This is a genomic window from Acinetobacter sp. SFB (genome assembly GCF_001647545.1).
In the GTDB taxonomy this organism is placed as follows: Bacteria; Pseudomonadota; Gammaproteobacteria; order Pseudomonadales; family Moraxellaceae; genus Acinetobacter.
Window position 1 is genome coordinate 1 of the sequence record NZ_LSZH01000013.1, and the last position, 218524, is coordinate 218524.

Below are 218524 nucleotides of genomic sequence, written 5' to 3' on the forward strand. Positions count from 1 at the left end.
CCGTCTGTACCGTTAGTGCCATCTGCGCCTTTAAGGTATTCAATTAAATTATTAATGGTTGCATCTGCTGGTAATTCACCCGCTTCAATCAACAGTTCCAGGGCTGATTTGCCGTCTGTACCGTTAGTGCCATCTGCGCCTTTAAGGTATTCAATTAAATTATTAATGGTTGCATCTGCTGGTAATTCACCCGCTTCAATCAACAATTCCAGGGCTGATTTTCCGTCTTTGCCATCTGCTCCCGTAGCACCATCTGCACCTTTGAGATAATCAATCAGATCCGTAACCGTCGCACCTGCTGGCAATTCACCCGCTTCAATCAACAGTTCTAAGGTTGATTTGCCGTCTGCTCCGGTCGCGCCATCTGCGCCTTTGAGATAATCGACCAGATCCGTAACCGTCGCACCTGCCGGCAATTCACCCGCTTCAATCAACAGTTCCAGAACTGATTTGCCGTCTGCTCCGGTCGCGCCATCTGCGCCTTTGAGATAATCGACCAGATCCGTAACCGTCGCACCTGCTGGCAATTCACCCGCTTCGATCAACAGTTCTAAGGCTGATTTGCCGTCTGCTCCCGTAGCACCATCTGCACCTTTGAGATAAGTGACCAGATCCGTAACCGTCGCACCTGCCGGTAATTCACCCGCTTCGATCAACAGTTCTAAGGCTGATTTTCCGTCTGCTCCCGTAGCACCATCTGCACCTTTGAGATAATCGACCAGATCCGTAACCGTCGCATCTGCCGGCAATTCACCCGCTTCAATCAACAGTTCCAGGGCTGATTTGCCGTCTGTACCGTTAGCGCCATCTGCACCTTTAAGGTATTCAATTAAATTATTAATGGTTGCTTCTGGAGGTAATTGTCCCGAATCGATTAGTAATTCTAAAAGAGACTTACCATCCGTACCGTCAGTACCATTGGCTCCGGTACTGCCTGTTGCTCCCGTAGCACCATCTGCACCTTTGAGATAATCGACCAGATCCGTAACCGTCGCACCTGCTGGCAATTCACCCGCTTCAATCAACAGTTCCAGGGCTGATTTTCCGTCTTTGCCGTCTGCTCCGGTCGCGCCATCTGTACCTTTGAGATAAGTAACCAGATCCGTTACCGTCGCATCTGCCGGTAATTCACCCGCTTCAATCAACAGTTCCAGGGCTGATTTTCCGTCTGTACCGTCTGCTCCGGTCGCACCATCTGCACCTTTAAGGTATTCAATTAAATTATTAATGGTTGCGTCTGGAGGTAATTGTCCCGAATCGATTAGTAATTCTAAAAGAGACTTACCATCATTACCTGTTGCTCCAGTGGCACCCGTTGCACCATCCATACCGTTATTACCATTCGAACCTTTAGCTACTGCAGCAATAATACCTGCTCCACCAAGTAAAGCCGCCGCTACAGGCCAAATTGATATACCTTCAGATGCTTCTGAATTTGCATATAGTAAAGGTTCGATTTTATCTATCGGGTTATAACTAAGATTCTCAAAATCAAATAAAAACATTTCTGATTGCTCATTTCTAAAAACCAATGAACTTTCTTCATTATTAAAATTATCAATTATTATTTTTTCACCATTTTTTAAAGTAACAATCACTTTATTATTTAAATAATCAATTTTTTCTATGTTATCAACATTCACATCCACTAAAACAACAGAACTCTCAGTTAGTTCAATATTTTGTGAATATTTTTTTAATAAATTATTATTACCATTCGATTTTGAAATAACTTGAATCTGCATAAAAATCCTAAAACCAACCATAATTGTCTGGATTAATTAAACGTTTATTTTTTTTATTTTTCAAGCTAATAAATATAAATATGTACTTATTTTATTATTTATGCGAAACATCTAATATTTTTAATATTAATAAATTATCTCCACTTAATTCTAAATAATTGTTTTTTAATAACCAGTTAAATAATTATAAATCAATTAAATCATAAACTTATACCATTTTTAAAGTAACTATCCATATAATATAAAAAGTTATATTTAATATTTTTAAATTAAACACCTATATAATATAAAAAGTTATGTTTAATTTTTTCTAATTAAATTTTCATATAATGTAAAAAGTTATATTTAATATTTTTAAATTAAATACCCATATAATATAAAAATTTATTTTTATTTTTTTCAAATTAATCTTTAATATAATATAAAAATCCAGAATAACAAATTTAGATTTACTCATTACTTTATCAAGCAACTCCGCACAATAAAGTTGCTCATATTAACAACACATTAAACACTAAATAATAATTTCAGCTAAAACATCTGGAAGTAAATTAATTACAGTAAATACTTTTATTATCAACTTATTAACCAGATTAAATTCTATAAAACCATATCTGGAAAAATAGATTTCTTAATGGAAGAAAATACGCCTGCTAAAATATATGGGTTGAGCTAATACTAAAAATTTCTGAAGGACATATTGGAAATACACTAAACTACTGATCAAAATATCGCCCAGAATTATCATTTATGAACGTGCCGATGAATTAGATATTAATTTAACTGAGGTAAATGCTCATAAGCGTAAAGGGTTTTAAAAAGCATTTATTGACAATATTGCTCAAGATATTTTAACTTTAAGCCCCATTTCTGTACTTGTTATAAAACATGCCAAATCATAATTTATTTAAAACTATTTTTTTTGATTTTATCTATACATTCAAATAGTCATCAAAGAATGTGTTGTAGTCTCATTACCGAAATTGTCATTGACCTACGACCATAAACCAATACGCATAGAAGTCATTCAGGCATAAACTTTGCTCACTTCTTTTTTATAGACATTGAAAGAGTAAAAATATGTCACAACAAGATTTTGAAAATGGTTTAAAAGTTCGTACCCAAGTAATGGGCGAATCTTTTGTAAAACGTGCACAAGACAATACTGTGCCATTTACCCAACCCTTGCAGGACTGGATTAATGAACATGCTTGGGGTTCAACCTGGCAGCGTGAAGGTGTATTGCCACGTAAGTACCGTTCACTGATTACCATTGCATTTTTAACTGCACAAAAAAGCCCGACTGAGCTTAAAGGTCATGTGCGTGGTGCACTCAATAACGGGGCGACGGTAGAAGAAATCCAAGAAGTGCTACTCCACAGTTTGCCTTACTGCGGCGCACCTGCAACGCAAGAAGCTTTTCGGGCCGCACTTGAAGTGATTAATGAATATCAAAAAGCAGAATAATATCATTTGATATTTATCGAAATAGCTTATGCCTAATGCTTAGGCTATTTTCTACTAATGGTTTAAATTCTTTCACGCTTTGGCATAGTTTGTATTTGTCGCTACTTTAACTGCACAATATCTGCCGCTAAATATTCCCGCTCCTGCAGATCATGGGTCACATAAATCATCGGTAAATCCAGCTCATCTTTCATCCGTTTTAAGAACGGTAAAATTTGCTCTTTAAGATGTGAATAAAGCCTAGTTAAAGGTTTATCCAGCAACAGTAAATTGGGTGAAGACAATAAAGTACGTCCAATCGATACACACTGAGCTTCCCCACCTAAATGCTGATATGCTTTACGCTGAATCAAGGGTTTTAATTCCAGCACTTCTTCAAACTGAAATTTTGCTTCCGAGTTGGTCACCCATTTTCTGCATAACCCAGATTCTGCTGCACATTCATGTGTGGAAACAGCAAAGCATTCTGGAAAATTAAAGCATTATTGCGTTGATCCATCGGTACATGAATTTTTTGCTGAGTATTTAGCAAAATACGCTGATTAAACTGGATAGAATCCTGCTGAGGTTGTAACAGCCCCACAATATTTTTTAAAAAATGTACTTTTGCCACTCCCCGAAGCACCGACAATGCCTAAAAGCGACTGCTGCATCTCCAGTTCTACAGTTAACGATTTATATTTAAAATTTCTGTCTGATACTCAAAAATTTGACTTCATTTCTTCAATTGCAGATCTTTGAGTAAACTGGCAATACGCAAGGTATGCTGCCGATTGCCTCTTTTTTCCATGACTTTATTTTCGATCCGCCATAAATATTCAAAAATCTCTGACTCATCTGCCTTGTCACAAATCATCATAAAGAGTTTAGGTAAATAATCTTCATATTCGTCACGCATCGAAGGAATGCTACGAATTGCTAAAGGATCCCATTCTTTAAGCAAAATTTTATGGATTGCATGTAATAATAGTGTTGCATCATTTGTATGTTCGACTTTCATTAAATCTCCCCCATCCTTAGGAATTTATATAAAAATCATATAAATTGACTATAATTTACTCTTGATAATATCAGCAAGTATTTTTAAAAATATCTTTGAGCTTAAATTCTTATAAAATTTTAAATTCTTTTAATTCATGAAAAAGTCAGGTTCAAACGATTAAGCTGAAAAATGCTGAATATTTAATAGATAACATAAATAATTTATTTACCAAATAGAAAATTATATTTTTATCAAAATAGTACCTTTAGCTCTATGCATTAAGCCGAAAATCACCACCTTAAACCGGATTTACATTTTTGCCATCAGAGTCCGTCTAAATCATCCTGCTTTAGCTCATACATCTATATAAAAAATATGCTTTAAATTCTGATTGAACAATCAAACCAAAAAATTAAAAAATTCAATCGCTTAAAATGGTAGGTATTTGGTAGGTAGGATTTTTATCCTGTTCCTTTGATACTGGATTCACGGTGAGGGTCACCGATAACAACATATAAATAGTAAAAGGAATCGCACCATGGCTTTTAAAAATATTGCAGATCATACCAACGGTTTTTATATTCCCTGTGTTTCTCTTTTTGGTCCCGGCTGTGCCAAGGAAATTGGTACTAAAGCACAAAATTTAGGTGCTAAAAAAGCCCTGATTGTAACGGACGCAGGTCTTTTTAAATTTGGTGTCGCAGATACCATTTCAGCTTATTTAAAAGAGGCTGGCATCAACAGCCACATTTTCCCGGGTGCAGAACCCAATCCAACCGATATTAACGTACATAACGGCGTACAAGCCTATAACGACAATGCTTGTGATTCCATCATCTCTTTAGGCGGTGGCTCATCACATGACTGTGCCAAGGGGATTGGTCTGGTAACAGCCGGCGGTGGTCATATTCGTGACTACGAAGGGATTGATAAAAGCACAGTAGCCATGACACCACTGATTGCCATCAATACCACGGCAGGTACCGCTTCTGAAATGACACGTTTCTGTATTATTACCAATACAGACACGCACGTAAAAATGGCGATTGTAGATTGGCGTTGCACTCCATTGATAGCAATTGATGATCCTAAACTGATGGTCGCTAAACCTGCCAGTTTAACCGCAGCCACAGGGATGGATGCGCTGACTCATGCCGTTGAAGCTTATGTATCAACTGCTGCAACGCCAATTACTGATGCCTGCGCGGAAAAAGCCATTAGCATGATTAGTGAATGGCTGAGCCCTGCTGTTGCCAATGGTGAAAACCTTGAAGCACGTGATGCGATGAGCTATGCACAATATCTGGCTGGAATGGCATTCAACAATGCATCTTTAGGTTATGTACATGCCATGGCACACCAATTAGGTGGTTTCTACAATTTACCCCACGGCGTATGTAATGCGATTTTACTTCCGCATGTATGTGAATTTAACCTGATTGCTTGTCCTGATCGTTATGCAAAAATTGCACAGTTAATGGGTATAAATACTAGTGGACTGACCGTAACAGAAGCAGCTTATGCAGCCATTGATGCAATTCGTGAATTATCAGCATCGATTGGTATTCCTTCAAGTTTGTCGGAACTGGGTGTTAAAGAGCAAGATCTTAATGTGATGTCTGAAAATGCACAAAAAGATGCCTGTATGTTAACCAACCCACGCAAAGCAACCCATGATCAAGTAGTGAATATTTTTAAAGCAGCATTAAAGGCAAAGGCTCAAGTGGTCGATATTTTTAAAGCAGCGGTGTAAATTTTCTTTCTCTCTTTAACTTAGTGCTTTAACAACCTATATTCCCTCTTCACTAAAAAGTAATAAGAATATAGGTTGTTTTTTCATCTTATTTCTATTTGACAAATTAAGGCTCATCATGAAGGATAAAAGAAAATTGATCATTCTAAAATGAGCACAACAATGACAAAACAGATAATTGAACCGCTTTATCAAGTTGATATCTTAGGTTCAGGCTATGAACAGGCCACCTTAGATTTTCCCGATGATTATGAAGGTCAAGTCACCGCTACCTTGGTACGTAAAAAAGCGGAGCAAAGCACATCCAAAGCCGTTTTATATATTCATGGTTTTATCGACTATTTTTTCCAAACCGAAATGGCAGAACAGTTTAATCAGCATGGCTTTGACTTTTATGCACTCGACTTACGTAAATACGGTCGTTCCCACCTTCCCCATCAAAAATATTATAACGTGCGTGAGATTGCTGAATACGATGCGGAAATCACCCAGGCCTTAGACATTATTGGCGCAGAAGGTCATGATGCTATTTTACTGTGCGGACATTCGACTGGCGGTCTCACCACGACTTTATATGCAGCGCATCATCCGGATCATCCTTTAATTAAAGCATTGTGGGTCAATAGCCCTTTTTACGATTTCAACATGAATCCAATCAAGAAAAAACTGGGATTACCCAATTTAAGTCGTGTCGGTAAAATTTGTCCAGATTTGGAATTTCCGAGTGAACTGAACAAATGGTATGTGACCAGTTTGCACAAAAGCTTAAAAGGAGAATGGGACTTTAACCTGGAATGGAAAAAAGCAACTTATCCTCGGGTTCGTTTAAGTTTTGTCCGGGCAATTTTTGAAGCGCAAAAAGAAATTCATCGAGGCGTGACTTTAAAAGTTCCTGCCTTAGTGATGCATTCAGATCAAACTAAAAATCCAAAAAAATGGCATAAACAGGCACAAAGCAGCGATGTGATTTTGGATGTTAAACATATTGATAAATATGCTAAAAAAATAAACGGTGATGTCACTATCAGCGAAATAAAAAATGGTTTACATGATTTAGTACTTTCGGAAAAATCGGTACGCCAACACGTTTATCAGCAACTCTTTGCATGGCTTAAGCAAAAAGGTTTATAGCCGTGATTAGACAATATCAGCGTTAGTTATCTTTATATTTGAGTAAGGTTTGATGCACGGGATGGGTTTTGGGCATAAGTTCAATTAAACGCTCCACGGCGTCAATCGCTTCAGGAAAATGCGCCACGTGCTTAAGTAAAACATCAGTTCCGTTGGCTTTAAAAATGGCATCACTTAAACGTGATTCCAGACAATCTCGCCAGGCAGATAAAAAAGGACTTTCAGTTTTTGCCAGAAAAACACCCGTACATAGTTTTAAGGCAGAATCGATATATCCAGCATCTAAAGATTGCTCGGTGAGTAAAAAATCAGCTTCAACATGCGTCAGTAAACGGTAAGGTCTAGAACCGAGCATTCCACCTAAAATATCGCGCAATTGTGACATTTCCGCTTTTAAAGTGCCTATGCTGACTTTGCGCTCCCCATATAAGGCCTGATGCAAAGTATCTAAACTTAAACCTTGCGGACATAGTGCCAAGATGGTCAAAATTTCAATTTGCCTGGGCGTGAGCACCAAGACTTTGCCATTAAACATCACTTGCGGCACTGAAAAAGCCCGAATAAACAATCGCTGCTTTTGATATTCAAGTAATGCGGATTGAATAATTGAGGCGCAGCGTTCAGCCGCCAGCACACCCAAACTGTTATGTTTTTGCCAGGTGGTGGAAAGATCAATCACTCCGAGCACCTGTTTTGAATAGGGATCAATAATCGGTGCTGCATAACAGACCCAATCATGAATAGAGGACATATAATGCTCATTGGAAAATACACAACTCGATTGTTGCGTCTTCAACGACAAAGCTAAAGCATTGGTGCCAACCAGTTCCTCGCGCCACTGTCCACCTTCAATAAAATGTACCCTCTCTGCTGCACTTTGCATTTGTGGACTCGATGCCGTCCAAATAATAGTGCTACCGATATCTCCAACCGCCAGCACCATGGAAGACTGTTCTGCAATATGTTTTAAATCTTGTGCACAATATTGCAGTGCATGTTCTAGGGCGGTGGGATAAGTTTCTTTTTGTAAATGGACCAATGGCGCAGCTGCACGATCTTTCGGAATTTCAGCAGAAGTTGAGCGTTGCCAGGAACTCGCAATACTTTGCCCCAGCTGTTCTGCATGCAAGGGAGAAAGACTACTACTTTGTCTAAAATGCTCAATTTTCTGTCTTTTCTGGATCAAACTTTGCTTATTCATCATTCCTTATTCTCAAAACAATTCATGATTTACATCCACTGTAATAGTTATTCTTGTAAGCCTGACTGAAAAGATTGTAAACCTTCTTGTCTCCAACCTTTCTCCAACCTTATTCCCTGTATGCTAATTAAATAATGTACAAAAGTACCTTATACCAAAGCTGTAGATGCGGTTAAAAACACTAAAATAAGCAAAGGAAAATTCATATGCGTTATGCCGATCCTAATCAAGATGGTTCAAAAGTTCAGTTTAAAGCCCAATATGAAAACTTTATTGGCGGTCAATGGGTAGCCCCAGTAAAAGGTGAATACTTTGACAATATTTCTCCTGTCGACGGTAAAGTATTTACCAAGGTTCCACGTTCAAGTGTAGAAGACATTGAGCTGGCACTGGATGCCGCGCATAAGGCCAAAGCGCAATGGAACAAATCCTCTCCTACTACCCGCTCCAATATGCTATTAAAAATTGCAGACCGTTTAGAAGCCAACCTAGAGCTTCTGGCAGTCGCCGAAACTTGGGATAACGGTAAACCCATCCGCGAGACCCTGGCAGCAGATATTCCTTTGGCGATTGACCATTTCCGCTATTTTGCCGGCTGTATCCGTGCGCAAGAAGGCGGTATTTCAGAAATTGATGAAGACACCATTGCCTACCATTTTCATGAGCCTTTGGGTGTGGTTGGGCAAATTATCCCTTGGAACTTCCCTATCTTAATGGCGACCTGGAAACTGGCACCGGCATTGGCTGCGGGTAACTGTATTGTGCTTAAACCGGCAGAACAAACCCCAGTCAGTATTCTGGTTCTGGTCGAACTGATCCAAGATCTGCTGCCTGAAGGCGTATTAAACATCGTCAATGGTTACGGTATTGAAGTGGGTCGTCCGCTTGCAACCAATCCACGTATTGCCAAAATTGCATTTACCGGTTCAACGGCAGTGGGTCAGCAAATTATGCAATATGCAACCGAGAACATTATTCCAGTCACCCTTGAACTGGGGGGTAAATCACCGAATATTTTCTTTGAAGACGTAATGGCACAAGATGATGACTATTTAGATAAAGCGCTGGAAGGCTTTGTCATGTTTGCCTTAAATCAGGGTGAAATTTGTACCTGCCCTTCACGTGCACTGGTACAAGAAAGCATTGCCGACAAGTTTCTGGAAAAAGCCATTGAGCGTGTTAAACGGATCAAGACCGGTCATCCACTCGATACCGACACCATGATTGGTGCACAGGCCTCGCAAGAACAACAGGATAAAATCCTGGGCTGTATCGCAACAGGTCGTGCAGAAGGCGCTGAAATATTGACAGGGGGTGGCGAACGTCATGAAGTGGGACAAGGTTTCTATATAGAGCCGACCATTTTTAAAGGCACCAATGACATGAAAACCTTCCAGGAAGAAATTTTTGGACCTGTGCTTGCTGTAGCGACTTTTAAAGACTTTGACGATGCCATCAAAATTGCCAATGACACCATTTACGGTTTAGGTGCAGGTGTCTGGTCTCGTTCTGCGCATACTTCTTACCGTGCCGGTCGTGCGATTCAGGCCGGTCGAGTATGGACCAACTGTTACCACATCTACCCTGCGCATGCAGCATTCGGGGGCTATAAAAAATCGGGCATCGGACGTGAAAACCACAAGATGATGCTTGATCATTACCAACAAACCAAAAACTTATTGGTGAGCTATTCAACTAAACCGATGGGCTTCTTCTAAGTCACTAGCAATAAAAAAAGCTGTTTTCCAACAGCTTTTTTTATTGCGCTATTTTTACGCTTTCTATTGGCTTATCTATACTTACAAGTGAATGCTTTTAGAGAATTCAACTGCAGGTTGAGCCAACGCATCTTCAACGAAATGTAAATGGTCTACTCCCCAATACATTTCATCGTCTACAAACCAAGTGGGCGCGCCAAAAACCCCACGACCAATTGCTTCTTCTGTAATCACTTTTAATTCAGATTTAACTTTTTCATCATCTAGCCACAGCGCAACTTGTTGCTGCTCCAAACCCAACTCATTGACCAATTGCATGACTTCATTTTGATCATTTAAATTGCGCGGCTGCCCAAACATAGCATCAAAGAAAGCGGTTAAAACGCCAAGAAATTGCTCTGGCTGAAATAATTTCACTGCAACAATAATCCGCATCAATTGCAAAGTATTAATTGGGAAATAAGGATTCATCTGTATTGGAATATTCCATAGCTTTGACCAGCGCTGTAAATCCAGCATGGAATAACGCGCTTTAGCAGGAATCATCAGCGGACTACTGTTGCCTGTGGCTTTAAATACACCGCCCAATAACATCGGTTTCCAGCTAATTTCAGCCTGATATTGAGCTGCTAGGGTTTGAATGCGATGAAAACCGATAAAACTGTATGGACTGCCTAAATCAAAATAAAACTCGATTACCTTCATTATTACGCTTCCCTCTCTAATTTATTATTTGAACTGCAATTTTTTACCACCGTTCCATCCACGGTCTTAAATCCATTTCATGCGTCCAAGCATCACGTGGCTGATGAGCCAAATGCCAGTAATTTTCTGCCAGATGTGCAGGGTTTAAAATACCATCTTCTGCCTTGCGTGCATAAATATCTGGAAAAGTGGTTTGGATAAATTCGGTGTCGATGGCACCATCTACCACGACATGGGCCACATGAATGTTTCGTGGTCCCAGTTCGCGTGCCATACTTTGTGCCAAAGCACGTAAAGCATGTTTGGCTCCTGCAAAGGCGGCAAAATGTGATGATCCACGTAGTCCTGCAGTGGCTCCAGTGAAAATAATCGTACCGCGCTCTCGCTGTACCATACGTTTTGCCACTTCACGGCCGTTAAGAAATGCAGAAAAACAGGCCATTTCCCAAATTTTAAAATATTTACGTGCGGTTTCTTCCAGAATACTACAGGGCACATTGGCACCGATATTAAACACCATCACTTCAATGGGTCCAATCTGAGTTTCAATCTCTTCAATCAATTCAATCACCTGCTCCTCTTTACGGGCATCCGAGGCAAAACCATATGCTTGCCCCCCGAGGCTTTCAATCTCTTGAATTAAAGGTTGCAGTTTTTCAGCGGTGCGCCGTGTCATACAAGTAATATATCCACCACGGGCAAATCGTTTAGCAATTTCCCCACCTGTGGCATCACCTGCACCAATCACCAAAGCAACTTTGCCTTTAGTTTGGGGTAGATGTCCCTCTGTTTGTTCTAATACCTGTGGCATAGTTATCCCCACTATAAAATAACGATCGTTATGATAACGATTACTATGTTATAATTTTGATCAAGAGTCAACCATATCATGGTCTATAAATTATGCGATATAAAGCGGGTTATAAAGAACAAAAAAGACAAGAACTATTGAATATCAGTGGTCAATTGGCCAAAAAAAATGGCTTTGCCAATACTGGCGTAGATAGCTTTATGAACGCAGCACAGATGACCAGTGGTGCATTTTATTCACACTTTTCCTCTAAACATGATTTATTCAAAGCCCTGATTGAAGCTGAACTACAAAAAAGTTTACTGGACTGGCAAAAAAATCCGCATGAGGATTTGGCAGCATGGATTGATTTTGAACTCGAGCGTTATCTGGCAATTTCACATGTGCAACGGGCTGATCAAGGCTGTATTTTGCCGGCTTTAAGCAGTGAAGTTGCGCGTTCCGATGATGAAATTAAACAATTGTATCAAAGCGAACTGATACGTGGACATGCCTTATTCGTCAAACATTTGGGCCGTGAAGATTTAGCTTGGGCAGTAATGTGTCAACTGGTCGGTGCCATCTTGATGGCACGAACTGTAGCGGATGATAGGGTTAAAATTATGATTTTAAACTCCAGTAAATGGATGATTCGTCAAAGCCTCGGGTTAAACAACCCAAATGTTTCAGCTTAAAGTTTTATATTAAAATTCTACACAATAACGTTATAAGCTGCTTTAGTTCTGTGGCTTTTCAGGCTACATTCAAAACTTAATTTATTAACTAAATATATCAACATGCAGAATCTTCCAGACACCATCTATGCCATTCAACACCTCGCCTTTGAAGACTTAGGACATTGGGAAGATATTTTTTATCAACTTGGCTTTCGGGTACGTTATTTCGAAGCAGGTGTGGATGACCTAAGCAAAGCATTTCAGCACAAAGGCTTGACCATTATTTTAGGTGGACCCATCGGCGTTTATGAAAGCAATGACTATCCTTTCCTACAACAAGAAATTGACTTACTAAAAGTACGCTTGAAAGAGAATTTACCGACCTTGGGTATTTGTTTAGGTGCACAACTGATTGCGCATGCTTTAGGTGCAAAAGTCTATGCAGGTGATGAAAAGGAAATAGGCTGGAGCAAACTCAGTCTTTCAAATACTGTAAATAACGTGCTGACACCATTAAATGATACAGCTGTTTTACACTGGCATGGCGATACATTCGATTTGCCGGAACAGGCTGAATTACTGGCCAGCTCTGACATTTACCCAAATCAGGCTTTTTCAGTGGGCAAAAATATTCTGGCGTTACAATTCCATCTTGAAGTTACTGCAGAGAGCCTGGAAAAATGGCTCATTGGACATACTTGCGAATTACGACAAGCAAATATCAATATTCCACAGTTGCGGGCAGATAATAAAAAATATGCCCTGTCATTAGAAACGGTTACTACACAAATTTTACGAAACTATATGAAGCAAGTGATAAATAAATAAACTTTAATTTATGATCTAATTCATTTATAAGGGTGTCATTCATTTATATAATTTTTTGACAATGACACCTTTAATCAGTATTGCGGTAATTCATTTTTTTGCCTTGATCAGTCCAGGTCCCGATTTTTTCTTTGTCACTCAAAGTGCCATTCGCCAGTCCAGATCGCATGCCCTATTTGCGGCTTTAGGTATTTCCCTGAGCATTTTAGTCTGGTCAATTTGTGCAATCAGTGGTTTGCATTACCTTTTCCAAAAGATAGCATGGCTGCAACAGGTGCTGATGATTTTAGGCGGCCTATACCTGCTTTATTTAGGCATACAATTGCTGAAATCCGCTTTCAATAAAAATCCGACGCCTGTCTCGAAAAATCAGAATGAAATCCTGCCAAAAAAATCACACCGTACCCTATTAGTTCAAGGTTTTCTGACCAATATGGCTAACCCCAAAGCGCTAATCTATTTCAGCAGCGTCTTTTCCATCGCCATTAGCACAAATGTCAGTATTTTTGAGCAAAGTTCATTGCTAGCGCTGGTATTTATCGAAAGTCTGATGTGGTTTTCTGTTGTTGCTCTGGTTTTTTCTGCAGCAAAAATTAATCATTATTATCAAAAATTCAGCAAGAAAATTGACGGCATTACCGGCGGGATTTTTATCAGTTTTGGCTGCCTGCTGATCTTAAACCGTGATTAACGCATTTAAAATAATTTAAACAAAAAAAGCACCATCAATGGTGCTTTTTTATTAGCGCATTTTAGACTTATTTTTTTGCAGGAACAGAGGCTTCAGTGGTGATATTCACAGTAATCTTATCGCCCACATTTGGAACATAACCGCTTATACCAAAGGCTGAACGGTTAAATGAAGTGGTTGCATTGAAACCCACAGTTTGCAGTTTAGTCATTGGATGAACTGCCTGTTTATTTAACATAGCATCTAAAACCACAGGTTTAGTGACACCTTTCACCGTTAAATCACCGGTAATTTTGTACTTGTTTTTGCCTAAAGCCTGAACTTTGGTACTTTTAAAAGTAATGTTCGGATATTTGGCAGCATCAAAGAATTCTGCTGATTGAATATGCTCATCCAATGCTTTTACATTGGTGTTGATACTTGATACTGGAATATTGACATTTACCGATGAATTGGCAGGTTTTTCATTATCGACATTAATGGTACCTTGAATGTCAGAAAAGTTCGCAGAAGGTGTAGAGAAACCAAAGTGGCTCCAAGAGAAAACAGTTGCTGAATGTTGCGGATCAATTTGGTAAGCAACGGGTTTTGCCAAAGATAAAGTTGCAACCGATGCAACCGCCAAACCTAAAGTTATTGCTTTGAAATTCATGTGTTTTATCTCTCTTTGGAATAATTGTTAGTGTATAGCTTTATTATCTTAATTCACTGGTATAGATAAAACGATATGTTGCAAGAATAGAACACTCACTTGGGTTTACTACACGACACTCGCCTCAATATAAAGATGTTGATGTTAATCAATTGATAATTTTCATAAATTCTTTTTAATCAGCTTTCATTATTCTATCTCAGTCTCTAATTTGCATTGTTTTTTGAATAATATTGGAATTATTTAATACAAAAAATGTACAGTTTAGAGACATGATATTGCAAGAAGATCAGGTGACTTTACAGATAATTGACTGGCTGGGTCTATTTAACTTTAAATGAAATGAACCATCCGAAAGCAATTAAAGATAATTAACCCATCGCTAAAATAATTAAAGCCCCATATAGGGGCTTTTAAAGATCATTAATCTTTTACAACTTTTCAACCAACACACGATCGACTTGTTTTAAGCCAGTGTGCTTTTCACGATTTTGGCGACGAACTTTAATCACTTTTTCTTCGTCCAGTTCTTTCAGCATCAACACGACCGCCATCATGCTTTCCAGCGGAAGATCCTGACCGATCCACTTTTGCTCGCCCGGTTCCATTAAAGTGATTTCATCACTAATTTGGTTATAAAGGCTCATATTTTCCTCACTTATGCTGAATAGATGCCATCTCAAAAGGAATACTCAATGAATGGCATCACTATATACTTTTTTCTAAAAACTGCTAGAACAATATCGTTAAAAATTTATTAAAATAAAAACGCCCCGTGGGGGGCGTTTTCGCTCATTTAATCTTTTAAAATTAAGCAGTAATTTCTTTTACCGCAGCAACCACAGCATCAGTTGTAATACCGAAGTATGTGTACAAGTCTTTCGCAGGTGCAGATTCACCATAAGTCGTCATACCGATCACACGACCATCCAGACCTACAAATTTCCACCAGTAATCTACATGCGCAGCTTCAACCGCTACACGTGCACGAATGTTCGATGGAAGAACCGCTTCACGATAAGCCGCATCTTGTTTAACAAATTCTTCAGCACATGGCATAGAAACAACACGCACACCTTCAAGTTGTGCGTATGCTTCCATCGCAAGAGATACTTCAGAACCGGTTGCAATGATGATTGCTTTTAATTCGCCCTTTTCTTCAGCCAATACATAAGCGCCTTTGGCAACATCAGCAATTTGAGCATCGGTACGCGTTTGGAAGGGCAAGTTTTGACGAGAGAAAATTAGTGCAGTTGGACCTTCAGAACGCAAAAGTGCAGATTTCCACGAAATCGCGGCTTCAACGGTGTCACATGGACGCCAAGTATTTAGGTTTGGTGTACCACGAAGTGATGCAATTTGTTCTACCGGTTGATGTGTAGGACCGTCTTCACCCAGACCAATCGAGTCATGCGTATAAACATGAATCACACGTTGTTTCATGATGGCAGACATACGTACTGCATTACGTGCATATTCCATGAACATCAGGAAGGTTGCTACGTAAGGAATAAAACCGCCATGAAGTGCAACACCATTGGCAATGGCGGTCATACCGAACTCGCGTACGCCATAGTGTACGTAGTTACCCGCTGGATTATCCTGAATACCTTGTGCACCTTTCCAAAGGGTCAGGTTAGAACCTGCAAGGTCTGCAGAACCACCCAAAATTTCAGGAAGTTGTGGTGCAAATGCTTGAATCGCTGCTTGGCTTGCTTTACGCGTTGCAACTGTTTCGCCTTTTGCATTCACTTCAGCAATATACGCATCTGCGTTGGCAACAAAGTCAGCCGGTAAATCACCAGAGATACGGCGTTTAAGTTCAGCAGCTTCTGTTGGATATTTTGCAGCATAGGCAGCAAATACCTCATTCCAGGCAGCTTCAGATTTAGCACCTTGTTCTTTTGCATCCCAAGCAGCATATACGTCTGCAGGAATAACAAATGCTTCGTCAGTCCAGCCTAGAGCTTCACGCGTTAAAGTAATTTCGTCATTACCTAAAGGCGCACCGTGGCAATCTTCTTTGCCCTGTTTGTTTGGTGAACCTAAACCAATCACTGTTTTACACATAATTAATGTTGGTTTAGCAGTTTCAGCTTTTGCATCTACAGTTGCCTGACGAATCGCATCAGCATCATGACCATCAACTTTAATCACTTGCCAGCCATAAGCATGGAAACGTTGTTCAGTGTCGTCAGAGAACCAGCCTTCCACTTCACCGTCAATTGAAATACCGTTGTCGTCATAGTAAGCAATAAGTTTACCGAGACCTAAAGTACCCGCCAATGAACATGCTTCGTGTGAAACACCTTCCATCAGGCAACCATCACCTAAGAAACAGTAAGTGAAATGGTCAACCACTTTAATGTCGTCTTTGTTGAACTGAGCCGCTAAAGTTTTTTCTGCCACAGCAAAACCAACTGCATTGGCAATACCCTGACCGAGTGGACCCGTTGTCGTTTCGATTCCTGGTGCATAACCCAATTCAGGGTGACCTGGCGTTTTAGAATGTAATTGACGGAATTGTTGAAGATCCGCAATTGAAAGCTCATAACCGGTTAAATGTAATAATGCATATTGAAGCATTGAGCCATGGCCGTTCGACAATACAAAACGGTCGCGGTTGGCCCATTGTGGATTTGTTGGGTTATGATTTAAAAATTCGCGCCATAGTACATCAGCGATATCTGCCATCCCCATTGGAGCACCTGGATGTCCTGAATTTGCTTTTTGCACAGCATCCATTGCCAATACACGAATTGCGTTTGCAATACGACGTTCGTTAAGCGGGGTTGTCATAGGTCAGAGTCCAACTAAATCGTTTAAAGAAGATGATGAATAGGAAAATTCAAAGCTGGCTATATTGTCTTAAAAAAACGCCAAGGGGTAAAGCCTAATAGTCAACATTTCAACATTTATTCGTGACTAGGCATGTTTAAATGCAGGTAGAGTTCAATTTCACATCGCTTTTAAGTATTTAACTTGATACTAAATACCGTGATTTATTTAATTTAAGACTCATCAATAATATTTTAACGATAACTCAGCTTCATTTATTCAATTAGAACATTATTCAGACATTTTGGTTATTAAAAGAATCATTTTTTTAATTTAGCTAGGAATGGATGAATTTCCCTCATCTGATGACGGCTATAAAGTTTTATTTAACGAATAGTTGATCAATTAACATCCGATAGACACAAAAGTTGAATAAAATTCATCTTTAAAAAAAATTAATGAAAAATATAATTATTTAAAGTCTATATTTTGTGACTGTTTTTATTGTTCATAATTACTCATATAAGATCGATAGAGCGATCTAAAAATAATCTTTCCACATAAATCATCTCAACTAATATTCTGATAATGATCATTATTTTTATATAGCAATTTTAACAGGCAATCTGAGCAATAATATTTCATTCACTGATCAATACGCTTTGACGAGGTGATTAAATATTGACTCTATAAAATTTTTTATAACAGAAATGCCAATTTAAAAACCCAATTTCTTCTGCTTATCAGTTTTTTAGATGCATATATCAATTAAAAAGTCGTGAAATTGAAATAATTTCAGTCATTTTGGTCGCATAGAACTAGTCCAAAAGTCTAACTCGATGTAACATATCGGGTCTTTAAAATTAACTGTGATAGGGCTTATGCGCGAGTACGCTGTATTTACCTCGGAATCTGTAAGCGAAGGTCATCCGGATAAAATGGCTGACCAAATCAGTGACGCTATTTTGGATGCAATCTTAACAGAAGACCCATATGCACGGGTTGCTTGTGAAACGCTTGTCAAAACGGGTGCGGTAGTACTTGCCGGTGAAATCACAACAACTGCAAATGTTGACTTCGAAGCAATTGTACGTCAAACCGTAAATGGAATTGGTTATCACCATTCTGACTTGGGCTTTGATGGTTCAACCTGTGCTGTCATCAACATGATTGGTAAACAGTCTCCTGAAATTGCTCAAGGTGTTGACCGTCAAAAACCTGAAGATCAAGGTGCTGGCGACCAAGGCTTGATGTTTGGTTATGCAAGCCGTGAAACTGACGTTTTAATGCCTGCTCCTATTTCTTATGCACACCGCTTAATGGAAAAGCAGGCTGAACTACGTCGTAACGGCAGTTTACCTTGGTTACGTCCAGATGCGAAAAGTCAGGTAACTTTTGCATATGAAAATGGCATGCCTGTTCGTTTAGACGCAGTGGTATTGTCTACCCAACACGATCCTGAAATTTCACAGGCAAATCTTAAAGAAGCTGTGATTGAAGAAATCGTGAAAAAAGTGATTCCTGCTGAAATGTTCCATGCAGACACCAAATTCCACATCAACCCTACCGGAATGTTTGTGATTGGTGGTCCTGTGGGTGACTGCGGTTTAACCGGCCGTAAAATCATTGTAGACACTTACGGTGGTATGGCACGTCATGGCGGTGGTGCTTTTTCTGGTAAAGATCCATCTAAAGTTGACCGTTCTGCGGCTTATGCAGGTCGTTATGTAGCAAAAAACATAGTTGCTGCCGGTCTGGCTGATAAATGTGAAATTCAAGTCTCTTATGCAATTGGTGTTGCTGAGCCAACTTCAATTTCAATCAATACCTTCAATACAGCCAAAGTATCTGAAGAATTGATCATTGCATTAGTACGTGAACATTTTGACTTACGTCCATACGGTATTACCCGCATGCTTGATCTGATCCAACCGATGTATAAGCAAACTGCTGCTTATGGTCACTTTGGTCGTGAAGGTTCAGACACTGCATTTACCTGGGAAAAAACAGACAAAGTGGAAGCGCTTAAAGCCTCTGCTGGACTGTAAGTTTTTTCATTTAAAAGCCCACATTGTTGTGGGCTTTTTCATTTCTGCTTTAAAATAATATACAAAAGCCTAAAATGTTATGATCAATCATCTTTTTTCTTGCATAGGATAAAAACCATGGCCGTTATTCTTCAAGTTGACTTCCCTTCTCAAGGTCCATTTGGGGAGGAAATGCATCAAGCCTATCAACAACTTGCCGAAAGTATTAATCACGAAGATGGCATGTTATGGAAAATATGGACAGAAAATAATGCCACCCAAGAAGCAGGTGGCATCTATTTATTTGATAGCCAAGCCAATGCAGAAAAATACTTACACATGCACACTGCACGTCTGCAAAGTTTTGGTATCGATAATATTCGTGGAAAAATTTTTGAAGTGAATCAAGCTCTGTCTAGCATCAATCAAGCAGACTTTTTAAATACATAAAAATCTAAAACTTGATCAACAATAAAAATCCTGACGATCAAAAATCAGGATTTTCCAATAATTCAAACTAAAATTATTAGGGTCTGGCACTAATCACTTCAAGTACCGAGGGTTGCACAGGAATTTCTTGAGGATCCTGCAAATAAATATGAACGACTCTAAAAATAATCACTGCGGCCAGACAGGTTAAAACACAAAAAATCCAGAAACCGTATGGACTTTTAATATTATGTGAACCGCAATTGGTACATTCTTTATGATGAGCTGACTCAACGACCTGATCACAACACGCACAATGATATTGATATAGCATAGCTATGGCTCCTACATTACACACCTTTTTGTTTTTATATTTCCACCCGATTATTTGATGGAAGGTAATATGGCTAAAATCTTATGTGACTCTGTATTAAGATACAAGTCTACTTATTAATAACTTAAATAGATTTAGAACTATTATCTGTTTAATTATTTTTTATAAGCCATTCATTTATATTAAAAATAAAATCATTAAATCCAATTCAAAAGACATTATTTGTAACATAATGGAATAAAACAAGTTTTGAATCTTAACGTTGCAAAAGACAGCTACTTCTCACTTTTTTAGGTAAAATAGCAGACAATGATGGGGAGTGTATGATGGTTCAACTGATTAAAAAAGGCGGCTTACGCGAACGTGCTAATCGTAGCCGCAGCTATAAAGGTTCAGAAAATAGTGAAGCAACCTTAAAACCCAATCGCTATTCTCAAAGCGACAAAAATGAGGAAGTCAGCACTCCCCCATCTCCACAACTCATTGATGATTCTGTCAAAAAAGACTAAAACATCGAGAATGCATCCACGCCTAGCCAGATTGCAAAAACCAAGAATAATCCCCCGGAAATAATATCGATATAACTTCCTGAATGCTGATAAGCAGCTTTAATTGTTGGCATCGACATAATCAGCATAAACAAGGCAAAGACCAAGAAGGTTTGCAGTGGAATAATCACTGCCAGTTGGGTTTTTAAATGTGCCGATGCGGAGGAACTTAAGGCCAAAGAAAATACACTGCTAAAATAAATCAGGGTCTTCGGATTGGATAAATTGGTAAACAATCCCAATAAAAAGTACTTTTTAGAATCAGGTACAGTGAGTTTTTGACCATCATCCAAACTCTTTTCTTGCTTAAGATTTTTTAAACCGCCGTTTAGCATTGCCCAGCCCATGCGCGCCAAAAACAGTCCACCAATTACCATTAATACTTGCTGTATCCATGGAAATTGCTGTATCAGTACAGTAAAGCCCAACAGGGTCAATGCCACCCAAAGCACAATACCAACGGAAATACCCAAAATAATTTTTAAAGTATTCACCCGTGAAGTCGACGCTGAACTTTTAGCAATCAATAAAACATCCGGTCCAGGGCTAAGCTGTACAACAAAATGCAGTGCACAAATGGTCAAAAGCAATGACATAGAAATAGAAGAAGATTTAAAAAAAAATGCATTATATCGTTTGTTCAATTTCTTGCATGCCTTAGCTTGTACTTTAAATAAAATATCCAGCTTATAAAAAAGCCGAATCGTGATGATTCGGCTTTAAAAATACAGATCAGTAAATTATTTATTCACATCTTTCATTTCAATTTTTTTCGCATCGGGCGTTACTTCACGAGCTTCGCCATCAATAACATTCGAGTCACGACCCGGTGCACCACCTTGCTGTTGTTGCATATCCTGCATTTGACGCATGATATCGGCAAATGGGTTTTGACCTTGGGCACCGCCGCCATTTACATCACCCATCATGCCCCCCATCATTTTTTCCATCATGGCTTGCTGACGTTTTGCCATGGTTTTCATCATGGCATTTTTAAATACATTTTGAACCGCAGGAATCAAAATCAGTACGGCCAAGACATCGGTGATCAAACCTGGAATAAGCAACAACAATCCGGCCAGAATTTTTGGCAGATTCCCGGTTAATGCCGGATCACCGCTCATTTGTCCCATGCGCATTTGCTGCATCTGAGGCATTAAACCTGCCGAATATTTACGAATCAGATTTATCCCGATAAAAAAGGCAGCAACAAACCAGAAAAACACGTACCACATACTACCGACGAGGTCACCCACGCCAATCCAGACAAAGACTTCAAGGATTAAGCCAGCTAAAACAATAAGAAATAATTTCATAAAAATTAATCAAATCTCAATAAAATAAATAGGGTGCAATATACAAGTGCTTAATCACGACCAAGCTTTTTTGATACGCTTATGTAACAATATGGGCATTATTCTATTTTTAAAGTCTTTATATGTCATTAATTATTGGTATCGATCCGGGTTCTCGTATGACAGGCTACGGTATTATCGAAAAAGATGGGCAAAAATTGACTTTTGTAGATGCAGGCACCATTCGTACTGAAACTCCTGAAATGCCGGAACGCTTAAAACGAATTTTTGCCGGTGTGGAGCGTATTGTTAAATTTCATGGACCTACTGAAGCGGCAGTCGAACAGGTTTTTATGGCACAAAATCCCGATTCTGCGTTAAAGCTTGGACAAGCACGTGGTGCTGCCATTGCCGCGTTGGTCAATCTAGATTTACAAGTCGCTGAATATACCGCACGACAAATTAAACAATCAGTTGTCGGTTATGGTGCAGCAGATAAAGAACAGGTTCAGATGATGGTGATGCGTATTTTAAATTTAAGCATTAAGCCACAACAGGATGCTGCCGATGCTTTAGCCGCCGCAATTTGCCATGCCAATGCTTCAGGCAGCATGAGTAAAATGGCGGTACTCAATGCCCTAGGCGGTATGGCGCGTGGTCGTAGCCGCACCAGCAGAAGACGTTAAAGATAGGGTGCGAAATCCTTACGCATGTCAGCAATTGAGGGTTGCTTGGGATAAGTAAAAGTAACTCTCCGTCCAAAACTTCTCATATTCTTTTTCTGATTGGGATCAATCCGGATCAAAACCAGTTCCTCAGGTTCATTGCGTGGATTCATTTCGCAAATCAAAATGGTTTGATTCCTTTCAATCACTTTATATTGAATGAATTCTTTTTGAACGATATCTTTAAATGATCTTTTACTTGAACTCTCACCGCGTTGTGTATAAATCACCATCACAATACAAATGATGATCACAACTGCGACTACCAGATATTTATCCATCATTGCTCTCTTAAATCGTTTTTATCCAAATCCACATTCAGCGCAATATTTTAAATGCGATAAAATCCGGTGCTTGCTCATATTCAACTTGAATGATCTTTGAAACTTCGGCAAGGGATGGCCCTATATAACTACGGTCAATGATTGAATGGATCTGATGTTCCGTACCGACAACCCCAGCTTCAACTTCACCACTCTCTAGATTTTTCACATAGCCTTTGAGTTCTAATGTTAAAGCCTGCTGTTCAAACCAGCGCCGGTAGCCCACACCTTGCACCTTACCCTGAATGATGAGTTTAATCGCCTTATTCATCATCGCTCCCATTCACCACATGATAGATCGCTTGATTCATATGATGCGCTTGCACACCGCGCATCCCTTTTTTCGCCAGCCAGTCGCCTGCCAAGGCATGTAAAGTGACGATTTCATGCAGATGGATGTGGCCGGCAAATTGCGCTTTCAAACTGGCCACCATACCAGCCAGTACATCTCCCATGCCGCCCGTTCCCATACCGGCATTGCCTTTGGTGCAAATCCAGAGCTGATCTTCTAAAATCAAACTACCTGCACCTTTGAGTACCCATTGTCCTTCGTACTTTTCTTGCAGTTGATGAATCGCTGCAATCCGATCATTTTCAATTTCTTTGACAGAACAATTTAAAAGTTTTGCCGCTTCACCCGGATGTGGGGTCGCATAACTATCTGGTTTTAACAATTCAGGATGTCCAGCCAAGAACCATAAAGCATCGGCATCCAATACTACCTGTAAATATTCAGCGGTATTGATTTTAGAAAACCATTTAAAAAATTGTTGTTCTGACCAACTATCTCGTCCTAAACCCATACCAAAACTAATCGCATCGACGTGATCTAATAATTGCTGAATTTCGATGTTAGTCAAGGCATTGATATCACGTAGCATAATATTCGGTGAGCGTGCCAAAATCGCGGTGTGATGTTTTTCATGGCAGACAATCGTGACTTTCCCTGCACCGGCACTAAAAGCCGATTCAGCCGCCATCATCACTGCACCGCCCATATCGGCATGTCCACCAACCACAAGCACGTGACCATAACTGCCCTTATGACCAAATGCCTGACGCTCGGGCAATGAAATTGTATCAGGTGAGAGATGGGCGACTGGATTAAGTTCTGCATCTGTCGGAATCAGGGAAATAACCTCAATCTGCCCTGCAAACTCTTTACCTTGTCCGGTAAATAACCCTACTTTTAACCCTAAAACTGAATAGGTGTAATCGGCTTTAATTGCACAAGGTAAGGGTTGACCGCTATTGGCCTGTAAGCCACTGGGAACATCAATGGCAATTTTTAAACCTGACTGGGCATTCATACTTGTAATAATCTGCTGCCAATCAGCACTGAGTTCCCGATTTAACCCAATGCCAAATAATGCATCGATATAACAATCATATTGTTTTTGAAAATTAAAACCTGAATAAATTTTTATTTCGGCAGCGACAGCTTCTTGATAAGCCGTATGCAAATCTGTTGAAGAACCCAGTTCAACGGCATAAATCTCGACATTAAAACCAACCTGTTTTAAATATTGAGCCGTTAAATATCCATCACCTGCATTATTGCCTTGTCCACAACATACAGCGATATTTTGTATTTTCTGATGCTGAAAAATGGGAATCAGGCGCTGCGCAATCATCCAGGCAACTTGCTGCATCAAGGCATAAGAACGGTTTTGCTTGGCAAACCAGCGTTGCTCCCATGCTTGAATACTTTGGCTCAAATAAACGGGGCTATGATAAACTTGCTGACGCATTGTTCTTCCCTTCTTGTTAAATTATGGCAACATCCACACCGTCACAGAAAATACCTTTAGATCAATATGATCCTGAAGCGCTAAAAGCGTGGATTAAAGCCCAAGCTTTGCAATTAGGCTTCAGTGATTGTGTCATTGCCAAACCTGATGCTCAAGAAGAATTGCCACGTTTTCAAGAATATTTGAAGCGCGGTTATCATGGCGATATGAAGTTTCTGGAAGAAAATTTAGCAAAACGTGCCGATCCGACTCTGCTGGTTCCCGGTACCAAAAGCATTATTTGCGTACGCATGAATTATCTGGTGGAAACCCCTAAAGCGCGTTATGTTCCAGATGAACCCAATGCAGCCATCATTGCACGCTATGCCCGTGGTCGCGATTACCATAAAACCATGCGTGGCCGCTTAAAAACTTTAGCCAGCATCATTCGTGAAAAGGTTGGAGATTTTGAATCGCGTCCTTTTGCTGACTCTGCACCGGTATTTGAAAAATCTTTAGCTGAAAATGCCGGCATGGGCTGGACAGGAAAACACACCTTATTGATTCATAAAAAGTCAGGTTCCTTCTTTGTTTTGGGCGAACTGTTTACTTCGCTGGATTTGCCCTTCGATTCCCCTGCAACCCAGCATTGTGGATCTTGCACCGCCTGTATCGACATCTGTCCAACCCAAGCTATTGTCGAACCCTATATGTTGGATGCGCGTAAATGTATTGCTTATTTAACCATTGAATATAAAGGCATCATTGCTGAAGAATTACGTCGTGGTATTGGTAACCGTGTTTTTGGCTGTGATGACTGCCAATTGATTTGTCCATGGAATAGTTTTGCCAAGAAAGCCACGATTGAAGATTTTAATCCGCGACATGGTTTGGATCAGATCAACTTACTGGATTTATGGCACTGGGATGAACCGACCTTTTTAGCCAAGACTGAAGGCAGTCCAATACGGCGTACCGGTTATCAAAGCTTTATGCGAAACATTGCGATTGGCTTGGGAAATGCACCCTTTGGTCATGAAATTTTGGAAACTTTAAAGCAAACGCGTGATTTGCATGATGAGATTGTGCAAGTCCATATTGACTGGGCAATTCAGGAACAGCTGGCTAAATCCATGTAGATGTTTCATTTATTTCCGAAATTTTTTCAGGTTTATCATTTTCCAGATATAAGCAAAGTTTTATCTCTATAAAAAAAATACTCTCCACTTCAGAACAAAATAAAAAATCCTATTAAAAACTTTGCAACTATATTCAAAGAAATAAGTCTTAGTTTGTAACTAAATCTATAATCTTATAATTAGTAATATTGACTCAAAATCATCGATAGATACCATGAAATTTGGCTTTTTATGCCTTTAGATTTGGTTTAAATTAGGTATGATAAATAATAAATAATGATGATTATGGATTTTCACCAATGAATGTACGTAATGACTGGACACGTGAAGAAATTCAGGCTTTGTATAACCAGCCTTTTTTAGATTTAGTTTTTGAGGCACAATGCATTCATCGTGAAAACTTTGATCCGAATACCATTCAAGTCAGCACATTACTTTCAATTAAAACCGGTAAATGCCCTGAAGATTGTAAATATTGCTCACAGTCAGCGCGTTATGACTCCAAACTTGAAGCTGAAAAACGTATTGCTGTCGATAAAGTGATTCAAGAAGCCAAAGAAGCGCTTGCTTCAGGTTCTTCACGTTTCTGCATGGGTGCTGCATGGCGTAATCCGCATGAACGCGACATGCCTTATGTATTGGAAATGGTCAGCGAAGTTAAAGCGCTGGGCTTGGAAACCTGCATGACTTTAGGCATGCTCAATCAATCTCAAGCCGAACGCCTGAGTGAGGCGGGTTTAGACTATTATAATCATAACCTCGACACCTCTCGCGAATATTATCCCAATGTGATTACCACACGTTCTTATGATGATCGTTTAAATACTTTGGATCATGTCCGTCAGGCAGGTATGAAAGTCTGTAGTGGTGGAATTGTCGGCTTAGGTGAAAACAGTAATGATCGGATTGGTCTTTTGTACGAACTTGCAACCTTAGCGATTCACCCTGAATCGGTACCCATCAACATGCTGGTTCCAATTGAAGGTACGCCGCTTGCAGATGTAGAAAAATTAGATGTGACGGAATGGATTCGTACTATCGCGGTTGCACGAATTATTATGCCTAAGAGCTATATTCGTCTTTCTGCCGGTCGTGAATCTTTATCCGATTCAGATCAGGCCTTGGCTTTCATGGCAGGTGCTAATTCTCTTTTCTCTGGTGAAAAACTTTTGACGACCCCGAATGCAGGTGAAGGTAGAGACAAACAGTTATTTGATAAATTGGGCTTGGTTGCAGAAAAAGCCAAACCTAGTATTAAAGAATTATCAGTAGATGCAATGGCAAGTTAAATGATGCATTCGGATAATTGATAAAAAAGCCCTCATTGGGCTTTTTTTCTTCGGAAATTTATTTTTCAGATTATTCTGCAAAGTTATGTGCTGTAATTAAAATACCATAACTCGCATTCAGATAATCCCCCACCCGAATGATATCTATACCATTGGCATGATGAACTGCCAATTCTTGAGTAACCGCATCATAGGTGAATGAATCAAAACTATCTTGAGGATGACACAACCACGTTAATGTATCTTCCAGATGCTCATTCACAATATAAGTTTTTGCTTTAAAATCTTTGTTCATTGGCCGTAGCCCTAAGTAAAAATTTTTACTTATCAATTATTACCAATTTTGTGCTGAAAACAAAGAAGTGAGCTTTATGCTCACTTCTTTGTTATAAATAAAATTCAATTAAAGCGGCTTATCTCCACACTTTCTGCATTCCTTATGATGTTCCCCAATTTCTTCCATGTGCTCATATTCATAGACATGTAAACAAAATAATTTCATAAGTAATTGAAGCATTTTCTAAACTCCCTTTTGCTTGTTTTTAAAATTAAGTTTTTTAAATATATTTCATCCTGAAACAATAGTGTGATTAAAAAACAATCACCACTACTTATTACCATATTTTTGAGATAATTCAAACAACTTAGCAATAATTTTTGCCTAAATTACAAAAAAGAATATTCCTCTTTCACCTGTATAAGAAACAGGAAAAATCATCGAAATTAGAGAAACTATGATTCAGCTTTAACAAACCCCATCCTTCGATTATTAAAAAATACATCTTAAAAAATAAATATAAACAAAGTTTAAAAAAACAATAAAGAAAGAATCACACAAATTTATGATGCTAAACTAAGCAAATTATTTAATATATAAATGCCAAAAATAAACCAATTTCAAATCTAATTTAAAGAAGCCACCTTAAAGAGATCAGCCATTTTTGATATTTAATTAAATAAAAGCCATAAAAAAACCCCATAAACAAAAAAGATTTATGAGGTTCGATATTTGGTGGGCCCAGACGGACGATAACAAAAATATAAACTATTGAATTTAATATAAATAATCTCAACATGAAATATAAAGGTACAAATCAGGATACATGAATTGGATGATTCATTATTAATCAATTTTAACCTTTTGTAACATATAATTCTCAGTATTTTAGCTATATCTTTATTAAGCATGATAGCTCTATGAATAGCCACCAAAATTCTAGACATACCTAACCATCTTTTGGACTGCCACCACTCTCCTAGACAAATTTCGTCTATTCTTTTTGCATAGGAGAGAACCTTATGACTGGACAACGATATACTCCAGAATTTAAAGATTAAGCTGTTAAATTGATTACTGAACGTGGATATTCTGTCACTGATGTCGCAGAACGTTTAGGTGTATCACAGCACAGCATTTATAAATGGCTAAAGGCAGTACAGCCTTTACATAACAACTCTGATGAACATGAATTGCTCGAAGCAAAGAAAGAAATCTTACGCCTTAAAAGTCAGCTTAAACAGACTGAAGAGGAACGGGACATCTTAAAGTGAAAGCACTGCTTTCACGCCGCTTTGCAAGCCTGCCCGAGTAAAGTATCAGTTTATCCTGCAATACAGCCATCAATTTAAGATTAAAACGATGTGTCGGGTTCTTAAGATTGCTCGTGCTGGCTATTATGCGTGGCTGCAGGAGCCAGAATGAGGCAGGACTATTGAAGATACGCGGTTATTACAACTTATCCGCTCTTCTTATGATGCCAGTTATGGTATCTACGGTTATCGTCGCATCACGCTGGATCTTAAAGAGCTAGGTGAAAACAGTGGGCCTAATCGTGTGCTGAAGATCATGAACAACAATGACATTGCCGCTGTTCGAGGATATAAGAAGTATAAAAGCTATGGTCGTGGTCGTCCTCAGATTGTGCCACCTAACCATTTAAATCGAGAGTTTGTGTAAACATACCTGATACCTCGTGGGTGACTGATATTACCTACATCCGCACCTGGCAAGGCTGGTTATATTTGGCTGTGGTTCTCGATTTATATTCAAGGAAAGTCATCGGTTGGTCAATGAAACCTACGCTTGCCAAGGATATTGTTTTAGATGCAATTCTTATAGCGGTATGGCGACGCAGACCCAATGAACCTGTGATCATACACTCAGACCAAGGCTCACAATACAGCAGCGGAGATTGGCAAAGATTCTGTCAAAAGCATAACTTAGTTACCAGTATGAGTCGTCGCGGAAACTGTTGGGATAATGCCGTTGCTGAATCCTTTTTAGCAGCTTGAAGAAGGAAAGAATTAAAAAGAGAATCTATAAAACTCGAGAAATGGCCCGTGCAGATGTGTTTGATTATATCGAGATGTTTTACAATCGAATCAGGCATCATTCGCATCTCGATGGGATGAGTCCAGAAGCCTTTGAGGCAGCTTCAAAATGAGGCTGTCTCGTGTATAGGATACTGGGAGCAGAATCTGAACGATCTGTGCTCGCTTGCAATGCATCGTAATAAGCTTTTTGGTTTTGATAAATCAAGCTTTCTACAGGGATATTGAGAAGAATTGGATTCCACTGGCTTAAGATTAAAGTTTGCCATAAACGTCCCATACGCCCATTGCCATCAGCAAATGGGTGTATAAACTCATAATGAAATACTGAACTCTGAATTAATGAGTGCTCATTACCTTCAGTCAATCACCGCAATAACTCTCCCATTAAACGGTAGACCTGATTTGTTCTGTGCTAATCAAACCTCTACCTCTCTCCTCTTTCTAAAACTACAAACACTTTTTAAAAATTATCGAATGTACTTTTTCATTGCTGCATCTTTAGAAAGAGCAAAATTAATAATTACTTCTGACTGAAACTCTTTTTTTATATATTTCAGACTTACGGGATTACAACTTAATGCATATTTCAAAATTTTTTCTGAATATTGTTTTAAAAACTGGATCACATAAGCCCGTTGCTCTATTGCTTTCAGCCATAAGTCTTCATAGTACACTTCTATATGCTGAATTGCATAAGGTCGAAGCTTAACAGCCTGCTCACATAAATCTTTGCTCGGTTTTTGAATAAATTGAATCGACATTGGATTGTTTTCAATGGCCATTAAAAGCATAGCAGCCGTTGGATTCAACACATCTTTAATCGCTAAACCATTTTTACGTACAGCCAACAAGCAAAGGGCTTCTGTTTGCTGTTTTACATACTTAATCGCTTGCGGATTCAGTGAAACTGCCATCAGACAAATGAGATCGGTCTGTTTACGCACATATTTTAAGGCAAAACCATTTTGTTGAATCGCGGCAATACAAATTTCTTCATTTTGAAATAAGACATGCCTTAAGGCCAAACCTTCATTTTTAACTGCAGCTAAAATTACCGCATAAGTTGGATCTGAAATAAACTGCAATAAATCCCCATTATGTTTTACCGCCAACAGACATAACGCTTCTGTTTGCTGCTTTACATATTTAATCGCTTTAGGGTTTTGAATTATTGCCTCGTAACATAAATCATCATCTTGCTTTTCAATATATTGTAAATACAGCCCATGCTCTTTTACTGCATTTAAATTGGCCAAATCATTTGGATAGTAGGAATGTATTTTCTGAATCATTTCAATATTTTCTTTTTAAAAGCACTGATGTTTGCAACGACATCAGTGCTTCATCTTTAAGCCTGCTGTGCTTTCAGCATATTTAGCGCCACATCTACAATCATGTCTTCCTGACCACCCACCATGCGGCGTTTGCCCAGCTCAACTAAAATATCGAATGCCGATAAACCATATTTTTCAGCTGCTGTTTCAGTATGACGCAAGAAACTCGAATAGACCCCTGCATACCCCAAAGCCAAGGTTTCACGATCCACACGCACCGGACGTTCCTGTAACGGACGCACGATATCCTCCGCTGCATCAATCAGCTTTTTCACATCACAGCCATGGTTGAGTCCCATCCGCTCAACCGCTGCAATAAACACTTCAAGCGGTGCATTACCTGCCCCAGCGCCCATACCTGTCAAGCTAGCATCAATCCGGTTACAGCCATGCTCTAAAGCAACAATACTGTTGGCTACACCTAAACTGAGATTGTGATGGGCATGCATCCCGGTTTCAGTTTCAGGATTCAATACATCTTTCATGGCTTTAAAACGCTCTGCAATGTCATACATGTTCATCGCACCGCCTGAATCCACCACATAAATACACTGCGCGCCGTAGCTTTCCATCAACTTGCCCTGCTCGGCCAAACCTTGCGGTGTATTCATATGGCTCATCATTAAAAAGCCAACCGTATCCATGCCAAGTTCACGGGCATATTCAATATGCTGTCTGGATACATCGGCTTCGGTACAGTGCGTCGCGACACGAACCACACGTGCACCGGCATCATAAGCCGCTTTTAAGTCATGAATAGTACCAATGCCGGGCAACAACAAAGTTGCGACTTTAGCCTGTTTGACTTCACTGGCAACCGCTTCAATCCACTCTAAATCTGTGTGTGCGCCGAAGCCATAGTTAAAGCTGGAGCCTTGCAAACCATCGCCATGCGCTACTTCAATACTATCCACACCGGCTTCATCCAAAGCGCGGGCAATCTGCCGTACCTGATCAAGTGAATATTGATGGCGAATCGCATGCATCCCATCACGCAAGGTCACATCTGACACATAGATTTTTCTTTGCTGATCAAACATTTCAATTCTCCTTACGCAATTTCTTGTTTTTGGCTATGGCTTAAATGAGTTTCGGCAAAGCGTTCTGCCGCAGCCAAAGCGGCACTGGTCATAATGTCGAGATTCCCGGCATAGGCCGGCAGGTAATGTGCAGCGCCTTCCACTTCAAGGAAAATAGACACTTTTAAGCCTGGAAGTTTGCCCAGACCCGGAATATTCACTGGACAATCGGCATTGAATTCTTCGAACTGGACTTCCTGTTTTAGACGATAACCGGGTACATAAGCATGCACCGCTTCAGCCATGTCGTGGACAGATTGGCGAATAGCGTCTTTATCGGCACCGAATTCTGCAAAGCAATACACGGTGTCACGCATGATCAGTGGCGGCTCGGCCGGATTCATGATGATGATGGCTTTGCCTTTTTCTGCTCCGCCGACTTCTTCAATCGCTTTGGAAGTGGTTTCGGTAAATTCATCAATATTGGCACGGGTGCCCGGTCCGGCAGACTTGCTGGCAATCGAGGCAATGATTTCTGCATAATGCACTTTAGCCACTCGAGACACTGCACGCACCATTGGAATGGTTGCCTGACCACCGCAAGTGACCATATTGATATTCGGGGCATCCAGATGCTGATCCAGATTCACCACCGGAACCACATAAGGACCGATTGCTGCTGGCGTCAGGTCAATCACCTGAATACCGTATTGCTGTAATACCTGATTGTGATGGGCATGTGCCCCGGCAGAGGTAGCATCAAAAACAATTTTAATCTCTTTAAAAGATGGCAGTTTTAACAAACCTTCAATACTTTCTGCCGTGATTTCAAAACCGAAACGTGCAGCGCGGGCCAAGCCATCTGAATTAGGGTCTGCCCCAACCATGGCTGCCATTTCCAGATATTTTGCATTGCGCATGATTTTAATCATCAGGTCAGTGCCAATGTTGCCTGAACCAATGATGGCGCATTTAATTTTTGACATACTCTCTATCCTTATTTTTTATTCGCCCAAGCCATCAAGCACTGAAAGCTGCTGTAACTGAACCCAAACCTTCGATTTCCACCTGATAAGCTGCACCAGCCTGTACCGCAACCATAGGACCCAGTGCACCAGTCAGTACAATGTCGCCGGCTTTTAACGGACGGTCCCGACATACCATTTCATCTGCGAGCCACACCGCAGCATGGAGCGGATTGTCCAAACAGGCCTTACCAACGCCTTGTGACACCACCTCGCCGGAGCAGGTCATTTGCATCAGGCAATTCACTAAATCTATATCTGTAAGCTGTACTTTGTTTTGACCCAATACAAAAGCGGCACTCGATGCATTGTCAGCGACAGTATCCAACAACGATATTTTCCAGTTTTCAATACGGCTATCTACAATCTCAATGGCTGCTACGGCATAATCCGTTGCGGCAATAATGTCCTCAATCGTGTGCTTTTTCTGCACCAGATCACTTTTGAGTACCAGTGCAATTTCTGCTTCAACTTTGGGCTGAATCAGTTTGCAGAATGCAATACTTTGACCATCTTCATAAGCCATATCGGCAAACAGCATGCCAAAATCGGGTGAATCTACCCCTAGCTGCTGTTGGACGGAAAAAGATGTCAGACCAATTTTTTTACCGACAATACGTCGACCATTATTCAGTGCTCGCTGTGTATTGATGTCTTGTATCGCATAAGCCTGATCGACTGTTGCAGCTTCAGCTAAAAGCTCACGAATGGGTGCAATCGGCTGGCGGTTTTGTTCTGCCTGATATAAAGCCTCTGCAATTGAATGTTCTGTTGCCACCATTTGTTCGCTCCTGTATCAGTTTCAGCTTTTTGTGGCAAAGCTTCGCCCGAGCATGACTGCCCCATTTGTTTAAAATATTTTTGAAGAAATCTTAGCCCAGATCGAAAAACGATTGGATCAGGGCTGATGCCGCAATGACTTAATCGGTGATGCTGACGTTTTTGCCACTTTTTAGTTCAGACATACGCTGATCAAGTTCACCATCAACATAGTACAGTTCGGTAAAGCAGCCAATTTGCTCGCGAGTATCAAAATATGCCCAACGGCAGTTGCCAAACGGTCCTTCAAAAAAACCGGCCATGGCTTTTTGAATACCTAAATCTAGGTAATGCTGTTCTGCCTGCGCATATTCAGCCGCATCTTTTTGGCGAAAACCAATATGATGTGGCCCTTTGCCTTTTTCATCCAACCAGTCTTTATAGACACTGCTGCCACCGTCATGGCGCGCTAGTTCAATTAACGTTTCACCGGCAAAGCCATACGCACAGCTAAATTGAAAATCACCCGGCTGGCCGTAATACTCTTTTTCTTTTTGCGTCTGAGATAAACCTTCAGCGACATTCCAAACTTCAATACCATTGGTTTTACTGAAAAAATCCATCGCTTGTTGCAAGTCTTCCACCACAAAACAAATTTGGTCGAAACGCTTACTCAGCATATTCTGTACAGCCACCATAACCCAGTTCCTTATGCCGATTCTAAGATACGGAAACTAATGGCTTGCGCTGGGCAAGAGCCTACCAGTTCTTTCACTTCATCTTCACGGTCAATGTCCACAAAATGCATTTTTAAATTGGCCACTTGGCTGCCTTGTGGAATTTCAAAAATATCTTCCGACATCAGGCACATGCCATAACCTTGACATTGATGCGCGTCTAAAATAATTTCGATTGTTTGATTGCTCATGAGATTCATCCTTTAATTTCAAGTCCGAAGGACGGTTTCTGATTTACAGAAACACGCCCAAGTTTGGCGTACGTAATACGGCTTCAGTTAAAATCGCTTTACGTTTTAATAAACGCGCCCCCTGCTCAGTAATTTTTAAAGTGTCCAAGCGACGGTATGGAATAATATCGCCCTGTTCATCATGGCCACGTTGACGGTACATAATGGTAGCACTATGTACATTCACTATATCTGCCTGTTCAGTTGGCTCAATCATCACGCTACCAATCACGCGTAATGTGCGTGATGGCGGCACTTCTGCCCATGCTTGACCCGATGCCAGACGATCAATACGCACCTTAATATGGGCTTTTTTATCGAGTATACGATACGCAGCACCTGGAAATTCGTCCTGAAAATGCTGTGAGCTAATACGTAGTGGAACTTCATAAGTGATGTCATCATCTAGCAGTGCAAACCACTCATCAAAACGACGTTCATCCAGTAATAATGCTTCTTGTGCTAAAAAATTATGCACGGTTTCGCGTGTTAAATATTCCATTTATGCCACTCCCTTTTGCTGTGCATTTTCATCAGCCAAGCATGTCACTTTTGCTTGTTTGCCTTCACGCATTTCTTTTAACCAGCGGCGCCAGAACCCGATTTGACAGTATTCACCGTAAATGGATGGATGGAATTCACCCGGACCTTGCCATGCCGGATCTTTACCGGTTTGTTTTTGGCTATAGTGCAAATTCACTTTGGCTTTACGCAACCACGGGCTTTGTCCGCCTTTGGCAATTCCTTCCCAAACCGCAGTATCATCCGCTTCAAAAATACCGCCTGAACCAAAGGCATATTGACCTGCTGCATAGGCTTTTTCAGCATATTCATCAGGGACAAAGCTAAATTCAAACTCGTAGTTCCACAGCTCCATCACCCCCGGTGCAATCGGCTGCCACATACGGATATTGGTAAATGGAATCGGCATTTCACCTGGTGCAGAAGGATGCGGCAAACGCATATAACTGAAGTTCGGGAAAATCGTACCGATGGTCGGCGGAATTTCCTTAATCATTTGGATTTGTGTTTCATCTAAATTCGACAAATCAAACTGCGCCTGTAGCTCTGGTGGATAACCCCAGTTCGGCAATGGAATGCCCACCATATTGGATAAGTTATGGCCAATAAAACTGTTACCATTACCAAAGTCATAGCCCGAAGCATGGGTACTGACTTGGTTAACACTTGGAATAAAACCTGAACTTGCTGCAGACATGTGCGCAGTACTGACGTGATAGGCATCGCCACAGAAGTTTTCTGCACCACTTTTCCAGTCGGCTTTGACTTGGAAACGCTCGGGTTCTTTGAGTAATTTAACGCCATCCGGATGAAGACCAAAAATTGCATCCAAAGCCCACACCGTGTCACCAAGATATTCACGTAGATCAGGCACATCTTCATTTAAAGAGGCAAAGATAAAACCATATAAGCTTTCAACTTTGGCTGCGCGAAGTAATCCCCACTCCTTCGCATCGAGCTTACCGCCATAGGCATCTTTCATATGCGGTGCGCCCATCCAGTCACCGTTGTTTTTATACACCCAACCATGGTACGGGCATTTAAAACTGGTCGCATTACCCCGGTCGTTATGACAGACCTCAGTACCACGGTGACGGCAGTGATTCAGTAAGACATTGATTTTATTTTCACTGTCACGCGTCACAATGACTTTATCCAAACCCAAACGGCGTAGTACATAGTCGCCTAAATTCGGAATTTCAGTTTCATGGGCAATGAAAATCCAGTTACGCGTATAAATACGTTCCATTTCTGCGCGGAACACCGCATCGTCATTGAACACGTCAATCGGTAAAACACCGTTATTTAAACTTTCCTCTACGCGATCACATAAATGATCTACATAGTCTTCATCACTTCCCGCAGTCACTTGAATATACTTAAACATGCGACATCTCCCTGATTGTTGTTCTCTATGCCTGGCTGGCGCTCATCCTGAGCGTTGCTGGGCAGCTCGGTTTAAAATTGTTCGGTTTAAAAGCTCAAGCTAAAATCATTAACCTGCTTTTTTGGCTGGGCCGTTAAATGGTGCCCAATTTTGTTTGCGGAATTCGAGTAAGTAGGCTTGTGCATTATCTTCATGCAATGGCAGCTCACGAGGAATCCAACTTGCATCCAGCTGATCCATATCGGCATCGTATTCAAAACGGCAACCCAGTGGACCATCGAAATACCAGAACCAGTTTGAACCTAAGCCATGACGACCCGGGCCCCAGAAGCTTTCATGTCCAGCTTTTTCAAAGCGCTGCCCTGCTAGCATCAGTTCACTTGGGCCTGAAAGATGGAATGAAATATGTTCGACACCCTTAATATGTTCAGGTGCTTGAATCAGGAACAAGGTGTGATGGTCTGTGGTACCACCTGCGCGCAGGAATGGTCCACCACCTAAACGGTCGCTGACACGGAAACCTAAACGATTGACATAAAAGTTTTCAGCTTTGGCTGCATCTGGCACAAACACAGCGGTATGACCTAGAGTACGAGGTTGAATTTGAATGGAATGATCGACACCTAACTGGTTATAACCCCGTTGATGCGGTGCACCGGGTGCATTAATCTTTTCTACTGGTAAATTTAATTCACGACGTTTAGTGATTTGAAAACCAATGGTAATTCCAACATCATCCACGGTTTCAAGTGCGCCATTGGCTAAGATTTTGACTTCGCGGTCTTGACTTAATTCAGCCTGAATATCATCGAGTGTCGCCTGATCTGCAACGCCATACACCATTTTACGCAGCTGGCTAATGGAAGCGAGTTTTGCAGGGAGCTCTGGATGTTCAGCTTCAGCCACTAAAATGCCCGTCGCATCCAGCGTTTCAAAATAACGCCCAAATGGCTGATTATTGACTTCAGTTAAACCAAAGTCCTGCATAAATTGAACCGCTGCATTTAAATCATTTGCGCCATAGACCAAATGATCAATACCGATAATATTCATTCTGTTACTCCTGTATTCCAATCCTCGGAATACCCCTGTGATTTTTCGTTTTTTAATACTTTTTGAAGTGCTTCATGCACCGGCGATAGGGCTGAAATGTATTCTCTACAAATACACTTCAGCGCTATATTAGATCTAAGACTAATTGACGATTGACTTAGTCTGTGTACAATCCATCCCAACACATGTATTTCATTTCCAAGAATTCATCGATGCCATAATGTGAACCTTCACGGCCTAAACCACTCTGTTTCACACCACCAAATGGCGCAACTTCATTGGAAATGAGTCCTGTATTGATGCCGATCATGCCCGCTTCTAAAGCTTCCGATGTACGCCATACCCGTGCAGAATTTTGACTATAAAGGTATGCTGCCAAACCAAATTCCGAATCATTGGCTTGTGCAATTACTTCTTGCTCAGAACTAAAGCGAATTAAAGGTGCCACTGGGCCAAAGGTTTCATCATGTGCAATCAGCATGTCTTTGGTCACATTTTTCAAAACAGTTGGTTCAAAGAAGAATCCGCCCAATTCACTGCGACGACCACCGCACACCACAGATGCACCGTGCTCTAATGCATTGCTAATATGCGATTCGACCTTCTTCACGGCATTAGCATCAATCAGCGGGCCTTGGACCACACCTTCTTCTAAGCCATTACCGACTTTTAAAGCTTTAACCTTGGCTGCCAATTTCTCTGTAAATTCATCGTAAATGGCATCGTGCACATAAATACGATTGGCAGAAATACACGCTTGACCCGTGTTACGGAATTTAGAGGCAATCACGCCGTCTACTGCCAGGTTCAAGTCTGCATCATCAAATACAATTGATGGTGCATTGCCACCCAGTTCCATTGAACATTTTTTAATGGTGGCAGCAGATTGTTCCAATAACGTGCGACCGACTTCCGTCGAACCGGTAAAGGTAATTTTGCGTACTAATGGATGCGATGTCAGAATCCCGCCAATGATGCGCGTATCGTTACCCGTTAACACACTGAACACCCCCTCTGGCACACCGGCACGGTGGGCAAGTTCTGCCAGTGCCAACGCAGTCATTGGGGTTTGGCTTGCAGGCTTCACCACCATGGTACAACCCGCAGCCAATGCCGGCCCTGCCTTACGGGTAATCATTGCTGCAGGGAAATTCCAAGGAGTAATCGCTGCACAGACACCAATTGGCTGCTTTAATACCACAATACGCTGCGTATCTTTTGGTGCAGGCAACACATCACCACGAATACGTTTTGCTTCTTCGGCAAACCACTGCAAGAATGAATTGGCATAATCAATTTCACCACGTGCCTCACTTAAAGGCTTGCCTTCTTCTAGAGTGATAATCGTGGCTAAGTCTTCTTTATTTTCTAAAACCAGCTGATACCAACGATGGATAATTTCCGAACGTTGTTTTGCAGTGGTTTTACGCCATTTTTCAAATGCCTTTTGTGCACTTTCAATCGCAAAATTGGTTTCTTCTTCCTTACAGCGTGGCAGTTTCACCAACTCTGCACCCGTTGCCGGATTGTTTAAGCTGTATGTGCCATGCGCAGTGTCTTGCAACCACTGACCATTAATAAATGCGCCGGTTTTCCAAAGGCTTGGATCTTTCAGCAAATCTGCTGGGTTTAATGCTGCGAAGCTATTCATGATTTATTCCTTACTCTGGAAAACGGCCAACCAGAAATTCACTGTCTGGAGCATTGGTGCATGGCAAACCTGATGCCATCAAACCTTGGCGCAGCACTTTCATTTGACGGTCTGGAATACGGGCAATCGGTGCACGTAATGGGCCGCCATTAAAGCCTGCCAACCAGTCCATGTATTTCCAATGTGCACGGTTAATGTAGTTTGAACCCGCCATATAAGCGCCTGTTGCTGCACCTACCGCACCACGCGCAGGCTGTGCTTGCCAGTACAGTTTCATGGCTTCGTCAAAATTGCCTTCTTTAGCTAGATTAAAGGTTTTCACAAAATGATCACCCATCCACTGCGTATAGCTGGTTCCTGAGAATTGCATATCCATGTAACGGAGCAATGGAATTACGTCACTTTCAATAGGACAGGTCACGACAATTTGATCATTAAAACGTTCAAAGCTATCGACTAAACCAGCAATGTGCGGAAAGCCCTGTTCTGCTTTTAAAGACACCACGTTCGGGCAATCATCAATTAAGCGCTGAATCAGTTCTGGTGACATCCCTTGTGGATGGACGCGTTCAAAGCCCCAAAGTGGAATAGCAAACAACATCACCCCTAGATCTGTCGCATCACAGAAAGCTTTGGTGTAGTCATAAATGTCTTGTTCTGAAGTCGGCCAGAAATTTGATGGATATGACAACAGTACGATATCTGCACCGGCTTTTTCCGCCAGTTTTACTGCTCGAATATTTTCTTCCAGTGTGCCAAAGCCTGCATGGAAGAATAAGCCCAGTTTGTCGCCAGCCTGATCTTTTGCCCATGCGGTAAATTGTGCATTCTCTTCTGGCGTAATCGCAACTTCTGTACACAGCAAGGTATAGGTGTAACCCAGATCAATGACTTTTTGGATATCGTGGCGAATCCCTTTTTCATTTAAACGGCTTAAATCCTGGCTATAACTTGGAATGGTTACAGACGAACATCCTTTTAAATGTTGTTTTGCCCATGCACGTGCTTCACTGCGTTTATATTGAGCCATCAAAATTCTCCTTTCCCTGTATGGGGGTTTTCTTAAATTGCTATGTCTTTAAATATGTGTTTAAAAATGTTGTATCAACGGTCGATGGTGACAATGCTGTCATTCATCTCTTGATATTTATTCGCAGCTTTCGCATTACGTAACAGCATTTCTGCGGTAACAATGTCTTGCAGGGCTGAACCGACGGATTTGTAAATCACAATATCTTCCGGCGTGTTGCGTATTTTGACTTGACCTGAAATCACATCAGACAGCGATACGGTTTTTGCCGCCACATCACAGCCTTGCTCGATTGCCACAAGTGAATCGCCTGTTTCATGAATCACTTCTTCCGGCATATCCGCCACAATTAAATGTGCTGCCTGCATGGTTGCTACATCCAGTTCGCGCTGTTCTGGCAATGTTGAACTCACTGAAACAATAGTCATGCCCGGCTCTAGCCATGCAGCATCAAATACTGGCCCACCGTCACGGCTACGTGATGCACACACTACAACATTGGCATTTTTTACAGCTTCTTCTGGACTTGCGACGGCTTGAATGTCTAAGCCATACAGTTCTGCAAATTCTTGAGCGAGTTTTTCACGATTCGCTTCTGTTGGGCTAAAGACACGTACTTTTGCAATACGACCTGTGGCATTCAGTGCATGTAAATGGCTACGTGCAAGTGCACTTGAACCTAGAATTGCGATATCAAATTTTTCTGTACCTGCCAACGCATTCACGGCAACAGCTGAACTTGCTGCGGTACGGATGTCCGTAATACGGTTGCCATCAATCAGAGCGGCAAGACGCATGGTGTCTTGATCGAACAATGAAATGAGGTAGCTGGCTTTTTTATTTTTTGGACTAGCGGCGATGAGTTTACAGCCCATATATTCTTTCGATGGTGATACTGCACAAAGGCTGCGTAGCCAGAATCCATCCCCGCGCGCCATTGTGCGTGGTGGCACCATGGCATTAGAAATAGGTTGGCTATAGGCATCAGTTAGCGCTTCGATCGCGCTTGACCATGTTGCGAGTTCTGCCACATGATCATCATTAATAAATAAGGTTGGAGGGTGTGCGTTGTTCACTGCTGAACTCCGTTTCAGTCATTTTTTTCTAATGTACTGATGTCTGATATGCGGAGCTAGCATGTAAGGTGTAAAGCAGATATCTATAAAATGGATAAATATAAAAAGAATGTTGGCCTCTTAATTTATAAATATTACCTAAGTAATTGCATGCAAAATGGTTTAAATATTAAAGATGGAACATGAAAAATCATAAAAAGCGCCCAACTCCGTAGACTTAGGCTGTCAAAAATATTATAAAATTATGATTTAAAAGGAATAAAAAAGGTTATTTCGTATAAGCTGTATTATGTTAATTTTAGAAATTCTTACTCTTTAGCTAACATAAGCTTCAGTTGATATCACTTGAGCATATGCAAATTCAAAAGCGGCCATTAATGTTGCATGGACATGGCTAGCAGGTACTTTGACGTCATTAAATTCTAAGTCGAGTGTTGCACAAGCATCATGAATAACTTTTACCTTATAACCAAAATCAGAAGCAGCACGTACAGCAGCATCAACACACATATGGCTCATAGCACCAATGATGACTAATTCAGTTACGTCATTTGTATCTAAGACTTGTTTGAGATTCGTATTTAAGAATGAGTTGACGTAATTTTTAACAATTACGGTTTCATCTGCTTTTGGCTTAACGGTATCTTGAAACTCAATACCATTTGAATCAGGTTCAAATGCAGGAAATTCATTATTAGCAAAAATATGTTGGACATGAATTATTTGAGTGCCTTGTTCACGGGCTTTAGCAATTACTTTCACTGCATTAGCAGCGGCTTGTTCAATATTTACCAATGGTAATTTACCTGTAGGTAGATATTCATTTTGTAAGTCGATAACTAATAAAGCTGATTTTGACATATCTGTTCCTTTACTTAACTCATATTTATTTTGTTCTACTTAGGATTTTAAAGAAGTGGAAGCATTCCACTTCTTTAAGTTACTTTAGAAAGAAAGTGTTTCACCATCGATAGGAATTAAAACATTATCTTGGATTCCTTTGTCTTTTACATATTCTGCAAGCTGAGCACGTGTTACCGACATGTGGTTAATGGCATCCATATGAACAGCAATAATTTTGGCATTTGGTGCTTTCTGAGTTGCGCGATAAGTGTCTTCTTTACCCAGAATAATGGATTCTTTAAAGCCATTAACCAAGGCGTTACCTGTATTCAATACAATCACATCAGGTTTAAATTTTTGAATCGTTTGATCAACTTCAGAATGCCAAATGGTATCACCAGCTACATAAACCGTTTCATGGCCAGCAGCTTCAAATACCACACCCATTGCTTCGCCTAATCCAGCTTTAAGCTTAGGAATACGGTACATGGCATCAGTACCGTGTTGACCACCAGTTTTATTGAGCTTAATCCCTTCAAAAGTCGCTTGCGTTAATACACGAACATCTTTGAAGCCTTGTGACTGAATGACTTTTTGGTCTTCTGTATTTTGTACAAACAAAGGTATGTTTTTCGGAATAGTCGCTTGTGCTGCATCATCCCAATGATCTAAATGGGTATGGGTCACGATTACCGCATCTACACCTTCTAAAATCGTTTCAGGCTTGATAGGCAAATCGACTAATGGATTGCGTAAATAGCTACGATGAGTATCAGGAAATCCTTCATAGAAGCCCTTTTTCGCAAACATTGGGTCAATTAAAAAAGTTGTATCAGCATAGGTTACTTTAACCGTTGCATTGCGAATTTCTTGTATATGCGTAACTTTAGAGGTATCTCGCTGAACCACATTATCATTCGCATATAAATGGACTGAAGCTATTGCCAGAGACAGTGTAATAACAGAGCTACTTAAAATTTTATTCATGTTCTAGATCCAACCATTTAGTCATACTTAGATCATGATAGAAATCATCAAACAAAAAAATTGTCCTTAAGGACAATCATCGAAACTATTGGGACAACATGCTATATTCATTATTTTAGAGAGGTAAGTTTAATGGCTATTCCAGTGATTGGATTGTTCGTTTATCCCAATATAAATCCATTTCACTTCTCTATCCCCCACATTATCTTCAATATCAAAATTGAAGATAAGCCATTATTTGACCTTAAAATCTTTTCTATAGATGGCCAACCCGTAAAAACAGAACAGTCTATGATAATTATCCCTGATGGTGGGATCGAACTCATTAAAGAGTCGGATCTTATTATTATTCCTGGATGGGATGATTTTAATCACAAGCCTGAACAGGTACTTATCGATGCTCTAAATTGTGTATATCAGACTGGAATTAGAATTGTAGGGTTATGCTATGGAACTTATGCATTGGCATATGCTGGTTTGCTCGACCATAAAAAAGCCGCTACGCACTGGATGGCTGAACAAGATTTTAGTGAGCGGTTTCCACAGGTTCAGCTTGATAATGATGCCCTGTATGTAGAAGACCAAAGGATCGTAACCTCTGCTGGAACAGGCGCAGCGTTAGACTGCTGCTTGTACTTGGTACGTGAAATTTATAATGCACAAATTGCGAATAAAGTATCTAGAGTAATGGTAATTCCGCCTCACCGTGAAGGTGGGCAAGCTCAGTTTATTGAACAGCCAGTAGCAGAATCGAGCCAAGATGCACAAATTAACCTATTACTTGATTTTTTAAGAAAGAATTTAGCTGTACAACATAATATTGAAAGCCTGATTGAACGAACACATATGACACGTAGGACATTCACACGGCATTTTAAGAAAGCGACAGGTATGACATTAGTGGATTGGCTAAATACTGAAAGAATCAGATTAAGTTGTGAATTATTAGAAACGAAAAACTTGTCTATCGAAAAGATCGCTGAGCTTTCAGGTTTTAATAATACAGTGTCATTTAGAAAGAAATTTCGTGAAAAATATAACACCAGCCCTCAGGCATGGAGAAAAGCTTTTGGAATCATTAATGAGAATAATCCGCCCCATTTAACATAATGGCGCTTATATGAAACGAGGACTCTAGATCCCCATTTTTTTAAGCTTCGTATAAAAGATTAATCGTAAATTTGCCAAGATGGGCTTTAATCCCAAGGATCTACACCGGACTGTCACTGAAACAGCCTAGGAATTAGATGATATTTTACCTGGCGTGAACCCCGCAGAGTTACGAACAGCCTGACCATTACCATTACTTATGATAAATGTGTATACCTTCTGGAAAACACAGAAGAAAATCACAGGTTGATCGGCAAGTATCTTGAGTTTCTAGAATATCCGGATGGTACTGTAGCTATCATGCATGAAGGTCGGAAGATCAATTACAGCATCTTCGATAAATTAAGTCAGCTGAATCAGCGAGAGATCGTTGAGAACAAACGGTTAGGGGGCGTGTTCTGAATCATATCCAGCAACAGCATGAAGACTGAGAACAGCAAAACAAATGCAATCATTCTCAATCTATGCCACGTAGACGTACACAGAAAATAGCGCTTCAACAACGATATTGAATCCTGTGCTTGAGTTGGAAATGTCCCTATAGGACATTTCTATGTGGTTATTCAGTAGGATATTTCTACTTAGGAATAACACAAATTGCGTACACACTCACCGATTCACAATCATCCCTTTTAAAATCAGAGGTGCCTGCTTCTCAAACCACTGCTGAATTACACGTGAAGCTCGAGTATTCGGGCGTCGAATGGTATGCGCTAGCACCACGCTGCGCGAAAGCTCAGGCTCTACAATCAAACTTGCGGCTAAACGCTGCTGATTTTCCAAACCAAACAAACCTGAAGAAATGGCATAACCTCCACCCGCTGCCACAATCTCATGCTGTAAACGATTCGAGTCCGCTTCCACCACACAGTCAAATTTATAATCCATCTGCCGTGCCAACTGATCTAAACGAGCACGTAGCGGATGCGGACGGCTTGGAACAATGAGTGGTAAATCCTGTAAATCTCTCAGCTTAATGGTCGGCTGCTCCACCAAAGGGTCATTGGCTTCACCTACCAGCATTAGGCCAAACTCCGCAATCACCGCTTCTTCCGATTTAATCACCTCGCCTTCACGAAGCAGCAGCGCCATGTCGATGCGGCCTTCCTCAATCATTTCTTCTAAGTGAACATTTGCACCTTCACTTAAATGCAAATCAATACGAGGATAATTCTTTTTAACATAACTATAGAGTGCACCTGAAAGCTGGCGCACTAAAGCAGGTAATAAACCGACACGAACTTCCCCAATGGGTTGACCGCCATAAGTCCGGATATCATCTTCAATGGTACCGCACTCAATCGCCAGATTAATAATGCGAGGCAATAACTCATAACCCAGTTCGGTCAGAACCACACCGCGGCCTGTGCGTTTAAACAAGCGAGTTCCACACTGCTCTTCCAGTTGGGCAATATGCCTGCTGATCATGGACTGCGGTACATTAAAGGCATGCGCGGCTTTGGACAAGCTGCCCAGCTCTGCAACCTTAATAAAAACCAGCCATTTAGAATCCAGAATCGATTGCATGCATATTTCCCTATTGATCTTTCATATGTAGAACCAATCAAATCCCCAGATTGGTTTGGCTATTTATACCGAACTTAGGGCCAAAAGGCTCTTTAAATTGGTATGAATATCCGCAACTTGATGCTTACTTGGCGTAATACCTGCTTCAAGCAACTTACGCGCCATCATATGATCTACAGGTTGATTAACCGAATCAATGGCAACAAGTTTATCTTTAGCATAATGGAATACCGAAAAACGTCCGCTTTTCATGTCCCCACGAATCACATAATCACTGGTATCAAATGATAAACCGGTCATTTGCAGGCGGATATCACCTTGGTCTGTCCAGAACCAAGGTACATTTTTATAGTCTTCAGGCTGTCCTATGACAAATTTCGCTACAGTAATGGCCTGATCATTGGCATTTTGCACGGACTCTAAACGAATACGTCTATCCCCTGCAAAATGGTTTTCATGATTGGCACAGTCTCCAATCGCAAAAATATTGGCAATATTGGTTTGCATGGTACGGTTGACGCTGATGCCATTATCACATTGAATACCGGCCTGTTCTGCAAGCTCGGTATTAGGAATTGCACCCACACCGACCAATACCAATTCGGCGGGAATCACTCCATTGGCACAGCGTACGCCTGTGACTTTGCCATTTTCCCCGACAAATTCATTAATAAATGCACCTGTTTCAATCTGAATACCATTTTTACGGTGAATCTCGGCAATATAATCTGACACTAATGGCGACACGGAACGACCCAGAACACGTGGCATATGCTCAAGCACGGTAACATTTTTACCCAAACTTCGTGCGGTCGATGCCAACTCCAGACCAATAAAACCGCCGCCAATAATCACCACATTTTTAGTGCTATTCAGCGCTGTACGCAGCTGACGTGCATCCTGTAAAGTCCGCAGGCTCATCACGCCTTGCAGTTCCGTACCGGGTAAAGGCAACTGACGCGGACGCGTACCCATGGCCAAGACCAAATAATCATATTCAATCAGATCGCCATGATAGAGCTTGATCACGTTTTCATCGGGATCAATTTCACTGACCGCAGTATTTAAACGCAAATCAATCTGGTATTTTTCATAAAAGTTTTCTGGCTGTAGACACAGTTTGGACAAGTCCAGCTCATCTGCATCTTTAATAAAGCTTTTCGACAATGGTGGACGGTGATACGGCAACTCAGACTCATTGCTGATCAGGATAATGTCACCATTAAACTGTTCGTGGCGCAGTGCTTTGGCGCAGGCACAGCCGGCATGTCCACCGCCAATGATGACGACTTTTTTATTTTTATGCATAGTGATTTCACTCCATGAAAATCATTTAAGATTTAAAAAAATTCTTCAGCTGAGTCGCGACTTGATCAGGCGCTTCAAAGTTGCAGATATGTCCACTGCCTTGAATGATGTTGAGCTGTGCATTCGGTAATTGCGCTGCCATGGCTTGCATATCTTCCACCGGCCCACCGCCATGATCATGTTCAGCGGCAAGCAATAATACCGGTGCTGTGATTTGTCCCAATTGTTTGGAAAAATCCATTTCAATAAACGCATTTACATACGCGCAATAGCCTTCGACGGTGGTGCGTTTAATCATGGCGCGTAATTGCTGATCCACTTCGGGATGCAACTGGCGGAAGTCGTCAGACAGCCAGCGGTCAACCGTAATATCACCCAATTTATCCAAGCCATTGGCCCGTGCTTTGGCACAGCGATCACGCCAAAAATCATGGCGGTCATTGGGTTGGCGTGGTCGGCAGCAGCAGGCCACAATTTTTTCAATCCGCTGGGGATACGTCACTCCCAAAGATAAAGACACCGAGCCACCAAAACCCAAGCCAACCACACTACTTTTTTCAATCCCGAGATGATCCCACAGTGCAATCACCCCATCTACAATGGCTTGATAGGAACAGGGTTCTGGCGGTAAGGGACTGAGATTATGCCCCCAAGGGTCAAAAGTCAGCACCTGATAATCTGCTGCCAGTATTTCAGCATGTACCGCCCAAAAGCTTGCATCATTGCCTATACCGGGGATAAAAGTCACCCAAGGTGCATCTGGCTTGCCTTGAACCTGATGATGAAATAACGGGAATGACCTCATGTCAGTTGAACTCCACTCATATCTTGTTTTCAGCTAATTAAACAAAAATGAGCAATCCATCCAAGCATTGAAATCCTAAATCAGATATCCATAAAATGCATAACTGATTTATGGCTTAGATGCTATTTTCACATGCCCATGCTTCGTAGAGTAAGGACCAAGGAATGTAAAACTTTGGTCATGACCAATGGAGTATGAGATGACTGTAGCAAAAGATTTTAAAATAAAAGGCTTAGACCGTATACGTTTTGGTGTTGAACAGTTAGAAGATGCCCTTCGCTTTGCAGATGATTGGGGCTTAACGCAAATCGAAAGTGATCACAATGACAGCTACCTTTTTGTGACCATCGACAATTCACAAGTGGAAATCTTTCAAGCAGACCCATCAAATCCTGCCTGCACACCCATTGGTAGTCCAAGCGGGATGTGTGAAATGGTTTGGGGTGTTGAAGACCAAGCCAGCCTTGATGCGATTGCTACGGAGCTAGGTCGCGACCGTGAAGTGATAATTGATGCCGATGGCACCGTACATAGTCAAGATGACTTAGGCATCCGCATTGCTTTTCGTATTGCACAGCGCAGTTATGTGCCATTTTCCGATACCCAGTTTAACTCGCCTAGCCAACCGAAACGTGTGAATAGCCGTGCACCGCGTTATAACAAAGCGCAGCCTTATGAAATCAGTCACCTCGCAATTGGCGTTGATCATGCCGGTGATGCCGTAAAATTCTATTTAGAACGCCTTGGCTTTTTAGTCTCCGATCGTTATGCCGACCGCGGTGTGTTTATCCGCTGTTCAGCCGAAGGTAACCATCACCATCTGTTCTTTATGAATGGCAAAGCACAGGGTACGCGCTTCAACCATCTCGCATTTAAAGTCCGTGATATTCATGAAGTCATTTTTGGTGGACAGCACATCGACAGCCAAGGCTGGACCACATTTGCCGGCCCAGGACGACACCGTGTCTCTTCTGCATGCTTCTGGTATTTCCTCAGCCCATTTGGCGGTGCTTGGGAATATGCAGCCGATGAAGACATTGTCACTGAAGATTGGGAATCGACAGACTTTGCCGCCGAAGCGCACATCTTTACCGAATGGACCTTTGGCTTGGAAAAATCGGATGGCACCCTGCGCGGCCCGATCTCACAAAGTAAAGCGCAAGCCCTCGAAGACTAAGGCTGCATTTTTGAGAAAGGACAAAATTATGAATGCCATTGTTCATACCGAAGCAGAACATTACTGGGTACAACTGATTCATTCAGATGTACGCATTATTCAAGGCAAATACAAAAGCCGTATTCTAGAGGCCGGAAATCCTGCTGCACCTGCCCTGTTTTTACTGCATGGCACGGGCGGACATCTGGAAAATTATGCCCGCAACATTCCTGCACTGGCAGAACATTTTCATGTCATTGCGTTAGATTTTATCTGGCATGGCCGTTCGCAGACCACAGGCTTTGATCACGAAGTCATTCCTGTACTGATTGATCAAATTTTGGATGTTATGCAGCAGCTGAATATTCCACGTGCCCATTTTGAAGGTCAGTCGATGGGCGGTTGGGTCGCGATGCAACTCGCAATTCAATACCCTGAAAAAGTCGATCGTTTGGTGCTCACTACGACTATGGGTTATCGCCCCAATGAAGGTGCAATTCCTGAGTATGTCGAACCGCATTGGGCAGCCAATTTGCCCAGTTCAATTGAAGTACTGAATAACCCCAGCTTTGACAATGTACGTACCCGAATGGCACGTATTTTAGCCCAGCCTGAACGCCTGACAGATGAAGCCATTCAGGTGCGTCAAGCGTTGTACCGTCAGCCCGCTTTAGCTGAAGTGCAGAAACTTTTTATTACCGAATATTTATCCGGTCAAAGCATTCAAAAACACACCGTGACCGACGCTTTAGCCAAACAGATTCAAGCCCCCACCCTGGTGTATTGGGGCGATGCCAACCGTACCCCCGCTGCTTTAGGTCAGCACATCGCAGACCAGGTTCAGCACGGTCAATTTTACTGTGCCGAAGATACCGGGCATTGGGCGCAATTTGAAAGTGCCGAGATTCATAACGTCGTCGTGACTGAATTCTTATTGGCACAAAAGGCTTAAAAACACATTGAATGGTTCAAATTTAAGGAAGAAAAAATGTCGAATGTTGATTTAACCGGTCGCTGGGAACTGGTGACTTTTGCCCAAAACTATGATGACGGGCGCCAAATATTGCCCATGGGTGATGCACCGCAAGGGATTATTCAATACACCGCAGACGGCTTTATGAGCTGCATGATCTGCCGACCAGATCGTGCCAACTTTAGCACCGGTGGTCAATGGAATGCCTCTGATGCAGAAAAAGCAGGCGCGTATAACAGCATGATGTCTTATGCCGGACGCTACAGCATCGAGAATGACACGGTGACCCATTTTGTAGATTTAAGTCTTTTTCCGAACTGGATTGGCGGACAGCAAAAACGCAGCTTTCAATTTGATGAGCAGGGTCAACTTAGCCTAACAGCTCGCCTAGAAGAAAATACCTCTGAAGCCCGTACAGCCCTGTTGCTGTGGAAACGCGGTTAACTTGTTATAGCTTTCTTTAAATTTTCAAGGAATGAATATGAATACGATGACAAATCCTGAAATTGGTAAAAGCGTTCAGTGTGGTGCCATTCAAACCAATTATCACGATATCGGGCAAGGTGAACCTATTTTGCTTCTCCATGGTTCAGGACCCGGTGTCAGTGCATGGGCAAATTGGCGCCTGACTATTCAAGCGCTGCAAAATGATTACCGTCTATTGGCACCAGATTTTGCCGGCTTTGGTTACAGCACCTTTCCTGAAGAGATCACCTTCAACCGCGATACGTGGCTGAAACAGATGGTGGATTTTCTCGATGCACTGGGACTAGAAAAAGTCAATGTGATTGGCAATTCCTTTGGCGGATCAATGGCTTTAGCTTTGGCCATTTATCATCCTGAACGCGTGAATAAACTGATTTTGATGGGCAGTGTCGGTGTTCCGTTTGAACTCACCGCTGGGCTTGATGCCGTATGGGGCTACACCCCGTCGTTTGAAAACATGCAAGCGATTATGAAAATCTTCGCTTACAACCAAAATTTGGTCGGCGATGATCTGGTGCAAATGCGTTATATCGCCAGCACCAAGGAAGATACCCGCAGTGCTTATGAACGTATGTTCCCTGCTCCACGCCAGCAATGGGTCGAAGCGATGTCTCATTCTGAACAGGCCATTCGTCAGATTAAACAGCCAACCCTAATGGTACATGGCCGTGATGACAAAGTGATCCCACTCTCGACTTCACTCACCATGTTGAACTGGATTGAAAGCAGCCAATTACATATTTTCAGCCAGTGTGGTCACTGGACCCAAATTGAACATGCAAAAAGTTTTACTCAGTTAGTCGCTAACTTTTTAAAAGCATAATGAATCAAGGAAGACTCAGATGACTCAAAAATCTGCCGCTGCCGGCAAAAAAGCCCTGATTATAGGTGCAGGAACAGCAGGTATGGCATCTGCCATTACCCTGTCTCGGATTGGGATCGACATTGATCTTATTGATATCAATCCAAACTGGGGCGCACTTGGTGCGGGCTTAACCATTACTGGACCAACTTTACGTGCACTGAAACAGCTTGGCGTATATGACGAAGTCACTGAACAGGCATATGTTGGCGATGGTATCCAGGTCTGTGACCCACAAGGTAATCCGCTACGTATTTTACCTACACCGATGCTTGAAGGCTCAGACACAGCTGGCAGTGGTGGCATCATGCGTCCAACCATGCATTCGATCATGCATAAATATGTCAAAGATGCTGGTATTCAAATGCGTTTGGGGCTGACTGCTGATGCGTTTGATCAAGATGATACGGGCGTAACCGTGACATTCAGTGATGGTTCAACGGGCCGTTATGATTTTGTCCTTGGTTCAGATGGCGTACTGTCAAAAACCCGCCAACTGCTATTTCCTGATGCACCGAAAGCCGAATATACCGGTCAAAGCTGCTGGCGTTTATTTTTAAAACGTCCAGCATCGGTTGAACGTCGCACCTATTTCTTGGGTGGGCCTGTCAAAGTCGGTTTTACCCCCGTGTCTAAAGAGCATATGTACATGTTCTTACTCGAACGCTGCCCGCAACGCTGGCAAGAGCCAGAAGACAACTACAAAAACTTAAAACAATTGCTTGAAGGCTATGACGGTATTCTGGCGGACATTCGTGAATCTTTAACTGAAGCAGATAATCCAAACATCAATTTCCGTCCACTCGAGTGCTTTGACCTGCCGGGACCTTGGTATTTGGGCAAAGTTTTGCTAATTGGTGATTCTGCCCATCCAACCACACCGCAATTGGCCTCTGGTGCCGGTATGGGCATAGAAGATGCGCTAGTTTTAGCGGAAATTTTTGATAAACAAGCCAATGTCGATGCCGCTTTTGCTGAGTTTATGCAGCGCCGTGAACAACGCTGCCGTTTGGTCACACAAAGCTCGATGGAAATTGGACGTTTAGAACAGCAGCGTGCTCCAGTAGAGCAGCAAACTGCAATCGTCAGCCACGCGCTCGAAATTTTAAAAGAAGCGATTTAGTCCAAAGCCCCGAATAATTTGTTCGGGGCTTATTTTTTAAAACAACAATGATAGACAGCCGTCTAAGCAACAAGCTCAGTGAAGAGCTCACAATTATTTGCATGCTAAAGGAGCAGCATTATGGTTCGTATCGAAAGCAAGCGTGGGATGTTTGCACTCATGATGGCACATTGTGCCGGTATGCTAGATTTAGTCGCACTGCCAATTTGGGTGGGTACCTTAATTGCATATTATCAATTTGACCCTCAGCAAGCAGGTGGTTTAGCCACGCTGTTTCTGATTGGTGCTGCAGGTGCAAGTATTTTCTTTGCACCACGTTTTAACCGTGTACATGTCAAACTAGCTGCCGTTATAGGTTTTGCCTTAGCAGCACTCAGCTTTGTCATTGCTGGAATGAATACCAGTTTTCCAGTCTTGGCTGGCTTACATTTTATCGGGGGTCTTGCTGCGGGTACGGCACTCAGTGTGACGCATGGCACTATGGGGCATGCGATTAATCCACATCGTGTTTTCGGTTTTGCCGGCTTAGCCATTGGTATTTTTGGGGTAATCTTTTTAGGGGGTACACCAGGCGCGATTCAACAGTTTGGTGGTCAGAGCATGTTTTATGTCATGGCTGGTGTCATGCTTTTGGCAACATTGGCTTGTCTATTGTTCTTTCCCAAGCCGACCAAACCCGTCCCGTTTGATAATTTTGATCAAATTAAACATCTACCACCCCTGGGTAAACCAGTGTGGTTCTGTATGGTGGGTGTAGCACTGCTGGCAATGACCCAAGCCATGACTTTGAGTTTCTATGAACGAATTGGGTTAGAACGTGGCTTTAGCCGAGACATGGTCACTATGGCTTTGGTGATTTACGGTATCGTCACCATTTTTCCTGCACCGTTGGCTGCACTTTTACAAAATAAAGTGAGTGTCACTGCAATCATTGCTTTTGGTCCTATTTTCCAAGCCATCTTTGCGCTACTCACTACACAAACCCATCATTATTCCGTGTTTGCATTTGCGGGCCCGATGATGGCATTCACCATTTTATTTGTGCATACCTTTGCCTTTGGCTTATTAGCACGTTTAGACCCAACAGGTCGTGCTGTGGCGGGTACCCCTGCAATGCTCATGGTCGGTGCAGCAGTTGCGCCCTTTATTAGTGGCACCATCGTGAAGTTTATTGGCTTCGAAGCAATTGGTTATGCCTGCTGTATTATTGTTGCGGTACAAGTTTATTTGTTTAGTCAAACCCGTAAAGCGGTCTTGGCAGGTGAAACCAATATTCCAGTGGCAAAACTCGCAACCAGTGATCGCCGTCCTGCCATTTAATATATGGATATTCATTTAATTTTAGTGTTTATTTCATTTTGGTCAGGTTTTCCATGAGCCTGACTTTTTTATTTTCAACTTAAAAAAGCTAAAATACTGCGATTTTCTATAAAAGCAGAAGCTAAATCTCACTATCTAAATATTTGATAACTGATATCTTTTCCAATAAAAAGTTTTAAGCCTTTTGGCACTTGCCCCACCTATCTGTATATTTTATATTCAATGCGCTTCATTAAACTAAGCTACTATTTTTTAATATATTTTTAAATTTGGCTCTTGGTTAATGAATCCATACTTTATTTTAAGCTTAAGGAACAACCATGGAACTGAAAGGGATATTCAGCGCAGGATGTATTGTACTCTGTTCTGCTGCACTATATGCCAAACCCGCTTTAGATTTAACGGGAAACTGGAGAGTTATTGATGACAAAAGCGGCTTCACTTTGGTGAAAGTTAAAATCAGCAAAAATAGCAATTCTTTATACAATGGACATATTATCGAAGCATTTAATGCGCCCAATGTGCCGACACAGAATTTGAGCTCACTGAAAGGCTTTCACTTATTATTTGATTTAAAACCAGACCCAAATGATCCTTATAAATTTATCTCTGGGCAAGTGTTTGATCCTGCGGCTCAGCAGCGCTATAACATTAATGGCAAAGTCAGCCGCAATGGCAATACCCTGATTCTGCGCAGCCCTTCCGATGCAGAAAAAGCCAGCCGAAAACTGTCTTGGATCAGAATTCGTAATAGCAATTAATTTATAGCGCATAAAAAAAGCCTGTTTGATCCAGGCTTTTTTTATGCTTAATTATTATATATTTTTATAAATATGCCCTGGTCACCTGCTCAAAGCCCTTCGCCAACAACATACTTCGTTCGAGCATCGAACCACCTTCAATTTCCATACGGCCAATTTCACCCGATGTTTCAACCACAAACTGCGCACGTGCCAAGCGTTTTTGCATGAACTGCTCGAATACAGTTTCTAAATCATTCCCATATTCATCTAACAGTTTTGCCAAGACAATGGCATCTTCAACAGCCAATCCCGCACCTGAACCTAAATGCGGTGTTGTGGCATGTACAGCATCGCCAATGAGAATCGTTGAACCACGATGCCAGTTACTGTTTACCATCACACGCTCTAAAGGACGGTAAATAATTGGGGTATTTTCATCAATTGAGTCAATATAAGGTTTCAGCACAGCTTCGAACTCGTGCAGCAATTCTTTCGCCATTTTCGGCAATACTTCAGGTTCACGCCATACTTGGTCTTTGGGTACACACTCCATCATGTACATATACATTTGTGTTGGGCTACAAGGGTTAAAGCCTACTTTTATTTTTTCAGACTGGAACATACGTCCACGGACAATATCCTCTGGACGGTCAAACTGCAAACGCCAGCAGGCTTGCCCGGTATATTCAGGCGCTGCCAGTTCTGGCATAAGCAATTGACGCAGTTTAGAAAAGACCCCATCTGCGCCAATCACCAAATCATAATGCGCAGTCCGGCCACTTTCAAATTGCACAAAACTGCCCTGTTCTAAAGTACTTTGCAGACTCGCAACACTGTCTCCAAGAAAAACAGGAATATCGAGGGAACGAACCTTAGAAGATAAAATATCATGCAGTACAGGACGCAGAATTGCGCCCTCAGATGGGAAATCATCGGCAATTACACGCTTGGAGAGCACGGTGCGGATAAAATTGCCGTTTTGATCATAAATATCAACGCCATCATGTACAAAACCTTGCGCTGCAATTTCATCTTGCACCCCTAAATCACAGAGCGCACGCAAGGTCAGCACAGAAAGTGTTAAACCTGTGCCTAAAGCTTTCCAGTCTTCTGTTTTTTCAACCAGTTCGATGTCATGGTTGGACTGCTTAAGTTTAATGGCTGCCGCCATACCGCCAATACCGCCGCCTAAAACTAATATTTTCATATTCAATTCCTTGAGTGTGTTCCTGTTTAGCGCTGCCTGCGCTGTTTTTCATAAATAAATAGCTGAATGATTATTTCGTTCAGCCAGTCAAACCTAATGACCTTAAAAGCATTATTCTTTTGCAAAACCTGCAGAAGTATCTTTGTCTTCCGCTACATTTTCAGCAATATTTTTAATCAGCATACAAACGGTCATAACCACTGCCGGTATGGCCAATAGCATAAAAATTTGCGTCCAAGTCATGTTGTTATTCGCCATATAGCCCATGCACATGGTGCCGGCAACTGCGCCAAAACGGCCAATGCCGCACATCCATGACACACCCGTAGTTCTGGCTTCAGTCGGATAGAACTTCGCTGCCAAAACAGGCAAAGAAGACTGGGCCGTGTTTTGAAGCGTTCCAGCACTGATCATCAGTACAATAAACCCAGTTAAAGACCAATGTACTGCTGGGCCAATCATCGCGATACATATCGCTGTAAAAAAAGTGCAGGCGGCAATCACATAATTGCCGTTAAAGCGGTCCATCAACCAGCCATTCAGCATGGCCCCTACACCGCCCAATGCGAACAGGCCCGCTACAATCGGGCCTAAATGAGCAGGCATGCCCGCTTCTTTAAACAGCAGCGGCATCCAGTTGACAATACCGTAGAAAATCATCAAACCTGAAAAAAAACAGGTCCATAAACTCAGCGTGCCCACGGCATATTTAGCTGAAAATACGGTTTTCATCGCCTTGAATATGGAAGTAATGCAACTGCTGTGTTCCAGCTGAAAATGCTGTTGATTTGCCGATGGATTTATTTTGCCTAAGATCTGTTGAATGTGCTGTTCTTTTCCTTTTTTTAGCAATAGATAGCGCACTGATTCTGGCAAAAGTATCAGCATAAATATCATCAAAATAAAAGGCATTATCCCGCTGATCAGCAACATGCTTTCCCAGCCAAAGTGCGGAATAATATAAGCAGCCACAAAACCACCGACTGCTGCACCAATGGGAAAACCGCAATACATGGTGTTGACGATAAAGGCCCGTTTATGTACCGGACAATATTCTGAAAGCAGGGTTACGGCGTTGGGCAAAGCCGCGCCTAAACCTAATCCGGTAATAAAGCGCAGTATTTCCAGCTGGATCAGATTTTCTGCAAAACTGGATAGAATGCAGCCCACAGAAAAAATAAACACGGACACCAGTAATAATGTTTTGCGTCCAAACTTATCTGCTAATGGACCTAGAATGATTGCACCGATGGCAGCGCCAATGAGTGCAGCGCTGAGAAGCGGGATAATATCGGCCTTGCTGATGTGCCATTCACGGATTAAATCCGGGGCAATATAGCCCATGACTGCGGTATCCATACCGTCAAAAAAAGCCACCAAAAACATCATGGCAAAAATTAGGCTTTGAAAACCTGACCATTTTTGCTGATCCAAAAAAGTTTGTATGTGCATCTTTCTATCCTTATTGTATGCAGTGCAAACATCCATTTCTCGGTTCAGCATAGCCTAACCCTGTATCTATAATGATGGGTCAAGCTGGATATTAGATATATTTAAAATAGATAACATAGGTGAAAAAAAGCCGCCTTTAAAAGGCGGCAAACCAAGGAAACTGTGGTTTATGCAGCAGGTTGCATATTAAAAAATCGCTTCGCCGCGCGAATGGAAACATTGGTACAAAATACAAAAATCAGCATGGCTATGCTCAAATTCAGGAGCGCTGACCCAGGCAGGAAATTCAGCAATATTCCGCTGAGCAAGCCAAAGAAAAATTGCAGCCCGCCCATCAAGGCGCTAGCCGAACCGGCCTGTCTACCTTGCTGTGACATTGCCAGAGCTGTCGAGTTCGGTGCAGTCAGACCAATGCCTGCAACAGCTAAAAACAAACCGGCTAATACCAATGGCAGACCTGCTTGCGGCAGTAATGCAGCAATGAACAGTAACAATACGCCAAAAATTTGCACCATACCGCCCATACCCAATCGTTGCAGCACAGAATATTTATGTTCCAGCTTATGATTCATGGCAGACAAAAACATAGTCCCGACTGCATTCAAACCAAAAGCATAAGCAAATTGCTGTTCATTCAAATGATAGCTGTCCATTAACACTGTCGATGCTGCATTGATATAACAGAACAATACACCAAAACTGAAACAGCCAGCGAGCATGGGAAAACGGTAGCTTGGATCCTGATAAATTCTTATATACAGCTGGAATACGTGCTTGAAGGAGAGCTTTAAACGCCGATCTGCCGCTAAGGTTTCTTTGAAACCGAAAATCACCCAGACCAGACTAATTACACCTAATAGTGATAGAGCAATAAAAATAGCATCCCAATGGAAAAACAGCAGCAGCCAAGCACCTAAGGTCGGCGCGATCACAGGCGCAACTCCCATCACAATCATCATACTGGCAAAGGCCTTGGCAGCAGAGTTGGTATCCAGCACATCACGAATGGCAGCTCGGGCTAATACCAAGCCCACACAACTTCCTAAAGCTTGTAATACACGAACAATCAGTAATGTCTGCAAATCATCTGCATATATGCACAATATACTGGCAACAATATGCAGGCTAAGACCAAAAATCAGCGGTATTTTCCGGCCTATGCGGTCACTAATCGGGCCATAAATGAGTTGTCCAATGGCAAGCCCAAAAAAGTAAGCTGGCAATGAACTTGATACCAAGAGTGTTGAAACTGAAAATTCTTTTGCCATATCCGGTAATGCTGGCAAATACATGTCTGTGGATAGCGGCGCAATTGCTGTTAATAGCGCCAAAAGTAAAATCCAACTCAGGCTATATTTTTGTGCAGTCACAGCTTGTGTCATGCGGTATATCCTTTTTTTGGCAGCACCGATCCATGGACCTGTTTGCAAGATCCTGGAATATTGTTGTTTTGCGTTCTAGTGAGTAAGAACAGCTCGATTCAACAAGCCTTGATCTGCCACAATAGTCTGCCCGGTCATGACCTTATTCTGCTTTGAAGCTAAAAAAGCATACAACGCACCATAGTCTTCTGCATCAGGCAATTCCTGCAGCAAACTAATAGACTGGAATAAATTTAAAAAAGCATCTTTCGGAATATCAGATTGTTTTTGATGTTCTAGATTCAAAGCTTTCGGACCTTTGAGCTGGCTATTGCCAATAGCGGCGGGTGCCACACCATTCACCCGTATTTCAGGCGAAAACTCAAATGCAAGCTGCTGAATCAAGCTGCGGATTGCACCCTTGGTGGCTGTATACACTGCACCGCCGCCATCTGCAGCATAGGCAGCTGTAGACGTCGTAAAGACCATTGCACCATGATTTTCCTTTAATACATCTGCAAAAACATGCGCAGTCAGCAAATAGCCTTTTACATTGACGTTAAATAATTCATCAAATAATTGATCTAAATGTTGAAGCTCCATGCTTGCTATAGGCAAGTTGCCATCAAAAATACCTTGTGCCCCTATCACAGCGTCAAGCCTATGATATTTATTTAAGATTTCTTTCTTACACTGGACAAGATCAGTCGCTTTAGTCACATCACAACATAAAATCAAATCGTCCTGATCGAATTTTTGAGCTATCTCATTAAGTTTTTCTACTGCAACATCTGTCACAATAACTTTAGCCCCTTGTTTTTTACAATATTGTGCAATACCCAAACCGAGACCAGAGCCTGCTCCCGTCACCAAAACGACATGATCCTGTAACAACATGCTTTTTCCTTTAATAAAAGAGCTGCTTCAAATCAGCTCTTTAAATCCAATTTTAAAATTCAGCAGGGATATTTGCTGGTTTTGGTTTATTTTTCATAAAAACGGGTACAGAAATATTTAAGGCAAAGCGCCCATCATTACTGACGGCATTTTGAGTTTCGATATCTTTAGACCAACTCAACCCAACAAATAAACCGCGACCGAAGTCTTTCAATACTTGAACACCCAGTCCCATTTGTCGTGCTTTACCACTGGTTGTACCATAATAAGCCGTACCGTTATTTTCATCACTGGTGACTTGCTCACGTATATAGCCAATTGGACCCACCTGTAAGCCTGGGTAAATAAAATCAACTTTTTTCAGCACTGTAGCATCAAAAAACAATTCATCCCCAGAGTCATATTTAGTCTCATCATTTTCAAAATTATAAAAATAATGTGATTCTAATGAAATGTTCCAATTCTGATTCATTAAACTATAACCAACACGAGGGTTAAGTGACCAATATTCGCCACTGGTATTGGTGCCCCCTAAACTCCACGAACCTGTTGTGGTAATTGCTCCCAAACCTGCACTGACAAATTGTCCGGGACTTAATGTCCATGAAATATCTGCAAAATGTACATCAATATTGGCAATATTATTATTCGAATGTGTTCCCACCTCTCCAAGCATTGGACTGCTAATCTCTTCTTCTGCCATGATAAATGGAATTGCCAACCAAGCACGATAGTCGCCACCTAATACTTGGAATCCAGGCGTATAAATAAAAATTGATGTCGATGCAGGTGCATTCAATTTCAATCCCATGTTATCGCCATTATCATCCTTGAGTTGCCCATTTAAGTGTTTAGTTGAGCTGGTATAATATAAACCCGGCGGTAAGGAAACACTTAAAGGAATACCCATGGTATTACCTGCTGGCGCTTGTGGTGCTGCCCCTGGCTCTAAAGCCATAACCGTTTGTGAAATACATAAAGATAACAGACTGAAAGCACAGACGTGCTTAGCTTGTTGTTTTAACATTGCCTACTCCATTAGGGCTATTTATTCCAATACCTAAACTATTGAAATGAACGCAATGAAGTCACCAAAAAACAATGAAAGCAGTTATCAAATTTATAGATACCATACTACTTCCAAGAAATTTAAAATTACATGCCTAAGCCCTTCAATTTAAGCGGGTTAAAATTATAGATCAGCTAATAAAGCTATTTACCCTTTATGATAAGTAAAATTATCATTGGTCGTAGTATTTATAAATTAGCTAAGCTTTGTAGTTAGTATGGAAACGAATATTTAATTTTCTTCGCCTTTGTAAATATGGGAGAAGTTATAATCTACTCAATTATGCGTACGTATACGTACATATGCGTTTTTATAGGCAATAAAAAAAACCTTAATTCCATTGGAATTAAGGTTTTAGATTTCACATAACAATAATATGAATAAAAAAATTGGTGGGCCCAGACAGACTTGAACTGTCGACCAACGGATTATGAGTTCTTACTTCACTATATTTATTAGCGTTTATTAGAGTTCCTCTATTGCTTTAATTTAATGATATACATAGAATTATAAAAAAAACCAATCTATTTTGAGTTGATAAGAAAACCTTAAAATTGATTCTATCTGCTACCTATTTGCTACCTTTTTTTATGACAACTACAACATTTAAATTTACAACAACTCGACTTGCACAATGCACCTGCCCTTCTGAAAAGGATTATGTAATTTATTGGGATGAATTAGTGAAAGGATTAGGCTTGAAAACTTATACCTCCTCTAAAAAATCATTCCTATTTCAGTCTCGTTTAGGTGGTAAAGTCATCAAAATAAGTATTGGTTCATTTGCAACCTGTACGATTGATCAAGCACGTCAAAAAGCTAAAGAGCTCGATATCATGTATTCCAATGGAATTGATCCGAGACTTGAGAAAAAAAGACTCATTGCGAAAAATGAACAGGAAATCAAACAAAGTAAACGCAATAAACTCCTCTTTAAAGACGTTTGGGAAGATTATCTAGCAGCTAATAAATTTCGTTGGCGAGAAAGGACTTATAAGGATCATATTCGCTTAGCCTCTGGGAAAAATGAAATCAAGCTTGGCAAAAAAAGTTCTTTATCAAAACCACAACCCATATATGCCCTTTTAGATCTTCCTTTAAGTGAATTGAGCAGTATTATCCTTAAAGAGTGGTTAGATAAAGAAAATGAAACCAGACCTACATCAGCTGCACTTTCATATCGTCTGGTACGAGCTTGCCTGAATTGGGCTGAAGAACAAAGCTTATATACGGGGTTATTACCAGATAGATCTATTCATTCAAAAGCAGTCAAGCAATCTGTCGCATCTACTAAAGCAAAAAAAGACTGTTTACAGAAAGAACAACTACCAGCTTTCTTCAAATCAGTGCTTTCTTTACCAAACCAATATATGTCTGCATATATCCTTACTACATTAATAACAGGGGCTAGACGTAATGAGATTGCTACTTTGAAATGGAAAGACATAGACTTAAAATGGAATACAATGAAGATCGTCGATAAAATTGATGATGAAGGTCGTATTATCCCTCTTACACCATTTATCAAAAATCTTCTTCTGAATTTACCTAAGCTTAATGAATATGTTTTTTATTCTGAAAAGTCATCCACTGGTTATATAGTAGAACCTACGAAAAGTCTTAAAACCTCAGCAGCTAATGCAGGAATTGATGACTTATCAATTCATGGATTACGGCGTTCATTCAAAACTCTTTCAGAATGGATATCTTTACCTAGTGGTATCGTTGCCCAGATTGCAGGACATAAACCTAGCGGTACCGAAGAGAAGCATTACACTGTGCGACCAATCGATTTACTTAGAAAATGGCATACAAAATATGAAAGCTGGATGCTATCAGAAGCTGGTATTACACAACAATAATTGTAAAAATATTCTTTAAAAAGCGTTCTAAGGCCCTTTTTATTCACTTTACTTTTGCTTCGGACTTTTAGGCCTATCAGGAAGAGTACGTTCTATAAGCACTGCCTCTAATGCTGGATTTAGATAATTTTTTTTTGGAAAATGGTAAGATATGATCAATATAAAAGAGATATCAACTTAATTAGATAGCCTCAGTATTACTTGTTTTTTAATTTATTTCATATTTTAAAAAAATCATACTTAAAATATGATGGACTTGTATTCAAATACTGAATAGCCACCGATTTTGTAGACACCTTTTAGTCCACTTAATTTAAAAAAAACTAACTAGTACTTCTTAAATTGCTTATTTCTTTGTTCATGCTTCGATGCTTATATCTTCTTTAACATCAAAAAACATTTGATGGCCACGTATTCTTCCCTAATTATTGATCAGGAGCGGTGCCCATGTTGGAAGAAGAGCAAAGAATATTTGAACAAGACGGTGTTGTTGTTTTACGAGGCTTTTTTAAAGATTGGATTGATTTGCTTGAATCCGGTGTAAATGCAAATGAGCAAAATCCAGGTCAATGGTTTCGTGACTATACCCCTGGGCAAACTCAAGGCCGATTCTGGGCAGATTATTGTAATTGGCAACGTATTGACGCTTTCAATCAATTTGTCCAACAAAGTCCCGCAGCTGAGATAGTCAAAGCCTTAATGCAGTCTCAAAGTGTGCGCATGTTCCATGAACATGTACTGGTTAAAGGTGCAGGTTCATCCAAGGTCACGCCTTGGCATCATGATGCACCTTATTATCCGGTGGATGCTAAACAGACCTTAAGTTTATGGATTCCATTGGATCCAATTGCACGTGAATCTTCGATTGAATTTATCGCGGGTTCGCATAAGTGGGGCAAACACTTTAGACCCTTAAGCTTCAATGGTGAATATTATGATCATGGCGATACGCAAGAAGAGATCCTTCCCGATATTGATCATCACCGCGAAGATTACAATATTGTCGGTTGGGAACTACAACCAGGTGATGCGATTGCGTTTAACTACCTCACAATTCACGGAGCACCTGGTAATGCATCAACCCAACACTCAAGACGAGCCGTTTCTTTTCGCTTGTTAGGTGATGAAGCAGTCTATGTGAATCGTGGTGGCAAGACTTCTCCACAGTACCCGCAATATATTGGCAAACTTTCTATGGGTGATGCATTGCCTGAAGATGAGTTCCCTTTTGTAGCCTAAACTTTCACTCCACAATTGTTGTATTTCCCCTTTTGCACCGGTGTTCGTCCATTCGAACATTGGTTTTTTATTCTAAAATAATAAAAAAAGCCCAAAAATTTGGGCCTTTATCCCTGATCTGATGAAAGACTTAATCTTCAAAATGAATCACGGTACGAATCGATTTTCCCTCATGCATCAAGTCAAAGGCTTCATTAATCTTGTCTAAACCCATAGTATGGGTCACAAAAGGTTCCAGTTGAATTTCTCCTTTCATGGCATCTTCGACCATACCCGGTAGTTGAGTACGACCTTTAACCCCCCCAAATGCAGTTCCCATCCATTTACGACCTGTCACCAACTGAAATGGACGGGTTGAGATTTCCTGACCTGCCCCTGCTACACCAATAATAATCGACTGGCCCCAACCACGATGTGCAGACTCAAGCGCTGAACGCATCACATTGACGTTACCAATACATTCAAACGAGTGATCAACTCCCCAACCTGTCATTTCAACAATCACTTCCTGTACAGGCTTGTCATAATCTTTCGGATTAATAAAATCAGTTGCGCCAAATTCAGCTGCCAGCTTAAATTTTTCAGGATTGGTATCTACTACAATAATTTTTCCAGCTTTGGCTTGACGTGCACCTTGCACCACCGCCAAACCAATACCGCCTAGACCAAAGATTGCGACTGAATCCCCTTCTTGTACCTTAGCAGTATTATGTACCGCACCGATCCCTGTGGTAACACCACAACCCAGTAAACAAACATGTTCAGGATTCGCTTCAGGATTGACTTTAGCCAACGAAACTTCTGCGACTACCGTATATTCTGAAAATGTTGAACATCCCATATAGTGATAAATCGGCTGACCGTTATAAGAGAAACGTGTTGTACCATCAGGCATCACGCCTTTGCCTTGAGTCGCTCGTACCGCAACACACAGGTTGGTTTTACCTGATTTACAAAATAAACAGTCACCACATTCGGCTGTATATAAAGGAATAACATGATCACCAGGTGCCACGCTGGTCACTCCCTCTCCAACCTGTACCACGATTCCTGCCCCTTCATGCCCCAACACCGCTGGAAAAACACCTTCTGGGTCTGCGCCTGACAAAGTAAAGGCATCGGTATGGCATACCCCTGTATGGGTAATTTTTACTAATACTTCACCAGCCTTGGGTGGTTCAACATCAAGTTCTACAATTTGTAAAGGTTGTCCTGGCGCAAAAGCGACTGCTGCACGTGATTTCATGTTTAATCCTACTTATCCTTAATTTATTGTGTTGCTTTTCAAACTTAAGCCTTTCAATTAAAGCTTAAAACTTTAAACGAACAATAAAATTTTCATTAAAAAATCTCTTCACTTTTATATGAATTTCAGGCGGCTGAAGCAATTCGGTTTTTTTGATTCATACGTTCTGCTTATATGATTTTCACTATTCACCAGACCTACTTATATTGAATCCATCGAAACAGAATTCATTTTTTTTTAAGTTTTAGGCTTTCAAGAAAAGAAACCATAAACAGCAAACTGTCACAGTGGGCTTTGGAAATAGGATAAATAAGATGAAATTAGATAATTTAAATATCGATACTGTGGTCGTTGGTGCGGGGCAAGCTGGCGTTGCAATGAGTGAACATTTGTCCCTTTTAGGTATTTCACATGTGGTTCTGGAAAAGAACCGTATCGCTGAAGCTTGGCGTACACGCCGCTGGGATTCCCTGGTTGCCAATGGCCCTTGCTGGCATGACCGTTTTCCAAATATGGAATTTGATGCAGATCCAGATGCGTTTGTTCATCATAATCAAGTGGCAGATTACTTTGAAAAATATGCTAAAAAATTCAATATGCCGATCCATACTGGCGTGACTGTTCATAAAGTTTGCAAATCAGCGCATCAGTTAGGCTTTACCCTAGAAACTTCAGAAGGCACCATTTACGCACAACATATCGTTTCTGCTACAGGGGCATTCCAGAAAGCGGTTATTCCATCCATTGCACTCAAAAATCCTTCTTTCTATCAAATTCACTCAGATGACTATAAAAATCCGCAGCAACTGCCGGAAGGTGCAGTACTGGTCATTGGTGCAGGTTCATCTGGTGTACAGATTGCGGATGAACTGAACCGGGCCGGCAAGAAAGTTTATTTATCAGTTGGCCGTCATGAGCGCCCGCCTCGTACTTACCGTAACCGCGATAATGTCTGGTGGTTAGGTGTACTGGGTGGCTGGGACTTCATGCGTAGCGATACTGGTCCTTTAAAAGGTTTCGCAGTGAGTGGGGCACATGGGGGTGTCAATGTAGATTTCCGCGTATTGGCGAATCAGGGCATTACTCTGGTCGGTAGCACTGAGTCATTTGAAGATCAAACAATCAGATTCAAAGCCAACCTGAAATACAATCTGGATGAAGGTGATGCAGCACTCATGGCTTTCTATGATGAAGCAGATGCCTATATCGAAAATAACGGTTTAGATTTGCCCCCAGAGCCACAAGCACGCAAATTTCTAGCAAACCCCGAATGTGTTACCAATCCGATTCTGGATTTAGATATGCAAGTAGCCAACATCACTTCAGTGATTTGGGCATCCGGTTTTGGCTATGACTTTAGCTGGTTACAGGTAGATGCTTTCGATGAGTTGAATAAACCCATCCATAAACAAGGGATATCACCACAACGCGGTGTGTATTTCTTAGGTTTACCCTACCTGACCGGTCGTGGATCCAGTTTCATCTGGGGAGTATGGCACGATGCCAAACATATTGCTGAACATATCGATATCCAACGTAAATATCAGGAGTATCAAACTGATAAAAATTTGTTGAAACACTCAGCCTGAACCACTAATTATGGGCACATATAGGTTCAAGACTCATATGTGCTTTTTCATCTAAAGACATGAACCCATATGTGAGGATAATAATGAACACCATTTTAAAATCTAAAATTACCGATAAATGTGCATGGATAGGTGCAGAAATTGCACAGAAACAAGACTGGATCTATCTTCTTTCTGACCATATGATCCGTGTTATTGATGAGGCCTTATTAAAACTGGCAGATAAACGACTCAACGCCCCGGATTTTGATCTAAGCGATATTAAAATTGAAGATCCTGAGTTTCTAGCACAAATCCAGTATATTTCTGATGAGCTGGAAAACGGCTATGGTTTTATCGTAATCCGTGGCTTGGATGCACAGAAATATTCTGAAGCACAATTGGCTAATATCTATTATCTGATTGGTCTACATATGGGTACACTAGTCACCCAAAATGCACGAGGGGATTTAATTGGTTTTGTGGAAAATATCGGTGATAAAAACAATAAAATGACCCGAGTCTATGAAACCAATGCCTATTTACCTTACCACTCTGATATGAGTGATGTAGTAGGTTTATTGTCTATCCGTAAAGCTAAGGAGGGCGGTTTAAGCAGCATTATCAGTTCTTCTACGGTCTATAACCGTATTCTGGAAGAGTATCCAGAATACTTGGGCTATTATTATCACACGGCCTGGTATGACCATCTAGGTGAAGTCGATCCATCCTTAACTCCAATCTTCAGTTACCATGAAGGTAAACTGGCCTGCCGCTATTTACGCCACTATATTGAATTAGGGCATGCGCGCAGAAATATTCCCCTTTCTCAGGTACAGATTGAAGCATTCGACCTGTTTGACCGCCTGAGCCATGACCCAGAACTTCGACTAGATATGATGCTTGAACCAGGTGATATCCAGTTCTGTAATAATTACTGTGTCATGCACTCACGCACTTCCTTTGAAGATTTTGATGCGCTGACACAGCGTCGTAAGCTGTTGCGCTTATGGCTACAAATGCCGAATGCCAGAAGCCTGGCACCAGATTTTCCGGGACGGAATGGTATTCCTAAAGGTTTGGGTATGGCTGCTTAAACCGGAATCAAAAAGAGGCTTTCGCCTCTTTTTTATGCCTTCAAACTACGCGTTCACTTTTAGAAGCTGGCTTTTACTTCTTTTGTAACTAGTTGCGTATTCTTATCTTAATTGACATTAAATCTGACCAATAAATGAACAGTAATTCCTAGCTCATTTGGACACTTCAGTGTAACTCCAAATTTTAGACAAAAAAAAGCTCATCCGAGGGACGGATGAGCATCGAAAAGCATTACAAGAATAACAATAAGGAGGAGTAAATCAGAAGCTACAGCATCTAGTTAAGAATAACACAGATCACTTGTTGATCAATAAAGGTCTTTTTTTTACATATTAAGATAAAAAATCTATTATTTTTTGACCAATTTATATTGTTGATTCACTGTAAAATATACTATTAAATATTTAAATTTATAGCTTTAAAGAAAGAACAAAACCAAAAAATCCCGACATTTTTTCAGGCTTGACTTGTTTAAAAAATACCTAACGTTAAATGGGGTTTATGATCCCCCCTCTTTCAAAATCATTAGCTATAAATTTATAAGCATCACTTTCTTCTTTAGAGGAAAATGAAAGTTCAGGCTTATCTCTCTGTGTAATAAACATACCATTCTGCTTTTTATTTTAAGATACTAATTCATTCAGAGTTTTTGATTTTGCAACTAGCTAGCCATCCTAAAATACTGCCTCTTCATTGTTAAAATAAAAAAGACCGCATTTAATTGCGGTCTTTTAAAAGCTTGGTTCTTAAATCTTAGAACAGATAAGAAACTTGTAGGTTTAACATATTTTCACTCTTGGCTGAGTTACCTTGAGCATAAGATTCTGTTGGTCCACCAATCAGGAAGTCATTTTTACCCATGATATAATCTGCAACAAACATCAGGTTATTGTAGTACGCAGTCACACCAAGTATATGACGGGTTGAATCTTTAAAACCATCCTCTGATTTAGCATATTGGCTATACATAAAGTGCGGTTCAATTTCACTAAATTTCCCTACATTTTTAAATGAGTAAGCAAAATCTACCATATAGAACATGCCTTCATTGGCAACCATAAAGTTATCATCAAATGACCCCATTAAAGATGCTTCAGGTGTCACTGGGTCGGCATTATCTACGTCATTTTTACCCAATGTTGCTATAACACCCAGGTTGTTGTAGCGTAAATTGCCAAATAAAGCCCATGCCTGGCGGTCACCAGTGGTACCAAAAGTTTTATTGTCGATATCTGATGACCAGTAAGAAGCCCCGATACTACTTGAAACCCCTTCAGACAAACCAGAAATGTCCTGCTGAACACGGGCAATAAACATATCCGTTTCATCGAGATGAGTCAGCGAGAAATCTTCTGGTTTAACAAAGTTCGTGGTGTAGCGACTTGCATCTTCAGAATAAGGACCTGAATAGCGACCACCATCTCCTGGGAAATAACCCAGTTCAAGTTTGGTACCGGTATCGAATTTACCTTGGTATTTAATCCCGAGGTTATGTACATCTTCCAGACCGATCTGGGTCATTACACCACCGTAGTAATTACTTTCCCAAAAACGACCTGGCCCAAAAGGTACGGCTTGCAGACCCGCCTGAATCAGATGCTGGTCATTAATGTTATAGCCTGCATAAGCATCCACAAGCGTGGAAAAATCACACAGCTTATCAAATTGATAGCAACGATATTCTACATGCCCGAATAGCTTGGGTGATTTGTAATCTAGGTTAATCCGGGCAGCATCAAAAGTGAATTTATGATCATTATCAGTCCAGCTTTTATCTTGAAATTTGGCACGAACAAAACCAGATACCCTTAATTCCCCCGCAATCGTTTTTGCATCGCCTATACTCAGATTCCCTGCAAACACAGGTGCACTTAAACTTGCAACTATAGCCAACGCACAACAATGTTTTAACACTTTCATTTTCATCTATAAGTTCTCAATAATTTAGTTTTAATCGATATTTAATTTGAGGAATTAGTTCGGCATATATTTTTGAATTTCTTCATCCGTTGGCGCTTGTAACTTGTATTTAGCCAATAACTGGTCGTATTCCCCTGATTTTTTAATAGCCTCTAAACCACTTTTTATTTTGTTTAGCATCTCGGTATCACCTTTAGGAACGGCAATACCACCCAAAATTGGGAAGAATGGCTCAGTTGAACTAATCACCAATCGCCCATTCAGTTTTTCAACAGTACTTAGTGCAACACTTGCATCGTCATACTGAGCATCAACAGCTTGGGCTAAAAGTGCCTGTACAGACTCTGGTGAAGTCACAAATTCGCGAATCGTGATTGGTGCTTTCCCTTTAGCGACGCAGCTTTCTTCTGACATTTGGCGAAGCTGTTCAGGGAACATGGAGCCTTTTTGCGAAGCAACAGTTTTGCCACACAGATCATCACGGGTTTTAGGTTGGAATGGTGAATCCGCTAAAGCGATGAGTGCTTCGGTGGTCATAAAATATGGCACCATATCGACTTTTTCTAGACGCTCTTTGGTGATGTATAAAGCTGACATCAACAGGTCAAATTTTTTCGCTTCCAAGCCAGTGACCAAGTTAGAGAATCGACTATCCACAAAATTTGCTTTATCACCAGATTGTTCAAAAATTTTATTGGCAATATCAATGTCAAAACCGGCAGGTTTATCATTTTCAAGATACTCAAATGGTGGGAAAGTGATATCACTACCGATTTGATATACCTTTTCAGAAGCTTCCGCCTTTGTTGCTTTTTGTGGTACTGATTTATCGCTACATGCAGATAGTCCGCACGCTAAACCCAGAGCAACAATAAGGGGTTTTACTTTCAAGGCTAAACTCATTTTCATCTCCAGACACACATTTTGAATAACTTTAAAAATGTTATACGTGAGTTTTTTTAAGAAAGTAATTTTGAATTTCTGTGCTAATAATCCAGAAAAAACGATGCAATACATACGCTAAAAAATATTAGACTTTTCCTATATTTAAATGAGATAAACCATATGAAAAGTGAATCACAAATACGCATAGATTTAGCCGTTTCGCTTCGTTTAAGTGCAAAATTAGGCATGCATGAAGCTGTTGCAAATCACTTTAGTGCAGCTGTAACGGATGATGGAAAATCATTCCTACTGAATCCCAAATGGGTGCACTTTTCCAAGGTCAAAGCCAGTGACCTGATTTTGGTTCATGCAAATGATCCGGACAGTTTCGAAAAAGGAAAAATTGATTCAACCGCGTGGGCGATCCATGGACAAATACACCAGATGAGACCTGATATCAAAGTCATCATGCACTTACATCCGATCTATGCCACAGCCCTTTCATGCTTAAAAAATCCGACCTTGTTGCCGATTGAGCAAAATAGTGCGCGTTATTTTAATCGCGTATCTTATGACTCAAATTACAGTGGTATGGCAGACCAATTGGCAGAAGGTCAACGTCTGGCAGGCTTACTGAAAGATAATTCACGTTTACTGATGGGAAATCATGGCATCCTGATTGGTTCACATGATATCGGGGTTGCTTTTGATGATATGTATACCTTTGAACGTGCAAGCCAAATCCTGATTAATGCTTATTCTACCGGTCAGACCCTGAATATATTGAATGATCAGGTAGCAGAAAAAACTGCACAGGATTGGGAAAAAATTGAAGATTTCAGCATTGCTCATTTTGAACAAATGAAATCGATTCTAATTCAGGAAGATCCAAGTGTTATAGATTAAATAAAGATTTTAGGACATAAAAAAGAGCTTCTTTTGAAGCTCTTTTTTATTGCTTTAGGCTTATGCTATTTCTAAGCCGGCCTGTTGCACAAAGAATGAAGCACCTTTTGGCTTTTGCGGTAGTTTTAACTGGTTAGCACTCATACGGACTTGACCACTTTCTATGCCATAGACCACTTGACCTTGATGTACGCTTGGTAAAGGATTGTCTGATAGTGGTACTGCATCTTCAGCAGCGTAAACCGTAATAAATAAATAACGTGGCAGTTCAGTATTGTTCGCACCAGAAGCATGCAGTAAGCGGGTATGCATAAAGCACACTGAACCTGCAGGACCGATACAAGATACATAATTTTGGCATTGTTCTACTTCAATAGCATCTTCAACCTTACCTGTGAATCGTCCATCTTGCCAGTGGTTAAATAATTTCCCTTTATGGCTCCCCGGAATGACTTGTAATGGACCATTCTCCGCTGTGACTTCACCTACCATTAACAATGCAGTGATCATGTCGTCATTGGTATGCGGTGTAAATGGAAAATCCTGGTGCCATTTTACTGTTGTTGCCGTATGCGGTAGCTTGGCATTCACTTTACTGTGATGAAAGCGCGTGCCGTTGCCACCAATTAATTGCCCTGCCATTTCCGCCATGCTTGAATGAATCGCTGTTTCATAATATGCATCTGAAATCTCGGTAGGAGAACTTACACGTCTTAAAGCTGGATGGTCTGCATGGTGATCTACAGGATCCACGTCAAAACGTGAACGACCGTCAATTGTTTCCCCATAAGCCTCAGTATACTGACGACTTTCTTCTACCCAAGATTCCAGTTGCGCACGTAAACCCGATAATTCATCTGGACTCATGACATTTTCAACTACTAAAAAACCGTCACGATGGAATTGTTCAATTTGTTCTTTTCTTAACATGTTATTTTACCTTCACTATTTACGTCAGTTATTTATTCATTACAGCTGCAATGTCTGCTTCTGTCGGTGCTTGCAAACCATAAGAATTCAGGATTTTTTCAAAATCACCAGAGGCTTTTAGCTTGTTTAAACCCTCTTCAATCATTTTGTAAGTCGCTGTATCGCCTTTACGGATACCAATTCCACCTACAGTCGGGAAGAATTGTTCTGTTGAGGTGATTTTGACTTTATCTGGTAAGTTATTTACGGCTGCTGTCATTACCGCCGCATCGTCATATTGAATATCAACTGCACGCGCCAACAAGGCTTGAGTCGTTTGTGGTGAGGTTTCAAACTCACGGATTGTGATCGCTTTTTTGCCTTGTGCTACACAACGATCTGTAGAGATTTCCTGCACTTGAGCCGCAAATGCAGTACCTTTCATAGCCCCCACTACACGGCCACATAAGTCTTTAGGACCTTTTGGTGCTAAATCTGCATCCTTACGAACCAATAATGAAATATCCGTTTTGTAGTAAGGAATCATGTCAATTTGTTTAAGACGTTCTTTAGTGATGTACATTGATGAGAACAAAATATCGAATTTTTCGCCCTTTAAGCCTGGGATAAGATTTGCCCAACGAGTATCCACCCATTCAGGTTTATAAGTGCCATCTACTTCTGCAATTTTTTCCATGATGGCAACGCTGACACCACTTGGCACACCATCTTGTAAATATTCGTATGGAGGGAAAGTCAAATCAGAGCCTACGCTCACCGTTTTCATTGATTGTGCATCTGAATGTGCTACAGCTGTTTCTTCTTTCTTTGCACATCCAGTCAACAATAAACCACCAACTAATGCACTTACTAAAATAGATTTATATTTCATTTATTACCCCAAACTTCAGTTTTAATTTATTCTCTATTTAAAATATAAAAGAATATTACTCATAATCCGATTAGGATTTTTTTATGTAATGCTTTATAAAAACAAAATTCCACAAAAGTATATGAATTAAAATAAAAAGCAGTCTAACAATGACTGCTTTTTATTATCGATATTTTTAAAAATCATGCGGCCTTAGAAATAAATTTATCTAATCTCTCATTTCCAGCTTGTTTTAATACATCAGGGCTATCATTTAAAATAATATGTCCCCCTTCCATAAATACCACACGATCTGAAACTTTAAACGCAAAATGCATTTCATGGGTCACAATGATCATGGTCAGACCTTCACTTGCCAATTCTTCAATCACTTTCAGTACTTCATTCACAAGCTCTGGATCGAGTGCTGATGTTGGTTCATCAAACAAGATAATTGAAGGTTGCATTGCCAATGCACGCGCAATTGCAACACGTTGTTGTTGACCACCGGATAACTGATGTGGGTACTTGTTCGCATGTTGTTTCATCCCCACTTTTTCAAGCATCGCTAACGCTGTGATCTTGCTATCTAGTACTGTTCCCATGTTGTGATACATTGGTGCCAACATGATATTTTCTAAAATGGTTTTATGTGGGAACAGGTTAAAACTTTGGAATACCATGCCTACATTAATAATCTGTTTTTTGTAAGCAGGAGACTCATCAGTTAATTCCTGATCTTTTAAGAAAGGTTGACCAAGCAGATTGACTGTACCTTTGTTCAATGCTTCCAGACCATTCAGGGTACGGATAAAGGTCGTCTTACCTGAACCCGATGGCCCGATAATCGAAATGACTTCCCCCCATTTCACATTTAAATTAATACCTTTTAAGACTTCCTGATTGCCATATGATTTATGAATATCAAAGGCTTCTAAAGCATATTCACCTGGACGTTCTACAACGATCTCTTTGCGTGCACGTACTGATGCAGCAGGCAATTGATATAGCGGATCATTTTCATCCAGCAGCCCAGGCTTGCGATTAGTAATATCAATTTTTCGTTCGAACCAGTTAATTAACCAACCAAATACCGTCACAATCAACACGTAATAGAAGGCAACTGCAAGCATAGTTTCCATGACCAGGAAGTTCTGCGTATATAAGCGTTGCCCGACGAGCAGAATCTCTGTTAAAGAAATGACCGATACTAACGAGGTCAATTTCACGATTGATACATATTCATTGCCTAATGCAGGTAGCGCCACTCGGAATGCCTGAGGAATTACAATCAGACGTTGAATACCTGAATATTTAATACCCAGTGCTTTACCAGCTTCGACTTGTCCTTTATGAATTGAAGTTAAACCACCGCGATGAATTTCCGCAATATAGGCTGCTTCACTTAGGGTCATTGCAATTAATCCAGCAAGAAATGGTGAAGCTAAAACAACACTTGAGCTTGGGAAAATTTGCGGCAAATTATAGGTAAAAACCAATAAAACCAATAATGGAAGGCTTCGGAAGAACCAGATATAAATATCACTTGACCATGCTAATGGTTTGAACCGAGACTGCTTACCTAGGGCCAAGACAAAGCCTAAGACAATACCAACCACCCAAACTAGAACACTGAGTTCAATCACGGTCCAAGTTGCCAGCCAAAAATTGCTATTTGACAATAAATCTAATGTATATGACCAATTAAAATCCATTCACAACCCCTATTAGCATGATTATTTTCTATTACATTTGTTATATCGGAATTTATATAAATAAGTAATTTTGAAAAATTGATGCATTAGCAATGTTTTTTTTAAGCAATAAAAAGAGACCTATAAAAATAAAATAGGTCTCTTTTATTAAAATAAATAAAAACGAAAGAATAATACAAACATGAAAACTCAATAATATTTATACACTAAAAAATGCGAATTATAATATTTAAAATAAATAAATAACTAGCGCAGACTCATTAATAATTTCTCTAGGAAAATATCACACTGATTTAACTGTTCCAAAGCCACATATTCATTTGGCTTATGCGCGACTGTAATATCTCCAGGACCACACACTACTACAGGGCAATTGAGTGCTCCCTGGAACAAGCCACCTTCCGTTCCAAATGAAATATTTTCAATTGACGTGTCTTCAGGCAACAATTTCTGAATAAACTGCACTGCTTCAATCGTAGATGAGGTCTTGAGTCCCGGATATTGATTCACTTCTTCAACATCAATATGAACCTGAAAATCTTTTTGAATATTTTCAAGAATCAGTTCCTGAATGTTGTGACTATGGTCTTGTGCTAAATGACGAATTTCATAATCTACAATGCATTGATTCGGCACAATGTTTAAAGCCGTGCCACCAGCAATTTTACCGACATGAACAGTCGTGTAAGGAATATCGTAGCCTGTATCCTGGGCACCATGATCACGTAAATGAGTTTGGACATTTTGTAGGGACTCAACCAATTTACTCGCCACATGAATCGCATTGACATATTTAGGAGCAAGCGCAGAATGCCCCTCTTCACCACAGCATTTTGCCCGAAAAACAGTTTTGCCTTTGTGTGCCAAAGCCAGTTGCATCATGGTTGGTTCACCAATGACGCACATCAAGGGGGAAACGATCGTCGAGGCCAGCTGATCCAGAATGCCACGCACACCAATACAACCGATTTCTTCGTCATATGACATGCATAAGTGTAGCGGCCGCTTTAATTCATATTGGCTCGCTTTCAGCATCGTTACAATTGCACAGGCTAAAAAGCCTTTCATGTCAGCTGTACCCCGCCCGTAGATATTGCCGTTTTTTTCAGTGGCTTCAAATGCTGGACTATTCCACTGTTGACCTTCTACTGGTACCACATCCGAATGCCCCGACAGCAAAATACCGGGCTGATCAATCGGACCGATACTGGCAAATAAATTGGCTTTGTTCTTCTCAGCATTAAAGTTCAGCTCAACACGAATTCCATTTTTTTCCAGAATTTCCTTAACATACAAAATCAAATCGAGATTACTTTTATAGGAAGTGGTATCAAATGCGATCAGTTTGAATAAAAGCGCAACACTGCCTAAATCATTCATAAATTAAGCCTCTTCCGCAACACGTTGCATTTTTACATGTGGGTCAAAGAAATGTGCATCGCCCATTCCTGGAATATACTGGTTAGATAAAAAGGCACGGCAACGGCTGATAAATGCCTGACAAACTGTATTCAGGTTGGCATTTTTAGCAGTCGCCAGCCCGATTTGCATGGGACGGTGTTCCCCTGCAATTCTTAAGCGAACCAGACGTTTTCCATCCAGGGAATGATTGTTCTTAGGACGAACATTTAAAATGGTATAGCCTAGATTATTGGCCACCATTGAGCGTACAACATCGACATGTCGCGAAGAATGCACGACTTTCGGACTCAGCTTATGATTGCGGAATAACGAAATAAAATAGTCATTACTGTATGGCATATCGAGCAGTACCATTGGGTGCTCTGCCAGTTCTTCTAAAGTAACTGCCACATTCTGCGCTAAGGGATGTGCTTCACTGACCAATACATGTGGAGGTAATACAGCCAATGGCTCAAAGTGAACAAGGTTATGATCGATATTTAAATCATAAGTTAGAACAACGTCGAGTTCGTTTCGGACTAAACTATTCAGTAACACCTGCTGATCATCTTCACATAACTCCAAAGTGACGTTTTTATATAGATTGGTAAAGCCGTGCATGATTTCGGCATAAATCATTGGTGAAAATGCAGTAAAACAGCCCAATTTTAATGGACCACGAATGGATCCGGAAAAGTCTGCAGCCAAAGCATACAGACTGTTTGCCTGGCTTAAGATAAATTTGCATTCATGCATGACCTTTTCACCAATATTGGTCAAGATCAAACCTTTTGCATGTTGGCGGATGAATAACTGTACTTGTAACTCAGATTCAATATGTGCAATAGCCGCAGAAATCGATGGTGAAGAAACGTGAATTTTTTCTGAAGCAATGATGATGCTACCGCTTTCTGCAGTAGCAACAAAGTATTGCATCTGGCGTAATGAGATTCTGTTTAGCACTATTGGATCCTTGATCAGTGCTCACTGAAGCATTATTCATCGCCAGAAACTCCATAGCTTGGAGAGCCAGAAGGATTTAGCGCACGAACAACATAATCTTCAACTTGCGGTTCATAGACTTTCCACAGTTGATACAAGTCTTCAATCGGAGTCTCAGACCAGTCAACGCGTAAATTAATCACAGGCCATTCGAGTTTATCGACAACTAAAAGACCCGCTGAATGAACTGGACCAGCTTCGCCACCTGCTGCTAGGCCGACTTGCAAGGCAACCAAGAGTCGCTCTGCCAAGCTTCCTTCTGCCTGGTGGAATGCCTCTACCATAGCTTTTGGAACACCTTCATTTGCAAGAAGATTTCCTGCACCAACAGCATGCTCACCTACGCACTGTGAATGAACACCTAATGTATAATTGCCACTAAATGCAGCAGGTTTTTCATCAGAATTAATTACGGTCAGCTGTCTATACTCGATAAATTCGGTATTTTTCACCAATTCCGCGATAGATTCTTCTGGTGCCAGATCATATTTGGTCATATCTAGCAAAATGCTTGCCAAGTATGGATCGGTAATGTTCTGAGATGTAGCAACACCCACCCCTGCTTTGGCTTGAATGCACCGTGCTGCTACAGCTGGAGAGGAGGAGCTGATTGCCCCTCCAAATTGCCCTGTTTTATGGCAACGAGCAATAATGGAAAATGTCATAAGCAATTATCCTTTTATAAAATCAGTCAGGAATCACTGCTGTTGCATCAATTTCGACCAGCCATTCAGGTCGTGCAAGTGCGGAAACGACAATACCTGTTGAAACTGGGAATACACCTTTTAACCATTTGCCCACTACACGGTAAACATCTTCGCGGTAACGTGGATCAATGATATAGATGGTGATTTTGCAGATATCTTCCAGCTCGCCGCCCGCTTCTTCCAATAACATTTTAATGTTATACATTGCTTGTTCAGCCTGACCTGCTACGTCACCAATACATACACTTTCAGCGGTATCTAGGTTCTGACCAATTTGTCCACGAAGGAAAACCGTGCTACCACGTGCTACCACTGCCTGGCATAAATCGTTATCTAAATTTTGTTCTGGATAAGTTGCTTTGGTATTAAATGTTCTGATACGTGTATGTTTCATTTGAGATATTCCTCTATCTGGTACATCTTCAGTATGAATTAATCTTCTTGGAAGGCAATTCCCCTTTTCTGTGCTACTACTTTAAAAAATCCTTACCATATAAATATTTGATTTTTATAATTTATTCTTATAAATTATTTTTTTGACTTTAATTAGTTGATTGTTTTTTGATTAGCTCGATGTAAATTTAAAATCTAACTTAATCAATAATTGAACGATCTACGTGAAGGTAATAAAAAACCCTAAATCTTTCGATTTAAGGCCTTTAAGAATTTTGGTGATGGTGGCATCTTAACTCAACTTCAGTTTCCTTTAAAAACTTATAATTAAGATAAAATTAAGTTAGATTTTCACCAAATTTTACCCAGTATAAAAGTTAGAGATAGCAGGTTTCAACAAACTAAAGATTACTACTGTAATCTTTAGTGGGCTTAATAATATGAAATCATTCTAACCTTGTATTTCGCATCATAAGTATAAAAACCATGAGAATCCATATCTTTACTCTAGACAAATTTATTTAGAATTAGTTTTTGATTAACCTTTAAATTAATTTGATTAATTCACGACCTATATCTACATTTGGTTTTAACATATCATCAGCTAATTCCCTTTTACTTGATAAAAGTCGATCCAACTTTACTTCAAAAGTCTTGAATTCGTCTGTTACAACTGTTGGATAGTAAACAAAAACTTCTTTATCTTGCCCAATACGATATGCACGGTCAGTTGCTTGATCTTCCTTAGCTGGATTCCAACTACGTGTATAATGAATGACATGATTAGCACGTTGAATGTTAACACCAAATCCTACCGCAGTAGTGGACAAGATAATGATATTAAACCCTGATTTTTCTTGAAATTTATCAATCAAATTTTGCCGTGTTAACCCTTTTTTACTGCTCGTATTTGAATCACCATTGACCGTTGTAACGTTTAAGCCGAATCTCTCCAGAAGAATTCGCTTAAGAAATACTTGAATATCTCTAAATTCAGTAAAAATAATGACTTTTTCATTTTTTTGCTTGATAGATTCTAAAGTTTTGATTAACCAATTTACTTTTGGAGAATCATTAAAAGTAGCATTTGGCTGAAACTGTAATGGATGAGCACAGATCATTCTCATACTATGCAAAGAAGTTAACATCGCTCCCTGATTACCTTCTGCAGACAATTTTTTAAAGCGGTTAACCACATCAATATATAATTGTCTTTGCAATAATGAAATTTCAATATTTTTACAGTGATCTACCTCAATTTTAGCGGGTAAATCTGCGACATCATGTTTCATTCTTCGTAATACTTGAGGGGCTATTAACTCACGAAGCATTGATAGTGCTGCTGCATCATTATTTTCAGTATTTTCTATAGGTTTACGATAGTTTTTACCAAACTCATTTAAAGGACCTAATAAGTTTTCTTGAATGAAATCGAACAAACACCAAAGATCGGTTAAAGAGTTCTCTACTGGAGTACCTGTACATGCAATTTTAAAATCTGCTTTTTGAGCTTTTGCAGCCTTTGTCACCATTGCTGTAGGAACTTTAATTTTTTGTGCTTCATCACAAATCATTATACTCCAGTCTTCTCTAGCTAAAGAAAACTCAAGATCACGCATCGTCTCGTAGGTTGTTAAAACAATATCTGCATTACCACGCCAATCTTCTTCTAAGAGATTTGTAATACCATGGTTATCTCTAAGCTGTGATGAAATTAGATGTTTAGGGATTTTCCTTTCTTTTAAGTTATCACCATATAAACTCAATATTTTGGCAAATTTACCACTAAAAAATCGATTTGCTTCCGCCTCCCAATTCTCTAACAGTGAAACTGGGGCCACAACTAATACTGGCTTTCTATCTTCAGCAAATTCTAGATACTCACCAATAAAGTATAAAAGCTGAAGCGTTTTTCCTAAACCCATATCATCAGCTAAAAGACAGCCACTAACTTGTTGGGGCGCATACTGATGAAGATTCTGCAACCACGCAATTCCATATTCTTGATGCTGCTTTAAGCTAAATTCTTGGTTTCTAAAACTAGTAGGTAGCCTAGCTGTTGGAGGATTATTCTCATCAAAAAGCAAGCGATTTACGCGTTGCTTTGTAAACTCAGCTTCATCAATATTATTCGCAATTAATAATGTATCTTTTTTCTTTTTCTGTGAATTAGCGTTAGATTTTTCTAGTATCTCTTTTGGTTCTTCTTTCTTAGAAGCATATAAATGGTCTAGTAAATTTTTGGCATCATCTAATGAAACTTCTTTATCTGTATATGGAATTCCAACTTCATCTTGACTGTTTTGCTCTGCCTGCTTAATCCGCTGCTCAAGCAATTCGATGGTTTCATCAAGATTTTCATCTTGTAGGTGCTGCTCTAAGTCAATTAAATATTGTGGCAACCATTCGGATTCACCACTGTCTCTTTTAATAAATTCAGAGTTCAGCTTTTCTGCTTCACCAATACCAATAACACGACCGCTATAATTCGATAGATCCAACACTTTTTGAGCTTGTAATTCATCTTGATATTTTTGAATTTCGTTTAGATCATTTTGTAATTCTTGAATTTGATTTTCTAAAGACCTACTTCGGTCAATTTCATATCCTGCCCATACAAAAACAGGGGATTTTTTCTCATAGGCTTGAATAAAATAAGAAGTCTGATCCACATTATATAGTTCTAGTAAAATTGGATTTTGTTCTCTTTCAGAATTCTCGTGTAACTCTAATTTTGCAGAAACATAATGATTTAACTCATCATAATTTTTTTCTATTTGTAAAGTATAAGTATAAATTTCTGCTTGCTGCTTGGACTGCTCAAAACTCTCAGGTGAAATAACTTCAATTGCATCATCACCTAGTTGAGCAAATGGATTGTGTAAAAATGCTTGCGCTCGCTCACCAGAAATACGTCTGTTCGGCATTTTTTTAATTTCATTCAGAACTTGCTTCACTTGAGGTTCAATCACTACATGTGCAATTTCACCATCAGCTAAACGCCCTGATTGCCATTGTCTAAAATCCTGCCTGATATTCTGACTTCGCGGCACTTCACCCGTCATCAGGCGGAGTTCTTGAGCTAATTTCCAATTACCTGCATCTTTGGTCTTTTTACAGATGATTTCCAATGCTGTACGTATCAGCCTATTTTCAGGGCGATTGACCTCATATACATCATGTTCAATTGGAAAAATATGCCTTTTAGAAGGAGGCTGGCGCATGTATTTTACATGCTGCAACTGCCCTCTTAAGAACTTCTGCTCTTCCTGAATTCGGTTATAGTCAAAACGTAAACCTCGTTGAACCAATCGTTCAAATGATGCGAGGAATTGACTGATAATCCACTCATGCAATGGCTGTTTAAATCGGTTTAAATTCGCAGCACCGGCTTCACGGTATGGCAAATGCAAAGAAACACTGAGCATTTTCTGAAGCAGTTTACGTTCTTGCTGGATAATATCTTGATCATCAGCACCATTAAGCTCCACATGTTTAGGAAGGATTTCAATCCGTGTACCACATGGGGTTTCTATCACTCCCACATATTGATCAAGCTTAAGCTTTCTCCGCCCTGCCAGCTCAAAAACTTTCGCACCGTGCTTAGAAAATGATGCTGAGAGCTCACATAGATGCTCAAATGCTTTCTCAGATATATAAGCATGGTCTAAAGTTGGATCAGGACAGCCCCCATAAGCAACGCTGATGAAGGCATATTCTCGAACAGTGTAATCAGGCATCATGGATCCCCGATTAGTGCTTAATAATCTTAGTAAAGCTCTCTATCAAACTAAATGCATCATCGACGACTTCCCATGTTTTCTGCTCATCAAAATAACCATCTGATTCATGCGCTACATTTGGGAATAATAGTGATTTATCTATACCATTAGATTGCAGCATGCCATTTGCGTTGAGAACCATATTGATCTTCGACCAATCATCAAAGAAGTATTCTTGAAGCTGTGGAATGATTTTCTGTTTAAAAATTGAAGATAAAGTTTCTAAATTTGGTTGTTTTATCAAACTCATGAAGTTGGCATGACCAATACAATGATCACGATCCAGAAGTACTTCTATACGTTGATTGATGACTTCTAATAATTTTCCAATATTTAAACCTTTAACCTCCACGCCATTTAAAAGCTCTGGTTTTGGTGGCATTTCAACAAATGTAAAACGACGGCGCAATGCAATGTCTAGACCTGTTAACGAACGGTCAGAGGAATTCATTGTTCCAATCAGATAGACATTTTCAGGTACAGAGAATTCTTCTTTTGAATATGGCAATGTGACAGAAAGGGCTTCATTAGCTCCTTCACGTTTTGAATCTTCAATCAGGGTAATGAGTTCACCAAAGATGCGTGAAATATTACCCCGATTAATTTCATCAATAATCAGAATAAATTTTTTATCCTGCGCTTGTTCATTTGTTTTGCTACTTAAAATATTCTGTAATTTTTGCAAGTTTATGGCATTTGCCAAATTATAAATGGTTTGCTGTGAAAGAACTTTATCAAATATTTGTTCAACAGCTAAACTAGGCTCAAAAATTTTCAGCCATTTTACATCCTTTTTCTGGACATACTCAGGAGTATTATCTGGATCGTTTAAGACACAATAACCTCCTGTGATTTCTCCAATAGCTCTAAATTTGTGATTGCCATCAGAAACAATTACCAAATCTCCTATTTGTGTCTTATTTTTAAAATCATTCACAAACCGTGATGCTGAAGGATATTTTTTTCTATATTCAGAATATCCTTCCTGATCCATCACTAATTTTTCAATTTTCTGTTTTTTTTGTTTGTTATCCAGGTAGCCTTTTCTGACTAAGGCAAAAAGCTTTTCAACGTATGGGAAAAACTCTTGATCTCCCTGATCTGCCAATAGAATAAGGTATTGCCCAACTTCACATTACGCACGTCCTGACCTTTAATCAGCATATCCGCTTTACAGATCGCATAAGACTCAGGGTTTAACTCTTGTCCAAAAACACGCATCACCGCTTCAGGGTTATGCTCATAGACATATTCTGTCCCTGAAGATAAAAATCCACCTGTACCACATGTCGGGTCGTATAAGGTGCGGATAACGCCGTCTTTGGTCAGAGCATCATCATCATTGTTAAAAATTAAGCCTGTGGTTAAACGCACGATGTCACGTGGGGTAAAATGCTCCCCTGCAGTTTCATTTGAGCTTTCTGCAAAACGGCGGATGAGTTCTTCAAACACCAAGCCCATTTCTTGATTCGATACCGCGCCGTAGCTTAAATCAGTGGTGGCAAACTTTTGCACGACTTTGTAGAGCAAGTTGGCATCGTCCAATAAGCCAACAAATTCATCAAACTTAAAATGCTCAAAAATTTCACGTGCGTCTTTAGAGAAGTGTTGTATGTAATTACTCAGGTTGGCACGAATGTCCTTTTGACCAAGGCTGAGCAAGCTGAGTTCTGAAGTATTAAAAAATGACAAACCATTGGTGGCTTTTAAAAGCATCTTTTCTTTGGCTTCTTCAGGCAACGGCATATTTTTAACTTTTTCATTGGCTGCCAATACATCTGCCTTACTCGCTTCAAGTACACACTCTAAACGGCGCAATAAGGTAAATGGTAAAATGACACGCCCATATTGGGATTGTTTAAAGTCACCACGTAGCAGATCGGCCACAGACCAGATGAATGAAGCTACTTGTGAAAAGTTATTATTTGTCATTTAAAACTACCGCTCGCCATCAGGCATAAAAACTTGAAATTTATAGGAATGATTGTGCCTGATTTACAACGCAATTTGCTAGAGATAGACTGTATAAAAGAATATTAATTAGTATACGTATGGGTTTTTTAAGTATTGTCGAAAATAAAGAAATTTATAGCTTTATGCTCAATGATGAGCAATGGGATAGGCTAAAAGATAAATATAAAAATCTGAGCATTCATATGCCCTGCTGCCAGACTCGTGCAATTCCCAAAAAGAATAAACTTGGTACACAGTATTTTGCGCATCATCCCTCTAGCAATTGCAGTGTGCATTCAGGAGAAAGTCGTGAACATCAGTTCTGCAAATATCTCATCTTAAAACATTTACATGAAAATGGATGGAATGTAACCCCTGAGTTTCGTGGTCAAACGCCATCAGGTGAAATATGGATCGCAGACATTTATGCTGAGAAGAATAAAGCAAAAATTGTGATTGAAATTCAGTGGTCACCACAAAGTATTGAGGAGACAAAACGCCGTCAAGATAAATATGCCACTTCAGGTATTCGAGCAGTTTGGTTTATGCGAACCACCCCGAAGAATAAATGGGATGTTTTAGATTATCAAAGCTATGAACTGCCTGCATTTTCAATATGGCTTGATAAGGAGACACGCCTCCTAACAGCAAGTGGAGCTTTCAATAATTGGGATTCAAGTGACTTAGTCGAAATAGATTTTATTCAGTTCTTTGAAACGCTAATGAAAGGTGGAATTCAATATTCCTTAAAATCAGAATCAACTAGATTCATGCAATTAGCTATGAATATCGTTAAATGCTGGAAATGTAAAAAATCCACTAATCTAATTATGGATATTAATTACTTTATTCATCATGAGGATAAATTAATAAAAATAGAAAGGTTGGGACTTGAACAATTATCTCAACCACATAGTGAGCTTCTTAATGACCCTACCCTATTACAGAATTATCAATACGGATTTATTATTAAACGATTCAGCAAAACTCGTGGTGAGACCTATTTATCAAATGGCTGTTTCCATTGCGATGCCATGCAAGGAGCTCATTTTTCTTATCGCGAACGTGATGAAGAAAATATGATTTATAGCCAATATATTGAGGTCAAAATTGATCATGAAACAAAAATTGATGGGCTTTGGTTTTATTTAAAATAAATACCCATCAATAAATAGCTATTAAGTTATTACTATAAATCCATTCATAAAAGAGAGTAACTTCTTTATTCATCTATTCAACTTGATCATCTGCATCGGACCCATCCAATTCTCCTGCTTTCATACGTCGTTCCATTTCGGTATTTACCTCTTCTTCTACTCCACCTGAATCAATATAACGTCTACGTGCTGCTAGTCGTTCCGCTTCGGCAACTAAACGCAATTGCTGTGCTTCATAGGCTTTATCATCATTTAGATCCTTCCCACGCTTCGTATCATTCATGTCTTTAAGGTCTTCTAACTGTGTACCGTACAGGGACAATTCAAACTTAATACTCTCACGCCTATTGAAAGAAAAATTGTTATAGACTTCTAAAATTTGGCACAAGGTATTCAATTGATCTTTGAGTTGCTTCATCATCGGTTTGGTAAAAGTACACCTGATCTTATCCGACATAAGCAAGGCAGAAGTCATTACCAGATTATCGTATAAACGATCTCCAAAATCGTTATTTAATGCCATTCTTTTTCGAGATTTTACAATCACCTCAGCCTGACTTTTACGTCGTATTTGTGCATTTGTAAGTAGATTTTTTATATTAACTGTTTTGCATTCTACGATTTCTTTAATGAAGTCAAAACTATCCACGTCAATAACTGTATCACCCTGTCCAAGATTTTGATTTTCAAATTTTTCTTTATTATTTAAATCCTCGTTTAAAACATTTTCTGATTCTATTTTTTTGACGCTGCGGATCAATTTTTTTAAGGTAGCGTCACTTTCTTTTAATAGAGAATCTGACCTTTCCCATCCCTCATGTTTAGCCTTATTGGCTATAGCCTGTTGCGAGGGAAAGTTATTGCACTTGAGTTCATTTTGGACTAATTCTTTTAGACGCTTATAAGTGGTTTTAGGATTAGACTCATGAATCTTTCTGACACAAAGCCAAAAGTCATCACTGTATTTGTTAGGAGCGACTTTATTGATAATTTCATCTTCATACCTAATCCATCTTTTTTTTACTGCATGGCGCTCTACAGTGCGTTGTGATGGAAAAGTATCAAGATTAAATTCAGCACACATCATGCTTTTTATTTTTTCATAATTAGGATGGGTTGCTGATTCATAAAACGTGCGAATTCCCACCCATAACTCAACATTATAATGTCTATTATTTATCTGATTTGAATCTGCTTTTTTAATCATAAATTTAACTTTTTGTTAACTCATTTTGAAGGATAAGATTGTGAGAAAAGCTTTATTAGATCAGATGATCCGTCGAGCACATGTATACAATTTAGTAAGTGAATCAATGCAAAAAAAAGAAAAAGAAAAAATTGGCCATCTTGATAATCTTGTCCAGGTTAAGTGACACTTTAATTTTTCCGGTGAATTATTAAAGTGTCCCAGTGGAATAAGAATAAATTGGCAACTTAGTTATTGATTTTTAAAACTTAATATCTATTAAAAATTTACAAAATTTATATCTGTTTCAAACGAAAATCTTCAGTATCAATTTGTATATAAGAATATAGATATGACAAAAATCTTGAACGAGTTCGGTGATCCATATATTCAAGCACCTGATCGGCTTTTAGGTTAGAAGTAATAATTGTACTTTTTTGATTTTCATGCCTACGGTAAATAATCTTATTGATGATTTCAGCTTTTTTACCCATGTCGTCATAACCTAGATCATCAATAACTAAAAGATCAATTTCCGTATATTCCTTAAGAACATCTTCTTCATTCAAATCAGGATTTTTCCAAGTAGCAATAACTTTACTTGCTAATCCAAATGAAGTTGAGTAACCAATAGAATTCCTAAAATAATTTAATTCATAGCAATACTTTAAAATACCCACAGCTATATGTGACTTTCCAACTCCAGTTGGCCCAGTAATCATAAGATTTAAATGAGTTTTCTTTTCTACTATCTGCTTCATATACCTTTTTGCCCGATCAACTCTTTTTTCATCTTCTTGGTCAGTAAGAAGAAAATTATTTAAATCCTTATTTTTCAAATCTAGAGGGATATGAGCATTTTTAATTTTCATACTTAGTAAGTTCTTTAGTGAAACTTCTTCATGTTGATTACTCTCATTTTTCAAGTTCTCTGATATACATTTTCTACATATCCACCTCCATTTAAGAAATAATTCTTTATTGCATTCATGCTTTTCACAGTAATTAAGTTCATTTGGCATATTCATCTCCCTAATTACTTCGTTTACTTTCTAAAATTTGAGAAGTCAGATCATTACGTTCCCACGAAGCATTAATGTCTTCTTTTTTATTTAATATTTTTTTAGTTTGATTATGTTTATTTATATTGGGATCGCCCCCCGATAAATTTGCATAATTATCTATATGTTTATTAGCGCGAACTATTGCTTTTAAAACATGATTTTCTAAAGCTCTAGATGTGGGATTTAATATCTTTAAACACTGCAATGCCTCTTCTAAATCTACTAATAACTCAGAGCTATCAATTGATACATTCCAACGTTTTTCATTACCTTTATTCGCATCTAACGAAGCATTTAATTTTATTAACCATGCTTCTAAAGCTCTTTTTGCAGCATACGGGTGATAATATCGCCCATCTGAAGCTAATACCCATTCAGAAAGAACTTTCTCTTTTATTTTTCCCCACGTTCGTCCTACGCCAGAAAGATGTGTTAGAAGCCCATCATCATCAGGAAGACTAGCACTAGGAACTTCATGCCAACTTTTAAGCAATAGATTAATAAATGCGACTTTTTCAACATGATTAAATAACACCCATTCACGACTTTTTAAAAATTTCACTATTTCAATAGGTAGAAAAGGAAATGAGTTAAGGTCACACTTAGGTGGCACTAGAGGTGGTATTACTCGAGGTGGTACTACAAGAGGTGACACCACTAGAGGTAGTATTATTAAAGGTGGGTTATTTTTCATTTTGCACCTCGATGCGAATTACAGAGGGCGTCAATATCTTTTAGTTTCCACTTTAAGTAATTATCAATCTTTATAGGCTGAATTGTCCCCCTTCCATCCATTACCCACTTACGTAATGTTTGAGGCTGTAAGTCCATGTCCTTAAAAGATATCCACTCACGACTTTTTAAAAATTTCACTATTTCAATAGGTAGATAAGGAAACAAGGTAAGGTCACACTTATGTGGGACAAGAGGTGAAATATCTTTCATTATTCATCTCCCTCAGCGTTACAGAGTTCTTGTATATCTTTTAATTTCCACCTTAAACGGTTACCAATTTTGATTGGCTGAATTGGCCCGCTACCATCCATTGCCCACTTACGCAAAGTTTGAGGCTGAAAACTCATTTTATGAGCTGCCTCTTCTGTAGAAAGCAAAAGAGGTTCTTTTTGAAAAATTAACTTCATAGATCAATTCCTATAAATTCAAATCAACGTGATTTGTTAGGAAAATGTTCTCAATTAACCAAAACTAAAGTAAAACACCAAAAACATAATAATAGTTTCTTCTTATTTTTATAATTTATTCATAAACTTATAAATAAAAACTAGTCTAGTTAATTTCTAGACTAGTCTACTAGTCTAGTTTTCTTATTTTTGATGTTTTTGCTTAATCTTAGGTAAAACCTCAGACCATCGATTCGAAAAAGTTTTATCATTTGAGTCAAAATATTTTTTATAATCACCATTATTTATGATTATTTTTTTTATCTTATCTTTTAACCCCTTTCTTCCTTTTTCTATATTTAGTAATCTTTTTCGTTCTTCCTCAGAGATTAAATTTAATATTTGATAAATTAATTGTCTTGCCTTCTCCGCTTGATCTCTCTTGGAAATAAGATCTAAATTATCTTGGATTTCAGGATTTATTTTTCTTCCCAATTTTCGAATAGTTCTTGAGTGAATTTTATAATTGGAAAATTTTTTTAAAAAATTTATCCATTCTTGTAATGTCTTTATACTTTTAAAATCATAGGAATCTAAATCCGCTAAGAATACTGCTTTATCAATTATTCCAAGTTTATTTAATTCAATTTCAATAGTATTTTTAGGTCCTTTTAAATCACTTTTAATTTTGATAAGTGCATTAACATACTCAACTACCAACTGGGACTCTGAATATTTCTGAATTTCATTGCTATCCGATACACAATCCACCAGCAACTGGATTGCCGTTAAAAGTGACAAAGAACCATTTAAGTTTTGAGCTGCAAAAATTTGTGCTCTATGTTCATCTATAAAAAATATAGCAGGCGGTGGGAGTTCACTTAAAAATGGGAATAAATGTGTCGTCATTTTTGCTACCTATTAGCTACCTTTTTTGTTTTAATTAAAAAACCCCTTACGATTAGTACACGTAAGGGGTTGATTTATATGGTGGGCCCAGACAGACTTGAACTGTCGACCAACGGATTATGAGTCCGCTGCTCTAACCAACTGAGCTATAGGCCCTATAATTTAGCAAAGCCATCATATTCAATAGCTTGGCTGTGCATCAATACTATCTAACATTTCGTAAATGAGCAAGCATTTTTACTTGTAGACCCATGGTAGACGCTAGAAATTATTGTACTATATTGCAAGATAGTGCAATTGATAGCGATTCTAGCGATGTCCTCTTCAAGAGTAAAGCTCACAAAGACATTTATTGATCAACTCGAAATGATTCCTACTATTTATAGAGATAGCGAGATCATTGGTTTCGCTATCCGAGTGAATTCAACCTGTAAGACCTATATTGTCGAAAAGAAAGTTCTTGGAAAAACAGTACGGTCTACAATTGGTCTACATGGCAATTTAACGCTTGTCCAAGCCAGAGAGATTGCTAGAGACAAACTTGCTCAGATGACACAAGGGATCAATCCCAATAATGAAAAGAAAAAAGCCATTGCTGCGGAAAAAGCAAAATCAGACTTATCACAAAGTAAGCCTACTCTAAAACAAGCCTTCGATAATTATCTTCTTCATAAAACACTAAAAGCTAGAAGCGTAAAAGATTATACGATTGTGATTGATGATTACTTGAAGGAGTGGCAGAACATTAAGCTTGATCATATTTCACGTACTATGATTCAAGCCAAGCACTCAGAGTTATCACAGAGAAGCAAAGCACAAGCCAATATGGCTATGCGTGTTTTTCGTGCCATTTATAATTATTCGGTTGAACATTATCTGGACAATAACGATAAACCTATTCTTGATGCACACAACCCTATTAAAACCTTAAATACTAAGAATGCCTGGAATAAAATCAGACCCCGAAAAACCTATATTAATAAAGACCAGATGCCCGACTGGATTAAAGCAGTATTTGAATATCAAGATCGCGGTCAACAACTGGAGACTAACCGGGATTTTTTACTGACTTTAGTTTTAACTGGCTTTAGACGCGAAGAGTGTGAATCTCTACCTTGGTCCAGTATAGATTTAAAATGTGGACGAATCGCATCTATAGATCCAAAGAATGGCGAACCTCATACATTGCCTATGGGCGACCTTCTTTTTAATTTGATGAAGAAAAGACGTGCACAGGCCACTACTGAATGGGTCTTCCCCTCTGCTAAATCTAGTTCTGGCCACATTGTAAATATATCCAAAGTACGCCAAAAGATTAATAAGTCATGTGGAATTGAATTCAGTTTTCATGATTTACGTAGGACCTTTGGATCTATTGCTGAAAACCTTGATTATGACCGGTACACGATTAAAAAACTGCTTAATCATGAGGAGGATCGTGATGTGACTTCTGGTTATATTAAGGTCAGTGAAAGGAAATTAAGAGAAGCAATGAATGCTATTGAGGATATTGTTTTAGGTGAATACAAAACAATATGGGGTGATGATTAAAAGAAAAATATACTCCTGCAAAAATTCGACGGCAACATTAAAAATATTCCCACATTGACTGCTGAAAAATTAACACAGCAATTAATTCCAGCGCGTTTTATTCCAGAAACTTCAGAACACCTTAAAGATAAGAATGTCGAGTATATTTTTGATCGTTCAGATTTATTCAATCTGAACTATGATGAGCTGATCGAAACTGTGAATAAAGCAAGAATGACTGGACCTAGAATGATTCCAGTTTTGGGAACAGTGAATTAATATTATGGATAAAAAAATAAAATTGTTAGGAAAACTTACAGTAGCTTATTTCTTACTTATTGGTATTTGTTTTTTAATTTACATATTAGTTGTAACGCCTGAGTCTGGGGCAGATAAAGTAAGTGCAATTATGGGGCTGCTAGGTTGGTCGGCGACAATATTTACTCCTATAGCTGCATACTTATTATTGGATAGCTGGAAAGACCAACGGAAATATGAATTAGAGTATGAATACCTCTCAAACATTATAAAAAACTTAAAACCAATTTATGAAGAGTTAATAATAATTAGAGGCAACTCATTAATAATAAAAAATACAAATGAAAAATTAATTTTATACAATGATTTTATAACAAGAAGCAACCTTAATTTTCAAAATGTACTTCTTAGTTTATACCCAGATATCAAGATTTATTCTAAAATCAAAAAAGATGATTTTTTAGAAAAAATATATCTTCAATTTGATAAAAAATGTTTTCAAATTCAAATGCACTATACGTTCTTAATCGGTTTTTATAGTGAGTATTACGATCAATCTATTTCAATCAATCTAATATATAAAAATAAAGGCAATACCAATGATATTAAGGAAAAAATGTATAGCTATTCCGATCAATTAAATTTAAAAGAGCAAATAATTAAAATAGATGACTTTTTTAAAGAGGATCGAGTAGGAACTCTAGAAAATAAAATATTTTATTTTAAATTTTTAAATCACCTTGAAGAAACGATTTAGGCGCATGAATTAATTCTAAATCATTGCATTTACAAATTAAAACTAGATAAATCTAGCTAATTCTCACTGGTTCTATTATGGCAAAGCCCTCAATTGAGGGCTTTGCTTCCATTCTATCCAATATTATTTTTGTTGTTTTTGCGGATTTTCTGGTTGTTGATTTGGTTGGTGTTTAGGGTCTGATTGTTGTTGTTGATGTTTCTGATCATTCTGTTGGTTTTGTTGTTGCTGTTGATCAGATTGTTGGTTTGATTGTTGGTTTGATTGTTGGTTAGCCATTTTAGTTTCCATCCTATAGTTTTGGAATAAACTGCTTTAGTAGCAGCTTTACTAAGGTACTCTTTAAATCGACTTATCCAACATAACATCTGTATCAGGTTGTGTGACTGTAAATTTAATAAAAAGAACTTGTTGATTATTAATAAAACTATTTACGGTGTATTAACAATTATTACTCAAAGCTCTTATATAAAGAACCTTCACACCTATCACTACATTTAATTTCATCATAATCGAATGAGCAATGTAGTACTTGCTTAATAATATTATAAAAAGATCTAATTAAATATTATTTTATTATAAATTCCATAGTGTTGGATTATCACTCTCATGGGCGTGTTATAAGAAAATATCTAATAATATTTATTTCCGTTTAATTAGTGTTGTAAAAATGTCAGTTGGTCTTGTTTATTTTCCATATACTCTCCGCCTATAAAAATATACTCCGATGGTTTTTGACACCCTAACCTTTGCTGTCTAATTTAGACATATGGCAATACAACAAAAAATATTTAAAAGGTTTTTAAATATATTGTCATGCTAATAACAATAAAGAGGCTCTTTATTGTCAATAAACCAGGACGGAAAGAACAATGAAACAATTATCCCCAAATGCTCCGCGCCGCTTTTGGATGGGTTCAGCTGTATTAAGCACCCTTGCACTTGCCCTGACTGCATGTGGCAATGATGATGAGAAGCATCAACAAACCAAACAGGCAGATTTAATCTTTGAAAGCGCTGCGGTCTACACTGCAGATGCTAAAGGTACTCAAGCTCAGGCAGTCGCGGTAAAAGACGGAAAAATTGTTTATGTCGGTAATGATGCTGGACTGAAAACGTGGCGCGGTGAAGATACACGCGTGATCAATTTACAAGGTAAAACGTTATTGCCAGGCTTTATTGATACTCATAACCACGCTTATCTTCGTGCAGAATCGATGTACTGGGTAAACTTAACAGCACCAAGTCTGGAAGGTTATAAACAAGAAACTCAAGCCTTTTTAGCCACACGTCCCGATATTAAACAAGTCCGTGGTGTGGGCTGGAATTTGAAATATATTCTTGAACAGGCTGAGGCAACAGGCCGTTCTCCAGCACAATTACTAGATGATATTGTGGGTAAAGATATCCCGGCAGTATTCATTACCCATGGACATCATGAAGTCTGGGCCAACACCCGCGCAATGCAAAATGCAGGTATAACTAAAGACACACCAAATCCACCAGGTGCGTTTATTGATCGTGATGGCATGGGTGAGCCGACCGGTATTTTACGTGAATTTGGCGCCCAGAATTTGGTCATTAGTGTCCTACCTCAACCAGATTTTAGTGTGCAAGAATATAAAGATGCCATCTTATCTTTCCAGGAAGATCTTGCACCTCAACGCGGCGTAACCTCTGTCATGGTTCCGATTCACTATCCAACTGATACTTTCCTAGATGCCATGCAGGCATTGGATAAAGAAAATAAACTGACTGTCCGTTATGACCTTTTACAATGGGCCGATGAAAATCGAGGGACTGAGCAGATCCCTGGTTTTATTGAACGTCGCGCTAAATATAAAGGAAAATTCTTTAAAACGGATTCAATTAAAATTTTCGGAACTGGGGCAAGCAGTACTTATGGTTCAGTAGTCTGGGATCAGGAAGTCTTGAAAAAAACAGTGGCTGAACTCGATCGAGAAAAATTCCGAGTTTATATTCATAATATTGGCCCAACTAGTACCTACAATTTAATGCTGGACGCATTTGAATACGCACGTCAACAAAATGGTCCACGTGACGCACGCCATATGATTACGCATGTGAGTGATGAAGCTATTCCAACTATTCCACGTTTTAAAGCTTTGAATATTCGCGCAGATGGTCATCCATTGCCTAAAGCATTTTTTGATGCAGGTGTCTTGGTCAACTCTTCAAGCGATTATCCTGTACGTGAATTCTTCCCGATGACTAGAATTGCAGGTGGAGTAAAATCAGGTGTTCCCTTAAATGTAATGTTAAACAGCCATACCATCCAAGGTGCTGAAGCGATTTTTGCAGAGAAAGAAACGGGCTCAATTGAGGTGGGTAAAGCTGCCGACCTGGTAGTAATGGATCAGGATCTATTTAAACTTCCAGCTGATGAACTTGAGGGTTCCCAAGTATTGATGACATTGTTTCACGGAAAAGTAGTTTACGATGATTTAAAAGGAACAGCCAAAGCCAAAAATAAAATAGTGATTGAACTGGATGATGGACATAAACATTAAGCAATAAAAGTAACGTAAATAAGAAAAGCCGCCCTCAGTTGAGGGTCTTTTCTTAGGCCTCACCTATCTTTGTTGCAGTACTGCTGTGATAACTCGTACAGTGTGGCAATAATCTGCCTGCCTATCAGTCATGACATACCAACGGAACTGTTGAAAATCTAATTCAGCCTATAAGGCCTAGCAGACTATATTTGATTGGTAGAGGATAGAAATATTTCAATCGATCGCCATAATGATTTATGTATTGCAATATGCTGTAAATATAAGGTTTTAAGGATTTAATTCGATGTATAGTATTTATTGTGAAAGATTATGAGGAATTTCGAATTTTGCAGGAGAATTTACATTATCAGTCCGTTGCTCTAATCAAATGATCTATAAGCCCTTATAAGCTGAATTTGTTATATATCAAAAAGTTCAAGCGAGGCAATACAAACAAAGATTTTTCAAACACAAGCATTTCCGCTTTTAATTGCACAGTAACACAACAATTCTGTTAATCATTTATTTATAACTTATATTTGAAAAAAGTTGTGACTGATAAAATTAGGTGAGCATACTTTTTATTTAAAAAAATAAATCCAGATAATAAAAACATAGGCTATACCACTCAGGCAATTTTAATACTCGACATTACATGATAAAAGAATGATGAATTTATTATACTCAAAAGGTCTTAATTTAATTACTTAGCCTTTATTTTAAGTATTTATTCAAAACATAAAAAGAGAAATTAATTTTTTAACAGTTAGGTTAGCCACCTACTTAAGAACCAAAACTACGCTCTTTTCGGGATTCCAGGAGAATTTCGATCAAAGACCAAACAATAACGAGGGTAAACAACCCAAACGCCAATAAAAAAGTCGAAAAATACATCATTCTTTTCAATCCTTATTAAACAAAAGCGAAGTTGAACAATTTGTTCAGAAACTTTTATCTTCGACAAAAGTCTAATAGTTATTTTTTGATCTGAATAGTCATTTCAAGTCATTATTAAGACTTAATTCATATTAAGTAATAGTTTTAAGATCTTTATTAAAGTCTATTTATATATAAAAACAATTAATACAGCTATTTTTAAAACGATATCACTCTGTATTTATTTGTTCACTTTAAACACATACCCTCTTGACTATAAATAAGAACAAGCAGAAATTAGCTAACTTTCAGATTGCCTAATTTCCTCCTATGTTAAAAAAATTTATTGGTGAATCTGCATTTAAACTTGCAGGATGGACCTACCATGTTGAACCCGATGTACTTGAGAATAAACAAGTCGTTGTTGGCTTTGAACATACGTCAATGATGGATGCAGTTCTGTCTCTGGCCCTGTTCCAAATTTTTGATATGAAAATTCATACCCTGATTAAAAAAGAATTATTTAAGGGTCCGATGAAACCGTTATTAGAAGCCATTGGTGGTATTGCAGTCGATCGTAAATCTAATAAAGATATCGTGTCGGTTATGGTGGAGCATTTTCAGCAAAATGAAAAATTCAATCTTGTGATTGCACCTGAAGCCACTCGTGCAAAACCGGGTGAAACCAGAAGACCAATTCGTACCGGATTTTGGCATATTGCCAAGGCCGCAGGTGTTCCTATCGTCTTAATGTATGCCAATTCAACTACTAAGCAAGGCGGCATTTTAGGAAAAATATACCCGACTGAAATCAATCATGACTTAGCTTTGCTTAAACAACTTTATAAAGATAAGGTGGATTTGGATATTGTTATTCCAGAACCTAAAAACTAACGGGTATTTGTATAAAAACTTAAAAGCCAGCCCTTTCTAAGAAAAAAGGGCTTATGGTAGAATTTAGTACATTCGATTAGGCATAAAGCCAATCTACAAGGAGCATATTTCGCATGGCGGGTCATTCCAAGTGGGCCAATATCAAGCATCGCAAAGCAAGACAAGATGCGAGCCGTGGTAAAGTTTTTACCAAATACATTCGTGAATTAACCACAGCTGCAAAACTCGGCGGCCCAGATGTGGGAAGTAACCCGCGTCTACGTGCTGTTGTCGAAAAAGCACTGTCTGTAAATATGACACGTGATGTGATCAACCGTGCTATTCAACGGGGTGCCGGTGGTGAAGATAACGATGATTTAAAAGAAGTCACTTACGAAGGTTATGGCGTTGGTGGCGTAGCGGTTCTGGTCGAAACAATGACAGACAATTTGAACCGTACTGTACCTGACGTTCGTCATTGCTTCTCTAAAACCAATGGTAACTTAGGTACAGCTGGTTCAGTGGCTTACCTGTTTACCAAACGTGGTGAAATTACTTTTGAGGATGTTTCTTTAGAAGATAAAATCATGGATGTGGCTTTAGAGGCCGGCGCTGAAGATATTGAAGTGAGTGAAGATGAAATTTTAGTCATCACCACACCTGAATCATTTGGTAATGTACAGGATGCTTTATCTGCTGCAGGTTTAAAATCTGACAATGCTGAAGTTGTGATGAGTCCATCCACTAAAGCTGAAATTACCGATGTCGATCAAGCCAAAATGATTCTGAAAATGATCGATATGTTTGAAGATCTTGATGATGTTCAAAACGTTTATACCAACGTAGAATTTTCAGATGAAGTTTTAGAACAGTTGGATGCTTAATTGCATAACCAGTTTAAATCTTTCATAAAAAACGCACGAATAAGTGCGTTTTTTATGACCTTTACAAACAGACATCAATCAGAGAATCAATTTTTAAAGTGATAGATTGAATAAAAGCGATTACACCCGACTGAGTAAGCCACTACAGTTCAACACGTTATATTCTTTAATGACAAAGCTCGAATGCAGTGCCACAACATGCTCAATTTTACCGATACGCTTTAGAAGAATTTCACTGTAATTTTCCATATCTTTTGCGACCACTTCAACAATAAAATCGGCAGATTGACCTGTCACTAAAAAGGCATTAATCACTTCCGGAATACTTTCCAGTTCTTCTAAAAACTTCGCGAAAGTATCGGTGTCATGTTTATTTAAAGACACTTGCAATAAAACATGCAGGCTAAAACCCAACTTGGCATAATTTATATCACGCTTTAAATGCGTCATGATATTGGCTTCAATCAAATGCTTAATGCGTCGATGTACAGAACTCACAGAAAGATTTATTCGTTCTGAAAGTTCATTTAAATTCGCATCTTCCTGATTCAAAATTTCTAGGATTTGTTTATCAAAACGATCCAGTTCCATTTTTATACTCTTTCTCAACAATCAATAGATGCGCAAAAAATTGCGCTCTCTAAGTTATACAACAATTGTTTATTTCCATAAAGTTTTAATATTCTGAAAATATTTTCCAAAAACATGCTTAATTCAAAATAAGATTTTGAAAGCTCAACACGTTAAAACTTGATCAGCAGTTTGATTCAGTCGAATGGTGGTTTTAATCTTACTCAAATTACCGATGTATTGGATGAGCTCATCGCTTGAACTAGCTGAACTTAAAGATTTATGTCTAGCTAACAGCAGTTTAGGCAATATCAATTTAAACAATATTGCCTCGGGTGTCACAGATTAGATTCACGACATTTTAGGTATCAGTAGCAGCATGCTAGTGAGTCACGATGTAACATTTCTAACGACATCAATGCCAAGTTTAGAACTCGAGCAGCGATTGTATTGGGTTAAGTCTATTTTTTGGCAAGTCATTGAGTGAGCAAAAAATACGCATTATGGAGCGCGTATTTTTATAAATTATCTTTAGATCCCACGCCAATCCACGCGGGCATTGCGTTCGGTTTGATAAATCCGCAGTACATATTGCCCTAAGGGTAATTCAGTTAAAGTCTCTTTATATTTTTTAAATTATTCAGACAGTACCTCAACATGTTCTTTTTCCCACGGCGTACCGGGAATTTCCAAAAGTGGAGCCAGCATTGAACAGACAGCAATATCAGCCAAGCCTAATCGTTCACCCACAAAATAACGTCCATGATTTTCAATTAAGCGCTGATTCAAAAGCTCGACTAGAGCATCTATTTGTTGTTTAGACTCAGCCACTTTATCAGCATTCAGTTGATAACCTTTGGAAAGCAATGCTTTGATAATCGGTTTTGAATATTTTTCAAATTGGCGTAAATAGCCTTTTTCACCAATCAGAATATCGAGAGATTCTTCACTTTCAGTCAAAGTATGCGCCAAGCCCCAGCGACGCACATGCATGCCCAATTCTGTGGCTTGCTGATTAATTTCTAAAGCCAGTTCACGCTGTTGTAAATCAGCACGTAGCAAAGAATGTTCTGGGTAAACTTCATCTAAATACAATGCAATTTCAGTCGAATCAGCAATCCAGCGGTTTTGGTCACGTAAAATGGGTAAACGATTTTGCCCTGTTTTTAATTGTGCAAATGCACGATGCACACCGGGGATCATATTATGGGCAACATAATCCAATTCTTTATGATCGAGCAACCAGCGAGCTTTCTCACAAAAATGAGACAAAGGAAACTGGTATAAGGTTCGCATAAAATCTCCGCAGTTATTTTTTTAGTTTTGCTTAAATCAAAACCATCAAATCATTCGGATACTTTAGTCACCCTGTCTTAGAAATACAATGTACTTTTTATTCAAAATAATTGCCGAATGTTCAATGCTAGATCATTTATTTTTATACACTTTTTGTCTTGATTATCTTTAAAGCTGATAAGCCAATAAACGATTGTTTAAATAAAAAGCGCCATAAAATTAAATCATTCTGATTGTTAAACAGTTTAATCATTTATTTTTTATCATAAACATGATTTCTCATAAGTTTTGCAAAAGCAATTGCTTAGTTTTGAATCCAGTTACTTGCAGCATTTTGATATCTATTTAAGCTGTCGTTATGTCTCATTTAATTTCTGACAATGTTCATGTGGTTGAAAATGACCAGAATGCAATTAATGCAGCATACCAAGTTGCAGTTTGCCCACTGGTTTGCGATAAGAACCCTTCATTCAAAAGGTCATATTGAGATCTGGTGATCAATCGTCTGGGAGTATTGTTTTCGTCATGTTGATTCAGGCGACTGGAGACACCCTTGCCAATCAACTTGATAAACGTAAAATTTAAAGGATATACCTTTCAGTTGTTTTCAATAAACATGAAAGCCATGACCTGACTTTGTGCTGGCTTTCATGTAAAATCAGCCACAATTTTTAAATAATACTTTGTGAGTCATTTCATGGGTTTTAATTGCGGTATTGTCGGCTTGCCGAACGTGGGTAAATCTACACTTTTCAATGCATTGACTAAAGCTGCGATTGCTGCAGAAAACTTCCCCTTCTGCACCATTGAACCAAACACCGGTATTGTTCCTGTGCCTGACCTACGTATGGACAAACTTGCGGAAATCGTTAAACCACAACGTGTTGTTCCAACTGCAATGGAATTTGTTGATATTGCGGGTTTAGTTGCGGGTGCATCTAAAGGTGAAGGTTTGGGTAACCAGTTCCTGGCCAACATCCGTGAAACCGATGCGATTGCCCATGTGGTTCGTTGTTTTGAAGATGAAAACGTGATTCACGTGAATGGTAAAATTGATCCACTTGATGACATCGCAACAATCAACACTGAACTTGCGCTGGCTGACCTTGAAGCTGTTGCCAAAGCCATCACCCGTCTAACAAAATCTGCAAAAAGTGGCGACAAAGAAGCGATTGCCGTTAAAGCAATTTTGGAAAAAATCCAGCCATTGCTTGATGAAGGTAAACCGGCTCGCGCAGCTGATCTAGATGATGATGAACGTAAACTGGTCCGTGGTTTTGGTTTAATGACTTTAAAACCAACCATGTACATTGCCAACGTGGCTGAAGATGGCTTTGAAAACAATCCACATTTAAATGCAGTTAAAAAATTAGCTGCGGAAGAAAATGCGATTGTGGTTCCACTGTGCAACCAGATTGAAGCAGAAATTTCTTTGCTTGAAGATGAAGACCGTGCTGAATTCCTAGAAGCAATGGGCATGGCAGAACCGGGTTTGAACGCGGTCATCCGTGCAGGTTATTCACTGCTTGGCTTGCAAACTTACTTTACCGCCGGTGTACAAGAGGTTCGCGCTTGGACGGTTAAAATTGGCGCAACTGCACCTCAAGCAGCAGGTGTAATTCACACTGACTTTGAAAAAGGTTTTATCCGCGCTGAATGTATTGCTTATGATGACTTCATTCAATACAACGGCGAAGCTGGCGCGAAAGAAGCAGGCAAATGGCGATTAGAAGGTAAAACTTACATCGTTCAAGATGGTGATGTTTTACACTTCCGTTTTAACGTCTAATCCGACCGCAAAAAAGCCAGCGCTACGCTGGCTTTTTTATTGTCTTAGATTGTTAAAATTAACTCAAAATAAAGCTTTAAGCACCCTATAATACGCAGCTTTAATCCGAAGATTGAAACAATCTCTCCTTTTTCCAGCTAAATATGAAGCTAGATTTAAAGTTCAGGGGATCTAGGAAGATGGTTTATAAAAACGTCCGAACTTTCCCAATTTGATTGATTCAACTTTGAGAGTCGATCTGTTACGTTATAATTTTGCATTAGATGTAGTTTTCAATATGAGTAGTTTTAAGGTCTATTTCTTAGGCTATTCTTGATAAGCGTAATTGTTTATTTTTTGACTTAATTTGATTCAGCATAAGCTTAGTTTTTGCTTAAAACTAACAATATGCCGACAATTTCATCTTAGAATATTGCTGTTCAGCAACCATGTTACAACTCACTCCCTGATCAAATTTGCCTAATTTATCTATAGGTACTAATGCCTTTATTTTAGAATAACGAAAATGAAAAAATTCAGCACAATCTGTACAGCAGCTATCTTCACTATGCTTAGTGCGACTGCATTTGCTTGTCCTAAAGGTACAACAATGATGGGAGGTACCGGTCCAAATCATAAAGGCGGTAAATGTGTAACAACGACCCATACGGCAAAACATAAAACAAATCATATGAAGAAAGCAGAGCCTCAAATGATGAAATCAGATCAGAATATGATGAAAATGGATAAAAAATCTGCAACTTCCGCCCCAACAACTACAGCACCTCAAGCCAATATGAATGAAAATATGCACGACAACAAAATCCCGGAAAAACAAGCACCCAAACCTTAAATATCAACCCCTCATAACGGTATATAAAAAAACCGGTTCAAATCAACCGGCTTTTTTATGCTTAAGTTATGCAGGTTAAGTGATATTCACAGTTTTGCCGTCCATTTCTGCACGTAATATACGCGCATGATCAAGCATACCCTGCTCTAATTCCTTACGAAAACCGAGCATGAACACGATTTCTGCCAAAACAAATAATGGTCCAATCGCTAAACCAATAATATCATCGGTAAAAGCAGGCTTTTTCTTCTCATAAAAATGTCCCACAAACTGAAATACCCAACCGACCAAGAAGATGCCAATACTTAAGCTTAACCAAACTGCGAGTTCTAAGTAGGCAATTTTCAAAGCCAAGGGATAGGCAGCAATCAGAATGATCAACATTATTAAAGCAAAAATTCGGTCGAGGCTAAAATAGTAAATACTGGTGACTGCTATCAGCACTAATGCCAAGGTGATTTCCATTCCTGCCAGCATCATCCCTGCTCTTGCGGTTAAACACAGAATCGCAAAAACAATTAAAGGAATACCCACAAAATGGGTCAAAATATTTTTGTGATCCAGATGATAGGCTGCATACTGGCTTAATAGCTGTTCTAATTTGGTCATATTATTCTTCCTTGCTACACTCATCCTTTGACTATATAAAAAAACCCAAGACCAAGTTGTCGGCCAAATGACAACTCACATTAAAAAAGGAATTAAAGTGCTCGAGCCGATTTATATTGCTCATTTAGAACAGAATGCTTGGTTTTCACAATTACCTTCAGTGTTCAAGGAATTTATTGCGGAGCATGCTGTACAACAATATTTTGCTAAGGAACAAGCCATCTTTCATTCAGGGGATTCATTCAATGGCATCTATGCCGTTTTAGAAGGCGCGGTTCGCTTAGGCTATATTGATATTCAAGGTAAAGAATCCGTAGCGGCGATAGTGGAACCGATTATGTGGTTTGGTGAAATATCACTGGTAGATGTGCAGCCTCGCTCGCATGATGCCATTGCGATTCAAAAAAGTATGATCCTGCATATTCCAAGTACAGCCATTCAAAAGCTACTCGATGAACATCCTGTTTTTTGGTATCACATTGCACAATTGACCAGTCAAAAGTTACGTTTTGCTTTTTTAGAGCTGATTGCAATTCAGACGCAAAGCCTCACCCAACGTTTAGCCCAGCGCTTAATGTTTATATTGAATGGCTATGGCAATCATTTGGTGATTGAAACAAACACCATTCATTTATCTCAAGAACAATTGGCACAAATGCTGACCTGTTCCCGACAAACCGTAAACCAGGAACTGCAAGCCTTAGAGAAGCAGAGTATTTTGCGGCTTTCTTTTCGGAAAATCGAAATTTTAGATCTGGCTGAATTGCATCGAATCGCACATGTATCTTCAAGCTTTTGAATAACAAACTATATAAAGAAGAGCTGAATCATACAGATGTCATACCGTTGCAGTATTTATCTTATGCAGGTCTCATCAGGCTTCTATCAGTTTTAGATTTATTATTTATATATTCACCGATTAAGAACGTAACTGGCACACATTTACATCATCAAAACCATTTGTACATGGCGCAACTTCCTGTTCACTATTTGATGAAAATTGAATCGCCTCAACTTGTTCAGACGCAGATACTATACTGCTAAAAGCACTTACTGCGAGCATTAAACTTATTGATAAAAACACTTTATTCAACATATTCTTCTTTCCTATTTATTTACCATATGGATGTTATTTAGATTTTTATCAAAGCAATAACAACGTGAACATGTTTTATTATACACTTATTATCGCATTATGATAATTCTATATATTTATCAAGTTATCGCTCTAAGCTCTTATTGATTTTTTTAACTATAACTAAAATACACTTTAAAAATTTGGGTAAAAAAAGCGAGGCATTCGCCTCGCTTTATCTTTCTTAAACGCCTTTCTTTTTCGGATCAGTATTTCCCAGCGCAGGATTATCAATTGCATCCTTACACTGTGCTTTATCTCGTTCGTAATCTGTCTGCTTTTGGGCCACCGAACTCGATTGATCCATCGTTTCACGCGCCCATATTTCCAGACTGGTCAATGCTTTACGACATAATGCATATTTCCCTTCGGTGACTGAATCGGTCATTTTGACATTAATGCGCCAATCCGTACTTAACTTGCGGGCAGGTTTACGTACCTGTTCTTCAAGCACATCCAGCTGTTTTGCATACACCAGACCATCAACTTGATTAATGAATTTCCAGGCTTCATTGGCATAGCTGGTCGCATCATTGTTAAGCTTGGGTGCAGCCTTAATTTCAACTTTGTGTTTCGGTTCTTCAGATGAGTTACCACAACCCTGTAATGCAAAAATACTGCACAGCACAGAAATCATCACTATTGCACGTGATTTGGACGCAAACATATCAGCTGCCTATACAAACATTTCGGCACTATGCTAGTGAATTCGGATAGAATACTCAATCAACATTTTACCCTCTTTGTCTAACTCTCCTTAGGTGTGTCGTGTCTGAGCACAAAATCCTTCCAGTACAACCTGCCGGCTTTTGGCAAGGCGCTAAAGATAGTCAAGCCATTATTTTTACCTATCTTCCTGTGTCTTTTGCTTTCGGTGTTTCTGCGACACAATTTGGCTTTACGCCTTGGGAAGCGCTGTTTTTATCTTGCTCCATGTATGCCGGTGCCAGTCAATTCTTAGTGGTGGCTTTACTGGGTAGTGGGACATCTATCTGGATGACAGCGCTCACCGTAATTGCTTTAGACATTCGCCACCTGCTCTATGGTCCTGCACTGCAAAACCTGATTCAAGATAAATTGAACCTAAAAAAGACAGCCTTTTGGGCGTGGGGCTTAACCGATGAAGTGTTTGCTTCAGGGATGATCAAGCTGTCGCAACGTCGACAGGAATGGTCTGAGTCTTGGATGTTAGGGGTAAGCCTGTTCAGCTGGTTATCATGGGCTTTAGGTTCGTTCTTAGGGGGATTGTTTGCAGACCAGGTCAGTCACTTACCGCAATTTTTGCAAGCCGCGCTGGATTTCCTGCTTCCTGCACTGTTCTTAAGTTTCCTGCTTGCCGCCTTTGAAAAGAAACACACTTTTATTGTCGCGGTCTGCTTAATTGTTTCCGCTATCGCCTGCTATTTCATTAATTTATCGGCAGCGATTTTTATTGGAATTTTATCCGGTATTTTAGCCGGTTTATTCAAGCACTATGTTTTAAAACAACACGATGATGAATTTGGAGAAGCGCATGAATCTTGAGATTATTCTGGTGGGCATTATTGTTGGCATTGCCAATTTTGCATCGCGTTTTGGGCCTTTTTATGTAATTCAAAAACATCAGCAGAACTCACAAAAGCGTGGCTCGGTCTGGATCAAAATTGCTTTAGGCAGTATCGGGATTGCTGCGATTAGTTCCATGCTGGTGGTCGCCACCCTCCCCGCACTGATGGAAACCCCAAATAAAAGCTTCGCCATGCTGGTGGGTTTTTTAACCTTAGCCGGACTGTATTTTAAGTTTAAGCAAATTGTTCCTGCGACTTTAACCGCAGCCGTGACCTATGGCTTGATTTATACCTACCTGCCTTTTTCCTTCTAAGCCTTAGATATCTAAACGCCCTATCAAGCTCCTTATTTTTTAAGGAAGAATTTAGGGGGGTTTTTAAACAACTTTATAAATAAAATTGTTAGACAATATCATTATTTTATGTCAATCCAGGCTTAACACACCACACAGTTCTGCTATGCTAAAAGCCCATAAAATCAAGCATGGATGATTTACATGAGCGTGACTATTGGTACTCCCCTTCAAGCTTCTGCCTTTAAAGTATTGCTATTAGGTTCAGGAGAGTTGGGTAAAGAAGTGGTGATTTCGCTACAACGTCTTGGTGTGGAAGTCCATGCAGCAGACCGTTATGACCACGCACCGGCCATGCAAGTTGCACATTATGCTTATACTTTAAATATGGCAGATGCTGAACAACTCAAACAACTTATCGAACAGGTTCAACCTAATTTAATTATTCCTGAAATTGAAGCCATTGCGACTGAAGTTTTAGTCGATATCGAACAACAAAATATTGCCACTGTTATTCCTTCAGCCAAAGCAGTTAACCTGACCATGAACCGCGAAGGTATCCGCCGTTTGGCTGCTGAAGAGCTTGGCTTGCCGACTTCGGCTTATCGTTTTGCCGACTCCTTAGAATCTTTCCGCGCGGCTTGTGACGATATTGGCTATCCGAACTTTGTCAAACCGGTGATGTCTTCTTCAGGTAAAGGACAATCGCGAGTCAAAAATTTTGATGAAGTCGATGCTGCTTGGGAATATGCCCAAACTGGCGGTCGTGTAAATCAAGGTAAAGTGATTGTGGAATCACAAATTGATTTCGACTTTGAAATTACCTTACTAACAGTTCGGGCTAAAAATGCAGAAACGGGTGAAATCGAAACCCAATACTGCGACCCGATCGGACACCGTCAAGATGCTGGTGATTATGTCGAAAGCTGGCAGCCTCAAGCCATGACGCCTGCCGCATTGCAAGAATCAAAACGGATTGCGCATAAAGTCACAACAGCCTTGGGCGGTTGCGGTATTTTCGGAGTCGAACTGTTTGTCAAAGGCGATAAAGTATGGTTTAGTGAAGTATCACCACGCCCGCATGACACGGGGCTTGTGACACTTGCATCGCAATTCCAGAGCGAATTTGAACTGCATGCGCGTGCCATTTTAGGCCTGCCTGTGAATACAACACGCCATAGCGTTGCAGCAAGTGCAGTTATTTATGCAGGCGTTGATGATAGCAATCTGTCTTTTTCTGGCTTAAATCTTGCTTTGTCTAATCCGCACACCGATTTACGCCTTTTTGGTAAACCCGAAGGTTTCAAACGTCGTCGCATGGGTGTGGCAACGGCACGTGCCGAAACAACCGATCAAGCACGTGAACTTGCATTGCATACAGCGACTCAAGTCATTGTTGAGCAAAACTAAACGTATCACCTTATTTACGGATTCCTGTTCATGATCAATACCTCTCCGCTATTAAATTACGTTAAAAGTAACCACGACATTCAAGCGCTTAATCAATGGCGCACCGATGTGGAAAAGCAGCTACAGGAAGGTTTTGAAAATGGGCAGTCAATTCGTGAAGTAATTCTGACCCGATCAAACCTGATTGATGAAGCCTTAGAATTTCTCTGGAAACATGCCGAACTGGATCAGACCGATCTGGGTTTATTTGCCGTTGGCGGTTATGGTCGCCGGGAAATGTTGCCCTATTCCGATGTCGACATCATGATTTTATCGGAAGATGAAATCAGCCCCGATCAGGAAAAATTGATTTCAACCTTTATCTCCTCCCTTTGGGATGTCGGGAATTTCAAACCCGGTATCAGCGTACGCACCATTTCCCACTGTGTTGAACAAGCCACCAATGATTTAACCGTAGCCACTGCGCTAATTGAGTCACGCTTGATTATTGGCAATCAGCATTTGGCCAAATGGCCGCGTCGCATCGTGTCACAAACCTGGACAGATAAAACCTTTTTTGATGCCAAAATGGATGAGCAGGCAAGACGCCATGCTCAACACAACAATACTGAAAGTAATTTAGAACCAGATATTAAAAATGCCCCGGGGGGTATTCGCGATATTAACCAAATTGGCTGGATTGCAAAACGCCATTTCCGCGTTAATCGCATTTATGACTTAGTACATTTGGGTTTTATTTCCGATTTTGAACTCGGTGTATTAGAAGAATCAGAAAGTTTTTTGTGGGAAATCCGCCATCATTTACACCGCTTAACCAAGCGTGATGAAAACCGTCTGTTGTTCGATTACCAACGCGATATTGCAGCCCTGTTCGGCTACACCCGTGAAGAACATCAACCACCCAACTATCCAATCGAACAATTCATGAAGCGTTATTATCGTAGCGCGCAGCAAGTTTCCACACTCAATGAAATGCTGCTGGCTTATTTTAATGAATCGGTAATTACGCCACGTTTGCCCAACTATGAACGCAAAATTGAAGAAATTAATGAAAACTTCAAACTGGTAGATGGCAAACTTGCGGTACAGCATCACAAAATTTTCTCGGAACGCCCCAGCGCAATTCTGGAAATTTTCTATTTATTGGCCAATCGCCCTGAAATTGAAGGCATTCGCGCACGTACCTTGCGTCTGCTTATCCTTGCTGCAAAACGCATTGATCAAAACTATCGGGATAATCCTCAACATCAAGCCTTATTTATGGCCATTATCCGTTCACCGCATCGTCTTTATGACACTTTGGTTGCGATGAAGCGATACAGTGTTTTAGGCAATTATATTCCTGCATTTGGTCAGATTATGGGCCTGATGCAATATGACCTGTTCCACATTTATACTGTAGATGCACACACACTTTTATTGCTGCGTAATTTAAACCGCTTTAAAGAACCGGCATTTGCCAAAGATTTCCCTGTGGTGAGTTCAGTGTTCCAGCGTCTGGCACGTCGCGATATTGTCTATTTAGCCGCTTTATTCCATGATATTGCCAAAGGTCGTGGCGGTGATCACAGTGAACTGGGAGCCGAAGATGCCATCAAGTTCTGTCGCAAACATGGCTTTACCGAGCGTGAATGTAATCTGGTTGCATGGCTGATTCAAAGTCATTTACTGATGTCCATGACGGCGCAGAAGAAAGATATTTCCGATCCAGACGTGGTTCAAGCTTTCGCTGAAAAACTTGGTGATATGGAGCATCTGGATTATCTGTATACATTGACCGTGGCAGATATTAACGCGACCAATCCTAAACTTTGGAATACATGGCGTTCATCGCTAATGCGTCAGCTTTATACCCACGCCCGTGATGTGATTCGAAGCGGTCTTGGGCGTCCTGTCGATTATCAAATGCTGATTGAAGACACCAAGTTTGCAGCAAGTGAACTGCTGGTCAATGATTTTTCTCTCTATGATGTAGAAACGGTTTGGCAGGAACTGGGCGATGAATATTTCATTAAAGAATCGGCTGATGAAATTGCCTGGCATACCCGTGCCATCTTGCAACATGGCAACAACACTGAACCTTTGGTGTTAATGCGTGCCCATCGTCAATTTGCCCAAGATGCGGTGCAGATCTTTATTTACACGCAAGATCAGCCCAATTTATTTGCCACTACCGTTGCTGTATTTGACCGGATGAATCTGGACGTGCAAGATGCGCGAATTATTACCGCCTCTACTGCATTTAGTCTGGATACCTATGTAGTGCTTGACCGTTTCGGTACTTTGCTGACTGACCCGGAACGCGAAGAAACAGTGATTGAAGCTTTAGTCAAAGCGCTCAGTCAATCAGACAAATATCCGGATTTAATGCAACGTCGTATTCCACGTCAATTACGCCATTTTGATATTGAAAATACTGTCGATATCACCTTAAATGCTGCGTTACAGCAAAATATGGTGGAAATTGCCACACTTGACCATCCGGGTTTACTGGCCAAAGTAGGCGGTTTATTTATGATGCAAGGTTTGGATATTCACTCTGCTAGAATTGCAACGCTGGGTGAACGCGCAGAAGATATTTTCTTTGTCACTAAAAAAGATGGCATTCCGATGTCCGATTCAGAAGCTAAAATTTTTGCTGCCCAACTAAAATCAGCACTGGATGAAGCTTCGAATCAAGTCTCTGGCCAACATTAACTTAAATTAAGCGGTATCGATTTCATGAACTCAAGTTTGTCATTATTGCACCCCTATCCTTTTGAAAAATTAAATAAACTTTTTCAGGATATAAAAACTGCAGATTTACCACTCATCCCATTATCGATTGGTGAACCGAAGCATCCTGCACCAGAGTTTGTAAAACAGGCAATTATCGACAACTTTAAGCATTTATCGACTTACCCCAACAGTAAAGGCCTGCCAGAGCTACGCCAAAGTATTGCTAACTGGCTGACTCGTCGTTTTAAGCTCAACAGTATTAGTGCGGAAAGCAATGTTCTTCCTGTTTCAGGAACACGTGAAGCGATCTTCTCTTTTGTTCAAGCTTTGGTGAACCGTGAAGATGCACCTTATGTAGTAATGCCCAATCCTTTTTATCAAATTTATGAAGGTGCGACTTTACTCGCCGGGGCAAACCCGTATTTCATTAACTGCACCGAAGAAAATAATTACCTCGGCGATTTTGATGCGGTGCCAGCGGAAGTCTGGGAAAAAACAGCATTGCTCTTTGTCTGCACACCGGGCAATCCAACAGGTGCTGTATTGTCCAAAGAACAATTCAAGAAATTGATTGAACTTTCAGACCAATATGACTTTGTGATTGCATCGGATGAATGTTATTCAGAACTCTGGTTTGACGCAGCTCCGGTAGGTTTGCTTGAAGTTTGCGCTGAAATTGGACGTGACGACTACAAGAACTGTGTGGTATTCCATTCACTTTCTAAACGTTCAAACTTACCGGGCATGCGTTCAGGTTTTGTAGCGGGTGATGCAAACCTGCTTAAACTGTATTTGCAATACCGTACCTATCACGGCGCAGCAATGCCGGTTCAGCATCAACTGGCCTCAATTGCTGCTTGGGATGATGAAGCGCATGTGGAAGAAAACCGTAAGCTGTATCGTGCCAAGTTTGAACTGTTTCAGAAAGAGTTAGGCCACTTATTGCCGCTTAAAAAACCGGATGCAGGTTTTTATTACTGGTTAAAAGTCGACAATGATGAAGCTTTTGCCAAAATGCTGATGGAAAAAGCACATATTAAAGTGCTTCCTGGACGCTACTTGTCTCGTGATACCGAACAAGGCAATCCGGGTGAAAATCACGTACGTTTAGCTTTGGTTGCAGATATTGCCCAATGTGAACAAGCTATTCAACGACTAAAAGATATTCTCTAATTTAAGCAATAACCAAATTGAAAATAATCCACTGTTTCTACAGTGGATTATTTATTTATAGCTTATGAATCAAGCTATAAATAATATTTGGATCAACCATGGCAATAGATTCAAGTTTTGCCTGCATTACAGCATCAACAACTTTAGCATCTCATAATTTTAAGCCTGTACTTTTCATTATCTCAACTTTGGCAATCATCCCGCTACTTGCAATCACGGTCATTTTCACTTTTACCGGAGATTGAACAGCCTTTAACTCAGTTGCGGTAAAATTAAACTTGGGCGCAATTAACCAGTTGACCCTGATAACTATTATTTAGCTATTCAGCAGTTTTGGATCAATTTTATAATCCAATGCTGGCGGCACATACTTTTTTGATCATTTGCAAATACTGTGCTTGATGCACAAACCAATACCCATGCAGTTAAACTTGGAAAAAATTGCTTTTTTGACATTTAAATACAAAATATAAATGAATTAAGGGCGATCCATGGATCGCCCTTAATATTTTTTCAGATCAGAAAAAATTACTTGGTGAGTGCCGCTTCTACTTCATTTTCCAGATCTTCAGGTTTGGTGGTCGGCGCGAAACGATTTAACACTTTGCCATCTTTACCTATCAAGAACTTGGTGAAATTCCATTTGATCCCATTACCGAGAATTCCTTTGCTGTTATTGGTCAAATAACGGAATAAAATATGAGCTTCCGGACCCTTAACATCAACCTTGGAAAACATAGGAAAGGTAACGCCATAATTTTTTTGGCAGTAAGCCCCGATTTGATCATTAGAGCCAGGATCTTGTCCGCCAAACTGGTTACAGGGAAATCCCAAAACCTCCAAACCTTGATCTTTGTATTTCTCATACAACTTTTCAAGACCTGCAAACTGGGGGGTAAAACCGCATTTACTGGCAGTATTTACAATCAATAAAACCTTGCCTTCATAATCAGCAAATGATTGATTTTTTCCATCTAACAACTCAGCTTCAAACTGATAAATGCTGGTCATGGATAGGTTTCCTCGTCATTTTTTTCTTGTGTTTTTAATTCTAATGAAGCTGAATTTACGCAATAGCGTAACCCGGTTGGCTGTGGACCATCTTCAAAAACATGCCCTAAATGTGCGTCACAATGATGACAAACAATTTCGGTTCTCACCATACCATGCGTCGTATCCTGATTTTCATCAATTGCACCATTGGCAATCGGTTTATAAAAACTTGGCCAGCCACATCCACTGTCATATTTAGTGTCTGAAGAGAACAATTCGGCACCGCAGCAGCGACAAATATAGGTTCCGGCTTGCTTGGTATTCCAGTATTTTCCTGTAAATGCTGGTTCGGTCCCCTTTTGTCGCGTAACGCGAAATTCATCTGGTGATAACTCTCTTTGCCATTCTCGGTCTGTTTTATTGAGTTTTCCCATCACTAACTCCTTTAAATCTTTGACATTCAGTGTCATGCTTCAGTACTTCATATTTACGCTAGAGCCAAAAAAATATCTAGCTAAATTTCAATATAGATTGTGATATTTCAGTAATCTATTTTTTCAAACCCTTATATAGTTGGATGGAAATATGTCCGTTTTAGGTAACACTACGCCTCGCGAAATTAAGAAATCGTCTAAGCTCGAGCATGTTTGCTACGACATTCGCGGACCTGTGTTACGAGCGGCCAATGAAATGGAAGAAGCCGGTCATAAAATTATTAAACTTAATATCGGTAATCCCGCCCCATTTGGCTTTGAAGCGCCACAAGAAATTATTAATGATGTCGCTTTAAACTTACCTAATGCCGTAGGGTATACAGACTCGAAAGGGATTTTCCCTGCACGTAAAGCAATTTGTCAGTATTATCAGCAAAAAGGCATTATGGATATGCACGTGAATGATGTGTATATCGGCAATGGTGTGTCTGAACTGATCGTGATGGCAATGCAAGGCTTGCTGGACGATGGCGATGAAATGCTGGTTCCAATGCCGGATTATCCACTATGGACAGCTGCGGTTAACCTGTCAGGCGGTACTGCAATTCATTATAAATGTGATGAAGAAAACTACTGGTATCCTGACATTGCGGATATGGAAAGCAAAATTACGCCAAATACCCGTGGTATTGTAATTATCAATCCGAATAATCCAACAGGTGCAGTTTACCCACGTCATGTACTGGAACAAATTGTTGCCCTTGCAAAAAAACATGACCTGATTTTATTTGCAGATGAAATTTACGACAAAGTTATTTATGACGGCATTGAGCATGTTGCTGTGGCTGCACTTGCTGGTGATCAACTGTGTGTCTCGTTTAATGGTTTGTCTAAAGCCTATCGTATTGCAGGTTTCCGTTCTGGCTGGATGGCCATTACCGGTGATAAATCCCGTGCGATGGACTATATTGAAGGTTTAGACATGTTGGCCTCAATGCGCCTATGTGCTAACCATCAGGCACAATATGCCATTCAAACAGCACTTGGCGGTTATCAGTCGATTAATGACCTGACTCGTCCGGGTGGACGTTTATACGAGCAACGCAATATCGCCTGGGAAATGCTGAACGAAATTCCGGGGGTATCTTGTGTCAAACCTGAAGGTGCGATGTACTGTTTCCCTAAATTGGATCCAGAAGTTTACCCAATTCAGGATGACGAAAAATTCATGCTCGACTTTTTACGTGCGGAAAAAGTGTTAATGGTTCAAGGAACAGGTTTCAACTGGCCGACTCCAGATCATTTCCGTGTGGTGTTCTTGCCGGCCGAAAATGAGCTTCGTGAAGCGATTACCCGTTTAAGCCGCTTCCTGGCAAAAATGCGTTAATTTCAAATATTAAAAAAACCGCGTTAAATAACGCGGTTTTTTTATGCCTGTTTTTAATCTTTCAGCGGATTGCCATATTGTTTTAAATATTCAATGCCTAGTTGCCGCGAACCCTGATTATTAATGTGGTTGGTGTCTTTATTTCGGTATAAAGGCACATTGTTGATCATAATTTTACACGTCTGCTGATTACACATTACCTTCGCAGGATCAATAATTTTCAAGTCAGGATATTTCAGTTTTGCTTCTGCAACTATTCGATTAAATTTCACTAAGCTTGTTTCATAATTCTTTTTAGAAACCGTACATTGAGCCTGAGTATTTAAAATTTCATTGCGAAGATTACAATCGGCCGGTACCCCGTCTTGATCTAAGCGTGGCACATCATTGAGCAATATGACCTGATCACTGGACTGATAGGCCATTTTTAACGCTTTCATAAAGCCAGCTTTGAATATCTGCTCATTGGAATGATGAGTTCCATCTTCAAGTTTCACCTCATGACCAAAATACGGGACATATGAACCCGCTAAAATAATGGTGGGGTAATGTGTTTTTGCAAGATGAGCGCTAATGGCATCATTTCTTAATTTAAATTCGCTCAGCTCTTCCCAACGATTAAAATTAGAATCAAAACGCTGCACGCCAGGTAAATAGAAAGTTGAACTTTGAGTAACGTCATAACCGCGTAAATTGGCATCTTTAGCCCATACATCTAGCATCGCGGTATAAGCATTGGCATGAGAATCACCGATCAATAAAAAATCGATATTGGCTTTCGCTTTGCCCAGAACACAATCATCCTGCTGAGGTAATGCTTTTGGATCTTCAATATCCATACATTTATTTCGGATCACATGTGCAAATGAATTGAGGGCTTGTTGCTTGATATAAATAGATTCAGGAAAGCGGTCTGGAAAACCTTTATTGATATTGACGGTCTTTGCAATAGCCATAAAACTGAGGGCTGGCACCAGAAAGCCGATGATGATCACTTTGTAATTGGCCATCATCACAAAACGTTTGCTGGGTTTTTCAATAAGTTGATAGGTCAAAAATGCCAACAGGATAGACAATAGTACAATCACCACCTGATTTTCTGTATTTAATGGCCGCATATAAATGCCAAACAATACGATAATAGGCCAGTGCCATAAATACAAAGGATAAGAAATCCTTCCAATCCAGGTACTCAGAGGATTATTGAGTAACACGTTACTTGAAGGTGAACATTGCCCCAGATAGATAATGAAGGCTGTCGCTAAACATGGGATAAGTGCCATTGCTCCCGGAAATGGCGTCTTTTCATTAAAATACGCTGCTGCCGCAAACAATACGATTAAACTGGCCCAAACCAGACCTTGTGCTATTTTTTTTGGCAACTTGAGTTGTGGTAAAAAGCCAATCAATGCACCAATGAGCAACTCAAAGGCACGTACCGGCATACTGAAATAGGCCTTTTCTGCATTTTGAGTCAATTTATGTTGGGCATAAAACAGTAAGGCCACGATTAACGTCGTGACTATAGCCCCAGTATATTTACGCGATACCTTTCCAACAAAGATCAATAACAACAAAGGCCAGAAAATATAGAACTGCTCTTCCACCCCAAGCGACCATAAATGCAATAAAGGAATACTTTCAGCACTCTGGCTAAAGTAATCTCCTACTTCATTGCGCATATAGATATTCGCCATCAGCAAAGTTGCGTACATGACACTATTAAAATATTGAGTCAGATCACCCGGCAGCATCACCTGCCAGGCAATGATGCTCACCACACTGAGCACCGTAAAATAAGCAGGTGCTAAACGTACCACACGCTTCTTGTAAAACCGTGCGATAGAAAACCGTTTGGACTGAATCTCATGAGTTAAAATGAGGGTAATCAAATAACCTGAAATCACAAAAAAGACATCGACACCAATATATCCTCCAGAAAAGAAAGATAATCCGATATGGTTAAAAATCACCAATAAAACGGCGATAGCTCTTAAGCCATCTATATCAGCGCGATAGGAGAAATTCATAATTCCAAAAAGTATAATAAAGTAGCGGCATTGTATGCCTTTATTGAAAAAATTCAATTTTCAAAATAAAGGGCCATATGTCATCCAATTCTATAAGAGCTGTCTTAAATATTACTTAATAGTTCAAACATCGATACTTTGGTAGCGTTTGTAAGGGCTGATCCTATTCATTGTTTGGTACTCATGTTATTTATTGGGGTGAATTAATACCAAATAGCTGCGAGCACACGGATGTCCTCAAACAATATCAGGCTTAGTCTTTTTTTATGCCTCAGCATGTGTTTAGGAATTGGTATTTTACGTTTTTCCTATACCGCACTTTTACCCAGCACACGTGAAGCATTTGACTGGTCAAGCGGTTTTGCCAGTCTTTTAGGAAGTGCCAATTTACTCGGCTATCTGATGGGCGCTTTCGTAGCCATGCGACTGCCTCAAAATAAAAGCATGACCCTTTACATTCAGATTGCCGCAATTGCGGGAATGTTCAGTTTAATGTGCTGTGCTTTTACAAACTTCCCTCAAGCTTGGTATATCTTCTGGCGTGTGATTTCGGGAATCAGCGGTGGCTTATTAATGATCTTATCCCCGAGTGTGGTTGCACAATGCTGCGACATTCAGGATCGTTTTAAAATCAATTTTATTGGCTTTAGCGGAATTGGTCTTGGGGTTTTAGTGGCCACGCTTTTCTTGCCTTATCTGGATCAAATTTCGATACAGACGGCCTGGCTTATTTTATGTGGATTTGCGCTGATTATTTGCATTTGTTTAAGTCTGCTGCTGCAACAATTTAAGCATCATTTGTCTGAACCAACAGTTCAGAATGAATCCAAGACACCATTCAATGTACTCTTTTATAGCTTGATGATTGTGTATGCTTGCAGTGCATTTGCTTATATTCCACATTCATTGTTCTGGATTGACTATCTCGGTCATGAACTGGGCCTGAATCTGTTCTGGATCAACTTTAACTGGACTCTGTATGGCGTAGGCAGCGCTTTGGGGGCTTTTGCTGCTTATTCACTGGCAAGAAAATTTGGAAATTTTAGGAGTCTGAAAATTCTGTATAGTCTATATATTCTGGCGATTTTTATTGCCACATTAAACTCCAGTCCGCTGCTGACTTTTGCTTCCTCCTTCTTTACAGGAATGCTCAATCCGGCCGTGGTGTTTTTGACCTCTTATACGATTTTACAGCTTTATGGTCTGGCATATAAAAGGCTCTGGAGTATTGCCACGCTGTGTTTTGCCTCTGTGCAGCTGATTGGTGGATTAAGTTTTAGTACTCTGCAACATTTCAGTGTAACTTATCATCAACAGTTTATTTTGGCTACTGTGGTTCTATTATTGGGAACTTTACAACTGGCTTGGTATACCCGCTCGGATCAATGTCACAAAATTAAAGAAACCTGATTTATTTTTATATTTTTAAGAATCTGGAACCAGATAAGGATATGGATTGACCGCACCTTGCCCATTAAGATAAATACCATAATGTAAATGTGGTGGGGTATTTTTAGCATTACCGTTATTTCCTACGTAACCAATCACTTGGCCAACTTCTACCCAGTCGCCTTCTTGAATCTGAGCAGCATAATCATCCAAATGTGCATAATAATGTCGGCTTAAATCCGGCCCGGTAACCCAGACCACTTTACCGCCCAAATGATTGGTTCCCACTCGAGTGACTATTCCTTGTGTTGCACTAAGTACAGACGTTCCTCGCTTGGCAAAAATATCGATGCCTTCATGCTTGCGTCCTTCGCTACGTGCTGCCCCCCAAGTATCATTAATCTGACCAGCTTTAATATTTTCAACCGGCATTGCAAGTTGTTCAGGCAAGTGCATTTGCTGTAATTGCATATATAAAATTGGATAACGCATACCTACAGCTTCACCAGAAGGTGGTGGCTGACAGCCCGAAAGCAGTATCAATGCAAGCATTAAACTCAAACAGGAAGTTTTTTTAAACATTTTTCGATGTGGATACATTCATCTCAAGAATTAAAGTAATTTAGTCAATTTCATCTTAAGTTTTTAATTCTATTGAATGAAATATGAGTTCTGTAAATATAAAAAAAACCCGCAACACGTGCAGGTTTTTCTAATACAAAGTTGAAGTCTTCAACTTATTCCATATTGTTAATCACTGCTTGACCAAATTCAGAGCAACGTAACAAAGTTGCGTCAGGCATTAAACGCTCAAAGTCATAAGTGACCGTTTTAGCAGCAATCGCACCAGAAATACCTTTGATGATCAAGTCTGCTGCTGCAGTCCAGCCCATGTCACGCAGCATCATTTCCGCAGAAAGAATGATTGAACCCGGGTTTACTTTGTCCTGACCCGCATATTTAGGTGCAGTACCGTGAGTCGCTTCATACATCTGGATTGCACCACCAATGTTTGCACCAGGAGCGATACCAATACCACCCACTTCCGCTGCAAGTGCATCAGAAATATAGTCACCGTTTAGGTTTAACGTGGCGATGACTGAATAATCTGATGGACGCATCAAGATTTGTTGCAGGAACGCATCTGCAATAACATCTTTAATGATGATGTCTTTGCCATTTTTAGGATTCTTGATTTTGACCCATGGACCACCATCCAGAAGCTCGCCGGAAAACCGTTCAAGCGCGACTTCGTAACCCCATTCTTTAAATGCACCTTCGGTATACTTCATGATGTTGCCCTTGTGAACCAGAGTCACGCTAGGCTTGTCATTGTCGATTGCAAATTGAATGGCCTTACGAACCAGACGTTGAGTGCCTGCTTTAGAGACTGGCTTAATGCCGATCCCACAGTTTTCTTCGAAACGGATTTTAGTCACACCCATTTCTTCTTTCAAAAATTTAATGACTTTTTTGGCTTCTGGGGAAGCCGCTTTCCATTCAATCCCCGCATAGATATCTTCAGAGTTTTCACGGAAGATTACCATATCAGTCAGTTCGGGATGATGAACTGGAGAAGGAACACCTTCGAACCAGCGAACCGGGCGTACACATACATAAAGATCTAATTCTTGACGTAAAGCCACATTGAGAGAACGAATACCACCGCCAACAGGCATGGTTAAAGGACCTTTAATCGAAACCACGAACTCGCGAAGCACTTCAAACGTTTCTTCCGGCATGTAAGTACCATAGATTTTATCTGCTTTTTCGCCGCAGTAAACTTCCATCCATTCAATCGAACGTTTGCCACAGTAAGCTTTCTGAACCGCAGCATCGACCACAGCTTTCATTGCGGGTGTAATATCTACCCCAATACCGTCACCTTCAATAAAAGGGATAATCGGATGATTGGGTACATTTAGTGACAAATCGGCATTAACGGTAATTTTAGTACCATCCACAGGCACGACAATCTTCTGATAACCCATTATACTTGTGCTCCCTATTGTTATTCTATCTGGCGAAACCAAAAAATAGTTGCCAATATGCAATACTTTCAACTTGTCTTAACGCATAATATTCTAATTGAATTTAAATGTTATTGAGATTTATCGAAGAAATACTGCCATTTCTTCATAAAATAGAATCAACATTTCCAGTATTTATCATTATCAAAGTAGTTATTTTCTATGAAAATCGTCATTCTTAATAAACCTTATGACGTTCTCTCCCAGTTCCGTGCCGATGAGAAACATCAAACCATGGCTGATTTTACTCAGGATCCTGACTTGCGTATTGCCGGTCGTCTTGATTTAGATTCAGAAGGCTTGATGTTCTTAACCGATCATGGTGGTTTGAACCAGTTTATTACCAATCCTGCCAGCAAAAAATTTAAAACTTATGTGGTACAAGTCGATGGTGACATTACTGAAGAAGCTTTAGAGCAGCTTCGTAAAGGCGTTGAGCTTAAAGATGGCATCACCCTGCCGGCTCAAGCAAAAAAAATTGATGAGCCAGATTGGTTATGGGAACGTACACCACCGGTACGTTTCCGTGCCAGTGTCCCTACCTCATGGGTAGAAATTCAAATTTGCGAAGGCCGTAACCGTCAGGTTCGCCGTATGACTTCAGCTGTAGGCTTTCCAACTTTACGTTTGATTCGTACTCAAATTGGTACTATTAGCATTGTAAAACTTGGCCTACAGCCAGGTGAGCAAATCGAAATTGAACCTTTGCTTTACCCAGACTTTAAAGATGTTCCTGCAGAAAAGCCATATGAAGGCCGTTCTTTTGCGAAAAAGACCACGACCAAGAAACAGCATTTCTCGGTGGCTAAAGATAAAGCACGTGAAGAAAAAGGCGAAGCACCATTCAAAGGCAAGAAAAGAGCCAGTGGCGGTACCACGCGTATTTGGCAAATGGATGATGCGGATAAGCCACGTCGTAAAACCAATGGTACGACACGCCCGAATACTAAAGCACCGCGTAGTCGTGGACGTAGTAACGGTCGTTAAGATTTAGTTTAAACAATTTCCTTGTTTGAGGAATGTTTGTGCCGTAGAAATTGCGGATGAAAAAAAGCCGGTGCATATGCACCGGCTTTTTTTTGCATCACCAGTGGAGTCACTGGCTTTGCACTAATTATGCTTAAACAGCTGCAAGCACTGTATTAAAGGTTTGACTTGGACGCATAACTGCAGTCACTTTGGCTTGATCAATAGCGTAATAACCACCGATGTCTGCCGGTTTGCCTTGAACGGAAGCAAGTTCAGCAATGATCTTGTCTTCATTTTCAGCCAATGCTTTTGCAAGCGGAGCGAACTTCGCTTTAAGCTCAGCATTTTCGTCTTGCGCAGCAAGTTCTTCAGCCCAGTATTTTGCTAGGTAGAAGTGGCTGCCGCGGTTATCAATCTCGCCAGTGCGACGTGAAGGTGACTTGTCATTGTCGAGCAATTTACCAGTCGCTTGGTCTAAAGTTTTAGCCAATAACTTCGCAGAAGCATTGTCTTCTTTGATGCCCATTTCTTCTAAAGAAACAGCAAGCGCCATGAACTCACCCAGTGAATCCCAACGCAAGTGGTTTTCTTCAACCAATTGTTGTACGTGTTTAGGAGCAGAACCACCTGCACCCGTTTCGTACATGCCACCACCTGCCATTAACGGCACGATAGAAAGCATTTTAGCTGAAGTACCCAGCTCCATGATCGGGAACAAGTCAGTCAGGTAGTCACGTAGGATATTACCAGTCACAGAGATTGTATCTAGACCACGTGCTACACGTTCAAGCGTATAACGCATTGCACGTACTTGTGACATGATGTGAATATCAAGACCCGTCGTGTCATGATCTTTCAAGTATTCTTCAACTTTCTTGATCAATTCATTTTCGTGTGGACGGTACGGGTCAAGCCAGAAGATCGCAGGCATGCCAGAGTTACGCGCGCGAGTTACCGCAAGTTTTACCCAGTCACGGATCGGAGCGTCTTTCACCTGACACATACGCCAAATATCGCCTTCCTCAACGTTTTGCGACATCAACACTTCACCCGTTTCAAGATCAGTGATGTTGGCAATACCCGCTTCAGGAATTTCGAAAGTTTTGTCGTGTGAACCGTATTCTTCAGCTTTTTGCGCCATCAAACCAACGTTAGGTACAGTACCCATCGTTTTTGGATCGAAGTTGCCATTCCACTTACAGAAATTGATCATTTCTTGGTAGATACGTGCAAAAGTCGATTCAGGCATTACAGCTTTACAGTCGTAAGGCTTGCCGTCAGCGCCCCACATTTTACCGCCACCACGGATCATTGCAGGCATAGAAGCATCTACAATCACATCGTTAGGTGAATGGAAGTTGGTGATGCCTTTTGCTGAATCAACCATTGCAAGCGCTGGACGGTGTTCTTGACACGCATGTAAATCAGCAATGATTTCTTCACGTACAGAGGTTGGTAACGTTTCAAGCTTCTCGTAAAGACCTGCCATACCGTTATTGATATTAACGCCTAGCTCGTCAAACAACTTGCCATGTTTCTCAAACGCGTCTTTATAATAAATTTTCACACAGTGACCGAAAACGATCGGGTGTGAAACTTTCATCATGGTTGCTTTAACGTGTAAAGAGAACAAAATGCCCGCTTCACGACAGTCTTCAAGTTCTTTCTCGTAGAAATCGCAAAGTGCTTTTTTGCTCATAAACATTGAGTCGATGATTTCGCCATCTTTCAATGCAACTTTTGGTTTAAGAACAATAGTTTCGCCACTGTTGGTGATCAATTCCATTTTCACGTTACGAGCACGGTCAAGTGTCATTGACTTTTCGCCGTGGTAGAAGTCACCTTCATTCATGTGCGAAACGTGAGTTTGTGACCACTGTTTCCACTCGCTCATTGAATGCGGGTGTTTCTTAACGTAGTTTTTAACAGCAGCAGGCGCACGACGGTCAGAGTTACCTTCACGTAATACTGGGTTTACAGCAGAGCCTAAGCATTTGCCATAACGAACCTTGATTGACTTTTCTTCTTCAGTCGTTGGATTTTCCGGATAATCAGGGATCGCGTAGCCTTTAGATTGAAGCTCTTTGATACATGCTGTTAGCTGGCCAACAGAAGCACTGATATTCGGTAATTTAATAATGTTAGTGTCTGGATCTTGAGTAAGACGACCGAGTTCCGCGAGGGTGTCGGGAACTTTCTGCTCTTCATTTAGGCAGTCTGCAAATTCTGCGAGCACACGAACGGCTACAGAGATGTCACTTTTGACAATCTCGACACCGGCCGGCTTAGTAAAGGTCTCAATGATCGGCAGTAGCGAATAAGTCGCCAACAATGGCGCCTCGTCAGTCAGCGTGTAAATGATTTTTGACTTTCCACCAGCCATATATAGCCCCTTGCGTTGAATTGAGTTTTGAGGTCCGAGCTTTTGGCCCAGCCCTACGAACCGATTTGCTTAAAATAACAATAACATCGAAAGTATGGGTGCTCATTGCACCTCAGCTAAACAACAATATCTTTTTCATCTTGCTGTCTGGCTGAAAATTCGTATATATCGGTGTGATTCACCAATGCTTATATTCTACTTGATATTTCGTTCTTTTTCGAATATGGGGCGCTGCATTGCGTCTATTCAACTACATTCATAGACCCCATACCATAAGCAACGATCTAGACCAAAAATACAATAATATATATATTTATCAATAATTTATTAATTTTAAATCCTTATAAATTGATTAAAATACAAACTGATCCATTTACTGTTTTACAACCCAATTAATTGAAACATGTTGGGTATCATGCAAATAAATTATGGATAACGGAATACCATGCAAATTCTCCGCTGATAAGACGAAAAAGTTATCATTCTAAGGTATAAGTTTCTTACTTCAGTTGTACTAAACTTTAAATGCTTTCGAGCGGTAATTTTCAACGGGACATTTTGGGAGAATTCAAAATTAAGTGCTGTTGTGGAAGCTCAGCAAAGTGATAAGTGGTTAAGTAAATGAAAGTGTCACCAGTGAATAAGATAGAATTTCTGAAGTGCGCTACTTTCAAGCTCCCTATAGTTAGTCATCTTATTATGGGAATTAAGAATAGAAAATAAAGCTTATGAAAGTGAGCTTTCAATTTGCTATATCAGAATTATATTGATTCTGGTATGAAAGAATATTAACTGGAATGATATTTTTATTTGTCTTTATCGACTCGATATTAAAATCATAAAATGCCGAAAATTCAGAATCATAAATATCTTTAAATTTAATTATTAAACATAAAAAGTTGTTTTTATTATTAACTAATTTTTCTAATTCAACCTTATTTAGTTCAAGTACAACTGTCACTGTTTCATTTTCCTCTAATCTAGAAAATTCTTCTCTCAGTAATACCTCACTCGTAAATATGTTAACAAATTTAGCCCTTCCTCTTCCTTCATTTTTTATTAAAAACTTAAGTATATATTTCTCATCATTCTCTAACTGCTTTTCTAAAGTCGCATATTTATTCGCATTTAAAAATAATCGAGCATGACTTAACTTTAGAAAAGGACGACTTTCTTGCTTCATCATTATTAATTGATCACTCTGTATCTGGGCTAATTTTGATTGTTGCTCAACACTATTTTTCATCTCATCAATTTGAAGTTGCAATGCTATTTCTTGTTGCCCCAAAGCTTTGGTATTTTGATCTAACTGCTTACCTTGTTGAACATAGCCTAAAATCAACCAAAAGAAAGCCACAGGTGCGAATATACCTGCCAGAAAATCACCTAAAGAATTTAAATAATTTTTCTCAAACTCAAAGTTACCCCAAATGCAAAAAATAATGATTCCTAAAAACCAAACTATAGTTACACCCACCCCAACGAATAAACTTTTCTGATTCATCTTCTTCTAATAAAAAACCGATACATAAGCATCGGTTTTAAATGACTTTAATAAAACTAGCAAATTAAGCTTTAAGCCATTTCTTTGCTTTTTCCTGATCTTCAACTTTCAATTCAACTGTGGTCAAATCAATTACCCCACCTTGAACTTCAAACTGAATAAATTCATCACGGCGGAATGCATATACAGTGAAAGTGCCTTGTTGTTTTGAATATTTCTCAACAAGTTTTTCAGACGCTTTTAAGCCGTCAATCGCAACAATCACATCATGGGCAGAAAGACCGGCTTTTGTCGCTGCACTGTCACGACGAACCTGTTGAATCACTACACCTTCAGGTTTATCTGTAACTTTGAGTCCGAATGGCAAAGCTTTTTCATTTTTCAATTCAAAACTTAAACCAAATTCAGGCAATAACTGATCCAGTGGCAATTCGTCTGTTGTGTTAATCAAATGATTAATTTGCTCAAGCCAACTTTGACCCGTCAACTCCTGACACAAATCAAAGATAGTACGTTCATTCACCTGAATGCCCTGTTGCGCATTTTCATACAGTTTACGCATGAGTGCATCAAGGCTTGAACCTTTAAGACGCAATCCTAAATCTAGGCACAACGCAACCAAACAACCTTTGTTGTAATAGCTGGTACCTGCATTATTCGAGTTTTCATCCTGACGATAGAATTTCACCCATGCATCAAAACTTGATTCCGCCACAGTTTGAATCGCATGACCCGGATTTTGCAGGTAACGATCAATCTGAGCTTTTAATAAGGCAATATATGATTGTTGATTGATGACACCGCTACGCAGCAAAATCAGATCATCATAATAAGAAGTAAAGCCTTCAAAGATCCAAAGCAGTGAGGTATAGCCTTCTCTATTTAAATCATAATTGACGAAGTTTTCAGGACGAATAAATTTCACCAGCCAAGAGTGAAAATATTCGTGACTGCATAAACCCAGAAAACGTTGATAATCTTTTGAAGGTTCAACCGGTTCATCCGCTTTTGGCAGGTCATCACGTGGTGTAATCAGGCTGGTGCTATTCGGGTGTTCTAAACCGCCATAGCTATTGCCTGTTGCCATCGTCATGAAGGTATAGTTTTCAAAGGGCGCGGAACCAAACATTGAAATTTCTGTGCTACAGATTTTTTCAATGTCTTGCTGCATACGTTCGGCATTCATGGTGTGTTTGCCTGAAACCACGAACTCATGCGCAATGCCATTGGCTTCAAAACTAAAACGGGTTTGATCTGCCAGTTCAAATGGCGAGTCAATCAGCTGCGCATAGTTTTTAGCTTTTAAGGTATGGCGACCTTTAACTAGGCTCTTATTTTCTAAACCTGTGGCCAATTGGAAGTGTTTCAGCTCTGGTGTAAGAAACACTTCAACTTCAATGGCTTTATCTTCCTGACCTTCTAGCCCTAAACATGCACAGGCCGGATTGACGTATAAACGTGTTTGATCTACATAGGCACCACGAACAGACAAGTCATAGGCATAAACGTCATATTCAACTGTAATCAGTTCATGATCGGTATTAAATAAACGCCATTTATTCTTTTCAAATTTCTGAATCTGTAGAATTCGGCCATCTTCATCGTAGGCTTTGACTGACTCAAGATGCTTGGAAAACTCGCGAATCAGATAGCTTCCCGGAATCCAGGTTGGCAGTGATAATACTTGAGTAGGATCTGCTAAAAAGCGAAGAGTCACGTGAATTAAATGCTGACGATAATCGTCAAATTCGATTTGATAATGCAACATAATGGGCAATACAAAATAAAAAAACTGAACTTAGGGCTAGCTTAGCATTTTTTTGTAAAACAATGCTGAACTGTCGCAATTGTCTACAATTCTGACTAGCCATTGCTAAAAAAAAAGCATAGCATGCGCAAGGTTTTTTGCATTTTTAAAGTCAATGGATTGGCAAATAAAGGAACATCATTGAAAGCTGTTATCTACCTTCTCGCATCACTCAGTTTATTGTGCTCCACAATAGTCAATGCCGCATTACTGAACCTCGTTCCGGAAAGCGTTGAAGCACCGGCCTGGACCATTCTTGACACCCAATCCGGACAAGTGATTGCTGAGCATAATAGCCATGAGCAACGTGCGCCGGCATCCATGACCAAAATGATGGTGGCTTATATAGCGCTCAAAGACATTGCAGCGGGTCATTTAAAAAAGGATGAAATCATCACTGCAACACCAGTAGTCAAAATGGTGCAGTGGGATGAATCACAGATGTACCTGAAAGAAGGTGAACAGATTTCCGTTGATCAGCTGCTGGCAGGTTTGGTGGTGATGTCAGCCAATGATGCAGCCGTAACTTTAGCGGAACGTATTTCAGGTACAGTACCGGCGTTCATTGAGCGCATGAATCTTGAGGCCAAAGCCTTGGGGATGAACGATACGCATTTTGCCAATGCGCCAGGTGTGACCATGCCGGATCATTTTTCATCTGCCCATGACATGGCACTTCTGGGTCAAGCTTTAACATTACAGACACCTGAATACTTGCATTATTCAGTGATGCCAAGTTTCAGTTATAAGCAGCGTTTTCACCGTGCAACCAACTTGGCGCTTAAATTTGACCCCAGTGTTGATGGTTTAAAAACCGGTTTTACCAAAGCGGCAGGTTATAACCTCGCACTCACTGCGCACCGCCCTACGGCTAATCCTGAATTGCCGGAACGCCGTCTGATTGTGGTGGTCATGGGCACAAAAAACGCTCTAAAACGTGCTGAAGTTGCTCACACTCTTCTCGACATGGCTTATACCTATACGCGCAATGAAGTGGCGATTAAAGACAAGCAGCTGATTGCGGAATTACCGGTAATCAAGTCCACTTTAAAAATGTTTAAACTTGAAACCAGCAAACCACAAATTATTACTACCTCTTTATATGATCAGCCTTATGCGATTGATCTGCAAACTTATGACACCGTGAATCAGCGCATTATGCTAAATACAGGCAATGGAACAATTCAGGCGATCGAACCATTGCAAGAAACAAAAACTCACTTAAATGTCGAAATCAAAGAAAAAATTCTGACTGCCCCATTAGCGAAAGTGATGGAGTTGGCAACCGTGCAGGTTTATCAGAATAACCAATTAATTCGCACTATCGCGATTGAAAATGATGTGCACATTGAAGAAGCCAATTTCTTCCAGAAAATTGCCATCTGGGTTAAGCAGCTTTTCACTTTTTTCTCTAGCGATGAAGTCGAAGTCAAAACCTATCCTCTAGGCTAATTGCGTGACATTTCTTTAAATTATGTAAGCTGTATAACAATCTGAACAAAAGCAATGAATTGAAGATGGCATATTGATGCCATCTTCTTTTTTTGTCTTTAAAATAACAAATAGGTTAAAAATGAGTAATCTACATAAAATTGTAATTGTCGGTGGTGGCGCAGGCGGTTTAGAACTAGCAACCCAACTGGGCAATACTTTAGGCAAAAGCAATAAAGCCAAAATCACCTTGGTCGATCAGAAACTGACCCATATCTGGAAACCGCTTTTACATGAAATTGCGGCGGGCACACTCAATCCACATGCTGAAGAAACCAATTATTTCGCCCATGCCTCCAAACATTATTATGAGTTTGTCTTAGGCAGCTTTATTGAAATTGATCGGGCTACCAAACAAATCGTTCTTGAAACAACGCATTTATCTAAACCTGACCCAATCCAAAAAAATATTCGTCTGGATTACGATACCCTTATTATTGCAGTCGGTTCAACATCAAATGACTTTAATACCGAAGGGGTGAAACAGCACTGTCATTTTCTCGATAGCCGTAAACAGGCAGATGTATTTCAGCAAGATTTACTGCATTTATATCTTGAAGCCCAAAACCATGAGACGACACGCGCATTAAATATCGCAATTATTGGTGCAGGCGCTACCGGTATCGAACTTGCAGCCGAACTGTTTCAAGCCAAACAGACGTTCTTTAAATATGGCTTAAATAAAATTGACCCCAAAAATGTCACTATTGCCGTTATAGAAGCGGCTGACCGGATCTTGCCGGCCCTTTCTGAAACCATCGCGCAGCATAGCAGTCATCAATTAGCGCAATTCGGAATTAGGGTTCTGACCCAGCATCGGGTGGCTAAAGTCGATGCTGATAAAGTCTACTTTGCCGATGGAAGCGCTATAGATGCAGAACTGAAAGTCTGGGCGGCAGGGATTAAAGCGCCTGCGGTGCTGGAAAAATTAACCGGCTTTGAAAAAGACAATATTCACCGGTTAAAAGTCTATGCAACGCTACAAACTTTATCTGACCCAAACATTTTTGCTTTTGGCGACTGCGCTCATTGCCAACCCACTGCTGATGAAACGGTACTTGGCCCTCGCGCTCAAGTCGCCAGCCAACAGGCCAGTTTCCTGGTCGGGGCCATGAAAGCTCGTATTCAAGGTAAGTCACAACCGATGTTCAAATTTTCTGATAAAGGTTCACTGGTGTCATTAAGCCACAACAAAGCAGTGGGAGAATTACTCGGGCAAGTCAATGTGCAGGGTTTTCTGGCGAAATCAATGTACGTTTCTTTATATCGACTGCATCAAGCTGCAATTCATGGCTACGCGCATGCGGGGCTTTTGACTGCCAAAAATTTTGTCACAAGAAAAACAGGTCCAAAGATAAAACTGCATTGAAATTTTTAAAAGCGTCCCTATTATTAACAAAATGCCATTAAAAACGTAGAAAATGCAGATTTTTGATAAATATGATCTACAAAATCTGCTTTTCACTTTATGATGTCCCCTTTAAAAATTGAATGGATCAATAACATGACTGCTATTGCAAATGACCTCGTGGTTTCTTTCCACTACACGTTGACTAACGCAGAAGGCGAAACTCTCGACCAATCACAAGGTGAACCACTTGCATATTTGCACGGTGCAGGTAACATCATCCCAGGTTTAGAAAATGCTTTGGAAGGCAAAACTGTTGGTGAAAAATTCACTGTTAACGTTCCTGCTGCTGAAGGTTATGGCGAATACAACCCAGAAATGGTTCAAGAAGTTCCTGCTCAAATGTTCCAGGGCGTGGACAACATCCAACCAGGTATGCAGTTCCAAGCTCAAACTGATGACGGCGTTCAAATCGTGACTGTTAAAGCAGTTGAAGGCGACACAATTGTTGTGGATGCTAACTTCCCGCTTGCTGGTCAAGACTTAACTTTTGAAGTTGAAATTGTTGAAATTCGTGAAGCGTCTGCTGAAGAATTAGAACACGGTCATGTACACGGCGCTGGTGGTCATCACCACTAAGATCGGTACAGATCAAAAAAGGCAAAGTGTTTACTTTGCCTTTTTTACTACCTAATTTTTATACCGCATTCTATAGCCTTATAAAATATCAGTTTTTAGTATTTGTTAGCCATACTGCTATAACTGACTGATTTGTTTTAAACGCTGCATATCGATAATACGAATTTGGCTATAACTCCACTCGACAATGTGTTCCTGTATAAAATATTGCAGCTGCTAATTTAAGGTTTGTCGGGACACATTCAGTAATTCGGCAAAGTCTTGCTGACTCATTTTAAATTAAATAGGGAAATTCGGCGGACTTAGGAGTATTGTCTGCTGGGCTAAAATAATTAAATACCGTGCATTTTTTGATTAATAGCCGCCGTTTGCAGATAAAGATTTTTCTCCCTCAAGCCATACATACGTTCACTCAGTAATTGAATAATCTGCCACATGGCTTGTGGCTGCTGTTGTAATTGCTCCAAAAAAAGCCTGAGCTGAAATTATTACGACTTCGACTTGTTCTGCGGCATAAAAATCAAAGTTCAGCGGTTTCTGCTGTAAAAATGGCACGAGATTTAACACTGAATACATGTTCACGTAATCACTGACTTTAAACTCACCCTCACTGAACAACCAGCCAATCTGCATCCGTCCAGACAGCAGTACATAGACATCATCCAGTTTTTGCTGATAACGTAAAATGTGTTACTACGGTCAATGGAAGCCTTTGGATAATCTTCAATAAAAGTAATATCGGTATGCCATGTATCTGCTCGGTCACGAAGTAAATCCAGCTCAAGCACATGCGCTGTTCCGCTTTTTACTGGAACCGTTGGATGATTCAAAGGTTTACATAATAATGCAGCAAAATCTTCTTGCTCATCATCGGTTAAATGCAGCTGATTTTTAAAGAAGATTGCTTTGTACTTAACTAAAGCATGGTTAATTTCATAGACAATATCTTGATCTAAAGTTAAAGAAAGTTTAAACCCTGCTATTTCCGCACCAATACAACCAGTTATGATTTGGTTTGAATTTGGCTCATAGCTATACCCTATATTTCAATCTTTATTGCAACGTTGTGCGGTAGAAATACAGTCTGCCCTTAATACGCCATAAACACTGTCAAACGTTTGACAGTGTTCAGCACAATGCGTGCTTAAGTTTTGAGGATTCTTGATTTAGGCAGTGAACTTTTTACTACATTGTTATTAAAATAATTAAAAAATTAGTCATTTAAAAAGCCCCTAACCATGAGGCATTTCATTCTAAATGATTACAGATAATCACCTTCACGTTCGGGCTGATACAACACTTTTTCAATCTTCACTTTCATTAAATGACCATCAGGTTGCGGCCATTCAATTTCCTGTCCTTCTGCCAGCCCCAGAATTGCTGCGCCTACCGGAGCAAGGACATTAACTTGGCCTTTTTCACCGCGAAAATCATGCGGATATACCAAAGTAATATCCGTAGATTCGCTAGCAGGCGCAATGGTAATACGCACACGCGCATTCATGGTCACTACATTTCCAGGAACATCTTGTGGAGCAACCACATCTGCACGGGCAAGTTCATCTTCCAGATGTTGCATCGTTGGACTCAGTTTAGATTGATGATCAAGCATGGTTTCTAAACGTTGAAGATCTTGTTGTGAAATAATAATTGTTGGTTTAGCCATTTACCTGATTCCTTTAAACGAAAGATGTCATTACAGCAATAGCAAAATGAGTTATATCTTTTATGGAGTATTATTCTGTTATAGCAGAAATATGATTTTTGAAAAATATGACTTTTAATCATATATAAAAAAAAGCCCCCTTGAGGGGGCTTTCTCAAGTCGTTAACTTATTTTGCATAAACAGGAAATTTAGCGCAAACAATTGCAACTTTTTCTTTAACCGTCGCAATTACCGCTTCATCGCCTTTCGCATCAAGGATATCTGCGATCCAGCCAGCAAGTTCACGTACTTCAGCTTCACCGAAACCACGAGTTGTTACAGCTGGTGTACCAATACGGATACCAGAAGTCACGAACGGAGAACGTGGGTCATTTGGTACAGCATTTTTATTCACAGTAATATGAGCAGCACCTAACCAAGCATCTGCTTCTTTACCAGTCACGTCTTGTTTGATCAGTGACAATAAGAACAAGTGGTTTTCAGTACCGCCAGAAACGATATCGTAACCACGTGCAATTAATACCTCAGCCATTGCTTTAGCATTTACCACAACTTGTTTTTGATATTCTTTGTATTCAGGTGCCATCGCTTCTTTAAAGCAGATCGCTTTAGCCGCAATAGCATGAACCAGTGGACCACCTTGGTTACCTGGGAATACTGCAGATTGAAGTTTTTTCTCAATCTCTTCGTTTGCTTTAGCCAGGATTAAACCTGAACGTGGGCCACGAAGTGTTTTATGCGTAGTCGTAGTGGTAACGTCAGCAATTTGCACTGGGCTTGGGTAAACACCCGCAGCAACAAGACCTGCAACGTGTGCCATATCTACAAACAGGTAAGCGCCAACTTTATCCGCGATTTCACGGAAACGTTGCCAGTCAACAATTTGACTATATGCAGAGAAACCAGCAACGATCATACGTGGCTTGTGCTCTAAAGCTAAACGTTCAACTTCTTCGTAATCGATCTCGCCAGTTTCAACATTTAAGCCGTACTGAATCGCATTATAAGTTTTACCAGAGAAGCTAACTTTTGCACCGTGAGTCAAGTGACCACCGTGAGCCAAGCTCATACCCAAAACTGTGTCGCCCGGGTTAAGAAGCGCTAGGTAAACAGCAGAATTTGCTTGTGAACCAGCATGTGGCTGAACGTTAGCATAATCAGCACCAAAGAGTTCTTTAGCACGGTCAATCGCCAATTGTTCGATGATGTCTACATATTCGCAACCGCCATAATAGCGTTTACCAGGGTAGCCTTCCGCATATTTGTTAGTGAGTTTTGAGCCTTGAGCTTCCATCACTGCTGGAGAGCAATAGTTTTCAGAAGCGATAAGCTCGATGTGCGCTTCTTGGCGCTCACCTTCAGCATCAATTGCTTTAGCTAATTCCGGGTCAAATTCAGAAATCGAGATATTGGCAAACATTAGCGAGGTCCTATAAATTAGGGCTTTTAAGCCGTGCTAAGATTGGCGCGTATTGTAGCATGAAGTTTACAAATATCGAGAATGAACTTTGTTCAGTTTTAAATAAAAATAGCTCATGTTTAATTAAAAACACGAGCTATTATGGTCAAATCAAGTTATTGAATTGGCATTAGAGATTTTACGTCTGTAATAATATTAGAAATATTTAAAGCATAGACTGCTCCATGATCCCACTTCGTTGCACCTGATTCATCTGTCAAATAACGAATATTGGTATTTTGTTTGATAGCTGAAGAATAAAGAATATCGGTCGCTTGTTTAGGAACAGTAGTATCCAGCGATCCCTGATAAATAATGACTGGCGTTGAAACTTTAACCTGAAGTGGCTGAGAGTCTTTTTCTAAGAAGGTTTTAACCACTGGAATACTCATAAAATTCGTTTGAGTGCGTGGGTAATTATCTACTGAACCATTTATAGTCGCGTAATCAACCATTCCTTTACCAAATTTCTGCCCCAACACATCATAGCAATCAACTTCTGCATTCTTCGCGATATTATCTGTTGGAGATTTAAAAATCTGACTGTATTGCAAACTAGGATTTGGATTGCGCAAGCCTGATGTAATTAATGCGGTAAATGTATCTAAAGATGCCAAAGCTGTAATTTTTTTATTCAAGTCAGTTTCTTGTCCCGCCGCTTTTTCCCCTCCTGCTAAAATAAGAGGAAGATTGGAGGCTGGAGCGAGAGCCACTGTCCCTTTATAAACCAAGTTAGAGGCGCGTGAAGCATATTGAGCTGCCCCTAATGCTGCTTGCCCACCTTGTGAGTGTCCTACTGCCATCCATTGATTAGATACTTTTACCCCCAAATAATTACGTGCGGCGACAACCGCATCAGTAATAGAATAAGCTTCACTTTTTAAATTTAAGAAAGGATGAAGCTCATTACCGTTTGGTTCACCTAAGCCTTCATAATCCGGCGCAACCACAACATAGCCAGCAACTAAAAGCTGAGTAATCATATTTTCAACATCAGAATTAAGTGCTAAGCGACTTGGTGCGCATTGATCCGCCACACCAGTTGTTCCATGTGCCCAAACCACAATTGGCCAACCTTTTACAGGTACAGGCATTTGCGGTGTAAATACCAATGAAGTTGCTTGAACTTCCTTGCCGTTAACCCCCAACATTTTATAAGTCATCACCACACTTTCACCAGCAGCGGCAATACTACTCGCTGTATATGGAACAGGTGTGCTCACAACTGGATTTTGAATATTGTTGACCGGAATTCCATTATTCGGGCCATTGAAGACGAAATCATTATCGTCACTTCCGCATGCAGATAAAAATATGACCGAACTACTCATTAACACTGTTAGCAATGTTTTTTTCATGTGCATTTCCTTATACATTTTTTGTTGTGATGATTTAAGTATCATGAAGATAAGAATTATTACCTTTATTCTTGATTTTAAACAATGTAATTTCAGATCAAATAAACACAATAAAATTGAATAATTTTTTTACACAATATAAGCAATTGATTTTTAATATCTTCCCTACATTACACTTACAAATATACAACAATTTACTTTTGATGAAATATAAGATTATTCATCTTAAATTCTATTTATTTAAGTTGAACAAGTATTAAAAAATAAAATTTATTTAATAAGTGAGTATCGCTATTTCTTCCGATTCATTACGAACAAATTTTTCTCAAACTTTATCTAAAACTATAATCTAAATAAAAACATTTGAAGCCCTAAAACCGATAAATTAAGCCAACATCAAAATGTATTTTACGGCCGTTTAAACAAGCCTTTATCCATCAGGAAATCGCCATCAAACAATAATATTTTCTTATTTTAGATTGCGATTCTACGCAATGTACGATATTTCAATACCGTGCTTACTTAAGCTATCAAATTAATGGAGCATGAAGATAGGCTGCCTTTATGTCTATCTAAAGGTCTAATTTCGGGAGGTGAATTAAAATAAGACGATTTAAACACCATCTCTAGAAAGAAATAAGAAAGAATCACTTAAAGTCACTGTTTTCGGTTTGTGTCAGCGCATTTGAAAGTGTTAAATTTATTCAAACTTTCGCTACAGTTATGGATCAGGTCATGCAAGCAATTATTCTCGATACAGAAACCCATACTTTAAATGGACAGCCGATTGAGATTGCATATGCACCTGTTCAAATTAATGAGGGCAAACTCAGCCTCGACAAAACCCAAATTTTTGACCAACTGTATAGTGTAGATGAACCCATTTCTTATGCGGCAATGGCGGTGCATCATATTTTAGAGTCTGAGTTAATCGATCAGCCACACTATAAAACTTTCACCTTGCCAAGCGATACCACTTATATTATTGGTCATAACATTGATTACGATATTCGCGCACTTGAAAAGTGTGGCGTAGATTGCAAAAATATTAAAGCCATTTGTACCCTTGCTCTTGCACGTTTAGTCTGGCCAGATGCTGAAGCACATAATATTTCTGCGCTGATTTATATGATTACCAAAGGCAGTGCAAAAGCCCGTGATATGATTAAAAAAGCACATCGTGCAGATATGGATATTATTTTAACCGCGAATATTTTAATGCATGAAATCCATCATTTAAAAATTCAAAGTATTGAAGAACTTTATGCAGCATCTGAAGATGCACGTATTCCACGTAGCATTAATTTTGGTAAACATCGTGGTACTGCCATCACCGATTTACCTGCAGATTATATGCAATGGCTGCTTCGTCAAGAAGACCTAGACCCTTACTTACGTAAAGCAATCGAAAATGCAAAAATAGTTGCCTTATAATCTTTTGATTTGTAATATTTTTTACATATTATTGTCATTATTACTGTATACAATCTGCCTTAATTTATTTTGGAGAGTAAATTAAGGCATGTCTCAATATCATAAAACTGACTTAGGCATTGAAAGTTTAAAACAGCGCTCAATGGATTTGAATGCTCGCCAACGTAGACTGTTACTTCTGATTGGCACAGAAGATTTTAATCTCCTTAGTGAACAATTTAAAAAACGTATTGCACCCGTAGAATTACTCGAACAATTGCTCGATATGGGCTTAATTGCTTATTTTCCACAGCAAACTCAAACACCAATTTCTTCAGCTATAGTTAATAGTGAAATTGAAACCAGCCTTTCAACTCAACTACCGCCACCACTTGCTGAAAAATTTGCTGCAGTGATTAGCACCACTTCTGGTCCCTCCTCTATTTCATCTATTATTTATCACAATTCTCAGGCAATAGAAACGCAGAATGAAATCATAGAAGTTATTATCGATGCTCTAGATTTTGAAGAAGTAAAACAATTAATGGCACATCTGCTCCAACAAAACTGTGGCTTAATGGCAAAACAACTGACGAATCGAATTCTACACACCCAAGATTTACGCAGTTTAAAACTTTGTCAGATGCAGTGGATTACCACATTACAAGAAAGTCGTATTTCCGCCCACGAATTGAATCAATGTTTAAAACAAATCAATTTTTCTCTACAAAAGTTAAATGCTTCATAACAGTTAAGAGGATTTTTCTTTTTCATGATTCATTTTAGATCTTAACTAGCCCATTGCATTGAATTTTTCTTTCGATAAAACAATGAGATTTAAATCAGTACAACTCAGGTGTAGACAGCAAAATCTAAAAACACCCTCTAAATACGACCTTTGCTCAATAGCGATTACTCTGTAAAAACTTCATATAGTAAGTATTTGAGGGGTAATTCATTATGACGTCTCTACATTATTTAGAATTTAATCCAGCAGATAATCCGATGTACTTAAAAAAAGTAGGCAATTGGGTGCTGACATTTTTAAATTCTAGAGATGAGTTAGCAGACATTCAACTTGCAATTACCAGTATATTGCCGCGCCAAGTCAGTGAAAACCTGCAACCTGTTCGAGTCATCATTCACGAAACAGAAGTTGAGAATCGTTGGTTGATTCAGCAGATCGAATGTTATGACAGCGCCCAAGGCAGAGATGAACACTTCAGCTGTAATGATGAAATTGGGATTAAAGTCATTCAAAGCATTAGGCAAGAATTTAATAAATATGATGTCGAAGTAAATTTATTATGAGTTTTAGTCCTTGGCTCACTTCGATGGGCTTTTTTTTATTTCATATCATTGATAATTAAAGATTCAAGAGAGTCGAGATACTAAATTAAAGTTATTAAAAAACTCACCCTGTAAGTGAGTTTTTTATCTGTAATATTGGTAATTGAAAACAACTGGATATTTAACCATACGTGTATTACTCGACAATGCGATAAATACTGTCGGAATGGCAACTCTCAAAAAGCAATTCAATACTAGGTAGAATAATTTCACCATTTACAACAATATGTTCAATTCTTTGAAATATTGATAATTTATTCGACTCAGCATGCTCCGGAATAGTTCGAAGTAACGCATACACTTCATGTATTTTACTAAACTGGTCTTTTACCTTCACCTCAATCATTTCATTCATAGAGTTTCTCTTCATATCTGATTTATTGAATCTTTTTATAGCATAGGTTCTTTCGTACATCGCACTTGCAAATGTTAGATTTCTTGGCAATGTAATTTTTTATAATCAGATATCTAGCATTCATTTTAAATCATGCAGACAAAAAGTTAAAAATCACTCAAAACAGCATCCATTTTTCACTGTAAACCTCAACTCGTTAAAATTAAAATCACAAAATGATCTTTTTGATATAAAAAATATAAAAATAAGAAAGCCCGCATTTCTGCGGGCTTTTATGTTGGAAGGCTAGTGCTGATTTATTGTTCAACCCTCAGGTTGTAAACTCAACGAGCTGTCATTGATCCGTCCAACTACTTTGTAGCGTCATCTACGACCTACTGTAGATTTACTATAAGCGTATACAATTTTTCTGGCAAGGCTGGTTAACACTCTAAAATAATTGTATATAAAAAATACAATTGATAATTTTCAATTTTAGTAGATGATTGCATTCCCCCCCTATAGATCACTCATCAGTTGAATCGCGTAAAATAGCACAGCATTTTTGACGAGTCTGGCGCAATGTTAGTTCAATTAATTCTGAGTGACTTATATCGATACTGTGGCAACACCAAATTCAGTTCATTTATTAAAAATTACTTTTTTAATCGTGGCTTTAATTTCAGCTTTTGGCTACGACTGGCAGGCTCTCAATCCATTTTTGCAAAATTCGCTTACCCAATTTTTTATTATAAAAAGAAAAAATACGGTATAGACATTCATTGCAGCACAAAAATAGGCTATGGACTCTATATTGGGCATGGCGGGCCACTTGTGGTTAACCCAACTACAATTATTGGCAATAATGTCAATCTATCAGAATATATGACCATTGGTGCGAATGGTGGCAGTCAAGCCGCCATCATTGGCGACAATGTTTATATTGGCCCCAATGTATGCGTGATAGGCAATGTGCATATTGCCAATAATGTTACGATTGGTGCAGGTAGTGTGGTAACGAAAGATATTTCTGAAAATGCAACTGCAGTCGGTAACTATGCCAAAGTAATTAATTATAATAATGCAGGAAAATCAGTAAACAGACGCTGGGCTAGAAAAGCAACGTAATAAAAAAGAGGACATTTTGTCCTCTTTTTTAAAAATATGGTGCGCTCAGCGTGCACACGAAGTATATTTTAAAATATTATTTTATATAGTTAATTTATTTAGGTATTTTAAATGTACCTTAATATATACCATGAAAATAAAAAGTGCATAGGATGCTAGTCACCTTCTTAGTGCTTGGTACTTTTAAAATGGAAATATTCTTCATGCTTAACTTCCATACGATTAAGGATTTCTTTTAAGCGATCAAAGGCTTCTAAGTATTTCTCACCAGCTTTGGGCAGTGGTCTGGTACGAGATTTTATTTTAATTGGCTTTTTATCAGTTAGAGCCTTGCACCGGTCAATTTCCATAATCTTCAATCATTAAAAAACCTCGCGGAGGAGGTTCTATACGATATAGGTTATAAATCTTTAACCACAAAATGCCTTAAGAATTGTTTTGGTTTGTTGATCAGCAATTACAGTAACTCGTCCTGGATGATAGTCTTTAGTTATAGGTTGACCCGGCGCAACCAGTCTAACAACCTCAGAATTTGTTTTTGATTTGATATCGGCTTCACTCGATAATGTGGTACGTGCCAATTTTGCTGCATTCTGAGGTACGCATTTTTTCATAATCTAAGGATTTTGAACTACTTCTGTTTCAGGAGTGCCGGCACAAGCAGTCAAGGTCACTGCTGCAAGAATAAATTATAAATAATTTTCATAAACTTCTATCTTTAACATATAAAAGCAGGATCATACCTAAGGCGGCTTATACCAGCCTAGCTATATCAACAATGTTAATACACTTCTTAAATATTGAACTTTTGAAAAATCCTATTAACTCTCTCAGATTAAGCAGGTTGAGCTTTACTTCTGCTTCATTTTTATTTGCAGAACAAGTTTATTACCTAATTATTTCAGGCATTTTCTCTTTTTCGATTAATGTTTGAAATTATAAACTATAATCATTAGAAACTTTCAAACTTAACCTTAGATTCCTAATCTGCTCTTTGAAGCGAATCATAATGTTATCCATAGTTACCAATTCACTATGTCGTAAACCAGTTCGAATTAAATTTTGATACTTCGCAAGTTCGTCACAACAGAACTGCAAATCCTTTTTAGTTTATACTGTGTCTGTCATGGGTACCACCAATAAGAAAAGAAAAACCCCTCAACATCTAGAATGCGAGGGGCTTTTGTATGCCGTAATACGTCCGGCAAATTGGAGAATTATTAATCATCTTTACCGCATTTACGGCATTCTTGTGTATATCCATGCTCTGGATCGTAATCAAATTCATAAGCATGAAGGCAAAATAATTTACGGAAGAATTGGAGCATACTTTTCTCCTGGCAAAAAAAAGCCCACTTCAGCAGTAGATTGATGTGGGCTTAAACTAAGGACCTTGGAGGGTCATTCAGAAACTACAGCTGTTTCTAACAGCAATCATGCATACTTGTTCGTGAATTTTTTGTGAAAAATTAAAACAAACCGGTATAGGTGCCCTGATATTGCTTACGCAGAACATTTCCCCTGGCAAAAAAATGCCCACTCAAGGAAAATGATGTGGGCAAAAACTAAGGACCTTGGGAGGTCAGAAACTACAGCTAGTTTCTGCTATCTATTTTGTATACTAATCACATGATATGCACTGACATAATATATCAAATATTAAAACAATTAATAACTTAATCAATTGTAATTACAATACATTTTCAATGTTACCGATATGATTTCAAACCCATCAAATTCGAGGGAAGTAGAATTTTAGGCATTAAAAAAGCCTGATCCGTGACCGAGCTTTTGTTGTTATATCTGGAGGCGGCATTCATTACAAACCACCAGGAATAAAGAAAACCGCCATAGGAGCCCCGATATTGCTTACACAAAAAACATTTCTCGGGCACTAAAAATGCTCACATTTCTGTAAGCATTTTTAGTGCTTCTCGTCTTTCCGAGTGTCAATCGTTTCGCTCAGTTAGATGATCTATAACCTCATCTAACCTAATGGAAAAATTACTCCATATTTGCTATTCAATCAATCAGTTTATTTCGTAATTTTTTGATAAATATCACATTTAATTCACAACCAATCTGATTTTGAATTAATCACCACAGAAATCCTATGCTGTGGTTCATAGTTACTCCCTACTTTGATTGCCACTGAATAGGCACAGTACTAGTCAATTTTCGGTTTCGATTTCATTTTAAGGCGAGACATCACTCCCAATCTGATAGTCACTTTCCTGCATAAAGAAAGGTACGCTTGAGCCTGAGCATTAACACTCGCTGCAACTTTGTCGTGAGACTTTGCAATTTCAGAATTTTTTTCAGATAGTGACTTAACAACTTTCTCTTGATCGCTCATCGCTGTTTTAGCTTTTCCGACTGCCGCAGCTTGAGCATCAATTTTTTCTTTGGATTCAGCTGATGCACCAGTTAATGCATTAATTCTTGAAGCAAGTTGTTCAGCGGTAATATCTCCTTGTTTGTACTGCATCGCCAATTTATTTGCTGTCTGAATAGCGCTATCACTTGAGTCATCAAAACGGCCCATTGCTATCACATAAGAAATTAACTTGCTTTTAGCATCATCATATTCATTACCAAGCTCAGATAACTTGGTATTTTCAAATCGCATTTGAGTACGTTTTGCTGAATCATTAAGCTTTTCATAACTTGACGTTAATTCTTGTATAGAAATATTCTGACTATCAAGCGATGGTTTGACATCATCACTCTTGTTTTTCATATATAAAAAAGCAGCGCCTGCTGCAATCGCTTGGATCGCCAAGACAGCCAATCCACCTGGGCCACCAACCAACCCAAGCATTGCAGTTTTTAATCCCACTGTAGCAGTGGTTAAAGTTATGGTTTGCCCTGCCATTGCAGCCAATGTCATCTGGTAGCGGATACCCTCAATTACACCCTTTACAAATTCCAGACTAAGCATACCCATTTGAATAACGAGTTTGGTTGCTATTGCTGCACCTAAAGCCATTGTCACAGCCTTAATTGTGTCAAAATTATCAGATACAGACTGAACGACAGGCATTACATTATTGACTAGAGTTGCCTGAAAACCTTGCCACTGAAGATCAAGCATTTGTAAATTCTCTTTCGCCAGAGCAAGTTGGCTAACCATAGAATCCGACATGATTGCGCCAGCGTCTTTTGCAGCCTCACCCCATTTTTTAAATCCTGCGCCACCATTTTCAAGCAAGGGAATCAATAAGGATGAGTCAGATATGATTTGCTCCATATAGAACTTAATATCATTCTGAGTAGAACCAACTTTTACAAGTGAATCATAGAATAATTGGAGTGCTTCAGGTCCTGATAACTTTTGAAACTGTTGGATTGTTACCCCGACTAAAGGTGCAATATTTTTAAAAAAGTCAGCCAATGGCCCGCCACCAGTTTGTTGAAAGTCACCAATGCGGTCTTGCATGTCCTTCATTTTATCTGCAAAAGATTCCATGCTAAGACCTGCAGTTTCAGCACCTTTTGCATAGTACTGAAACTGACTCAGGCTAGCATTTGCCAATTGAGAGAATTTCTTAACCTCATTGCCCGCAGTAATAGTTTGATCCACAAAGGCAGCAACCCCTGCAACAGAAGCACCAGCAACTACCGCACCAAAAGCTTTTGCAGCTACGCTTGCGACATTAAAACTGTCTGCAATGCCTTTATTTGCATCTCTCGCTTTTCGTTCTGCCTGACTCATTGGGCCGACAAACTCACCGATTTTTGCAACAAGATCGAGCGTTAAGCGCCCTAATGAATTTGCAGCCATAACTTTTCCTCAGGCAATAAAAAACCGCCTTTCGGCGGTCGGTATTTAAATATTAAAATCCTCTACAGGCGGATTCTTACTGGAGAATTAATCCTTAAAGTAATCTTTAATCTACTTTATTGAAATTTTTTAAAACTTTGTAAGTTATATCTTGATTTGTTGCTTTCATTACTTCCAACAAAGCCCCCTTGTACCCAATTTGCTTAGATTCGCTAAGATCATATTCAACATCATTGTTAAAAGCAGGTCTTGCTAGATTGCTAGAAAATTCTCTATAACCAATGTTTATCTTATTTCCTACTCGACCGCTGTAGATTAAGGTTTGTTGAAAAAAATTATCAGCGGCAACACCTATTTTGGTTAATTTGGCGTTATGTTTATCAGTGCAAGCTTTTGCGTTTAAGACAGTGATAATGCATATTTCATTACTACTATCGAACATTACTGCCTTGAACGGATCGACAATAAAATTCTTTTGCAGATTTCCGCCACTAGGGATCGTATTTATAGCTTGAAAATAACTTCCTTTTGCATCATCCCCAGTCTTTAGGTAATAACCTTCATTAAATGTATAACCGCTATATTTGGTTGTTTCTGGAACATATAGTGCCTCTTTCTCAAGAAAAACACCTTGTTCTAGCATTTTATCGCCTACATATGCAGTATTTACCGAATTTAATGGTGGTTTGCTTATATTCTGTGGGGTTGCTAGGTAGTTATATTTGGGGGTTGCACACCCTAATAAACCAAAGCCCACTAACCCGACAATTAATAATTTTTTCATGCGAATAGTCTCTTATAAGTAATCACAAGATACTAATTTTCAGTGTGAAAAGAAACCAATCCAAATCGATGTCTTATTTCCCGAAATTTTCAACCAGATAATCTTCAAGGTTTTTTTCTACTGGCTTCTCTTCATGAGTCATCAAATCATGTAATTTCACATTCTTAACACCTTTAAGTGTCAAGATTGATTGATGGATCCTCGCTAGTTCTTGTTCGAATCTTCTTCCAATGTTAAGGCTTCCGTATTTTCGGATATAGGCGGTGTACTTTTTAATTTCTCTGTACGAGAGGTCTGCGACTTCGCTGTACGTCTTACCGAGCGCGATGCTGATCTCGATGAGGATTTCGTCGTCTTGGTTAAGCGTATTAGAAATTACCGATGCTGATAGCAATCTGATTTCTGGTGCTCAAGCATTAGCGGCAATTCGTAATATGAAAATCAATACATCGGTCACTGTGGATAACTCGGTTGGCAACCTATCAGAAAGCCGTTCTGTTTTTGACACAGTTGAAGCGCGCTCTAAAGAAGAATTCACCCCTGCTTACTTCAAAATTTATGACTCTGCTTATTTGGGTCTAGATGAACGCCTTATCGTTTTACGCCTAATCATTAATACAAATGATGACAAGCCTGTGTTCTCACTCCAGATCGTCAAAGAAGAATTGCTTTGCAATGAAATTATTCAGGAATTCAAAGAAAAAGTAGTCGATTTACTTCCTGAAAATCCAGTTCGTATCGGAACATTTGCAGCTTAATTTTAGACATTAAAAAGCCCTTTCTGACTCCACATCCGAAAGGGCTTGGCGTAAACACTTGCAAGCTTACAGGGGTAATTATGAATCTAAAAACAAATCTAATCAAGGCATGTGGAGCATTGGTCGCTATCGCACTAATGTCAGTGATCTACGCATCACAACCTGCCAAAACTTCAATTGAACAAGAACAGCCTCAAGAAGTCATCACAAGCAATTCGTACGTGGTGAAAAGCAAGTCATGCAATGAGTATTGCGTTGCTCACGTTCAAGGCGGTGACAACAATATTTATGTTGAATACAAGCTTGATGATGGCTCAGTTGAATTCTTGGACATCCTTAATGTTGTTCGTGATGACGTAACAGTTAATGCATATGTCGATCGTTATGAAATAGAAAAAATTAATGCTGCGATTGTGGGGGGTAAATAACCATGCCAAACCATGTAACCAATAAAATTGAAATCGCATCAGCTAATGCACAAGAAGCTTTGAATTTCATGAAAGGTAGTGATCTTGAATTTGATTTTAATCAAATCATCCCAATGCCTGAAAGCTTAAATATTGAGTCTGGTACCACTACAGATGCAGCTTTAGCATATTGCCTGACTGACGGCTTAACGAAGCCAATCACGGCGGATCAAATCGAGAAGTACTACAAAGAAGAATATTTTAGCTCTAAAGCTGAACAAGTTGAACGTGCTATTGAAAGTGCTAAAAGATGCTTGGATCAAGGCCATAAAACTAAAGAGCAACTATTAGAAATTGGCAAAAAGGTTGTCTCTAATGTTGATAGTCATAATTGTCACACTTGGTACGAATGGTCTCCTCAAAATTGGGGTACCAAGTGGAATGCATATGATATTACTGTTTCTGAAAATCAAGTGACATTCGATACGGCGTGGAATTCTCCTGTTCCTGTTCTAGAAGCTTGGATTGCTAAATTCAATCTCACCTGCACCGTTAAAGCTTTTGATGAAGGCCATAACTTCTGGTTCATAAAAACTTATAAAGATGGAATCTTGAAAGAATTTAGAGATTCCGTAAAAGAAGACTGTGATGCTTTGTGCAAAGAATTAAAAGGATACGACTCTTCAGATGATGATGAAGAGGATCTTTAAATGAATTACCTAAATATTGAGCCTGAAGGCACCAAGCATATTCACTTCCAACTTGCTGGACCATTTGAAACTTGGATTTTAAACGGCGGTTACCAGGCTAAATTTATTAAACATGCAGCATGTGTTCGTTACAGCATGGCAAATAAAGAAACGCTTGAAATTGATGGCACTGGAAAAATGAATGCTGCAGCACAGAAACGCTATGCCATTTTTCTTAAGCAGTATTTGAAAGTGGGTAAATCACTAATTGATTCTTTGCGTGCTCAGGCACCAAAAATGTTGAAGGTGGCAGCGTGATGGATATTCAAAAATTATGGTGCGTTGGCATTTGCCCTGAAGGTGATAGCCCTCATGAGCAGTCAGCTGCTGCATCAAAGGAAATTGCTGAGCGTGCCCTAGTTCGCTATCGAGCAATGACAAAGGCTGAAGGTAATGAGTTCATGATTGAATCATTTGATGATTACTTTCAGGTTCAAGAATGGGAAGGCACAGCCGAAGATCATCAAAAGCAAATGTTTTATACAGAGGACTGGTTTAAAAAACCCATGTACCAGTGCAACAACATGCAGCAAGCTGAACAGGTATTTAAATACGGTGAAATTGTGCATTGCTACAAGAAAGGCTCCTCACCACTTATTACAGCAAGTTTTGATGAGGCTAAACGCTTTTATGAGGTGGCGTGATGGAAATTCAAAAAAAGCCAACACTGGCAGAAAAACAGGAATTTTGGGCTGAGCAATTGCCAGACTTTGAAGCTGCTTATTGGCTGCCAAGTCATTTTGAATTTGTGGTTTTCGATATGGAACAAGGTAACTATGTAATTAAAGATTTTGATTTCGAAAATGACGCAACTGAAATTTGGCATCGTGTGAATACTGGTTGGGCTATGTGGAAAAAGGCTATTAATTTCAGCCGGAAAAAAGCCCAAGCAGTGCCGGAAGGGTTTGTTTTGGTTGAAAAATCCAAACTCATGCAGATTGTTGGTAGTGCGGCAATCATAGAACCTATCACACGCGGCAATCCACTCATGAGCAAATACAAGACTGAGTTGGATTTTATTTTAAGCACAGTTAGAGCCATGATCGAAGTACAGGAGCAAAAGGGATGAACGCTGATAACAATATCGCCATCTATGTAACTGATGACAGGGATTTTGACGATGATGAAAGAATGGCTCTTTGTATCTACCCTGCCCCAAATGGGGATTGGTATGTTTCGATAGCTCCTGAAAGAAACAAAGGCCGTGGAGGTAATTCCGTACGACTTTGCACATCGGGAGGCTCCGCATTCAGTGCACCCGGATTAACTATCGCTATATCAAAAGCATGGGAATCAATTCGCAAAGGAGCCAACCAATGACTAAGAAAATATACAACTTTGATGTGCCTGTGTCTGGTCGAGAAACTTTTAGTGTAATCGCGTCCTCATATGAAGAAGCTTTAGAGAAGATGAACAAAGAGGAATATGAGACCGCTCCTGCTCTTGAGGATGTTGAATGGGATTTTGGTCTTGGTCATGACTCTGATGAGTACCTACCTAAATGTTTCACTTTGTCGGATTTTGAGGAGCCAACCAATGACTGAAAAACTAGAACAAGCCAAAGACCTCATTGAAACCTTAGCGGCCCGAAAAATTGGCGGTACAGGCTATTTAATGAATAGTGAAGAAGCTGAATTGGCGTATGAAGTTTTTAACGATTATGTGGAACGGAATGAATTGAAAGGCGTTGATGTGAAGTTGCCTTTTGTTGTGAGTTTTGGAGGGGTGTCATGAAAGCGAATGAATATTTTAAGAAGCATGGATTAAGTCGATCTAAAATACATTTAGATGTTATGGATGCGGAAAATTGGCACAATAGTTTTTATGACGACCTCAACTGCCTTGTCGAAAGTCATGAGTTGGTTGAAAAACATGGTGGTCTTGAATCTGCCAAAAAGGAATTACAACGTCAGTCTATTTTGCGCTGGATAAATCCAGAAACAGAAAGGCTGCGTGAAGCCATCGCAGATGTAGAAAGTTGTCAAGCAGTTAAAAGATTGGAGGTGAATCAGTGACAGCAATGGCGAACATGGGTAACTTTATTGTTGCCCTGCCACCTTCAGACATTTGGTTGACAGATGATCAGGCGGCAGAATTTTTGGGTTATGGTGGTGTGCACTTCAAGTCTTCCATTATTTGCTTAAAAGGATTCCCAAAACCGAGATACATCACAGAAACCACAAAAGGTCGAAGATGGAATCTAAAAAAATTATCTGACTGGTTGAGTGAGAGACCGGAAGATTTAAAGAAAACTCAAGGCAGACCCCGCAAAATATAGCGGGGTTTTTCTTAGGTAAAAAATATGGATTACGCCAATATTACGCCAAAGTGTATATAAGTTATTGATTTTATAATATGTTGTGGTGCGCTCAGCGGGACTCGAACCCACGCCACAGGCTTCGGAGACCTGTACTCTATCCAGTTGAGCTATGAGCGCGCGTGCACATCATAACAAAAAAAACCATAAGGTAAAGCAACTATATAGAAGTCATCATTTTTTGTGCTCAGACTTTGAGCAATGTTCCATAATTGCAACATAGAATTCCTCCTTATTTACTTGGTTTATTAGCAAAGATCACTCACAATACTCATATTATTCACCATGTGAGAACTTTATGACTGATGCATTGAGCTTGAGAGACGTATCTAAAACTTACCGAAATGGTTTTCAAGCATTGAAAGGTATCAACTTAACTGTACCTGAAGGTGAGTTTTATGCACTCCTCGGACCCAATGGCGCAGGTAAATCGACCACCATCAGCATCATTAGTTCACTTACAAAAAAAACATCAGGTACTGTTGAAATTTTTGGCCATAATCTGGACACGCATCCTTCAGAAGCCAAGCAATGCTTAGGCGTTGTACCGCAAGAATTCAACTTTGGTCAATTTGAAAAAACCTTTGACATTTTAGTGACTCAAGCCGGTTATTACGGCATTCCAAAAAAAATTGCGGAACAACGGGCTGAGCAATACTTAGAAAAACTTGGTCTTTGGGATAAACGTGCCATTCAAGGACGTATGCTTTCTGGCGGGATGAAACGCCGTCTAATGATTGCCCGTGCCATGATGCATCAACCTAAACTGCTTATTCTGGATGAACCGACTGCGGGTGTAGACATTGAATTACGCCGTTCAATGTGGGACTTCCTCACCGAAATGAATGAAAATGGCACCTCTATTATTCTGACCACGCATTATTTAGAAGAAGCAGAAATGTTGTGTCGTCGCATCGCCATTATTGACCGTGGTGTGATTAAAGAAGACACCAGTATGAAATCTTTCCTCAATCAGCTCAGTGAAGAATCCTTTATTTTTGATTTGGTCGAACCGATTGAACCCGTCAATATTGAAATTATTGGTGTGCGTTTTAATTTAATCGATCCGGTCACTTTAGAAGTCACCATGGACAAAGCACATACCGTGAATGAATTGTTCCAGCTTATGGAAGCGCAAGGCATTCAAGTGCGTAGTATGCGTAATAAATCGAATCGCTTAGAAGAACTGTTTGTGAAAATGGTCGAAAAAAATCTTGATGGAGCAGCGCAATGAACTTTAATCAACTCAGTGTTGCGCTCTATACCTTAGTGCATAAAGAAGTGCGTCGTTTTATGCGCATCTGGCCGCAAACCCTGTTACCTCCGGCCATTACCATGAGTTTGTACTTCGTGATTTTTGGTAATTTGGTCGGATCTCGGATTGGCCAAATGGGCGGCTTTAGCTATATGCAGTTTATTGTGCCCGGCCTGATTATGATGGCCGTGATTACCAATAGCTATGCCAACGTATCTTCCAGTTTCTTTAGTGCAAAATTCCAAAAAAGTATTGAAGAACTGATCATGAGTCCTGTGCCGCTGCATATGATTCTTTGGGGCTATGTGATTGGTGGTGTGTGTCGTGGCGTCTTGGTCGGCATTCTGGTGACTGCCATGAGCATGTTCTTTACTGACTTATATATCACCAACTGGTTTGTGACCATATATACAGTTTTGATTACCTCGTTGTTGTTTTCACTCGGTGGTCTGATTAATGCAGTCTATGCGAAATCTTTTGATGATATTTCGATTATCCCCACTTTCGTATTGACTCCACTCACCTATTTAGGTGGTGTATTCTATGCCATTAGTGCTTTAAGCCCATTTTGGCAAAATCTCTCTTTAATTAACCCGATCGTATATATGGTCAATGCTTTCCGTTTCGGCATTTTAGGTCATAGTGATGTCAATGTTTCACTTTCATTAAGCATCATCACCTTATGTTGTGTGGCACTTTACGGCGTAGCTTACTATTTACTTTCTCGTGGTTCAGGAATGCGTGAATAATGAGTGTAGAACATTCTCCCTTAGGTAAAGACACCAATTATCCGACAGAATATCAACCCGCTATTCTGTTTCCAATTGCACGCGCTCAAGCCCGTGAAAAATATGCCCATGTTGAAGGCATTCAGCAAGGTCAAGACTGGTGGCATGTTTTTGAAATTTCTTGGTTAAATGCAGCAGGCATTCCACAGGTTGCAATTGGTCGTATGAGCTTACCGGCATCATCGCCAAACCTGATCGAATCAAAATCGTTAAAGCTCTACTTTAATAGTATGAACTTTACCAAATTCGATTCAAAAGATAGTTTTATTGCCACGGTTGAAAAAGATTTATCCGCAGCGGCAGGTGCACCCATCAGCCTGACTTTATTCCAGGCAGATGATCTGGATATTTCTAAACCTGAAGGGATTTGTATTGATGATTTAAGCCCTGAACGCTTAGAGAATCACCCAGATGCGACTTTATTAAAATTAGATCCAGAAAATACTGACGAACTCGAAATTCAACTGTATTCACATTTACTTCGCAGTAACTGCCCGGTCACTGGCCAGCCCGACTGGGGCACAGTTTTTATTCGATATCAGGGTAAAAAACCTTGTTATCGCAGTATTTTAGCTTATATTATTTCTTACCGTCAGCATAATGGTTTCCATGAACAATGTGTGGAACAGATGTTTGCCGATATTTGGCAAAACCTTAAGCCAGAAAAGCTGATGGTCTATGCAACTTATACACGTCGTGGTGGATTAGACATCAACCCTTGCCGTGTATCGGATGCGACATGGATGCCTCGCCCCATTCGTTTGGCGCGACAATAAAATAAAGAACATTGAGGTTTTTTAACATGCCATTTTTTGGATTTATTCCTTCTGCAGAATTATTAAGCAGTATTCAAACCGCTCAGGAAAAGAAAAATTCCAGCGAACCGCTTTACCCTTTACGCGACAAGACCGCATTGCTGATTAATGAAGAGATCATTGATGGTATTTTGACTGAGCTGGTGCGTCGTTTTCCAGCCAGTGATAAGCGCGATACTGCTGAAAAACTGGCGGGTTATATCAAATCTACTGTTGCTGTCTTATTGAAACAGTTGATGGGTAAATCTTCAAATGATGTGGTTAAGCAATCGATTGAGTTTTCTGAAAAAAGCTTATTTAAAGATGCGGAAGGCAACTTGCGTGTAGGCGAGCATTTAGATGCCAGTTTGGTGACCAACCTCAAACACAGTTATGCCGAAATTAAAGCGGGTAATGACATCAATAAGGCGGCGCTGACTGAATCGTATAAGCAATTTGCTGAAGCGACCGTGCGTCATTTTATGAATGACTTTAACAAGACCCTCGATTTAGGCATGATTAAGCGTAAGGCAGCGGATATTGGCTCTGCTGCGGTGATTAAAGCCGTGCATATTGCAGTGGATAAAATTATTCCAAATTTGAATAAAGCTGAGCTTCTGGCACTTGCGGAATACCACGACACCTTATTTCATGCTTAAGCATTCTAAACTATCTAAAACCTGGCGATTGCTGGGTTTTTTTTATGACAAAATTTTGCTATCAAAGCATCATTAAACAAAGAATAAACGATACGGCCTTCATGGATGATTGATCTGAATCCATTTTTAAAACTTTACTTTATCTTAGATTGATTGCAGAAACAGGACATTTATCAGTTTTAGATTCCTGCATTTTTATGAAAAATTTTTCTATATGGAGTGATGAGGGTAGCTAAATTCTATCAAAGCTTATTCTCTGCACTATTCTTATTCCGACCTAAAATATTATCCTTATCACCTTTATAGCAGTGATAATTAATAAAAGGTTAAATAAATAATTTTTTGTTTAGTAAAGCTATTTTCTGATTTTTAAATAATAGACAGAAGGCTATAGGTGCACACTCGTTTTTGCCTTTATGAAAGCTTTTTTATAGAGCTGAAACACAAGGCAATCGGGAAACATTATTTTATTTCATCGTTAAATATCAGATGATTTGATGGCAACAAGTATTCGTCTAATCGGACAACATATTCTGATGCATTTCCAATCATATACTGTTTAAGAAAGCTCAATCACGGCTAAATTTATTACGCTAAATCTCGATAGACCTTATCATTGCAATTGATTCCAAACATCAGAACTGATTCGCTCAAGTAATCAGGCTGATTTTTATTTTTGTCCTTTTATCTCTAACCGCAAAATATAGCCATCAGAACTGGTCTTATATACGTAAAATTATATGTAGAACCACGATCTTTGTCTTTTTTTGTATATGTAATTGTTGTTGTAGCCTCAGTCAATGCTATCTTAACCATTTGAAAAATTCCGTTACCTTTCACGGGATGGATTTTCAATCCTTATATTTGTAATAGCGGCTTTTAGCGTCGTGATGTCAATTCACACACTGATTATGTTTTTGGAACTTTGAGTAATATGTTAAGTATCAACTTTTATAACAAAATTAAACGTCTTCCTTTACTTCTCGGTGCACTTTCTATCACCAGTTTCTGTCAGGCCAATGATTTCTACAATCTTCCTGCATATAACAGCTTTAAACAAAAAACCATGCAGACCTATGGCTTAAGTGCAGAGCAAGTTGATTGGGCTATGAATGGCTCAAAAAACCTCCCTAATATTATTAATATCATGAATCGCCCAGGCGAAAGTAAGCCTTGGTACGAATATAAAACCAACTTTATGGCTGAAAGCACCATCCAACGCGGAGTACGCTTTAAAAATCAATATGCCGACACTTTAAACCGTGCCGAACAACAGTTTGGTGTGCCTCAATCAGTAATTTTAGGTATTCTAGGTGTAGAAACGGGGTTCGGTGCAAATAAAGGTAATTTTGTCACTCGTGATGCATTGGCAACCTTAGGTTTTGGTTATGAGCGACGAGCACAATATTTTCAAGATGAACTCTCTGCACTGATTGCATGGTCATATAAAGATGGCATTCCCACCAATTCAGTGAAGGGCTCTTATGCAGGGGCAATCGGCTACCCTCAATTTATGCCAAGTAACATCCCTAAATTAGGCGTTGACTATGATGCTGATGGGCATATTGACCTTAGAAATTCAGCGGTAGATGCGATTGGCTCGATTGCCAATTATTTGTCTCAACATGGCTGGCAGCGCAATCAACCTATCGGCTTTGCAGCACGCTATACAGGAAGTAATCCGGAATCGATTATCGCGAAAAACTTGGAACAACCCACTCCTTATGGAGTGTTAAAGAATCAAGGTGTTACGCCAACAAATCCGATTGTGAAAATAGACGATCTAGATATGGTGAATATTATTCAGCTTCAAGAGAGTTATGCGCCAATTTATTATATAACTTATCCAAATTTTCAAGTGATTACGACCTATAACAAGAGCCGTATGTATGCCACTGCGGTATGGCAATTAGGCACCGAAATTGCCAGCCGTTAAGGCTGTTTTTTACCAAAAATAACAAAAGTCAAGGTTTTTTTATGCAAAATGGCGCACAAAACAGGCATTATAAACATACTGTTACAATATTGATTATTTTTTAACCGAAAAACGTTCTATTTCTGTCCTTTTTGTAATATTTTCAGTTAAAGAGTAGACAGCTTTAGCATGGCATGAATATTATCCATCTCGTCAAATGTAGTTGCAAAAGAGAATTAACAGACTGGATTGCTTATATTTCAAGTTTTTAAATGAAATTAAGTCAATGGTCTTTAGGAGTTTAATAATGCATTCATCGGTTAAATATATTTTAGCTTTAACGACCACTTTTGCCCTGAGTCAGTCTCAAGCGGAATTGGTTCAGACATCATTCAATACAGATAATGACAACTCTCGCTTAGCTACGCGTGTACTTAATAAAGACGCTCAAAAGTTCAATTCACACTTCTCAAATTTAAATAGTCTTTCAATCACTGAGCGTTCTGGCGATAAAATCCGTCGTCAAACCATTGCAGCAAAAATTGAAATTCCTGAAGACGAGCCTTCAGTGATTGAAAAACTAAACACTGTTGCATCGAATACAGTTCGTAAATTTAGCCAAACAGGTGCTGCATCTTGGTACGGTCGCCAGTTTCATGGTCGTAAAACAGCAAGTGGTGAAACATTCGATATGAATGGTCTGACTGCAGCTCACCGTAGCCTGCCGTTGAACTGCTATATTCGCGTAACCAATAAAACCAATGGCAAGAGTGTTGTGGTAAAAGTAAATGATCGTGGTCCATTCCATGGCAACCGAGTTCTAGACCTGTCTTATGGTGCTGCGAAACAGTTAGGTATTACCAATGCAGGTACTGCAAAAGTAAATATTGAACGTGTTGATGGTCCAAATTCATAAGATGATGCTTGCCTCCTAATACATTTGACTTAAAAGCCACGTAATGTGGCTTTTTTAATGCCTGAAAAAACTTTGTTTTAAGCCTGCTCTTGGTGTTTAATAAATACAGCGTATTAATAATGATAAGAGTCGAGGATGAATATATTACCGAAACCCCAAAAGCGCCATACATCTCACTTGATCGCCAAATGCATCATTTCGGCAATCCCCCTCACTTTGCTTGCTGCATGCTCAAACTTACCTACAGCACAACATGAACCGATTCAAGAAAAAGCGTCTAATACTCTCTTGGTTTATGGTGGTCCCATTTTGACCATGGAAGGAATGCAACCGACCTATGTCGAAGCCTTACTGATTCAAGCAGGTCATATCCAGTTCAGTGGAAAACTTCAACAAGCACGTAAAATTGCCCCACACGCGCAGCAACTTAATTTAGAACAGCGTACCGTCATCCCAGGTATCATCGATGCACATAGCCATGTCAACAGTGTCGGCTTACAACAAACGGTTGCGAATCTTTATCCCCCTCCAGATGGAGCAGTGAGCGATATCCACACGCTAATTGCTGCCATGAAAAGCTGGCAGCAGCAAAACCCCGAATTTTTTCAGACATCCGGCTGGATTATGGGCAACGGTTATGATGATGCTCAACTCAAAGAGAAACGCCATCCTACAGCAACAGAACTGGATCAGATCTCTAAGGATCATCCCGTCTTGATTCTGCATCAATCTGGCCATCTAGCATCGGTAAATCATAAGGCTTTAGAAATACTCAACATCAATGCAAAAACACCCAATCCGTCTGGTGGCGTGATTCGTCGGATGAACGACTCCATGGAGCCAAATGGTGTGCTTGAAGAAAGTGCTGTTTTTAGTGCCATGATGCAAGCTTTTAAAAATGTCCCACTCAATATTATGGAGAAAATGGCGCTTCTGGCCATTCAGACCTATATCCAAAATGGCTACACAACTGTTCAGGAAGGTCGTGCGGATGCAGGAACAAGTGAATTATGGCGAAACTTAGCCAAACAAGGAAAATTATCGATTGATTTGGTGGCTTACCCCGACATCAATAACGAAAAACAATACATGCTTAAACATGGCACGAGTCGCAACTATGATCACCATTTTCGCATCGGGGGCGTTAAAATCAGTCTGGATGGATCGCCTCAGGGTAAAACGGCATGGCTGACTCAACCCTATTTAATTCCACCAGAAGGCAAAGCTAAAAACTATTCAGGCTATCCTGCCTTTCCTGACAATAAAATTTTGCAGGACGCAATCAATCTAGCATTTGAACATCATTGGCAAATCTTGGCTCATGCCAATGGTGATGCTGCAATTGACCAATATTTAAATGATATTGAAACTGCAACCCAGCACTATCCAAAATTAGACCGACGCAATGTCATTATTCATGCGCAAACCATGCGTGAAGATCAGCTAGATAAAGCTAAATCTCTTGAACTCATTCCATCTTTCTTTTCATTACATACCTATTATTGGGGTGACTGGCACAGAGATGAAACACTGGGGGTCGATCGGGCAAATCGTATTTCACCGACAGGCTCTGCGTTACGCAAAGGAATTTTGTTTACCGAACATCATGATGCTCCGGTTATTCCACCTCATAGCATGATGACACTGGATAGCACGGTAAACCGCGTTACACGCAGTGGCAAAATACTGGGTGCTGAACAACGGGTTAGTCCTTATATTGCCTTAAAGTCGCTCACCGACTGGGCGGCTTACCAATATTTTGAAGAAAACAGCAAAGGAACTCTAACGAAAGGGAAACTGGCTGATTTTGTAATCCTGAGTGACAACCCTCTGACTGTTCCGAACAAAAAAATTAAAGATATAAAAATACTCGCAACTTACAAGGAAGGTCAGCAGATTTATCAAAATCCCAGCTTTAAAAATATAGAACTTAAATCTCCGTGATACACCTGCTATACGGTTTTAGATTGAACCGTCTATTCTGTTTACTTAAAGTGAACGAGGCTGAGCTACCGACTCTTTTGACCCCTCTCTCGTTCTGGTTTATATTTAATTTGAATAAAAATAAGTCTGTGGAACTTAATTCCTGCTGGAGTGGAGAATGAAAACAATAACCGAATGGCTAGATGAATACAGTGACAGCCATCAAGACAAAACCAACAAAGCCATTCATTGGGTGTGTGTGCCTGCAATCCTTTTTTCAATCATTGGAATTCTTGCTCATTTCAGTGCGTTACTTACCGCCCTGATATTAGTGTTAACTTTTATTTTTTATGCGCGCCTTGATCTGGTACTTGCTGTGGCAATGGCAGCCCTATTGATTGTTATGGCATGGCTTATTTTCATTTTACCTGTGGGTACCGGATTTTATAGCACAATTTTCGTTTTGGCCTGGATTGGACAGTTTTATGGGCACAAAGTCGAAGGTAAAAAGCCTTCTTTCCTTAAAGATCTCCAATTCCTCCTCATTGGCCCGGTATGGTGTATGGATGCCTATCTAGGTAAATTGATACCCAAATGGGAAAAACGCCAAAAATCGCAAATGAGGGTGATTTAGACACCTTCATCATTTTAGCCTTTCGAAGAACCCTTATTGATAGGTTCTTCCTTTATACTTTAACCAACCATTAGTATGATTTTTTTGTGGATCATGATGAGTCCAGTGAATTACCCCACCTTGATCACTGTACTCATATTCACCATAAAATTGCACAATTTCACCCTTTTTCAAGTCATCCAAGCGTGGGCTTAAGTCGATATTATGAGCCACCAATACCGTTTGCCCATTCCCCAATTCCAAAATAAATTTTTGATGCCGTAAACCCTCATTATCATCATGCAAAACAGCTTTCACTCGCCCACTTGATTGAACTTGAATATCACTTTTTTGTTCTCGAAATGCCTGTTGAATTTTTCGATCATCATTTTGCGTGGGTAAAATTACTGGTTTCGATTTTATCGATGCTGGCTGATGTTCTGTTTTCGATAAAATTTCAGTTTGTGATTTTGAATTATCCTGAGTTTGATTTGAAGTATTTTGCTGTTCTTGTAAATCAATTCCAAAATATGCGGCAGTTAATACAATAATAACTGCGCCAATTCCCAAATTGGTTTTATTTGCCATTCGTTTTTTCTGCATCAAATTTAGCTTGAGATTATAGCCTACAAATCCACCTATCCACGAAATCCGCGAAGACAATGCATCGCTTTTATGTTCTCAAAAACTAAAACACTTTCTGTGCTTTTAAAATCCTTAATTCCACTCCAAATAACTTAAAAAATTCATGGATTTAGTAAAAATTTTCTGTTAAAACAAAGAAAATAAATCTTGATAAAAATAACCAATATATCAAAGGATAATAAAATGACGTTCAGCACAAACAATCTAAGTAAAGTTTATTGGAGTATTTTGCTAATTGGCTTAACCCTTATTTTGCTTTCCATCGACGCTCCTGGAGGAAAAAGTGTCTTTGCAATTATTTATGTGGTTCTGATTGCCTTGGCAATTCGATCGTTTAGCTACAAGGTGAATGTAACAGGTCGGAAAATTACTACCCGCACCTTGTTTACAGAAAATTCCATTTCCATCCGGCCTGAATCACGAATCTATATTCGTAAAAATATTGCTTCATTATTCTTCCTGTATCGCCATTATGACTATAAAATCAAAATTATTAACCCGAAAGAAAAGCTAAACATTAATGCCAATGTAAATGATGCGGATGCTTTATTTGAACTCATTGCTCAACTTGAACAAAAAATTATTTTTCCTGTGAGTTGGGAACATTTTTCAACTCAGAAAAAACTAAGATTAGACCAGGACTTAACTATTCACCCTCAAGGTATTACCTATAAAGACAAGGATTATCTTTATAGGTCGCTATCAAATATTGAGCTGGAACAAGGTTATTTTAGATTAAAAGCTGAAGGAAAAATGTGGGAAACTACAGTTTTAGCATTACCCATTTCCCAAATCCCCAACTTGACCACTTTTATGTTGTTAGTCCACCATGATTTAGAACCCCAAGCGGAAGTTTCCTAAAATACTGCCTGCTTAAATGTATAAAATATTTTCCCCTCTCAGCAGGATAGTTAAAGCGATGAACGGTTATAGATATATGCAACAGCCCCTAGGGCCAGACCTAAACCAATCAAGATCGTAAACCAAATCCCGCTTGTTTCTGCATGATCCACAGTACAAGTCGAAGGTTCATTCAACAAATATTTAATTTTAATTACGGGATTATGTTGTAATTGATTAATGGTCGACTCGCTGACATTCCCATGACAGGTATAGGTTTGCCCTGTAATCGTTTGAAATGTCGGTGATATCTCATACCCCGTAGTGACCCCTCGCTTCGTGCGCTGAGTATACCCAGTAATTGGCTGGCTCATTACCTCAATGCCTCGTTCAGCTAACTTCGCTTGATCACTTCGCTCACTACACCCCGATAAGACTAGAAAAATACCTAAAATACATATGATTCCTGCAAAGAGTTTTTCTTTCATTATTTATACCTTTTGATATTTAATTGATTTTTTATATGATGTGTATTCAACTAAAGCATTTAACTGCTTATTTTTATTGGATAATTCTAATCAATTCATATGAAAAAATATACAGAGGGGCATAAAAAAAGCCCCAAATGGGGCTTTTTTCAAAACAATTTAACTTAAAAAATCAAGTTAATTTTATTGTGCAGCAGCTTGAGCAGCAGCAACTTCTTCAGCGAAGCTCATTTCTGCTTTCTTCTCAATACCTTCGCCTACTTCAAAGCGAACGAATTGAGTAACTGTAGTAGCAGTTGACTTAAGAACATCGGCAACTTTCTTGTCGTTGTCGATTACATACATTTGACGCTCAAGAACAACTTCGTTCAAGTATTTTTCAACTGAACCAGTTACCATTTTTTCAACGATATTCGCTGGTTTACCAGACTCTAATGCTTTCGCTTCAGCAATTTCTTTTTCTTTAGCGATAAGATCAGCAGATACGCCTTCAGCATTTACAGCAACCGGGTTGAACGCAGCAACGTGCATTGCAATACCTTTACCAGTCGCAGCATCACCAGTGTAAGACACAACAACACCGATTTTTAAACCATGTTTGTAAACTGCAAGGTTTTCGCCTTCAACAATTTTTGCACGACGTACTTGGATGTTTTCACCGATTTTTTGAACAAGAGCAATACGCGCTTCTTCAACAGTTTGGCCATCTTCAAGTTTTAATTCAGCAATTTTAGCAGCATCAGTTTCGTTTGCAGCAAGCGCAGCAGCAGCAACTTTAGCAGAGAAACCAGCAAAGTTTTCGTCTTTAGCAACGAAGTCAGTTTGGCAGTTTACTTCTAAAAGAAGCGCTTTATTGCCTTCTTGAGCAATCGTGATCGCGCCATCAGCAGCAATGTTACCTGCTTTTTTAGCAGCTTTTGCTTGACCTGATTTACGAAGGTTATCAATCGCTAATTCAACATCACCATTCGATTCTGTTAATGCTTTTTTGCATTCCATCATTGCAAGACCAGTACGGTCACGTAATTCTTTTACCATGCTCGCAGTAACTGCAGTCATGTTGTTCTCCTAAATACGGTAGAAAAATGAATCTGTTCAACAAAAACGGCCCAAAGTGTTCTCTGGGCCGTTCTGCTTTCTTGACGCTTAATTTGCCACCATTACATGGCGCAAAAATGACAAACCTGCGTCAAAACGCATTAAGCCTCTGGAGCTTCTTTAGCAACTTCTTCAACTTTAGCTTGAGCGTTTGCTTGTGATTGAGCGTACTCTTTACCAGCAAGAATCGCATCAGCCATAGCAGAAGCGTAAAGTGTAACGGCACGGATTGCATCGTCATTACCCGGAATAACGTAGTCTACGTTGTCTGGGTTAGAGTTTGTATCAACGATACCGATTACAGGAATACCAAGGTTTTTAGCTTCTTTAATCGCGATTGATTCGTGGTCAACGTCGATTACGAATAATGCGTCAGGTAAACCACCCATGTTTTTAACGCCGCCTAAAGCACGTTCAAGTTTTTCCATCTCGCGAGTACGCTCTAAAGCTTCACGTTTAGTAAGCTTAAGGAAAGTACCGTCTTGAGATTGAGTTTGAAGGTCTTTTAAACGGTTGATTGATTGACGAAGAGTTTTCCAGTTCGTCAACATACCACCTAACCAACGGTGATCAACATATGGTTGACCAGCGCGTTGCGCTTGTTCACGGATGATGTTAGATGCAGCACGTTTAGTACCAACGAACAATACTTTGTTCTTTTTGCTAGCAAGATTGTTAACAAAGTTCAAAGCATCATTTAACGCAGGAACAGTATGTTCAAGGTTGATGATGTGAATTTTGTTACGCGCACCAAAGATGTATTCACGCATCTTTGGATTCCAGAAACGAGTTTGGTGACCAAAGTGCGCGCCAGCTTGAAGAAGGTCGCGCATGCTTACGTTGTAATCTGCCATTTTCTTTACCTTAAAGTTTGGGTTAGGCCTCCATATATCCGCATTCTCCACTCTTTGCAGAGCACCCAGAGAAATGTGTCGATATATGTGCGGATTTTGTTGCCCCATCCAACAAAGCCCGTGAAATTTATTCACGAAAAAGCATTTGATAAAATGGGCGGCTATTTATACCATAGTCACATACAAATTTCCAAAAGTTTTTAGAGATCATGAACAGTACTTACCAAGCTCCACGTCGACTCATTAAAACCCCTGATGAAATTGAAAAAATGCGTGTGGCGGGACGACTGGCAGCAGAAATTCTGGATATGATCAAACCGCATATTGTTCCAGGTGTGACGACCCTTGAGCTTGATACGATTTGTCATGACTATATTGTCAACAAACAAGATGCCATTCCAGCTTGTTTAGGTTACGGTGCAGCGCCCGGTCGTCCTGCATTCCAGCATGTGATCTGTACATCTGTAAACCATGTGGTGTGCCACGGCATTCCATCTGACACCAAAGTATTAAAAAAAGGCGACATTTTAAATATTGATGTCACTGTCATTAAAGACGGTTACCACGGCGATACCAACATGATGTACATCGTCGGTGGTGAAACTTCTATTTTAGCTGACCGCCTGTGTAAAGTTGCTCAAGAAGCCATGTACCGCGGTATAGAAACGGTTAAACCGGGTTCAACCATTGGCGATATTGGTAATGCCATTCAAAAATATGTTGAATCTGAACGTTTTAGCGTTGTACGTGAATATTGTGGTCATGGTATTGGCACTGTATTCCATGACGAACCTCAAGTTCTTCATTACGGTCAACCGAATACCGGCATGATTCTGGAAGAAGGAATGACATTCACCATCGAACCTATGGTGAATGCGGGTGTTTGGCAAACTAAACTACTGGGTGATAAATGGACGGTAGTCACTAAAGATCATAAATTATCTGCACAATATGAACACACCCTTTTAGTAACCAAAACAGGTGTTGAGGTACTGACTGCACGTCCTGAAGAAGATTTATCCCGTTTCATGTAATTTTTATATTTAAATTGCATCTTAAAAAATGGCTACCTCAAGGTAGCCATTTTTATGTTTAAGCTTTTTTTTATTTCATCCAGTCACATTATTTAAGTTAAAGCTCTTTCCAAACATTCAATGTCTTGAGTTATTTTATCTTCTTGGATAAACCTAAAATCGTATCCATTAAAGCCAAAACGATTAAAACAATTATTCATAAAAATATATTTTTTACATATCGTCTATTTCTTGCACCCCTTTCTCCTGTCTTTTAGGCTAAGATAGTGTGCTTTTTTATTTTTTAATCCCTATAAGAAGGAATACTGCCGTGGACGTACGTCTCTCTGATCGTGTCAATGCCATCAAACCGTCCCCTACACTTGCTGTTACCAATAAGGCTGCTGAACTTAAAGCTGCTGGTAAAAACGTAATTGGTTTGGGCGCAGGTGAACCAGATTTTGATACCCCACAACACATCAAAGATGCAGCAATTACTGCGATCAACAACGGCTTTACAAAATATACCGCTGTTGACGGTACTCCAGGTCTTAAAAAAGCGATTATCGCGAAATTTAAACGTGACAATAATCTTGACTATGCAGCAAACCAAATTTTGGTTTCTTGCGGCGGCAAACAATCATTCTTTAACTTAGCACTTGCTTTGCTAAACAAAGGTGATGAAGTGATCATCCCTGCGCCATACTGGGTCAGCTATCCAGATATGGTGATCATCGCTGAAGGTGTTCCTGTTGTTGTTAAATGTGGCGAAGAACAACGTTTCAAAATCACTCCAGCTCAATTAGAAGCAGCAATCACTGATAAAACTCGTTTAGTTGTGCTTAATAGCCCATCTAACCCGACTGGCATGATCTACACTAAAGCTGAATTAGAAGCTTTGGCTGATGTTCTACGTAAATATCCTGAAGTTTATATTGCTTCTGATGATATGTACGAACCAATCCGTTGGGATGACGAGTTCTATAACATCGCAACTGTTGCTCCAGACCTGTATGACCGCACAATCGTTCTTAACGGTGTGTCTAAAGCCTATGCAATGACTGGCTGGCGTATTGGCTATGCAGCAGGTCCTGCTAAACTGATTGGCGCAATGAAAAAAATCCAGTCTCAATCCACTTCAAACCCAACTTCAATTTCGCAAGTTGCTGCTGAAGCTGCATTGAATGGTCCTCAAGACGTGCTTGAACCAATGATTGAAGCATTCAAACGTCGTCACGACCTAGTGATGGACGGCTTAAATGCAATCAACGGTATTTCTTGCCTTCCTGCTGATGGTGCATTCTATGCTTATGCAAACATCAAACCGTTAATTCGTGCAAAAGGTTTAAAATCTTGCACAGAATTCTCTGCATGGTTATTGGAAGAAACAGGCGTTGCTGTTGTTCCTGGTGATGCCTTTGGTCTTGGTGGCTTCATGCGTATTTCTTACGCAACTGCGGACGAAGTGCTTGTTGATGCGCTTGCTCGTATTAAGAAAGCGGCTGATTCAATTGAAGGCGTAGACGCTGCGATTGCTTCAATTGCTGCTGAAAAATAATCTGCCTTAAAAACAGATTTTAAAAAACCCGCGAAATTCGCGGGTTTTTTTATAAATTAAAAATCTAATTTTTATTTAAAAAATCATTATGTGTAGTTTCACAACTATTTTCTGATCAAACTCTGTTGTTGTTGCTACAACCTTTTCTATATTTTGAATCATACATAGAAATCTCGCCAAAACTCGTCAAAATTATTATTGATCCCTTTGATAAAATAATGCTACTACCTGCTCTTCTGTTCACTTTTTGGTTTATTTGTAAAACTATAAAATTTAGGTTTATGATCAATATAAATTTCTAAATCCAATTTAAAATCATCAGACTGTTTATTTAAAGCCAAGACACGAATACCACAATAGCTGTGATTTCGAGTACGCCAAAACGAAGTGCTACCAGACTGATCACAAAAACCCCGCTCTCCCCACGCCAAAGAAGGGTAAATCAATAAATTTTTCTTGTCAGTAAAGACCAAACTGTCCTGACTCGCATCAATAGTCATCATCATTCCGCTATTTTGTCTACGACACATCGAACAATGACATACGTGAACCTGATGATTCTGCGAACATGAAAAGTGGTTGAACCAGCTAAGCAGACCTTATATGTTTTTATCCATTTTTATTTTTCTTAAAGAATAACGTAGCGGCATCTTAATATTTTATACAAAAAAATTTTCTTACAATTTGTTTGCCTACCCTTTAAGTAAAGGCAGTTGAATAGTCCTTGACGAATTTTAAGCATCTGGTTAATTTGAATCCAAGTTCTTTTTTAGAACTTATCAATCCAAGAAAGGAAAATGAATAGAATGAATCCCAAAGAAATGACAGGACTACAACTGTTACAAGCCATGTGTACAGGAAAAATTCCAGCTGCAAGTATTAGTGAAACCATTCCTATGCAACCTTACGAAGTTTCAGAAGGAATAATTCATTTCACAGTAAAAGCAGATCATCGCCATTTAAACCCTTTAGGCGGCGTATACGGCGGTTTTGCAGCAACCGTACTGGATTCTGTCACTGGTTGTGCCGTACACAGCATGCTGGAAGCAGGCGTAGGTTATGGCACGATCGACTTAAATATAAAAATGTGCCGTCCTATCCCTCAGGATAAAGAGCTTCATGCCGTGGGTACAGTCATTAATCTCAGCAAAAACCTGGGTATTTCTGAAGGTAAAATTATCGATGAAGATGGCAAACTTTATGCGCATGCCACTGCGACTTGCATGATTATCCGTTAAGGTTAAATCCGGTCTTTAAAAAAGATAAGAAAAAGAGCTTAAGTCATTAATTAAGCTCTATAGTTTAATCAGGATTAGCTCGCTGATTTAAATGATTTCGTTAGCGCTGCAAAGTCGACTTCTGGGCGTGAAGTGCCTTTATAAATACATAAGTATTTAAACACGCTATCGAGTGATACAGCGAGTTTTTTGTGTTCCGATATTGACCAGACTTTAGAATTATTGCGTCCCGATAAAGCGCTGCCATTCAACTGATATAAATACAAATCATGATCACGTTGAAAAGCTTGCTTGCGACCCTTGGAATAACTGTCTAAAAGCAATTGGCAAGGCGAATTAATTAACCATTTATCGCTAAACCAAAGTTGCAATAAATCACCCAAATACAAGTTCTGAGTCCCGACAGGCCACACTTGGATATAAGCATCTTCTACCGCAGTTTGATACTGCTCGGGGTCTTGAATAATAGACAGGTAATTGTCTTGATAAAAAGATAAATTTGAAAAGATTTCGGCAATCGTAAGCATTCGCTTTCTCCTGTTTAGCCATTTTAGTGCTGGCAAGTTGGTTTAAATCCACACTGTCTGAACTTTCATTCAAACGCTCTGTTATGCATTTAATCTAACAAGCCGATTTTGGCTGTGCAAGTTTTTTTAACGTTTTTGATTTATTTGTCTAAATAAAAAGCATACAGCACAAAAATGAAGGAATCATGACACTTTTAGCTTGACCCCCCATAAAATCTCCTTATAATCGCAGGCAGATTCTCCAATAGCTCAGTCGGTAGAGCGACGGACTGTTAATCCGCAGGTCCCTGGTTCGAGCCCAGGTTGGAGAGCCAAATACGAAAAAGCCCGCAGCATTAAAGCGGGCTTTTTTTTGCCTGAATAATCTATAACTGTTTAAAACATTATAAAAACAATTATCCAAATTTTCTGTTTTCCCATTAAATCTATACGATCTATCTAAAACATCAAGTTACATTATTCATAGGTAGAAATGTTTTGAGATTTAAAAAATTTATTATTTAAGAATAGCCAGCTTTGAGTGGACTCCACATATATTTTGAGATCATTATTTAGACCTTTAAAAAAAAAGAAACATACTCTACGCAAAGGCATAAAAACTGAATTAATAAACTAAAGCATTCTGATTTCATCAACGGACTCTTAAACATTTTTTGATTTATAAAAGTTATCTAATGAGTAAGCAATAAATTAGCAACAAAAGAAAAAGCGCATCGAAATGCGCTTTTTCTTTCTTTATTCCATCTCAAAATTGGATGGCTATACATTCTTTATTGCTGAGGCAAAGGAATATATTGTGAATTATTATTCTGTGCTTTACGTTCAGCCACCACTACATCCACGGTTAAGGGTTTCTCACCTCGCACGACTTCAACTTTAATCGTGCTATTTGGAGCTTGCAATGCAACATAATTAATCAGGTGAGATGCTGAATTGATCGGTTCGCCATTCACTTGGATAATCTTGTCGCCTTTTTTAATTCCCGCTTTAGCTGCTGGGCCTTGAGGAAGTACATCTGCAACCACAACACCTGTGTGCTTAGGTTCAAGAATATTATCCTGTTGCACTGGCATCAAGCTGATTCCCAACCAACCACGAACCACACGACCATCTTTCAAAATTGAATTCAGGATTTGCTGACAAACTTTCGCAGGAATGGCAAAACCAATACCCAGTGAACCGCCCGATTGAGAGAAAATAGCTGTGTTCACACCAATCAAATTACCCGCCACATCAATCAGCGCACCACCCGAGTTACCTGGGTTAATCGCAGCATCTGTCTGAATGAAGTCTTCATAGGTATTGATGCCCAAATCTGAGCGATTGGTAGCAGAAATAATCCCTTGAGTCACGGTTTGCCCCACACCAAATGGATTACCAATGGCAAGGACTACATCACCCACTTCATTGCCACTCAGTTTAAACGGTAAAACCGGAAGCTTGTCTAATTCAATCTTGATTACGGCAAGATCAGAATCGGGATCTGTGCCAATAATTTTTGCTACAGCGCGACGCCCATCATTTAACCCAACCACAATTTGATCAGCCTGCGCAACCACATGGTTGTTGGTCAAGATATAACCGTCAGAACGCACAATAACCCCCGAGCCGAGGCTATTTTCATTTTGTTCCTGACCGAATTGATCCGGTGCTTGATCACCAAAAAATTCACGAAATGCAGGATCATTTAACAAAGGATGTTCAGCTTGATTCACTTTCTGGGTGGTAAAAATATTCACCACTGCAGGCGCAGCCACTTTAACCGCAGCATTATAAGAATCAATAGCGCCTGTTCGTGTGGTAGTGACTAACGACTCTACTTTTTCTACCGGCATTTTTACGCCATCAGCCGCAACAGGTGCTTTAGGCTGCTGGTATTGCTGCCATGCAAGAAAACCGAGCGTGACCAAAATGAGTAAAACCCAAGGTAACCATATAAATGTGCGGCGCACGTTACTTTCCTCTAATAATATTTTAATTCGTTGATGACTAAGTAATTTATGTGCCATTGTAAAATGAAATACAGCAGGAAACATAAAAATAGTGCAAGAGTTTTGTGATGCTTTAGTTACAATTCAAAATATGTTTTGATGATGTTAAATATTTAGGCTTTTGAGAAATTTATGGCAAAGCTCGACGAGATTATTCAGTGGTGTAACCAAACCCTGAAATCACATGAATTTAAAGACTATGCACCCAATGGTCTGCAAATTGAAGGTAAATCCGATGTTAATAAAATCTTGTGTGCAGTGACTGCATCACAAGATGCAATTGAAGCCGCGATTAAACAAGGGGCCGATTTGCTGCTGGTCCATCACGGCTATTTTTGGAAAGGCGAACCCTACCCGATTACCGGCATGCGCGGCAAACGCATAAAAAGTTTAATTCAACATGATATTTCATTGGCCGCTTATCACTTACCTTTAGATAGTCACCCTACTTTAGGTAACAATGCAGCGATTGCGGATCTTTTAGCATTAGAAAATATTGAAGCTTTAGATCCAAGCGAACGCAACCCGATTGGCAATATTGGTTATTTAAAACAACCCGTGTCTGCTGCAGAGTTTAAGTTATATGTGTCGCAGCGTTTAGATTTTAATGCCATCCATCTTGCTGCTGATAAAACATCAATCCAGAAAATCGGTTTCTGTAGCGGTGGAGCACAAGATTTTATTGGCAAAGCGGCTGAACAAAATTGTGATGCTTATATTTCAGGTGAAGTCAGTGAACGTACTTTTTATGAAGCCAAAGAATTGAACGTGCATTATTACGCTTGCGGGCATCATGCAACCGAACGTTATGGTGTACAACGTCTGGCAAAAGCTATTTCAGAACAGTTCGATATTGAGTATAGTTACCTTGAATTAAACAATCCGATTTAATTCAAATTTGACGGATTGACATTTTCTTTAAACGTATAAATTCAGGCTTTATTGTGTATTGTTATTTATAAGCAATGCGCAATTCAGGTCAAGAATCTATTACAATAAGGGCACTTAATGTCAAAACCCAGCAAAACGCAAGGAATTGAAAAATGACAACGATTACTTTACCGGCACTTCCATACGGTTATGAAGATCTTGCTCCACACATTAGCAAAGAAACTTTAGAATACCATCATGACAAACACCACAATACCTATGTTGTTAACCTTAACAACTTAATTAAAGGTACTGAGCTTGAAGGTAAAACTTTAGAAGAAATCATCAAAGCATCTGCGGGTGATGCTGCTAAAGTTGGCGTATTTAACAACGCTGCTCAAGTTTGGAACCATACATTCTACTGGAACTGTATGGCTAAAAACGGTGGTGGTAAAGCGACTGGCACTTTAGCTGCTAAAATTGATGAAGCTTTCGGCTCTTATGAAAAATTTGCTGAAGAATTTGCTGCTGCTGCAACAACTCAATTCGGTTCAGGTTGGGCTTGGTTGGTTGCTGACGAAGTAAATGGCAACCTTTCTATTCTTAAAACTGCAAATGCTGATACTCCACTTGCTCACGGTAAAGTGGCTGTGTTGACAATTGACGTTTGGGAACATGCTTATTACATCGACTACCGTAATGCACGTCCTGTTTACATCAAAACTTTCCTAGAAAGCTTGGTAAACTGGGATTACGCAAATGCTAAATATGCTGGCCAAGAAGCTGGTGTTGAAAAATAAGATTTAAAATAAATTTTATTTAGGCACAAAAAACCGCCCTTTATGGGTGGTTTTTTTATTTTTGGGGTATATCTGCATAATTATAAGGCAAATGATTCATTTGTTTATATTTACGTGTTGACGACTTAGCTTTTCATCCCTAAAATGCGCATCAGATTCTCCAATAGCTCAGTCGGTAGAGCGACGGACTGTTAATCCGCAGGTCCCTGGTTCGAGCCCAGGTTGGAGAGCCATCTATTCTTCCATAGCTCAGTTGGTAGAGCGACGGACTGTTAATCCGCAGGTCCCTGGTTCGAGCCCAGGTGGAAGAGCCAGATTCTAAAAAGCCCACTCATGATGCAGTGGGCTTTTTTTATTCACTAATTTTTATTTAAATCTTAGATTATTTCCTATCTATTTTTTTCGCTTATTAAAATTTAATCATGTTCATACAAATAAGAATATTTTAATAAATCCCATAAACGCAACAAGCTGAGTCCGCCCAAGCCGAGCTGATGTAATTGATCAACGAATATCGTAAAGCACAGCCCTTACAAAACAAAGAACATTATATAAACTTAATAAAATCACTTAAATAATCAGCAATAAGTTTGTTTTTAATACATTCAGTTCATTTTCCTGATTTTTTTAAGCCTAAGCCCTTGACCCCTTCAACTTAGATACATAGAATGCGTACCAGATTCTCCAATAGCTCAGTCGGTAGAGCGACGGACTGTTAATCCGCAGGTCCCTGGTTCGAGCCCAGGTTGGAGAGCCAAATTCTAAAAACCCACTCTACTTGAGTGGGTTTTTTCTTATCTGTAGATTCATATCGTGTTTAATTCTAGTTCATCCACCTTTCTTGTTATTGGTATTATTGCCAGTCTTGCATTGATCATTCTATATGGTCAGCAATACTTCAAAAGCAAAAAAAAGTTTTATCCGAAACGCGTCATTACCCCTTATGAATGCAGAATGTACGTTCGTTTAAAAGAAGCTTTCCCGCAATATCATGTTTTGGCACAAGTTGCCTTTAGTGCACTCATTACCAGTCATAATCTTAAAATTCGTAACCAGTTCAATCGCAAAGTCACCGACTTCGTTTTACTTAATGAATCGCTACAAGTTTTAGTGATTATTGAGCTAGATGACCCAACGCATCTATACAAAGTTGAAGAGGATAAATTTCGTGACCACATGCTGCATGAAGCGGGTTATCGTGTATTACGTTACACCGAGATTCCAAATGTCCGACAATTGCATAAAGACATTCTTTAACCCACCCTTTAGCAAGACTATTTCTCTATATCGCCAGACTACTAGCCCTAATGTCATCAGCATCAATGTTAGTCGACAGGATGAATAGAATACGAAATCATTTGCACAATGCCGTGTGACTCAAATCTAAGACTTTCTTTTTATCGCAAGTTGTTTGGTTACCCTGACATCTTAATCAAGCATAAAAAAGCCTCTACTCAATTATAGAATAGAGGCTTTTGATAAAACTCAGCTTTCAAATCAACTTAGCATTAAAGCAATGCAATAAAGATCCCGACAAAAATAATCAGTCCCACCCAACGGTTATGACGGAATGCCCAAAAGCAGAGTTGCGGATTTCTGTCCTTGGTTTTTGTCCACTGATAAATAAAATCAGCCATAACAATAAGCAAAGCCATTAATCCAAAAGGCACCAGTAAAGCTTCACGATACAAAACCGCACCGATCAGCAACACACTTGCTGCCTGTAATAGCGAAATGATTTCGATGTCATATTTTCCGAATAAAATCGCAGTTGATTTCACCCCAATTTTTAAATCATATTCGCGGTCAGTAATGGCATATTGCGTATCATAAGCTACTGTCCAAGCCAAGTTACCAAAGTATAAAAGCCAACAGGTCAGATCAGGTGTCTGCCCGACCGCGGTATATGCCATCGGAATAGACCATGAAAATGCCGCCCCTAAAAAAACCTGAGGCAAGTTGGTATAGCGTTTCATAAAAGGATATATAAAGGCCAATATCAACGCACCAAATGACCAGTAAAAGCTTTCTACGGGTAAAAAAAACAACAAGCAAGCACTTGCCGCAACGAGAATTATAAACACCCCGATGGCTTCTATTGGCTTAATGACTCCGGTCGCTAAAGGCCGGTCTTTGGTTCGGGCAACAGCGCCATCAACTTTACGGTCAGCAAAGTCGTTTATGGCACAACCTGCTGCCCGCATAAAAATCACACCCAAGATCATCAACAACAGTATTTTTAAGTCAGGGATGCCTTTTCCTGCAATCCACAATGCCCACATGGTCGGCCAAAACACCAGCTCTGTACCAATTGGCTTATCAAAACGACATAAATAGTAATACGCTGCTAAACGCTCACGCGCTGTAATTTGCTGTGCAGTAGCCATGACTGTCCCTTAACCAGATTTCTGTTCAATATTTTATTGTGAAGTATTTTGCTGAATAAACTGTTCAAATGCAGGCAAGAAAGTCTCTTGAACAATAAATTTACAACCATGCCAAGTATAGCAACTTTGCCGCGTCCAGCCTTCTTCCAGCAAAATCACACGACGTTCACAATGTGGATTGGTTCGCTGAAACAAGAACCAGCCAATCGGCTTTTTGCCAATATGCTGAAAGATACGTGCACGAGATTGCAGACTTAAAATTGGAAAGATACTTTTTGCTTTCACCCAAGGCTGGACTTCACAGCCATATAAATAACTTTCACGCACCCACGAGGTATGCTGATGCGGCATGTTCATCCATTGGCTGTCTGCAAAACTTAAACGCAAAAAATGCTCTTGAATAGGCTGTACTTTAAATCGTCCATCCGCCAGATCTGTCAGCTGCTGCGTGAGTGAACCCGATGCATACAGCCATTCACGTAATCCAGCAGGAATCTGTTTATCCTGGCGTTTACATGCTCGCTTGTTTTGCATAAGTTCTCTGCTCGTTTAGGTTGATTAATTTTAATCTCATATATACATCATGTGAGCAATAGCCAGTATTAACCCAGCCATTCCTCTTCCCCCATCCTATCCAATCAAATGCGCTTAACAATTATCCGTCTTGGCAATCACTTCAAATTTGCCCTGCGCTGTCTTGATTAAAATCATCCCTTCAGCACTCAAATAAAAACTTTGCGGATAGGCATAATCCAGCGCCAACTCTGGATTTTTTAATCCCACAAATTCTGCCTACTTATAACCTTCCACGGTACGCCCTACTTCTAGATACGTCACGGCAGAAAAATTCATTTTAAAACCTTGCTCATGATCTTTAGGATCAATCCATGGATAAAAGCTGGTGTGTTTTTTACGTTGTGCCATAAATTTAAAGGCTGAGTCGTGGTTCATAATAGTGATGATACAAAAAAACCCGCTACTAGAGCGGGTTTTTTTACACTGAAATTCCGTTAAGAATTACAAGCTGTAGTACATGTCAAACTCAACTGGGTGAGTTGTCGTATTTAAACGGCGAACTTCTTCAGTTTTAACTTCGATATAGGCATCAAGCATATCTTTAGTGAACACGCCACCTTTCAACAGGTATTCATGATCCGCTTGAAGTGCTTCAAGTGCCATATCTAAGCTATGTGCAACTGTAGGAATTTTCGCTTCTTCTTCAGGAGGAAGATCATACAAGTTTTTGTCAGCAGCTTCACCTGGGTGAATCTTGTTTTGGATACCGTCAAGGCCAGCCATTAACAATGCCGCGAAACCTAAGTACGGGTTCATCATTGGATCTGGGAAACGTGCTTCAATACGTTTGCCTTTCGGACTAGAAACGTAAGGAATACGGATAGAAGCAGAACGGTTACGTGCTGAGTAAGCAAGCATAATCGGAGCTTCATAATGTGGCACTAAACGCTTGTACGAGTTAGTAGAAGGGTTAGTGATTGCATTCAATGAACGCGCATGCTTGATCACACCGCCAATGAAGTACAATGCCATTTCTGACAAGCCTGCATATTCATCACCAGCAAACAGGTTCTTGCCATCTTTAGCGATAGATATGTGAACGTGCATACCAGAACCGTTATCGCCAACCATTGGTTTAGGCATAAAGGTTGCTGTTTTAGCGTATTGGTGCGCAACATTCCAAACTGCATATTTGAACTGTTGAACTTCGTCTGCTTTACGCACCATGGTATTGAAGCTCACACCAATTTCTAACTGGCAAGATGCAACTTCGTGGTGATGTACTTCTACACGACCAGGGCCCATGATGTCTTCGATTTTTGCACACATTTCTGCACGCATATCATGTGAAGAATCCACAGGAGGAACTGGGAAGTAACCGCCTTTAACACGTGGACGGTGACCAGAGTTACCACCTTCATAGTCTTTGTTGGTTGACCATGCAGCTTCTTCAGCGATTAATGTATGGCGCGCGCCAGACATATCGATTTCCCATTTCACTTCGTCAAAAACGAAGAATTCTGGTTCTGGACCAAAGAATGCAGTATCACCGATACCCGTAGATTTTAAATACTCTTCTGCACGGCGAGCAATTGAACGTGGGTCACGGTCGTAACCTTGACCAGTTGAGGGCTCGATCACGTCACAGGTAACAACAACTGTTGCTTCAGCAAAGAACGGGTCAAGGAAGCATGTTTCAGCATCTGGACGTAAAATCATGTCAGATGCTTCGATGCCTTTCCAACCTTCGATTGAAGAACCATCAAACATTTTACCGTCTTCAAATGTATCTTCGTCAATCGTATCTGCTGGGTAAGTTACGTGTTGCTCTTTACCCTTAGTATCAGTAAAGCGAAAATCGACCCATTTTGCGCCACTTTCTTGGATGAGTTGAAGGACCTTGTTCGCCATGCTCATTGTGCTCCGATGATTTTTTGTTGCACCTGCTAAGTGCGTGTTAGTAGTTGGCATTTATTAAGCAATTCTCATACCAACTTTTAAAAACAAAGATAAAATATTGAATTCTTTATCAGAATAGAAGATTTAGATACTTTCGTTTGAGGCTATTATACTGTGTGCAAATGTAAATGCACCATATTCAAACACACTTCATTACTTTTGCTTAAAAAGCTACTTTCAGTGTACTAAAATGGTGCGAATTTATTTTTAAAAGTTGTAAAGAATCGTTTTTTATCTCTATTTGGCTTAATATTCATCGCTTGAGATTAAAATAAATACTTAAAAGTTATTTTTCAACCATGTTGATGATTTTATTGTTGAATATATCAACTGTTAAATCTAAACCACTCCGGTAAATTTCAATTTATAATCAAATTATCTGATTATTTTTTCAAGAATTTTACATTTAATCTGGTTTAACCCGTAATTTTTTTTATTCATTGCACAAACAAATGCTGTGCGCCATTTTGGTGATAAAGGTGAGATATTATTTCCTTCTATTTATATCCCTTTATGCATATGAAACATAGCTAGAATTTATCAATTTTAATACAAATAAAACTTACTTATAGTAAGTCTATTACTCAAATTTAATTTTATATATTTATTCATTGATTTCAAATCTTAAAAAGCCTGCATTTTATTCAAAAGTGGATTCAATAGTTGAACTAAACATCGATGAATTTCATTCAAGATAAAATGCAAATAAATCCGCTTATTCTCATGCGGTGATTCCTCTAAAATCATTATCATAGAAATAGTTCAGCAGAAAATGCTTATTTTTTGCTATGATTATTCGCACTCCATTTTTGACTTGTTTTTATTAGCCTCATTTATCTCAGGCGAGCTACTAACAAATAGCAATCATGCGAGTATTCCTGGACTATTCGAGCACATTTAAGTGCGTAATTTTCAATAGGTTAGCTCATGCTTTTAATGATCGACAATTATGACTCTTTTACCTACAACATCGTCCAATATTTTGGCGAGTTAAATCAAGACGTAAAAGTAGTCCGTAATGATGCCGTGACATTGGAAGATATCCAGCGATGGCAACCTCAGTATTTAGTGATTGGTCCTGGTCCTTGCTCGCCAAGTGAAGCAGGCATTTCAATTCCCGCGATTCAGCACTTTGCCGGCAAAATTCCATTGCTTGGTGTGTGTTTGGGTCATCAGGCCATTGGTCAAGCTTTTGGTGGCGATATTATTCGCGCAAAAAACGTCATGCACGGTCGTTTGTCCGATATGTATCACAGCAATAAAGGCATCTTCAGCAATCTGCCTTCTCCATTTTCGGCAACGCGCTATCATTCACTGGTGATTGATCAGGCGACTGTGCCAGATTGTTTAGAAGTAACCTGCTGGACCAATGAAGCCGATGGCAGCATGGAAGAAATCATGGGTGTAAAACATAAGACATTGGCCGTTGAAGGCGTGCAGTTTCACCCTGAATCAATTTTGAGCCAGCATGGTCATCAAATCTTCCAAAACTTTTTAGAAATTTATGCATAGTGAACACCATGAATATTCAACAAGCTTTAAATAACATTACCAAACAGATTCACCTGACTCAGCCGCAAATGGAAGATGTGATGCGCAGCATCATGTCCGGTGAAGCAACCGATGCTCAAATCGGTGCGCTGATGATGGGCTTACGCTTGAAAGGCGAAAGTATTGATGAAATTACTGCAGCCGCTCGTGTAATGCGTGAATTTGCGATTAAAATCGATGTCAGTGATATTCCCCATCTGGTCGATATTGTCGGTACTGGCGGTGATGGTCAAAACCTGTTTAATGTCTCTACGGCATCCAGTTTTGTGATTGCTGCTGCCGGTGCAACCATTGCCAAGCACGGTAATCGAGGCGTATCTTCAAAATCAGGTTCATCGGACTTGCTTGAAAAAGCAGGTATTAACCTGAACCTGAATATGCAGCAAACTGAACGTTGTATCCGTGAAATGGGTGTCGGCTTTTTATTTGCACCGAATCATCACAAAGCCATGAAATATGCTGTGGGTCCACGACAAGAACTGGGTATTCGCAGTATTTTCAACTTGCTTGGCCCACTGACCAATCCGGCTGGCGTACAACGTTTTGTACTGGGCGTATTCTCCAATGAACTGTGCCGCCCGATTGCCGAAGTCATGAAACAATTGGGTGCTGAACATGTCATGGTGGTGCATTCCAAAGACGGTTTGGATGAAATCAGTCTGGCATCTTCAACTTATGTCGCTGAACTGAAAGATGGTGAAATCACCGAATGGATGATTAGCCCTGAAGATGTCGATATTGAATCCCAAACTTTGACCGGTTTAATTGTGGAAGATTCAGCTGAAAGTCTGGCTTTAATTAAAGATGCTTTAGGCAAGAAAAAATCGGCAAAGGGTGAAAAAGCGGCCAATATGATTGCACTCAATGCAGGTGCAGGCATCTATGTATCGGGCTTAACCACCAGCTACAAACAAGGTGTGGCCCTTGCACATGACATTATTTACGGTGGACAAGCTTTAGAAAAAATGAGCGTTTTGTCTGAATTCACCAAAACCCTCAAAGAATATGAAGCTTAAGTCTATAAAGGAAATATTGTCATGTTAGATATCTCAAATACCATTTTAGGTAAAATTGTTGACCGCAAGCAGATAGAATTTGCTGCACGTTTAAAGCAACATAGCTTAAAGGATGTGGAAGAACTGGCGCAGACAGCAACGCCGGTACGTGGTTTCGCAAAATCTTTGCTTGGTAAACGTCCCGGTGTAATTGCTGAAATTAAAAAAGCATCACCGTCTAAAGGCGTGATTCGCGAAAATTTCAATCCGGCTGAAATTGCCCAGCAATATGAGCAAGCCGGGGCAGCCTGTTTGTCAGTACTGACTGATGTGGACTTTTTCCAAGGTGCGGACGAAAATATTGCCATTGCTCGTTCACATTGTACCCTTCCTGCTTTACGTAAGGATTTCCTGATTGATCCTTATGGTGTAATTGAAGCACGTGCCCTGCATGCAGACTGTATTCTTCTGATTGTGGCTTGTCTGTCTAACCAGCAACTGGAAGAAATGTCTAAAACCGCCTTTGAACATAATTTAGATGTCCTGGTTGAAGTGCATGATGAAGCTGAGCTTGAGCGTGCACTGAGACTTTCAGAGCGTTGTCTGTTAGGCGTGAATAACCGTAATTTAAAATCCTTTGATGTCGACTTAAATACATCTCTGCGTTTGAAGAAATTGCTTGAGCCCTCACGTTTACTGGTGACTGAAAGTGGTATAGCCACACCAAATGATGTCCACATGATGCAAGAACATGATATTCATGCCTTCCTTGTGGGTGAAAGTTTTATGAAACAGCCTCGTCCAGATCATGCATTTACCGCATTATTTGGTCAGCCTGAAACTGTTTAATGAATAATTAAGATTATGAGTAAACATGATTCTTCGCTTTCGAAAGATCAGTACAATTTACTGAAATCTTTTAAAAAGCAAATTACTAATCCGCATTCAACTGCTCTTGCTCAACAACCTGAGCCTAAAGCTCAGGCCCAGCAAGAACAGGAAGATGATTTCGATTTGTTCCAAAAATCGATGCAAGGTGTCAAAAAAATGGACACCAGTAATATTGCGCCGGTTGAAAAGAACAAAAAGAAAAAAATGGATGCACAAACCTTAGCCAAACGTGCTTCAGCCACGGGGCCAATGCAAATAGACAATGCAGAGCTTTCAGACACCCAAGCCATGCTGAACCCTGTTGCCAGTCAGGCCACATTAAGCTATCGCATTGGCACTTTACAGCATAAAGTTTTTGAAGATTTAAAAGCCGGTAATCTGCGCTGGTTTGAAGCGGTAGATCTGCATGGTTGTACAGTTGAAGATGCGCGATCTGCGGTGTTACAGATTATTCAAATGGCCAAAGATGAAAATCAGAATGTCATTAAGATTGTGCATGGCAAAGGGCCAGAAGCCATTTTAAAAACCTATGTCAATGGCTGGCTTCGTCAACACCGTGATGTGTTAGCATTTGTCAGTGCACCTGAAAAACAAGGTGGCACGGGTGCCGTTTTGGTTTTATTAAAACGCGCAGAAAAAAACCCTAAATTTAAACAGTAAGCGGAATTTTTCCCCAAAACAGGGCATTGTAGCGGTTTTCTGCTACAATGCCGTCCTTGTTCGATATCAGTGTAAGTGAACACGTCTTATGTCTATGCAGCAATCCTACGCCAACATTTTAACTGCAGTTGGTGAAGATCTTAATCGTCCTGGTCTTAAAGATACGCCAATGCGCGCTGCTAAAGCTTTTTCGTATTTAACGTCTGGATATAGCAAAACTTTAGAAGAAGTGACCAATAGTGCAGTCTTCCCTTCTGACAACCGTGAAATGGTTCTAGTCAAAAATATTGAATTCTATTCTTTATGCGAACACCATTTATTTCCTTTTTACGGTCGTGTGCATATTGCTTATTTACCTGAAGGGAATGTTTTAGGTTTATCTAAATTTGCCCGCATTACTGAAATGTTTGCGCGTCGTTTGCAAATTCAGGAAAACCTGACTCAGCAAATTGCTGAAGCGGTGGCTGAAGTCACTCAAGCACGCGGTGTTGCCGTAATGATTGATTCTGCACATATGTGTATGATGATGCGCGGTGTAGGAAAACAGGAATCCACTACACGTACGGTTTCTTTTATTGGAGATTTTAAAACCAATAAAGAAGAACGTCGTGAGTTTTTAAGTGCTTTACCTGAAAATTACTAAGTTTGAAAGATGCAAAAAAGCCCCGACGAACCGGGGCTTTTTTATGAAAACTTTTATATGTTTCGTTTACGCAACTCTTAACTTTAAGGATAAGTCATGTCATCTATTTGGTTAGCAGGTCACGGTTTGACTCAGACTCAGGCAACCATTGACTATCCTCGTCCTGAGCGTCTGGTTGCAGGCAAGCCTAAACGAATAACCCAAAGCTTATATACGCATCCCAATATGAACTGTGGCATCTGGAATTGTGAAGTGGGGGCATGGAAGATTCAATTTGCTGCCAACAAACAGGAATTCTTTCAGGTGATTGAAGGTCTGGTACGCTTACATGATGCCAAAACACAAAGTTTTGTCGAAATTAAAGCAGGTGAAGCGGGTATTATCCCGCCCGGTTTTACGGGTAAATTTGAAGTGCTTGCAGCGGTTAAAAAATATTTTGTCGTGGTGGAAGCCTAAAAGCTGTTTTTACCCCTAGATTATCTAGATTATACCGAGCACTTTGTTCACCCTGTATACAGTCAAAATGATGTTCCACGCTTAACGCTATTTACCCAAATAAACATTATTGCGCCCATTATTTTTTGCAGCATAAAGCGCTGAATCTGCAGCATCCAGGAAACGTTGATAATCGGGATGTCCATCGTAAAGTGAACAACCGATACTGACGGTAAAATTAAAACTACTGCCCGCAGCGGTACGAATAGGCGTTTTCTGAACACGTGTGCGGATATTTTCCGCAATTTCCTGCGCTCGGGTTAAATCACTATCTACCAGAAGCAACAAAAATTCTTCCCCACCCGCTCGGAATGCATAATCACTGCCCCTCACCGACTCCAGCAACACTTCACCAATAAACTGTAACGCCAAATCACCGGCTGCATGACCGTATTTGTCATTAATTCGTTTAAAGTAATCGGCATCAATTGCCAGCAAGGACAATGGCACATTATTTTTTCGAGAAAAATTAATCTCGCGGGAAATAATAGTATTTAAATAGCGGCGATTGAGCAGCTGAGTTAAAGAATCATTTCCTGAATCAATATATTCAGCCACCTGAAAAATCTGATCGACCAAATGCTGGATTTCTCTACTTTTCTCTCGTATATGTTGGATCAATTCAATGGTTTTATCTTTTTCCACACACGCTAAAACATTTTCATTTAACTGGTCAATCTCATAAATTCGCTCAATGATGACATCGACTTGCTCTGAACCTGTAAATGCATAGGCTGCTTTATGAATAAACCATAAACCAAACTCAGATTTCGATAATAAAGGATGCTTAAAATCGACCTTGTCTGAAAAAACTTTAAACATCAGCTCATTTTCCCAGTCCAGTAATGAGCTACGTTGCTTATCTTTTTGTACGGCTACATCTTGCATTGCTGAAAATAAACGGTAGGTATGCTTGATATCATTACTTTTTTCTATATTCACTTCATAAGAACGGCACATGATTTCAGACGCAAAACCCAGTACCTGAATAATATAATTGATAATAACGAGACTATTTTGCTGTACTTTACAGGATTGCAGATTAAATACTTTATTTTCAATCTCCCGCACACCACGCATGATCAGCCAGGAAGGAATCCCGATACGTGCATGAACTGTTCCCACCACCAGCTGTTTCTTTGAAATTTCTTCGAAGTTCTGCTGAAATGGTACATTAAAACAATCGACCAGCCATTGGTTCAAAGTCGCTTTTAAACGGTTTTGAACAAGATTATCCGAAAGAAAATAGGATGCTTCTTTTTCTCGCATAATATTTTTATAGAACTCATCCACCAAAGCAAGTGAATGCGCTTGAACAAATTGAAAAGTATCATTTAAATCAGTTGTAGAATAACCAGCACAAATCGATTTCCATTGCTCCGCCAGCATGGCAATACTCTCTGTATTCATACAATTGATCCAACAGCTTTAAAATTGAAAGGGAGATAATTAGTTTATAAATATAACAAATTTTCAAAAAAATTACTGCGTGATCTATTTTAAGTTCTATCTAAATAATGAGAGGACGAACAGAATCTGATCTTAAAAAAAGTTTATATATCCTAAGCTGACCTTATTCCAGTCTTTTCCATTCTGTTGTTGATATTCCCAACCCAGTCGAATCGCATTTTGCTGGTTCAACAAATATTGCCATTGGGTATTGAATTTCAACTGCCACTGGTGTGAATCTTCCCAATACGGCAATTCCACTTGAATTAAAGAATTAATTTTATCCGACCAAATATTCTGACAGCCTAGGGTTGGACCCATAGCCACACGCCAACCTTCATCCAATGCCTTGCCGGCTTGAATATGATTTTGCAGCTGCGCATAACATAAGTGCTCACGTGCCTGATCGGCATAGCTATAGCCCATTTGTACTTTTAAATTGGCAACTCCATGCTGCTCATGTTCACTAAACTTGCCACCCTGCTCTAACGCTTCTTGCTGCCAACCTAAATTAAAGCCCCAAGACAAAGGCATTTTAAAGGGTGAAACAGGATTGTAGGAATTGACTGTCATCAGATCCATTTGCTCAAATTTCAGCTCATCTTCACGGTACTGTATTGCAGTGTTTAAAAATAAAAGCTGTGTACCGGTACGAAAACCGCTCTGGGGATCTATCAGGTCATGATAGGCCTGCCTGTGTCCAAGCTCGATAAATTTTTCACCCTGCACTTCACCGGCCTGAATTGAAATATGACGTGCGTTATGACTCTGGGTCGGATCCGTTTTTGGACGCAGCGGCGACTTTCGCTGCTTTTCTATATCAAGCTGACTTCTTAAACCCAGTAACTGACGGAAACGAGACTGGGCAAAAGATTTATCGACTTTTTGTCTCAGAAAATCCAGATATAAATGGTCATAGGCCATCTCCAGAATTTTAGCCTGATCCTGCCCCGAAAACTTCTGTAGCGTTAAAGACTGTGTGTCTGTATTTGCGTATGCCACCTGATGGGCAGTTTTCGCCAAAGTTGTGCCGTGCTGTCTCGCTTGTGCCAACAATTGTGTTTCTAACGCAGGTCGATACATTTTTTCCTTGATCAGACCTTGCTGTTCGACAACTTTCAGGGTTTCTATGGGAATAGCAGCTGAATTGAACTGCGCTTGAAGATTTAGCTCGGGACGTGCCAGGTCAAAAAGCCCGAGCAAGCGGTAAGCACAGTTGTCACTGATAAAATAATACGGGAAACTGACCTTCTGCATTTCCCACAGATGTTGAACCAGAAATTGCGTTTCTTGCGGATTTAAATTTAGCTCATATTCCCATAAATCACGACTTTCAAAGTCACCATATTCTTTAACCTTACGATAATAAGGCATCAGGGAATATTCACCTGGGTATTGTCCAGTCAGGCCTTTCCAAGCAAAAGACCAGTTGTCATTACTGTTTACTGTGGCCGCATAGTTGACCGCATAGGAAATCAGGTTTAACTGCTGCTGATCTTTCGGATCCAGACGCAATAAGGTATGGCCAAACATGGAGCTGGGATTACCCATGAAATCTGTGGCATAGATTAAAGTCGCTTTATAAGGTTTAACCTGACCAATCCACTGGTCAAATTCGGGACAGCTCACCGCCGGTAATTGCTGTTCAGAGATATTCAGTTGCTGCATCAGCCAGTGACTGCGTGCCGGAAATTTACAGCGTATCGACTGATTGGGTTCTGCTACCGTAAATAAAGCCTGTATATTCTGCTGCATTTCCTTGTTAAGATCGGTTGAGCCCTGCTCGGCCAAAAAATAGCCTGCATAATTAACCTCGCTTTTACCCTGTGCATTCGCATACATAAGGCGTTGCCAAGTCCGGGCCTGATTCAGCTGTTTGCTCTCAGCCAGATCTAGATAGGTTTGGATTTCCGGTTTTATTTCGGCTGCATGACTTAAATGGACGCAGGTCAAACCAAGCAGTAAAAAGGCATATTTCATTCAGTAATCTTATTCTCTGCAATTCTTATATTTATAAGAAAACCCTGTCAGGGTGACAGGGTTTTCAGTCAACGGCTTAGATGTAGGATTTTAATACATCATCCTTCGCCATAACCGTTTGTAGAGAGGTTAATACTTGAAGAGTATCCTGATTTTTAGCTGAATAAATTTCAGAAAAATTCTGCTTGGATACCGCAAAGAAACGGGCTTTATCTTCAGCTTTAATATTGAGCAATTCAGCCAGCACATTCAGGCTTTCGCCTTCACCTACCGACATATCACGTGCGAGAGTTTCGGAATTTTCATTGGTAAAAGTGACCACCTGAGCGGTAACTCTTCCGCCTTGACTACATCCTAAAGTACCGAAAGTAATCCCGATCCATTGGTTAGTGAAAAGAACGTTGGTTGTTCCTGCCAGAAGTTTAGGAATGATGCCGGACTGACCTTCCCATACCTGACTACCTATACCACAACCGACATCATTATCGGCCATAGTCATACCTGAACCTGTGACCATTACCGCGGCCAGCATTATTTTTTTCAACATGCTTATTCTCCAATTATTCTCATGCAATCTTGTTATTACTCTAGTCATGTAATTTAAATTACACACTTATGAGATTAGCGGTAAGTCAAGTGCGGTGCAATGGAAAAAATGTATGCTTTAGCTAAAAATAAAGACTTGCTGTTCTAATGGGATTTAAGTGTCCAGTTACCTTCGGCATGACGCGTGCCTAAAATTTTCAGCACCAGTACCAGACTGAGCATTAACAGTAGATACCAGGAACCCAACTTGCCCCAACCGACCATATGCCAGGCATCGACCTGACTGGGATAGAGCCAGATTTTATAAAAGGTACTGATATTTTCTGCAATCCAGATAATAAACGCCAAAATCATCAGCACGGGTAACATAGGAAGCTGGATTTTATGCTGTTGCAACTGAAAGCGAATTTTGGTTTTCCAGAAAATGATGATGCTCCATGCAAATAGCAAATAGCGAATATCTGGTACGAAAAACTTGCTCATGAAATTAATATACGAAAATCCTGCCAAGGCCATCATGTTAAGAAAACTAGGAAGCTTTTCGAACGATACCTGATACAGCCTTAATGAGCGGACAAAAAAACTGCCTACTGCTGAATACATAAATCCAGCAAATAAAGGTACGGTCAAAATTTTGAATATTGCAGGTTGTGGATACTGCCATGAAGCAATGTGCGGATGAGTCAGGAAAACTTCCATGACCATCGCCATAAGATGAAACAAGGCAATGACTTTGACTTCCGACCATGATTCCAGCTTTAAATAGAGCAAGCACACTTGAATAATTAAGGCATAAAATAACAAATAGTCATAACGAAAAAAGCCGTAAAACTCTTGGCTTCCCATAGATGCGGTAATTACAAAAGCAATGAGGAGTAAAATCCCAAATAAGGCAGCCGAAGCTGCCTTAAATGAGAACTCAAAACATGATTTAACAAGACTGATCAAGGTTGAATCCTAAAAATGAGTTTACTCACATATACTTAAAGATATTTAGCGCTATATTCATGCACCGTATCAATAAATACTTTAGGATTTGCAGGATCAACCCATTGGGTAATACCATGACCTAAGTTGGCGATATAACCGGTTTTTTCACCACCTGCATAAGCATCATCCAGCATGGCTTTGGTGGCTTTTTCAATAGATGCCGGTGTGCCATACAAAGTAGCCGGATCCAGATTTCCTTGCAAAGCAGCACGGCCATTGACAGTTTGACGTGCCACATTCAATGGTGTAGTCCAATCCAAACCTAAGGCATCGGCACCGGTTGCTAACATTGGCTCAATCCATTGGCCGCCACCTTTAGTAAATAAAATCACCGGCACTTTACGACCTTCATTTTCACGTTTTAAACCTGCAACAATTTTCTGCATGTAGTTCAATGAAAATTCGATATATTCACGATGAGCCAACGCTCCACCCCAGCTGTCAAAAATCTGCACAGCTTGTGCACCGGCATCAATTTGCGCATTTAAATAATCAATTACGGCAATGGCCAAGCGATCAAGCAAGGCATGTAACACTTCCGGTTGGGCATACATCATCTGTTTGGTGTAACGAAAATCCTTACTTGATCCACCTTCAATCATATAGGTCGCAAGCGTCCAAGGACTGCCGGAAAAACCAATCAATGGCACTTGACCGCCTAATGCAGAACGAATGGTGGTTACAGCATTCATCACATAATCTAGATCAGATTTGGCATTAAAGTTGGGTAAATTCGCCACATCCTGTTCGGTACGAATGGTTTTATGGAACTTCGGCCCTTCACCCGCTTCAAAATACAGACCTAGCCCCAAAGCATCCGGCACAGTTAAAATATCTGAAAACAGAATGGCTGCGTCCAAGTCATAACGGCGCAAAGGTTGCAAAGTAACTTCACATGCAAAATCATTATTTTTACACAAGGAAAGAAAATCACCCGCTTTGGCACGTGTTGCGCGGTATTCAGGCAAATAACGCCCTGCTTGACGCATCATCCAAACTGGTGTGCTATCTACTGGTTCACGCAGCAAAGCACGTAGAAAACGATCGTTTTTTAGAGTCGTCATTTACTTTCCCATCTCATTTTTAATCTTCGAGCCATCATACCAAAAAGCCCGAAAATTTAGTAACTTCTCTCGCATCTAAAAAGTAATCATGGGAAATGTAAAATAATTTTTACACAAAACAAATACTGCATCTCCTCATTTTTTCTGCAATACTTGTGTAGTTTTATCAAATTGTTAATGAATAATTTTTAAGGTTGAATTCCATGTTCGTTCGCACATTGCTCGCTATGAGTTTAAGTTGCATTTTTGCGGGTACAACGTTTGCTGCATCTACTGCTGAACAGCCTTTAAATCCCAAAAAGATTGCTGATACTGCGGTTCAGGATCCGATTGACCCTCTTGCAACCGAGGCGGCATCAAGCGCTCAAAGCACTGAAACCCATATTACACAACAAGAACAGCAAGACTTGAATAAGGCTTCGAAAACCTTAGAAGATCTTAAACAAACTGAAGATGAAACTGCTGCAATCGGTACTGCACCAACAACAAAAACACCCAGCACGACAACTAATACCAGTGCTGCAGCTAAAGCATCATGGACACTGGATGGTCTGAATCAAGCTGAATGGTATGAAAATATTGGTAAGGGCCAGTTCCCGGTTTATGCACGCGCTCATGTCATGTTAAATAATGCCCATGCTTCACCAGGCGCGATTGATGGTTCAAGTGGTAAAAATACCCTCAAAGCAATTGCATCTTTTCAGCAAATCAGCGGTCTTAAACCTACAGGAACTTTGACCAAGGAAACATGGGATGCTTTAGTTGCTAAACAAGGTTCTAAACCTGCCTTTATTGAATACACCCTTAGCGATGCTGACTTGAAAGGCCCTTATGCCGCATCTATTCCACACGATTATGCATTACAGGCAAAAATGAAAGGCTTGTATTACACCCGTGTAACTGAAATGTTAGGTGAAAAGTTCCATATGGATGAAGACTTTTTGAAAAAGTTAAATCCTAAAGCAACCTTCAAAAAAGCCGGTGAGAAAATCATTGTTGCCAATATCCGCAACGAAGTGCCTGAAGATATTCATCTGATCGTTGCGCATAAAGGTGCAAAACAACTGTACTTATTTAACAGTCGTAACCAGATGATTGGTTCATTCCCTGCCACTATTGGTAGTTCAGATACTCCTTCTCCGACAGGTACTTATAAAGTGACTGGCGTAGCACCAAATCCTTGGTATAGCTACTCACCAAGTAACTTTGTGCAAGGTAAGAATACTAAACCGCTTTCTCTACCACCGGGTCCAAATGGTCCTGTTGGAAATATCTGGATTGGTTTAAGTAAAAAATCATTTGGTATTCACGGTACACCCAACCCGTCTGCAATTTCTAAAACTGCATCGCATGGTTGTATCCGTTTAACCAACTGGGATGCCAATGACTTAGGTAAAAAAGTGAAATCTGGCGTAACTGTTAAATTCCTAGAATAATCAAAATATTGATCATTCCAAAGCCTGCATTTATGTGGGCTTTTTTTTACAAAAAATAAAATGCTATTTATCTTAGAATTACCCATAATGTGATCTATTCTACATATTATAAATATTAACAAGAAAAAATAACCGTTGCATATATAGAATGATCTGTTGCTTTTATACTATTTTTATCACTTTTATAGCACGGTATTATCATTCTAATTTCAAATAATAAGGAGCATCAAAGATGAATGCTTTTTTACATCATGCTGAAAATCGAGGTCATGTTCAGGCGGGTTGGTTAGACACCAAGCATAGTTTTTCTTTTGGTAGCTGGTATAACCCCAAATACATGGGGGTCAGTGTGCTTCGCGTGATTAATGATGACACCATTGCTGCTCATAATGGTTTTGGCACCCATCCCCATGAAAATATGGAAATCTTAACCTGTGTATTGGATGGTACAATTTCGCATAAAGACAGTATGGGGAATGAACGTCATATTACTGCGGGTGAATGGCAACTCATGAGCGCAGGGACAGGAGTTCAACATAGCGAAATGAACAATGGCGACACTCCTGTGCATATGTTGCAAATCTGGATTCACCCGGATGTACAAGATGCAGAACCCAATTATCAGCAAATTCAGTGTAATCCGCATGAGCAACCAAATCAGTGGCACTTAATTGCTGGACCACACGATAATGCGGCCATGCATATTCGTCAACAAGCTGAAGTTAAAACGGCGGTGATTCAACAAGGTCAACGTTTGCCTGTTGAAGCCACTCAGCATATCAATTATGTGCATGTCATTTCAGGTAGTGTACAAATTGCTGAACATAAAGTTGAAGCTGGTAGTGCAATTGCATTTTTAGAAGCCAGTCAAATTGAAGCTTTGAAGGATGCTCAAGTGATCTGGTTTGATTTGCCTGAAGTGCAAGATTAAAGCTATTTTTATAAATTCCGATCCGAGATGATGATAATCAAGTAGTCATCTCGGCATGAGCAAACATAATAATAAAATTAAAAAATCACCTTTATAAGGATCCTTATATTTTCTCGCTTCTCTCTCCATATGTTAAATATAAATTAAACCAATTTCCCTCATATTTTTACTTAAAAAACCGCCTATTAAGCGAATATTAATCTAATCTATTTTTAAATAGCTCGATACAGCCTGAATTTAATGTATGTCTAATTCAAGTCATAGGACTCTAAATGATTGAATAACCTCTATAGTACTGAAATAGTTTTTAAATAATTAGAAGAGAAAATTCATATGAACCAAATTTTGAATAATGTAGAAACCGCTCAACATCAGGCCTTGCTTTTTTTATTGAATTATTTAAAACAAAAAGACTATCACTTTACGGCGATAACGCCTCTTTCACATCAGCGTATTCTTGACCGAAACAAGAACATAAAAGATATAACTCTTCGCGATATATTTGGCTGGAATTTAGCCTTTGCAGAAACTGACCTGGAATCTAGCCTTTTTACAATTTTAAAAGAAAATCAGCTTATTCATTTTCAAGAGGGTTATTGGTTCAGTAACGTCCGAGTAGCCTCACTAGAAGATCAATTGTTTATTCATTCCAGTTTTCCAACAGTTCAACAAAATGCAGTTTTTTTTGGACCAGATACTTATCGCTTTGTTTATCATTTAAAACAGTATTTGTCCGATAAACCTCAACCATTCAAACGAGGCCTGGAATTATGCTGCGGTACTTCTGCTGCTGCCATTAGTATGGCAAAACATTATCCAGACTTTAATGAAATAATGGTGGCAGATCTTAATCCGAAAGCATTGTCATATAGCAAAATTAATGCAAGTTTTGCAGATTTAAATAATATCACCCCAGTCTACAGCAATTTATTTTCAAATATTGAAGGACGGTTTGACCTTATTTTTGCCAATCCGCCTTATTTAATCGATGCAGATCAACGCCAATATCGTCATGGTGGGAATATGCTAGATGGCAATGAATTATCATTCAATATTGTAAAACAAGGTATGCAACGTCTTAATCCTCTCGGCTGTTTATTTTTATATACCGGTGTGGCAATAAGACCAAATGGCAATCCATTTTTAGAAGAATTAAAAAAACTGCTTACTCCTTATTCAAATATAAAATGGTCTTATGAAGAAATTGATCCCGATGTTTTTGGAGAAGAATTAGAGCAACCGGCTTATCAGCATATTGAACGGATTGCTTTGGTTTTGGTCATGCTTGAAATGAAAAGCTGAATACAGCTTCTGTAAAATTCTGAATACCATTTTTAATTGAGTTCTATTTTATCTAAACAGAATCAACCTAACATAAATCACATTAAATCTGGAATTATCTAAAATAAGGTATTTAAAAATATAAACTTAAATTGATATTTTTTTGCTTTTATAATCTGCGACTAAATAATTACGACAATTTCAAAAATAAAGTCGTCATATTTTTAGTCGGCTTTTGGCTAGAATATATTTGCTGGTATTTTAGATAAGCATATAGATGTTGTAGAGCATGCATCGGAGCTCATTAACTGCTCACCCTCACTGAGCGCGAAATTATTTTTTTAATATCTGGCTCTGCATCACAAACGATGCATTTCTATAGCTAAATACTAAATAAATCACTACAGTAGTCTTTAAACAATTCATCAATATCTTTAACTCTAAACTTATTTCGGAGAGCTTTAACTCGCGACCACATTTTTTCTATTGGATTTAAGTCAGGACTATATTTAGGAAGCCACACAATGTAATGCCCTGCGCAGCGTACCAATTCCTGAAGCCTTTTTCCTTTGTGAAAGGTGGCATTATCCATAATCAAAACACTGGTTTCTTTCAATTTCGGTAATAAATCCTGTTCAATCTAGCATTCAAATACCTCTGTGTTGACTGAACAATTAAATATTCCAACTGTCAGCAATCTGTTTTCGATCAATGTACCCATCGCATTGCTACAATTTTTCAACTGCCAGTTAAATTCACCTTTAGCTCGTGCTCCTTTAGGGCTATAACTATGCGATCGCGTACTTTCACTTTGAAAACCACTTTCATCTATATAAACCAGAGGTAATTGTTGTTCTAAACACTCAATTAAATTTTGAAATTGCCGGCGTTGATTTTGATCTGCCTTAGGATGATTTAACGTCTTTTTTTACGCGATATTCCTACGGCATGCAGTGCATTAAATATCGCATGGGTACTGACACCAAAACGTTCAGCCCGTTCACTAATATAATCATCGGGATATTGTTCAACATCTTTCAAGATTTACGCTTTGCTGATTTTAACTGGACGGCCAGGAATAAGTTTACTTACAGTAGACTTTTTCCAGTTCTGAATTGTCTGTATACAGACGTTAAAATGGTGTGCTGCTTTTCGCACAGACATTTTAGCTCTAGCCATAATTTCAATGACTTTGTCTTTAAAATCTTTTGAATATCCCATGCTTCTATTGTTCTATATTTTTCAGTATTTAGCTATAGATCAGGATAGGTTGATTCTGATTAAGGCGATGTTTAATTAAAAATTCTTGCGAATGCTTAACCAGTACTGATGATCATCACGATGGTCTAACTGACTTGGCGTATTCCCAATAGGGAATGCAACTTCGGCATTTGCCTGGACATTCCATACATTAGACCCATTTAAACCTAAACCGACACTAGTGATCTGTGCTGTGTTGGAACCGGTTAAACCTGACCATTTTTCCGCATTCAGCGTCACTTCTGCAGTATCGACAAACACTTTTGCGCCAATTTGATGCTGGGCATTGGTAAACAGCTTTGTCTTAACTCTGCTTGCGCATAATATCCCATTGACCCGGCAAACTGGCTCGATTTATAACATACCATGGGGTAGTAGAATCAAGCCAAATCGAGAGGTTTTCTCGATTAATTAAAGTTTGATTGTAGGAGGGCCAATTAGTTGTTCGATAGGTTTTAGGGGGCTTATTCATTTGTGAATTATATTGCTGAATAGTCCCTTCTGGACAGATTTGTGCAACAAAGCACTACATATCTATTTTATTACAATTGTTTAAATACCTTAAAGAATGTAGATATTTAATTAAAACTGCAAGTCAAGAAGTTGTGGAATAAATCTTGCTTATACATCTATAAGTTTAAACATATTTGTTTTCTCATTGGATTTATACTTTTTGAGTATGTAATTAGACTTTTATTCGCATTGCATAATCTTGAAATTGTACTCAATATAAAAGACAAAATTAGAAATGTTTAAATGGAATGAAATATTCCTTCTACCAGATAGCAGGACGCCATCTAGCGTAAGGACCGGAAATGACAAGTATTAATTATTATAAAACCATCTTTGACAAAGCTGGTGATGCGATTTTTGTTCATAACATAGCCAGTATCGATTTCATGGATGCCAATGAAGCAGCTGAAGCCTTGACGGGTTATAGCAAATCCGAATTAACCCAGATGAGTGTGGAAAAGATCAGTGCACATAGTCATGGTTTTGATTTTCAACATGCTTTAAGGAAAGTCCATCAGGCTGCTAGTCATGAAGCCATCACATTTGAGTGGCTCATTCAGACTCAAGATCTGCGTCATATCCCTGTTGAGGTGTGTCTGAAAATTGTGGAGATCGAGCAGCAGCCCAAAATGCTAGCGCTCGTCCGCAACATCAGTGAAATCAAGAAATACCAGTATCAGCTTCAATCTAAAGATCAATATTTTAAGATGTTGCTAGAAAACTCTGGAGATGGCATTGCGATTTTAGATACTCAAGGAAAATTGCTCTATGCCAGCCCTTCCCTTCAGCGTATTTTGGGATATCGTGACCGTTTTGTCCTCAATAAAAATGTTTTAAGCGTGATTCATCCCGATGATCGGATGGATGTAAGACAACTACTGTTTAAACAGCCAGCAGAAGATGATGTAGGAACAATCCATTATAAAATCCTGCACCACAATGGTAAGTGGTGCCATCATGAAGCGACTTTCAGAAATCTACTTGACCATCCTGACATTCAAGGAATTTTAATTAATTACCGAGATATTACTGAACGTATCGAAGCTGAAAATACAGCGCGGGCTCGAGAAAAACAATTGGGCCATATGTCACGCTGCAAAACGATGGGCGAACTTTCGACTGCATTGGCACATGAGTTGAATCAGCCTTTGGCGGCACTGAATAATTATGTCGGTGGGAGTATTATTCGTATCCAAAACGGTTTGGCGAATACCAAGGAAACCATTGATGCCCTGAATGCTGCATTAAATCAAACCCACCGCGTGAATGGTATTATTCACAGTATGCGTAGCTTCTTGAGAAAAGGTGAAGCAAATTTTAAAATCCATTCATTGAATCGTCTAATTCAGGATTTAAATCCGCTCATTAATCTCAAAGCAGATCAAGGCGGATGCACCATTCATTATGAATTGGGTGTGTCTCCAATGAGTATTTCTGCTGATGAGACATTATTCAGTCAAGTTATTATCAATCTGGTCTTTAATGCTGTCGATGCATTACAAAAAAATCCTGAAGGTCAGCGCGATATTTTTATCCGTACTTGGCAGCACCATCAACACGCAAGAATTGCGATCGCTGATAATGGTCCAGGACTACAAGGACAAAATCCTGAACAGTTATTTGAATCATTTTATTCAAGTAAAACAGACAGTATGGGCATAGGATTAACCTTGTCTCGCAGCATCATCGAAAACCATCAAGGTTATTTATGGGTTTGTGAAGGCGAATCAGGCGCCATCTTCAATATTTCTTTGGCAGCACAGGAGCGTGCAAAATGTATATGACCAATCCGCATGTCGCAGAACCAATCGTATATGTCATTGATGACGACCAAGACATTTGTAACTCTTTAACCTGGCTTTTGGAGTCTGTTCAACTCGAGGCCAAAACATTCAACAGCGCGACGGAGTTTTTAAGCTATCAACGTCCCCATACGCCTGCCTGTTTGATTCTGGATATGCGGATGCGTGGGATGAGCGGCTTACAGTTACAGCAGCAGCTGAATCAGCAAAAGATCAGTATACCGATTATCTTTATGACCGGTCATGGCGATATTCCGATGTCCGTCAATGCCATGAAGGCGGGTGCATTCGATTTTTTGGAAAAGCCGTTTAACCCGCAGCATATGCTCAATCAAATCCAATCCTGTTTACAGCAGGCAGAAGTTGATTTTTTAGCCGCTGAAAAACGTGAACTACAAAAATCTAAATTGAAATCCCTGTCCCCACGTGAGAATGAAATCATTAATTTGTTGGTCGATGGCTTATCGAGTAAACATATTGCTCAAATGCTGAATATCAGCCATAAAACTGTCGAGATTCATCGCACGCATATCCGACAAAAACTAGGCACCGAGTCAATTGCGCAGATCGTCAATATGGTGTTGATGTGTCGAGATAAAACTTTGCAAGCGATGGTTTAAAACCGTCACCTGCAAGCTAAATACAGATTAAGATTTAGAAGAAACGATCGAAGTGAACTTGCTGCTGCGGAATTCCTGCTTGATGTGCCATCTGTTCAATGGATTTCACCATCGGCGGTGGGCCCGCACAGTAAATTTCGTGTTCAAGCAGTTGAGCACCGATAACATCATGAATCACGTCATGAATAAAACCGGAACGAATCCCATCAATTAGCTCGGATGAGGTTGCAGGGATATAGTTCAGGCGTGCACCAAGTTCAGTCCACTCACGCATTTGTGCTTCGGTCAGCAAATCGCGTTGTTCACGTCCACCATGGAAGAACCAGACTTTTTGATGCTGTAAATGTGGATTGACTGCGACACCACGCGCGATCGCCAGCATAGGTGCCAGACCTGATCCTCCTGCAACGCAAATAATCGGACGTGGCTGCTCTTGTAAATATGCTAAGCCATAGGGACCATCAATTTGAATAACTGCATTTTTACGTTCCTGTTCATCAAACAGTAGGTTGGTCATCTTGCCATCCGGCACACGTCGAATCTGAAAGACCCACAGCCCTTCGTCATTGGGTAAATTGGACATCGAATAGGCGCGCAGCAATTCCTGATTGACCCAAAGCAAGGCGTATTGACCCGGAATAAACTGCGCAGGCGTATCTGCCTGTAAATGGACTTCCAGAATATCATGGGTAATTGGCACTACATTCTTCAAAGTTACTGCTTGCTGTTTTGGCAAGATTTTCGGTATACATTGCTCATCTAAGCGAACTTTGATCACACAGTCAGACTTTGGGCGGCATTGGCATGCCAATACACGACCCTTACGTTTATCACGATCTGATAAGCCCGGTGCATCTACCCACAGATTTTCAATCTCACCAGAAAGCACTTCTATTTTACAGGTGCCACAGCCGCCTGCATTGCATTCATAAGGTAAGCCTAAACCTTCACGCAAGCCGCCACGGAGTAACACGTCATCGGATGCACATTGAAATTGCCCCTGTCCTTCAATTTGAATTTTATGCATAGGGCGTTACTCCACCAAATAGACCTGACCATTGCGCACAATGGACTGGTAGGTTTTGAGTGGAATACTGCATGGTGCACCACACGGCTCGCCGGTTTTAATATCGAATGCACCGGCATGGAAGGGACACTCCACTTCACAGCCATCAATTTCACCATCGGCTAAACGATTCACTGTTTGAGCAGGTGTCTTAACATCTAAACCTGCAAGTAATACTGCATGACGTGCAATATTACGGCTGTCCTCACCTGCTTGGTTCGAATTTCCGAAAATCACATCATCAATAGAATCTTTAGATAAATTATTTTTTTCAATCAAAGCTTTAATGACTAAAGCAGCCAAATCATCAGGGCGAACTTTTGCAAGGACTCCTCCATGTTTTCCAAAAGCAGATCTTAATCCATCATATATATATGCATTTAACATTTAGCCTTCCTTTAGCTAGGGATTTAATAAAGATAAATTTAAAAATTATGTAGATTTTGTTGATAACGTAATTAATACTTTTGTCTAAAAATCAATCTTCCGCTGGGATTATATTTTTAAAAGCATCACGACTGATTAATGCTGCATACCACCGTTCTATTGTGGGAAAATTATGATTTTTTTTCACCTTGATTTTATTCCAGCTATGAAAATAACTTCCCAATGCTATGTCAGCCACTGAAAAATCTTCTCCTGCAATCATCTTGTTATATTTAAGATGTTCATTTAGCAATTCTAATTTTTGCTCAAATACCAAAATTGCGTTGGATAATACATCTACATTTTGTTGATCTTTTGGAAGCTTGAGTTGCAACATGATGGTTCTAAAATTTGGAACAAGAGTACTCAAACACCAATCCATCCATTTTTCAGCAGAGTAGCGAATTTCTATATCAGATAAATAAATTGATTGCTTTCCGTATTTCTCTACTAGAAATCGGAGAATTGTATTTGACTCCCAAAGTAAAAAGTTATTATCTTTTAAACATGGTACTAAAGCATTAGGATTCATATTTAAGTATTCACTACTTGTAATCAACCCATATTGACCACCTGCCAAAATATGCTCAAATGGTAAATTTAATTCATGCAAACACCAAATAACTTTACGGACATTGGTGGAATCTGGACGTCCCCAAACTGTAATCAAAGCACACCTCTTATCATTAATCTGAATCTATTTTCTTGAATTCACTTTCAATAAATTTTGCAGATTGACTCAATATATCGACAATAGTTTCAATATTTATAAGATTAAAACGTTTTACTGACCCCACAATACTGAGTGAGATTGGAAAAGCTCTATTTGAATAAATGATTGGGACCGAAATGGCACCTAAATGCGATTCCAATTCACCCTTTGAAAAGTAATAGCCTTGCTTTTTAATTTCATTCAGCTTTTGAATAAACGTCGCTTCATCTTGCGCAAAATCAGATGTAAGAAATTGCTCATTATATTTTTGAAAAATTGATTTTTGAATTTTCGTAGCGGTATGGGCGAGGATAACTTTTGGTGCTGCACCCGCATAAGCAGGTCTTGGTCGTCCCCGTCCATATGCTAATAAAGTCGTTTCCTTACAACTTTCATGATAAATATCCAAACAATAGTCTTCATGAAATTGTGTTAAACAGCAATTGAATTCAGTCTGTTCCACAATATCTTTCATTACCGGAATACTTAATTGAATAATGGGATTAGAGCGTTGGGCAATATAATCCATTACTGAAATACGTGGACCTAAAGTGTATTGTCCCCCATACAGACGTTCCAAAAGACCATGTACGACCAAGTCTTTAATATATCGGTAACCTGTAGGCTTTGAAAATTCTAATTTTTCACAAATGGTGTCTGCATCCAAAACAGGTTGTTCTATTGTGAATAACGTCAAAATTTGCAACATATTGTTGGATGTAGACATTCTTTTCCTCGATTTAGCTAGCTGACATTAATTGTTGCATTCTACCTTCCCACTCCACTCTTGGGCAAAAACCTGGTAGTTCCCTAGCATGACCTTCCACAATATTCATGATTGTTTGAGTATCTAATGTCAAATCTAAGGGAACTTTCATTGGTTGTGAAACATACCACGGGGTATCGATAAATAATTCTAAGCGATTTCCCTCAGGATCTGGTGCATAGAATGAGATTGCATTGCCATGGGTAATAGCATCAATATTTGGGACATTCAATGCTTTAAAATTCAAAAATAATTCTTGCAAGGTTTCTAAAGAATCTGCTTCTAAAGATATTTGATTTATTGGATTAAAAATATTTTCTTCTGGACGTCCACTTGCCAACACAATTTGATGATGTGTTTTCGGATCACGACTTAAAAACACGAGTTGCACTTTACCTCGTGATGTATCGAGATCACCCCGATCCGTCACAAAAAAATTTAAAACCTTAGTGTAAAAATCTTCCATTTTTTCAAGATCTTTCACATATATTCCAATATGGCTAAAGCTGAGTCCTTTCATATTTTTCTCAATAATTGATAAAAGTGTTGACACAACATTATATCTTTGGAATTATTGTGTCAATCTTTATCGATTATTGATAATTATTTTAAACCCACCAAGGACGACCCTTATGAAATTATTAAGTTTTAGCGTAAATGGCGAACAATCTTTCGGTTTAATCAAAAATGACTCTGTCATTGATTTAAAAAAGAAATTAAATGGCAAATTTGAAGATTTAAAAAGCTTACTTGCAGTAGAAAATTTAGCTGAAACGATTCAGTCGATTGAAAATACTGAAAGTGATTACGCTTTAACAGATATTCAATTTGAACCCGTGATTCCTAATCCAGGTCAAATTTTCTGTATCGGTTTGAACTATGGTGAACATGTAAAAGAAACTCAACGTGAAATTACTGAAAAACCAATGATCTTTATGCGCTTGGCACCATCACAAGTCGGCCACAACCAACCCCTATTAAGACCTGTTGAAGGTGAGCAATTTGACTATGAAGGTGAGATTGCCATTGTGATTGGTAAAGGTGGTCGTCGTATTTCAAAAGAAAACGCGTGGGATCATATCGCTGGTTACTCGTGCTACAACGATGGTTCAGTACGTGATTGGCAACGACATACTTCGCAATGGGGCCCAGGTAAAAATTTCTTCCAGACTGGTGGCTTTGGTCCGTGGTTAGTAACAAGTGATGAAATCAAAGCAAATGAAACGATGACTTTAATTACTCGTGTTAATGGACAAGAAGTACAGCGTGCACTCACCACACAGTTAATTCACGATATTCCATCTTTAATTAACTACATCTCAACGTTTACCCCACTCAGTGCAGGTGATGTGATTGTCAGCGGTACACCAGGTGGTATTGGTTTAAAACGTACCCCACCTCTTTTGCTTAAAGAAGGTGATGTTGTTGAAATTGAAGTGGATAAAGTTGGAGTACTTAAGAACGTTATTAAAAATGATGGATAAATAAGAAATGGGGCTTTTTAAATGAATTTAAAAAGCCCCAATAATCGTAAAGGAAATCGAAAATGGATTTACAAAAAAATTATGATATTGCAATTGTAGGCTACGGTCCTACTGGAGTCACATTAGCAAACTTATTGATTAAAATGGGATTAGAAGTTCTCGTTATTGAACGTGAGCCTGCCATTTTACAACTTCCACGTGCTATTCGTTTTGATGCTGAATGTATGCGTGTTTTCCAAACCATTGGCATCACTGAAAAACTTCTTGAAGAAATTGCACCTGGTCCAGGTATGAAGTTCGAAGATGCTGAAGGTAATTTATTAATTACTTGGGAGCGACCTACTACTAAAGGTATCCATCAATGGAGCTCAGCATATCGAATCCATCAACCAGATTTAGAAGCTGTCTTACGCGCTAAAATTCATGACCATAATTTGCTGGATCTTAAATTACGCCATGAAGTGTTTAAAATTGATGAGCATGCAAATGCTTGTACAATCCATTATGAAAACTTAGCCAATGGCACGCTTCACCAAGCTCAAGCAAAATTTGTGGTGGGGTGTGATGGTGCTCGCTCATTAGTACGTCGTTTGATTGGGACAACATTTGAAGATTTAGACTTACATAGCAAATGGCTGGTTGTCGATTTTATTGCCCAGAATAGTACCAATGACATGGGTGATTATAGTATCCAACTCTGTGACCCAAAACGTCCAATGAGTTATATCAAAGGTACAGGCATGCGCCGACGTTGGGAAATCATGGTCATGCCAGAAGATGATGTACAGCAACTTGCTACAGCTGAAAGTATCTGGAAGCTTTTGGAAAAATATATTCGTCCAGAAGATGCAATTATCGAACGTTCTGCTGTTTATACATTTCATGCACTTATCGCAAAAAAATGGTGTAAAAATCGGTTAATCATTGCTGGTGATGCTGCTCATCAAACTCCACCCTTTATGGGCCAAGGTATGGCAGCAGGTATCCGTGATGCTGCAAACTTGGCATGGAAGCTAAATGAATCAATTCAACACAACAACCTTGGCTTAATTGAAAGCTATTATTCTGAACGTCTTTCACATGTCACAGAATTTGTTAATGGTGCAGTTAATTTCGGAAAAATTATTCAAAATTATTGTGAAGATGCTGAATTCCAACAACAAGTGAATCAACTGAAAAACTTTATCACCCCGACACCACAGCTTGGACAAGGATTTTATATAACTGGAGATAAGTTAAGCGGGCAGATTTCACCTCAGTTTCTACTTATAAATGATCAGCTAAGTGATGAAATTGTTGGTTATCAAAATGCACTATTTATTCACCCGGAATTTAAACATCTTATCGATGATCTTAATCTCGATCATATAGAACATCTGGTGACCTTAATTGCTGACTCTACCCAACCTAAACAATGGCTTGAAGATAATCAGGCTATTGCCATTTTGGTACGTCCCGATCGATATATATTTGGGCAAGCCAATAACCGAAAAACTTTAGAAGACTTAATGAAGGCTGCAAACCTATACGATTTAGCAATAATTTAACTCTAACTAGGCGATTTATTCGCCTATTCCATATTGTGTTCAAAGGAAGAAACGATGGAATCAAATCAAAATAATGCATCTTTTAATACACATGGTAAGCAAGACCAGGAAAAACTAAATTTTGTCATAAAAAAAGTTCATAAAAAATTGCTCTACTTTCTCTTAATTTTATTTATTTTTTCTTTTCTAGATAGAATTAATATCGGTTTTGTTGGCAAACAACTTAGTGCAGACTTAGGTCTAACTGCATTAAGCTTTGGCCTGGCTAATACCATTTTTTATATCTTTTATATTTGTTTTGGTATGCCAAGCAACCTGGCGTTGCGAAAATTAGGTACTCGAATTTGGATTGGATTCATCATTATTGTTTGGGGGGTTGCATCAAGTTGTACTGCCTTTGCTACAGATGAAAAATCGCTATACATCATTCGAGCGATTGTGGGTATTGCTGAAGCAGGTTTTATGCCTGGCATGCTACTGTATTTAACCCAGTGGTTCCCCTCTAGCCATCGTTCTAGAGCAAATGCAATCTTTATGTTAGCTATGCCATTTACTGCGATGTTTGGCTCTGTGGTTACTGGTTTCATTTTAAATATGCATGACTTTCAGGGGCTATCAGGATGGCAATGGGTATTTTTGTTGGAAGGCTTACCATGTATAATTCTAGGTTTTATTGTTTTTGCTAAACTTCCAAATACGCCTAAAGATGCCAAATGGCTGAATGAGGATGAAAAAAATATTCTCATAAATGCGCTTGAAAAAGAGCAGACAAATGAAAAATCTAAATCCACGGTAAAAAGTAGCTCGTTCTCTTTTATTAACTCTTCCGTTATCCGCTGTGCATTAGTCTATTTTTGTATCGTAACCACGTGTGGCATGATCAATATATGGGTGCCTCAAATTGTTTCAACCGCTTTACCTAATGCTAGTACTGTAATGACTGGTATTGTTGTTGCAATACCTCATCTCGTCACTATTTTTGCCCTATTTTTTCTATGCAGTCATTCCGATAAAAAACAAGAACGCTATTGGCATACCTTTATTCCAATGCTTTTAGGCGGTATAGGTTGGCTCATGGCAGCATATCTTCAGATAGGAAGTCTGCAACTGATTGGCCTATGTCTAGCATGTATGGCAGGTTTCAGTACCATGGGCATTTTCTGGGCTTTTGCTGATGAAAGCCTTGATAACAGTGCCAAATTCTTAGGGATTGCGTTTATTAATGCTGTTGGTAATTCAGCAACCATTGTTAGCTCATTCTTAATCGGCTTCTTAAAAGATCTAACTCAATCATTTGCAACAGGCATGCTTTACGGCAGTACTTTAATGTTTATTGGAGCTGTCATCATGTTGAGTTTTGCACTGAAGAGAAATCAACAGAGAAAAAACTTAGAAAACGGAATTTATATCAATGACTAAAATCACAACATCAATTGTGGATTTAATGCAAAACATCAAAGATGGTTCGACCATTTTAATTAGTGGATTCGGTACCGCTGGACAGCCAGCAGAGTTAATTGATGTTCTCATCGAAACCGGTGTAAAAGATCTCACAATTGTTTGTAATAATGCTGGTAATGGCGATTATGGACTTGCCAAATTGCTCAAAGCAGGACAAGTCAAAAGAATGGTCTGCTCCTTCCCCCGCCAAGCTGATTCTTATGTATTTGATGAGCTGTATCATGCAGGAAAAGTGGAACTTGAATTGGTTCCACAAGGAAATTTAGCTTGTCGAATTCAAGCTGCAGGTATGGGTCTTGGGGCTATTTTCACCCCCACTGGATTTGGAACCTTGCTGGCTGAAGGCAAAGAAACCCGTGAAATTGATGGGAAAGACTATGTTTTAGAGCATCCGATTAAAGCAGATTTTGCTTTAATCAAAGCGCATAAAGGGGACCGTTGGGGTAATTTAGTTTACAACAAATCTGCGCGTAATTTTGGTCCCATCATGGCAATGGCAGCCGAAGTCACAATCGCACAAGTGAATGAAATTGTTGAATTGGGTGCTTTAGACCCAGAACACATCATCACACCAGGAATATTTGTACAACATGTTGTACAGCTAAATCCTGTAGAACTTAGCAACGCAGGTTAACAATGAGCTATAGCAAACTTTCTCGTGATCAGATTGCAGCACGTGTTGCACAGGATATTCCTGATGGCGCCTATGTAAACTTAGGCATTGGTTTACCTACTAAGATTTCAAATTATCTACCCAATGATAAAGAAATTTTTCTACATTCTGAAAATGGCTTATTGGCCTTTGGCCCTGCTCCGGAAGCAGGTTCAGAAGATCCAGATCTAATTAATGCTGGCAAAGAATCTGTCACCATGCTCACTGGCGGAAGCTTTTTCCATCATGGGGATTCTTTTGCCATCATGCGTGGTGGACATCTGGATATATGTGTTTTGGGCGCTTTTCAAGTGGCTGAAAATGGAGACTTAGCCAATTGGCACACAGGGGAAGCTGATGCTATTCCAGCTGTCGGTGGTGCCATGGATTTAGCTGTAGGAGCAAAGAAAGTTTTCGTCACCATGGATCATACGACCAAAACTGGTGCTGCAAAAATTGTTAAATCCTTAACTTATCCTGTAACTGGAAAACATTGTGTAGATCGAATCTATACCGACCTTTGCGTGATTGATGTGACTAAACAAGGCCTAGTCGTCACTGAAAAAGTGGATGGAATAAGTTTTAAAGAGTTACAAGCCTTGACCGAGGCTCCGCTAATCGATGCTACTTGTGTTGAGCAAACCAGGTCAGCATAAAACTAAGACAAAATAAATTAAAAAACCACTCCCCTTAAAAGGTATTAAGGGGAAAATCATAAGGATAGAATGATGAAAATTCAAAATCTCGTATTAGGGATAATGGCCTTTGCTTGCCTAAATTCTGCAACCCAAGCAGCTTTTATTGAAGATACCAAAGGACAAATCTATTTAAAAAACTTTTACTTCGATCGAGATTATAGTGATCAAACCACGGACTTAAGTAACTGGTCTCAAGCTGTCAGCTTATTTGTTAATTCTGGATATACCGACACACCTATTCAAATGGGCTTAGATTTATCAGCTCGTTATGCTTATCGTTTAAGTCCAGCAAAAGATATTGTAGATAACGTCATGCCGTATGATGAGTATGATCATAAACAGGCACAAGACCAATTAAAATTGGGGGGTGCAATTAAACTTAAATATTCAAATACTGAACTAAAAATTGGTGAATTCACTCCCAAATTACCAATTGTTCATACTGATGTAGCTATGCAGCTACCGACGACTTTCCTAGGCGGAATGATAGAGTCTACCGATATTAAAAATACAAAAATTACTGCTGGTCGCCTAACTAAAGTCAGTGGTCGTAATGCTGAAGATTACTCGAAATTTCAACTCAGCAATGGTACAACCAAGGCCAAAACTGATGCACTTAATTTTATCGGAGCTGACTATGATTATAAAGATCAACAATTCAGATACTTTTTTGCCGATTTAGAGAATATTTATAATCAACATTTTCTAAGTTATGAATATCGTCATGCTTTTAATGAAAATTTACGCCTTAAATCTAACTTCTACCTGTTTGATACCTATGATTCAGGCGATTCATTAGAGGGAAATATCGATAGTTTAGCTTTAGCCACGATTCACATGCTGACTTACGGTAACCATACCTTTGGTGCTGGTTATAAACATATGAGTGGCGATACGAAATTTCCACTTTTAGCCAATTGGGTTCCACAACTGTATTTAGCCAATTGGTCTGTGGGCACCTATATGCAACAAGATGAACATTCTTGGCAAATTCGCTATGATTACGATTTTAAAGAAACACCCTTCAATGGTCTAAAATCAACACTACGTTATTACTACGGTGACAATATTAAAACCGCAACAGGAAATGATGGTATTGAAAAAGAGTTAGATTTTATTTTGAACTATGAATTTTCTCAGTCCAAACTAAAAGGATTTAGTCTCAGTTGGCTTATCGCAGATTATAAAAATAGTACATCCAAAGATTATTTAGAAAATAGGCTATCTGCTACATATACTCTAACTTTCTAAGTTCAACAATACTTCAAAATATAAGAATAAAAAAAGCAGCATTAAAAGCTGCTTTTTTTATTCTTATATTAGAAATTCGTGTAGCCCCCATATAGCCACACTATTTAAAGTCTAATATCGTATAACATTTTTATAAACTAATTATAGGCGCCAATTTCTATTAAGTTACTCGCCGGCATTTAAATACCGATATACCGCCTGACGACTAATTCCAAATGCTTGGCCTAATGCCATTTTTGAAGGATACTGCCCTTCCTTCCATGCTTGGCGTAAAGCATCAGCCTGAGCAGAATTCAATTTATGTACCCGGCCTTTGTACTTCCCTTGAGCAGAGGCTAGTTTAATTCCTTCCTTTTGTCGCTCTAAAATGATCTCACGTTCGAATTGTGCAAAAGCACCCATGAGTTGCAGCATCAAATTATCCATCGGGGTGGATTGAGCCGTAAAAGTAATATTTTCTTTTACAAACTGGATGGCAATCCCTCTTTTAACCAGTTTATCTACTTCAGTGACCAAATCTGGCACTGTTGCAAATAGAGACTAATGTTAAGCTAGATTATCTTTTAGCTAACGGATCAGCAGATGAGTGCTTTCCATGGTCGTCATTTTCAGGGTGAAATCATTCTTTGGGCCGTCCGTTGGTACTGCAAATATGGCATCAGCTATCGCGAACTTCAGGAAATGCTCGCTGAACGAGGAGTAAATGTCGATCACACCACGATTTATCGTTGAGTCCAGCGTTATGCTCCTGAAATGGAAAAACGTTTACGTTGGTATTGGCGTAATCCTACAGATCGACATTCATGGCATCTGGATGAAACTTACGTAAAACTGAATGGAAAATGGGCATATCTATACCGTGCAGTTGACCAACGTGGCCACACTCTTGATTTCTATCTTTCTGCTAGATGAAATACCCATTCAGCTTATTGTTTTCTTGGTAAGATTTTGAATCATGTCAAAAAATGGCAGATTCCACGAGTCATAAACACTGATAAGGCCCATACCTATGGCTGTGCTTTGTCGCGACTAAAACAGGAAGGAAAGTGTCCTCAAGACCTTGAGCATCGACAGATTAAATACAAGAATAACGTGATTGAATGTGATCATGGCAAGCTCAAACGGATCATCAAGGCTACGTTGGGATTCAAGTCTATGAAAACGGCTTATGCTACAATTAAAGGTATTGAAGTTATGCGTGCATTTCGTAAAGGATAAGCTTCAATATTTTATAAAGATAATCCTCAAGGAGAAGTGTGGCTAGTAAATAGAGTTTTCGGTCTCTAAGCTTTTTTGAAGGGAAAATCATCGACTCAGATCCCTATTTGCAACAGTGCCTAAATTCGAGTCATTTAGGATAGCTCTGTCTTTCAAACCTTTATGCAACAAAGCCATATTTAATTATCAATTAAATGAGTCTAATATTAATTAAGCCAAGAAATATAGAAATACGTTTCCTGGCTTAGAATGCTTAATCTTTTGAATAATTTTAATAAATCTTATATTACAAAGAATCCATGTGTGCCATCATTTTTAAGCTGATTTACTAAACCAAACTCCCAGTCTAGATAAGCTTGCATCGCCTTTTTCGAAATATCTGTACCTTCATAAGGACGTTTATAACGGTCTATCTCTTCAGAAAGTAATTCTAGTTCTTGAGATAATGGCAGACCAGCCTGCGCCCATGCAGCATTACCGCCTTTCAAGATATACACTTTTTGACCAGATTTGAGTTGAGTTTTGATTTCTGGCACAGCATATTGAGCAAGTAAGCTTGAGCCACAAGTGACCACAATAGCATCTAGACTTGTAAACGCGGGCTGCTGGATCAGTTTAGACACATCTGCTTTCAATACCCACTGTGCATGTGGTATATGTCCCTTCTTATAGTTCGCCGCAGTTGTGAAATCCCAAATCACAATATTTTGTGTTGTTGAAAGTTGCTGCAACTCATCTGGAGAAATAAACAAATCAACATCAATCTGTGGTGTAGCTGGTTTCCATCCTCCAGTTTCGACCAAAACTTGCGCAAAATCATCTGCGAGCACATAAACATTCCAATTCATTTGTGCTAACCAAGAACCAGTCATATAAGCTCGAACAAGTTGATCATCAACTAAAACAATCCGAGCGCCACGCACTGCAGCATAATGGTCAGTTTCCTGTACCAGTTGGCCACCTGCTACCCAACGACTAGCAGGTAAATGCCCTGCTTCATATTCCTGTTCGGTACGTACATCAAAAATATAGGTGGTTTTATCTTGCTGTGCCTGTAGATTCTGTAAGTCAATGAAATTGATTTGCTTTACACCTGCTCGTTTTGCTAATTGTGCAGCATTTTGTTTTACCTGTTCATCGATCTGAGTATCAAGATCTGAGAATGAACGTTGCTGACCATGTTCAAGTGGTTGTCCAGCAAGTGTCCAGCCAATCGTTCCATTTCGTAATGCAAAAATCTCATGCGGCAAGTTGGCATTAATGAGTGACTGAGTGCCAATAATACTACGCGTACGGCCAGCACAATTTACGATAATTTGGGTGTTTTCATCTTTAATCAATGAAGGTGCTCGCAGAACCAATTCAGCACCGGGAACACTCATCCCCGTAGGGATACTCATCGTCTGATATTCATCAAAACGTCGCGCATCTAAAATAACGATATTTTCTTGAGCGTCAATTTTTGCTTTGAGTTCCTCTGCGCTCAGAGATGGTGTCCCTTTATGATGCTCGACAAACTCACCAAATGCTTTGCTCGCAGAGTTGACATCAATGAATAATTCGCCACCATCACGTTGCCATGCTGCCACGCCACCGTCTAGCACAGCAATGTTACTATAACAATATTCTCTGAGTTTGGTATAGGCGCGCTCAACACGACCATCGCCATCATCATAAATTACTATTGGTGTATCTAGACGAGGAATACGGTTATAAATTTCAATTTCGAGACGTGATAACGAAATATTGCTCGCAAATAATGGATGATTTTGGGCGAAAATATGCTCTTCTCTTAAATCTACAATGGCAATTTCCTCGCCAGCCAGCAATTTTTCACGAACTTCTTGATAACCGATCGTTTTCATTTTTTTAACATCACTCTTTAAATATTCGAATAGCCAGAAATAAATGGTTTAGCTGTACCATCTAGTTGATAGGTAAAGCGCTCAACTTTGCCTATATTTGCACCATAAATATGGATGCTGATTGAGACCTGATCCTCAAAGGCATTTTGAACCGCATGAATATCTCCCGTAGTCGGTGTAAACCAGTCGATATCTCCCACCCCGAGATAATCGCCTTGAGCAGCTGCATGTAAGCTAGCCTCATCACGGGTATAAGGGGTAGAAATTTCTGCGCCTGCAAGTACCCCAATGGCACCCCAAACTTCATGGTTATGGATGGGGGTTTTTTGACCTCCCCCCCAAACAAAGCTGACAATAGAAAAACGTTCTTCAGGATCTAGATACAACAGATATTGTTGATAATATTCTGGATGTGGTTTTTTAAACTCGGGTTTAAGCCAGTGCGCATCCTTGAGGAGCTTTTTAAACTCAGGTGTAAAGCGCTGAATTAAGGTTTGCTCATCCAGTTGTTCTACCAAGCCCTGTTGAATAGCATTAATGACTAGTGTTAAAGCGTTCAGATGCTCAGCCATCTCAATTTCCGACCTGTTTTGTCTTAAACTCACGGTCAAACAGACCGCTTACATCAATTTTCTGATTCAAGAGTTGGTGTAGATGATAGAAATCTGCTGTTTCTTGCGATGTCGTAATCACATCATCAGTAATACTGGTCCATGTGGCATTTTTTCGTTTAAACGCCAATGTGGCTGGTTCTTCTGGAATTCCGGTGATTTTCGCAAGTTCTTTACCAAATGATTGATAATTTTTATTGACCCATTGCTGTGATTCTTCAAGTCTGTAGATAAAGTCCTGAATCGCTGCACGCTTTTGCTGATGATTTAATGCTTGCTCTGTCGCGGCAAGAAATGTAAAACCTGAATATAATCCACGTCCATTTTCAATGATGCGAAAACCATCGATGATTTCAGCATAGGCAGTATATGGGTCCCAAACTGCCCATACATCGACATTGCCATTTGCAACTGCAAGTTTGCCATCTGCGGGTGGCAAAAATTTAAAATGCACATCAGATGCTTTCAAGCCAGCACGCTCTACAGCACGCAGTGTCACCAGCTGACCAATTGAGCCCTTATTGGCGGTCACTGTTTTTCCTTTAATATCCTGAATGGATTTAATCGGACTATCTTTAGGCACCAGTAAAGCCACTGCGTATGGATCATAGCGGTTAACCGCAATTGCACGCGTATGGCCTCCATTTGCATTTGCGAAAATAAAGGGTGCATCCCCAAGATAACCAATATCAATCGCAGTCGCGTTTAATGCCTCAGCCACTGGTGCTGCTGCTGGGAACTCATACCATGAAATTTTATAATCGATACCCTCTAGAAGTTGGGAAGCTTCTAGCTGGGCACGCATGTTGCCTTTTTGATCGCCTATTTTGAGTTCAATTTGTGCTAAATTTTTAGTGCTACTCAGTTCTTGTGTATTTTCAGCCGGTTTATTACAGGCCGTTAAACTTATTGAAACAGCACTAATCATGCCTAATAATATTTTTTTCATTTCAATCACACTTTTTAATATTGTTTCAGTCGGGCCTAAGCTATTTTATTGAATTGATCGAGTTCGGCGGTTTTATGACGGATACTCGGCAGTAGTACTTTGCCGTATTCAATGACATCGTTTAATGGGTCAAAACCACGAATTAATACGCTGTTAATACCGAGCTTATAATATTCTGCAATAGATTCTGCGACTTGCTCTGGTGTGCCCACTAAGGCCGTAGAGTTATGGTTGCCATGCACTAATGTTGAAATGCCCGTCCATAAATTGGTGTCATGGACCTCTTGTGAGGCTAAATCGACCAAGCGCTGGGCGCCTGCACTTTGAGCACTTTGCCGATCTGTACGCAGACCACGATTTTCAATTTGCTCACGTGTGAGACGGTAAATATCTTGTGCTTTTTCCCAAGCTTGTTCTTGTGTATCTGCAATAATTGGCCGGAAAGAGATATTAAAATCAAGTGGCTTTTTACGCTCAATATTGAGTGTATTTGTTCGAATGTTTTTTATAAGCTCTTCAGCGCCAGCTAAAGGCTCCCCCCAAAGTGCAAACACGTTTGCATGTTCAGCTGCTACATTGAGTGCTTCTTGAGACGAACCTCCGAAGTACACTGGCAAATGCGATTGATACGGTTTGATTTCTGAGAAGCCATCTTTCACTTGATAATATTTACCGCTGTACTGGAAAGGTGTATCGCTGTACCAAGAAAGCTTAGCGATGTCTAAAAATTCTTTTGTACGGGCATAGCGTTCAGCTTTGGTTAAAAAGTCACCATCACGCTGCTGTTCTGGATCACTTCCCCCGGTAATCACGTGAATGGCTAAACGACCTTTAAGTAAATGATCCAGAGTTGCATACTTACGTGCAGCCAACGTTGGTGCGATAAAACCGGGGCGATGCGCTAATAAAAACTTTAATGTCGAAGTGTTTGCACCTGCGTGAGCAGCCACAATAAAGCCATCGGGCTGATCTGACCACTGACCAATCAATACCTGATCAAAACCAGCATCCTCATGTGCCTTAGCAAAATTTGCAACATAATCTGGATTAAATACGGGGCCTTGCGCTGGAATTGTTTCCGAAGCTAGACGGTGGCCAATCATGCCTAAAATTTGAATTGTCATTTCAATAACCAAAATATTTTTTGAACTTGAAACAACTGTAATTTATAAATTAGTATGTGTTAAATAAATATTTATCATAAACTAATATTAATTTAACGCATAGAAAAGGGATTGAGATTAGGATAAATTCAATGTCTGGTTAAACTGTTGCATAATGACATCAAATAATTCAGTTTGTGCATGGCTCAGGTTTTCCCGACGTGCATTGTAAACAATGACATCTAGATTGAGTTCTTCAGTATCGATCATGGATAATTGTTGAAAATGCGGCGTTTGAGAGATTAATTCCCGTGCTAAGAAACCAGCACCAACGCCCTGTTGTACTAAATCCAACTGAATTCTAACGCCAGTGACTTCAATCTTTAAATTGAGCTGATTATGCTGTTTTTCTAATTCTTCAGTTAAAAATTCTCTGAATCCACATCCTTCGTTGTTTAAAATCCAGCCTAAATCCTGCAAGTCTTGCCATGTTGAAATACCCGATCTGCTTAAAGTTTTTGATACTACAGGCCGAATATGTAAGGTACCCATCATTTTCAGCGCATAATCTTTTGGAAAAGCACTGTGTTCTTTTGCGGTAGAAATGACGCCATCAAGTTCATCTTGCGCTAATTTAGATAATAATTCCTTGCCCCATCCTGTACTGATTTCAATTTTTGCAGATGGAAAGTCTTTTTCAAGCTCTTGTATCATTCCAAAAATACCAGACTCTGACAGGCTATTTGGAATTCCTATTCTGAGGTGTGTTGCATCTGCACGTTGTAAAGCAATCATCTGCTTCAATCGATTGAACTCTTGCGCGATAATACAGCACTGTTCATAGATGTCTCGTCCATTTGCGGTTAATTTTAAAGGACGCGTATTTCGGTCAAACAGTTGTACTGAACAGTCTTGTTCAAGGCTTTGGATGCGACGTGTTACTGCAGGCTGTGTAATCCCTAATTGTTGAGCAGTCAGACGCGTCGATTGCAATTTAACAAAAGTAATAAAAGCATGAATGTCTTCAATCTTCATTGGAAATTTAACCTCGTCATCATCGCGTCGCACAGTTGCCGGATTGAAATCTAATTGGATATTTGAATCGCTCATATCTTATGGGCTATCGAATTTACTCAAAAATTCAGAAGCTTATTCTATGTGAATTTAAGATGCATTATGGAAAAATATCAGTCTTCTCTGCATTCATGCCAAACAGAGCTTCTAAACAAAAAAATACTCGATGACGGGTGTTTAGCATCTAACCCAACCCATCGAACGCCTATTCACCCAAATTGATTCGCTAAAGTAAATCTTTCAACTGGCTATGCTACAAATTAACGTCAAATATTCAGATCCAATTGTAATAAAAAAGTTGAAAAACAAATGCTTATCCATCAATTAATCGGTACTTATTTTTTGCGGATTCTAGAATCTCTTGCATTTAAAGCGAAGTGAATAAAATTCATATGAAAAGATAAAATTTAGAATAAGTTATATTTTATCTATAAAATATTAAAAATGATGTTGTTATTCCAATCAATACATTAGAGAAGTTGATTCAAGGGATACCGACAACATACTAATTTAACTATAAATATTATTTAAAATCATTCACTATTATTCTAAATGCATCAAAATAATTAATATGTATTATCTATTAATGACATAGAAAGATAGATCTTAAATGTAGTATTCATTATTTTTATATAATTTTATTAAAAATACCTATTTAAAACATATTAAATTCTCATTTATGTTGAGCTACATACAGACGACTGCATCAATGATGCTGAGCTAACATAGAGAATAAACCATGATACAGCTGCAGAATCTCACTAAAATATTTGTACAAAAGGAGAGTCAATTTACGGCTGTCTCCGATGTCAGTTTAAATATCCATCGAGGTGATGTATTTGGCATTATCGGTTTTAGTGGTGCAGGAAAATCCACATTATTACGCATGATTAACCTGCTAGAACATCCTCATAGTGGCGATATTAAAATTGAAGGGGTATCACTTCTACAATTGTCAAAAAAGCAATTGCTCGAGCAGCGCAAATTCATCGGCATGATCTTTCAGCATTTTAATTTGCTGACCAACCGTACTGCTTTAGAAAATATTGAACTCCCTTTAGAGTTTTCAGGAGTGCCAAAATCCGAACGTCATCAACGTGCTCTAGAGTGTCTGAAAATTGTCGATCTGTTAGACAAAAAAGACGCTTATCCAAGTCAACTCAGCGGTGGTCAAAAACAGCGTGTCGCAATTGCCCGCGCCATTGTAACGCAGCCAAAAATCCTACTCTGCGATGAGCCAACTTCTGCAGTAGACCCACAAACTAAAGAATCTATTTTGCATTACCTGTCTAAAATCAATCAACAGTTTGACATCACGATAGTGATTGTGACGCATGAAATGCAACTGGTACATAAAATCTGTAACCGTGTAGCGGTCATGGAACAGGGTCAAGTCATTGAAGAATTTGACCTCACCCAGCCCATCCAGCAACCGGTGAAATCTATTATTTCTAAATTACTCCTTAGTGACATTAGTACCAGCTTAAAAGAGGCGTCCTAATATGTACGACAAAGTAATCGGGGTTTGGCCTGAAATTCAAACTGCGCTGGGCGAAACTTTTTATATGCTGTCTGTCACCATTTTATTGGGCATTATTTTTGGTGGAATCGTAGGCACTGCACTGTATTTAACTCGTGATGGCTCAATTTCTAGCAATAAGTTGCTAAATGGTGTTTTAAATGCGCTGGTGAACTTCATACGTTCTTTCCCTTTTTTAATTCTCGCAATCTCTATTATTCCGTTAACGCGTTTAATTGTTGGAACATCAATTGGTACCACAGCAGCGATTGTTCCAATGACCATCAGTTGCATCCCTTATTTTGCTCGTTTCGTCGAAGCTGCATTATTAGAGGTCAACCGCGGGGTCATTGAAGCAGCACAAGCAATGGGCGCAACTAAATTTCAAATTGTGCATAAAGTACTGTTTTCAGAAGCACGTGCGGCGATTGTTAACGCAATCACAATTGTGACGGTGAGTTATTTTTCTTATTCCACGATTGTTGGAATTGTCGGTGGTGGTGGTATTGGCGACTTTGCTATCAGGTATGGTTTTCATCGTTTTGAAACAGACATTCTGATTTTCACTGTGCTGATTATTATTTTCATTGTTCAGATGATTCAATTTACGGGCAACTATTTTGTGAAGCGTTTAGATAAACGGATTTAATTTAAGGGATTAATTTATATATGACATTTAAATATACATTGGCGGCAGTATTGAGTGGATCTGTTGGTTTAGGCATGACAAGCTGTGCAAAACAGGACAAAACCAAAGCAGAGGCTGAAGCGATTAAAGTCGTGACTTTACTCACGCGTGACAATCCACCTTTGCCACAAATTGCGGAATTTGTAAGAGATAAAGTGAAGCATCAGAATATTGAACTGCGGATTAAGTATGCTAATGATGGGTTGATTCCTAACAAATCAGTATCTGAACATGAAACTGATCTGAATTATTTTCAACACAGAACCTATATGCAGTCTGCAAAAGAACTGAACAATTGGGATCTAAACGCGATCGGAACCACATTTAACAGTATTTTTGGCGCGTATTCACCGAAATATAAACATTTAAAAGATGTGCCGGATGGCGCTAAAGTGGTGATTCCGTCTGACCCCTCCAATGGGGGGCGAGCGTTAAATCTTCTGGCCTCAGTCGGTTTAATTACGCTTAAACCCAATACCGGTGCAAAAACCAGTGTCAAAGATATTACAGCTAATCCCAAAAAATTAAAGATTATTGAAGTAGAGCATGCATTGGTACCAGTGAGTTACCAAGATTCAGATATAGCAATTATGGATGGTGCCTATACAGCCCACGCTAACCTTGTGCCAAAGCACGATGCCCTGTATTTGGAAGAAAATAATCACAATTACGATGCGGTTCTGGTGGCAAATTCTAAGTCACAACAAAAAGCCGAAGTTCAACTCATTAAAGATGCATTTACTGCAGATGATACTCGTGATTTCGTACTGAAAAATTACTCAGGCACAGTCACTTGGGAAAAACAGTAAGCGTATAGGACGTCTAGTATTATGAATATTAAAGTTAAAGAGCTGTCAAATACACAACTTCCCTACCACCAATGTCCAGAGTTTATTGCATTGATTGATGCAGTAAAAGCTGACTTAGAACTGCGTGATGCTAACGCTGAACAACCACCAACCCAGATCGTTCAATATATAAAAACAAAGAAATTAGGCGCACTTCGCCTACCAAAACAATATGGTGGTCAAGCCCTCAGCATTGAAGAACTGTTTGCCGTGATTATTGAGCTAGGCCGCGCAGATTCGGATGTAGCGCATATTTTCCATTCGCATTTTCAGTTTACTGAAGATGTATTGAGACATCCCGACCCGACATACCGTGAAAAATGGTTTGAGCGTATTGCCAGTGGAAAAATGGTGAGTAATGCGCTAGCTGAACCCTCTTCACATAATATTGGCAACGGTAAGCTCATCACCCATCTTCTAAATAAAAATGACCAACTATTTTTAAACGGGAAAAAATATTTCACTACCGGTACCTTGCATGCTGACTACGTATTGGTCTGGGCACAAAGTCACCTAGATTCTTTATGTCATGTGGTTGTGCCGACAAACCGTGAAGGCGTAGAAATTTTTGATGACTGGCTTGGCATTGGCCAGCGGAATACGGCCAGTGGCACCACATTATTTAACAATGTTGCCATTTACGAAGATGAAATCCGTTGGCCTAAACAAAAGGGCTTAGTGAATAAGCCCTTTGCACAGCTGTACATTCAAGCCATTATTGCAGGCCAAACCAAAGCTGTAGAAGATCGCACTGCTGTGCTGCTGGCCAGTCGTGGTCGAACGTTCAGCTATGGCAATGCTGAACAAGCGCGTGATGAACCGCTTTTTCTAGAAAAAGCGGGGGAAATTTCGTCTATTTCTTTTATCGTTGAAAATGCTGTTTTACGGGCAGCCCGCTCACTAGATCGTGTGATCCAGCATGTAGACCTTCCGAGCTATGATGTCGTGCTGCAGCAGGCCGCGGCAGATACAGCGAAAGTAAAAGTCGCAATTGACCCGCTCGCACTCAAAGCTGCCAATCTGATGTTTGAAGTCATTGGGGCTTCCGCGATGGGGCGCGATACATTCAATGATCGTCACTGGCGCAATATCCGTACGCTATCAACGCACAACTCGGTCAGTCTGAAAGCTAAAGTATTGGGTGATATTTTAGTCAATAAAAAAACTGTACCAAATATCGGCTACTTCTAACCCAGTCATGTTATTTAAGCTGAATTGCAATTTAAGACGCTATTTAAAACAACCGCGTATATAATGGAATACCTATGAAATTTAAACATGTATTGCTTGCTGCTTTTGCTACATCAATTGGTTTTGGCATATCAGGCTGCTCTAAACAAGATAAAACAGCTTCGACTGCTCATAGTGAAACTAAAGTCGTTACATTACTTACCCGTGATAATCCTCCATATCCACAAGTTGTTGAATATGTAAGGGATAAGGTCAAAAATCAGAATATTGAATTGAAAATTAAATACGCCAATGATGGCTTGATTCCAAATAAATCAGTGGCAGAAAATGAAGCTGATTTAAACTATTTCCAGCATAACTATTATATGCAGTCAGCAAAAGAATTAAATAATTGGGATTTAGTCGCGATTGCCTCGACGTTTAATGGCATGTTCGGGGCATATTCACCTAAATATAAAAATATTAATGATCTTCCAGATAAAGCTAAAATCGTAATTCCATCAGATCCTTCAAATGGTGGACGTGCGCTCAATTTATTGGCACGTGCAAAACTGATTGAGTTAAAACCAAATACTGGTGCAAAAACCAGCTTAAAAGATATTGTTGCCAACCCAAAAAAATTACGTTTTTTAGAAGTTGAACACGCATTGGTACCTGTTAGCTTTAAAGATGCCGACTTAGCAATTATGGCCGGTGCATATACGATTCACGCTGACCTGATACCCAAACGTGATTCGATTTTTCTTGAACAAGATAACCAAGACTATGACAGCGTCCTTGTATCCAATAGCAACGCTGCGCAGAGAGCTGAAGTAGAAATCGTGAAACAGGCCTTTATTGCAGAGGATACGCGTGAATTTGTTTTAAAAAATTATGCCGATACAGTGACTTGGCCAAAACGATAAGTTTTTTCATAACGTTATAGTTTTTCTGCCACCTCTACATTGACATAGTAGAGGTGGCACTGTTGCAAATAGCCTGACATGCTAAGCTAAATATCTTGTTTGTCAGAGATACAGTTGATGAATCCATTTCATGGTCGGCATTTTCGTGACGAAATCATTCTTTGGGCTGTACAGTTGGTACTGTAAATACGGTATTAGTTATCTTGAACTTCAAGAAATGCTTGCTGAACAAGGTGTGAATGTTGATCACACCACAATTTATCGTTGGGTTCAGCATTACACTCCAGAAATGGAAAAAACGGTTACGCTGGTATTGGCGTAATCCTACAGATTTACATTCATGGCATATGGATGAAACTTATCAAAGTAAATGGGCGATGGTCTTACCTGTATCGTGCAGTTGATCAATGTGGTCATACGATTGACTTTTACCTTTCCGCTCGACGGAACAGTAAATCGGCCTATTGTTTTCTAGGAAAGATTTTCAATACGTTGAAAAAATGGCAGATTCCACGTGTTATCAATACAGATAAAGCAGCGACCTATGGCCACGCTTTATCACGGTTAAAGCGAGAAGGAAAATGCCCAATCGCCCTTGAACATCGACAAATTAAATATAAGAACAATTTAATTGAATGTGATCATGGCAAGCTAAAGTGGATTATCAAGGCTACTTTAAGATTCAAATCTATGAAGACGGCTTATGCCACAATTAAAGGGATTGAAGTCATGCGTGCACTACATAAAGGACAAGCTTCGTCATTTTATTATGGTCAACCTCAGGGTTAAGTGTGTCTAATCAACAGGGTTTTCGGTCTCTAACCCATTTTTAAAGGAAGCACCCTCAAATCAAATCACTATTTGCAACAGTGCCAAATAAATTACCCCCACATATTTTTAGTACAAAAGATTTATAGCTATACCCCACATGATTACCCCTATTAGAAAATCTAATATTTTCCATGAAAGAGAATTCTGGAATAGAGGTAATAGAAATTTTGCTCCGTAGCCTAAAGAAAAGAAAAATATCCATGAAGATAGAATTGCTCCCATAGCAAATGCAGGCAATTCGTTTGTAAAGTTCGTGGAGATAGAACCTACTAGTACAATAGTATCTAGATAAACATGAGGGTTGAGCCATGTAAATGCCAAGCAAGTACCTAGCACACGATAAATATTAGCTTTTTCAATACGACTCGGATCAAGATGTGTATTTTTTCTAAAAGCTGAATAGAAGCTTCTCAAGCCATAAATGAATAAAAATATAGCTCCAAAATATTGAGCAAAAATAGTGATTAAAGGAAATTCCTCAACGATCTTTGAGAACCCTGTAATTCCTAAATAAATAAGAATAGAGTCCGATAAGGCGCATATGAGACAAACACTAAAAACGTATTCACGTTTGAGTCCTTGTCTCAAAACAAAAGCATTTTGAGCACCAATGGCTAATATGAGAGAAAACCCAACCCCCAATCCTGTTAAAAATGTAACCATATTGATTTATCTGAAGTATCTATTTATTTGAATTATGTGTATTTGTTTTTTTTATTCATTAAAATTAAGAATATTTTGGGTTGGCTAAATAATTTTTATGTTAGAAAAAAAACAATGCGAAGCCTTCTTAGCGGTAGTTGAGACTGGTAGTTTCGATCAGGCAGGAAAAATGCTCTGCCTGACTCCATCTGCTGTAACCTTAAGATTACAAGCTTTAGAAAAAGAATTAGGACAGTTATTAATAATACGTAGTAAGCCTTGTACATTAACCACATCAGGTCAGCACGTATTTGAATATTTGAAAAAAAGTCAAAGATTAGAACAAAATTTTTTACATGATTTAATGAATAAGTCACAAGCTGAATTTTTTAAAGTGGTTATCGCATCTAATGCCGATAGCCTAGCAACCTGGTTACTTCCAACGCTCAAAGATGTACTTATAAAAAATAAGATATTGCTGAATCTAATCGTTGATGATCAAGCTCATACATATTCCTTACTAGAAAAAGGAATCGTTAATGCGTGTATCTCAATTGAACCTAAACCTATGAAAGGCTGTAAGTCTCAATATTTAGGTATGATGAAATATAAAATGATCGCAACAAAAGCATTCACAAAAAAATGGTTTGCTTGGTATAAATAGACAAGCTTTATGCTTAGCGCCTGCTGTAATATTTAATGAAAAAGACCATCTTCATTTTGATATTTTAATAAAGCAATTCGGTCTAACAAAGGGCAGTTACCCTTTTCACTTAATACCCTCTTCAGAATCTTTTTTGACCGCTATACGACTTGGAATAGGCTATGGAATGGTTCCAGAATTCCAATTGAATAGCCTCTATGATCAAGATGAAATGATTGATTTATGTCCAGAATTAGAAAATAAGGTTCAACTCTACTGGCATCACTGGATTCATCAACCTTACCACTTGGAAAGTGTTACAGACCATATAATTAAGTACTCAAAACTCATCTTAAAATAAAATGATTGAGCCTGATTCCCTGCCTATTTAACATAATGGCTCTTACACAAAACGAGGACTATAGCTCCTCATTTTTTAAGCTTCGTATAAGCTGTATTATGTTAATTTTAGTTCTTCTTCACTTTTAAACGAATCCATAAATACACTAGAGAATGGTTCTATGAATAGGAAAACCAAACCTTGGATTGACGATAGTGATCCATTAAAACCCTATTATGGGAAATTAAATAATAAGGAATATACCGATATTTCTAAGATATTTACTTTATGGATTAATCATCATAATTATATTAAACCTTCAATAATTGCTAATAATAAAAAAGTAAATTTATTAGACTATTCAGATCATTACAATGAAAAATGTAGTCAAAATCTATATCAGTTGTTATGTGAAACATTAAATAAAACAGATAGTTACCTTTATTGGCTACCTATAAACAATGCAAAAAATGACAATATCTTTGCAACCTATTCTCCGGCAATGATTGCTAAGACTCCAATAGAAACTAAGTATTTAAACTATGCTTCTCGTTCTTTTTTGCAAATGCAAAACGGTGGATATGCCATCATTGAAAGTAACCAAAATTTTATAGCTTTAGTTGTTGATGGCTACTATATGCAGGTGGCGTTACATTCACACTTTATGGATGGAAAATTTAAAAAATATCTAGATAATTGGAATGAGATCGAAAAAAATCTTGATGAAACTACAGCACAATGCCTTTTAGAGGCTTATTCCGTACAGTAGAAATCAGGAGAGAATGCAGTATGTAAAGTATTGCATTTAACATAATAGCGCTTACACGAAACGAGGACTCTAGATCCTCGTTTTTAAGTTTCGTATAAGAGATTTTATATTAAATAAGGAGGCACCCGAAAAGGTGCCTCTCTATAATCAACTTTGGAAAAAATCTTTTATTTCTTGAATCCAAGGTAAATCATCATTGCTGCTAATATTTTTAATATATACATTTGCAAAATCACTTTTTATAGTTGGAGTAACGTCAAAAAAGCTCATTATTTTCTTTCTTTGTGGTGAAACAGGTGAAAGTCTAAATGCCCAAGCTGATGGCAAATATTGATTATCTTCTATTTTTGAATAATTATCCTCCACTAAGTCAATTAAGATTTCTGGATATATTTCTTTAAAGCTTTCGAGTGTATTTATAAATGTTTTAGAGTTTAAAACATCTTCTAATTCTGTAGGTTCTGAAGATGTCGTATCGTTTATATGAACTAGCTTAGTAGTACTAGAATTACTATCATTGATTAAACGTCTAAACATGAGTTTTTTATGTTGATTATCATTAAGTAGTTGAGAATTAGATATATTATCTGTATCGCATAATAAAAAAACTTTGCCCGATATTTCAGCATCAAAATCCTTAAAAGCTATAGATAAATGATTATAGAGTTGTTTAACTTCATCTCTACCGCCTACTGGTAAAATACGTAGGTTATTTTTTTCAATTAATTCTTTTAATAGAAAAGATAAGTATATTTTTTCAGATGATCCTTCACATATTATCCAATTAAAAGGTTTATCAGACATACTGCCACAGACAATCGATTGGACAAGGTCATTAATGCTTTTTAATTTTATACTTGATGGAAATTGTTGATATCTATTAGATTTTTCTCTAAGAAACTTTGTTTCCTCCCTATATTTATAAAGATTAACAAAATCGTATAAATGCTCTCTTTTTTTGTCCTTCGATATAATAACAGTACATCCGTCTATCACAGCAGGTAAGAAACCATACCAATGCGTTGTAAAAATCAACTGATTACAAAAGGTACTAGTCTTATGCAATTGTTGAAAAATATCGAAGCAAGCTGAAATATGGAGAGAAGATTCTGGTTCATCAAAGGCAAAAATAATATATTTATCTTTATTCTGAGGGTGATTTTTCTCTAACAGAATACTAGCTATATTTAAAATAGCTTTTTGTTTTTCTCCTGAACTTAACTTAGTAATAGGGATGAGCTTTCCATCAAAATTTTGATGTATTTGCCTAATTCCGAAATATGCATCTGTTATTAACTTATATACATCTGTCTTTCTTAATTTCTGTTGACGAGTTTGTGGTGTTTTATAAGTGTAGAAGTTAAGATTTTCATTTATAGTTGAAACCAAACTATCAAGTTTATTATTTATACTATCTACCAAATTTTTATCGATAAAACTATCTAATGTCTGATTAAGGGTTTTACCCATTAATACTTCAAACTCTCTATTATGTAACTTAGTGAATTCTTCAGCTGTTAGCTCTTTTGGAATATATATATAGTTATATAAATCAATTATTTTTAAAAATATTTTAGATATTGTTAAGCTTGTAAGAATTTTTGTTGCAATACTTGTTTCTTCTTCAGCTTCATCCTCTAAATCTTCTTCAGCTTCATCCTCTAAATCTTCTTCGGATTCATCAGTCAAATCTTCTTCGGCTTCATCAGTTAAATTTTCTTCAAGAATTTTTTCTTGTGAGCTATCTTTAATAAAGTCAGCGATATTAAAGTGAGATGTAATTGTATTTTTAAAAAGACCAAAACTTTTTGTATTATCTTTATTTATACCAATTGCAATAATATAGTATTCATCAGGATTTTCTAAATTTTGTAGTACATTTTGTATATGTTCGAGTGCTCTTACACCAATATCCCTAGTTTTCTTTGGCAGACCGCTTGGATCATTTGATCTTAATGCTTTATCAATTTTTTCTACATATATTATTTCTTCAGTATTGAGTTTTAGTTTTTTCTTTTCTATTAAGAAAATAGGAATAATATAAGGAGTATTAGCATCTGTTTTGGCAACATGTTCTATATTAATATTCCAGTCTTTATGATGGAAAAACGTATCAAGAGACTCCAAAATGGTACTTTTACCAACTCCATTTTCACCAACTAGTCCACAAAAACTACTACTATCGCTAATTGGAATAAAGTTAATTCCTTTATAGGTTTTTATATGTCGTAAAAATATTCCAATTATCACAGTCTATCCAAAAAATAACATCAAAGATGTGTACCATAAGTAAAATTAT

The 218524-nt window shown here is 39.3% G+C and carries 210 protein-coding genes, 6 tRNA genes and 16 pseudogenes; 111 read left to right on the forward strand and 121 right to left on the reverse strand.

Annotated features, from left to right (window positions below):
• Positions 1-1745, reverse strand: a 1745-nt coding sequence (locus AY606_RS09360; RefSeq protein ID WP_171255387.1) for a BapA/Bap/LapF family prefix-like domain-containing protein, incomplete at its 3' end; no start/stop codon positions are given.
• A 1080-nt stretch (positions 1746-2825) separates the two neighbouring features.
• Here AY606_RS09360 and AY606_RS09365 point away from each other — a divergent pair.
• On the forward strand, positions 2826-3212 hold the full coding sequence (locus AY606_RS09365) for a carboxymuconolactone decarboxylase family protein (RefSeq protein ID WP_067867466.1): 387 nt from the start codon (positions 2826-2828) through the stop codon (positions 3210-3212).
• A gap of 101 nt (positions 3213-3313) precedes the next feature.
• Here AY606_RS09365 and AY606_RS09370 read toward each other — a convergent pair.
• Together AY606_RS09370 and AY606_RS09375 are read right to left on the reverse strand one after the other, a co-directional pair.
• Positions 3314-3865 (reverse strand): annotated as a pseudogene (locus tag AY606_RS09370) (ATP-binding cassette domain-containing protein).
• A 62-nt stretch (positions 3866-3927) separates the two neighbouring features.
• On the reverse strand, positions 3928-4212 hold the full coding sequence (locus tag AY606_RS09375; protein ID WP_067867469.1) for a hypothetical protein: 285 nt from the start codon (positions 4210-4212) through the stop codon (positions 3928-3930).
• Positions 4213-4732: 520 nt separating this feature from the next.
• On the opposite strand from AY606_RS09375, the gene mdh reads away from it, so the two are divergent.
• Both mdh and AY606_RS09385 read left to right on the forward strand, forming a co-directional pair.
• Entirely contained in the window at positions 4733-5947 is a 1215-nt protein-coding gene (gene mdh, locus AY606_RS09380) for an iron-dependent methanol dehydrogenase (protein ID WP_067867471.1), read from the forward strand.
• A gap of 162 nt (positions 5948-6109) precedes the next feature.
• Positions 6110-7078, forward strand: coding sequence for an alpha/beta hydrolase (locus AY606_RS09385; RefSeq protein WP_067867473.1), 969 nt, complete (start codon positions 6110-6112; stop codon positions 7076-7078).
• Between the two features lie 22 nt (positions 7079-7100).
• Here the strand turns inward: AY606_RS09385 and AY606_RS09390 are convergent, their stop codons facing one another.
• Positions 7101-8282: a helix-turn-helix domain-containing protein gene (locus AY606_RS09390; RefSeq protein WP_067867480.1), complete on the reverse strand. Its 1182-nt coding sequence runs from the start codon at positions 8280-8282 to the stop codon at positions 7101-7103.
• 203 nt (positions 8283-8485) lie between these two features.
• On the opposite strand from AY606_RS09390, the gene exaC reads away from it, so the two are divergent.
• Entirely contained in the window at positions 8486-9997 is a 1512-nt protein-coding gene (gene exaC, locus AY606_RS09395; RefSeq protein ID WP_067867484.1) for an acetaldehyde dehydrogenase ExaC, read from the forward strand.
• Positions 9998-10078: 81 nt separating this feature from the next.
• On the opposite strand, the gene AY606_RS09400 is transcribed toward exaC, so the two are convergent.
• The gene (locus tag AY606_RS09400) at positions 10079-10702 is read right to left on the reverse strand and encodes a 2-hydroxychromene-2-carboxylate isomerase (RefSeq protein WP_067867487.1); all 624 of its coding nucleotides are present in this window, start codon (positions 10700-10702) and stop codon (positions 10079-10081) included.
• Positions 10703-10745: 43 nt separating this feature from the next.
• Entirely contained in the window at positions 10746-11513 is a 768-nt protein-coding gene (locus AY606_RS09405) for an SDR family oxidoreductase (protein ID WP_067867490.1), read from the reverse strand.
• Between the two features lie 92 nt (positions 11514-11605).
• On the opposite strand from AY606_RS09405, the gene AY606_RS09410 reads away from it, so the two are divergent.
• The 3 genes from AY606_RS09410 to AY606_RS09420 all read left to right on the forward strand — a co-directional run bounded on the left by AY606_RS09410 (position 11606) and on the right by AY606_RS09420 (position 13688).
• Positions 11606-12187, forward strand: coding sequence for a TetR/AcrR family transcriptional regulator (locus AY606_RS09410; protein ID WP_067867493.1), 582 nt, complete (start codon positions 11606-11608; stop codon positions 12185-12187).
• Positions 12188-12289: 102 nt separating this feature from the next.
• Positions 12290-12997, forward strand: a complete 708-nt coding sequence (locus tag AY606_RS09415) for a glutamine amidotransferase (RefSeq protein ID WP_067867495.1) — start codon at positions 12290-12292, stop codon at positions 12995-12997.
• Positions 12998-13058: 61 nt separating this feature from the next.
• On the forward strand, positions 13059-13688 hold the full coding sequence (locus AY606_RS09420; RefSeq protein WP_067867497.1) for a LysE family transporter: 630 nt from the start codon (positions 13059-13061) through the stop codon (positions 13686-13688).
• A gap of 67 nt (positions 13689-13755) precedes the next feature.
• On the opposite strand, the gene AY606_RS09425 is transcribed toward AY606_RS09420, so the two are convergent.
• The 3 genes from AY606_RS09425 to tkt form a co-directional block, all read right to left on the reverse strand.
• On the reverse strand, positions 13756-14340 hold the full coding sequence (locus tag AY606_RS09425) for a YceI family protein (RefSeq protein ID WP_067867500.1): 585 nt from the start codon (positions 14338-14340) through the stop codon (positions 13756-13758).
• 431 nt (positions 14341-14771) lie between these two features.
• Positions 14772-14987, reverse strand: a complete 216-nt coding sequence (locus AY606_RS09430) for a hypothetical protein (RefSeq protein ID WP_067724440.1) — start codon at positions 14985-14987, stop codon at positions 14772-14774.
• A 163-nt stretch (positions 14988-15150) separates the two neighbouring features.
• Positions 15151-17139 (reverse strand): transketolase, encoded by a 1989-nt coding sequence (tkt, locus tag AY606_RS09435; protein ID WP_067867502.1) that lies wholly within the window; start codon positions 17137-17139, stop codon positions 15151-15153.
• Between the two features lie 860 nt (positions 17140-17999).
• Here tkt and metK point away from each other — a divergent pair.
• Together metK and AY606_RS09445 are read left to right on the forward strand one after the other, a co-directional pair.
• On the forward strand, positions 18000-19166 hold the full coding sequence (gene metK / locus AY606_RS09440) for a methionine adenosyltransferase (RefSeq protein WP_067867506.1): 1167 nt from the start codon (positions 18000-18002) through the stop codon (positions 19164-19166).
• Between the two features lie 117 nt (positions 19167-19283).
• A complete protein-coding gene (locus AY606_RS09445) occupies positions 19284-19595 on the forward strand; it encodes a monooxygenase (protein ID WP_067867510.1) in 312 nt (103 codons plus the stop codon).
• 76 nt (positions 19596-19671) lie between these two features.
• Here the strand turns inward: AY606_RS09445 and AY606_RS09450 are convergent, their stop codons facing one another.
• Positions 19672-19908, reverse strand: a complete 237-nt coding sequence (locus AY606_RS09450) for a hypothetical protein (protein ID WP_067867513.1) — start codon at positions 19906-19908, stop codon at positions 19672-19674.
• 326 nt (positions 19909-20234) lie between these two features.
• On the opposite strand from AY606_RS09450, the gene AY606_RS09455 reads away from it, so the two are divergent.
• Positions 20235-20417, forward strand: a complete 183-nt coding sequence (locus AY606_RS09455; RefSeq protein WP_067868377.1) for a hypothetical protein — start codon at positions 20235-20237, stop codon at positions 20415-20417.
• Here AY606_RS09455 and AY606_RS09460 read toward each other — a convergent pair.
• Both AY606_RS09460 and AY606_RS09465 read right to left on the reverse strand, forming a co-directional pair.
• Positions 20414-21052: a LysE family transporter gene (locus AY606_RS09460; RefSeq protein WP_067867516.1), complete on the reverse strand. Its 639-nt coding sequence runs from the start codon at positions 21050-21052 to the stop codon at positions 20414-20416. The genes AY606_RS09455 and AY606_RS09460 overlap by 4 nt on opposite strands.
• A gap of 144 nt (positions 21053-21196) precedes the next feature.
• Entirely contained in the window at positions 21197-21772 is a 576-nt protein-coding gene (locus AY606_RS09465) for an FxsA family protein (protein ID WP_067867519.1), read from the reverse strand.
• A 122-nt stretch (positions 21773-21894) separates the two neighbouring features.
• Between AY606_RS09465 and ruvC the strand changes: the two genes are divergently transcribed.
• Positions 21895-22437 (forward strand): crossover junction endodeoxyribonuclease RuvC, encoded by a 543-nt coding sequence (ruvC, locus tag AY606_RS09470; RefSeq protein ID WP_067867522.1) that lies wholly within the window; start codon positions 21895-21897, stop codon positions 22435-22437.
• Here the strand turns inward: ruvC and AY606_RS09475 are convergent.
• From AY606_RS09475 to AY606_RS09485, 3 genes are read right to left on the reverse strand one after another with little or no spacing between them, the layout of a single operon-like run.
• Positions 22434-22760: a hypothetical protein gene (locus tag AY606_RS09475; protein WP_067867524.1), complete on the reverse strand. Its 327-nt coding sequence runs from the start codon at positions 22758-22760 to the stop codon at positions 22434-22436. The two genes, ruvC and AY606_RS09475, sit on opposite strands and share 4 nt — an antisense overlap.
• Before the next feature lie 34 nt (positions 22761-22794).
• On the reverse strand, positions 22795-23070 hold the full coding sequence (locus AY606_RS09480) for an acylphosphatase (protein WP_067867527.1): 276 nt from the start codon (positions 23068-23070) through the stop codon (positions 22795-22797).
• Entirely contained in the window at positions 23063-24550 is a 1488-nt protein-coding gene (locus AY606_RS09485; protein ID WP_067867528.1) for a bifunctional ADP-dependent NAD(P)H-hydrate dehydratase/NAD(P)H-hydrate epimerase, read from the reverse strand. The genes AY606_RS09480 and AY606_RS09485 overlap by 8 nt, the downstream gene beginning before the upstream one ends.
• Positions 24551-24573: 23 nt before the next feature.
• Here AY606_RS09485 and queG point away from each other — a divergent pair, with 23 nt between their 5' ends.
• A complete protein-coding gene (gene queG / locus AY606_RS09490; protein WP_067867530.1) occupies positions 24574-25668 on the forward strand; it encodes a tRNA epoxyqueuosine(34) reductase QueG in 1095 nt (364 codons plus the stop codon).
• Between the two features lie 299 nt (positions 25669-25967).
• Positions 25968-26957 (forward strand): biotin synthase BioB, encoded by a 990-nt coding sequence (gene bioB, locus AY606_RS09495; protein ID WP_067867533.1) that lies wholly within the window; start codon positions 25968-25970, stop codon positions 26955-26957.
• Positions 26958-27027: 70 nt separating this feature from the next.
• On the opposite strand, the gene AY606_RS09500 is transcribed toward bioB, so the two are convergent.
• Positions 27028-27252, reverse strand: coding sequence for a hypothetical protein (locus AY606_RS09500; protein ID WP_067867536.1), 225 nt, complete (start codon positions 27250-27252; stop codon positions 27028-27030).
• Between the two features lie 1052 nt (positions 27253-28304).
• Between AY606_RS09500 and AY606_RS09510 the strand changes: the two are divergent.
• Positions 28305-29401, forward strand: a pseudogene (locus tag AY606_RS09510) (IS3 family transposase).
• On the opposite strand, the pseudogene AY606_RS09515 reads toward AY606_RS09510, so the two are convergent.
• From AY606_RS09515 to AY606_RS09585, 15 genes and pseudogenes are all read right to left on the reverse strand, one after another.
• Positions 29389-29694 (reverse strand): annotated as a pseudogene (locus AY606_RS09515) (Fic family protein); the annotation flags it as partial. The pseudogenes AY606_RS09510 and AY606_RS09515 overlap by 13 nt on opposite strands.
• A 64-nt stretch (positions 29695-29758) precedes the next feature.
• Positions 29759-30583: a DUF4116 domain-containing protein gene (locus AY606_RS09520; protein ID WP_067867539.1), complete on the reverse strand. Its 825-nt coding sequence runs from the start codon at positions 30581-30583 to the stop codon at positions 29759-29761.
• Positions 30584-30639: 56 nt separating this feature from the next.
• A complete protein-coding gene (gene dmpG, locus AY606_RS09525; protein ID WP_067867542.1) occupies positions 30640-31665 on the reverse strand; it encodes a 4-hydroxy-2-oxovalerate aldolase in 1026 nt (341 codons plus the stop codon).
• Positions 31666-31676: 11 nt separating this feature from the next.
• Positions 31677-32630 (reverse strand): acetaldehyde dehydrogenase (acetylating), encoded by a 954-nt coding sequence (locus AY606_RS09530; RefSeq protein ID WP_067867545.1) that lies wholly within the window; start codon positions 32628-32630, stop codon positions 31677-31679.
• A 34-nt stretch (positions 32631-32664) separates the two neighbouring features.
• Positions 32665-33450 carry a 2-keto-4-pentenoate hydratase gene (locus tag AY606_RS09535; RefSeq protein WP_067867548.1) on the reverse strand — a complete coding sequence of 262 codons (786 nt, stop codon included), beginning with the start codon at positions 33448-33450 and terminating at the stop codon, positions 32665-32667.
• 139 nt (positions 33451-33589) lie between these two features.
• Positions 33590-34126 (reverse strand): VOC family protein, encoded by a 537-nt coding sequence (locus AY606_RS09540; protein WP_067867551.1) that lies wholly within the window; start codon positions 34124-34126, stop codon positions 33590-33592.
• Between the two features lie 11 nt (positions 34127-34137).
• Complete coding sequence (locus AY606_RS09545; RefSeq protein WP_067867554.1) at positions 34138-34356, reverse strand: ferredoxin; 219 nt, start codon at positions 34354-34356, stop codon at positions 34138-34140.
• Positions 34357-34399: 43 nt separating this feature from the next.
• Positions 34400-34897, reverse strand: a complete 498-nt coding sequence (locus AY606_RS09550) for an aromatic-ring-hydroxylating dioxygenase subunit beta (protein ID WP_067867557.1) — start codon at positions 34895-34897, stop codon at positions 34400-34402.
• A complete protein-coding gene (locus AY606_RS09555; protein ID WP_067867560.1) occupies positions 34898-36304 on the reverse strand; it encodes an aromatic ring-hydroxylating oxygenase subunit alpha in 1407 nt (468 codons plus the stop codon).
• A 108-nt stretch (positions 36305-36412) separates the two neighbouring features.
• The gene (locus AY606_RS09560; protein ID WP_067867563.1) at positions 36413-37357 is read right to left on the reverse strand and encodes a VOC family protein; all 945 of its coding nucleotides are present in this window, start codon (positions 37355-37357) and stop codon (positions 36413-36415) included.
• A 157-nt stretch (positions 37358-37514) separates the two neighbouring features.
• Positions 37515-39008, reverse strand: a complete 1494-nt coding sequence (locus AY606_RS09565; protein WP_067867566.1) for an NAD-dependent succinate-semialdehyde dehydrogenase — start codon at positions 39006-39008, stop codon at positions 37515-37517.
• A gap of 10 nt (positions 39009-39018) precedes the next feature.
• Complete coding sequence (locus tag AY606_RS09570) at positions 39019-40038, reverse strand: dihydrodipicolinate synthase family protein (protein ID WP_067867569.1); 1020 nt, start codon at positions 40036-40038, stop codon at positions 39019-39021.
• Between the two features lie 74 nt (positions 40039-40112).
• Positions 40113-41114: an ornithine cyclodeaminase family protein gene (locus AY606_RS09575; protein WP_067867572.1), complete on the reverse strand. Its 1002-nt coding sequence runs from the start codon at positions 41112-41114 to the stop codon at positions 40113-40115.
• A 315-nt stretch (positions 41115-41429) separates the two neighbouring features.
• Positions 41430-41975: a cysteine hydrolase family protein gene (locus tag AY606_RS09580; protein WP_067867575.1), complete on the reverse strand. Its 546-nt coding sequence runs from the start codon at positions 41973-41975 to the stop codon at positions 41430-41432.
• Positions 41976-42059: 84 nt separating this feature from the next.
• Complete coding sequence (locus AY606_RS09585) at positions 42060-42944, reverse strand: MBL fold metallo-hydrolase (protein ID WP_067867578.1); 885 nt, start codon at positions 42942-42944, stop codon at positions 42060-42062.
• A gap of 132 nt (positions 42945-43076) precedes the next feature.
• Between AY606_RS09585 and AY606_RS09590 the strand changes: the two genes are divergently transcribed.
• Together AY606_RS09590 and AY606_RS15790 are read left to right on the forward strand one after the other, a co-directional pair.
• The gene (locus AY606_RS09590; protein ID WP_067867580.1) at positions 43077-44054 is read left to right on the forward strand and encodes a GlxA family transcriptional regulator; all 978 of its coding nucleotides are present in this window, start codon (positions 43077-43079) and stop codon (positions 44052-44054) included.
• A gap of 55 nt (positions 44055-44109) precedes the next feature.
• Positions 44110-44598 (forward strand): annotated as a pseudogene (locus tag AY606_RS15790) (ISNCY family transposase); the annotation flags it as partial.
• Positions 44599-44663: 65 nt separating this feature from the next.
• On the opposite strand, the gene AY606_RS09595 reads toward AY606_RS15790, so the two are convergent.
• The 3 genes from AY606_RS09595 to AY606_RS09605 all read right to left on the reverse strand — a co-directional run bounded on the left by AY606_RS09595 (position 44664) and on the right by AY606_RS09605 (position 47694).
• Positions 44664-45581, reverse strand: a complete 918-nt coding sequence (locus AY606_RS09595; protein WP_067867583.1) for a LysR family transcriptional regulator — start codon at positions 45579-45581, stop codon at positions 44664-44666.
• A gap of 63 nt (positions 45582-45644) precedes the next feature.
• A complete protein-coding gene (locus AY606_RS09600) occupies positions 45645-46889 on the reverse strand; it encodes an NAD(P)/FAD-dependent oxidoreductase (RefSeq protein WP_067867586.1) in 1245 nt (414 codons plus the stop codon).
• Positions 46890-46914: 25 nt separating this feature from the next.
• Positions 46915-47694, reverse strand: coding sequence for an alpha/beta fold hydrolase (locus tag AY606_RS09605; RefSeq protein ID WP_067867589.1), 780 nt, complete (start codon positions 47692-47694; stop codon positions 46915-46917).
• Positions 47695-47893: 199 nt separating this feature from the next.
• On the opposite strand from AY606_RS09605, the gene AY606_RS09610 reads away from it, so the two are divergent.
• The 7 genes from AY606_RS09610 to AY606_RS09640 all read left to right on the forward strand — a co-directional run bounded on the left by AY606_RS09610 (position 47894) and on the right by AY606_RS09640 (position 54375).
• Positions 47894-48871 carry a VOC family protein gene (locus AY606_RS09610; protein WP_067867591.1) on the forward strand — a complete coding sequence of 326 codons (978 nt, stop codon included), beginning with the start codon at positions 47894-47896 and terminating at the stop codon, positions 48869-48871.
• A 28-nt stretch (positions 48872-48899) separates the two neighbouring features.
• Complete coding sequence (locus tag AY606_RS09615; RefSeq protein ID WP_155858163.1) at positions 48900-49802, forward strand: alpha/beta fold hydrolase; 903 nt, start codon at positions 48900-48902, stop codon at positions 49800-49802.
• A gap of 36 nt (positions 49803-49838) precedes the next feature.
• Positions 49839-50267, forward strand: coding sequence for a lipocalin-like domain-containing protein (locus AY606_RS09620; RefSeq protein ID WP_067867594.1), 429 nt, complete (start codon positions 49839-49841; stop codon positions 50265-50267).
• Positions 50268-50304: 37 nt separating this feature from the next.
• Positions 50305-51132 (forward strand): alpha/beta fold hydrolase, encoded by an 828-nt coding sequence (locus AY606_RS09625; protein WP_067867597.1) that lies wholly within the window; start codon positions 50305-50307, stop codon positions 51130-51132.
• 19 nt (positions 51133-51151) lie between these two features.
• Positions 51152-52294: an FAD-dependent monooxygenase gene (locus AY606_RS09630; RefSeq protein WP_067867600.1), complete on the forward strand. Its 1143-nt coding sequence runs from the start codon at positions 51152-51154 to the stop codon at positions 52292-52294.
• Between the two features lie 120 nt (positions 52295-52414).
• Positions 52415-53614 (forward strand): MFS transporter, encoded by a 1200-nt coding sequence (locus AY606_RS09635; RefSeq protein ID WP_067867603.1) that lies wholly within the window; start codon positions 52415-52417, stop codon positions 53612-53614.
• Positions 53615-53934: 320 nt separating this feature from the next.
• Positions 53935-54375 (forward strand): DUF2147 domain-containing protein, encoded by a 441-nt coding sequence (locus AY606_RS09640; protein ID WP_067867606.1) that lies wholly within the window; start codon positions 53935-53937, stop codon positions 54373-54375.
• Positions 54376-54439: 64 nt separating this feature from the next.
• Here AY606_RS09640 and AY606_RS09645 read toward each other — a convergent pair whose 3' ends face one another.
• The 5 genes from AY606_RS09645 to AY606_RS09665 form a co-directional block, all read right to left on the reverse strand.
• Entirely contained in the window at positions 54440-55564 is a 1125-nt protein-coding gene (locus AY606_RS09645; protein ID WP_067867608.1) for an FAD-dependent monooxygenase, read from the reverse strand.
• 111 nt (positions 55565-55675) lie between these two features.
• Positions 55676-57016 carry an MFS transporter gene (locus AY606_RS09650; protein WP_212838725.1) on the reverse strand — a complete coding sequence of 447 codons (1341 nt, stop codon included), beginning with the start codon at positions 57014-57016 and terminating at the stop codon, positions 55676-55678.
• Between the two features lie 167 nt (positions 57017-57183).
• Positions 57184-58398: a multidrug effflux MFS transporter gene (locus AY606_RS09655; protein ID WP_067867611.1), complete on the reverse strand. Its 1215-nt coding sequence runs from the start codon at positions 58396-58398 to the stop codon at positions 57184-57186.
• Positions 58399-58473: 75 nt separating this feature from the next.
• Entirely contained in the window at positions 58474-59274 is an 801-nt protein-coding gene (locus AY606_RS09660; RefSeq protein WP_249409239.1) for an SDR family oxidoreductase, read from the reverse strand.
• Between the two features lie 52 nt (positions 59275-59326).
• Positions 59327-60301 carry a SphA family protein gene (locus AY606_RS09665; RefSeq protein ID WP_067867613.1) on the reverse strand — a complete coding sequence of 325 codons (975 nt, stop codon included), beginning with the start codon at positions 60299-60301 and terminating at the stop codon, positions 59327-59329.
• A 632-nt stretch (positions 60302-60933) separates the two neighbouring features.
• On the opposite strand from AY606_RS09665, the gene AY606_RS09670 reads away from it, so the two are divergent.
• Entirely contained in the window at positions 60934-62205 is a 1272-nt protein-coding gene (locus AY606_RS09670) for a tyrosine-type recombinase/integrase (RefSeq protein WP_067867616.1), read from the forward strand.
• Between the two features lie 48 nt (positions 62206-62253).
• Here AY606_RS09670 and AY606_RS16795 read toward each other — a convergent pair.
• A pseudogene (locus AY606_RS16795) lies at positions 62254-62340 on the reverse strand (Fic family protein); the annotation flags it as partial.
• 312 nt (positions 62341-62652) lie between these two features.
• Here AY606_RS16795 and AY606_RS09675 point away from each other — a divergent pair.
• The gene (locus AY606_RS09675) at positions 62653-63444 is read left to right on the forward strand and encodes a phytanoyl-CoA dioxygenase family protein (protein WP_067867618.1); all 792 of its coding nucleotides are present in this window, start codon (positions 62653-62655) and stop codon (positions 63442-63444) included.
• A gap of 130 nt (positions 63445-63574) precedes the next feature.
• Here AY606_RS09675 and AY606_RS09680 read toward each other — a convergent pair whose 3' ends face one another.
• The gene (locus AY606_RS09680) at positions 63575-64690 is read right to left on the reverse strand and encodes an S-(hydroxymethyl)glutathione dehydrogenase/class III alcohol dehydrogenase (protein ID WP_067867620.1); all 1116 of its coding nucleotides are present in this window, start codon (positions 64688-64690) and stop codon (positions 63575-63577) included.
• Positions 64691-65004: 314 nt separating this feature from the next.
• Between AY606_RS09680 and AY606_RS09685 the strand changes: the two genes are divergently transcribed.
• Both AY606_RS09685 and AY606_RS09690 read left to right on the forward strand, forming a co-directional pair.
• Positions 65005-66279, forward strand: coding sequence for a flavin-containing monooxygenase (locus AY606_RS09685; RefSeq protein ID WP_067867624.1), 1275 nt, complete (start codon positions 65005-65007; stop codon positions 66277-66279).
• 83 nt (positions 66280-66362) lie between these two features.
• Complete coding sequence (locus AY606_RS09690) at positions 66363-67355, forward strand: TauD/TfdA family dioxygenase (protein WP_067867627.1); 993 nt, start codon at positions 66363-66365, stop codon at positions 67353-67355.
• 754 nt (positions 67356-68109) lie between these two features.
• On the opposite strand, the gene AY606_RS09700 is transcribed toward AY606_RS09690, so the two are convergent.
• A complete protein-coding gene (locus AY606_RS09700) occupies positions 68110-69282 on the reverse strand; it encodes a hypothetical protein (protein ID WP_067867629.1) in 1173 nt (390 codons plus the stop codon).
• Positions 69283-69330: 48 nt separating this feature from the next.
• Positions 69331-70179 (reverse strand): ABC transporter substrate-binding protein, encoded by an 849-nt coding sequence (locus AY606_RS09705; protein WP_067867633.1) that lies wholly within the window; start codon positions 70177-70179, stop codon positions 69331-69333.
• A gap of 162 nt (positions 70180-70341) precedes the next feature.
• Here AY606_RS09705 and AY606_RS09710 point away from each other — a divergent pair, with 162 nt between their 5' ends.
• Positions 70342-71067 carry a class II aldolase and adducin N-terminal domain-containing protein gene (locus AY606_RS09710; RefSeq protein ID WP_067867636.1) on the forward strand — a complete coding sequence of 242 codons (726 nt, stop codon included), beginning with the start codon at positions 70342-70344 and terminating at the stop codon, positions 71065-71067.
• 60 nt (positions 71068-71127) lie between these two features.
• Here AY606_RS09710 and AY606_RS09715 read toward each other — a convergent pair whose 3' ends face one another.
• From AY606_RS09715 to AY606_RS09760, 11 genes and pseudogenes are all read right to left on the reverse strand, one after another.
• Entirely contained in the window at positions 71128-71997 is an 870-nt protein-coding gene (locus AY606_RS09715; protein WP_067867639.1) for a phytanoyl-CoA dioxygenase family protein, read from the reverse strand.
• A gap of 28 nt (positions 71998-72025) precedes the next feature.
• Positions 72026-72868 carry a transporter substrate-binding domain-containing protein gene (locus AY606_RS09720; RefSeq protein ID WP_067867642.1) on the reverse strand — a complete coding sequence of 281 codons (843 nt, stop codon included), beginning with the start codon at positions 72866-72868 and terminating at the stop codon, positions 72026-72028.
• A gap of 182 nt (positions 72869-73050) precedes the next feature.
• Positions 73051-73815: an amino acid ABC transporter ATP-binding protein gene (locus AY606_RS16865; RefSeq protein ID WP_502692122.1), complete on the reverse strand. Its 765-nt coding sequence runs from the start codon at positions 73813-73815 to the stop codon at positions 73051-73053.
• Positions 73816-73911: 96 nt separating this feature from the next.
• A pseudogene (locus tag AY606_RS16870) lies at positions 73912-74562 on the reverse strand (amino acid ABC transporter permease); the annotation flags it as partial.
• Positions 74563-74808: 246 nt separating this feature from the next.
• The gene (gene argE / locus AY606_RS09730; protein WP_067867648.1) at positions 74809-75942 is read right to left on the reverse strand and encodes an acetylornithine deacetylase; all 1134 of its coding nucleotides are present in this window, start codon (positions 75940-75942) and stop codon (positions 74809-74811) included.
• A gap of 3 nt (positions 75943-75945) precedes the next feature.
• Positions 75946-76926 carry a LysR family transcriptional regulator gene (locus AY606_RS09735; protein ID WP_067867652.1) on the reverse strand — a complete coding sequence of 327 codons (981 nt, stop codon included), beginning with the start codon at positions 76924-76926 and terminating at the stop codon, positions 75946-75948.
• A gap of 32 nt (positions 76927-76958) precedes the next feature.
• The gene (locus tag AY606_RS09740) at positions 76959-77630 is read right to left on the reverse strand and encodes a DUF1028 domain-containing protein (protein ID WP_067867656.1); all 672 of its coding nucleotides are present in this window, start codon (positions 77628-77630) and stop codon (positions 76959-76961) included.
• A gap of 22 nt (positions 77631-77652) precedes the next feature.
• Positions 77653-78066, reverse strand: a complete 414-nt coding sequence (locus AY606_RS09745; RefSeq protein ID WP_067867660.1) for a RidA family protein — start codon at positions 78064-78066, stop codon at positions 77653-77655.
• A 544-nt stretch (positions 78067-78610) separates the two neighbouring features.
• Positions 78611-81805, reverse strand: a complete 3195-nt coding sequence (locus tag AY606_RS09750) for a 5-methylcytosine restriction system specificity protein McrC (protein ID WP_081408389.1) — start codon at positions 81803-81805, stop codon at positions 78611-78613.
• A 13-nt stretch (positions 81806-81818) separates the two neighbouring features.
• Entirely contained in the window at positions 81819-82955 is a 1137-nt protein-coding gene (locus tag AY606_RS16875) for a DUF8426 domain-containing protein (protein ID WP_502692120.1), read from the reverse strand.
• Positions 82910-83779: pseudogene (locus tag AY606_RS09760) on the reverse strand (type I restriction-modification system subunit M); the annotation flags it as partial. The gene AY606_RS16875 and the pseudogene AY606_RS09760, both read right to left, overlap by 46 nt.
• Before the next feature lie 119 nt (positions 83780-83898).
• On the opposite strand from AY606_RS09760, the gene AY606_RS09765 reads away from it, so the two are divergent.
• On the forward strand, positions 83899-84957 hold the full coding sequence (locus AY606_RS09765; protein WP_067867663.1) for a competence protein CoiA: 1059 nt from the start codon (positions 83899-83901) through the stop codon (positions 84955-84957).
• 73 nt (positions 84958-85030) lie between these two features.
• Here the strand turns inward: AY606_RS09765 and AY606_RS15800 are convergent, their stop codons facing one another.
• The 7 genes from AY606_RS15800 to AY606_RS09800 form a co-directional block, all read right to left on the reverse strand.
• Positions 85031-86164 carry a hypothetical protein gene (locus tag AY606_RS15800; RefSeq protein ID WP_081408390.1) on the reverse strand — a complete coding sequence of 378 codons (1134 nt, stop codon included), beginning with the start codon at positions 86162-86164 and terminating at the stop codon, positions 85031-85033.
• A 275-nt stretch (positions 86165-86439) separates the two neighbouring features.
• Positions 86440-87165 carry an ATP-binding protein gene (locus AY606_RS09775; protein WP_067867665.1) on the reverse strand — a complete coding sequence of 242 codons (726 nt, stop codon included), beginning with the start codon at positions 87163-87165 and terminating at the stop codon, positions 86440-86442.
• Positions 87166-87175: 10 nt separating this feature from the next.
• Positions 87176-87901 (reverse strand): DUF1376 domain-containing protein, encoded by a 726-nt coding sequence (locus tag AY606_RS09780; protein ID WP_067867668.1) that lies wholly within the window; start codon positions 87899-87901, stop codon positions 87176-87178.
• Positions 87898-88152: a hypothetical protein gene (locus AY606_RS09785; protein WP_067867671.1), complete on the reverse strand. Its 255-nt coding sequence runs from the start codon at positions 88150-88152 to the stop codon at positions 87898-87900. Before AY606_RS09785 ends, AY606_RS09780 begins: the two co-directional genes overlap by 4 nt.
• Positions 88152-88349, reverse strand: a complete 198-nt coding sequence (locus tag AY606_RS09790) for a helix-turn-helix transcriptional regulator (RefSeq protein ID WP_067867674.1) — start codon at positions 88347-88349, stop codon at positions 88152-88154. The genes AY606_RS09785 and AY606_RS09790 overlap by 1 nt, the downstream gene beginning before the upstream one ends.
• Positions 88350-88532: 183 nt before the next feature.
• Positions 88533-89237, reverse strand: a complete 705-nt coding sequence (locus tag AY606_RS09795) for a hypothetical protein (RefSeq protein ID WP_067867676.1) — start codon at positions 89235-89237, stop codon at positions 88533-88535.
• A gap of 79 nt (positions 89238-89316) precedes the next feature.
• A tRNA-Ile gene (locus AY606_RS09800) sits at positions 89317-89393 on the reverse strand.
• A gap of 159 nt (positions 89394-89552) precedes the next feature.
• Here AY606_RS09800 and AY606_RS09805 point away from each other — a divergent pair.
• The 3 genes from AY606_RS09805 to AY606_RS09815 are packed head-to-tail and all read left to right on the forward strand — an operon-like array spanning position 89553 to position 91782.
• Entirely contained in the window at positions 89553-90788 is a 1236-nt protein-coding gene (locus tag AY606_RS09805) for a site-specific integrase (protein ID WP_067867679.1), read from the forward strand.
• A gap of 45 nt (positions 90789-90833) precedes the next feature.
• Positions 90834-91046, forward strand: a complete 213-nt coding sequence (locus tag AY606_RS09810; RefSeq protein WP_502692124.1) for a hypothetical protein — start codon at positions 90834-90836, stop codon at positions 91044-91046.
• Positions 91047-91050: 4 nt separating this feature from the next.
• Entirely contained in the window at positions 91051-91782 is a 732-nt protein-coding gene (locus AY606_RS09815; RefSeq protein WP_067867685.1) for a hypothetical protein, read from the forward strand.
• Positions 91783-91905: 123 nt separating this feature from the next.
• Here AY606_RS09815 and AY606_RS16305 read toward each other — a convergent pair whose 3' ends face one another.
• Complete coding sequence (locus tag AY606_RS16305; RefSeq protein ID WP_171255388.1) at positions 91906-92061, reverse strand: hypothetical protein; 156 nt, start codon at positions 92059-92061, stop codon at positions 91906-91908.
• A gap of 593 nt (positions 92062-92654) precedes the next feature.
• Between AY606_RS16305 and AY606_RS15805 the strand changes: the two genes are divergently transcribed.
• The 3 genes from AY606_RS15805 (at position 92655) to AY606_RS09835 (ending at position 96928) form a co-directional block, all read left to right on the forward strand.
• Positions 92655-94313 carry an amidohydrolase gene (locus AY606_RS15805; RefSeq protein ID WP_212838727.1) on the forward strand — a complete coding sequence of 553 codons (1659 nt, stop codon included), beginning with the start codon at positions 92655-92657 and terminating at the stop codon, positions 94311-94313.
• A 1188-nt stretch (positions 94314-95501) separates the two neighbouring features.
• Positions 95502-96065 (forward strand): 1-acyl-sn-glycerol-3-phosphate acyltransferase, encoded by a 564-nt coding sequence (locus AY606_RS09830; protein WP_067867688.1) that lies wholly within the window; start codon positions 95502-95504, stop codon positions 96063-96065.
• Between the two features lie 113 nt (positions 96066-96178).
• Complete coding sequence (locus AY606_RS09835; RefSeq protein ID WP_067867690.1) at positions 96179-96928, forward strand: YebC/PmpR family DNA-binding transcriptional regulator; 750 nt, start codon at positions 96179-96181, stop codon at positions 96926-96928.
• 120 nt (positions 96929-97048) lie between these two features.
• Here the strand turns inward: AY606_RS09835 and AY606_RS09840 are convergent, their stop codons facing one another.
• A complete protein-coding gene (locus tag AY606_RS09840) occupies positions 97049-97519 on the reverse strand; it encodes an Lrp/AsnC family transcriptional regulator (RefSeq protein WP_067867693.1) in 471 nt (156 codons plus the stop codon).
• Between the two features lie 184 nt (positions 97520-97703).
• Between AY606_RS09840 and AY606_RS16120 the strand changes: the two genes are divergently transcribed.
• Positions 97704-97847 (forward strand): hypothetical protein, encoded by a 144-nt coding sequence (locus tag AY606_RS16120; protein WP_155858167.1) that lies wholly within the window; start codon positions 97704-97706, stop codon positions 97845-97847.
• 182 nt (positions 97848-98029) lie between these two features.
• Here the strand turns inward: AY606_RS16120 and AY606_RS09845 are convergent.
• Positions 98030-98794: pseudogene (locus tag AY606_RS09845) on the reverse strand (glutathione S-transferase family protein).
• 697 nt (positions 98795-99491) lie between these two features.
• Here AY606_RS09845 and ychF point away from each other — a divergent pair.
• Positions 99492-100583, forward strand: a complete 1092-nt coding sequence (gene ychF / locus AY606_RS09850; RefSeq protein ID WP_067867696.1) for a redox-regulated ATPase YchF — start codon at positions 99492-99494, stop codon at positions 100581-100583.
• A gap of 505 nt (positions 100584-101088) precedes the next feature.
• Positions 101089-101415 carry a hypothetical protein gene (locus AY606_RS09855; protein ID WP_067867699.1) on the forward strand — a complete coding sequence of 109 codons (327 nt, stop codon included), beginning with the start codon at positions 101089-101091 and terminating at the stop codon, positions 101413-101415.
• A gap of 75 nt (positions 101416-101490) precedes the next feature.
• Here AY606_RS09855 and AY606_RS09860 read toward each other — a convergent pair whose 3' ends face one another.
• The gene (locus AY606_RS09860) at positions 101491-102024 is read right to left on the reverse strand and encodes an Mpo1 family 2-hydroxy fatty acid dioxygenase (RefSeq protein WP_067867702.1); all 534 of its coding nucleotides are present in this window, start codon (positions 102022-102024) and stop codon (positions 101491-101493) included.
• Positions 102025-102091: 67 nt separating this feature from the next.
• On the opposite strand from AY606_RS09860, the gene AY606_RS09865 reads away from it, so the two are divergent.
• Positions 102092-102823: a Crp/Fnr family transcriptional regulator gene (locus AY606_RS09865; protein WP_155858169.1), complete on the forward strand. Its 732-nt coding sequence runs from the start codon at positions 102092-102094 to the stop codon at positions 102821-102823.
• A 120-nt stretch (positions 102824-102943) separates the two neighbouring features.
• Here the strand turns inward: AY606_RS09865 and AY606_RS16310 are convergent, their stop codons facing one another.
• Both AY606_RS16310 and AY606_RS09870 read right to left on the reverse strand, forming a co-directional pair.
• The gene (locus AY606_RS16310) at positions 102944-103087 is read right to left on the reverse strand and encodes a hypothetical protein (protein ID WP_171255386.1); all 144 of its coding nucleotides are present in this window, start codon (positions 103085-103087) and stop codon (positions 102944-102946) included.
• A gap of 256 nt (positions 103088-103343) precedes the next feature.
• A complete protein-coding gene (locus AY606_RS09870; protein WP_067867708.1) occupies positions 103344-103826 on the reverse strand; it encodes a hypothetical protein in 483 nt (160 codons plus the stop codon).
• Positions 103827-103927: 101 nt separating this feature from the next.
• On the opposite strand from AY606_RS09870, the gene AY606_RS09875 reads away from it, so the two are divergent.
• The 5 genes from AY606_RS09875 (at position 103928) to dapC (ending at position 110300) form a co-directional block, all read left to right on the forward strand.
• Complete coding sequence (locus tag AY606_RS09875; protein WP_067867711.1) at positions 103928-104683, forward strand: AzlC family ABC transporter permease; 756 nt, start codon at positions 103928-103930, stop codon at positions 104681-104683.
• Positions 104673-105020 (forward strand): L-valine transporter subunit YgaH, encoded by a 348-nt coding sequence (gene ygaH / locus AY606_RS09880; RefSeq protein ID WP_067867713.1) that lies wholly within the window; start codon positions 104673-104675, stop codon positions 105018-105020. Before AY606_RS09875 ends, ygaH begins: the two co-directional genes overlap by 11 nt.
• Before the next feature lie 174 nt (positions 105021-105194).
• Positions 105195-106409 (forward strand): formate-dependent phosphoribosylglycinamide formyltransferase, encoded by a 1215-nt coding sequence (gene purT, locus AY606_RS09885; protein ID WP_171255389.1) that lies wholly within the window; start codon positions 105195-105197, stop codon positions 106407-106409.
• 30 nt (positions 106410-106439) lie between these two features.
• Positions 106440-109106, forward strand: a complete 2667-nt coding sequence (glnD, locus tag AY606_RS09890; RefSeq protein ID WP_067867718.1) for a [protein-PII] uridylyltransferase — start codon at positions 106440-106442, stop codon at positions 109104-109106.
• 24 nt (positions 109107-109130) lie between these two features.
• Positions 109131-110300, forward strand: a complete 1170-nt coding sequence (gene dapC, locus AY606_RS09895; protein WP_067867721.1) for a succinyldiaminopimelate transaminase — start codon at positions 109131-109133, stop codon at positions 110298-110300.
• A 528-nt stretch (positions 110301-110828) separates the two neighbouring features.
• Here dapC and AY606_RS09900 read toward each other — a convergent pair.
• The gene (locus AY606_RS09900; RefSeq protein ID WP_067867724.1) at positions 110829-111311 is read right to left on the reverse strand and encodes a glutathione peroxidase; all 483 of its coding nucleotides are present in this window, start codon (positions 111309-111311) and stop codon (positions 110829-110831) included.
• Positions 111308-111727, reverse strand: coding sequence for a peptide-methionine (R)-S-oxide reductase MsrB (gene msrB, locus AY606_RS09905; RefSeq protein WP_067867727.1), 420 nt, complete (start codon positions 111725-111727; stop codon positions 111308-111310). The genes AY606_RS09900 and msrB overlap by 4 nt, the downstream gene beginning before the upstream one ends.
• 151 nt (positions 111728-111878) lie before the next feature.
• Between msrB and AY606_RS09910 the strand changes: the two genes are divergently transcribed.
• Positions 111879-113114 carry a pyridoxal phosphate-dependent aminotransferase gene (locus tag AY606_RS09910; protein WP_067867730.1) on the forward strand — a complete coding sequence of 412 codons (1236 nt, stop codon included), beginning with the start codon at positions 111879-111881 and terminating at the stop codon, positions 113112-113114.
• Positions 113115-113167: 53 nt separating this feature from the next.
• On the opposite strand, the gene AY606_RS09915 is transcribed toward AY606_RS09910, so the two are convergent.
• Complete coding sequence (locus AY606_RS09915; protein ID WP_067867733.1) at positions 113168-115144, reverse strand: acyltransferase family protein; 1977 nt, start codon at positions 115142-115144, stop codon at positions 113168-113170.
• A 231-nt stretch (positions 115145-115375) separates the two neighbouring features.
• On the opposite strand from AY606_RS09915, the gene AY606_RS09920 reads away from it, so the two are divergent.
• Positions 115376-116554, forward strand: a complete 1179-nt coding sequence (locus AY606_RS09920; RefSeq protein WP_067867736.1) for a YbfB/YjiJ family MFS transporter — start codon at positions 115376-115378, stop codon at positions 116552-116554.
• Positions 116555-116569: 15 nt separating this feature from the next.
• Here AY606_RS09920 and AY606_RS09925 read toward each other — a convergent pair whose 3' ends face one another.
• A complete protein-coding gene (locus AY606_RS09925; protein WP_067868392.1) occupies positions 116570-117115 on the reverse strand; it encodes a M23 family metallopeptidase in 546 nt (181 codons plus the stop codon).
• Between the two features lie 155 nt (positions 117116-117270).
• Complete coding sequence (gene icd / locus AY606_RS09930; RefSeq protein WP_067867739.1) at positions 117271-118524, reverse strand: NADP-dependent isocitrate dehydrogenase; 1254 nt, start codon at positions 118522-118524, stop codon at positions 117271-117273.
• A gap of 201 nt (positions 118525-118725) precedes the next feature.
• On the opposite strand from icd, the gene AY606_RS09935 reads away from it, so the two are divergent.
• Positions 118726-119550 carry an rRNA large subunit pseudouridine synthase E gene (locus AY606_RS09935; protein WP_067867742.1) on the forward strand — a complete coding sequence of 275 codons (825 nt, stop codon included), beginning with the start codon at positions 118726-118728 and terminating at the stop codon, positions 119548-119550.
• Between the two features lie 133 nt (positions 119551-119683).
• On the opposite strand, the gene AY606_RS09940 is transcribed toward AY606_RS09935, so the two are convergent.
• The 3 genes from AY606_RS09940 to AY606_RS09950 form a co-directional block, all read right to left on the reverse strand.
• Entirely contained in the window at positions 119684-121915 is a 2232-nt protein-coding gene (locus AY606_RS09940; protein WP_067867745.1) for an NADP-dependent isocitrate dehydrogenase, read from the reverse strand.
• A 742-nt stretch (positions 121916-122657) separates the two neighbouring features.
• Positions 122658-123419 (reverse strand): hypothetical protein, encoded by a 762-nt coding sequence (locus AY606_RS16385; RefSeq protein WP_067867748.1) that lies wholly within the window; start codon positions 123417-123419, stop codon positions 122658-122660.
• A 64-nt stretch (positions 123420-123483) separates the two neighbouring features.
• Positions 123484-125187, reverse strand: coding sequence for a M61 family metallopeptidase (locus AY606_RS09950; RefSeq protein ID WP_067867751.1), 1704 nt, complete (start codon positions 125185-125187; stop codon positions 123484-123486).
• Positions 125188-125367: 180 nt separating this feature from the next.
• On the opposite strand from AY606_RS09950, the gene AY606_RS09955 reads away from it, so the two are divergent.
• The 3 genes from AY606_RS09955 (at position 125368) to slyD (ending at position 128704) form a co-directional block, all read left to right on the forward strand.
• Positions 125368-126678, forward strand: a complete 1311-nt coding sequence (locus AY606_RS09955) for a D-alanyl-D-alanine carboxypeptidase PBP6B (RefSeq protein ID WP_067868394.1) — start codon at positions 125368-125370, stop codon at positions 126676-126678.
• Between the two features lie 121 nt (positions 126679-126799).
• Positions 126800-128086, forward strand: a complete 1287-nt coding sequence (locus AY606_RS09960; protein WP_067867754.1) for an NAD(P)/FAD-dependent oxidoreductase — start codon at positions 126800-126802, stop codon at positions 128084-128086.
• Between the two features lie 135 nt (positions 128087-128221).
• Positions 128222-128704 (forward strand): peptidylprolyl isomerase, encoded by a 483-nt coding sequence (slyD, locus tag AY606_RS09965; protein ID WP_067867757.1) that lies wholly within the window; start codon positions 128222-128224, stop codon positions 128702-128704.
• Between the two features lie 332 nt (positions 128705-129036).
• On the opposite strand, the gene AY606_RS16765 is transcribed toward slyD, so the two are convergent.
• The 6 genes from AY606_RS16765 to AY606_RS09985 form a co-directional block, all read right to left on the reverse strand.
• Positions 129037-129171: a hypothetical protein gene (locus AY606_RS16765; RefSeq protein ID WP_283234615.1), complete on the reverse strand. Its 135-nt coding sequence runs from the start codon at positions 129169-129171 to the stop codon at positions 129037-129039.
• Positions 129113-129337 carry a hypothetical protein gene (locus AY606_RS16880; protein WP_067867759.1) on the reverse strand — a complete coding sequence of 75 codons (225 nt, stop codon included), beginning with the start codon at positions 129335-129337 and terminating at the stop codon, positions 129113-129115. Before AY606_RS16880 ends, AY606_RS16765 begins: the two co-directional genes overlap by 59 nt.
• Positions 129283-129747, reverse strand: coding sequence for a TauD/TfdA family dioxygenase (locus tag AY606_RS16130; RefSeq protein ID WP_155858173.1), 465 nt, complete (start codon positions 129745-129747; stop codon positions 129283-129285). The genes AY606_RS16880 and AY606_RS16130 overlap by 55 nt, the downstream gene beginning before the upstream one ends.
• 218 nt (positions 129748-129965) lie before the next feature.
• Positions 129966-130370 carry a nucleoside diphosphate kinase regulator gene (gene rnk, locus AY606_RS09975; RefSeq protein WP_067867761.1) on the reverse strand — a complete coding sequence of 135 codons (405 nt, stop codon included), beginning with the start codon at positions 130368-130370 and terminating at the stop codon, positions 129966-129968.
• 167 nt (positions 130371-130537) lie between these two features.
• On the reverse strand, positions 130538-131791 hold the full coding sequence (gene glyA / locus AY606_RS09980; protein ID WP_067867764.1) for a serine hydroxymethyltransferase: 1254 nt from the start codon (positions 131789-131791) through the stop codon (positions 130538-130540).
• A 155-nt stretch (positions 131792-131946) separates the two neighbouring features.
• Positions 131947-133188 (reverse strand): alpha/beta hydrolase, encoded by a 1242-nt coding sequence (locus AY606_RS09985; protein WP_067867767.1) that lies wholly within the window; start codon positions 133186-133188, stop codon positions 131947-131949.
• 735 nt (positions 133189-133923) lie between these two features.
• On the opposite strand from AY606_RS09985, the gene AY606_RS09990 reads away from it, so the two are divergent.
• The 3 genes from AY606_RS09990 to AY606_RS10000 all read left to right on the forward strand — a co-directional run bounded on the left by AY606_RS09990 (position 133924) and on the right by AY606_RS10000 (position 135912).
• Positions 133924-134622, forward strand: coding sequence for an exonuclease domain-containing protein (locus AY606_RS09990; protein ID WP_067867770.1), 699 nt, complete (start codon positions 133924-133926; stop codon positions 134620-134622).
• A gap of 88 nt (positions 134623-134710) precedes the next feature.
• Complete coding sequence (locus AY606_RS09995; RefSeq protein ID WP_067867773.1) at positions 134711-135349, forward strand: hypothetical protein; 639 nt, start codon at positions 134711-134713, stop codon at positions 135347-135349.
• Positions 135350-135561: 212 nt separating this feature from the next.
• Positions 135562-135912: a hypothetical protein gene (locus tag AY606_RS10000; protein ID WP_067867776.1), complete on the forward strand. Its 351-nt coding sequence runs from the start codon at positions 135562-135564 to the stop codon at positions 135910-135912.
• Positions 135913-136087: 175 nt separating this feature from the next.
• On the opposite strand, the gene AY606_RS10005 is transcribed toward AY606_RS10000, so the two are convergent.
• A complete protein-coding gene (locus AY606_RS10005) occupies positions 136088-136306 on the reverse strand; it encodes a hypothetical protein (protein WP_067868397.1) in 219 nt (72 codons plus the stop codon).
• Positions 136307-136867: 561 nt separating this feature from the next.
• Here AY606_RS10005 and AY606_RS10010 point away from each other — a divergent pair.
• On the forward strand, positions 136868-137413 hold the full coding sequence (locus AY606_RS10010; protein ID WP_067867779.1) for a serine O-acetyltransferase: 546 nt from the start codon (positions 136868-136870) through the stop codon (positions 137411-137413).
• A 167-nt stretch (positions 137414-137580) separates the two neighbouring features.
• On the opposite strand, the gene AY606_RS10015 is transcribed toward AY606_RS10010, so the two are convergent.
• Positions 137581-137763 (reverse strand): hypothetical protein, encoded by a 183-nt coding sequence (locus AY606_RS10015; protein ID WP_067867782.1) that lies wholly within the window; start codon positions 137761-137763, stop codon positions 137581-137583.
• A 60-nt stretch (positions 137764-137823) separates the two neighbouring features.
• Positions 137824-137994: an I78 family peptidase inhibitor gene (locus tag AY606_RS15815; protein ID WP_249409240.1), complete on the reverse strand. Its 171-nt coding sequence runs from the start codon at positions 137992-137994 to the stop codon at positions 137824-137826.
• A gap of 545 nt (positions 137995-138539) precedes the next feature.
• On the opposite strand from AY606_RS15815, the gene AY606_RS16390 reads away from it, so the two are divergent.
• Positions 138540-138785 (forward strand): hypothetical protein, encoded by a 246-nt coding sequence (locus AY606_RS16390; protein ID WP_067867785.1) that lies wholly within the window; start codon positions 138540-138542, stop codon positions 138783-138785.
• Positions 138786-139580: 795 nt separating this feature from the next.
• Here the strand turns inward: AY606_RS16390 and AY606_RS10030 are convergent.
• Positions 139581-141197, reverse strand: coding sequence for a hypothetical protein (locus tag AY606_RS10030; protein ID WP_067867788.1), 1617 nt, complete (start codon positions 141195-141197; stop codon positions 139581-139583).
• A 106-nt stretch (positions 141198-141303) separates the two neighbouring features.
• Positions 141304-141981: a hypothetical protein gene (locus AY606_RS10035; protein WP_067867791.1), complete on the reverse strand. Its 678-nt coding sequence runs from the start codon at positions 141979-141981 to the stop codon at positions 141304-141306.
• A gap of 338 nt (positions 141982-142319) precedes the next feature.
• Between AY606_RS10035 and AY606_RS10040 the strand changes: the two genes are divergently transcribed.
• From AY606_RS10040 to AY606_RS10090, 11 genes are all read left to right on the forward strand, one after another.
• Positions 142320-142739 (forward strand): DUF2303 family protein, encoded by a 420-nt coding sequence (locus tag AY606_RS10040; RefSeq protein WP_249409241.1) that lies wholly within the window; start codon positions 142320-142322, stop codon positions 142737-142739.
• An 80-nt stretch (positions 142740-142819) separates the two neighbouring features.
• Complete coding sequence (locus tag AY606_RS10045) at positions 142820-143167, forward strand: hypothetical protein (RefSeq protein ID WP_067867793.1); 348 nt, start codon at positions 142820-142822, stop codon at positions 143165-143167.
• Between the two features lie 2 nt (positions 143168-143169).
• Positions 143170-143856 (forward strand): DUF1281 family ferredoxin-like fold protein, encoded by a 687-nt coding sequence (locus AY606_RS10050; protein WP_067867796.1) that lies wholly within the window; start codon positions 143170-143172, stop codon positions 143854-143856.
• On the forward strand, positions 143857-144153 hold the full coding sequence (locus AY606_RS10055) for a hypothetical protein (RefSeq protein WP_067867799.1): 297 nt from the start codon (positions 143857-143859) through the stop codon (positions 144151-144153). It begins immediately after the preceding gene.
• A complete protein-coding gene (locus AY606_RS10060) occupies positions 144153-144539 on the forward strand; it encodes a hypothetical protein (RefSeq protein ID WP_067867801.1) in 387 nt (128 codons plus the stop codon). The genes AY606_RS10055 and AY606_RS10060 overlap by 1 nt, the downstream gene beginning before the upstream one ends.
• Positions 144539-144964, forward strand: coding sequence for a hypothetical protein (locus AY606_RS10065; RefSeq protein ID WP_067867805.1), 426 nt, complete (start codon positions 144539-144541; stop codon positions 144962-144964). The genes AY606_RS10060 and AY606_RS10065 overlap by 1 nt, the downstream gene beginning before the upstream one ends.
• Positions 144961-145215 carry a beta/alpha barrel domain-containing protein gene (locus AY606_RS10070; protein ID WP_067867808.1) on the forward strand — a complete coding sequence of 85 codons (255 nt, stop codon included), beginning with the start codon at positions 144961-144963 and terminating at the stop codon, positions 145213-145215. Before AY606_RS10065 ends, AY606_RS10070 begins: the two co-directional genes overlap by 4 nt.
• Positions 145212-145439: a hypothetical protein gene (locus AY606_RS10075; protein ID WP_067867811.1), complete on the forward strand. Its 228-nt coding sequence runs from the start codon at positions 145212-145214 to the stop codon at positions 145437-145439. The genes AY606_RS10070 and AY606_RS10075 overlap by 4 nt, the downstream gene beginning before the upstream one ends.
• Positions 145432-145629, forward strand: a complete 198-nt coding sequence (locus tag AY606_RS10080) for a hypothetical protein (protein ID WP_067867814.1) — start codon at positions 145432-145434, stop codon at positions 145627-145629. Before AY606_RS10075 ends, AY606_RS10080 begins: the two co-directional genes overlap by 8 nt.
• Entirely contained in the window at positions 145626-145910 is a 285-nt protein-coding gene (locus tag AY606_RS10085; protein ID WP_067867818.1) for a hypothetical protein, read from the forward strand. Before AY606_RS10080 ends, AY606_RS10085 begins: the two co-directional genes overlap by 4 nt.
• Entirely contained in the window at positions 145907-146173 is a 267-nt protein-coding gene (locus tag AY606_RS10090) for a hypothetical protein (RefSeq protein WP_067867821.1), read from the forward strand. The genes AY606_RS10085 and AY606_RS10090 overlap by 4 nt, the downstream gene beginning before the upstream one ends.
• An 83-nt stretch (positions 146174-146256) precedes the next feature.
• Here AY606_RS10090 and AY606_RS10095 read toward each other — a convergent pair.
• A tRNA-Arg gene (locus tag AY606_RS10095) sits at positions 146257-146332 on the reverse strand.
• Positions 146333-146510: 178 nt separating this feature from the next.
• Between AY606_RS10095 and AY606_RS10100 the strand changes: the two genes are divergently transcribed.
• From AY606_RS10100 to AY606_RS10135, 8 genes are all read left to right on the forward strand, one after another.
• Positions 146511-147446: an ABC transporter ATP-binding protein gene (locus tag AY606_RS10100; protein ID WP_067867824.1), complete on the forward strand. Its 936-nt coding sequence runs from the start codon at positions 146511-146513 to the stop codon at positions 147444-147446.
• The gene (locus tag AY606_RS10105) at positions 147443-148216 is read left to right on the forward strand and encodes an ABC transporter permease (protein WP_067867827.1); all 774 of its coding nucleotides are present in this window, start codon (positions 147443-147445) and stop codon (positions 148214-148216) included. The genes AY606_RS10100 and AY606_RS10105 overlap by 4 nt, the downstream gene beginning before the upstream one ends.
• Positions 148216-149031 (forward strand): NADPH-dependent 7-cyano-7-deazaguanine reductase QueF, encoded by an 816-nt coding sequence (gene queF, locus AY606_RS10110; protein WP_067867830.1) that lies wholly within the window; start codon positions 148216-148218, stop codon positions 149029-149031. Before AY606_RS10105 ends, queF begins: the two co-directional genes overlap by 1 nt.
• A gap of 26 nt (positions 149032-149057) precedes the next feature.
• Positions 149058-149708 carry a hypothetical protein gene (locus AY606_RS10115; protein ID WP_067867833.1) on the forward strand — a complete coding sequence of 217 codons (651 nt, stop codon included), beginning with the start codon at positions 149058-149060 and terminating at the stop codon, positions 149706-149708.
• Positions 149709-150642: 934 nt separating this feature from the next.
• Positions 150643-151644 carry a lytic murein transglycosylase B gene (gene mltB / locus AY606_RS10120; protein WP_067867836.1) on the forward strand — a complete coding sequence of 334 codons (1002 nt, stop codon included), beginning with the start codon at positions 150643-150645 and terminating at the stop codon, positions 151642-151644.
• Positions 151645-151930: 286 nt separating this feature from the next.
• The gene (locus tag AY606_RS10125; RefSeq protein WP_067867839.1) at positions 151931-152539 is read left to right on the forward strand and encodes a septal ring lytic transglycosylase RlpA family protein; all 609 of its coding nucleotides are present in this window, start codon (positions 151931-151933) and stop codon (positions 152537-152539) included.
• 135 nt (positions 152540-152674) lie between these two features.
• Positions 152675-154483: an amidohydrolase gene (locus AY606_RS10130; protein ID WP_067867842.1), complete on the forward strand. Its 1809-nt coding sequence runs from the start codon at positions 152675-152677 to the stop codon at positions 154481-154483.
• Positions 154484-154640: 157 nt separating this feature from the next.
• A complete protein-coding gene (locus tag AY606_RS10135; protein ID WP_067867846.1) occupies positions 154641-155096 on the forward strand; it encodes an Mpo1 family 2-hydroxy fatty acid dioxygenase in 456 nt (151 codons plus the stop codon).
• 33 nt (positions 155097-155129) lie between these two features.
• Here AY606_RS10135 and AY606_RS10140 read toward each other — a convergent pair whose 3' ends face one another.
• Positions 155130-155663 (reverse strand): DUF3465 domain-containing protein, encoded by a 534-nt coding sequence (locus AY606_RS10140; RefSeq protein ID WP_067868400.1) that lies wholly within the window; start codon positions 155661-155663, stop codon positions 155130-155132.
• 240 nt (positions 155664-155903) lie between these two features.
• On the opposite strand from AY606_RS10140, the gene AY606_RS10145 reads away from it, so the two are divergent.
• Positions 155904-156581: a DUF6585 family protein gene (locus tag AY606_RS10145; RefSeq protein ID WP_067867849.1), complete on the forward strand. Its 678-nt coding sequence runs from the start codon at positions 155904-155906 to the stop codon at positions 156579-156581.
• Positions 156582-156631: 50 nt separating this feature from the next.
• Here AY606_RS10145 and AY606_RS10150 read toward each other — a convergent pair whose 3' ends face one another.
• From AY606_RS10150 to rpsB, 3 genes are all read right to left on the reverse strand, one after another.
• Complete coding sequence (locus AY606_RS10150; protein WP_067867852.1) at positions 156632-157048, reverse strand: DUF3592 domain-containing protein; 417 nt, start codon at positions 157046-157048, stop codon at positions 156632-156634.
• 183 nt (positions 157049-157231) lie between these two features.
• A complete protein-coding gene (tsf, locus tag AY606_RS10155) occupies positions 157232-158107 on the reverse strand; it encodes a translation elongation factor Ts (protein WP_067867855.1) in 876 nt (291 codons plus the stop codon).
• 140 nt (positions 158108-158247) lie between these two features.
• Entirely contained in the window at positions 158248-159000 is a 753-nt protein-coding gene (gene rpsB / locus AY606_RS10160) for a 30S ribosomal protein S2 (protein WP_067867857.1), read from the reverse strand.
• A 209-nt stretch (positions 159001-159209) separates the two neighbouring features.
• Here rpsB and map point away from each other — a divergent pair, with 209 nt between their 5' ends.
• Both map and AY606_RS10170 read left to right on the forward strand, forming a co-directional pair.
• Positions 159210-160034, forward strand: coding sequence for a type I methionyl aminopeptidase (gene map / locus AY606_RS10165; protein ID WP_067867860.1), 825 nt, complete (start codon positions 159210-159212; stop codon positions 160032-160034).
• Positions 160035-160344: 310 nt separating this feature from the next.
• Entirely contained in the window at positions 160345-161571 is a 1227-nt protein-coding gene (locus AY606_RS10170) for a pyridoxal phosphate-dependent aminotransferase (RefSeq protein ID WP_067867864.1), read from the forward strand.
• 224 nt (positions 161572-161795) lie between these two features.
• Here the strand turns inward: AY606_RS10170 and AY606_RS10175 are convergent, their stop codons facing one another.
• A complete protein-coding gene (locus tag AY606_RS10175) occupies positions 161796-162101 on the reverse strand; it encodes a GFA family protein (RefSeq protein WP_502692121.1) in 306 nt (101 codons plus the stop codon).
• Positions 162102-162377: 276 nt separating this feature from the next.
• Here AY606_RS10175 and AY606_RS10180 point away from each other — a divergent pair, with 276 nt between their 5' ends.
• Complete coding sequence (locus tag AY606_RS10180) at positions 162378-162809, forward strand: PaaI family thioesterase (RefSeq protein ID WP_067867867.1); 432 nt, start codon at positions 162378-162380, stop codon at positions 162807-162809.
• 74 nt (positions 162810-162883) lie between these two features.
• Here AY606_RS10180 and AY606_RS10185 read toward each other — a convergent pair whose 3' ends face one another.
• Positions 162884-163336 (reverse strand): hypothetical protein, encoded by a 453-nt coding sequence (locus tag AY606_RS10185; RefSeq protein ID WP_067867870.1) that lies wholly within the window; start codon positions 163334-163336, stop codon positions 162884-162886.
• A gap of 238 nt (positions 163337-163574) precedes the next feature.
• Here AY606_RS10185 and AY606_RS10190 point away from each other — a divergent pair.
• A tRNA-Asn gene (locus AY606_RS10190) sits at positions 163575-163650 on the forward strand.
• Positions 163651-164106: 456 nt separating this feature from the next.
• Here AY606_RS10190 and AY606_RS10195 read toward each other — a convergent pair.
• A complete protein-coding gene (locus AY606_RS10195; RefSeq protein WP_067868403.1) occupies positions 164107-165288 on the reverse strand; it encodes a S1C family serine protease in 1182 nt (393 codons plus the stop codon).
• 171 nt (positions 165289-165459) lie between these two features.
• Between AY606_RS10195 and AY606_RS10200 the strand changes: the two genes are divergently transcribed.
• The 6 genes from AY606_RS10200 to AY606_RS10225 all read left to right on the forward strand — a co-directional run bounded on the left by AY606_RS10200 (position 165460) and on the right by AY606_RS10225 (position 168254).
• Positions 165460-166218, forward strand: a complete 759-nt coding sequence (locus tag AY606_RS10200) for a Nif3-like dinuclear metal center hexameric protein (protein ID WP_067867872.1) — start codon at positions 165460-165462, stop codon at positions 166216-166218.
• A 152-nt stretch (positions 166219-166370) separates the two neighbouring features.
• Positions 166371-166997, forward strand: a complete 627-nt coding sequence (gene sodB, locus AY606_RS10205; RefSeq protein WP_067867875.1) for a superoxide dismutase SodB — start codon at positions 166371-166373, stop codon at positions 166995-166997.
• Positions 166998-167154: 157 nt separating this feature from the next.
• Positions 167155-167230: transfer RNA gene (locus tag AY606_RS10210), tRNA-Asn, on the forward strand.
• Between the two features lie 5 nt (positions 167231-167235).
• Positions 167236-167311, forward strand: a tRNA-Asn gene (locus AY606_RS10215).
• Positions 167312-167678: 367 nt separating this feature from the next.
• Positions 167679-167754 (forward strand) — tRNA-Asn (locus AY606_RS10220).
• Positions 167755-167810: 56 nt separating this feature from the next.
• Complete coding sequence (locus AY606_RS10225; protein WP_067867878.1) at positions 167811-168254, forward strand: DUF2726 domain-containing protein; 444 nt, start codon at positions 167811-167813, stop codon at positions 168252-168254.
• 251 nt (positions 168255-168505) lie between these two features.
• Here AY606_RS10225 and ubiA read toward each other — a convergent pair whose 3' ends face one another.
• The 4 genes and pseudogenes from ubiA to glnA all read right to left on the reverse strand — a co-directional run bounded on the left by ubiA (position 168506) and on the right by glnA (position 171817).
• Positions 168506-169384, reverse strand: coding sequence for a 4-hydroxybenzoate octaprenyltransferase (gene ubiA, locus AY606_RS10230; protein ID WP_067867883.1), 879 nt, complete (start codon positions 169382-169384; stop codon positions 168506-168508).
• A gap of 33 nt (positions 169385-169417) precedes the next feature.
• Complete coding sequence (locus tag AY606_RS10235) at positions 169418-169918, reverse strand: chorismate--pyruvate lyase family protein (protein ID WP_067867886.1); 501 nt, start codon at positions 169916-169918, stop codon at positions 169418-169420.
• Between the two features lie 114 nt (positions 169919-170032).
• Positions 170033-170308 (reverse strand): annotated as a pseudogene (locus AY606_RS10240) (hypothetical protein).
• Between the two features lie 93 nt (positions 170309-170401).
• Positions 170402-171817 carry a type I glutamate--ammonia ligase gene (glnA, locus tag AY606_RS10245; RefSeq protein ID WP_171255390.1) on the reverse strand — a complete coding sequence of 472 codons (1416 nt, stop codon included), beginning with the start codon at positions 171815-171817 and terminating at the stop codon, positions 170402-170404.
• 969 nt (positions 171818-172786) lie between these two features.
• Between glnA and AY606_RS10250 the strand changes: the two genes are divergently transcribed.
• From AY606_RS10250 to AY606_RS10275, 6 genes are all read left to right on the forward strand, one after another.
• Positions 172787-173371, forward strand: a complete 585-nt coding sequence (locus AY606_RS10250; protein ID WP_067867892.1) for an anthranilate synthase component II — start codon at positions 172787-172789, stop codon at positions 173369-173371.
• Between the two features lie 8 nt (positions 173372-173379).
• On the forward strand, positions 173380-174426 hold the full coding sequence (gene trpD / locus AY606_RS10255) for an anthranilate phosphoribosyltransferase (RefSeq protein ID WP_067867894.1): 1047 nt from the start codon (positions 173380-173382) through the stop codon (positions 174424-174426).
• Between the two features lie 21 nt (positions 174427-174447).
• Positions 174448-175254 (forward strand): indole-3-glycerol phosphate synthase TrpC, encoded by an 807-nt coding sequence (gene trpC / locus AY606_RS10260; protein WP_067867898.1) that lies wholly within the window; start codon positions 174448-174450, stop codon positions 175252-175254.
• A 15-nt stretch (positions 175255-175269) separates the two neighbouring features.
• Complete coding sequence (locus tag AY606_RS10265) at positions 175270-175956, forward strand: Smr/MutS family protein (protein ID WP_067867903.1); 687 nt, start codon at positions 175270-175272, stop codon at positions 175954-175956.
• A gap of 94 nt (positions 175957-176050) precedes the next feature.
• Positions 176051-176599, forward strand: a complete 549-nt coding sequence (folE, locus tag AY606_RS10270; RefSeq protein ID WP_171255394.1) for a GTP cyclohydrolase I FolE — start codon at positions 176051-176053, stop codon at positions 176597-176599.
• Positions 176600-176695: 96 nt separating this feature from the next.
• A complete protein-coding gene (locus AY606_RS10275) occupies positions 176696-177055 on the forward strand; it encodes a cupin domain-containing protein (protein ID WP_067867908.1) in 360 nt (119 codons plus the stop codon).
• Positions 177056-177142: 87 nt separating this feature from the next.
• Here AY606_RS10275 and AY606_RS10280 read toward each other — a convergent pair whose 3' ends face one another.
• From AY606_RS10280 to hemE, 5 genes are all read right to left on the reverse strand, one after another.
• Positions 177143-178504: a diguanylate cyclase gene (locus AY606_RS10280; protein WP_067867911.1), complete on the reverse strand. Its 1362-nt coding sequence runs from the start codon at positions 178502-178504 to the stop codon at positions 177143-177145.
• A 132-nt stretch (positions 178505-178636) separates the two neighbouring features.
• Positions 178637-180523, reverse strand: coding sequence for an Lnb N-terminal periplasmic domain-containing protein (locus tag AY606_RS10285; protein ID WP_067867914.1), 1887 nt, complete (start codon positions 180521-180523; stop codon positions 178637-178639).
• Between the two features lie 76 nt (positions 180524-180599).
• On the reverse strand, positions 180600-181070 hold the full coding sequence (locus AY606_RS10290) for a DUF3015 family protein (RefSeq protein WP_067867917.1): 471 nt from the start codon (positions 181068-181070) through the stop codon (positions 180600-180602).
• 143 nt (positions 181071-181213) lie between these two features.
• The gene (locus AY606_RS10295; RefSeq protein ID WP_249409246.1) at positions 181214-182014 is read right to left on the reverse strand and encodes a DUF817 family protein; all 801 of its coding nucleotides are present in this window, start codon (positions 182012-182014) and stop codon (positions 181214-181216) included.
• Between the two features lie 38 nt (positions 182015-182052).
• Entirely contained in the window at positions 182053-183123 is a 1071-nt protein-coding gene (hemE, locus tag AY606_RS10300; protein ID WP_067867924.1) for a uroporphyrinogen decarboxylase, read from the reverse strand.
• 203 nt (positions 183124-183326) lie between these two features.
• Here hemE and AY606_RS10305 point away from each other — a divergent pair, with 203 nt between their 5' ends.
• From AY606_RS10305 to AY606_RS10315, 3 genes are all read left to right on the forward strand, one after another.
• Positions 183327-184559, forward strand: a complete 1233-nt coding sequence (locus AY606_RS10305; RefSeq protein ID WP_067867927.1) for a L,D-transpeptidase family protein — start codon at positions 183327-183329, stop codon at positions 184557-184559.
• A gap of 232 nt (positions 184560-184791) precedes the next feature.
• Entirely contained in the window at positions 184792-185490 is a 699-nt protein-coding gene (locus AY606_RS10310) for a pirin family protein (protein ID WP_067867930.1), read from the forward strand.
• A 333-nt stretch (positions 185491-185823) separates the two neighbouring features.
• Complete coding sequence (locus AY606_RS10315; RefSeq protein WP_067867932.1) at positions 185824-186792, forward strand: methyltransferase; 969 nt, start codon at positions 185824-185826, stop codon at positions 186790-186792.
• Between the two features lie 361 nt (positions 186793-187153).
• Here AY606_RS10315 and AY606_RS16885 read toward each other — a convergent pair.
• The 4 genes and pseudogenes from AY606_RS16885 to AY606_RS16145 form a co-directional block, all read right to left on the reverse strand.
• Positions 187154-187639, reverse strand: a pseudogene (locus AY606_RS16885) (transposase).
• A gap of 47 nt (positions 187640-187686) precedes the next feature.
• Positions 187687-187812 carry an IS630 transposase-related protein gene (locus tag AY606_RS16625; RefSeq protein WP_249409242.1) on the reverse strand — a complete coding sequence of 42 codons (126 nt, stop codon included), beginning with the start codon at positions 187810-187812 and terminating at the stop codon, positions 187687-187689.
• Positions 187813-188067: 255 nt separating this feature from the next.
• Positions 188068-188292, reverse strand: a complete 225-nt coding sequence (locus tag AY606_RS10330) for a hypothetical protein (protein WP_067867938.1) — start codon at positions 188290-188292, stop codon at positions 188068-188070.
• Between the two features lie 100 nt (positions 188293-188392).
• Positions 188393-188503 (reverse strand): annotated as a pseudogene (locus AY606_RS16145) (IS5/IS1182 family transposase); the annotation flags it as partial.
• Positions 188504-188846: 343 nt separating this feature from the next.
• Between AY606_RS16145 and AY606_RS15830 the strand changes: the two are divergent.
• Entirely contained in the window at positions 188847-190328 is a 1482-nt protein-coding gene (locus tag AY606_RS15830) for a PAS domain S-box protein (RefSeq protein ID WP_081408394.1), read from the forward strand.
• Positions 190319-190966 (forward strand): response regulator transcription factor, encoded by a 648-nt coding sequence (locus AY606_RS10340; protein ID WP_249409243.1) that lies wholly within the window; start codon positions 190319-190321, stop codon positions 190964-190966. The genes AY606_RS15830 and AY606_RS10340 overlap by 10 nt, the downstream gene beginning before the upstream one ends.
• Positions 190967-191000: 34 nt before the next feature.
• Here the strand turns inward: AY606_RS10340 and AY606_RS10345 are convergent, their stop codons facing one another.
• The 6 genes and pseudogenes from AY606_RS10345 to AY606_RS10365 all read right to left on the reverse strand — a co-directional run bounded on the left by AY606_RS10345 (position 191001) and on the right by AY606_RS10365 (position 194489).
• Positions 191001-191993, reverse strand: a complete 993-nt coding sequence (locus AY606_RS10345) for a 2Fe-2S iron-sulfur cluster-binding protein (protein ID WP_067867941.1) — start codon at positions 191991-191993, stop codon at positions 191001-191003.
• Positions 191994-191999: 6 nt separating this feature from the next.
• The gene (locus AY606_RS16770; protein WP_283234617.1) at positions 192000-192167 is read right to left on the reverse strand and encodes a Rieske 2Fe-2S domain-containing protein; all 168 of its coding nucleotides are present in this window, start codon (positions 192165-192167) and stop codon (positions 192000-192002) included.
• A pseudogene (locus AY606_RS16400) lies at positions 192156-192419 on the reverse strand (thiolase family protein); the annotation flags it as partial. The gene AY606_RS16770 and the pseudogene AY606_RS16400, both read right to left, overlap by 12 nt.
• A 91-nt stretch (positions 192420-192510) precedes the next feature.
• Positions 192511-193128, reverse strand: a complete 618-nt coding sequence (locus AY606_RS10355) for a glutathione S-transferase family protein (RefSeq protein WP_067867947.1) — start codon at positions 193126-193128, stop codon at positions 192511-192513.
• 16 nt (positions 193129-193144) lie between these two features.
• Entirely contained in the window at positions 193145-193897 is a 753-nt protein-coding gene (locus AY606_RS10360; RefSeq protein WP_067867949.1) for an IclR family transcriptional regulator, read from the reverse strand.
• Positions 193898-193910: 13 nt separating this feature from the next.
• Positions 193911-194489, reverse strand: a complete 579-nt coding sequence (locus tag AY606_RS10365; RefSeq protein WP_228259925.1) for a VOC family protein — start codon at positions 194487-194489, stop codon at positions 193911-193913.
• 79 nt (positions 194490-194568) lie between these two features.
• Here AY606_RS10365 and AY606_RS10370 point away from each other — a divergent pair, with 79 nt between their 5' ends.
• From AY606_RS10370 to AY606_RS10395, 6 genes are all read left to right on the forward strand, one after another.
• Positions 194569-195420, forward strand: a complete 852-nt coding sequence (locus AY606_RS10370) for a fumarylacetoacetate hydrolase family protein (RefSeq protein WP_067867955.1) — start codon at positions 194569-194571, stop codon at positions 195418-195420.
• A gap of 62 nt (positions 195421-195482) precedes the next feature.
• Complete coding sequence (locus AY606_RS10375; protein ID WP_067867957.1) at positions 195483-196967, forward strand: bifunctional 3-(3-hydroxy-phenyl)propionate/3-hydroxycinnamic acid hydroxylase; 1485 nt, start codon at positions 195483-195485, stop codon at positions 196965-196967.
• Between the two features lie 54 nt (positions 196968-197021).
• Positions 197022-198386 carry an MFS transporter gene (locus AY606_RS10380; RefSeq protein WP_067867960.1) on the forward strand — a complete coding sequence of 455 codons (1365 nt, stop codon included), beginning with the start codon at positions 197022-197024 and terminating at the stop codon, positions 198384-198386.
• Positions 198379-199062 carry a 3-oxoacid CoA-transferase subunit A gene (locus AY606_RS10385; RefSeq protein ID WP_067867963.1) on the forward strand — a complete coding sequence of 228 codons (684 nt, stop codon included), beginning with the start codon at positions 198379-198381 and terminating at the stop codon, positions 199060-199062. Before AY606_RS10380 ends, AY606_RS10385 begins: the two co-directional genes overlap by 8 nt.
• Before the next feature lie 2 nt (positions 199063-199064).
• Positions 199065-199736: a 3-oxoacid CoA-transferase subunit B gene (locus tag AY606_RS10390; protein WP_067867965.1), complete on the forward strand. Its 672-nt coding sequence runs from the start codon at positions 199065-199067 to the stop codon at positions 199734-199736.
• Between the two features lie 72 nt (positions 199737-199808).
• Complete coding sequence (locus AY606_RS10395) at positions 199809-201029, forward strand: OprD family outer membrane porin (protein WP_081408395.1); 1221 nt, start codon at positions 199809-199811, stop codon at positions 201027-201029.
• A gap of 165 nt (positions 201030-201194) precedes the next feature.
• Here the strand turns inward: AY606_RS10395 and AY606_RS10400 are convergent.
• Positions 201195-201557: pseudogene (locus AY606_RS10400) on the reverse strand (recombinase family protein); the annotation flags it as partial.
• A 54-nt stretch (positions 201558-201611) separates the two neighbouring features.
• Between AY606_RS10400 and AY606_RS15840 the strand changes: the two are divergent.
• A pseudogene (locus tag AY606_RS15840) lies at positions 201612-202316 on the forward strand (IS6 family transposase).
• A 212-nt stretch (positions 202317-202528) separates the two neighbouring features.
• On the opposite strand, the gene AY606_RS10410 reads toward AY606_RS15840, so the two are convergent.
• From AY606_RS10410 to AY606_RS10430, 5 genes are all read right to left on the reverse strand, one after another.
• Positions 202529-204112 carry a rhodanese-like domain-containing protein gene (locus AY606_RS10410; RefSeq protein ID WP_067867973.1) on the reverse strand — a complete coding sequence of 528 codons (1584 nt, stop codon included), beginning with the start codon at positions 204110-204112 and terminating at the stop codon, positions 202529-202531.
• Between the two features lie 17 nt (positions 204113-204129).
• Positions 204130-204684, reverse strand: a complete 555-nt coding sequence (locus AY606_RS10415; protein ID WP_067867976.1) for a cysteine dioxygenase family protein — start codon at positions 204682-204684, stop codon at positions 204130-204132.
• Position 204685: 1 nt separating this feature from the next.
• Positions 204686-205672 (reverse strand): ABC transporter substrate-binding protein, encoded by a 987-nt coding sequence (locus AY606_RS10420; protein ID WP_212838729.1) that lies wholly within the window; start codon positions 205670-205672, stop codon positions 204686-204688.
• Positions 205673-205707: 35 nt separating this feature from the next.
• The gene (locus AY606_RS10425) at positions 205708-206796 is read right to left on the reverse strand and encodes an LLM class flavin-dependent oxidoreductase (RefSeq protein ID WP_067867979.1); all 1089 of its coding nucleotides are present in this window, start codon (positions 206794-206796) and stop codon (positions 205708-205710) included.
• A 117-nt stretch (positions 206797-206913) separates the two neighbouring features.
• Entirely contained in the window at positions 206914-207885 is a 972-nt protein-coding gene (locus tag AY606_RS10430; protein ID WP_067867990.1) for a LysR family transcriptional regulator, read from the reverse strand.
• Positions 207886-208588: 703 nt separating this feature from the next.
• Between AY606_RS10430 and AY606_RS10435 the strand changes: the two genes are divergently transcribed.
• From AY606_RS10435 to AY606_RS10460, 6 genes and pseudogenes are all read left to right on the forward strand, one after another.
• On the forward strand, positions 208589-209350 hold the full coding sequence (locus AY606_RS10435) for a methionine ABC transporter ATP-binding protein (RefSeq protein ID WP_067867994.1): 762 nt from the start codon (positions 208589-208591) through the stop codon (positions 209348-209350).
• 1 nt (position 209351) lies between these two features.
• Positions 209352-210017, forward strand: coding sequence for a methionine ABC transporter permease (locus tag AY606_RS10440; protein ID WP_067867997.1), 666 nt, complete (start codon positions 209352-209354; stop codon positions 210015-210017).
• Between the two features lie 20 nt (positions 210018-210037).
• Positions 210038-210865: a MetQ/NlpA family ABC transporter substrate-binding protein gene (locus AY606_RS10445; protein WP_067868000.1), complete on the forward strand. Its 828-nt coding sequence runs from the start codon at positions 210038-210040 to the stop codon at positions 210863-210865.
• A 21-nt stretch (positions 210866-210886) separates the two neighbouring features.
• Complete coding sequence (locus AY606_RS10450; RefSeq protein ID WP_081408397.1) at positions 210887-212095, forward strand: acyl-CoA dehydrogenase family protein; 1209 nt, start codon at positions 210887-210889, stop codon at positions 212093-212095.
• A gap of 74 nt (positions 212096-212169) precedes the next feature.
• A complete protein-coding gene (locus AY606_RS10455; RefSeq protein WP_067868003.1) occupies positions 212170-213000 on the forward strand; it encodes a MetQ/NlpA family ABC transporter substrate-binding protein in 831 nt (276 codons plus the stop codon).
• A gap of 117 nt (positions 213001-213117) precedes the next feature.
• Positions 213118-213789, forward strand: a pseudogene (locus tag AY606_RS10460) (IS6 family transposase).
• A gap of 108 nt (positions 213790-213897) precedes the next feature.
• Here AY606_RS10460 and AY606_RS10465 read toward each other — a convergent pair.
• Positions 213898-214494 (reverse strand): LysE/ArgO family amino acid transporter, encoded by a 597-nt coding sequence (locus AY606_RS10465; RefSeq protein ID WP_067868007.1) that lies wholly within the window; start codon positions 214492-214494, stop codon positions 213898-213900.
• 97 nt (positions 214495-214591) lie between these two features.
• Here AY606_RS10465 and AY606_RS10470 point away from each other — a divergent pair.
• Together AY606_RS10470 and AY606_RS10475 are read left to right on the forward strand one after the other, a co-directional pair.
• A pseudogene (locus tag AY606_RS10470) lies at positions 214592-215477 on the forward strand (LysR family transcriptional regulator ArgP).
• A gap of 160 nt (positions 215478-215637) precedes the next feature.
• Positions 215638-216225, forward strand: a complete 588-nt coding sequence (locus AY606_RS10475) for a hypothetical protein (protein ID WP_067868010.1) — start codon at positions 215638-215640, stop codon at positions 216223-216225.
• A 147-nt stretch (positions 216226-216372) separates the two neighbouring features.
• Here AY606_RS10475 and AY606_RS10480 read toward each other — a convergent pair whose 3' ends face one another.
• Positions 216373-218475, reverse strand: a complete 2103-nt coding sequence (locus AY606_RS10480; RefSeq protein WP_067868013.1) for an AAA family ATPase — start codon at positions 218473-218475, stop codon at positions 216373-216375.
• Between the last annotated feature and the right edge of the window lie 49 nt (positions 218476-218524).

What these genes read in the sequence shown, in the direction of transcription:
- AY606_RS09365 (WP_067867466.1), top strand. Translation starts at nt 2,826, where the DNA reads ATGTCACAACAAGATTTTGAAAATGGTTTAAAAGTTCGTACCCAAGTA.
- AY606_RS09375 (WP_067867469.1), bottom strand. Translation starts at nt 4,212, where the DNA reads ATGAAAGTCGAACATACAAATGATGCAACACTATTATTACATGCAATC.
- mdh (WP_067867471.1), top strand. Translation starts at nt 4,733, where the DNA reads ATGGCTTTTAAAAATATTGCAGATCATACCAACGGTTTTTATATTCCC.
- AY606_RS09385 (WP_067867473.1), top strand. Translation starts at nt 6,110, where the DNA reads ATGACAAAACAGATAATTGAACCGCTTTATCAAGTTGATATCTTAGGT.
- AY606_RS09390 (WP_067867480.1), bottom strand. Translation starts at nt 8,282, where the DNA reads ATGATGAATAAGCAAAGTTTGATCCAGAAAAGACAGAAAATTGAGCAT.
- exaC (WP_067867484.1), top strand. Translation starts at nt 8,486, where the DNA reads ATGCGTTATGCCGATCCTAATCAAGATGGTTCAAAAGTTCAGTTTAAA.
- AY606_RS09400 (WP_067867487.1), bottom strand. Translation starts at nt 10,702, where the DNA reads ATGAAGGTAATCGAGTTTTATTTTGATTTAGGCAGTCCATACAGTTTT.
- AY606_RS09405 (WP_067867490.1), bottom strand. Translation starts at nt 11,513, where the DNA reads ATGCCACAGGTATTAGAACAAACAGAGGGACATCTACCCCAAACTAAA.
- AY606_RS09410 (WP_067867493.1), top strand. Translation starts at nt 11,606, where the DNA reads ATGCGATATAAAGCGGGTTATAAAGAACAAAAAAGACAAGAACTATTG.
- AY606_RS09415 (WP_067867495.1), top strand. Translation starts at nt 12,290, where the DNA reads ATGCAGAATCTTCCAGACACCATCTATGCCATTCAACACCTCGCCTTT.
- AY606_RS09420 (WP_067867497.1), top strand. Translation starts at nt 13,059, where the DNA reads ATGACACCTTTAATCAGTATTGCGGTAATTCATTTTTTTGCCTTGATC.
- AY606_RS09425 (WP_067867500.1), bottom strand. Translation starts at nt 14,340, where the DNA reads ATGAATTTCAAAGCAATAACTTTAGGTTTGGCGGTTGCATCGGTTGCA.
- AY606_RS09430 (WP_067724440.1), bottom strand. Translation starts at nt 14,987, where the DNA reads ATGAGCCTTTATAACCAAATTAGTGATGAAATCACTTTAATGGAACCG.
- tkt (WP_067867502.1), bottom strand. Translation starts at nt 17,139, where the DNA reads ATGACAACCCCGCTTAACGAACGTCGTATTGCAAACGCAATTCGTGTA.
- metK (WP_067867506.1), top strand. Translation starts at nt 18,000, where the DNA reads ATGCGCGAGTACGCTGTATTTACCTCGGAATCTGTAAGCGAAGGTCAT.
- AY606_RS09445 (WP_067867510.1), top strand. Translation starts at nt 19,284, where the DNA reads ATGGCCGTTATTCTTCAAGTTGACTTCCCTTCTCAAGGTCCATTTGGG.
- AY606_RS09450 (WP_067867513.1), bottom strand. Translation starts at nt 19,908, where the DNA reads ATGCTATATCAATATCATTGTGCGTGTTGTGATCAGGTCGTTGAGTCA.
- AY606_RS09455 (WP_067868377.1), top strand. Translation starts at nt 20,235, where the DNA reads ATGGTTCAACTGATTAAAAAAGGCGGCTTACGCGAACGTGCTAATCGT.
- AY606_RS09460 (WP_067867516.1), bottom strand. Translation starts at nt 21,052, where the DNA reads ATGTCATTGCTTTTGACCATTTGTGCACTGCATTTTGTTGTACAGCTT.
- AY606_RS09465 (WP_067867519.1), bottom strand. Translation starts at nt 21,772, where the DNA reads ATGAAATTATTTCTTATTGTTTTAGCTGGCTTAATCCTTGAAGTCTTT.
- ruvC (WP_067867522.1), top strand. Translation starts at nt 21,895, where the DNA reads ATGTCATTAATTATTGGTATCGATCCGGGTTCTCGTATGACAGGCTAC.
- AY606_RS09475 (WP_067867524.1), bottom strand. Translation starts at nt 22,760, where the DNA reads ATGATGGATAAATATCTGGTAGTCGCAGTTGTGATCATCATTTGTATT.
- AY606_RS09480 (WP_067867527.1), bottom strand. Translation starts at nt 23,070, where the DNA reads ATGAATAAGGCGATTAAACTCATCATTCAGGGTAAGGTGCAAGGTGTG.
- AY606_RS09485 (WP_067867528.1), bottom strand. Translation starts at nt 24,550, where the DNA reads ATGCGTCAGCAAGTTTATCATAGCCCCGTTTATTTGAGCCAAAGTATT.
- queG (WP_067867530.1), top strand. Translation starts at nt 24,574, where the DNA reads ATGGCAACATCCACACCGTCACAGAAAATACCTTTAGATCAATATGAT.
- bioB (WP_067867533.1), top strand. Translation starts at nt 25,968, where the DNA reads ATGAATGTACGTAATGACTGGACACGTGAAGAAATTCAGGCTTTGTAT.
- AY606_RS09500 (WP_067867536.1), bottom strand. Translation starts at nt 27,252, where the DNA reads ATGAACAAAGATTTTAAAGCAAAAACTTATATTGTGAATGAGCATCTG.
- AY606_RS09520 (WP_067867539.1), bottom strand. Translation starts at nt 30,583, where the DNA reads ATGATTCAGAAAATACATTCCTACTATCCAAATGATTTGGCCAATTTA.
- dmpG (WP_067867542.1), bottom strand. Translation starts at nt 31,665, where the DNA reads ATGTTTGATCAGCAAAGAAAAATCTATGTGTCAGATGTGACCTTGCGT.
- AY606_RS09530 (WP_067867545.1), bottom strand. Translation starts at nt 32,630, where the DNA reads ATGTCAAAAATTAAATGCGCCATCATTGGTTCAGGCAACATTGGCACT.
- AY606_RS09535 (WP_067867548.1), bottom strand. Translation starts at nt 33,450, where the DNA reads ATGGTGGCAACAGAACATTCAATTGCAGAGGCTTTATATCAGGCAGAA.
- AY606_RS09540 (WP_067867551.1), bottom strand. Translation starts at nt 34,126, where the DNA reads ATGGTGGCTGTACAGAATATGCTGAGTAAGCGTTTCGACCAAATTTGT.
- AY606_RS09545 (WP_067867554.1), bottom strand. Translation starts at nt 34,356, where the DNA reads ATGAGCAATCAAACAATCGAAATTATTTTAGACGCGCATCAATGTCAA.
- AY606_RS09550 (WP_067867557.1), bottom strand. Translation starts at nt 34,897, where the DNA reads ATGGAATATTTAACACGCGAAACCGTGCATAATTTTTTAGCACAAGAA.
- AY606_RS09555 (WP_067867560.1), bottom strand. Translation starts at nt 36,304, where the DNA reads ATGTTTAAGTATATTCAAGTGACTGCGGGAAGTGATGAAGACTATGTA.
- AY606_RS09560 (WP_067867563.1), bottom strand. Translation starts at nt 37,357, where the DNA reads ATGAATATTATCGGTATTGATCATTTGGTCTATGGCGCAAATGATTTA.
- AY606_RS09565 (WP_067867566.1), bottom strand. Translation starts at nt 39,008, where the DNA reads ATGAATAGCTTCGCAGCATTAAACCCAGCAGATTTGCTGAAAGATCCA.
- AY606_RS09570 (WP_067867569.1), bottom strand. Translation starts at nt 40,038, where the DNA reads ATGGCTCAATATAAACGCAGTGAAGCACGTGCATGGGCAAAACAACAT.
- AY606_RS09580 (WP_067867575.1), bottom strand. Translation starts at nt 41,975, where the DNA reads ATGTCAAAATCAGCTTTATTAGTTATCGACTTACAAAATGAATATCTA.
- AY606_RS09585 (WP_067867578.1), bottom strand. Translation starts at nt 42,944, where the DNA reads ATGAATAAAATTTTAAGTAGCTCTGTTATTACACTGTCTCTGGCAATA.
- AY606_RS09590 (WP_067867580.1), top strand. Translation starts at nt 43,077, where the DNA reads ATGGCTATTCCAGTGATTGGATTGTTCGTTTATCCCAATATAAATCCA.
- AY606_RS09595 (WP_067867583.1), bottom strand. Translation starts at nt 45,581, where the DNA reads ATGCAATCGATTCTGGATTCTAAATGGCTGGTTTTTATTAAGGTTGCA.
- AY606_RS09600 (WP_067867586.1), bottom strand. Translation starts at nt 46,889, where the DNA reads ATGCATAAAAATAAAAAAGTCGTCATCATTGGCGGTGGACATGCCGGC.
- AY606_RS09605 (WP_067867589.1), bottom strand. Translation starts at nt 47,694, where the DNA reads ATGAGGTCATTCCCGTTATTTCATCATCAGGTTCAAGGCAAGCCAGAT.
- AY606_RS09610 (WP_067867591.1), top strand. Translation starts at nt 47,894, where the DNA reads ATGACTGTAGCAAAAGATTTTAAAATAAAAGGCTTAGACCGTATACGT.
- AY606_RS09615 (WP_155858163.1), top strand. Translation starts at nt 48,900, where the DNA reads ATGAATGCCATTGTTCATACCGAAGCAGAACATTACTGGGTACAACTG.
- AY606_RS09620 (WP_067867594.1), top strand. Translation starts at nt 49,839, where the DNA reads ATGTCGAATGTTGATTTAACCGGTCGCTGGGAACTGGTGACTTTTGCC.
- AY606_RS09625 (WP_067867597.1), top strand. Translation starts at nt 50,305, where the DNA reads ATGAATACGATGACAAATCCTGAAATTGGTAAAAGCGTTCAGTGTGGT.
- AY606_RS09630 (WP_067867600.1), top strand. Translation starts at nt 51,152, where the DNA reads ATGACTCAAAAATCTGCCGCTGCCGGCAAAAAAGCCCTGATTATAGGT.
- AY606_RS09635 (WP_067867603.1), top strand. Translation starts at nt 52,415, where the DNA reads ATGGTTCGTATCGAAAGCAAGCGTGGGATGTTTGCACTCATGATGGCA.
- AY606_RS09640 (WP_067867606.1), top strand. Translation starts at nt 53,935, where the DNA reads ATGGAACTGAAAGGGATATTCAGCGCAGGATGTATTGTACTCTGTTCT.
- AY606_RS09645 (WP_067867608.1), bottom strand. Translation starts at nt 55,564, where the DNA reads ATGAAAATATTAGTTTTAGGCGGCGGTATTGGCGGTATGGCGGCAGCC.
- AY606_RS09650 (WP_212838725.1), bottom strand. Translation starts at nt 57,016, where the DNA reads ATGCACATACAAACTTTTTTGGATCAGCAAAAATGGTCAGGTTTTCAA.
- AY606_RS09655 (WP_067867611.1), bottom strand. Translation starts at nt 58,398, where the DNA reads ATGACACAAGCTGTGACTGCACAAAAATATAGCCTGAGTTGGATTTTA.
- AY606_RS09660 (WP_249409239.1), bottom strand. Translation starts at nt 59,274, where the DNA reads ATGTTGTTACAGGATCATGTCGTTTTGGTGACGGGAGCAGGCTCTGGT.
- AY606_RS09665 (WP_067867613.1), bottom strand. Translation starts at nt 60,301, where the DNA reads ATGTTAAAACAACAAGCTAAGCACGTCTGTGCTTTCAGTCTGTTATCT.
- AY606_RS09670 (WP_067867616.1), top strand. Translation starts at nt 60,934, where the DNA reads ATGACAACTACAACATTTAAATTTACAACAACTCGACTTGCACAATGC.
- AY606_RS09675 (WP_067867618.1), top strand. Translation starts at nt 62,653, where the DNA reads ATGTTGGAAGAAGAGCAAAGAATATTTGAACAAGACGGTGTTGTTGTT.
- AY606_RS09680 (WP_067867620.1), bottom strand. Translation starts at nt 64,690, where the DNA reads ATGAAATCACGTGCAGCAGTCGCTTTTGCGCCAGGACAACCTTTACAA.
- AY606_RS09685 (WP_067867624.1), top strand. Translation starts at nt 65,005, where the DNA reads ATGAAATTAGATAATTTAAATATCGATACTGTGGTCGTTGGTGCGGGG.
- AY606_RS09690 (WP_067867627.1), top strand. Translation starts at nt 66,363, where the DNA reads ATGAACACCATTTTAAAATCTAAAATTACCGATAAATGTGCATGGATA.
- AY606_RS09700 (WP_067867629.1), bottom strand. Translation starts at nt 69,282, where the DNA reads ATGAAAATGAAAGTGTTAAAACATTGTTGTGCGTTGGCTATAGTTGCA.
- AY606_RS09705 (WP_067867633.1), bottom strand. Translation starts at nt 70,179, where the DNA reads ATGAGTTTAGCCTTGAAAGTAAAACCCCTTATTGTTGCTCTGGGTTTA.
- AY606_RS09710 (WP_067867636.1), top strand. Translation starts at nt 70,342, where the DNA reads ATGAAAAGTGAATCACAAATACGCATAGATTTAGCCGTTTCGCTTCGT.
- AY606_RS09715 (WP_067867639.1), bottom strand. Translation starts at nt 71,997, where the DNA reads ATGTTAAGAAAAGAACAAATTGAACAATTCCATCGTGACGGTTTTTTA.
- AY606_RS09720 (WP_067867642.1), bottom strand. Translation starts at nt 72,868, where the DNA reads ATGAAATATAAATCTATTTTAGTAAGTGCATTAGTTGGTGGTTTATTG.
- argE (WP_067867648.1), bottom strand. Translation starts at nt 75,942, where the DNA reads ATGAATGATTTAGGCAGTGTTGCGCTTTTATTCAAACTGATCGCATTT.
- AY606_RS09740 (WP_067867656.1), bottom strand. Translation starts at nt 77,630, where the DNA reads ATGACATTTTCCATTATTGCTCGTTGCCATAAAACAGGGCAATTTGGA.
- AY606_RS09745 (WP_067867660.1), bottom strand. Translation starts at nt 78,066, where the DNA reads ATGAAACATACACGTATCAGAACATTTAATACCAAAGCAACTTATCCA.
- AY606_RS09750 (WP_081408389.1), bottom strand. Translation starts at nt 81,805, where the DNA reads ATGCCTGATTACACTGTTCGAGAATATGCCTTCATCAGCGTTGCTTAT.
- AY606_RS09765 (WP_067867663.1), top strand. Translation starts at nt 83,899, where the DNA reads ATGGGTTTTTTAAGTATTGTCGAAAATAAAGAAATTTATAGCTTTATG.
- AY606_RS15800 (WP_081408390.1), bottom strand. Translation starts at nt 86,164, where the DNA reads ATGATTAAAAAAGCAGATTCAAATCAGATAAATAATAGACATTATAAT.
- AY606_RS09775 (WP_067867665.1), bottom strand. Translation starts at nt 87,165, where the DNA reads ATGCCAAATGAACTTAATTACTGTGAAAAGCATGAATGCAATAAAGAA.
- AY606_RS09780 (WP_067867668.1), bottom strand. Translation starts at nt 87,901, where the DNA reads ATGAAAAATAACCCACCTTTAATAATACTACCTCTAGTGGTGTCACCT.
- AY606_RS09785 (WP_067867671.1), bottom strand. Translation starts at nt 88,152, where the DNA reads ATGAAAGATATTTCACCTCTTGTCCCACATAAGTGTGACCTTACCTTG.
- AY606_RS09790 (WP_067867674.1), bottom strand. Translation starts at nt 88,349, where the DNA reads ATGAAGTTAATTTTTCAAAAAGAACCTCTTTTGCTTTCTACAGAAGAG.
- AY606_RS09795 (WP_067867676.1), bottom strand. Translation starts at nt 89,237, where the DNA reads ATGACGACACATTTATTCCCATTTTTAAGTGAACTCCCACCGCCTGCT.
- AY606_RS09805 (WP_067867679.1), top strand. Translation starts at nt 89,553, where the DNA reads ATGTCCTCTTCAAGAGTAAAGCTCACAAAGACATTTATTGATCAACTC.
- AY606_RS09815 (WP_067867685.1), top strand. Translation starts at nt 91,051, where the DNA reads ATGGATAAAAAAATAAAATTGTTAGGAAAACTTACAGTAGCTTATTTC.
- AY606_RS16305 (WP_171255388.1), bottom strand. Translation starts at nt 92,061, where the DNA reads ATGGCTAACCAACAATCAAACCAACAATCAAACCAACAATCTGATCAA.
- AY606_RS15805 (WP_212838727.1), top strand. Translation starts at nt 92,655, where the DNA reads ATGAAACAATTATCCCCAAATGCTCCGCGCCGCTTTTGGATGGGTTCA.
- AY606_RS09830 (WP_067867688.1), top strand. Translation starts at nt 95,502, where the DNA reads ATGTTAAAAAAATTTATTGGTGAATCTGCATTTAAACTTGCAGGATGG.
- AY606_RS09835 (WP_067867690.1), top strand. Translation starts at nt 96,179, where the DNA reads ATGGCGGGTCATTCCAAGTGGGCCAATATCAAGCATCGCAAAGCAAGA.
- AY606_RS09840 (WP_067867693.1), bottom strand. Translation starts at nt 97,519, where the DNA reads ATGGAACTGGATCGTTTTGATAAACAAATCCTAGAAATTTTGAATCAG.
- AY606_RS16120 (WP_155858167.1), top strand. Translation starts at nt 97,704, where the DNA reads ATGGTGGTTTTAATCTTACTCAAATTACCGATGTATTGGATGAGCTCA.
- ychF (WP_067867696.1), top strand. Translation starts at nt 99,492, where the DNA reads ATGGGTTTTAATTGCGGTATTGTCGGCTTGCCGAACGTGGGTAAATCT.
- AY606_RS09855 (WP_067867699.1), top strand. Translation starts at nt 101,089, where the DNA reads ATGAAAAAATTCAGCACAATCTGTACAGCAGCTATCTTCACTATGCTT.
- AY606_RS09860 (WP_067867702.1), bottom strand. Translation starts at nt 102,024, where the DNA reads ATGACCAAATTAGAACAGCTATTAAGCCAGTATGCAGCCTATCATCTG.
- AY606_RS09865 (WP_155858169.1), top strand. Translation starts at nt 102,092, where the DNA reads ATGACAACTCACATTAAAAAAGGAATTAAAGTGCTCGAGCCGATTTAT.
- AY606_RS16310 (WP_171255386.1), bottom strand. Translation starts at nt 103,087, where the DNA reads ATGCTCGCAGTAAGTGCTTTTAGCAGTATAGTATCTGCGTCTGAACAA.
- AY606_RS09870 (WP_067867708.1), bottom strand. Translation starts at nt 103,826, where the DNA reads ATGTTTGCGTCCAAATCACGTGCAATAGTGATGATTTCTGTGCTGTGC.
- ygaH (WP_067867713.1), top strand. Translation starts at nt 104,673, where the DNA reads ATGAATCTTGAGATTATTCTGGTGGGCATTATTGTTGGCATTGCCAAT.
- purT (WP_171255389.1), top strand. Translation starts at nt 105,195, where the DNA reads ATGATTTACATGAGCGTGACTATTGGTACTCCCCTTCAAGCTTCTGCC.
- glnD (WP_067867718.1), top strand. Translation starts at nt 106,440, where the DNA reads ATGATCAATACCTCTCCGCTATTAAATTACGTTAAAAGTAACCACGAC.
- dapC (WP_067867721.1), top strand. Translation starts at nt 109,131, where the DNA reads ATGAACTCAAGTTTGTCATTATTGCACCCCTATCCTTTTGAAAAATTA.
- AY606_RS09900 (WP_067867724.1), bottom strand. Translation starts at nt 111,311, where the DNA reads ATGACCAGCATTTATCAGTTTGAAGCTGAGTTGTTAGATGGAAAAAAT.
- msrB (WP_067867727.1), bottom strand. Translation starts at nt 111,727, where the DNA reads ATGGGAAAACTCAATAAAACAGACCGAGAATGGCAAAGAGAGTTATCA.
- AY606_RS09910 (WP_067867730.1), top strand. Translation starts at nt 111,879, where the DNA reads ATGTCCGTTTTAGGTAACACTACGCCTCGCGAAATTAAGAAATCGTCT.
- AY606_RS09915 (WP_067867733.1), bottom strand. Translation starts at nt 115,144, where the DNA reads ATGAATTTCTCCTATCGCGCTGATATAGATGGCTTAAGAGCTATCGCC.
- AY606_RS09920 (WP_067867736.1), top strand. Translation starts at nt 115,376, where the DNA reads ATGTCCTCAAACAATATCAGGCTTAGTCTTTTTTTATGCCTCAGCATG.
- AY606_RS09925 (WP_067868392.1), bottom strand. Translation starts at nt 117,115, where the DNA reads ATGTTTAAAAAAACTTCCTGTTTGAGTTTAATGCTTGCATTGATACTG.
- icd (WP_067867739.1), bottom strand. Translation starts at nt 118,524, where the DNA reads ATGGGTTATCAGAAGATTGTCGTGCCTGTGGATGGTACTAAAATTACC.
- AY606_RS09935 (WP_067867742.1), top strand. Translation starts at nt 118,726, where the DNA reads ATGAAAATCGTCATTCTTAATAAACCTTATGACGTTCTCTCCCAGTTC.
- AY606_RS09940 (WP_067867745.1), bottom strand. Translation starts at nt 121,915, where the DNA reads ATGGCTGGTGGAAAGTCAAAAATCATTTACACGCTGACTGACGAGGCG.
- AY606_RS16385 (WP_067867748.1), bottom strand. Translation starts at nt 123,419, where the DNA reads ATGAATCAGAAAAGTTTATTCGTTGGGGTGGGTGTAACTATAGTTTGG.
- AY606_RS09950 (WP_067867751.1), bottom strand. Translation starts at nt 125,187, where the DNA reads ATGTTGCATTATCAAATCGAATTTGACGATTATCGTCAGCATTTAATT.
- AY606_RS09960 (WP_067867754.1), top strand. Translation starts at nt 126,800, where the DNA reads ATGAGTAATCTACATAAAATTGTAATTGTCGGTGGTGGCGCAGGCGGT.
- slyD (WP_067867757.1), top strand. Translation starts at nt 128,222, where the DNA reads ATGACTGCTATTGCAAATGACCTCGTGGTTTCTTTCCACTACACGTTG.
- AY606_RS16880 (WP_067867759.1), bottom strand. Translation starts at nt 129,337, where the DNA reads ATGCAGATTGGCTGGTTGTTCAGTGAGGGTGAGTTTAAAGTCAGTGAT.
- rnk (WP_067867761.1), bottom strand. Translation starts at nt 130,370, where the DNA reads ATGGCTAAACCAACAATTATTATTTCACAACAAGATCTTCAACGTTTA.
- glyA (WP_067867764.1), bottom strand. Translation starts at nt 131,791, where the DNA reads ATGTTTGCCAATATCTCGATTTCTGAATTTGACCCGGAATTAGCTAAA.
- AY606_RS09985 (WP_067867767.1), bottom strand. Translation starts at nt 133,188, where the DNA reads ATGAAAAAAACATTGCTAACAGTGTTAATGAGTAGTTCGGTCATATTT.
- AY606_RS09990 (WP_067867770.1), top strand. Translation starts at nt 133,924, where the DNA reads ATGCAAGCAATTATTCTCGATACAGAAACCCATACTTTAAATGGACAG.
- AY606_RS09995 (WP_067867773.1), top strand. Translation starts at nt 134,711, where the DNA reads ATGTCTCAATATCATAAAACTGACTTAGGCATTGAAAGTTTAAAACAG.
- AY606_RS10000 (WP_067867776.1), top strand. Translation starts at nt 135,562, where the DNA reads ATGACGTCTCTACATTATTTAGAATTTAATCCAGCAGATAATCCGATG.
- AY606_RS10005 (WP_067868397.1), bottom strand. Translation starts at nt 136,306, where the DNA reads ATGAATGAAATGATTGAGGTGAAGGTAAAAGACCAGTTTAGTAAAATA.
- AY606_RS10010 (WP_067867779.1), top strand. Translation starts at nt 136,868, where the DNA reads ATGTTAGTTCAATTAATTCTGAGTGACTTATATCGATACTGTGGCAAC.
- AY606_RS10015 (WP_067867782.1), bottom strand. Translation starts at nt 137,763, where the DNA reads ATGGAAATTGACCGGTGCAAGGCTCTAACTGATAAAAAGCCAATTAAA.
- AY606_RS16390 (WP_067867785.1), top strand. Translation starts at nt 138,540, where the DNA reads ATGGGTACCACCAATAAGAAAAGAAAAACCCCTCAACATCTAGAATGC.
- AY606_RS10030 (WP_067867788.1), bottom strand. Translation starts at nt 141,197, where the DNA reads ATGGCTGCAAATTCATTAGGGCGCTTAACGCTCGATCTTGTTGCAAAA.
- AY606_RS10035 (WP_067867791.1), bottom strand. Translation starts at nt 141,981, where the DNA reads ATGAAAAAATTATTAATTGTCGGGTTAGTGGGCTTTGGTTTATTAGGG.
- AY606_RS10040 (WP_249409241.1), top strand. Translation starts at nt 142,320, where the DNA reads ATGAGGATTTCGTCGTCTTGGTTAAGCGTATTAGAAATTACCGATGCT.
- AY606_RS10045 (WP_067867793.1), top strand. Translation starts at nt 142,820, where the DNA reads ATGAATCTAAAAACAAATCTAATCAAGGCATGTGGAGCATTGGTCGCT.
- AY606_RS10050 (WP_067867796.1), top strand. Translation starts at nt 143,170, where the DNA reads ATGCCAAACCATGTAACCAATAAAATTGAAATCGCATCAGCTAATGCA.
- AY606_RS10055 (WP_067867799.1), top strand. Translation starts at nt 143,857, where the DNA reads ATGAATTACCTAAATATTGAGCCTGAAGGCACCAAGCATATTCACTTC.
- AY606_RS10060 (WP_067867801.1), top strand. Translation starts at nt 144,153, where the DNA reads ATGGATATTCAAAAATTATGGTGCGTTGGCATTTGCCCTGAAGGTGAT.
- AY606_RS10065 (WP_067867805.1), top strand. Translation starts at nt 144,539, where the DNA reads ATGGAAATTCAAAAAAAGCCAACACTGGCAGAAAAACAGGAATTTTGG.
- AY606_RS10070 (WP_067867808.1), top strand. Translation starts at nt 144,961, where the DNA reads ATGAACGCTGATAACAATATCGCCATCTATGTAACTGATGACAGGGAT.
- AY606_RS10075 (WP_067867811.1), top strand. Translation starts at nt 145,212, where the DNA reads ATGACTAAGAAAATATACAACTTTGATGTGCCTGTGTCTGGTCGAGAA.
- AY606_RS10080 (WP_067867814.1), top strand. Translation starts at nt 145,432, where the DNA reads ATGACTGAAAAACTAGAACAAGCCAAAGACCTCATTGAAACCTTAGCG.
- AY606_RS10085 (WP_067867818.1), top strand. Translation starts at nt 145,626, where the DNA reads ATGAAAGCGAATGAATATTTTAAGAAGCATGGATTAAGTCGATCTAAA.
- AY606_RS10100 (WP_067867824.1), top strand. Translation starts at nt 146,511, where the DNA reads ATGACTGATGCATTGAGCTTGAGAGACGTATCTAAAACTTACCGAAAT.
- AY606_RS10105 (WP_067867827.1), top strand. Translation starts at nt 147,443, where the DNA reads ATGAACTTTAATCAACTCAGTGTTGCGCTCTATACCTTAGTGCATAAA.
- queF (WP_067867830.1), top strand. Translation starts at nt 148,216, where the DNA reads ATGAGTGTAGAACATTCTCCCTTAGGTAAAGACACCAATTATCCGACA.
- AY606_RS10115 (WP_067867833.1), top strand. Translation starts at nt 149,058, where the DNA reads ATGCCATTTTTTGGATTTATTCCTTCTGCAGAATTATTAAGCAGTATT.
- mltB (WP_067867836.1), top strand. Translation starts at nt 150,643, where the DNA reads ATGTTAAGTATCAACTTTTATAACAAAATTAAACGTCTTCCTTTACTT.
- AY606_RS10125 (WP_067867839.1), top strand. Translation starts at nt 151,931, where the DNA reads ATGCATTCATCGGTTAAATATATTTTAGCTTTAACGACCACTTTTGCC.
- AY606_RS10130 (WP_067867842.1), top strand. Translation starts at nt 152,675, where the DNA reads ATGAATATATTACCGAAACCCCAAAAGCGCCATACATCTCACTTGATC.
- AY606_RS10135 (WP_067867846.1), top strand. Translation starts at nt 154,641, where the DNA reads ATGAAAACAATAACCGAATGGCTAGATGAATACAGTGACAGCCATCAA.
- AY606_RS10140 (WP_067868400.1), bottom strand. Translation starts at nt 155,663, where the DNA reads ATGGCAAATAAAACCAATTTGGGAATTGGCGCAGTTATTATTGTATTA.
- AY606_RS10145 (WP_067867849.1), top strand. Translation starts at nt 155,904, where the DNA reads ATGACGTTCAGCACAAACAATCTAAGTAAAGTTTATTGGAGTATTTTG.
- AY606_RS10150 (WP_067867852.1), bottom strand. Translation starts at nt 157,048, where the DNA reads ATGAAAGAAAAACTCTTTGCAGGAATCATATGTATTTTAGGTATTTTT.
- tsf (WP_067867855.1), bottom strand. Translation starts at nt 158,107, where the DNA reads ATGACTGCAGTTACTGCGAGCATGGTAAAAGAATTACGTGACCGTACT.
- rpsB (WP_067867857.1), bottom strand. Translation starts at nt 159,000, where the DNA reads ATGGCAGATTACAACGTAAGCATGCGCGACCTTCTTCAAGCTGGCGCG.
- map (WP_067867860.1), top strand. Translation starts at nt 159,210, where the DNA reads ATGAACAGTACTTACCAAGCTCCACGTCGACTCATTAAAACCCCTGAT.
- AY606_RS10175 (WP_502692121.1), bottom strand. Translation starts at nt 162,101, where the DNA reads ATGTGTCGTAGACAAAATAGCGGAATGATGATGACTATTGATGCGAGT.
- AY606_RS10180 (WP_067867867.1), top strand. Translation starts at nt 162,378, where the DNA reads ATGAATCCCAAAGAAATGACAGGACTACAACTGTTACAAGCCATGTGT.
- AY606_RS10185 (WP_067867870.1), bottom strand. Translation starts at nt 163,336, where the DNA reads ATGCTTACGATTGCCGAAATCTTTTCAAATTTATCTTTTTATCAAGAC.
- AY606_RS10200 (WP_067867872.1), top strand. Translation starts at nt 165,460, where the DNA reads ATGGCAAAGCTCGACGAGATTATTCAGTGGTGTAACCAAACCCTGAAA.
- sodB (WP_067867875.1), top strand. Translation starts at nt 166,371, where the DNA reads ATGACAACGATTACTTTACCGGCACTTCCATACGGTTATGAAGATCTT.
- ubiA (WP_067867883.1), bottom strand. Translation starts at nt 169,384, where the DNA reads ATGGCTACTGCACAGCAAATTACAGCGCGTGAGCGTTTAGCAGCGTAT.
- AY606_RS10235 (WP_067867886.1), bottom strand. Translation starts at nt 169,918, where the DNA reads ATGCAAAACAAGCGAGCATGTAAACGCCAGGATAAACAGATTCCTGCT.
- glnA (WP_171255390.1), bottom strand. Translation starts at nt 171,817, where the DNA reads ATGAGCATGGCGAACAAGGTCCTTCAACTCATCCAAGAAAGTGGCGCA.
- AY606_RS10250 (WP_067867892.1), top strand. Translation starts at nt 172,787, where the DNA reads ATGCTTTTAATGATCGACAATTATGACTCTTTTACCTACAACATCGTC.
- trpD (WP_067867894.1), top strand. Translation starts at nt 173,380, where the DNA reads ATGAATATTCAACAAGCTTTAAATAACATTACCAAACAGATTCACCTG.
- trpC (WP_067867898.1), top strand. Translation starts at nt 174,448, where the DNA reads ATGTTAGATATCTCAAATACCATTTTAGGTAAAATTGTTGACCGCAAG.
- AY606_RS10265 (WP_067867903.1), top strand. Translation starts at nt 175,270, where the DNA reads ATGAGTAAACATGATTCTTCGCTTTCGAAAGATCAGTACAATTTACTG.
- folE (WP_171255394.1), top strand. Translation starts at nt 176,051, where the DNA reads ATGCAGCAATCCTACGCCAACATTTTAACTGCAGTTGGTGAAGATCTT.
- AY606_RS10275 (WP_067867908.1), top strand. Translation starts at nt 176,696, where the DNA reads ATGTCATCTATTTGGTTAGCAGGTCACGGTTTGACTCAGACTCAGGCA.
- AY606_RS10280 (WP_067867911.1), bottom strand. Translation starts at nt 178,504, where the DNA reads ATGAATACAGAGAGTATTGCCATGCTGGCGGAGCAATGGAAATCGATT.
- AY606_RS10285 (WP_067867914.1), bottom strand. Translation starts at nt 180,523, where the DNA reads ATGAAATATGCCTTTTTACTGCTTGGTTTGACCTGCGTCCATTTAAGT.
- AY606_RS10290 (WP_067867917.1), bottom strand. Translation starts at nt 181,070, where the DNA reads ATGTTGAAAAAAATAATGCTGGCCGCGGTAATGGTCACAGGTTCAGGT.
- hemE (WP_067867924.1), bottom strand. Translation starts at nt 183,123, where the DNA reads ATGACGACTCTAAAAAACGATCGTTTTCTACGTGCTTTGCTGCGTGAA.
- AY606_RS10305 (WP_067867927.1), top strand. Translation starts at nt 183,327, where the DNA reads ATGTTCGTTCGCACATTGCTCGCTATGAGTTTAAGTTGCATTTTTGCG.
- AY606_RS10310 (WP_067867930.1), top strand. Translation starts at nt 184,792, where the DNA reads ATGAATGCTTTTTTACATCATGCTGAAAATCGAGGTCATGTTCAGGCG.
- AY606_RS10315 (WP_067867932.1), top strand. Translation starts at nt 185,824, where the DNA reads ATGAACCAAATTTTGAATAATGTAGAAACCGCTCAACATCAGGCCTTG.
- AY606_RS15830 (WP_081408394.1), top strand. Translation starts at nt 188,847, where the DNA reads ATGACAAGTATTAATTATTATAAAACCATCTTTGACAAAGCTGGTGAT.
- AY606_RS10340 (WP_249409243.1), top strand. Translation starts at nt 190,319, where the DNA reads ATGTATATGACCAATCCGCATGTCGCAGAACCAATCGTATATGTCATT.
- AY606_RS10345 (WP_067867941.1), bottom strand. Translation starts at nt 191,993, where the DNA reads ATGCATAAAATTCAAATTGAAGGACAGGGGCAATTTCAATGTGCATCC.
- AY606_RS10360 (WP_067867949.1), bottom strand. Translation starts at nt 193,897, where the DNA reads ATGTCTACATCCAACAATATGTTGCAAATTTTGACGTTATTCACAATA.
- AY606_RS10370 (WP_067867955.1), top strand. Translation starts at nt 194,569, where the DNA reads ATGAAATTATTAAGTTTTAGCGTAAATGGCGAACAATCTTTCGGTTTA.
- AY606_RS10375 (WP_067867957.1), top strand. Translation starts at nt 195,483, where the DNA reads ATGGATTTACAAAAAAATTATGATATTGCAATTGTAGGCTACGGTCCT.
- AY606_RS10380 (WP_067867960.1), top strand. Translation starts at nt 197,022, where the DNA reads ATGGAATCAAATCAAAATAATGCATCTTTTAATACACATGGTAAGCAA.
- AY606_RS10385 (WP_067867963.1), top strand. Translation starts at nt 198,379, where the DNA reads ATGACTAAAATCACAACATCAATTGTGGATTTAATGCAAAACATCAAA.
- AY606_RS10390 (WP_067867965.1), top strand. Translation starts at nt 199,065, where the DNA reads ATGAGCTATAGCAAACTTTCTCGTGATCAGATTGCAGCACGTGTTGCA.
- AY606_RS10395 (WP_081408395.1), top strand. Translation starts at nt 199,809, where the DNA reads ATGAAAATTCAAAATCTCGTATTAGGGATAATGGCCTTTGCTTGCCTA.
- AY606_RS10410 (WP_067867973.1), bottom strand. Translation starts at nt 204,112, where the DNA reads ATGAAAACGATCGGTTATCAAGAAGTTCGTGAAAAATTGCTGGCTGGC.
- AY606_RS10415 (WP_067867976.1), bottom strand. Translation starts at nt 204,684, where the DNA reads ATGGCTGAGCATCTGAACGCTTTAACACTAGTCATTAATGCTATTCAA.
- AY606_RS10420 (WP_212838729.1), bottom strand. Translation starts at nt 205,672, where the DNA reads ATGAAAAAAATATTATTAGGCATGATTAGTGCTGTTTCAATAAGTTTA.
- AY606_RS10425 (WP_067867979.1), bottom strand. Translation starts at nt 206,796, where the DNA reads ATGACAATTCAAATTTTAGGCATGATTGGCCACCGTCTAGCTTCGGAA.
- AY606_RS10430 (WP_067867990.1), bottom strand. Translation starts at nt 207,885, where the DNA reads ATGAGCGATTCAAATATCCAATTAGATTTCAATCCGGCAACTGTGCGA.
- AY606_RS10435 (WP_067867994.1), top strand. Translation starts at nt 208,589, where the DNA reads ATGATACAGCTGCAGAATCTCACTAAAATATTTGTACAAAAGGAGAGT.
- AY606_RS10440 (WP_067867997.1), top strand. Translation starts at nt 209,352, where the DNA reads ATGTACGACAAAGTAATCGGGGTTTGGCCTGAAATTCAAACTGCGCTG.
- AY606_RS10445 (WP_067868000.1), top strand. Translation starts at nt 210,038, where the DNA reads ATGACATTTAAATATACATTGGCGGCAGTATTGAGTGGATCTGTTGGT.
- AY606_RS10450 (WP_081408397.1), top strand. Translation starts at nt 210,887, where the DNA reads ATGAATATTAAAGTTAAAGAGCTGTCAAATACACAACTTCCCTACCAC.
- AY606_RS10455 (WP_067868003.1), top strand. Translation starts at nt 212,170, where the DNA reads ATGAAATTTAAACATGTATTGCTTGCTGCTTTTGCTACATCAATTGGT.
- AY606_RS10465 (WP_067868007.1), bottom strand. Translation starts at nt 214,494, where the DNA reads ATGGTTACATTTTTAACAGGATTGGGGGTTGGGTTTTCTCTCATATTA.
- AY606_RS10475 (WP_067868010.1), top strand. Translation starts at nt 215,638, where the DNA reads ATGAATAGGAAAACCAAACCTTGGATTGACGATAGTGATCCATTAAAA.